Raw genomic sequence first — 174110 nt, forward strand, 5'->3', positions numbered from 1 at the left:
CCTCAAGGCCTGTGGCGACCAGCACCTCCCGCGCGTACAGAAGGGCCTCCGCGCGCTCCAGCTCCGCCTGCCGCGCCGCCGCCCTGGCCGCCGCGTCGTCCTCGCCCAGCAGCTCGGCCGCCTCGTCCAGCAGCGGCACGTCGCCGACGGTCCACGGGGCGCCGGCCGGCCGCAGCAGCAGCTCCCGGTCCAGGCCGGGGGCGGCCGAGGCGAGACGCTGCGGCGAGGACAGCAGCTCGCCGATCAGGCGCTGCGGCGTCAGGTTCGGCCACAGCTCCTCCAGTGCCGCCCGCACCTCGGGAAACGACCACAGCCGCTCGGCCTCGTAGGCGAGATCCTGCTCGGTGTAGGGCTCCTGCGCGGCCGGCAGCTCCCGCTCCAGCGCGGCGGCGTCCTCGGCCGGCAGGAAGTTCTCCAGCGCCAGCGACTCCTCCAGCCCGTCGAGCAGGTCGCGGGCCAGCTCCCTCAGCAGCTCGGTGACCATCAGCTTGCGGGCCATGTTGTGCGGCAGCCGTACCGCGCGCGCCCTGTCCCTGATGCTCGCGCACCTGTCGTGCGCCACCCGCAGCGGCGTGCCGTCCACCTCGATCACCAGGTCGCCGTCGGGCACCCGCTGCCGATCCCGTACGGCCGCCGCCACCACCCCCGCCATCCGCACATCTCCCTTGACCACGGCCGCCGCCGGCGGATCGACGGCCTCGGCCCGCACGCCAGGGAACAGCTCGCCCACCGTGGCCATCACCACCTGCGTCTCGCCCAGCGCGGGCAGCACCTGCTCGATGTAGCGCAGGAACATGCTGTTGGGACCGACGACCAGCACACCGCGCCGTTCCAGCGTGTCGCGGTGGGCGTACAGCAGGTAGGCGGCCCTGTGCAGCGCCGCCACCGTCTTGCCCGTGCCCGGGCCGCCCTGCACCACCAGCGCCCCCTGCAGACCCGAGCGGATCACCCTGTCCTGCTCGGTCTGGATGGTGGCCACCACATCGCCCATCCGGCCGGTACGGCCCCGCCGCAGCGCCGCCATCAGCGCCGCCTCGCCCACCAGCGTGCGCCTGTCCCCGTCGCTCATCCGCTCCAGATCGAACACCTCGTCGTCCAGGCCCACGACGGTGCGCTCCTTCAGATGCAGGTGACGACGGCGCACCAGCGCCCCCGGTTCGCCGGGCGTGGCGACGTAGAAGGGCCTGGCGGCCGCGGCCCGCCAGTCGATCAGCACCGACTCGTGCTCCTCGTCGCGCAGCCCGATGCGGCCGATGTAGGTGGTGACACCCTCCTGGTCGTCGATCCTGCCGAAGCACAGGCCCCGCTCCACCCCCGAAAGCCGGGACAGGCGGCGGGCCTGCTCGGCGGCGGCGACCTCGCGCTCGACCCTGCCCTGGACGTTCGCCACCGCGCCGCCGCTCCCGAACACCTCCCGCAGCGCCTGCTCGGCCCGCCGCCTGGCGGCGTCGAGCCTGCCGTAGAGCATCGTGACGCGCTCCTGCTCGGTCCTGATGGCCTCAGTCACTCCATCTTGACGAATCGACATGCGACTGTTATCCTCCAGATGTAGAGGTTTAGCAGCCTCTATTTGGCGTGCCTAATCTTGAGAGCTTACACGACATGTGGCTCACGTCACGCCGATTCCCCATGACGCGGTTTCTGTTTCCGCCGCGGCACGAACGCTCCCCAAGAAGCCGGCCGCCGCCGACATCGGCCCTCCCCCGGCCGTGCCCGCACCCTGCTGTCCGCGAACGCCTGGCCCGACCTCCACCAGTCGTGTCCACCCGCCACCAGGGCCGTCCCGCCTTCGAGCATCAGGGGTGGAGCACGCCCGGGCCCAGCCGGGCGGGACCGATCGCGATGCCGCCGGCGGGACCGCCGCGCAGGCTCATGCCGGTCACGCCCGGGCGGTCCGAGGCGTGTACCCGGACCGATCCGCCGGGCCACGACAGCTCCAGCGCTGAGTCGATCTCAGTCGCCCGAGCCCCCAGCAGGTCCCCGAAGACGAGCCGGGAGAACGCGAGGTCCGTCGACGCCAGGTGCGTGGCCCCCAGCCGCGCGACCGCTCCCGGTGCCGTCTGCCACAGCCGGGTCCACCAGTGCGGCTCCGTGGCGCCCCGGGAGCCGGGGAAGTCCTCGACGTCACGGGTACGGCTCGACAACAGCTGCTCGACCGGCGGGTAGCTCCGGTCGGACTGCGCGAGCTGGATGACGACACCGTGCCTGTCGTCGGGCGCGATGAACGCCTCGCGCCACGGCGGGTGGTCGTGGTCCTCGCCCACGACGGTCAGGCCGAGCGCGCGGGCGTGCACCACCGTCGCGCGCAGGTCCGCTACGACGAAGGTCAGGTGATGGGGACCCTCGCCGCGGGCGCCCAGGAAGCGGGTGAGGAACCCCTCGCCCCTTGGCTCCAGCAGCTCCAGCCTCGCCCCGTCGTCGGCGGTGCCGATGTGCAGCAGGAGGTACCTGAACTGCGCGAGCTGCTCACCGAAGATCGGGGTCGCGCCCAGCTCGCGCCGCAGCCGCCGCGCCCAGGCCATCGCGTCGTGGACGGCGAACGAGGTGTGGTCGAGGGCTACGCCGTGGTCGAAGGCTACGCCGGCGATGGCGGGGCTCCTTTCACGCGCCCCGCAGCCACGATCGCCGCCACGATCATGGCGTCGCGCTGCGCCGCCAAGGCGTCGAGGTCGCCGGACCCGGCGGCCGCCAGCCCGTCGACCAGCCGGGCCGCGGTGGCCTCGTCCAGACGGGGGTGCCCCAGGTCGTCCCACCAGCGGTTGAAGCTGTCGGCGTACCGCTCGCAGAAGGCGGCAAGGCCTCCCTCGCCGGCGCCGAGGTGGAACAGTGTCGTCGGCCCCCAGGCGGCCCAGCGCAGACCCGGCCCGGACGAGATGGCGGTGTCGATGTCGTCCACGGATGCCACGCCCTCGTTGACGAGGTGGATGACCTCTCGCCACAGGGCGGCTTGCAGCCGGTTGGCGACGTGGCCGGGGACTTCCCGTTTGACCTCGATCGTGACCTTGCCGACGGACTCGTAGAAGCCGCGGGTCCGCTCGACCACGCCGGCGCCTGTCCGCTCGTTGCCCATGACCTCGACGAGGGGGATCAGATGCGGCGGGTTGAACGGGTGACCGAGGACGAACCGGTCCGGGCGCTCCCAACCGGCCTGCAGTTCGGTGAGGGTCAGGCCGGATGCCGACGACGCCACGATGGCACCTTCGGCAAGGGCGGGTTCGATCTCGGCGTACAGCCGGTGCTTGAGGTCGATCCGCTCGGGCACGCTCTCCTGGACGAACTGGGCGTCGGCTACCGCCGTCCGCGCGTCCGCGCACACGAGCAGCTCACCTTCCGGCTCGGCCCTGGTCGCCAGGCCGAGCTCGATCAGGGCCGGCCATGCCGCTTGCACCGCGCGGCGGACCCGCTTCTCCGCGGCCGGATCGGGATCGAACAGCGTGACCGACTTGCCCGCGGCCAGGAACAGGGCGGTCCAGCTCTGGCCGATCACCCCGCCGCCGAGCAGGGCGACACGGGCGACCTCGATGGGCGACGGGGCGCGCCCGGAAGGGGACAGGTCAGAAGGCGACAGGTCAGAAGGCGACATGGTCGGCTCCCTTGAGACCGAGCCGCTGCCGGGCCTGTGCCGGGGTGGCGACCTCGTGCCCGAGCGCCTCGACGATGCCGCGGATCTTGCGTACCTGGCCGGCGTTCGACGTCGTGAGCTCGCCAGGTCCGATGAACAGGCTGTCCTCCATGCCCACCCGCAGGTTGCCGCCGAGCATGGCGGCCTGCGTCGCGAACGGCATCTGGTGGCGTCCGGCGGCGAGCACCGACCACTCGTAGCTGTCCCCGAACAGCCTGTCGGCCACCGTGTGCATGTGCTGGAGGTTGTCGAGGTCCGCACCGACACCGCCGAGCACGCCGAAGACCATCTGCACGAAGAAGGGCGGCTCGAGCCAGTCCTGGTCGATGAGCCAGGCCAGGTTGTAGAGGTGGCCGAGGTCGTAGCACTCGAACTCGAACCTGGTCCCGTGGCCGTGGCCGAGTTCCTTCACGACGTACTCCAGGTCGGCGAAGGTGTTCTTGAAGATGAAGTCGCGCGTCATCTCCAGGAAGGCCGGCTCCCAGTCGTGCTTCCACTGCGTGTACTTCTGCAGCATCGGGAAGATGCCGAAGTTCATCGAGCCGACGTTCAGCGATGCCATTTCCGGGGAGGTCGCGACGGCGGCCCGGAGCCGCTCCTCGCGGGTCATACCGAGGCCTCCGCCGGTCGAGACGTTCAGGACGGCGTCGCAGGCGTCCTTGATCTTCGGCATGAAGTCCAGGAACAGCTCGGGTCGCGGGTCGGGGCGGCCGGTCTCGGGGTCGCGGGCGTGCAGGTGAATGATCGCCGCTCCCGCTTCGGCGGCCTCGATGGCCGCGGCGGCGATCTCGTCCGGCGTCACCGGCAGGTGCGGTGACATCGTCGGCGTGTGAATGCCGCCGGTGGGTGCGCAGGTGATGATGACGGGCCTGGACATGGCCGTTCCTCTAGGCGGTGAGCGTGGGGACGGCGTCCCCGTGATCGTGCTCGGCGGTGACCCCTTCCACCCACGACCGGTAGGCGTCGAGGACGAGGCCGTGGAAGTGATGCACGCCGTGCTCGGACAGCCCTGAGCCGGACGGGTCGTACACGATGCGGCCCTGGTCGAAGGCCGGGGTGCCCATGCCCCGCTGGACGCTCTCCACCAGCGCGATGTCCTGCTGCTGAAGCACCTCGTCGATGTACCGCACCGACTGCACCTCGGCGTCCTCGAGCTCGGCCGTCTCGAAGTAGAAGTCCCAGGTCTCCAGGGTCCGGTCGGGACCGGCGGGAACGACCTGGAAGACCATGAAGTTGCCGCGCCCGGGGTAGCGCAGCAGGCAGGTGTTGGGCCACAGCCACCACACCGCGTGCTGCGTGACCGACGCGCCCGAGACGTCGTACGCCGCGTTCTCGTGCTTGCCGGCCTCGGCGAAGTGGCTCGACCAGATGCCGTGGGTCTTCACCTCGTAGGTGTCCATGTCGACGAGGTCGACGAACTCCTTGTGGGCGATGTGGCAGTGGTAGCACTCCAGGAAGTTGTCGATGACGTTCTTCCAGTTGGACGCGACGTCGTAGGTCAACCGCTTGGCGTGGGTCAGTCCGCTCACGTCGGGGGCCCATCTGGCGATGTCGGCCGCCAGATCCCCGGCCTGCTCGCCCAAGGGAGCGGCGCCCGGGTCCAGGTTCACGTAGACGAAGCCACCGAACTCCTCCACCGACACCTGGTCGAGACAGATCTCGTTCTTGTCGAAGGTCTCCATCCTGTCGGCGCGACGAGCCGCCTTCAGCTGCCCGTCGAGGCCGTAGGTCCACGCGTGGTAGGGGCAGACGATGTTGCGCGTGGTGCCGGAGCCCGTGAGCAGCTCGTGGGCGCGGTGCTTGCAGACGTTGTAGAACGCGCGCAGCGCTCCTTCACGATCGCGGACGATCGCGATCGGCATGCCGGCCACGGTGGCCGACACGTAGCTGCCCGGCGACTCGAGCTCCTCCCCGTGGCAGATCCACTGCCAGGTGCGGGCGAAGATCGCCCGGACGTCGACCTCGAGCCATCGCGGGTCCGTGTACGCCTCCGACCGCAGCGACATCGATCGTTCGGGGTCCTTGTGGAACCCGGTGCCGACGCGGCGTACGTCGTCCGTCGTGACTGGTGCCATGGTGGGAGCATACGAGCCTTTGAACGATCGTTCAATGCATTTCTGGACGTTCGTTCAAATTCGCCCGTCGTGTGACCGGTCAGTCGGCGAGTGCGATCTCCTCGCAGCGAGTGACGCTCCTGCTGATCGAGGCGCGGTCGAGCCCCAGCAGGGCCGTGAGCCACAAGCCGTTCTGGATGACGTCGATGTCGGCGGCCCGCTTGCCGCACTCGCCGCGCGACAACTCGGGGCGGGCCGCACGGATGAGGGCGGCCAGCCCCTCGCGGTACCGTTTCTGGGCCACCGTGTTGATGCGCTCGAAGTCCTCGTGGGCCTGGGCGAGCGCCCAGAGCTGAAGTCGCAGGGACAGGTACTCCGTCGTCAGGAACTCCGGGTCGGCCACCCGCTTCAGCGCGGCACGCAGCCGCTCTTCCGGTTCCAGGGTGAGGTCCGGCTCCACCATCGCGATGTCCTGCTCCTCGATGCGGTGCAGGGCCGCACGGATCAGGCTCGTCTTGTCCTCGTAGTAGTAGTTCACCAACCCCAGCGAGACCCCGGCCTCACGCGCGACGGCACGCATGCTGACCCCGGATATGCCCTGCAGGGACAGGAGCCGAAGCACCGCCTCGAGGATCCGCGCCTGCCGGTCGACTTTCTCATCGGCGTCCATCGCGCGCACGGATCTCGAACTCACATCCACAACCTTAGTAGCGGCAGGATGCTCGCGTGAGCGGCATGCCGCGGCTCGCACACCGGTGACATGTGACCTCCGGGGCTTCGAGCCGGGCCCGCCTCGCCGGCTGAGCGCGCAGTCCGGCCGGCTCAGCGGGCTCGATCGTAGACCATGGCGATCTCGCCGAGCGCGCCGGTCTCCTGGTGGGTCAGCGTCCACGTCGTAGCCGGAAGACCGTCGTCGAACAGTCGCTGCCCGCCCCCGGCGATCTCGGGGAAGATCATGAGGTACAGCCGGTCGACGAGGTCCGCCGACAGGAGCGGCTTGATGAGGCTCGGGCTGCTGTTGACGAGGATGTCGCCCTCGCCGGTGGCCTTGAGTGCGGCGACGACGTCCGCGGCGGGGGCGTTCACCACGCGGGTGCGTTCCCACGGCGCTTCGGCCAAGGTGGTCGACAAGACCACCTTTTCCGTGTCGACCAGCCACTTGGCGTATCCGCGATCCCGCGGATCGGCGTTCTCGTCTTCGGCGACCGAGGGCCAGTAGCCCATGAATCCCTCTGCGTTGAGCCGGCCGAGCACCGCCGTCGTCGCGCTCTCCCAGATGCGGGTCATGTGGTCGCGCGCGACGTCGGTGGTCACGTACGGGGCGAACGCCGCGAAATCGCCGGGCCCGCCGGGACCGTTGTAACGCCCGTCGAGGGTGAGGGCCAGGTTCGCGGTCACCCTGCGGCCGGTCGAGTCAGTCATTGCGTGCTCCCTCATCGGTGTCGTGCTCGGTGTCGTCGATGCTGTCGGCGCTGGAGGAATCCGCGGCGAGGGTCGCCGCGAGCTTGTCGAGGCTCTGGCCGAAGCCGATCTCGATGCCCGCGACGAAGTCGGCGGACTCGATGGTGCTGTCGGTGATCCGGAAGTGGACGTCGAGGTCCGTGCCGGTGCCGGTGGGCCGGAGGCCGAGGTCGAGGTGGGCGGTGAAGGCGGGGCCTCCGTCGGCAAGCAGCGGGGAGAGCCGGTAGGCGAGGCGCTCGCCGGGGCGTACGTCGTCGACGACCCCCTGCGCGCGCCCGGCGACCAGGTCGGAGCCGTCGGCGTCCTCGGCATCGCGGTACTCGTGGACGATCCGCCCGCCAGGTCGCGCCTCGAAGACGAGCTCGGAGACGCGCAGGTCGTCCGGCGTCCACCATCGGGCCAGCAGTGAGGTCTCGGTCAGGTGGCGCCAGACCAGCTCGGGGCGCACCGTCAGCGACCGGTGGAAGGTGAACGAGCGGCCGTCGGCCCACCCCTGCTCGTTGGCGGCGAGCCGCTCCGCGTGGAGGCTGAGCCCGTAACGGTCGTAGGTCTCGCGCGGGCCGCCGGCCCGGTCGGCGGTGTCGGCGAGCCGGCTGAGCGCGGCCGCCAGCTCCCGCAGCGGTCCGGGACGGAGCGCGTAGATGCGGCGCTGGCCGGTGCGCTGGGAGGTGACGACTCCGGCGCGCTCAAGGCCCTGCAGGTGCTTGGTCGTCTGCGGCTGGCGCGCCTCGGCGAGCTGGGCCAGGACGCCGACCGGCCGGGGCCGCTCGGCCAACAGGCTCACGAGCCGCCAGCGGGCCGGGTCGGCCAGTGCGGTGAGGAGTGCGTCCATGGGGAAAAGTATTCGCCATGACGAATATTCGTGTCAAGGAATATTTAGGGTTCGGATCGGGCGGGCGCGTGGCGGCCGGGCTCGGCGGCCCAGCCGCCACAGAACCGCTCGCCCAGGCCGCGACGACCGCATCACAGGGGAGCCGCGCTGTTCGTGGAGATCGCCGCCGGTCATGCGGGACATGCTCCCGCCCGGCCGGCCGGGCGGGAGCATGGTGAAGATCTTGGCGCTGGTCGAGACGCCGCGTTCAGGGGGCCGGGTTTCAGGCCGACGCCCTCCCTGCCGCGGCTGCATCCCCCTCGACTGCCCCGAACCCGTCTACCGCCCGCTGAGCGGCTTCCTCACTCCTGGACGGGGTTGCGCAGCACCTCGACGAGGCTGGCGAAGCTGTCCGAGCCGTGCCCAGCCGCCCTGGCCCGCAGCATGGCCGCCTTCAGCAGTTCGGGCAGCGCGTTGTCGACGCCACGCTCGTGCGCGGCGTGGATGAGGTGGTCGATCGCGGCGATCTGCACGTCCACCGTCGCGTCGTCGCCCGGGTAGCGGCCCTCGTCCACCTGCCCCGCGTACCTGGTCAGGAACCCCGCCACCGCACCCATCCAGCGGATCGCGACCGGCGTGAACGCCGTGGCCTCGATCTTGTCCGCGCCGACCACCGCCGTGCCGTGCAGCCAGCCGGTCATCGTCGCCCACATCAGGCCCAGCAGCGCCGCGTCGTACAGCGAGGCCGTACCGGGGTCCTCGCCCAGGTGAACGGGGTCGCCCAGCGCCGCCAGGATGCTGCGGCGCGACTCGAAGACCTCGGGGGAGCCGCTGTAGAGGAACATCATCTCCTGGCTGCCGACACCCGGCGGCGTCGTCATGATGGCGCCGTCGAGGTAGCCGACGCCGTGCGAACGCGCCCAGCCGTCCATCCGGCGTGCCTGCTCCGGCGATCCGGAGGTGAGGTTGACCAGTTGCCTGCCCGCCAGCGAGCCGGCGACGGGGTCCAGCACGCCGTACAGCGCGTCATAGTCCAGGACGCAGGCGATCACGACGTCGGCGGCCTCGACCGCCTCCCGCGCCGTCGCCGCCTCCTTCGCGCCCCGCGCCACCAGCGCCCCCGCCCTGCCCGCCGAACGGTTCCACACCGTCGTCTCCACGCCCTTGTCCAGCAGGGCGGCGGCCAGCGCCGACCCCATCGAGCCCAGTCCGATCACGGTCACCCGCATGTCACAACACTCCTCAAATCGTCTGTCCGATCCACGGTCTCAGCGGGTGCCGGGCGGAGACAGTGACAGCGGTGACGCTCTCCGCCAAATTCCTGCCATACGCTGGAGCCCATGGGTGCCGGATCCGTCGCGGTGGTCGTGACCGAGGACATCGGGGTCCCCTCGTGGGACCTGTACGAGCTGAGCATCCCGTGCACGGTCTTCGGCAAACCGCAGCCCGACCTGGCCGACCCCTGGTACGACCTGCGGCTGTGCGGCACGGGGGGCGGCGACCACCCGGGGCCCGCCGTGGCGGGGCTGGCGCTGCGCACGCCCTACGGGCTCGACGACCTCGCGGGCGCCGACACCGTCATCGTCCCGTCGGTGCCCGACGCCTGCGTCGAGGACGGCGCGCCGCTGCCTCCCGCGCTGATCGCCGCCCTGCGCCGCGCCTACGACGCCGGCGCCCGCATGGTGTCGCTGTGCACCGGCGCCTTCGCCCTGGCCGAGGCGGGCCTGCTGGACGGGCGTCGCGCCACCGCCCACTGGATGCACACCGCGCAGCTGGCCGAGCGCTACCCGAAGGTACGGGTCGACGACTCGGTGCTGTACGTCGACGACGGCGACGTGCTGACCAGCGCCGGGCTCACCGCGGGCCTCGACCTGTGCCTGCACCTCGTACGGCGCGACCTCGGCGCGCACGTCGCCAACCAGCTGGCCCGCCGCATGGTCGTGCCGGCCCACCGCCCCGGCGGCCAGGCCCAGTTCATCGACCTGTCGGTGCCCACCACCGACGACGAGGGCATGGCTCCGGTGCTGGAATGGGCCAGCGCCCGCCTCGACCAGCCACTCACCGTCGAGGAACTGGCCCGGCAGGCCGCGATGAGCCCGCGCACCTTCTACCGCCGCCTGCAGGCCGCCACCGGGATGACACCGTTGCAGTGGCTGCTCAACCAGCGCCTGGGCAGGGCCCAGAGCCTGCTGGAGCAGACCGACCTGCCGATCGAGAAGGTGGGCGAACTGAGCGGCCTGGGGACGGCCAACAATCTTCGCCACCACTTCCTCAAACAGGTCGGGGTCTCACCGAGCGACTACCGGCGGGCCTTTCCCCGCACGAATGAGCAGATTCTCCGGAGCGGGGTGTCGATCCGGAGGCAGGCCGTTCGTGTAGAGGGTGACAAGACACCCGGGAGGCCATCATGAAGCAGTACCTGCTCAGCATCTACCAGCCCGACGGCGACCCGCCCGCGCCCGACGACCTGGCGGCGATCATGCGTGACGTCGACGCCTGGGACAGCGAGCTCAAGGCCGCGGGCGCGTGGGTGTTCACCGGACGCCTGCACCCCGCGGACACGGCCACCGTGGTGCGGCCCAAGGACGGCGAGCTCCTGCTGACCGACGGGCCGTACACCGAGGGCAAGGAGCACATCGGCGGCTTCGTCGTCATCCAGGCGCCCGACCTCGACGCGGCACTCGAATGGGCACGCAAGGCCGGCCTGGCCACCACCCTGCCGATCGAGGTCCGCCCGCTCCAGGACTGACGTGTCCGGCATCGAAGACGTCTTCCGCCAGGAGTACGGCCGCGCCGTCTCCGTCCTGGTCCGCTCCTTCGGCGACATCGACCTCGCCGAGGAGGCGGTCCAGGACGCCTTCGCCGAGGCGACCCGGCGCTGGCCGGTGAAGGGGACGCCGCCCAGCCCGGCCGGCTGGATCATCACCACCGCCCGCAACCGCGCCATCGACCGCCTGCGCCGCGAGTCCTCGCGACAGGACCGTCACGCCCAGGCCGCGCTTGTGCGGGCCCCCGACGAGCCCGTGCGGGAGGGGCCGGTGCACGACGACAGGCTCAGGCTCATCTTCACCTGCTGCCACCCTTCGCTCGCGCCGTCCGCGCGGGTGGCGCTCACGCTCCGGCTGCTGGGCGGCCTGAGCACCGGCGAGATCGCCCGGGCCTTCCTGGTGCCCGAGGCGACCATGGCCCAGCGGCTGGTCCGCGCCAAAGGCAAGATCCGCGACGCCGGGATCCCCTACCGCGTGCCCCGCGAGGCGGACCTGCCCGACCGGTTGCCTCCCGTCCTGGCGGTCATCTACCTGATCTTCAACGAGGGGTACGCGGCCAGCGCGGGCGGACGTCTGGTGCGCGAGGAGCTGTGCGCCGAGGCGATCCGCCTGGGCAGGCTGCTGGCCGAGCTCATGCCCGACGAGGGCGAGGTGTGGGGGCTGCTGGCGCTGATGCTGCTGCTGCACTCTCGGCGCGCCGCCCGCGCCGACGCCAACGGCCGGTTGGTACGGCTGGCCGAGCAGGACCGCGCGCTGTGGGATCGCGACCTCGTCGAGGAGGGCCAGGCGATCGTCCGCGCATGCCTGCGCCGCGACCGGCCGGGCCCGTACCAGATCCAGGCGGCGATCAACGCCGTGCACAGCGACGGCTCCGCCACCGACTGGAGGCAGGTCCTGGCACTGTACGACCAGCTGACGGCCATCGCTCCGAGCCCGGTCGTGGCGCTCAACAGGGCGGTGGCGGTGGCCGAGGTGGCGGGGCCCGCGGCAGCGCTGGAGCTGGTCGACGAGCTCGACCTGGGCACTGTCCACCTGTTCCACGCCATCCGCGCCGACCTGCTGCGGCGCCTCGGGCACACCGCGCGGGCCAGGGCGGCCTACGCCGCGGCGATCAGGCTGGCCGGCAACGACGCCGAGCGCGCCTTCCTGCGAGCCCAAGCCGACAGCCTTCCTCATTATTGACAATAAATATTGTCGGTGAGAGGGTGGAGGCATGTTCGACGTGACGGTGATCGAGGACCCCGCGGCCGCCGAGGCCTCGCTGGACCCGATCCGCGCCAGGCTCCTGGCCGAGCTCGCCGACCCCAACTCGGCCACCATGCTGGCCGCGAAGGTCGGCCTCCCACGGCAGAAGATCAACTATCACCTGAAGACACTCGAGAAGCACGGCCTGGTCGAGCTCGTCGAAGAGCGCAGGAAGGGCAACGTCACCGAGCGCGTCATGCGCGCCACCGCCTCCTCCTACGTCATCTCGCCGCGCGCCCTGGCCGGCGTCCAGCCCGATCCCAGCCGCTCGCCCGACCGGCTGTCGGCCCGCTGGCTGCTGGCCGTCGCCGCCCGGCTGGTCAGCGATGTCGGGCTGCTCATCACCGGCGCGGCGAAGGCCCGCAAGCGGGTGGCCACCTTCGCCATCGACGGCCGGATCCGGTTCGCCTCGGCCGCCGACCGCGCCGCCTTCGCCGAGGAACTGGCCAACGCCGTCACCACCCTTGCCAGCAAATATCACGACGAAGCCACCGAAGGCGGGCGCGACCACCGCGTCATCGTCGCCGTCCATCCCAGCGTCGACCAGCACACCCAGGAGTCCTGACATGTCACACGAGTTCGAGCTCCAGCACGAGCTCTCCCTGGACGCGACCCCCGAACAGGTATGGGACGCCATCGCCACAGGGCCCGGCATCGACTCCTGGTTCATGGGCCGCAACCAGATCGAACAGGGCGTCCACCGCACCGCGTTCGGCGGCTACGAGCCCGCCAACACCATCACCGCATGGGAGCCCGGCAAGCGACTGGCCACCAGGGCGCCCGCCGCCGACGACGGACGCTTCATCGCCTACGAGTTCCTCATCGAGGGCCGCTCGGAGGCCAGCACCGTCGTCCGCGTGGTCACCAGCGGCTTCCTGCCGGGCGACGACTGGGAGAACGAGTTCGAGGCCATGACCACCGGCCTGGCGATGTTCTACGCCACCCTCGGCGAGTACCTCACGCACTTCACCGGGCGCACCGCCGTACCGGTGACCGCTTTCGGCTCGGGCGACTACCGCGCCCTGTTCGCCCGCCTCGGCGAGCCGGCCGCCGGCGACCCGATCACCATCACCCCGCCAGGACAGCCGCCCGTCCAGGGCGTCGTCTACTACACCAACGCCCAGACCCTCGGCATCCGCACCGGCGACGCCATGTACCGCTTCGTCAACGGCTTCGGCGGCGGCATCGTCGCCCAGCACCACCTGTTCACCCCCGGCACCGAACCCGACGAGGCCGACCGCGCATGGACCGCGTGGCTGGCCGAGCACGCCTCCTGACACGCCTCCCAGCACCTCCGGCGCCGGGCAACCGACCACGTGTCCGCCGCCGGAGCGTCCGCCACCCTGGCCCCGGCGCGGGGGGCACGCGCCTCACACGTCGGGCCAAGGCCCCACCCTGCTCGCCACGGGCGGTGTGAGCCGCCGCGGACACGGCGCGCGCCTAGCATGGCGGTGAAGATCGTGGCTCCGGGGAGGTCATCATGGTGAACGATGCCGAGATGCGGCATCTGCGCCGCTGCGTGGAACTGGCCGGCGAGGCCCTGGAGGCGGGCGACGAGCCGTTCGGCTCGGTACTCGTCGCCGCTGACGGGACCGTCCTCGGCGAGGGCCACAATCAGGTGGCCTCAGGTGACAGGACCCGCCACCCGGAGTTCGAACTGGCGCGCTGGGCCGCGGCCAACATGAGCCCGGCGGAGCGCGCCGCGGCCACCGTCTTCACCTCCGGCGAGCACTGCCCGATGTGCGCCGCCGCGCACGGCTGGGTCGGTCTCGGCCGGATCGTGTACGTGGCCTCCTCCGAGCAGCTGGCATGCTGGCTCGCCGAGCTCGGGGTGCCCGCCCCTCCCGTACGCACCCTGCCGATCCGGGAGGTGGTCCCCGACGCCGTGGTGGAGGGTCCTGTTCCGGGCCTCGCCGAGCAGGTGCGCGAGCTGCACCGCCGCTTCCACGGCGCGTCCTGAGCACGGGTCACGCCCGCGGCGCTTCGACGATCATTCCCGCGCGGTCAGGGGACAGCATGCTCAGCGGCGCCCCTCGGGGTGGGTCTCGTACATGCGTGCCGCGACCAGCAGGCCGGAGGCGGCGGTCAGCGCGGCCACCGCCCACACCGCCGCGTCCGGCCCCCACATACCGGCGATCGCTCCGGCGAGCAGCGCGCCGACGGCGAACCCGCCGTCACGCCAGAGCCGGTAGACGCCGACAGCGCGGGCCCGCCAGGCAGGGTGGGCGACGTCGCCGATGACGGCCAGCAGCGTGGGGTAGACCAGGGCGGTGCCCGCGCCGAGCAGCACCTGGGCGCCCGCCCACAACGCGAAGCGGTCGCCGGCCGCCACCAGCGCGATCGCCAGAGCCTGCACCAGCATGCCGGTAGTGATCAGGTGCTTGCGGCCGACATGGTCGGACCACCAGCCGGTCACCAGCTGCCCGAGCCCCCACACCGCCGGATACAGCGCCGCGAGCACGCCGATGTCGACCACGCCGAGGCCGCGTGAGGCGAAGATGAGCGGGAAGACGCCCCAGGCGAGGGCATCGTTGAGGTTGTTGACCATCCCCGCCTGGCTGGCCGCCGACAGAGCCTTGTCGCCGACGCTGGTGCGCCAGGCGATCTGGCGTGTGGACGGCTCGCCGGGGTGCGTCGTGACCGGATGGCCCGCGCCCTCCAGCCTGGCGTGCTCGCGGGTCTCGCGCACGATCAGCGTGGACAGTCCCAGCCCGAGGGCGGCGTAGGCGGCCCCCAGCAGGAACGGCGCCGGGCGCAGCCCGTGGGCCGCGGCCAGGTAGCCGGTGGCCAGTGCGGTGACGGCGACCGCGCCGTATCCGGCGGCCTCGTTGAGGCCCATGGCCAGGCCGCGCCGCTCAGGCCCGGCCAGGTCGATCTTCATGATGACGGTGGTCGACCAGGTCAGACCCTGGCTGACGCCCAGCAGCACGTTCGCGGCGACGATCCAGCCCCACACCGGGCCGAGGGCCAGCAGCGCGGGCACCGGCAGCGCGATCAGCCACCCGGCGACCAGCACCGGCTTGCGTCCATAGCGGTCCGACCACGCGCCGGCGAAGAAGTTCGTCACCGCCTTGGTCGCGCCGAAGGCAACGATGTAGGTCAGCCCGGACACCGACGCGGCAAGGCCGAACACCTGATCGGCCAGCAGCGGCAGCATGATCCGTTCTTGGCCGAGCATGCCGCCGACCAGCGCGTTGACCACCACCAGCAGGGTGAACTGGGCCAGGTTGGCGCGCAGTCCGAGCCGTACCGGCGCGCGGGAGGCGGCGCCGCCGGCGCTCACGCCTCTTCCCCCAGCTGCCGCCCGGTGGCATCGGCCCAGTCACCGGGGCCGCCGTCCAGTACGCGCACCCGCCGGTGACCCGCGCGGGCGAGCAGGCTGGCCGCGGTCATCGCGCGCTCGCCGTGCGCGCACATCACCACCACCGGTTCAGCGGGGATCTCCGCCACCCGGGCCGGTAGGTCGCCGAGCTCGACGTGAACCGCGCCTGGCACGTGTCCGGCGGCGTACTCGCTGTCCTGGCGCACATCCAGCACGCTCACGGCACCGACACGGTCTGGGCCGAGCATGGGGATGCTGGACGTCGGCCCGTCCCAGGGCTCGGTGAGCTCACCCGCGCCGGCCTCGTAGCCGATCTTCAGCGCCTGCCCGAGGATCTCGGCGGCATCCTGGTCGGGGTTGCGGACGATGATGTACGGCGTGCCCGGCTCCAGGAGCCAGCCCAGCCAGGAGGCGAACTGCGGACGCAGCGGGATGGAGATGGCGCCCGGGATGTGAGCCGCTGCGAACGCGCGCGCCGGCCGGACGTCGACCAGCACTGCCCCCTCGGCCAGCAGCGCCCGCACCCGGGCCGCGCTCAGCCGCCGCAGGCGCGGCCGCCCGATCAGGGCGGGGCCGAGCCGGTTGGCCTCGGCCAGGCGCAGGAAGTACGGCGGGAAGCTGCCCAGGCCGCTGGTCAACCGCCGCACGAACGTGTCCTCATCGCCTGCCAGCAGCAGCGGGTTGGTGGCCTTCTCCCGTCCGATGGTGGAGGTGCGCTCGGCGCCGGGCGGAGCGGAGCAGAACGAGCCCGCGCCGTGGGTGGGCCACACCTCGACCTCGTCGCTCAGCGCGGCCAGACGACGCAGGGAGCGATACTGGGCGCGGGCCAGCGACTCGGTCCGCTCCGGCCCGGCCAGGTCCGTCCGCGCGGCCGCGCCGACGACGAGCGACCCTCCTGTGAACACCCCCAGCGCGCGCGGACCTGCCAGCAGCAGGAACGACAGGTGCTCGCCGGTGTGGCCGGGAGTGGCCAGCGCCCGCAACGTGAGACCGCCCAGATCGACCTCGTCCCCGTCGTGCAGGGCGACATGCTCGAAGGCCCGCTCCCCTGCGGCCGAGGCCAGCACCCGCGCTCCGTCGCTCGCGGCCAGCTGCGGCGCGCCGGACAGGAAGTCGGCGTGCAGGTGGGTGTCGGCGGCGAACGCCACCCGCAACCCCCGCCGCTCCGCCTCGGAACGCAACGCGCGCAGGTCACGCGAGGCGTCCACCGCCAGCGCCCGCCCATCTCCCAGGTCCACCAGGTAGGCCGAGTTCCCCAGGCCCTCGTCCACGACCGCGATCACCACGATGGCCTCCTCCCGCCCTTGCTATACTCCTACAGTATTCCAAGGATTTATGGAGGAGTGTCCCATGGGCGATTACGCCGCCAAGACCGCGCTGTTCGACGCGTTCGCCTCCGTGGGCAAGGCACTGGCGAGCGGCAAACGGCTCGAGCTGGTGGATCTGCTGGCACAGGGAGAGCGATCGGTGGAGGCGCTCGCCCAGGCCGCCGGGCTCGGGCTGACCACCGCCTCCAACCATCTGCAGGTCCTCAAGCAGGCCGGCCTGGTGGTCACCCGCAAGCACGGCACCAAGGTCTTCTACCGGCTGGCCGGCGACGACGTGGCCGCACTGTGGGCGCTGCTGCGCCAGGTCGGCGCCGTACACCTGGCCGAGGTCGAGCGGGCCCGCGCCGCCTACCTCGGCACCGGCGACGCCGGGACAGTCACTGAAGAAGTCACGCGGGAGCAGCTGCAGGACCGCATCGCCGCCGGCGAGGTGATCCTGGTCGACGTCCGGCCCGGCGAGGAGTACGCCGCAGGACACATCCCCGGAGCCATCTCCGTCCCGCTGGACCAGCTGGTCGACCGGCTGGCCGAACTGCCCGCCGACGGCACCATCGTCGCCTACTGCCGCGGCGCCTACTGCGTGCTGGCCCACGAAGCCGTCCGCGCGCTGACCGCCCGCGGCCGCGATGCCGCCCGGCTGGCCGACGGCATGCTCGAATGGCGGTTGGCCGACCTCCCCGTTGCCGCAGGAGCGACAGCGGCATGAGCCACAGGCAGGTGAACGCCGCCCCCGCGACCCCCGGCCCCGCGGACGGCGACCCCACGAACGGCAACCCCGCGACCCTCGACCCCGCGGATGGCGACCCGCCGGATGGCGACCCGCCGGATGGCGACCCGCCGGATGGCGACCCGCCGGATGGCGACCCGCCGGATGGCGACGACGGCAGTCCGGCCGTGCCGGTGGTGCTGGACGGGGGGCGACGCACGGTGCGTGCTGCTGCTCATCCAGCTGGCCCGTCTCGTGACCGGCCTGGAGGCCGGCACCGTCGTCCACGTGATCGCCACCGACCCGGCCGCGCCGCTTGATCTGCCCGCCTGGTGCCACCTGACCGGCCACCCCTACCTCGGCCCGGTGCCCGGCCGTAACCGGCCGACCTACGCGCTGCAGGTCAGCGGCCAGGCCCGCCCCATGGACCCCGGCGCACCCTGGCGGCGCCCCGGCAGCTGACCGCCAACCCCGCCCGGCAGGCGCTGCCGGTGGCCCATGCACATGCCGCAGAGCGATCGGCCTTCGAGGAGGCTGACCGCAGAAATCAGCGGTGGCGACCTGTGATCTTTCGCCTGTCAGCGGTCTGTGATGAGGGCTTCCAGGGCGGCGGCACCACCACGACGGCGGCGATCGCCAGGCCGGCTGGGGAGCATGGACAACAGCGCGCGCTCGGTGACTCGCTATCGGTAGACCACCGGTTTCGTCTGCTCACCGGGGAACACCATGATCAGCAGCTCCACAGCGCCGTCAGGCGGGTCCGGCACCTGGTAGACGAGCTTGCGCCCGCGCAGGTGCACCCGCACCCGGTATGCCCCGGGCCCCGCGGTCGTCAGGCCGGTCAGGCTCTTTCCGTTGCCGTCGGACAGGGTCAGGGTGCCGCTGGGGCTGTCGTAGTCGACCTCCACCACCTCGTCCCACCCCTTGATCTCCAGCGGCGGTCGCCGGCGGTACGACTCGACGGTGACGCACGCGTGGCCGATCTCGTCGGCCGCCCAGATCGCCAGCCCACCGCGCTCGCTGCCGACCAGCTCTTCGACCAGATCTGGGTCAGCGCCCTCGAATCCCTCCTCCCATCCGAGGATGGTCCAGAACTCGGTCCACATGGTGGCGCGACCCTGCCGTACCGGCTTGATCTTCGGGCGGTGCGGGCGATGCCGGCCGCAGGCCTTGTCCTTCGCCGCGTGGTACGCCGCCTCCTCAGCCTGCTTCCGTGCGCCCTCCTGCTCCTGCCATCGGGCAACTGCCGGGCACAGCGGACCGAGCGCGTGCGCCAGCGGCCCGTGCGGCGCGTCCCGCACGGCCGGCACGCCGGTATCGCCGCCGTGCTGGGTGGCCACACGGCAGAGGTGGTGGCCTTGTGTCACAACCACCCGGTCGGGAGCGTCCTGCCAGCCTTCGATGCCGCCGTCGCCGTAGAAGCTGTTGTAGCCGCGGACCTCGCACAGGAACTTCTTCTCCGCCTCGCTCAGCCTCTTGACCGTGCCGCCGCCGAAGCCGGCGCAGTCGAGCTCGCCCTCTGTGCTCACCTCGCCGGCCGGGGCCGCCTGCGCCGTGACGAGCAGGGTCGCCGTCACGGTCAGGATCGTGGCGGCCGTACGCGCGAGTCGGCCGCGCCTGACGAACGCCCGCCGCGGGACCCGTACCGCGAGCAGGACCAGAACAGGGGGCGCCAGGTGGTAGAGGTCCCAGCCCGCTTGCGAGCTCACCAGCTCCGGCGGCCCCCAGGCGCCCAGGCATTCCGGCCCGAGCGCCCCGTCGAGCGAGAGCAGCAGGAGATCGGGCAGGCGCCGGAGGAGCAGAACCGCGGCCGCGCAGCGGGCGACGACCCTGCCGAGCCGGTCCCGGCCGGTCCGTGCGCCCACGTACCAGCCGGCCAGCGCCAGGACGAGCAGCGGTGCACCGCCGTAGTCCAAGAGCGGGATGTGCGATGTCAGGTGTTCCGGGGTCATCGAGTGAATCTGAGCGCCCGTGCACCGCCCGGAGGACATGTACGCGTAGTACCGGGTGCCGTCGTCTTCCGACAGCAGCGACGAGACCCAGAAGTAAAGGCTGGGAGCGAGCGCGGCCAGCACGGCCGCGGTCCAGAGCATCCATGATCGTCGGGACACGAGAGGGAAGACTAGAGGGTCGGCAGGTCACCATGCGGAACAACGATGAGCGGCTCATCGCACCAGCCCTCTGGTCGACGTGCGCCGCTTCGGCTCCGGCGGGGCGAGGGAGATGAGCTTCGCCGAGCTGACCTCGCAGGTCGGTGACTTCGTCATGGAGACGGGTGGCGGAGAAGGCGGCGGTTACGTCGGGGTTGTAGCGGTGGGTGAGTGGTGTGTGGCGGTCGAGCCGTTGGGCTGGTCGGCGGCGATGGATGAGAGGCTGGCTCGGCTGTCGGCGGGCTCCGAGGTCGTGGCCGTCACCCGGCACGACTACGCGGATGACTACATCGGCTACGCGGTCGACGGCAGCGTGATCACCACTTTCGGGCCGGTCACGCCGGACGATCGCTATGGCGCCGACAAGGACCGGCTCAACCGCCTCATGCGCGAGGTCGGTCTGCCCCCTGATGGGACCGAGGACGACGACGAGTGGGAGGTCAGGCTTGACGATCTGGCGCAGCACGGCCTGGCGCGGGCGTTCGCGCTGGCGGCACGGCTCACCGGCGTGACGTTCACCGCCGGTGAGCTGGACCGGCCGCTGCTCGCAGGCCCGATCGCGGACGCCTGGCGGGGGAACATGACGTCGACCGGCGAGATCCGGCGTCCCCGCAGCTCGACGCCAGGTCATGGCGCGTGTGGTTGTATTCCGTGATCAGTACTGCCAGATGGCGTTGCGACGGTGTCGGGCGGGGTGGACTTCGAAATCATCGATGGCCTCGACGGCGAAAGGGCCATCGATGGTGGCATTGACCCTCTGGCGGATGGCTTCAAGCCTGAGACGCAGGCGTTGGCGCGCCTGACGCTCCTCGGTGCGGGCCCAGTGGGCTACGGACCGGTCCCGGAGATCGGCCCTGGCCCAGGAGTAGACGTCAACCTTGTGGCGGAGAGACATCGGGCGTGGCCGGTGACCGGCTCGCCGTGCCTGCCGCAGGCAGGCGGCACTGTAACGGAGATCAACTATCCTCACCGATCGCCATGGCGTTCCCCTCAGGCCGCTCCCGTCGAGAATCGGACGATCAATGTGATGGGCAGTGTGGGACATGAGGCTCCCTGAGCCGCCAGGTATTTCCTGGCGCACTACTTGAAGCCGGCCGGTCCCGTTGATCGCTGTTGAATCATGGCCGGACCATAACATTGCGGGCGGCGAGGTGGGCGCTCCAGTCCCGTTTGGCGATCTCAGCCCATCGGATGGCGGTGTCGATGTGCGGCCGAGGACGTCGGCCAGGACCGGCGCGGGGATGTCTTCGGCCAGGGCGACGAGGGCGGCGTTGCGGGCCGGGCGGGCGTCGATGCCGTGTTCGAGGAGCTTGCGGCTGAACCCGAACGGGCCGCGGGCCGGCCAGGGACGCGGCCCGCGAACAACCAGGTGGCTGGGATGGCCATGCGGCTGCGATTGACAGGGGCGGCGGTCCGCTGGCGTAGGAGAGCCGCGCGCCGGGGCGGGAGGGGCAGCGGATGGCGGCCGATGTCCAGGCAGGTGCCGTCGTCCTGGTGCGCAGGTGCTCGGCGCGCAGCTGCTCGGCACCGGATCGTGGTCACCTCTCCGGCGCCGAGTTCGGCGATCTCCGCCACCCGGCGCAGTTCCTCGGCCATCACCCGGCCCAAGGCCTTTGTCGGCGCTGTACACAACCGCTCCAGCTCCGAACGGCGCTTACCGTCCGGCACCGCCAGCAACCCGACCAGCGTGGCGCGCATCTGGGCCGACGACCGGCCCGACAGCTGCGCGTGCGGCCGCTCGCTCTCCGCCCGCGCACCTCCCCGACCAGCCGCACCAGCACCGTGATGCCTGGCGGCCGACGCGTGCAAACGAAATGTTCACAACGAATAGTTGACAACCGTTTATGTGCCACGCCATGCTGGTCGCATGTCATCGACCCCCGACCCCTTCACGCCCGCGCATCCAGAACAGACTCGGGCACAGCGCGTCTACGCCTCCCTGCTCCGTATCGCCGAGCGGCACGCCGCGACCGACGAGCAGCGCAGCCGGCAGACCCATCCCTCCGTCCTCGGACCGCACGAAGCCGTCAGGCTCGTGTCGTTCCTGCTCAGCGGTGCCGCACAGCTTGACGACGGCGAGCCCGAGGTGGACAGGGCCGACATCACCGCCGCCCTGAGCCTGATCCCTCTAGCTCGCGGGGAGATGGACGAGCTGGAGGCGGGGCTCCTGCAGATGGCGCGCGGGCGCGGCATGACCTGGCCGGAGATCGCCTTCGGACTCGGCCTCGGCACCCCGCAGGCCGCCAGGCAGCGCTACGAACGACTGATCGACCGCACGACCCCCGACGAGAACGCCTAGCGAGCACACGCTCCGCCCCTGGCCGCCGGGCCGCCCATCTGCTCGGCCACCGGCGGCTTCTCCCACAGCCGAGCGCTGCGCCCCGCGCCGGCCACCGGGAGGACGAGCGACGCAACGCCGCGACAGCACCCGTCTCCTCAGGACCATCGCCGCGAGTGATAGCTTTTCGGCTCGTGTCCGACTACCTGCGCGAACTCTTCTCGCTCCGCGGCCGCACAGCCCTCGTCACCGGCGGCAGCTCCGGCATCGGCTACGCCATCGCCGAAGCCCTCGGCCGCGCGGGCGCGGAGGTCACCATCGTCGCCCGCAGGGAACCCGAGCTGCGGGAGGCCGCCGCCAAGCTCCACGCCCACGGCGTCAAGGCCTCGTGGATCAGCGCCGACCTCGGCCGGCGCGCCGACGTCGACCGCGTGTGCGCGCAGGCGGGCGACATCGACATCCTCGTCAACGACGCGGCCAACAACATCCGCAGGCCCATGTCCGACCTCACCGACGACGACTACGAGCAGACCATCGCGGTCAACCTCACCGCCCCCTACCTCCTCGGCCAGCACGCCTCCCGCCACATGATCGACCAGGGCTGGGGCCGCATCATCAACATCGGCTCCCAGCAGACGGTCAGCGCCTTCGGCAACAGCGGCGTGTACGGCGCCGCCAAGGCGGCCATCGCTGGTCTGACCCGCTCCCAGGCCGAGGCATGGTCGAAGTACGGCGTGCGGGTCAACACCATCATTCCGGGCTTCGTGCTCACGCCCCTCACCGAGCCCGCGCAGTCGATCCCCGGACGCGTCGAGGAGCTCGCCGCCCGCCACATGGTCGGCCGCAACGGCGTGCCCGCCGACTTCGCGGGCGCCGCCGTCTTCCTGGCCGGTGAGGCGGCCGCCTTCATCACGGGCCAGATCCTCTACGTGGACGGCGGCTTCTCCGTCCACTGAGGCGGCTCCTGGTTGCTGATGTCTTGGCTTGGTGCGGCCGGGGTCGTCGACCCCGGCCGGCGCCTTTACAAAGTAGATTTCCTACTTGCGCTTCACCTGCCGGACGCCACGGCCCTCGTGCCACATGTCGATCACCAGCAGGTCGCCTTCGACCCTGGTCCACACCGCCTCCGTCACGTCGACCCTGAACAGGTGCGGTCCCTCGCCCGGCATCTCGAACCTCGCCAGGACCTCGGGGTCGGTGACCTCCAGCGCTCTCCCCGAGAGCTTCGCGTCGCCCGCCCACCGGGACGGGTCGGCCTCGTCAGGCGTGGTCGGACGCGCGTGGAGGGCCATCCGAGGATCGCGCCGCAGGTCCAACGCCTTCATCGCGCCCGGCATCGACCCCAGCCACAGCTCCCCGTCCTTGAAGTCGACCTCCGTACCGCTGATACGCGGCGAGCCGTCCTTCCTGATGGTGGCCAGCGTCTTGTGCTTGTGGGCGTCCAGCAGCCCCCGCACCGTCGCCGCCAGCTCGGGCGCCTGCTTCTCGAACTCCTGCCACGAACTCATACCGACCATCGTGCACCCCGCCACCGACAGTTCCACCCGATCGAATCCCGCGGATCCGCCCAGCCGAACCCTGCGGATGACCGCGTATTCGTGGGCACGACCGAAAAGGTGCGCTCTCCCGGGACGCAGGAGAGCGTGTCCACATCCTCCCCGGGTCGGCCACGGGCCCGGCGTGGCCCCGGCTGCACGACCGACCCGAGCCCTCCCCCGCCACCTCAACGGCGCTCCTCTCCGCCCCATGCCCGGGCATGTACCGCCGCGTGCGCGGAGCCGCCGGCCCTGACGTGAGGGCACGCTCCATCCGAGCCCTGACCGCGCACCGGACAGGCGCGCTATCTGGGGTGCGTGGTGGTGGAGCCCGGGACCGCCGTGGAGCCGGAGGACGAGGCCGAGTCGGAGGACGAGGACGGGGCCGAGCCAGAGGCGGAGGCGGAGGCGGAGGACGAGCCGGAGGCAGGATGGACGGAGGTGGATGCGGCGGCGGTCGGCGCGATCGAGGTCGGCGCGATCGAGGTCGGCGCGATCGAGGTCGGCGCGATCGAGGTCGGCGCGATCGAGGTCGGCGCGATCGAGGTCGGCGCGATCGAGGTGGCCGGGGTGCGAGGGCTGTGTCGGCGGTGGAGGAGGTGGCGCGCCAGGGCCAGCGTGGCGAGTGCCGCGATCAGCGCGCACACACCCTGCCAGCCGAGCCGGGTGAAGGCGCGGGCCGCCAGCCACGAGCCCAGGCCGCCGCCGAGGAACGCGCACGTCATGTACGCGGTGTTCAACCGGCTCCGCGCCTCGGGCCGGAGGGCGAAGATCCGCACCTGGTTCGCGATCATGCCCGACTGCATCGCCACGTCCAGGATGAGCGTGCCCAGCCCCAGGGCGACCAGGCCCGTCACGCCGCCGAGGCCACCCGCCCACAGGACCGCGGCCGACGCGATCACGGCCAGCATGCAGACGAGGTTCACCGTGTCGGAGCCCCGCCGGTCGACCTGGCGGCCCGCGAAGGGGGTGCCGAGCATGGTTGCGATGTTGACCAGGGCGAGCACGCCGACGGCTTGGGCGCCCATGCGGTACGCGGGACTGGTCAGCAGGAGGGCGGCGCCGGTCCAGACGGCGGTGAAGGCCCCGAAGATCGTCGCTTGGTAGAAGCAGGAGCGGCGCAGGTCCGGCTCGCGGCGCAGCAGGCGCAGCGTCTCGGCCAGCAGCGCCGGGTAGCGCTGCCTCGATGGCGGGGTCGTCGCGGGTAGCGCGAAGGCCAGGACCGTCGCCAGGAGCAGGACCGCCGCCGCGGCCGTCAGGTACGGTGCCCGCCAGCCCAGCCATTCGCCGACGCTGCCGCCGAAGGCCCGGGACAGCAACATGCCGCCGATCGAGCCGCTCAACAGTGTGCCGGTGACGGCGCCGCGACGGTCGTCGGGCACCAGCCCCGCCGCCAGAGCGACGACGATCGGCGCGATCACCGTCGTGGCGCCCACGAGCACGCCCGCGCCGACGAGTGGCGGCAGCGCCGGAGCGGCGCCCGCCGCGAGGAGGTTCAGCGCGGTCAGGCCGAGCAGGGTGACGACCAGGGGCCGGTGCGGGAGCCGGTCGCCGAGCGGCACCAGCAGGAAGATCCCGAGCGCGTAGCCGAGCTGTACGGCGGTGACGACCAGGGCGGCCGCGTCAGGCTGTACGCGCAGACCTGAGGCGATCAGGGGGCTGATCGCCTGGGGGAAGTAGAGGTTGCCCACGGCCACGCCGCACGTCACGGCCAGGAGCAGGACCAGGCGGCGGCCCGCGACGGGCTGGGCTTCCACGGGGCCACCGGATGGCTGACGCACACTCACCTCACTTGAGCGAAGACTTCGGTCACGGACCGGCGAAGCGGCAGCCGGGTTCGCACCGCGAAGCATCCCTGCTGGGAACGCCGTGACACAAACCGGCCGCATGGGACAACGAAGGATGAGGGACCCATCTCCGAGAGGGCACCGGACGCGAAATGTCCGGCCGGCGGGCTTGCACGGTGGCGGAGGAGGCCGGTCCTGACACGGCGGCGAGGAGCTTGGTCCAGGACGCGCCGGCTCCACCCACCGGCTGGCACCCGCGCCCTCCGACCGCATGAGGCATGGAGCGGGGGGCGGGGTTCAGTCCACCGGGCCGCCCGCGACGTAGATGACCTGGCCGGAGACGAACCCCGCCTCGGGGCTGACCAGGTAGGAGGCGGTGTGCGCGATGTCCTCGGGCCGGCCGACCCTGCCGACCGGGATGGACTGCGCCGCGCTGCGCTGGTACTCCTCGAAGTCGCGGCCGAGCCGCCGGGCCGAGGCCCTGGTCATGTCGCTCACGACGAAGCCGGGCGCGATGGCGTTGGCGGTGACGCCGTGCCGTCCGAGCTGGAGGGCGAGCGACTTGGTGAAGCCGATCAGGCCGGCTTTCGCGCTCCCGTAGTCGACCCGGGCCGCGTCGCCGACCGCGGAGATGCTCGACATGGTGACGATGCGTCCCCACCCGGCGTCGATCATGTGCCGGCAGACCGCCCTGGTGACGAGGAACGGACCGCGGAGGTTGACACCCAGGACCATGTCCCACTGCTCGGTGGTCATTTCGGCGATGCCGGCGCGGGGGCCGACGCCGGCGTTGTTGACCAGCACCGTCGGCGGCCCCAACTCGGCAGCGACCCGGGCGACGGCGTCGTCGACCAGGCCCTCGTCGGCGACGTCGGCGGCGACCGCGATCGCCGACCCGCCCTCTCTCGTGATCGCCTCGACGGTGTCCGCGCAGTCCGCCTCGTTCAGGTCGATCACCGCCACCGCCAGGCCGTCCCGCGCCAGCCGCCTGGCCACCGCGGCGCCGATGCCGCGTGCCCCGCCTGTGACGATCGCCGTCCGTCCGTGAACTGTAGATGTCATGCGATGAAGTCCACGACACCGAGGCCTTCGCGCCAATTGATGTAGCGTACAGCTTAATGATCAGCTTTGAGCTCGGCGTCGAGGACCTCGCGGACACGCGCTTCGCCGTCTCACCGTTGCACGAGACGGTACGCAGCCTGCGGGTGCTGCGCGACCCCGGCCTGTACGCGTTGCACCTGCCGTGGCGCAGGTCCGTTCTCGGCAGCCTCGACCCGCCGGACGCCGAGCTGCTGATGTCCCTGGTCGGCAGGAAACTCGCCCTTCCCGATTTCCTGACGCCGCGTCCCGCGACCTTCGCCCCGACCATCGAGGAGGGACTGTCCGTCGTACGGCAGGCGCCCCCGCAACTAGTCCGCCGCGATCTGCTGGCCGCTCTGGTCGCGGGGCCGGTTCCCGAGGATGACGCCTCTGCCGCCAGGTTCCGCGACACCGTCTGCGACCTGCTGCAGCGCTTCTGGGAGCTGGCCATCGAACCCGCGTGGCCGCAGATGCGGCTGGTGCTGGAGGCCGACATGACCTACCGCGCGCGGCAGCTGGCCGTGGGCGGCGCGCGCCTGCTGTTCGCCGACATGCACCCGAACCTGCGCTGGCACGACGGGGTGCTGCACATCGACAAGATGGTCGGCAGGCACCGCGTCGCCGCGTCCGGCCGGGGGCTGCTGCTGATGCCGTCCGTGTTCGCCCACAAGCCCGCCCCGCCGGTCAGCCCCGAGGAAGCGCCGCTGCTGGCCTACCCCAGCCGCGGAGTGGCCACGTTGTGGGCCCCGGCGCCGACCCCGGATCCGGCTGCTCTCGCCTCGCTGCTCGGCGCGCCCCGAGCGGGACTGCTCGTGCTGCTCGACGAGCCGCTGCCGACGGTGGAGCTCGCCCGCCGCCTGAGGGTGACCCCGAGCGCCGTCTCCCAGCACCTGCGCGTGCTGTACGCCACGGGTCTGGTCACCAGGAACCGCGACGGACGGCAGGTCCTGTACCGCCGCAGCCCCCTCGGCGAGCAACTCGCCGAGGGGGCCTCGGCGGGCCGGCGACGCGCGGGCTGACCGGCCAGGACGGGAGTGCGCCGGACGGAGTGGCTATGCCGGACGGAGTGGCTATGCCGGACGGAGTGGCTATGCCGGACGGAGTGGCTATGCCGGACGGCGCAGCAGGGCCGTGGCGATGGCGACCTGCGCCGGTTCCAGCGCGGTCCTGCCGTCCTCGATGTCCCACAGGGCGTTCTGCAGCACCCGCCCGAGCGTCCAGCCGGTCGCCCGCCGCCGGTCCAGACCGAGGACCTCGGTCAGCAGGTCGAAGCGGCGGAGCACGGCGCGTGTCACATCGCCCGTCGCCACCACCTCGTCCCACCGGTTGTCCAGCGCAGGAAGCAGCTCGAACCCGGGGTCTCCCGCCAGCGGTTCCGGGTCGATGGCCAGCCAGGGTTCCCGCTCCCCTGCCAGGACGTTGTCGTAGTGCAGGTCCCAGTGCAGCAGGCGGTCGCCGGGTTCGCCGGCCAGCTCGGCCACGGCGGACGCGCAGGTCCGCACCAGCTTCCGCTCTTCCTGGTCGCTCAGCGCCGGTACCGCCTGTGGAGTCCGGTCGAGCATGGCGGCGGCGACGTCGGACAGTCGCCGCAGGCCTTTCGGTGCCGCCACCGAGGTCAGGCGGGCCATCAGCTCGGCCAGGATCCGCATGGCCACGTCGTCGTCGGTCACCGAGGACAGCGTCCTGGAGGCGTCCAGCCGTTCCAGCAACTGGGTGCCGCTGTCCTCGTCGTGGTCGAGCAGGCGCACGATGCCGCCGCCCCGCCACGCGCGCAAGCCGGTGGCGGCTCCCGCGGTCTCCTCGCGGAGCTGCTGGAGCTTGAGGACGGCGGGCGTGCCGTCGGCCTGGAGTACGGGCAGGACGAGCGAGGCCATGCCGTACGCGGCGGGGCCGTCACGCCGTAGTCCCCAGCGGCTCAGGAGATCGTTTGCGAGGCGGGGCAGCCCGGCGAGCCAGGCGCGCGCCTCGGCGCCGTTGGAGCCGTAGGACGCGGCGAACGCGTCGGGGACGTCGATGGAAGTCGACGTGTTCAAGGCAGGAGCCTCCTTCATGTGGTGCGGGGTGGGGACGCGACGATGAAGGAGGTCACGGGGGTGCCCTGATACGGGGCGGGCGTCAAAGCATGCCCCCACCCTAGTGCCTGCCGCAGAGGCCTCGCCGGCCTGATCGAGTCCGGTGGGCCTCACTCCCGCTCGACGTCGTCGAGGTAGGAAGCGATGCGGGCCGCTCCCGACCTGGCCAGCCACGTTCGCAGGTCCATCACCTCCGGGCGCAGCCGGCGCGTCATGGCGAGATCGGCCCGGTAGCCGCGCTCGTTGAGCCATTCGTAGGCGAAGGCGAACTCCTCGTCGACCTCTCTGACCGCCTCGATCGGGATCTCCACGTACGGCAGCGACCGCCCGATCGCCTCCGAGATGGCCGCCGCGATCCGCACCGGCGTCAGCTCGTCCCCCGCCAGGTCGACGGCCCGCCCGATCCACCCGGCGGGCTCGGCGAACGCCATGGCGGCGAAGGCGCCCAGGTCGTCGACGGCCATGACCTGTTGCGGCACGTCGGCCGCGAACGGGGTGGTCACCGTGCCGTCACGCAAGTGGTAGCCGCCGGTGTAGTTCTCCATGAAGGAGACGGGCCGCAGGATCGTGGCGGGCACGCCGAGGGCCGTGATGTGCTGTTCGATCAGCGCCTTGCTCGCCACGTTGCGCGGCAGCCTCTCGCTGCCGTGGCGGCCCGCGCCTGCGACCGAGGTGAAGACCAGGTGCCGTACCCCGGCCGCGCGCGCCGCCTCGGTCACGTTGCGTCCCCAGCGGACCTCCTCCTCCGCCGAGAAGCCCGCCGCCGTTCCGGGGGAGCCGACGGTGGGCTGGACGCTGAACAGTCCGTAGGCCCCTTCGGCCGCCGCGGCCAGGGAGGCCACGTCCGCCATCTCCCCGCGCACGATCCGCGCGCCCGTCTCGGCCAGCGCCTTCGCGGGGGTGCCGTCCGGGTCCCTGGTCATGGCTCGCACGTCCCATCCGGCGGCGAGCAGGTGGGTCGTGACCGCGCGGCCCTGCAGGCCGGTGGCGCCCGCGACCACGATGGATCTCTTCACGATCGAACTCCTCAAACGGGGGGATCCTCCACTTACAGTTCGAGTACGATACGGAGGACCACCCCGTTTAGCAAGCCCACGGAGACCCGATGCCCGAACGGCCTATGCGCGCCGACGCGCGACGCAACTACGAGCGGATCCTCGCCGCGGCCGCCGCGGCCATCGCGCAGGACGGGGCCGAGGCGTCGCTGGAGGAGATCGCGCGGCGCGCGGGCGTCGGCTCGGCCACCCTGCACCGGCACTTCCCCTCCAGGCAGGCGCTGCTGGAGGCCGTCTTCCGCGACAAGGTCGAGACACTGTGCGCCGAGGCCGGGGAACTGGCCGCCGGCCCCGACCCGGGAGGTTCGCTGGCCGTCTGGCTGTGCGCCGTCGTCACGCATGCCGCGTCCAATCGCGGGCTGGCGGCGTCGTTGCTGCGCGGCTCGCTCCAGGGGGACCCGACTCTGGGCGCCACCTGTCACGCACTGATCACGAGCGCGGGGGCACGGCTGCTGGCCCGGGCCGGCGAGGCGGGCGCCGTGCGCGCCGATGTCACGATCGCGGACCTGCTCACGCTCGTCAACGCCATCGCCCTGGCCACCGAGCAGGAGCCCGACGGCGCCGCGCAGGCCGACCGGCTCCTCGACCTCGCCCTGAACGGCGTGCGCCCCAGGCCCACGCCGTAGCGGCACGGGCGTCAGGCGAAACCGGCCACCAGGTCGTCCAGCCCCGACTTCACGCGCTCGGGCGTCACCCCGCACTCCCGCATCCGGTGGGCCAGCAGGGGCGCGGCCAGCGGCGCCAGCAGCGCGTCGGCCAGCACGTAGCCGTCGGCTTCCGGCTCGACCTGCCCGATGAGCATCGACAGGTGCGCGTGGTAGGCGGCGTAGGCGCCGCCGAACCGGGCGAACGGCGAGGCGGTCTCGGCCATCAGCAGCAGGTCCAGTTGTTCCACGGTCCTGTCGGTCAACGCGTGCAGGAACGCGCGCATCCGCTCCAGGGCGCCCGCCCCAGGCCCGAGCGGCGGCGGCCCTTCGATGAAGGCCTCCTGGAACTCTCGCTCCCGCTCGTCGATCAGCGCGTAGGCCAGCCCCGAGCGATCACCGAAGCGCCGGTAGAGCGTGCCGACGCCCACCCCCGCCGCGGCGGCCACGTCCGCCATGGACAACCCCTCGACGCCGTGGGCGGCGACGATGCCGGCGGCGGCGGCGAGGATCTTCACCCGGTTGCGAGCGGCGTCGACGCGCTCGCGCCGCGGGTTCGCGACGGCGTTCACGATCACAGGCTACTGGACCCCTTGCAACCGGAACTAATTCCGGTTTAGGTTGAAGCGGAACGAGTTCCGGATAAAGGGGAGAGTCATGACACGCAAGGTCGCACTCGTGACCGGGGGAAGCCGCGGGATCGGCGCCGCCATCGCCGCCCGGCTGGCCGCCGACGGTGCCGACGTGGTCATCACCTACGCGCGCTCGGCCGATCGCGCCGCCGCCGTCGTCAAGGAGATCGAGGCCGCCGGCATCCGCGGGCTGGCCGTCGAGGCGCAGGCCGCCGACGCCGCCCAGCTGGTCGCCGCCGTCGAGCGCGCGGTCGCCGCCTTCGGCCGGATCGACATCCTGGTCAGCAACGCCGGCATCGCGCCGTACGGGCCGCTGGAGGAGGTGAGGCTCGACGAGGTCGACACGACGCTGGCCGTCCACGCCCGCGCCGCGTTCGTCCTCGCCCAGGCGGCCGCCCGGCACATGCGAAGCGGCGGGCGGATCATCGGCATCGGCAGCAGCCTCGCCGAGCGCGTGCCGTACCCGGGATGGACGCTGTACGCGATGAGCAAGTCGGCGCTCATCGGCCTGACCAAGGGCCTGGCCAGGGACCTGGGACCGCGCGGCATCACGGTCAACCTCGTCCACCCCGGATCGACGGACACCGAGATGAACCCGGCCGACAGCCCCGAGGCGGAGGCCGAGCGCGGCTACACCGCGCTCGGCCGCTACTGCGATCCCGGCGACATCGCCGCCACGGTCGCCCACCTGGCCGGCGAAGGCGGCAGGAACATCACCGGAGCCGCCATCACGGTCGACGCGGGTACCACCGCCTGACCGCCGGATCAGCGGGGCCAGTGCTCCAGCATCACGTGGAGGGCGTCGATCGCGCGCTCCCACGACGTCCCCACGTCGCGAGGGTGCCCGAAGCCGCCGCTCGCCTCAAGGCTCACGAACCCGTGGAAGGCGCTGCGCAGGACCCGCACCGCGTCGGTCATGTCGGGCTCGGTCAGGTCGTAGCCGCGCAGCAGCGCATAGCACGATTCGAAGACGCGCTGGTGCGCCTGCGACTCGGCGACCAGTTCGGGCGGGAGCTGGATCTGTCCTGCGGCGTAGCGCCCTGGATGGGCCAGGGCGAAGTCGCGGTAGGCGTGGGCGAAGGCCACGAGCGCGTCCTTGCCGGCCCTGCCGTCGACCGCGGGCCCGATGCGTTCGGCCATGTCGCGGGCGGCGATCATCGCGACCCTGTGGCGCAGGTCCTGCAGGTTCCTGACGTGGGAGTACAGGCTGGCGTCCTTGACCCCGAACCCGCGTGCCAGTGCCGAGATCGTCACCTTGTCGAAGCCGATCCTGTCGGCCAGGTCGGCCGCGGCGATCGCCACGCGTTCGGTCGTCAGTCCAGCACGCGCCATGAAAACTCCTTTGCCTAATACTCCTAGGCAACTGTAGCGTCGCGGCATGAAGCAACTCACTGAACAGGACATTCGTACGTCGTTCGTCAATTGCTCCAAGGGCGAGGCCAAACGTCTGGCCGTCCCGCGCGATCTCGTCGACTGGCCGTGGGAGGACCTCGACTTCCTGGGCTGGCGCGACCCCGGCGCGCCCGACCGCAGCTACATCGTGGCCGAGCACGCCGGCCGTCTCGTCGGCGTCGCGCTCAGGTTTCCCGCGCAGCAGCGTGCTTTCCTGCAGCGCAGCATGTGCTCCCTGTGCCTGACCACCCATCCGGGCAACGGCGTCTCGCTGATGACCGCCCGCAGGGCGGGCGAGGCAGGACGGCAGAGCAACTCCGTCGGCGTCTACGTCTGCACCGACCTGGCCTGCTCGCTCTACGTGCGCGGCATGAAGACCCCAGACCCCGGCGCCAGGATGGAGGAGTCACTCTCGGTGGAGGAGCAGATCGAGCGCACCAGGACCAAACTGTCCGCCTTCGTCGACAAGGTGCTCGTCTGACAGACTCGCAGAGTGATCGCACGCCGGGCCAGGATCGCCGTCTGCTTCTTCTTCGCCCTGCTCGGCATCGTCTCAGGGGTGTGGGCCGCCCGCATCCCCACGATCAAGCAGTCGCTGCACCTCAGTGACGGCCGGCTCAGCCTGGCCCTCCTGGCCGTCGCCGTCGGCCTGGTGACCGGGATGCAGTTCGCCGGACGCCTCACCGACCGAATCGGCAGCGCCAGGGTGCTCGTCCCGGCGGGGGCGGCCTGCGGCCTCGCGCTGATCCCCGCGGGGTTCGCCCCCGACCTGGCCTTCCTGATCGTCACGCTGTTCGCGTGGGGACTGCTCAACGCCTCGCTCGACGTGTCCATGAACACCCACGCGGTCGAGGTGGAGCGCGTCTACGGCAGGCCGCTGATGTCCTCCTTCCACGGCATGTACAGCGCGGGCGGGCTGCTCGGCGCCGCGGCGGGCGCGCTGACCGCGTGGCTGGAGGTCTCCCCCGGCATCACCTTCGCCCTGGTCACCGTCCCTCTGGCCGCGCTCGCCGTCCTGGCACGAAGCGCGCTGCTGCCCTCCGTGCCGGCCCGCCGCGAGGAGCGCCGCGCCCGGCGGGTCAGGTGGCACGGCAGGGTGGTGTTCATGGGGGCGATGGCGTTCGCGGGGCTGCTCGGCGAGGGGTCGGCGGGCGACTGGAGCGCCGTCTACCTGCACGAGGACCTCGGCGCGGCGACGGGTCTTGCGGCACTCGCGTTCGCGGCCTTCTCCGTCGCGATGACCGCGGGCAGGTTCGCCGGCGACCGGCTCGCGCTGCGCTTCGGACCCGTCGCGCTGGTGCGCTGGTCGGGACTGCTGGCCGCGGCCGGGCTCGGGCTGGCGCTGCTGGCCGCCGAGCCCGTCTGGGCGATCGCCGGGTTCGGCCTGTTCGGCCTGGGCCTGGCGACCATGGTCCCCCAGGTGTTCTCCGCGGCGGGCAACCACGATCGCGCACGGGCCGGCGAGGCGATCGCGCAGGTCGCGACGCTCGGCTACGCCGGGCTCATGCTCGGCCCAGTGATCATCGGTGGCGCGGCCGAGCTGGTCGGCCTGCCACCGGCGCTCGGCATCCCCGTCGCTCTGTGCCTGTTCATGTCGGCGTCGGCGGTGTCCCTGCGTCCGCGAGCGCCGGCGGCGTGACCCACGGACCGGTTCCAGCCGACGCCCTTTACTAAGTAGATCCGCGGCGAGCGCGATAGGCGGTGGCCTTGGCGCGGTTCTGACACGACAGGCCGCAGAAACGGCGCGAGGCGTTGCGCGTGGTGTCGACGAAGACCAGGTCGCATCCGCCGGCCTCGCAGGAGCCCAGGCGCCTCCCCTGCCCCACCCCGATGATCATCGCGAGGGCGGTGCCCGCCTGGGCGATCCAGGCATCCCCCAACGACGCCTCGAGCCGGTGGAAGGCCAGCCTCGGTGGATCGCCGTGCAGGTTGGGCACCGCGGCGTGCCGTATCAGCAGGTCGTTGAGCGCCGACAGGCGGGCGTCCCGCGCGAACAGCGAGCGCAGCACTGCGGCGGCGGCGGCCAGCGTGTCGGCGTCCGCGAGATCGAGGCGGGCCGCGGACGGCCGCACGACCGCCAGGGCGGCCCGGCGCTCCTCCCCCGTCGCGGGCGGTTCCACCCGGCGGCCGTGCGCATGAGTCACCACAAGGGTGTTGACCATGAGCACCGCCAGCTCGGCATTCTCGCCAACATAACTGTCTATTTGGGATTGACCAGTGATGCGCCATCCGTCTATCGTCACTGGCATATCGTACCTAGACAGTGAGGTTCTTGAGATGTCTCTCGCCCGGCGCATGTGGCACCAGATCGAACCCGTCCACGCGGCGGTCTACTTCGCGCCCCAGGTCTTCGACGAGGCCGCCAAGCTCGGCTACGACGTGGAGTCGCGCTGGCCGAGCTACTTCGCCTGGCGGACCGCGCCCCTTGGAAAGGCCGGACCGCACCAGGTCACCGCCACCTACTACAGCTTCAGCCCCGCGATGATCGCCGAGCACGTGCCGGACATCTGGGAGACGGCCACGCCCGAGCAGGCGCTGGAGGCCAGGCTGCGCGGCATGGACAGGACCCTGCGCGACCTGCTGGGCGAGCGGGTGAACCAGCGGGAGGCGGCCGAACTCGCCATGCGGGCCGCCGAGAGCGCGGACGTCTCCGGCCGCCCGACGGCCGCGGCCAACCTCGACCTGCCCTGGCCCGACGAGCCGCATCTTGCGCTCTGGCAGGCCTACACGGTGCTGCGCGAGCACCGGGGCGACGGGCACCTGGCGGCCTTGCAGGCGGCCGGACTGGACGGCTGCGAGGCGCTCGTCTCCTTCGCCGCCATCGGCGCGGCGCCGGTCGCCAACTTCGCCGGCAGGGGCTGGAGCGAGCAGGAGTGGGCGGCCGCGCGCGACCGGCTCGCCTCGCGGGGCCTGATCGACGCCGAAGGGGCGGCGACCGAGGCGGGAAGGGCGCTGCGGGAGCAGGTCGAGCGCATGACCGACCAACTGGCCGCCGGGCCGTGGCTGGCGCTGGGCGAGGAGCGGGCGGCCAGGCTGGCCGAGCTGAGCCTGCCGTTCCTGGGCGCGATCTTCGAAACCGGGATGCTGCCCATGCAGAGCACGCTGGGCATCGGCACGGTCCAGGCCCCCGAATAGGACGGGTCCGGGACGGGCCGGCCGCCGGCTGCCAGAGGCTGAAGCAGGACCGGCGCTCAGCCCGCCAGGGCGTAGGGGCGGGCGGCGCGGGCGGCGCGCAGGGCGTTCCCCCACCAGGTCAGCCGATCGAACAGGGTGTGTGCCGCGGTCTCGGCCGCCTTGGCGACGGCGGAGTCGGTGACGCGTCCGCTCTGTTCCACGTGGTCGTGCGGGAAGTGGAAGCTGACCGTGTCGCGCAGAGTGACGGCACGCAGTTCGGCGAGAACCTGGCGCAGCTGTTCGACCGCGCGCAGCCCGCCGGCGAGTCCACCGTAGGAGACGAACCCGACGGGCTTGGCGGCCCACTCCTTGCGCACGGTGTCGATCGCGAGTTTCAGCGAGGCGGGGTAGCCGTGGTTGTATTCGCAGGTCTGCGCCAGCGCCCAGCCCCATCACCCTTGTCCGAGGCAGTGTTCAGCCACGTTCGGCCACGTTCAGCCACGTCGTCCCGCACGGCCTCTTGCCGACCCCGAAACAATGAGGCGACGGGCGGGCGCGCAGGGACCGCGGCCCCCCCGGTGGAGGCGACCATCCCGCCGTCCCACCGGGCTACTCGTGGAACGTCGCGCCGGGCTGGTTCGCTACATTCCTCCGCTGAGCAGTCCCCGCCCGCCGTACTTCTTGTGCACCGCCTGCTTGGTCACGCCGATCGCGTCGGCGATCATCGACCAGGCCAGCCCCTTGACCCTGGCCCTGCGCACCTGGACCGCCTCCATGCGCTCGATCTCGCGCCGCAGCGCGGCGGTGGCCCGCAGCGCCATGAGCGGATCGTCGTCCTCCGTCTGTCGCACCAGGGTCGCCAGGTCGTTCGTCATGCGGCCAACGCTATCTGGCCTCGACCACCAACCGCACGCCCAGCGCGATCAGCACCACACCGGAGATCTGCTCGAGCCGCCGCCGCACGGCAGGCCGCCCCAGCACCGCCCTGGCCCTGGCCACCGCCCAGATGACCGCCCCGTACCAGACGGTGTCGACCAGCACCCACACCAGGGCCAGCGTGATCAGGGTGAGTGGGACGTTCTGCCCCTCCGGCACGAACTGCGGCAGGAACGACATGGCGAACACCGCCGCCTTCGGGTTGGCCAGGCACGTTCCGAACCCCGCCAGGTAGGACTTGCGCCACCCGTCGACGGCCTTGACCTCGACCTCGGCGTGGTCCTTGCGCCGCAGCGACTGCACGCCCATGTAGACCAGGACCACCGCGCCGGCGACGCGCATGATGTCGTAGGCCAGCTCGGAGGCCAGCACCAGCGCCGACAGGCCGAACGCGGCGGCCAGCGCCCACAGCAGGATGCCGGTCTCGTTGCCGAGCGTGGCGGCCAGCCCCGATCCCCTGCCGGCCCTGATGGTCTGGCGCAGGATGACCGCGGTGCTGACACCCGGGACCATCGCCACCAGGACGCACGCTCCGATGAATGCGATCAGATACATGTCCCGATCCTGACGGCGGCACCGTGTGACGGCAACGCGTTTACCGGGCGCCGCGGACAGGGGCGCCCGGCCCGGCGAGGCACTGGGCGGGCGCTCGCCGCAGGGTCGTTGCCACGGCCCACCGATTCTCCGCAGCGGGATCGTTGGTCATCTCGTGACCAGTGCCTCAGCAGGAAGGGATCGTCCGCTCTGCACCTCACCTGCTACTCTATGCTACTAATTGATTACATTACGTAGCATTGGGAGCTAGTGTGAAGGTCGCCTGCGTCGGCGGCGGACCCGCCAGCCTGTACTTCTCGATCATGATGAAGCTGGTGGACCCGTCCCATGACATCACCGTCCACGAGCGGAACCCGGCCGGGTCGACGTACGGCTGGGGCGTGACCTACTGGGACAGGGTGCTCGACAGCCTCCACGAGACCGACGCCGAGTCCGCGCGCGCCATCAGGGAGAACTCGGTCCGCTGGGACAGCTGGATCGTGCGGGTCCACGACCGCGCCACGGTGACGGTGCAGGAAGGCGACGTGGGCTACGGCATCGGCCGGCGCGAGCTGCTCGGCATCCTCGCGGACCGGGCCCGCTCCCTCGGCGTGCGCCTCGAGTACGAGCACGAGATCACCAGCGAGGAGGAGGTGGCGGGCGCCGACCTCGTCGTCGCCGGGGACGGCGTCAACAGCGTGCTGCGCGAGCGGCACACCGACCACTTCGGCACCGAGGTCACGGTCGGGCGGAACAGCTACATCTGGCTCGGCACCACCAAGATCTTCGACTCCTTCACCTTCGCCTTCGCGCAGACCCCGCACGGCTGGATCTGGTTCTACGGCTACGGGTACGGCAAGGAACACAGCACCTGCGTCATCGAGTGCTCCCCCACGACATGGAAGGGGCTCGGGCTGCACGAGGCCGACGAGGCCGGCAGCCTGGCCCTCCTGGAGAAGATCTTCGCCGAGACGCTGGACGGGCACCCGCTGATCGGCCGGGCGAACGCCGACGGCAGCGCGCACTGGCTGAACTTCCGCACCCTGACCAACCGGACGTGGTACCGGGGCAACCTCGTCCTGCTCGGGGACGCCGCGCACACCACGCACTACTCCATCGGCGCGGGCACCGCCCTCGCGATGGGGGATGCCGCCTTCCTGGTCACCGCGCTCCACGGGGACACGCACCTCGAGCCCGCCCTGGCCCGCTACGAGAAGGAGCGCCAGTACGCGATCCGGTCCACCCAGAGGGAGGCACGCTGCAGCGCCCAGTGGTACGAGAACCTCTCGCGCTACATCAACCTTCCCCCGCAACAGCTGTTCGCCCTGCTCGGCCAGCGGCACTCCCGGCTGCTCCCGCACATGCCGCCGCGGCTGTACTACCGGATCCGCCAGATGTCCGACTGGGCGGGCTCCAGGTTCGGACGATCCACCACGACTGCGGACCACTGATGAGGTGACGCCGCCCACAGGACGGACGGGTGCGCGAGCCGACAGGAGATCGTCCGCCCGCCGCGCCGGTACAGCGCCTGCTTCTGCGCGGGCGTGCGCCCGGAGCGCATCGTGATCGCGACGTACACGATGCCGTCGTCGCGGTGCACAGCGAGGAAGTCGTCGTAGCGCAGCGTGCCGCCGGTGCCGTCGTGACTCACCAGGACCTGGAACCGGTCGTCGGGCGGGATCCCGATCGTCTCGACCAGGGCGTCGTGCACGGCGCGGCCGAGCGCGTCGAGCCGGCCGCTGTCGGCCAGCAGTCCGGCCAGCCGCTCGGTGAGCCAGGCGAAGGTCTCCTCGACCGGCCGGCGCAGTCGCGGGTCCGGCCGGCCGCGCCAGGCGCCGCCGGACCAGCCCTCCGCCGGTTCGAGGAACCGTCAGTCGTTGCCGAGCTCCATCGCGGCGCGGTCGAGCATCTCGTCGTCGCCGGAGACCGTGCCGCGCGAGGCGATGGCCTCGGCGCCGCCCTGCGGCATCGCGCCGATCAGCCCGGTCGAGGCCGCCTGGGCGGCGCCGATGAGCGCGGGATGGGTGGTGCCGACCATGCCGAGCCTGGCGTACTGCTCGAGCTTGGCGCGCGAGTCGGCGATGTCGAGGTTGCGCATGGTGAGCTGGCCGATCCGGTCCACGGGGCCGAACGCCGAGTCCTCGGTGCGCTCCATCGACAGCTTGTCCGGGTGGTAGCTGAAGGAAGGGCCGGAGGTGTCCAGGATCGAGTAGTCCTCACCCCGCCGCAGCCGCAACGTCACCTCGCCGATGACCGCCGTGCCGACCCAGCGCTGCAGCGACTCGCGCAGCATCAGCGCCTGCGGGTCGAGCCAGCGACCCTCGTACAGCAGCCGGCCGAGCCGCCGCCCCTCGTTGTGGTAGTTCGCCAGGGTGTCCTCATTGTGGATCGCGTTGACCAGCCGCTCGTAGGCCGCGTGCAGCAACGCCATCCCCGGCGCCTCGTAGATGCCGCGGCTCTTGGCCTCGATCACGCGGTTCTCGATCTGGTCCGACATGCCCATGCCGTGCCGGCCGCCGATCGCGTTGGCCTCCATCACCAGGTCGACAGGGGAGGCGAACTCCTTGCCGTTGATCGTCACCGGGCGGCCCTGGTCGAAGCCGATGGTCACGTCCTCGGTGGGGATCTCGACCGACGGGTCCCAGAACCGCACGCCCATGATCGGGTCCACGGTCTCGATGCCGGTGTCGAGGTGCTCCAGGGTCTTGGCCTCGTGCGTGGCGCCCCAGATGTTGGCGTCGGTCGAGTAGGCCTTCTCGGTGCTGTCGCGGTAGGGCAGGTCGTGGGCGAGCAGCCACTCCGACATCTCCTTGCGCCCGCCGAGCTCGGAGACGAAGTCCGCGTCGAGCCAGGGCTTGTAGATGCGCAGGTGGGGGTTGGCGAGCAGGCCGTACCGGTAGAACCGCTCGATGTCGTTGCCCTTGAACGTCGAGCCGTCGCCCCAGATCTGCACGTCGTCCTCGATCATCGCCCGCACCAGCAGGGTCCCCGTGACGGCGCGACCGAGCGGCGTGGTGTTGAAGTAGGGACGCCCGCCCGAGCGGATGTGGAACGCACCGCAGGTGAGCGCGGCCAAGCCCTCCTCGACCAGCGCCGCGCGGCAGTCGACCAGGCGCGCGATCTCGGCACCGTACGCCAGCGCGCGGCCGGGCACCGAGGCGATGTCGGGCTCGTCGTACTGGCCGATGTCGGCGGTGTAGGTGCACGGGACGGCACCCTTGTCGCGCATCCACGCGACGGCTACCGAGGTGTCGAGGCCGCCCGAGAAGGCGATGCCGACCCGCTCGCCGGTGGGCAGGGAGGTGAGGACCTTGGACATGAAGAAGATTATGCAGTGTCACGCATGAACATGCAACGTTCTCCCGATCACAACCGGATCCGTCGACGGAGGGCTCGTCGCAAAAGGCGTCCTGGCCAGGGCGAAGGGCGCGAGCATCCGGCGGCCGACCGGGCGTGGCGAGGCAGGCGCCCGCCGTCGCGCCCGACCCAAGCCGCCCGGACGCGCGCGTGCCGGATCTCCGGCAGGCGTTCGGGGGGTACGGCTCGGCCGCCCGGTCCGGCGACAGCGAGCCTGCCCGATCCCCCGGGCCCGCCGTTCGATCCTGGGTGGGTCTTCTGCCCGCTACCCGCCGATCGCCTCGGCGATCTCCTCCAGGGCGGCCGGGTCCTCGATCGTGGACGGCGTCCGGTAGTCGTCGCCCGCGGCGATGGCCCGCATGGTGGATCGCAGGATCTTGCCCGAGCGCGTCTTGGGCAGCCGGGCGACGACCACCGCCCTGCGGAAGGCGGCCACCGGGCCGATCCGCTCCCTGACCATCGCGACCAGTTCGGCCTCCACCTCGCGCTCAGGGCGGTCGACGCCTGCCTTCAGCACCACGAGGCCGAGCGGGAGCTGGCCCTTCAGCGCGTCGGCGACGCCGATCACCGCGCACTCGGCCACGTCGGGATGTCCCGCGATGACCTCCTCCATCGCCCCCGTCGACAGGCGGTGGCCGGCGACGTTGATGACGTCGTCGGTGCGCCCCATGACGAACAGGTAGCCGTCCTCGTCGAAATAGCCGCCGTCGCCGGTCAGGTAGTAGCCGGGAAAGCGCGAGAGGTAGGCGGCGTGGAAGCGCTCGTCGTCGCGGTAGAGGCTGGGCAGGCAGCCCGGCGGCAGCGGCAGCTTGATCACCACGGCGCCTTCGACGCCCGGGGGGCACTCCTCGCCGGCGGGATCGAGGACGCGCACGTCATAGCCGGGGACGGGTTTGGTGGGCGAGCCCGGCTTGATCGGCAGGGTCTCGATGCCGACGCAGTTGGCGGCGACCGGCCAGCCGGTCTCGGTCTGCCACCAGTGGTCGATGACCGGCACGTCGAGCAGCTCGCTCGCCCAGTGGTAGGTGTCGGGATCCAGCCGCTCACCGGCGAGGAACAGGTGACGCAGGTCGTGCTTGCGCAGGTAGGAGCCGGTGGGGTCCTCCTTCTTGATGGCGCGGATCGCGGTCGGCGCGGTGAACAGCGTGCGCACGTCGTGTTCGGCCACGACCCGCCAGAACGCGCCCGGGTCGGGGGTGCCGACCGGCTTGCCCTCGTACAGCACGCTGGTGCATCCGGCCAGCAGCGGCCCGTAGACGATGTAGGAGTGGCCGACCACCCAGCCGACGTCGGAGGCGGCCCAGAAGACCTCGCCGGGGGCGGCGCCGTACACCTGGGACATGCTCCAGTGCAGCGCCACGGCGTGGCCGCCGTTGTCGCGCAGCACGCCCTTGGGCGCGCCGGTGGTGCCGGAGGTGTAGAGGATGTAGAGCGGGTCGGTCGCCGCGACGCTCACGCAGCCGGCGGGCTCGGCGTCGAAGCCGGCCCAGTCGCGCTCCCCCTCGCGCAGCTCGGCGGGGTGCTCGGGCCGCTGGACGATGACGACGGCCTCGGGCCGGTGCGCGGCGTGCGCCAGGGCCGCGTCCAGCAGCGGCTTGTACGGCACGACCCTGCTGACCTCGATCCCGCACGAGGCGCTGAGCACGACCTTGGGCCTGGCGTGGTCGATGCGCGCGGCCAGCTCCGCCGCGGCGAATCCGCCGAACACCACCGAGTGGACCGCGCCGAGCCTGGCACAGGCCAGCATCGCGATGACCGCCTCCGGCACCATCGGCATGTAGATCACGACGGTGTCGCCCTTGCCGACGCCCAGATCGCGCAGCATGCCGGCGGCCCTGGCCACCTCCTCGCGCAGCGCGGCGTAGGTGTAGGTGCGCTTGACCCCGGTGACGGGGCTGTCGTAGATGAGCGCGGCCTGCTCACCCCTGCCGCCGTCGGCGTGCCTGTCGAGGGCGTTGAAGCAGGTGTTGAGCCGCCCGTCAGGGAACCACCGCCCTCCCTCGAAGACGGTGCGTGGTTCGACGTCCCAGGTGATCCCGCGCGCGGCGGCGCCCCAGTCAAGCTCGCTCACCCTTCGATCAGATCAAGGCGGCCCCTGGGCGCGCAAGCGTCAGGGGCCCTGGAGTCCGAACTCCTCGGTCTCTCCAGGCGCGGACGGCGAGGTCGAGCGCGACCTGGTGGCCCTCGATCCTCGCCCGGAGTCCACGGCCGAAGGATCGCGGCCATATATCAGGCGACATCAACGGACGCCGCCGAGTAAGGTGAACGATCAAGGGTGGCTCCTGGACGCGCTTCCTTCTCCTTAACCTCAAGGCAACCAGCGCTTCCGCTCTCCACCCTTTTTTCGTGCCCTGCCGAGGAGGTGCCTCCCGTGATCGGACCCGCTGACGTGCTGCTGCGCAGGAGAAACCTGGTGGCGCCCGAACTCATGACCGCCGACTCGCGGTGGACGACGCCCAAGCAGAAGGCGAGCGCCGCCGACGGCGTCGCCGCCCTGGAGGGCGAGCTGCTGCAGTACGGGTTCCTTCTGTCGGCCGAGCTGCGTCACGCGCTCGCCGCGCTGCCGGTGCCCGAGCTGGCCAGGGCGGGCAGGAGCCTGCTCCACGCCGCCGCCGCCAGGCTCGGCGCGGACGTCCACCACGTGCCGCTGTTCAGGAAGTTCCCGGAGAGCGTGCCCAGGGACACCGGCGATTTCTTCGTGCGCCGCGTCTTCACCCTGCTGCTGCAGGAGCCGCGGCGGCCCTGCGTGCTGTGCGGGAAGGTGGGCACCGTGCACCCCGTCGCGCCGTGCGCGCACCTGGTGTGCCGCTCCTGCTGGGACGGCTCCGATTTCAGCGCGTGCCCGATCTGCCATCGCAGGATCGACCCCGCCGACCCGTTCCTGATCCCCACGGCCGGACGGCAGCGCGGCGCCCGCGTGACCACCTACGACACCACCCTGCTCCGACTGTGCCCCGACGCCACCGCCGCCGCCCGCGAGCTGGCCGTCTCGATGCTGTCAAGGCAGACGCCCATGCCGGTGGAGGACCGCGACGACCTGATGGCGCTGCTCGACGCGTACTGGCCGCTGTCGGCGGGCTGGCTGCCCGAGGTCGTGCCGGTCAAGGAGACCAGGGCGATCGCGCTGGCCGCCGCGCTGACGGCGCCGGGCCTCACGCCGCCCAGGAGGGTCGGGCCGGGCGCACGCGGCGTCCGTGCCCCGCTCAGAGTCGCCCGCCCCGACCTCGGCGCGGCCGAGGAACTGCTCGCCCGCCACCTGGGCACGGCCACGGACGTGCTCCGACTGATGTACGTGCTCATGGGCGCCGACCCCGGCCTCCGGATACGGCCCGAACGGCGCGTCTCGCTGCCCAGGCCGCTGCGCAGGAGGCTGCTCGGCGCGCTGGACGGCTTCGCGCTGCCGTACCTGATCGAGGACCTGCACCGCCACGGCGAGCAGTGGAAGCACATGGCAGAGGTGCTGCATCCGCACGAGCAACACGCCCGTCACCCTGACGCGGCACTGGCCTTCGCCGCGCTGCGCGGCACCAGGCTCGACCCGGCGTCGGCGTTCGGCGCGGCGCTGCTGGAGCGCGCGGCCGCCCATCCCGAGCTGCTGGTCGTGCGCGACGGGCGGCTGCGGGTGACGACGTTCGCCTCGCACGTGGAGAAGGCACTGGCCGCCAAGGACGGCGAGCGAGCGCTCACCCTGCTGGCGCGCCGCCCCGGCGAGCTGGGTCGCCGCCTGAGCCAGCTGCTGCGCCTGTCGCCCGAGCTGGTGACAGGGTCGCTGGAGCCCGCGCTGGGGTCGATCGCGCCCGGCGTGCTGATGTCGGCGCTCGGCCAGCTGCGCACGCCGCCCGGGGGCACGCGACTGTTCCTGCCCAGGGGCGGCAGCGCGCGCTTCCACACGCGGGACGACGAGCGCGCCCCGCTGCCGGAGGACGCGGCCGCCATCGCCGCCGAGCTCATCCGCGGCGAACTGCTGCGGCGCGCGGCCGCGCTGCCCGCCCTGTCGTGCGCGCTGCTGGACGAGGGCCTGGCCGACCTGGTCGCGCCCACCTCCGAGCGGGCCGCCACCACGGCACTGGTACGGCTGACGCGCGGCAGCGTGCAACCGATTCCCGGCGAGCAGGTGGTCAGGCTGTTCCTGCACTGGGCCGAGCCCGCCGGCACCCGCGTCGACCTCGACCTGTCGGCGGCGGTGTTCGACACCAGGTGGCGGTTCGTCGGCCTGTGCGACTACACCAGCCTGCGGCTGGGCGACGATGCGGCGGTGCACTCGGGCGACCTGACCTCCGCCCCCGAGCCGCTCGGCTCCTCGGAGTTCGTCGACCTCGACGTGTCCAAGCTGGCCAGGCTCGGCGGGCGCTACGTGGTGCCGGTCGTCTTCAGCTACAACGACGTGCCGTTCGAGGAGTTGGTGCGCGGCTTCGCCGGGTTCATGCGCGCGCCGGACGGGCTGTTCGACCCGCTGGCCGTCCAGCAGCGTTTCGACCTGGCCGGCGAGGCCAAGATCCTGGTCCCGCTGGTGGCCGACCTGTGGGCGGGCACGATGCGCTGGGCCGACCTGAACCTCTCGGCGAGCGGCCGGTTCCACAGCGTGGCCGGCAGCTCGGCCGAGCTGGCCAGGCTGGGCGAGGCCATGGAGAGCGCGTTCGGGGTCGGCGCGCGGGTGACGCTGTGGGAGGTCGCGTGCTGGCACGCCGCCGCGCGGGCCGGCTCGGTGCTGGTGCGCGGCGGCGGACGCGTGCTGCGCTTCCTGCGGCGCGAGGACGAGCCGGTCGCCGCGTTCGCCGGGCGGCTGGCCGTCCGCGCGGGCGGCGTCGAGGACACCGGCGCTTTCGCCGAGGTGGAGTGGGCCGCGCTGGTCACCGGTGACGTGGAGCTCGGCGCCGGGGCCCAGGCGTACGCGTTGTTCCCCGGCGGGCTCGGCGAGGCGCGCAGGATCGACGCCGCCGACCTGGTCAGCGGACTGGGGGCGGGCACGTGAGCGAGGACGACGTGATCCTTTCGGTGGTCGTCGGGTCGCGGGCCTACGGGCTCGACACCCCGGCCTCCGACACCGACAGGCGGGGCGTGTTCGTGGCGCCCACCCAGGCGTTCTGGCGACTGGACAAGCCGCCCACCCACCGCGACGGGCCGCTGCCCGAGCAGTTCTCGTGGGAGGTGGAACGCTTCTGCGTGCTGGCGCTGGAGGCCAACCCGACGGTGCTGGAGACGCTGTGGTCGCCGCTGGTGGAGGTGGCCGCCCCTGCGGGCAGGCGGCTGCTGGATCTGCGCGGCGCTTTCGTGTCGCGGCGGGCGCACCAGACGTTCGCCCGCTACGCCGACGCGCAGTTCCGCCGCCTCGATCCGGCCGCGCCCAAGTGGAAGCAGGCCATGCACATGCTCAGGCTGCTGCTGAGCGGCATCCACCTGGTGGAGCACGGCGAGCCGCTCGTGCACGTCGGCGCGCACCGCGAACGGCTGCTCGACGTCAGGCGGGGGCGGCTGTCGTGGGACGAACTGCAGGAGTGGCGCGCCTCGCTGACGGACGCCTTCGAGCGGGCGCTGCCGCGCAGCGTGCTGCCCGCCGCGCCCGACCGCGCGGCGGTGGAGGAGTTCCTGGTCGAGGTACGAAGGGCGAACCTGTGACGCTTCCCGGGTGGCTGGCCGAGGTGGCCGGCGAGCAGCCGTACCCGCTGGCGTTCGCGACGGTCAGCGGGGCGCACCTGTACGGGTTCCCCTCGGCCGACTCCGACGTCGACCTGCGCGGCGTGCATGTGCTGCCGGTGGAACAGGTCGTCGGGCTGCGGGTCGGCGAGCAGACGGTCGACAGGTCGTGGATCCGCTCGGGTGTCGAGGTCGACCTGGTCACGCACGACCTGGCGAAGTTCTGCGCGCTCCTGCTGCGGCGCAACGGGTACGTGCTGGAGCAGTTGCTGTCCCCGCTGGTGGTGGCGTCCTCGCCGGTGCACGAGGAGCTGGTCTCGCTCGCGCCGGCCTGCCTGACACGCGGCCATGCCCACCACTACCTGGGGTTCGCGCGCACGCAGTGGCGGCTGTTCGGCAGGAACGGCGAGATCAAGCCCCTGCTCTACACCTTCAGGGTGCTGGCCACCGGCATCCACCTGATGCGGACGGGAACGCTGGAGGCCGATCTGACCAGGCTGCTGGACTACGGCCCCGCCTACCTGCCCGAGCTGGTGGCCGCCAAGCGGGAGGCCGAGCACGGACCCGCGCCCGCTCTCGCCTCGGCCGCCGACGACGTGGCGCGGATGACGGCGCGGCTTGAGAAGGAACGCGAGGCCTCGCGCCTGCCCGAGACGCCCTCGGCGGGCGAGGCCCTGCACGACCTGGTGGTGCGGACGCGGCTCGGCGGCTAGTTGGTGCAGTCCTGGTCGGCGAGCGCGAGGCCCATCTCGTAGATCTTGTTCTTGGACAGCAGGAAGTAGTAGTAGGCCTTCGGGTTGCCGGGGACCGTGACGATGGGGAAGCCGCTGGCGGCGCGCTTCAGCTTGGGGTAGGCCTTGTCGAGCTGCTTGCCGGTGGAGCCGAGCCCGATGCCCTGGGGCGTCTTGACGCCCTCGGGAGCGAAGATCATGGCGACCCCGACCTTCTTGGAGATCCACATGCCCACGCGGTCCCGGCCGGAGGGGTGAGCCTTCAGGTCCCAGCCCGAGCAGGCGCCGGCCCGCCTCTTCTGCACGACCTTCCCGGTGGCCTTGGCGTCCTTGGCGCTCATGCCCAGCCGGACGCCACCGAGCCCGTACGGCCCCAGCACGTCCTGCGCGCGCCCGGCCGGCTCCGCGAGCGCCGCGGGCGCGAGGCCCGTCAGCAGCATCCCTCCCGCGAGTGCGGCCACCAGCGCCGAGCGGCCCAGCCTGTTGTGCGTCATCGTGATCCCCCTATGGTGTGAGTCGTCCACCGGGTTTGATGACGGCTCGGCCGCCCTGGTTCGCACCATCGTGCACCCTTCTGCGGCGTTCCGGTCAGGCCGGGAGCTTCTGCGCCGCCCGCCCGGCGAGATGCAGGAACGCGATACGGCCGCTCTCGTCGCGCAGGAAGCGTCCGGCGGGCCGGCCCGGATCGGTGACCATGACGACCGTGTCGCGCTCGCCGCCGTCCAGGAAGGCCAGCTCCAGCTCCGGCAGCGCCGCGACCCCCGCGGCGGCCGGTTCCTCGGCGAGCTCCATCCTGACCCGCAGCCGTTCGCCTTCCGCTGCCACCTGGAAGGTCCACTGCCCTGCGTAGTAGCCGCCGGTGTACTCCTTCGCGACCGGGTCCCTGCTGAGCGAGGGCTTCACCTCGGCCTGTGCCGCGCCGAGCAGGTGCTCCAGGCACCAGCCGAGCACCAGCTCGCCGAGCCGCTTGCCGGGTCCCGCGTTGGTGAGCACGGTTACCGCGAAGCCGTGCTCGGGCGCCAGCACGAACGACGACAGCTGGAGGTTGCCGACGTTGCCGCCGTGGGTGACCAGGCGCAGCCCGGCCCGCTCGTCGATCAGCCAGGGCAGCCCGATCGCCTTCCACGGGACGCCGACGGCGATCCGGTCGCGCTGCATCAGCGCGCGGGTCTCCCCGGTGAGCGGGGCCTGGCCGGTGGCGGCGCCTTCCAGGTGGAAGGCCGCATAGCGGAGCTGGTCGGTCACCGACGACAGCAGTCCCCCTTCGGGCATGCTCTCGCGGAAGAGGCCCCAGGTGTGCGCCACGCGCGGGCCGTCGTCACCGCCGACGTGACCGACGGCGTGCGGCCTGGTCGCGGCCTCCCACGGGAAGAAGAAGCTGGAGGTCATGCCCAGCGGTTCGAGGACCACGCGCCGGACCAGCTCCTCGTACGGCAGGCCGGAGACGACCTCGGCGATCCTGCCCAGCAGCCGGAATCCGGCGTTGCTGTAGGAGGCGACGGCGCCGGGCGGGAACAGCTGCGGCAGGCCGCCGTACACCGCGATGGCGTCGGCCAGCGCCGAGGGCCCCCAGCTCTCGCCGTCGTCGATGTCGCCGAGGAATCCGCCGGTGTGCGTGAGCAGGTGCTCGACGGTCACCGCGTCCGCCGCCGCCTCGTCGGCCAGTTCGAAGCCGGGCAGGTACGCGCGCACCCGCCCGTCCAGCCGGAGCTCGCCACGCTCGACGAGATGCATGATCACGGTGGCGGTCACCGTCTTGGTGGTGGAGCCGATCTGGAACAGGGTGTCAGCGGTGACGGGCGCGGGCGCGTCGACGCTGGCCACCCCTGTGGTGAGGACGTGCCGGCCCCCGCCGTGGATCACCCCTACGGCCGCGCCGGGAACGCCGAGCGCCTCGGCCTCGTGGTCGATGAGCTTCTGCAGGTCGGTGAGGTCAGCCATGACCCCCATGGTGGGGCTCCCCCGCCGCGGCGGCTTCGGCCGGCCGTATCAAAAGTGCGGCCGGGTTCGTCGCCCCCGACCAGCCGCGGCGCCCGCGCCGCCTCGCGGCACGCCGGCCGGTCGTCAGGTGACGGACCTGAGTAGAGGCTACTCATTCCGGTCGGGCCCGGGGTTTGCCAGAGTGTGCGGGTGACCATAATCGATCAAAACACCGCGCACGCTCTCGCGGTGAGCCTGGCCAAGGTCTACGACTCCGTGTCCAGCAGGATCGTTGAGGACAACGCCTCCTCGCCGCTCGTCGCCCGGGTGACGGGACACCTGGGCTGCCCCCTGTCCGAGGCGGTGGTGGTGGAGGAGAAGTACCGGCTGTGGGAGCACGCGGGTCTCCAGTCCGGTACCGATCACTACCTGGCCGCCCACTCGCCCGGCGCGCAGTGGTTCGGCGTGATGGGTGGCGAACGCCGGTGGGAGAGCATCATCAACATGCTGCTCTACGCCCTGCGCGACGGCAGCCGCCTGCTCGGCAGGCCCGACTACGGCAGCGCTCCCGTCGGCCCCGCCGAGAGCATGGAGGTGGTGCAGCTCGGCATGGTGGAGAGCCTCGCGCCCGACGGCACGCCTGTCGTGCTGGTGGTCAGCAGCGTCGACGAGTACCAGGGCCACTCGATGCTGACCGTCCTGTCCTCCTCCAGGACCGCTGCCTCCGCGGTGCGCGACGAGATCGAACGGCTCAAGCGCCTGCACGACCCGTTCAAGGGACAGGTGATGAGCTTCGGCTTCAGCGAGCACAAGGAGAACGAACTGCTCACCTTCCTGCCCAGACCGTCCATGACGGCCGAGGAGGTGGTGCTGCCCGAGGGCCGGCTGGAGGCGGTCGAGGAGCACGTCGTGGGCATCGCGGCGCTGAAGGAGCAGTTGATCGAGGCGGGCCAGCACCTGCGCAGAGGCCTGCTCCTGTACGGCCCGCCGGGCACCGGCAAGACCCACACCGTGCGCTACCTGGTGGGCAGGCTGCGAGAGCACACCGCGATCCTGATGTCGGGCCCGGGGATGCGCCACCTCGACTACGCCGTCGGGCTGGCCCGCAAGTTGCAGCCGTCGATCGTGGTGATCGAGGACGTCGACCTGATCGCCGAGGACCGCAGCCACTTCGAGACTTCGCCGCTGCTGTTCTCCCTGCTGGACGCGATGGACGGCATCACCGGCGAGGCCGACGTGTCGTTCGTGCTCACCACCAACAGGGTGGAGACGCTGGAGAGGGCGCTGGTGCAGCGACCGGGCCGGGTGGATCTGGCGGTGGAGGTCCCGCCTCCGTCGGCGCCCGACAGGGAGCGGCTGGTCCGCCTGTACGCCAGGAACAGGCCGGTCGAGGCGGACGTGGCCAAGGTGGTCGACGCCACCGAGGGGGTGACGGCGGCCTTCGTCAAGGAGCTGCTGCGGCGGGTGATCCTGCTGGCGATCAGGGCGGGCGAGCACGCGCTGACCGACGAGCACTTCGACACCGCCTTCCAGGCGATGTCGGGCGACGCCCAGGCGCTGACGAGGGCGTTGCTCGGCGCGGGCGACGAACGCCAGGTCAGGACGCCCTCGCGGTTCTGCTGACCGGCGGGCGCGGCTACGACAGTCCTGACCGCACCGTCAGCGGGAAGGGGTTGTCCGGCAGCAGGATGAGCCTGCGGCTGTCGCCGCGCTCGGCCGCGTCCAGGTGGAGGAGCGCCGCGCCGATGCCCGCGGCGCCCACCATGTAGCCGGTGTCGGCGGTGACCTCGGCGGGCCGCAGCCTGCGGTAGGCCTGCCACCACCGCCCCTGCCTCGCCGCCCCGACCAGGTGCTCGCCGAGGATGAGGGCGAAGGCGCGGTACTCCTCGTGGCCGGTGGCCGCCCACAGCCCGACGAACAGCTCCAGCAGCCCCGCCGCGCCGCAGCACTGGCACATGACGTTCCAGAACCCCGGGGTCTGCCGGTACGGCACGCCGCTGGTGAGGATGCCGTGCGCCAGACGCTCCACCCAGTCGGTGTCGCCCAGCTCGTGGAACATCCTGGCCACTCCGGCAGAGCCCGAGCAGAAGCCGAGGTAGTGCAGGTGGCGGCCCTGCGGCACGTGGTGGGGCACCAGCGCGCACGAACCGTTGACCTCGCTGATCGACCTGACGAAGCCGGCGCCTCTGGCGGCCGCGTCGTGGAAGCGGGGGTCGCCCGTCACCGCGTGGAGGCGGGCCAGGAGGAACGCGGTGCCCGCCGTACCGGAGAGGAAGCCGGGAGTGACGGCGTCGACGGGCAGGTCGGCGGGCGGTTCGGCGCCGAAGCGGTGCCCTGGGACGGGCAGGTCGGCGATGCGCAGGCCCGCCTCGACGGCCACGCGCTCGTAGGCGGGTTCGCCGAGCAGGGCGGAGGCGTGCAGGAGGGTGAGGATGATGCCGCCGTCGCCGCGCTGGCACGGATCGCCCGTCCAGGTGGGTCCGGCGGCGGCCAGCAGGTCGGCGGCTCGGGCGGCGGCGGCGGTGAAGGCGTCGTCGATGACCCAGCCCGCTTCCGAGAGTGCGAACACCACGCCCGCCAGGCCGTCATGGAAGGTGGGGTCGCTCTGCTCGGGCACGACGGCGGTCAGGTAGCGGGCGCCCTCGGCGGCGTCCTCCAGGTAGGAGTCGTCCCCTGTGGCCGCGGCCAGCTCGAGGAAGAACAGCACGATGCCGGCCGCGCCCGAGTAGAGCGAGGCCGGCCTGTGCGGGAGTGCCGCGCGTTCGCCTGCGTGCCAGTGGCGGCCCCGGGCGTCGTCGACGGCGCACGCGCGGATCCACTGTGCGGCCTCAACGGCGGCCTGCACAGGGGCCTCGATCGGGCTCATGGCACCAGTCTCCCACCCCGGCCAATAACCCGCAAACCTCATAGGTTTAATGTGTTTTAGTACAGTGTCGGGCGATGACGAACGATGACAAGTGCACCGCATGCCTCGGTTCCGCGACGGAGGAGGTCGTGCCCGGCCTGACCCGCGCCTGCCGCGCGTGCGCCGGCACGGGACGCCGCCGCGAGCAGCTCATCTGGGGGCTGGCTCACCTCGAGGCCGAGCAGCTGATCACACTACCGGTCGTGCGCGACCTCGTCCGGCAGGCTCGTGGCCCCTTCCATCTGTCGGAGGTCGCCGACACCGTCAGGGCCATGCTCGACCTGCCCGCAGGACGGCTGCCCGTCGGGCCAAGGGTTCGCGACCTGCTGCTCCAGATGGAGGCCGCGGGCGAGATCGTGATGGTGTCGGCCCCCGACGAACTGCTCGACGGCACCGAGGTCGTCCTGCACCGCGATCCCGCGTGGGAGAGGGTCCGCACCCTGGGCGTGTAGTCCGGTCAGACGCGGCAGAGGATCTCGCCGTGCAGGATCGACATCCATCCGTCGCCCGAGGCGGCCCACTCGCGCCAGCCGTCCGAGATCCGCTGGAGGTCGGCCGCCGTGGCCGCGCCCGAGGTCAGCGCCCGGCACGCCATGTCGGAACGCAGGATCCGCTCCGCCCACATCCCGCCCCACCACTGCCTGTCGTCGTCGGTGGCGAAGCACCAGGTGGAGGACGTGGCGGTGATGTCGGAGAACCCGGCCGCGCGCGCCCATGACAGCAGGCGCCGTCCCGCGTCGGGTTCGCCGCCGTTGGCGCGGGCGATCCGCTGATACAGCTCCATCCACTCCTCCAGCGCGGGCAACCGCGGATACCAGGCGAAGGCGGCGTAGTCGCTGTCGCGCACGGCCACGATCCCGCCAGGCTTGGTGACTCTGCGCATCTCGCGCAGGGCCTGGACGGGATCACCGACGTGCTGCAGCACCTGGTGGGCGTGGACGACGCAGAAGGTGTCGTCGGGGTAGTCGAGCGCGTGCACGTCGGCGACGGCGAAGTCGACGTTGGTCAGCCCTCGCGCCGTCACCTCAGCCCTGGACAGCTCCAGCGCCTCGCCGGTCACCTCCGAGGCGGTCAGACGGCCGACCCTGGCCGCCAGGTCCGCGCTGATGGTGCCGGGGCCCGCGCCGACGTCGAGGACCTCCATGTGCGGCTTCAGGTGAGGCAGCAGGTAGGCGGCGGAGTTCTCGGCGGTGCGCCAGCGGTGGGAGCGCAGGACGGACTCGTGGTGGCCATGGGTATATACGGCGTTCATGGATACGCACCCTAGCCCCGTTTCTCACATTTTAAGAAGATATGTCTCATATATAGAGACGCACTGGCCGAACCTCCGATGGAATAGGGAATAGCGGAGGACAATGCCTCGTTGCGTCCTGTTGTCCCCGATCCCAGGAGTCGCGCCTTGCTACCGTCCGTGGTCGCCCCGCAGGAGCTCGCCACCCGCGCCGTCTACGCCGCGGGCCCGCTGGCCGCGCCGCCGCGCACCCTGCTCGACATCCTCAAGGCGACGACGACGGCGCACCCCGACGCGTCCGCGCTCGACGACGGCCAGGTTTCGCTGACCTACCGCGAGCTCGGCGCCCGTGTGGCGAGTCTGGCCGGCGAGCTGGCCGAGGCGGGGGTACGGCGCGGCGACAGGGTCGGCGTGCGGGTGCCCTCGGGCACGGCCGAGCTGTACATCACCATCCTCGCCGTGCTGACCGCGGGCGCCGCCTACGTACCCGTGGACGCCGACGACCCGGACGACCGTGCCGAGCTGGTCTTCTCCGAGGCGGGCGTCCGCGCGGTGGTCACCGACCACGTCACCGTGCACGGCGAGCCCTCCCCCTGGCCGCTCGACGGCGGGCCGACGGTCGACGACGACGCGTGGATCATCTTCACCTCGGGCTCGACGGGCAAACCCAAGGGGGTGGCGGTCACCCACCGCAACGCCGCCGCCTTCGTCGACGCCGAGGCCGGCCTCTTCTTGGCCGAACGGCCGCTGGGCCCGGGCGACCGCGTCCTGGCGGGGCTGTCGGTCGCCTTCGACGCCTCCTGCGAGGAGATGTGGCTGGCCTGGCGCCACGGCGCGTGCCTGGTGCCCGCCCCCAGGGCGCTGGTGCGCACCGGCATGGACCTCGGCCCCTGGCTGGTGGCCCACGGCATCACGGTCGTGTCGACCGTGCCGACCCTGGCAGCGCTGTGGCCGGCCGAGACGCTCGACGACGTGCGCCTGCTGATCTTCGGTGGCGAGGCCTGCCCTCCCGAGCTGGCGGCGCGGCTGGCCGTGCCCGGCAGGGAGGTCTGGAACACCTACGGCCCCACCGAGGCCACGGTCGTGGCGAGCGCGGCGCTGCTGACCGGCGAGGGCCCGGTGCGGATCGGGCTGCCGCTGGACGGCTGGGACCTGGTGGTCGTCGACGGCGACGGCCGGCCCGTCGAGATGGGCGCCACCGGCGAGCTGATCATCGGCGGCGTCGGCCTGGCCCGCTACCTCGACCCCGTCAAGGACGCCGAGAAGTACGCGCCGCTGCCCAGCATGGGCTGGGAGCGCGCCTACCGCAGCGGCGACCTCGTGCGCGCCGAGCCCGAGGGGCTGGTCTTCGCCGGTCGCGCCGACGAGCAGATCAAGCTGGGCGGGCGGCGCATCGAGCTCGGCGAGGTGGACGCCGCCCTGCAGGCCCTTCCTGGAGTGGCGGGCGCGGCCGCGGCCGTGCGCGGCCAGCTGCTGGTCGGCTACCTGGTCGCCGCGGAGGACTTCGATCTGGCCGAGGCCAGGGAACTGCTGCGGGGGTCGCTGCCGGCCGCGCTCGTCCCCCGGCTGGCGGTCGTCGAGGAGCTGCCGACCCGCACCTCCGGCAAGATCGACCGTGATGCGCTGCCGTGGCCGCTCCCCCAGCGGCAGGCGCAGCGCGGATGGCTGGCCGAGCAGTGGGCCGCCGTCCTCGGTGTGGCGCCCGAGGGCCCCCGCACCGACTTCTTCACCGAGGGAGGCGGCAGCCTGGCGGCGGCGCGGCTGGTGTCCGCCCTGCGCGTGCGCCACCCCGCGGTGACCGTCGCCGACCTCTACGAGCACTCGACCTTCGGCGCGCTCCACGAGCTGCTGGGGGACGAGCGGACGCAGCAGGCCCACGCCAAGGCGCGCGAGATCGCACCCATGCCGGTGCGCGCGTCGCTGGCCCAGACGGCGCTCATGGTGCCGCTGATGACCGTGACGGGGCTGCGTTTCCTCCTCGTCGTGGCGGCGCTGGCCAACCTGCTGTGGGCGCCGGTGCTGTCGTGGTGGTGGGTCGCGGCGGGCGCGCTGGTGCTGCTGTCCCCGCCGGGACGGCTCGCGCTGTCGGCGGCCGTCGCCCGGCTGCTGCTGCGAGGGCTCAAGCCAGGGCGCTATCCGCGCGGCGGCGCCGTCCATCTGCGGCTGTGGTTCGCCGAGCAGTTCGCGGCCAGGCTCGGGCTGCCCGACCTGGGCAGCGCGCCGCTGATGTCCTGGTACGCGAGGCTGCTGGGCGCCCAGGTCGGCGAGGACGCCGACCTGCACTCGGCGCCGCCCATCACCGGGATGCTCAGGCTCGGCAGGGGCGCCTCGGTCGAGCCCGAGGTCGACCTGAGCGGCGTGTGGTACGACGGCGACAGGGTGCGCGTCGGCGAGATCAGGATCGGCGCGGGCGCGTCGGTCGGCTCGCGCTCGACGCTGCTGCCCGGCACGAAGATCGGCAAGCACGCCCAGATCGCGCCCGGCTCGGCGGTCCAGGGCGCGGTCCCGGCCGGCACGAGGTGGGCGGGCGCTCCCGCGACCAGGCAGGGCAAGGCGCGCCGGGCAGAGGAGCGGCCACCCAGGTCCCGATTCTGGGTGGGCGTGTACGCGGTCTCGGCGGTCGCGCTGGGCCTGCTGCCCGCCGCCGGGATCGGCGCGGGCCTCGCGGTGCTGCTGGCGACGAACACGTTGTGGGCGCTCCCCCTGGCGACGGTCGCAGGGATGGCCGCGTTCGCGCTCGTCACGCTCGCCGGCGTGCGGCTGCTGGCGATCGGGCTGGTCCCCGGCCAGTACCCCGTGCACAGCCGTGCGGCGTGGCAGGCGTGGGCGACCGGCAGGCTGATGTCCTCGGCACGGGTGTGGCTGTTCCCGCTGTACGCCAGCATCCTGACGCCGGGCTGGCTGCGCGCCCTCGGCATGAAGGTGGGCCGCGACGCGGAACTGTCCACGGTGCTGGCGCTGCCGTCCATGACCTCGGTCGGCGACGGCGCGTTCCTGGCCGACGACACGATGGTCGCCCCCTACGAGCTGGACGGCGGGTGGATGCGGATCGCGGAGGCCCGCATCGGCAAGCGCGCCTTCCTCGGCAACTCGGGCATGACCGCGCCGGGCCGCAAGGTGCCCAAGGACGGCCTGGTAGGCGTGCTGTCGGCCACACCGAAGAAGGCCAAGTCGGGCTCGTCCTACCTGGGCATGCCGCCGGTGGAGCTGCGCCGTACCAGCCAGGGAGGCGACCGCAGCCGCACCTACGACCCGCCCGCGCGGCTGAAGGCCGCCCGCGCGCTGGTCGAGCTGTGCCGCCTGCTGCCGGCCACCTGTACGGCGGCGCTGGCGGCGGTGACGGCCGGCGTGCTGCTGTGGCTCGCCTGGACGTACGGCACGCCCGTCGCCGCCCTGCTGAGCGGCCTGGTGCTGCTGTCGGCCGGAGTGGTGGCCGCCGCGGTGGCCAGCCTGGCCAAGTGGGCGCTGCTGGGCCGCATCGCCGCCGGTGACCGACCGCTGTGGAGCTCGTTCGTCTGGCGCAACGAGCTGGCCGACAACTTCGTCGAGGTGCTGGCCGCGCCGTGGTTCGCCGACCCGTGGCTGGGCACCGCGCCGCTGAACGTGTGGCTGCGCTCGCTCGGGGCACGCATCGGGCATGGGGTCTCCTGCCACACCTACTGGCTGCCCGAGGCGGACCTGGTGAGCCTCGGCGACGGCGCGTGCGTCAACCGCGGCTGCGTCCTGCAGACGCACCTGTTCCATGATCGGGTCATGAGCATCGACACCGTCGACCTCGCCGCGGGCGCTACGCTGGGCCCCCACGGGGTCGTGCTGCCCGCCGCGACGATCGGCGCGCACGCCACGGTCGGCCCCGCCTCACTGGTGATGCGGGGGGAGAACGTGCCCGAGAGGACGCGCTGGTTCGGCAACCCCATCTCGCCATGGCGGTGACGCCCTACTTCCCCGGCCACGGGGACCCGCGTTTCGGCGTCACGCACTACGATCTCGACCTGCGCTACCGCGTGTCGACGAACTGGCTGGGCGCCCTGGCCACGCTGTCGGTCGAGACCGCGCATCAGGTGAGCGACCTGGAGCTCGACCTGGGCCCGTTCGCGGTGAGCTCGGTCAAGGTCGACGGCGTCCGCGTCCGCCACGTCCACCGGGCAGGCAGGCTCACGGTGCCGCTCGGCAGGTCGCGCCCCGCGGGGGCGGCGATCGGCGTCGAGGTCGCCTACGCGGGCAAGCCGCAGCCGATCTCCAGCCCCTTCGGCGGCGTGGGCTGGGAGGAGCTGACCGACGGCGCGCTGGTGGCCAGCCAGCCGGTCGGCGCGCCCTCGTGGTTCCCCTGCAACGACAGGCCGGACGACAAGGCCACCTACACCATGACGGTGACGACCGCCTCGCCGTACCAGGTGCTGACCAACGGGTCGCTGGTGCTCAAACGGCGCGCGGGGGGCAACACCACCTGGATCTTCTCCCGCACCGACCCCATGGCCACCTATCTGGCAAGCGTCCAGATCGGCCGCTACCAGGTCGGCGACGGGCTGGCCTACCCCGCCAGGCTCGCCGCCCGTGTCAGGAACGACTTCGGCAGGCAGGGCGAGATGCTGGCGCTGTTCAGCGACAGGTTCGGCGCCTACCCCTTCGACGCCTACACCGCGGTCGTCGCCGACGACGAGCTGGAGATCCCGATCGAGGCGCAGGGGCTGTCGGTCTTCGGGCGCAACCACGTCGACGGGCGCCGAGGCTCCGAGCGGCTGGTCGCGCACGAGCTCGCCCACCAGTGGTTCGGCAACAGCCTGACCATCGGGAGCTGGAACGACATCTGGCTGCACGAGGGCTTCGCCGCCTATGCCGAGTGGCTGTGGTCGGAGTCCTCAGGAGGGGAGCCGGCCGCGGCCCACGCCAAGCGCTGGCACCAGCGGCTGGCGGTCATGCCGCAGGACTTCACGCTCGCCGACCCAGGGCCCCGGCGCCTGTTCGACGACCGCGTCTACAAGCGCGGCGCGCTGACGGTGCACCGGCTCCGGGAGGAGATGGGCGATCCCGCCTTCTTCGGGATGGTGCGCGCGTGGACGGCCGAGAACCGGCATTCCACGGTCAGCACCGACGCGTTCGTCGCCCACGCGCAGCGGCACACCTCCCGCCCGCTCGCTCCGGTGCTGTCCGCCTGGCTGTACGGCAGGACGCTGCCCCGTTTCTCCTGACCCCTCGAGGGCAGGCGGCCCCTATGATTCGCGAACTCGTCAGAGGAGCGTTCGCCGGGGCCACGGCCACCACGGCGATGAGCACCGTCATGCTCGCGGGCGACAAGGCAGGGCTGATGCGCGAGCAGCCGCCCAAGCACGTCGTCCGCGCGCTGCTGCCCGGCCGTTCCCACCGGCCCAAAGCGGGTGAGAAGCCGATGGCGGCACTGGCGCACTACGCGTTCGGCGCGGGCGCGGGGGCGGTGCTCGCGCTCCTGACCAGAGGGCGAGGGGCTCCGCTGCCGGTCGGGGTCGCCTACGGCCTGGCCATCTGGCTGGCCAGCTACGAGGGCTGGGTGCCCGCGCTGACCCCGATGCCTCCTATCCATCGCGACGAGCCCGGCAGGGCACTGGTGATGGGGCTCGCGCACGTCGTGTTCGGCTCGGTGCTGGCCACCTCCCTGCACCGCAGGGCTGCGGCAGGCACCCTCTGAGGTCCGGGCACGGCGGCGATCCAGCGTTCGGGCACGCCTCGGCGGCCTCGGTCACCCCTTCAGCAGGTCTCCGCAGAAGAAGCGGATGGCGCGGTTGACCACGACCGGCTTCTCCCAGGGCATGAAGTGGCCCGCACCCGGCACCCAGAACGGGCCGACGACCTGCGGGTAGGCGATCGCGCACCGCTCGGCGACATGCTCGCCGACGGTGACCTGGTCGGGGCCGACGAGCACCAGCGTCGGCTGCAGCACGGGCCGGTCGGTCAACTCGGGACCCGACATGGGACGGGTGCCCATCACCACCTCGTAGTCGGCGAAGGAGGCGCGCAGCCGGTCGGCGTCCGCGTACGGCTCGGTGAGCAGAGCCAGATCGTCGTCGCTGAAGGCGTTGGGCGGACACCACATCCGGTGCCCGAAGAACTCGGCGATGTAGCGCCGTCGCCGTTCGGGCGTGTCCAGCTCGGCGACGAGCTCGTCGGCGTGCAACCCCTGTCGGCGCTGGTAGTCGTAGATCGCCGGCTTCGGTGTGCCTGCGGGGATCCCGGCCGCGGCGAACGCGTCGGGAAGCTCGGGCATCGAGTCGTCGAGCACCACCAGCCTGTCGACCCGGTCAGGGTGGCGGTTGGCCATGTCGATGGCCACCATCGCGCCGAGGTCGTGGCCCGCCACGACGACCCGGTCCCAGCCGAAGGCGTCCAGCAGGCCGATCAGGTCCGCGTTGAACGCCGCGAAGTCGTAGAAGCCGTCAGGGGCGAAATCCGAGTCGCCGTAGCCGCGCAGGTCCGGCGCGGCGACGTCGAACCCGGCCTCGGCCAGCGGCTCGATGTTGTGCGACCAGATCAGGCTCGTGCAGGGAAAACCGTGCACGAGGAGCAGCGGCACACCGCCGTGGCCGCTGCGGCGGACCGCCAGCCGGTGACCGTCGCTGACCGTGACGAAGGTGGGAGAGATAGGCACGAGGCATCCTCGCACAGGCCACCGACAATGCTCGCGGCTCACGGGGAACGCCGGCGGTCGCGGCGTTCGTGAGCCCCGGCCATGGCACCGGGGCTCACGGTTCTGGGCGGGCGCCGGCTACGGCTTGGCGCCGACTCCCGTGGTGAACTCCTCCTTCAGGTGGCCGGGTGCCAGGGGCGGGGTGTCCATGCCGGCGCCGCCCGCCAGTCCGTCGAGCATCTCGCGCATCGCCTGCGCCGCGCCGTACCTGGGCTGCCAGCCCAGCTCGGTGCGGGCCCTGGTGGTGTCGAGGATGGGCAGGTTGAGCGCCATCTCCAGCAGCCCGGGAGAGGAGGGGATGAGGCGCGCGTGCCAGCCGGCCGCCACCGCGGTCCTGGCCAGCCACGGCGACAGCGGCACGAGGCGCGCGCCGAACAGCCCGGCCAGCTCGGCGGGACCGAGGACGGGTTCGGCGGCGAGGTTGAAGGCGCCCGAGACGTCGGAGACGACCGCCAGGCGGTAGGCCTGGGCGGCGTCGGAGGCGTGCAGGGCCTGCACCCGCAGTCCCGGGATGTCGGGGATGACCGGCACGCGGCGCATCATCCTGCCGGGCACGAAGGGCCCGCCGAACAGCCGCCGCTGCTCGCTGGCCGCCTCCCTCTTGAAGATGAACGCGGGCCGCATCCTGACGACCCTGGTGTCCGGATGGTCGCGTTCGAACACGTCGAGGACGCGCTCGACGTAGGCCTTCTCCCTGCCGTAGGCGGCCCGCGGCCAGCCGTGGGTGGGCCAGGACTCGTCGACGGCACGGTCCTTCGGCCCCGGCGAGTAGGCGCCCACGGAGGAGGCGTGGACCACGACGGGCACCCTCGCCTGGGCGACGGAGCGGAAGACGGCCATGCTGCCGAGGACGTTGGCGCGCCAGGTGGTGGCGGGGTCGCGGGTGGGCTGGAACAGCCATGCCAGGTGCACGACGGCGGCGGCGCCCTCGAACACGGCGGTGAGGTCGTCCTCGGCCACGTCGGCGGCGTGCCAGGTGGTCTTGGGACCCGGGTTCCATCGGGGGCGGCGGCGCGCGACGCCGACGATGGAGGTGATCTGAGGCTCGGCCTCGAGTGCCTGCACGACACTGGTGCCGACGTTGCCCGTCGCGCCGACCACGATGACTCTCATGATTCGCGACTGCCCAGGTGTGCGCCGCTGAAACCGGGGTTAGATTGGACTGGTGATCACCGTCGACGACGTGCGCGACCTGGCCTCGCGGCTGCCACGCTCCTCCGAGCACCTGATCCGCGACCGGGTGAAGTTCCGGGTGGGCTCGATCGTCTACGTCGCCTTCTCAAGGGATGAGACGACCATGGGGTTCGGCTTTCCCAAGGAGGAGCGCGCGGCGCTGGTCGCCGCCGAGCCCGCCACCTTCTTCCTGCCGCGCGAGAGCGACCTGCGCTTCCACTGGGTGGAGGCGCGGATGGCCGCCCTCGACGTCCCCGAGATGCGCGAGCTGGTGACCGAGGCGTGGCGGATGTGCGTGCCGAAGAAGGTCTACGCCGCCTACATGGAGACGCTGCGGTAGAGGTCTCGCGCCAGCGTGGTGGTGCGCTTGACGGAGTCGTTCCACCGGCCGCCCGCGGGATGGGCGGTGAGCAGCACGAAGATGAGCCTGTCACCCTTGCCGACGAGACCCGTGGTGTGCAGGACGGGCCTGCCGAGGTCGGGCACCAGCGGCAGCCGCGCCTGGGACTGAGGGGTGATCAGCGGGCCGCCGGCTCCGGTGGGTGAGCACCTGACGGGCGGGACGGCGCCGAAACCCGACCAGCCCTGCTTGACCGCCCACGGCTTGGGCAGGGCGCGCGGGATGCCGAAGTACTGGTCGAAGCCGTCGGTGCCACAGGGGGTCGCCTGGCGCAGGTGCCCGATGACCAGGTCGCGAACCTTGGCGTCGGCTCTGTCCATGAGGTAGCGGTAGGTCCTGGCGACGTCGTAGGCGCTCAGCGAGGTGTAGCCCCAGAAGCCCGGCTTGGCGGCGGGCGGCGGACTGGTGTCGGCCAGGCCGAGCTTCCTGGCCATGCGGGTGACGATCTTCCCCTTGCCGCCCCTGTCCCACAGGGCCGAGGCCGCGTCGTCGTCGCTGGAGCGCAGCATGACCTTGAGCGTGGCCAGGTCGCGGACGGTCGGCTTGGCGGTCCGCTCGAGGAAGTCGATCGCGATCAAGATCTTGATCACCGACGCGGATCTGAACGCCCTGTGCGCCAGCCGGTGGGCGACGATCTTCCCCGCCACCCTGTCGAAGACCACGTATCCGGCCGTCGTGCCCGCGGGGACCTTCGGCGGTGCCTCGGCCAGCGCGGGTGTCGCGATCAGCAGGGGGACGGCGGCCGCCACGGCTGCCCAGCGCTTGGTTCGCATTCGCACATATCTACCAGACCTTGACGTACCCACACATCCGGCTATAAACAAAGGGGAAACCAAACGGAAACGGCGGTGAATCAACATCATGTACGCCGAGGAGCGCCAGCAGGAGATCCTGCGCATGGCCCGTGACGCCGGTCGCGTGGACGTGGTGACGCTCGCCGAGGAGTTCGACGTCACCACCGAGACCATCCGCCGCGACCTGACAGCGCTGGAGCGGGCGGGCGTCCTACGGCGGGTGCACGGAGGGGCGATCCCCGTCGAGCGCCTGGGATTCGAGCCCGCGCTGGCCGCCCGCGACGAGGTGATGACCGCCGAGAAGGAGCGCATCGCCAAGGCGGCGCTCGCCGAACTGCCGGAGGACGGATCGGTCATCATCGACGCCGGGTCCACGACCGGGCGGCTGGTGCAGGTGCTGCCCGCCGACAGGGAGCTGACGGTGGTGGTCAACTCCCCGCCGCTGGCCTCCGTCCTGGCCGCCAGGCCCAACCTCAACGTCATCATGCTCGGCGGCAGGGTGCGCGGCCGGACGCTGGCCACCGTCGACGACTGGGCGCTGCGCCCTCTCGCCGACCTTCACGTGGACGTGGCGTTCATGGCGACCAACGGCTGCTCGGTGGCCAAGGGGCTGACCACGCCCGATCCCGCGGAGGCGGCGATCAAGCGGGCGATGATCGCCGCGGCGCAGCGAAGCGTCCTGCTGGCCGACCACACCAAGTTCACCAACACCTATCTGGCCAGATTCGCCTCATTGGCCGAGATCGACGTACTGATCACCGACACGGGCCTGGACGCGGCCACCGCCGCCGACGTCTCGGCCGCGGGGCCCCAGGTGGTCCGGGCATGATCCTCACCCTGACGCTCAACCCGAGCCTCGACCGCACGATCGAGGTGAGTTCGCTGGACAGGGGCACGGTGATCAGGGCGGCCGCCGCCAGGCTCGACCCGGGCGGCAAGGGCGTCAACGTCTCGAGGGCGCTGCTGGCCAACGACGTCGCCTCGTGCGCGGTCGTGCCGTACGGGGGCGACGAGGGCCGCCGGCTGATCGGCCTGCTGTCGGCCGAGGGGCTGGACATGGTGACCGTACCGGTGCGGGGCGCCACCCGCTCCAACGTGACGCTGGCCGAGCCCGACGGCACCATCACCAAGATCAACGAGCCGGGCACCGCCCTGTCGGCCGCCGAGCTCGACACGATCGCCGAGGCGGTGCTGTCGGCGGCGCACTCGGCCGACTGGGTGGTCGCCTCCGGCAGCCTGCCGCCCGAGGTGCCGCCCGACGTCTACGCGCGCCTGTGCGAGCGCTTCTCCAGCGCGGGCATCCACGTCGCCGTCGACACCAGCGGCCCCGCGCTGCTGGCCGCGCTGGCGGCGGGGCCCGCGCTGGTCAAGCCGAACCGCGAGGAGCTCGCCGAGGCGACGGGCATGCCCATCACCCGCATGGGCGAGGCCGTCGAGGCCGCGGAGAAGCTGCGCGCGGCCGGCGCGCGCGCGGTGCTTGCCAGCCTCGGCGCCGACGGCGCGATCCTGGTCACCGACGGCGCCGTCCGCTACGGCGAGTGCGGGGTCGACGAGCCGCGCAGCACCGTCGGCGCGGGCGACGCCATGCTGGCGGGCTTCCTCGCCGCAGGCGCGAGCGGCGAACGCGCCCTGGTCGAGGCCCTGGCCTGGGCGGCGGCGGCCGTCGGCCTGCCGGGCAGCCGCATGCCCCACCCCTGCGACATCCACCGCGACCGGGTGCTCCTGCGCCCCTTCGACCCCTCCATGCCTCTGGGAGCCACCACCCTGTAAGGAGCCACCCCCATGGCCGACACCTACACTCCCCCGGTCTACGGAACCGGCCTGAAAGCGACCATCCAGCGCATCGGCGGCCATCTGGCCGGCATGATCATGCCGAACATCGGCGCGTTCATCGCATGGGGTCTCATCACCGCCCTGTTCATCCCCACCGGCTGGCTGCCGAACGCGTCCCTCGCCGCCCTGGTCGGCCCGATCATCACCACCCTGCTGCCGGTCCTCATCGGCTACACGGGCGGCAGGATGGTCCACGGCCAGCGCGGCGCCGTCGTCGGCGCCGTGGCGACCATGGGCGTCGTCGTCGGCGCGACGATCCCCATGTTCCTCGGCGCGATGGTCATCGGACCGCTGGCGGCCTACCTGCTCAAGCTGGTCGACAGGTTCACCGAGCAGCGCACCAGGGCCGGCTTCGAGATGCTGGTCGACAACTTCACCGCCGGCATCGTCGGCGGCGCGATGGCGCTGCTCGGCGTGTGGGGCATCGGGCCGATCGTCAAGGTGGTCACCGAGGCGGCCGGCAGCGGGGTCGAGTGGCTCGTCGGCCACAGCCTGCTGCCACTGGCCTCGGTGCTGATCGAACCGGCCAAGGTGCTGTTCCTCAACAACGCGATCAACCACGGCGTGCTCGGCCCGCTGGGCGTCGCCGAGGCGGTGCAGCACGGCAAGTCGATCCTGTTCATGCTGGAGTCCAACCCGGGACCCGGGCTCGGCCTGCTGCTGGCCTACCTGTTCTTCGGGCCGAGGGCGCTACGGCCGAGCACGCCCGCCGCCATGATCATCCACTTCTTCGGCGGCATCCACGAGATCTACTTCCCCTACGTGCTGATGAAGCCGCGCCTGATCATCGCGGTCATCGCGGGCGGCGCGGCCGGCGTCTTCACCTTCATGATCACCGGCGCGGGTCTGGTGGCCACGCCGTCGCCCGGCAGCATCTTCGCCTACCTCGCCGTCACGCCCAAGGGCGGCTGGTTCGGCGTGGCCGCGGGCATCCTGCTGGCCACTGCCGCCAGCTTCGCCGTCGCCTCCCTCCTGCTCGGCTTCGGACGCGGAGAGAAGGACCAGGACGAGGCCGCACCAGACGAGACCGCACCGGAGGACAGGACCGAGCCCGCCGCCCAGGAGGCGTCATGACCAGCATCGACAGCAAGGACATCCACAAGATCGTGATCGCCTGCGACGCGGGCATGGGCAGCAGCGTCATGCTGGCCACCACGGTGCGCAAGCAGCTCAAGGACACCGGCGTCACGGTCGAGCACACCCCCGTCAACGCCATCCCGGCCGACGCCGACGTGGTGCTGTGCCACGCCGGTCTGGCCGCCCGCGCGCGGGCGTCCGCGGCGCCCGGCGCGGTGCTCGTGCCGTTCCAGATCTTCCTCGGCGACCCCGCCGTCACCCGGCTCATCGCCACGATCAAGAAGGGCGGGACGGTCGGTGCGTGACGTCCTGGAGCGGCGCGCCGTGCTCCTGCACGAGCACGCCGACACGCGCGAGGAGGCGATCAGGCGCTGCGGCAGGCTCCTGGTGGAGACGGGAGCGGTGGCCGAGCCGTACGTCGAGGCCATGCTGGAGCGCGAGCGCTCCATCTCCACCTACGTCGGCGAGGGGGTGGCCATCCCGCACGGCGTCGACAGGGAGGCCATCCTGCGCGACGCCATCTGCGTGGTGCGCTTCCCCGACGGCGTCGACTGGGACGGCGAGCACGTCACGCTCTGCGTCGGCATCGCCGCCAGGGGCGACGGCCACATCGCGCTGCTGGCCGAGCTCGCCGAGATCCTGCTCGACCCCGGACGCGCCCGCGCGCTGCGCGAGGCGAGCGAGGTCGAGACCGTCATGAAGGAGCTGTCGTGAAAGTCGCCCGATTCCACGCGCCAGGGGACCTGCGGGTCGAAGAGGCGCCCGAGCCGGCCGCGGGCCCCGGCGAGCTGAAGATCAGGGTGCGCAACTGCTCGACCTGCGGCACCGACGCCAAGATCTTCCACCACGGCCACCACCACATCAGACCGCCGCGCGTCATGGGCCACGAGATCGCCGGAGAGGTGGTCGGCACGGGCGAGCGGGTCCAGGTGATCGCCGCCATTCCCTGCGGGACGTGCGAGGAGTGCCGCAGGGGCAGGATGACCGTCTGCCCCCACCAGGAGTCGATGGGCTACCACTACGACGGCGGCTTCGCCGAGTACATGATCGTCCCGGCCAAGGTCCTGGCCGTCGACGGCGTCAACCGCATCCCCGACGGCGTCTCCTTCGCCGAGGCCTCGGTGGCCGAGCCGCTCGCCTGCGTGCTCAACGGCCAGGAACTGGCCAGGGTCGGCGAGGGCGACGACGTGGTCGTGATGGGCGCGGGCCCGATCGGCTGCCTGCACGTCCGGCTGGCCCGTGCCAGGGGCGCCGCCAGGGTGTTCCTCGTCGACGTCAACCCGGCACGTCTGGCGCTGGCCGCCGCCATGGTCCAGCCGGACGCCGCGATCGACGCCGACCCCGTCGAGCAGGTGCTGAAGCTGACCGGTGGGCGCGGGGCCGACGTGGTGATCACCGCGGCGGCGTCGGGCACCGCGCAGGAGCAGGCGCTGCGGATGGCGGCCAGGCAGGGGCGCGTCAGCTTCTTCGGCGGACTGCCGAAGGACGACCCGATCATCGCCTGCGACTCCAACCTCGTGCACTACAGGGAGCTGACGATCGTCGGCGCGAACGGCTCGAGCCCCGCCCACAACGCGCGGGCGCTGGCGCTGATCGCGGACGGCGCGGTGCCGGTCGCCGATCTGATCACCCACCGGCTCGAGCTGCCGCGGGTACTGGAGGCGATCGACCTGGTGCGTCAGGGCGCCGCGATCAAGGTCACGATCGAGCCGTGAAGGAGAAGTGATGGCAGAGCGCACCGTGGTGGTCGCCTCGCGGACGGGCCTGCACGCCCGTCCCGCCAGGCTCTTCGTGCAGGAGGCGGTCAGGCTGGGCGTGCCCGTGCGGATCGCGGTCGGCTCGGGCAAGTCCGTGCCCGCCACCAGCATGTTGGGGGTGCTGTCGCTCGGCGCGGTGCACGGCGTCGAGGTGACACTCTCGGCCGAAGGCGCGGAGGGGCAGGCGGCCGTCGACACCCTGGCCGAGCTGCTCGCGCGCGACCTGGACGCCGAGGAGCCGGCAGATGGCTGAGCCTCCCGAGCGGTTGAAGGGACTCGGCGTCAGCCCTGGCCGCTCGGCGGGACCCGTCGTCCGCATGGCCGAGCCGCCGGCGCTCCCGCCCCTGCCCGCCGCCGACGGGCGGGGCCTGGACGGCGCGGCCGAGGAGCAGGCCGTGCGCACAGCGCTGCGGACCGTGGCGGCCGAGCTGGCCAGGCGGGCCGAGCGGGCGCGCGAGGGGCAGGAGCGCGACATCCTCGAGGCCCAGGCGATGATGGCCGACGACCCGATGCTGCTGGAGGCGGCGCAGGCGCACGTCGGCGCGGGCCTGCCTGCCGTCCACGCGCTGGACAGGGCCTTCGCCATGCACCGCGAGGCCCTGGTCGCGGCGGGCGGGTACTTCGCCGAGCGCGCCGCCGACCTCGACGACCTGCGCAGCCGCGCCGTGGCCGCCGCGATGGGCCTGCCCATGCCCGGCGTTCCCGACCCCGGCCATCCGTTCGTGCTGGTGGCCGAGGACCTTTCGCCCGCCGACACCGCCACGCTCGGCCCCGACGTGCTGGCGCTGGTCACCGCCAAGGGTGGCCCGACCGGCCACACCGCCATCCTCGCCAGGGCCAGGGGGCTGCCTGCCGTCGTCGCCTGCGCGGGCGCGCAGGACCTGCCGGACGGGGCGATCGTCGCCGTCGACGGCGGATCGGGAGAACTCGTCACCGGGCTCGACGAGCAGGAGGCCGCCGCCATCAGGGCGGGCGAGGCCGCGAGGCGCGCCGCGCTCGGCGGGAGCAGGGGCCCCGGCAGGACCGCCGACGGGCATCCGGTCAAGCTGCTGCTCAACATCGGCTCCGCCGCCGACCTGGCCGAGGGCGCCGAGGGCGTGGGCCTGTTCCGCACCGAACTCCTCTTCCTCGACCGCAGGAGCGCCCCTTCCTTCGACGAGCAGGTAGCCGCCTACGCCGAGGTGCTCGCCGCCTGTCCCGACGCCGTCATCAGGACGCTCGACGCCGGCACCGACAAGCCGCTGCCCTTCCTCGGGCTGCCGCCCGAGCCCAACCCCGCGCTGGGCGTCCGCGGGCTGCGCGTGGACCGGGTACGGCCCGCCGTCCTCGACACCCAGCTGGAGGCCGTCGCCGAGGCGGCGCTGCGGACGGGCGCGAGCCCCCGGGTGATGGCGCCCATGGTCGCCACGCGGCAGGAGGCCGCCGCGTTCGCCGACAGGGCCAGGCGCAAGGGCATCGCGCACGTCGGCGTGATGGTCGAGATCCCGTCGGCCGCGCTGCAGGCCGCCGAACTGCTGGAGGAGGTGGACTTCCTCAGCATCGGCACCAACGACCTCAGCCAGTACGCCTTCGCCGCCGACCGCCAGCATCCCGACCTGGCCGACCTGCTCGACCCCGCGCAGCCCGCCCTGCTGCGGCTGATCGGCATGTGCGCGGACGCCGGACGCGCCGCGGGCAAGCCCGTCGGGGTGTGCGGCGAGGCGGCGGGCGATCCGCGGCTGGCGCCGGTGCTGGCCGGTCTGGGCGTCACGAGCCTGTCGATGGCGGCGGTCAGCGTGCCCGCCGTACGGCAGGCGCTGGCCGGGCACACGATGGCCGAGTGCAGGCGGCTGGCCGGTCGGCAGGAGCCTCAGAAGTAGCGGCGCATGAGTTCGGTCGCCCAGGCCGGCTGGACGACAGGATGACGGGGGCCGAACTCGGCCAGGTACGGCTTGACGTCCAGGATCGGCGTGCCTGACAGCGCGTCCAGGTCGGCGACGTGCAGCTCCAGGCCGTCCACGGCGAGCAGCCGGCAGCGGGAGACGCCGAGCCGGTTGGGGCGGTACGGCCCGCGGTGGGCGAAGACCCCCACGGGCGCCGCGTCCGGGTTTCCCCTCGGGGGGCGGGGCTCGGCACGCACCATCGCAGGGTCGATCCGGTCGAAGAGGAAGACGACTTCCACGTGGGAGAAGTACTCCAGGCCGAGCGTCGCCGAGACGGTGAAGGATTCTTCGTCCAGCCGGATCACGGCGCGCACGTCGTGCCAGCCGTCTTCGAACATCTCGCCGCGACCGCCCACGACCCTGCCGACGGGTCGCAGGGTCACGGGATCCGAGGTCACAGGATCCGAGGTCACAGGATCCGAGGTCACAGGATCCGAGGTCACAGGATCCGAGGTCACAGGATCCGAGGTCACAGGATCCGAGGTCATGGTGATCTCCAGGTTCTCGTGGTGGCCGGCGTGCCGCGATGGCCCGCCGGGGGTTCACGTCTTCGGACGGTGTCGTCCCAGGATGGCCGGGCCGACGGCGGCGGCAGGCGTGGGAATCGGGCCGACGCCGGTGACGGCTCCGCCGTTCCGGAGCCGATCCGGTCGCGGACCGGACTCCGGTCTCCAGCCGTGGTTCTCTAGTAGCGGCCGAGGGTGCCGCGGCGCATGGCGCGGTGTTCGAGCCGCCTGAACAGGACCACTCCCGTGGCCGTGATGAGCAGCGGCTGGACCAGCAGCCAGCCCAGACCCCACCCGGTCGGAAGGGCGACCAGGGAATGCCCGCCGAGCAGGATGTCGCGCATCGCCTCGATGCCGGGCGCGATGGGGACGACCAGCCGGCTGAGGAAGGCGATCGCGTCGGGCATGGCGGCCAGGGGGACCAGGGTGCCGCCCGCGATGGCGTAGACGGCCACCGACAGCTGCGTGATGATCTCGATGCGTTTGAACACCAGGGTCAGCCCGCAGAGGATCAGGGCCAGCCCGCACGTGCCCACCGCGATCGCGGCCAGCGGCACGAGCACCTGCGCGGTGAAGGGCACGTGCCCGCCCTGGACGGCGATGGCGGTGGCGCCGGTGGCCAGGACGGCCAGCGCGGTGGGCAGGGCCGAGACCACGGCGGCGACCTGGCGGCCGAGAACGAGCGCCGCCGAGGGCAACGGCGTCAGATACGTCTGTTCCAGCACACCGGACTGGATGTCGCCCAGATAGCTCCAGAACACCCGGTTGACCTGCTCGTGGATGAAGGTCAGCGCCACCATGCCGAGCAGTACGGGCAGCAGCAGTTCGGCGCGCAGTTGCCCGCGTCCCATGAACAGCACGATGAGCAGGTAGAACAGCGGGAACGTGATCATCTGGATGAGGACTTCGCGCCATCCGGCGATCAGGTTGAGCAGGCCCTTGCCGACTTCTGCGGCGAATCCGCGGGCGAAGGTCACGACGACTCCTGCAGGGCTCGGCAGTGGTTGCGGACGAACAGCAGGCCGCTGACGGCGGTGAGCGCGAGGGTGTGGGCGAGCAGCCAGGGCAGGGTGCCGCCGCTCCAGAGCACGGCCAGGGTGCGGCCCTCGAACAGCGTCTGGGTGATCGCCTCGACGCCCAGGGTGGTGGGCAGGACTCTTGCCAGGGCTGCCAGCCAGTCCGGGTAGAGGGCCAGCGGCAGGAACGAGCCGTTGAGCAGCAGCACCAGCGAGGTGAACAGCGACTGCAGCGCGCCGATCATCGGGGAGACCAGGGCGAGGGCGGCCATCAGGAAGGTGAAGGCCAGCACGTCGACTCCCAACAGCAGGGCGGGCAGGAACGCCGCCCCGGGCGCAGGGATCGTGATCCCTGCCGCCAGCATGGGGACGAGGCAGGCGACGGCGGCCACCGCCAGGCCGAACACCGAGGCGGTGATCAGCCGGCCGAGCATCGGCAGCCATGGCGGCGCCGGGGTCATCTGGGCCTGCGTGAAGGTGCCCGCGCGTTTCTCCTCGATGAGGTCGGCCACCATCACCAGGCCGGCGTACTGCAGGAACCAGTAGCCGCCGATCGCGACCAGGGTCGGCGGCAGCAGGTCCTGACGCAGTTCGCCCTGCCCCAGGACGAACTGCAGGCCGAGGTACATCATGGTGCTGATCAGCAGCGTGATGACGTGGCCGACCGGATGGGCCAGTTGAACGCGCAGGCCCTTGCCGATCTCCGCGCCCAGGACGCTAAGCATGAGAGACCTCGTTCACCAGGGCGAGGAACACGTCCTCCAGATCGGGCTGGACCTGGGTCAGCGACTCCAGGACGACCGACTGGGCGCGCAGGCGGTCGACCACCTCGTATATCTCGCGCGGCTCGCTCACCCGCACGCTGATCGTGGTGACGCCGTCGCGCGTGACGGCGTCGAACCCAGGTGGGGCCGTCCCCTCGAGGCGGATCTCGTACCTGTCGCGCTCGCGGAAGCGCGCCAGCAGCTCCCGTGTGGGCAGGTCGGCCACGAGCCGGCCTCCGCGCATGACGGCCACCCGGTCGCACAGCTCCTGGGCCACGTCGAGCTGGTGCGTGGTGAGCAGGATGGTGGTGCCCAGCTCACGGGCCCATTCGGCGATCCAGTCCTTGACGGTGCGGGTGGCCTCGACGTCGAGGCCGAGCGTCGGCTCGTCCAGCAGGACGATCGGCGGGTCGGCGATCAGGGCGGCGGCGATCGCGACCTTCTGCTGCATGCCGCGCGAGAAGCCGCCGACCTTGTCGTGGCGCCGCTCCCACAGACCCAGATCGGTCAGCAGGTCCCGGGCACGCTCGGCGACCCGGGCCTTGCGCAGGCCCTTGAGCCTGCCGAAGTACATCAGGTTCTGCCATGCCGACAGGCTCCAGTAGACGTTGCGCGAGCCTTCGAGCACGGCGCCGAACTGCGCCATCGCGGCCGAACGCTGCCGGGCCACGTCGAATCCGCCCAGCCTGACCCGGCCCGAGGTGGGGGTCAGCAGCCCGGCCAGCATCTTGATGGTGGTGGTCTTGCCCGCGCCGTTGGGTCCCAGGAAGCCGAAGACCGATCCGGCGGGGACGCGCAGGGACACCTCGTCGACCGCCCGGACCTGCGCCGGCCCGTACACCTTCGTCAACGCGTCGATCTCGATCACGTCATCTCCTCGATGGGGGAATCCGGCCACGGGTCGTATGGCCGGGACACTGCGGTCACCGCTGGTCCATGGCGTCGGCGGGTGAGGTGGCGTGGCCGGCATGGACGCGGTGACGGTGATGACAGCTCATCTCTAGAGTTGAAATCTAGTGTTCATAACTAGAGATAAACTCTAATCATGAGAGATGTCAAACGGACGAGCTAGACGAGCCCAGAAGGCGCAGCAGACGCGCCGGCGCATCCTGGAGGCGGCGCTCGAGCTGTTCGTCCGGGACGGGTACGGCGCGACGAACCTCCAGGACGTCGCCCGCAGGGCCGGGGTCGCGGTACAGACGATCTACTTCGTCTTCGGCAACAAGCGGACCCTGCTCAAGGAGCTGGTCGACGTGACGATCGCGGGCGACGACGAGCCGGTGGCCACGATGGACCGTCCTTGGTACACCGGCGCGCTGGCGCTCGGCACCGCCCAGGACATGCTGCGCGCCTACGTCACGGGCACGACCTCGGTCCTGGAGCGGGTCGCGCCGATCGGCCGGGTGCTGGAGGCGGCGTCCGCGGGCGACCCCGAGGTCGCCGCGCTGTGGCCCCACGACGTCGATCCGCGGTATGTCGTCCAGCAGGGGGCGGCCAAGGCGCTTGCCGGCAAGCCTGGCGCACGCGCGGGGCTGTCGGCGGAGGAGGCCGTCGACCTGCTGACGCGCCCACGCCTCCGCGCCTCCGCGCCTCCGCGCCTCCTCCGGCTGGATCGGGCGGCCGTGCTTGTCGGCGGCTGTGCGGGGCCGATCGGGCGGCGGTTCCTGTCGGCGGCTGTGCTCTTGTCGGCGGCTATGCGGGGCGGCGGCGCAGGCGCGGGTCGGTCAGGGCGGGAGGGCGCCAGCCCCTGTCGCCCTCGTTGAGCGTGACGCCGGGCGGGACGATCTCGTCGATCCTGTCGAGCACGTCATCGGTCAGCTTCACGTCGGCGGCGGCGAGCTGGCTCACCAGGTGCTCCATCGTCCTCGGCCCGATGATGGCCGAGGTCACCGCCGGATGCCGCAGCGTGAACGCCAGCGCCAGCTGGATCAGCGTCAGCCCCGCCTCCTCCGCCAGGATCGCCAGGGCCTCGACCGCCTCCAGCTTGCGCCGGTTGCCGGGCAGCGACAGGTCGTAGCGTTCGGGCAGCCGGTCGGCCCTGCGCGAGCGCGGCGGCTCGGCGCCTTCACGGTAGGCGCCGGTCAGCCACCCTCCCGCCAGCGGGCTCCACACGATGGCGCCCATGCCGTAGCTCTGGACGACGGGCAGCACGTCGGCCTCGACGCCGCGCACCAGCAGCGAGTACGGCGGCTGCTCGCACACGAACCGTTCCAGGCCGCGCCGATCGGCCGCCCAGTGCGACTCGACCAGCTGATGGGCGGGGAAGGTCGAGCTGCCCAGGTAGCGGATCTTGCCCTGCCGTACGAGGTCGGTCAGCGCGCCGAGGGTCTCCTCGATGTGGGTGTCGGGGTCGGGACGGTGGATCTGGTACAGGTCGATCCAGTCGGTGCCCAGCCTGCGCAGGCTGTTCTCAACGGCCTGGAAGATCCAGCGCCTGGAGTTGCCCCGCTGGTTGGGCCCCTCGCCCATCACGCCGTGCACCTTCGTGGCCAGCACGACCTCGTCGCGTCTGCCCGACTTGGCCAGCGCGTGGCCGACGAACTCCTCCGACTGGCCGCCGGAGTAGACGTCGGCGGTGTCGATGAAGTTGATCCCCGCGTCGAGCGCGCGTCCGATGATCCTGGTGGACTCCTCCACGGACGGCTCGCCCCACGCGCCGAACATCATGGCGCCGAGGCACAGCGGGCTGACCTTGAGACCGGTCCTGCCGAGTACGCGGTGTTCAGTCACTCTTCCTAGAGTGCCCGAACGGCTGTGTCGATGGGTACATCTCCCCTGACCAGCTCCAGCGTCCTGCCGGCGGTGCGCGGCTCGTCGAGCAGCGCCACCACGACCGCGGCCACGTCGTCACGCGACACGCTGCCCCTGGGCAGCGGCGGCGGGCCGAGCAGCACCCTTCCCGTCCCCGGCTCGTCGGTCAGACCGCCGGGCCGCAGGATCGTCCAGTCCAGGTCGCGCCCGCGCAGATCGACCTCCGCGGCGGTCTTGGCCGCGATGTAGGCCGCCCACACCTCGTCGGCGTCCTCGCCAGGCGGCGCGCCCGCGCCCATGGAGGAGATCTGCACGAACCCGCGCACGCCCGCCCGCTCCGCCGCTTCGGCCATCAGCGCGGATGCGGCTCTGTCGACGGTGTCCTTGCGGGCCGCCCCGCTGCCGGGACCCGCGCCGGCGGCGAACACGACCGCGTCGGCCCCCTCGAGCACCTTCACGACCTCGTCGACGCCCGCGCTCTCCAGGTCGCAGACGACGGCCTGCCCGCCCGCAGCTTCCACGTCGGCCCGATGATCGGGATTGCGGACCAGCCCGACGGCCTGGTCGCCCCGGTCGGCCAGCCTCCGCTCCAGCCGGAGCGCGATCTTACCGTGTCCACCCGCGATCACAACCCGCATGCCTCCAGCGTTTCACACGAGTGAGCCATGCGTTCCACACGGTGACCAGGTGACGCCGCGCACCTGCCGCCTCCGCGGCGCCGCCGCGAGGCTGAGGCCATGCCAAAGACCTCCACCCTCCTGTTCGCCAGACACTACGGCGAGATGCTGCTCGCGATGATCATCGGCATGCTGCTCCTGGCACCCGTCTGGGCAGCGGCGGGCGAGTGGCTCGGCCTTGCCGCCGTCTTCGGCCGGGCCGACGTGGGTGCTCTGATCATGGCCACCGACATGACCGCGGCCATGACCGTGTGGATGCGGCACCGCGGCCACTCCTGGCAGCCCGTCGCCGAGATGGGCGCCGCGATGTACGTGCCGTTCCTGCTGCTCCTGCCACCCTTCTGGCTCGGGCTGGTCTCCGGCGACACGGTGATGATCGCCGGGCACGTGCTCATGCTCCCCGCCATGCTCGCGGTCATGCTCCGGCGGCGCGAGGAGTACGGCGCCCACCATGCTCATCCGTCTGCCCACCCGTCTGCTCGCCGTCCGCAACAGCCCTCCCACCCCCTCGTCGCCGCGCTGAAGCGCCGCCGGCCGACGTGGATCGCCCTCCTGCTCACCTTCGGCGTCTGGACCGACCCCTTCGTCCCGCCGCCGCTGATCCTCCTGGCCTTGCCCGGCGCCTACCTGGCGATCGGCGTCTACCGCAGGACGCTCGGCGACCGCAGGGTCCTGGCGCTGCAACTGACCGGGCTCGCCGCCTACCTCGTGCTGGCCCTCGTGGCGCTGTCGGCCGACGAGAACCTCGCCCGGTTCCTTATCGGCGGCGGATGGCTCGCCCACGCGCTGTGGGACCTCGCCCACCACCGCGCGAACGCCGTCGTCCCCCGCGGCTACGCCGAGTGGTGCGCCGTAGTTGACGCAGTCATCGGCCTCACGGTCATCTTCCTCGTGTGAGGTGCTCACAATGGACAGATGGACTACACCGAACCACCTGGTCCCGCCTTCCTGTTCGACCTCGACGGCACCCTGATCGACAGCGTCTACCAGCACGTCATCGCCTGGCGCAGCGCTCTGTCGGGGATGGGCATCGACCTTTCGGTGTGGCGGATCCACCGCAGGATCGGCATGAGCGGCGGCCTGTTCGTCACCGCGCTGCTCAGGGAGACCGGACTCACCCTCACGCAGAACCAGATCAACGACCTCCAGCAGGCCCACGCCGCCGCCTACACCGAGCAGATCGGCACGGTCAGGCCGCTGCCCGGCGCGGTCGAGCTGCTGCGCGAGCTGACCGCCCGCCAGGTTCCCTGGGCGATCGCCACCAGCGGGTACGCCATGACCGCCCGCCTGGCCTTGTCCATGCTCAAGCTGCCCGACGACACCCCCATGGTCACCCGCGACCTGGTACGGCGCGCCAAACCGGACCCCGACCTCTTCCTGGCCGGAGCCGCGCTGCTCGGCGTCGACCCCCACCACGCCATGGTCGTCGGCGACAGCGTCTGGGACCTGCTGGCCGCCAGGAGAGCGGGCTCGCTGGGCGTCGGCCTGCTGTCCGGAGGGTACGGCAGGGACGAACTCGAACGCTCAGGCGCCTTCCGCGTCTACTCCGACCCGGCCGACATGCTCAACCGGCTGGACGAGCTGGGCGTGCGCCTGGGGGAATAAGCGCGCACCGCCAAACCGATCACGTGAAGGATGCGTATCTCCGCAAGAGGAGCTGACATGGATCTGGCAGACATCGGCGTCACCGGACTTGCCACAATGGGCCGCAACCTGGCCCGCAACTTCGCCCGCCACGGCTACGCCGTCGCGGTGCACAACCGCTCGCACAGCCGTACGGAGGCGCTGGTCAAGGAGTTCGGCGGTGAGGGCACGTTCCTGCCCTCCGAGGACATGGCGGCGTTCGTCGCCTCGCTCAAGCGGCCGCGCAGGGCGATCATCATGGTGAAGGCGGGGCCGGGAACCGACGCCGTCATCGACCAGCTGGCCGACCTGATGGAACCGGGCGACATGATCGTCGACGGTGGCAACGCCCACTTCGAGGACACCAGGCGCAGGGAGGCGGCGCTGCGCGAGCGCGGCATCCACTTCGTCGGCACCGGCATCTCGGGCGGCGAGGAGGGCGCGCTGCTCGGTCCCAGCATCATGCCGGGCGGCTCCCGCGAGTCCTACGAGGCGCTCGGCCCGATGCTCGAGGACATCTCCGCCAAGGTCGACGGCGTTCCCTGCGCCACCTACGTGGGCCCCGACGGCGCGGGCCACTTCGTGAAGATGGTGCACAACGGCATCGAATACTCCGACATGCAGCTCATCGCGGAGTCCTACGACCTGCTGCGCCAGGCGCTCGGCGCCTCCCCCTCCGAGCTGGCCCAGGTCTTCCGGGAGTGGAACGAGGGCGAGCTCGAGTCCTACCTCATCGAGATCACCGCCCAGGTGCTCGACCACGTCGACGCCGAGACCGGGCGTCCCTTCGTCGACGTCGTGGTCGACAGCGCCGAGCAGAAGGGCACCGGCCGCTGGACCGTCCAGAGCGCTCTGGAGCTGGGCGTCCCCGTCACCGGCATCGCCGAGGCGGTCTTCGCCCGCGCCCTGTCGGGCCACCCCGAGCAGCGCGCTGCCGCCCGCGGCCTGCAGGGGCCCTCGCTGTCCGGCGTCGCGGGCAAGGAGCTGATCGAGGACGTACGGCATGCGCTGTACGCCTCCAAGATCGTCGCCTACGCGCAGGGCTTCGACCAGATCACCGCGGCCTCGAAGGAGTACGGCTGGGACGTCGACCTCGGCGCGATGGCCACGATCTGGCGGGGCGGCTGCATCATCAGGGCACGCTTCCTCGACAGGATCCGCGCCGCCTACGACGCCGACCCCGCCCTGCCCACGCTGCTGGCCGACGAGGGGTTCGCGGGCGCGCTGGCCGCCGCCCAGGACGCCTGGCGACGGGTGGTGTCGACGGCGGTGAGGATCGGCGTGCCCACTCCCGGGTTCTCCTCCGCGCTGGCCTACTACGACGGGCTGCGCAGGGACCGGCTGCCCGCCGCCCTCGTCCAGGGACTGCGCGACTACTTCGGCGCCCACACCTACCACCGGGTCGACAAGGAGGGCGCGTTCCACACCGACTGGTCGGGCGACAGGGCCGAGCGCTCCGCGTGATCGCCCCCGCCCGCTGACCGGGCCGGCGGCTCGTCATCCTCGACGTGTCGGGTGAGCGGCGGCCGCCTCGCCCGGCCGGACGCCTTTACATTGTAGATTTTTTGCCCCGCAGCGCCTGCGCTGCGGGGCTTGTGTGGTTTTCCGCGTTTTTACATGACGTCCTGTAGGAGTGGAGGGGTACGAGCCCGATGTGACGGCGCGCGCCGAAGTCCCGCTGGAGTGGCGTGCATGGACGGAGGGTCACCGGTGACTACGGTGGGCTTCCTGGTGCTTGCCGTAAGGCGGCGGGCACGTGAACGTCGGGTGATCACGGTCACCCGACGGCGGGCCGGCGGCGGAAGATGGGTGGGTGACATGGCCGGAGTCGGACGTGGTGGGGCCGTGCGTGAGCGATCCCGTGACGGTCTACAGCACGGTGAGCAGGCGCGCCGACGGGGAACTGGCGCACGAGGGCAACAGAGTGCCGGACATCGCGGTGCTGGACGCCGACCGGCTGGTGGTGGGATGGCGGGCGGGAGTGAAGGACTCCCTGGATCCCACGCCCAACGACCAGGGCTCGATCGGCTACGCCCGATCGGCGGACGGCGGGCGCACCTGGGTCACGGGGACGCTGGCCGAAGCGACGGACACGCACCGCTACCACTACGTGATCTTCCTCAACGATTCTGGTGTGCTTTACGCCCTTCTGGGACGCATCACGATCGCCGAGGACCGCGACCAGGCGGGGAACGTGGACGGCTTCCCTGTGCGCATGGTCGCCAAACGCAGTGCGGACGCGGGTGCCACCTGGCACGACTTTCCCATCACGGTCGACGTGCCGCCCAACAGCCGGGGTGTGGTGGTCGCGGGGAAACCGATCAGGTACGACGGGGTGTGGCTGCTGCCGTACTGGCGGCAGACGAGTGGCGGGACCAGGGCGGGAGTGCTTCGCTCGACGGACCTGCGGACCTGGCGCCCAGGGGGATCGGCGCAGCCGCCGCCGGGCATCGGGGTGGAGGAGCCGCAGGTGGCGCCGTCACAGGAGGGCGGCCTGGTGATGGTGGCCAGGGCGCTCGACCTGCGGGGCGGCACGTCCCCGGAGGACAGGGACGCGAGATACCGCGCCCATGCGGCCTACGCGGCGGTGTCGACGAGCACGGACGGGGGGCTCACCTGGGCACCGATGACCTTGGACCCCCAGATCCCGAATTATTACGTTAAAGGCTTCTTTGCCAGAGATGGCGAGGGCCGGTACCTGACGATCTACAACACGCTCGCGGGGCCGTTCCGCGGCGACAAGCCCGAGCAGTACCGGGAGGTGCTGCATTACAAGGTCAAGCCGCAGGGCCTGCCCTGGGGTCCTGGACGGCTGTTCGCCGACGGGACCAGGCTCACCGCCGGCGCGGCCCGCGGCTGGGACGTCTACGCCGGCGCCGAGGAGTACGAGCCCGGCCGGTTCTTCGTCGTCTGGGAGCACAACCAGATCGGGATCAGGGTGGCCAGGCTCGACCTGACCCGCGCCTTCACCGGTGTACGGCTGGCAGGCCCTGGATCGGTGCCGCAGGCACCCGACGCCGGGTTCGTCGCCACCGTCGAGGGCGAGGACTTCCGGCTCACGGTCGGCGGCCGCTTGGACCTCACCGTGGGAGCCGAGGGCGTCCTCGTCGACGGGCGGCGGGTCCTCGGTCCCGGAGGCGCCCGGTGGCGCGTCGTCGCCGACCGGCGCGGCCGCGCGGCCCTGTGGCGCGAGGACGCGGACACGGGGGTGCGCTGGACACTGGGGACGCCAGAGACATCGGCGACACAGGGGACGCCGCCCTCGAGGCAGGGGCCTCGGGAGACCACCCTGTCGGGTCAGGCCACGGCGGAGGTCACCGACAATCTCGCGGGCCTGTCGTGGGCGGACTGGAAGCTGTCGACCAGCACGGTCACCGGCGACAGACTCAGGTTGCGCGGCTCGGCGAGCGTCCCGCTGGAGATCGCCGAATCATGCGACTTCACCGTGGAACTGCGGGGCAGGGTGGTCACCGCCGCCACCCTCGACCCGGTCACGGGACGCGGCGTGAGCCTCGGCACGAAGGTCGCCAACGGCGCGCGCAGGCTCATGATGACCGTGCAGCGGGACGAGGTCTGGGCGATGACCAAGGGATCGACCAGGTGGCGACGGGTGCACAGGGGCAGTGCGGGGCTCTGGCGGGTCGCGGTCGACAGCGCGGGGGTGGCCCGCCTGTTCGCCGACGGCGCCGACACCGGGGCGAGCTGGGTGGTTCAGGACAACCGCGAGCGACCGCACGCCGCCCACTGGGTCAGCGGCGGCGCCGAGGCCCTCCTCGACTGGACCCTGGTCACCGCAACGCTCGGATAGCGGGGTTGGCGACGGCACTCACCACGCAGTAACCGATCGGTCCCTGCGTGTCGTGCATGACGCACTGGCCTGTCGCGATGCCGTCGGCGCTCAGGTGCCCCGTGGCCTCCAGGCCGAGTTCGGCGCTTCTCGGCAGGCGGCTCAGCGTGAGCGTGTAGTCGGCGTTGATGAAGTGCAGACCTGCCGACCCGACGTTGCTGAGCGGGCTGGCGAAGTCGGCGGCCAGCGCGGCATGGGTGAACGGCGTGACCTCCTCGCCCTCGACCAGCGGGTACGTCTCCCTGACCCACGCCCTGTGCGGTCCTGGGTCGACGCCCCACGTGGTGAGCCGCCACAGGTCGAACGGCAGGCGCGGCCCGTCGTTCCCCGGAGGGCCGTCGGGCACGGGCGCGTCCCACGCCGCGGTGCGGAAGCTCTCCCCCGGCGGTTGCCCGCCCTCGCGCAGCAGCACCGCGCCGGCCCTGGCGACCGGGCCCTGCTCGGTGGACAGGACGGCGTCGGCGACCCTGATCCTACGGCCGTCCCTGACCCTCACCGTCTCGACCGTGATCGGCAGCAGCGGGGTGTTGCGGAACAGGTCGACGGTCAGCCGCGCGAAGCGCAGCCCCTCCTCACCGTGCTCGGCCTCGAGTGTTCTGGCGGCGAGAGCGCCGAGCAGCCGCCCGTGCAGCATGTCGGTCGCCCATGGGCTGTGCGCGTGCGCGGCTGGGACGAACGCGCCTTCGGCGAAGGCGAAGAACGCCCCGTTGTTATCCACAGAATCGGATTCTAAAACGCCGGAGGGGGCGCCGGTGCCGACAATCGAGATATGCGATTCGGCGTGCTCGGCCCCACGGAGGTGGCCGGCGTCCCCGTGCGGGGCGCCAGGCTCAGCGGCCTGCTCGTGCTCCTGGCCCTGGAGGCGGGGCGGGTCGTCTCGGTCGAGCGGCTGATCAACGACGTCTACGGCCCCTCCGGCACGGTCAACGCGCTGCAGTCGCAGGTGTCGCGGCTGCGCGGCGTGGTCGGGGTGCCGCTGGAGCTGGGCCCCGCGGGCTACCGGCTGGTGGTGGATCCGCTGGAGGTCGACGCCCACTTGTTCACCCGCCTGGTCGCCGACGCGAGGCGGGCCTCCGCCGCCGGTGAACGCTCACGGCTGCTGCGCCGGGCGCTCGGGCTGTGGCGCGGCCCCGCGCTGGCCGACGTGCTGGGGTTGCCGTTCGCCGAGGGGGAGGCCGTGAGGCTGGAAGAGCTGCGGCTCGCAGCGCTGGAGGACAGGGTCGAGGCCGACCTGCTCGACGGCTCGGCGCCGGACGGCGAGTTGGTGGCCGAGCTGGGCGAGCTGGTCAGGCGGCACCCGTTGCGGGAGCGGCTGCGCGGCCAGCACATGCGGGCCCTGGCGGGCGCGGGCCGCAGGGCCGAGGCGCTGGAGGCGTTCGAGCAGGCGCGCAGGGCGCTGGCCGAGGAGCTGGGCGCCGACCCCTCCCCCGAGCTGGCCGCGCTTCACGTGCGTCTGCTCTCACCCTCCTCGCCTTCTGCCGCCCGCGTTCCCGGAGCCGTCCCTCGGGCTGCCCTGTCCGCGGACTCCCCTGCCGGCCTCTCCCCCGCCGCGCCCGCGCCGGGCGAGACCGCCTGCGCGGGCGCGGTGTTGCGGCCCAGAGGGCCGCGGCCCCGGCCCACCAGCTTCGTCGGCCGTGAGAAGGAGGTGCGCCTGGTCCGCGAGCTGCTCGACGAGGGCCGCCTGCTGACGCTCGCGGGCCCGGGCGGCGCGGGCAAGACCAGGCTCGCGGTCGAGGCGGCCGCGAGCCTCGGCGAGGTGTGCTTCGTCGAGCTCGCCCCCCTCGGCCCCGGCTCCGACGTCGCCCTCCCCGTGCTCACCGCGCTGGGCCTGCCCCACGCGCACACCGAGGCTCCCGGCCCGCTGACCCCAGGTCCGCTGACACGCCCCGAGGCCCAGACGCCCGCCGACGTGCTGGTGGCGGCGCTCGCGGGCCATTCCGTCACGCTGGTCCTCGACAACTGCGAGCATCTCGTCGAGGCCGCCGCCCTGCTGGCCGACAGGATCCTCGCCGAGTGCCCACGGGTGCGCATGCTGGCCACCTCCCGCGAACCCCTCAACATCCCGGGCGAGCAGGTCCTGCCGGTCCCGCCCCTGCCCCGGCCGATGCGGGACCTGTCGCCTGCAGAGGCGCGCGAGCATCCGGCGGTGCGGCTGCTGGCCGACAGGGCCGGCGCCGTACGCCACGGGTTCGCCGTCACCGAGGCCAACCTCGACGCCGTGCTGCGCATCTGCCGCGCCCTCGACGGGTTGCCGCTCGCGATCGAGCTGGCGGCGGCCCGGCTGCGCGCGCTCACCCCCGAGGAGGTGGCCGCGCGGCTCGACGACAGGTTCAGCCTGCTGACCGCCGGCAGCCGCACCGCGCTGCCGCGTCATCGCACGTTGCGGGCCGTGGTCGCGTGGAGCTGGGACCTGCTCGACCCGGCGGAGCGCGAGCTCGCCGCCCGCCTGTCGGTGTTCGCCTCCGGCGCCACCGCGCACGCCGCCGAGCGCGTCTGCGGCGGCGACCTCGACCTGCTGGCCGCGCTGGTCGACAAGTCGATCCTGCAGGCCGACGGCGGGCGATTCAGGATGCTGGAGACCGTCCGCGCGTTCTGCGCCGAACGGCTGGCCGAGTCCGGCCAGCAGGAGCGGGTACGGCTGGCGCACGCCGAGTGCTTCGCCGCCATGACCGCCGCCGCCGAGCCGCAGCTGAGGGGCCCGGACCAGCTGCGCTGCCTGGCCGAGCTGGCTGCCGAGCACGACAACCTGCGCACCGCGATACGGTTCGCGATCGACACCGGCAGGAGCGGGCTGGCGTTGCGGCTGGTGGCCGACCTGTGGATGTACTGGTGGCTGCGCGGGATCAGGTCGGAAGGGGCCGCGGCGTCGGTGGAGGCGCTCGAGCTCGTAGGGCCGGAGCCGCCTGCGAACCTGGTCGAGGACTACATCGTCTGCTCGCTGCAACTGGCAGGAGGCGGCAGGCCCGCGCAGGAGGACACGCTTCGTGACCTGCTGGCCAACGCCGAACGCCTGGCCGAGGGGCTGGCCGGGCCGCCACGCAACCCGCTCGTGGCCATGGTCAGGCCGTACCCGTCGATCGCCGAGGGCGACTACGCCATGCTGCTGCCGGCGCTCCTGGCGGCGACCACCGACTCCGACCCGTGGACGAGGGCCTTCGCCAGGCTGCTCGTCGGCTTCCTGCGCCTCGGCGCGGGCGAGGTCGACGCGGGCGAGCGCGAGCTGCGCATGGCGCTCGACACCTTCCGCGTGGCCGGCGACAGATGGGGGGTGGGTCAGGCGATGCTGCAGCTGTCGGAGCTGTCGGGCTGGCGCGGCGACCACGCGACGGCGATCGCCACGGCCGAGGAGGCGCTGGAGGTGATCGCGCCCTTCGGCGCGGCCGAGGACACCGCGCTGGTGCTCTCGCGCAGGGGCGCGGAGCTGGCCAGGGCGGGCGACCTGGCAGCGGCGCGGGCGGAGCTGGAGCAGGCCGCCGCGCTGGTGGGCCGCCTGCCGGGCTCGGAGGCGGCGGCCGTGGTCATGTACGGTCTGGCGGAACTGGCGCGGCTGACCGGCGACGGCGCGCAGGCCGAGACGCTGTACGCGACGGCGCTCGAAGCCTGTTCGGTGCACTGGCTGGGTGCCGGCGAGACGCGCGGACGGATCCTCATCGGGCTCGGGCGCCTGCGCAGGTCGGGTGCCACGTTGCGGGAGGCCCACGACCTGCTGGTCAAGGTGCTCGACCTGCCGGGCGCCTCTGGAGCGGTCGAGGCGATGGCCGAGCTGACGCTGCGCGAGGGGGCGGCGGGCCGGGCGGCTTTCCTTCTGGGGGCGGCCGAGTCGCTGCGCGGCGTCTGCCTGCCCGACGGGCCCGACGTGGCGCGAACGGCCGGCGACGCGCGCAGCGAGCTGGGGGACGCGGCGTTCGACCGCTTGTACCGGCGCGGCAGGCAGACGCCCCGGGACCAGATCGCCGGACTGCTTCCGTACTAGTTCACTCCACCGCGCGCTCGTCCCGGCGAACGCGGCCCTCCGACGGACAGCTCTTCGGGACGGCGTGAGTCCGCGTGCGGGCCGGGTGCGGGCCGGGTGCGGGCCGGGTGCGGACGCGTGCGCACGGCGTGCGGGCCGCGTGCGAGCCCCGGTCCATCGTTGACGGCATGCATCCCTTGAGCAGGACGAGACGCTGGGCGGCCCTGGCCAGCCTGTGCCTCGCCGTCTCGCTGATCGTGATCGACGGCACCGTGCTGCACCTGGCGATCCCAAGCCTCTCCGAAGCGCTGCGTCCCTCCAGCACCCAGGTTCTCTGGATCGCCGACATCTACGGGTTCGTGCTCGGCGGCCTGCTGATCACGGCGGGCAACGCGGGCGACAGATTCGGCAGGAAGCGCGTGCTGCTGGCCGGCGTGACCGCCTTCGGCCTGGCCTCGCTCGCCACCGCCTACGCCCCCAGTCCCGAGCTGCTCATCGCCGCCAGGGCCGTCCTGGGCGTGGCGGGCGCGACGATCATGCCGTCCACGCTGTCCATCATCCGCAACATCTTCACCGATCCACGCGAGCGCACGACCGCGATCGGCCTGTGGAGCTCGGTCACCACGGCGGGCGCGGCGGCGGGGCCGCTGCTGGGCGGCGCGCTGCTCGACAACTTCTGGTGGGGCTCGGTCTTCCTGATCAACGTCCCTGTGATGGTGCTCGTCCTGATCGTGGCGGCCGTCACGCTGCCGGAGTCGCGCAACCCCGCCCCCGGCCCGATGGACGTGCCGAGCGTGCTGCTGTCGATCGTCGGCGTGATCGGCGTCATCTACGCCGTCAAGGAGGCCGCCCACACGGGCCTCGCCCACACAGGCGTCCTCGTCGCGGCGGTCGTGGGAGTGGCCGCGCTGGTGGCGTTCTGGCGGCGGCAGACCAGGCTCGCCCATCCCCTCATCGACGTGCGGCTGTTCAGGCGGAGGGCGTTCTCTGGCGCGGTCGGCGGCGACATGATCGCGGTGTTCGCGCTGATCGGCACGCTGTTCTTCCTCTCCCTCCACATGCAGTTCGTGCTCGGCTGGACGCCGCTGCAGGCCGGGCTCGCCCAGTTGCCCGCGATGGCCGCGTCCACGGTCGCCGCGCTGGCGGCGGGCAGGCTGGCGCGGGCCTGGAGCAGGGCCGTGGTGATCTCGCTTGGGCTCGGCCTGTCCGCGGCCGGGCTGGCGGTGCTGGTGACGCTCCCCGTCGAGTCCGGTTATCCGGTGGTCCTCGGCTCGCTGCTGTTGATCGGCGTCGGCGCGGGGCTGTCGTTCACGGTCACCGCCGACACCGTGATCGCCACGGTGCCGAAGGAGCGGGCAGGGGCGGCCTCCGCGATCGCCGAGACCGCCTACGAGCTGGGCGCGGCCCTGGGCATCGCGCTCCTCGGCAGCCTGCTCGGCGGGCTCTACCGGCAGACGCTCCGGCTGCCCGCCGGGCTGGGGAGCGAGAGCGCCGAGGCGGCGCGCGACTCCATCGCGACGGCGCTGCAGGCGGCGGCGGACCTGCCGGCGCGGCTGGCCGCGCAGGTGGTCGCGGCGGCGTCCGAGGCGTTCGTGCACGCCGTCCAGCTCACCTCGCTGATCGGCGGCGGCCTGGTCGCGGCCGTGGCGGTGCTGGCGCTGTTCACGCTGCGCGGCCTACCCACCCTCGTCGACGACGAGCGGCCTCTCGACCCGTCGACGCCACTTCACACACGACAAGGAGCTGACAGATGAGAGCGCTTCCCACCGACAGGGGCACGTGTCCGTTCGACCCGCCCGCGGGCATGGGGGACGAGCCGATCAGCAAGGTACGGCTGGCCAACGGCGATCACGTGTGGCTCGTGACCAGGCACGACCTGGTCAGGCAGGTGCTGGCCGACACGCGCTTCAGCTCGGAGATCGACGGCGGCTTCCTCGGCGTGCCGCTGCGTGCCGTGGAGCCCGAGCCGGGGATGTTCATCCAGATGGACCCGCCCAGACACACCAGGCTGCGGCGGATGATGACGGGACGGTTCACCGTCCAGCGCATGAACAGGCTGCGCCCACGCGTCGAGCAGATCGTCACCGACACGCTCGACGCGCTCGGACGACGGCCCCGACCGGCCGACCTGGTGGAGCACTTCGCCCTGCCGATCCCCTCGCTGGTGATCTGCGAGCTGCTGGGCGTGCCGTACGCGGACCGGGAGGAGTTCCAGCACGCCAGCGCCAAGATGCTGAGCCTCACCACCACGGTGGAGGAACAGGAGGCCACCGCGCTGGAGTTCGCGGGCTACCTGTCCGAGCTCATCGCCCGCAAACGCGCCGAACCCGGTGAGGGGCTGCTCGACGACCTGCTCGACACCGATCTGAGCGACGACGAGCTGATCGGCGTCGCGGTGCTGATGCTGATCGCCGGCCACGAGACCACGGCCAACATGCTCAGCCTCGGCACCCTGCTGCTCCTGCAGCACCCCGACCAGCTCGCTCTGGTACGGCAGAGCCCCGAGGCGGCCAGGACCGCGGTGGACGAACTCCTGCGCTACCTGTCGATCGTCGACGTCGGCATGTACCGCCGAGCGAACGCCGACCTGGAGCTCGACGGCCACGCGATCCCCGAAGGCGACTTCGTCACCTGCTCGCTCGCCTCCGCCAACCGCGACCCCGCCCTGCTCGAACACCCCGACGAGTTGCAGGTCACCAGGCCCAAGGCGCCCCACGTGGCGTTCGGGTTCGGACCCCACCAGTGCATCGGGCAGAACCTCGCCCGCATGGAGATGGAGATCGCCTACCCCGCGCTGTTCCGCCGCCTGCCCCACCTGCGCCTGGCCGTCCCCTTGGAGCAGGTGCCGTTCAAGAACGACATGGCGATCTACGGCGTGCACCGGCTGGAGGTGGAGTGGTGATGATCACGGTGGACCGCGAGCGATGCGCCTCCTCAGGGCAGTGCGCGCTGGCCGCGCCCGAGGTGTTCGCCCAGGATGAGGAGGACGGCCGCGTGGTTCTGCTCGACGCGACCGCCTCAGGCGATCGGGTACGGCGCGCCACCACCGGCTGCCCGACCCAGGCGATCAGGTCAGACTGACCCGACGGCGCGGGCTCGGTCAGCGCCGCCCCGCCCCGGCCGACGGCGATCTACGGCCGGACGGGTGAGCTTTCCGGCCCCCGCTGTGTCATGGCGGGGGCCGGTCGCGGATCTCATGCGGCGATGCAGAACAAGTGCCCCTCAGGGTCGGCCAGCACCACCCAGTCGCCGCCACCCGGCTGGAAGTCGGGCTTGGTGGCGCCGAGGTCGAGCAGTTCCTTCTCAGCCGCGTCCAGGTCGGCGACCTTGAGGTCGAGGTGCACCTGCTTGGTGCCGCCGGGCCAGGCGGGGGCCTGGTAGTCCTCGGTCTTGGGGAAGGCCAACTGGAAGCGGCCCGTGTCGAGGGCGGCGAAGTCGTCGTCGCTGTGGGTGATCTGACCGCCCAGCACGGTGCGGTAGAACTCGGCCATCGCGGCCGGACGCACGGAGTCGACGACGATGGTGGTGATTTCCGCGAGAGCGGCGATGTTCGTTGTCATGCGCCCAGGTTGCCCGTCTCCCCCACCCCGGGTCTTGAACATCCTTGCGCGCCATTCCGACGTCTACCGTCCTCTCCGCAGCCCCACACCTCAGGCTCGTGCCGCCGCCCTCCGCTCACCCATCGGCCGCCTCCTGCAGTCGGCTGAACGGCTCAGCCAACCGGCTCAGGCGGTCAGCTGAACGACTCAGCTCGCCGGCTCAGCTGGCCGGCTCAGCCAACCGGTCGGATGGCCGGCTCAGCCAACCGTGGCCCACTCAGCCAACCGGTCGGATGGCCGGCTCGGATGGCCGGCTCGCTGGAGGCATTCGGGACCGAGTCGGCACTGGAGCGCAACAGCCGACCCGACCTCTCGCGCTCAGATCAGCCGAGGCCCGAGCCGCACCGGCCACGACCAACCGCCGGGTGGGATCGGGCCTGCTGCCGCCCGACCGCGCGGCCGGGCGGCCCAAGGCTCGACCGGTCTCCGGGAAATGTCGGTGGCGAAGCGTACCGTTCGCATCATGCGTTCCAACCGTCGTCTCGGCACGGGGCCGGGCTTCACCGTCGATACCGTGACCTGTGCCGACGATCATCGGGGCTGGTCGCGGATCGAGGTCAACGACGACTACCGGCTGGTGCTCGTTCGCAGCGGCAGGTTCGGGCGGATGACGGACGGTGTCGACGGGCTGGTGGATCCGACGATGGCCTATCTGGGCGTGCCAGGCGAGGAGGAGCGGTTCGCGCATCCGGCGGGCGGCGATGTGTGCACCGCGCTCAGCCTCACGCCCGCGCTGTGGCGTTCGCTGACCGGCGAACGACCGGGCAGGCTCCGTCCGACCGTCTACGTGGACGCCGGGGTCGAGCTGGCCCACCGCGCTTTCCTGCGCGCGGCCAAGGGCGGTGACGCGGGTTTCGCGCTCTCCGAGAGTCTGCTGGGGCTGCTCGGGACGGTTCTGAGACGGGCCTCCCACACCGATGAGGGGTCCGCGCCACAGGTCATGAGCGTGCCCCGTTCGTCAGAGGTCAGGGGGCGGCTCGTCTCGGCGGCGAGGGAGGCGATCCTCGCGGACCATCCTGCCGCCGAGGGGCTCATCTCGCTGGCCCAGTTGCTGTGCGCTTCGCCGTACCGGCTGAGCAGGGCCTTCACCCGGGAGATGGGCGTCTCGCTCACGCACTACCGCAACAGGGTGCGGGTCGGCCGAGCGCTTGAGCGGCTGGAGGGCGGTGTGACGAGCCTGGCTGAGCTGGCCGTGGAGCTGGGCTTCGCCGACCAGGCGCACCTGACCCGCACGGTCCGGAGCCACCTCGGCCACACGCCCACGGCGCTGCGGCGCCTTCTGTCTGGAAGGTCCGCTGATGAACGTTGACGAGACCGCTGTCGTCGCCGCGCCGATCGAACGGGTGTGGCGGGCGTTCACCGACCACGCCGATCGGGCCGAGTGGTGGGACTACCTGTTCATGGAGCCCGTCGTGGGCGGCTCGCTGGAGGAGCGCTGGACCGGCGAGCACGGCGAACCGGTGGTGACGCGCGGCCTGGTGACGCGCGCCGCCGCGCCGGAGATCCTGGCCTTCAGCTGGTCCGATGACGGGCAGGCGGCGTCGACCGACGTGGAGATCGTGTTGACGGCTCGCGGTGCCGACACGGAGGTCCGCATCAGGGAGACGGGCTGGAACCGGCTGCCTGATGGGGCTGCGATGGCGGCCGACCACCGGGCCGGCTGGCGCGTCCACCTGGCCAACCTTCGCCGACATGTCGAGTCCTGACCCGAAGCCTGAACACGGCCCCACACCCCACCGGATGGATGTGTGGCGGAGGGGTGGGAGCTCGGCCGGCGAAGTGCGGTGGGGCTGCCGGGGTGGAGTGCGGGTGTGGGGTCGGCGCTCAGTTGATCGTCAGTCTGCGGGCGCGGAGAAGATGAGGCGGACCTCCGTGTTCCGATAACCGGCGCGGGCGAACGCGGCGGCCATCGGGGCGTTCGCGGTGTCGGTGGTGGCCGTGATCAGTTCGGCGCCGTTCTCGGCGTGGATGCGGGTGATCTCGGCGAGGATGTCGTTGACGTAGCCGTGTCCTCGCAGCTCCGGGACCACGCCGAGGTAGCCGACGTTCACGTTGTACGGCGTGGCGGACGGGATCGCCAGGCCCGCGACCGCTCCGTCCGTGGTGTGGGCGACCCGCCACCACTCTCGCTTGCCGGGGCGGTCGAGGTAGAACTCCATCTCTTCGCGAGCTGCCGCTTCGGCACCGAGGGCGGCCACGTTTCTGCGCGTTTCGGCGTCGAGACTGCCGACGGCGATCCTGCGGAACACGTCGAGGAACTCCTCGTCCGTCGCCTCGGCGAAGCGCAGCCGTCCCGAGGAGGAGGGGACGCCGGTCTCGGGGGTCCATTCCAGGCGTAGCCGTTCCACCTCCTCGACCAGGCCGGCCGCCGTGGAGGCCGTCTTGCGACAGGCCACGGCCGACGACACCGCGGGGTCGTCGCGCCAGCCGTTCGGAAGGGTCAGGTTGTACAGCGGCGGCTTGGCGCGGCCGAAGGCGCGGTGGCCCGCTTCGAGCAGCGCGGCCGCGACTCCCTCACGGTCCGGGACGGACGCTTGCACGTGCAGGCAGTCGAGCGCCAGTGGCTCGGGGCTGTCCTGCTGGCCCCACCACAGGGCGCGTCCCACGATCCTGCCGCCGTCGGAGACGATCCAGGTCCACTCGGGCCGGTACATGTTGTCAGCGAGTTCGGCCAGGTACCGATCGGCGGGAATCCAGCTCACCGGCTCGTCGACCGTGAAAGCTGTGACCTGCTCGCGGTCGGCTTCCGTCGTGGGACGGATCTGCATGCTGCCTCCGGATGTCGATGGGCGCCTGATGCTACCGCTGCGGCGGTGGGCGTCTTCGTGCAGGTCGGGCGAAACACGCACACAGTGGTTTAGGCTCCGCATGTGCGAGATCACGAGGATGACCCGCGTCCCGTCCGCGGCGCGGTGAGGGAGATCTACTCGGTGGACCGGGCGGCGTCCCTGGCCTACTCCCCCGATCTGGACGGCATGGCCGATCCTGGAGAGGTCGTGTGGGCGTGGGTGCCGTACGAGGAAGATCCCGACCGGGGCAAGGACAGGCCGCTGCTGGTGGTCGGCCGCCACGGGCGCAGGCTGCTGGGGATGATGTTGTCCAGCAAGGGCGGCGACGGCCCGGAGTGGCTGGAGATCGGCTCGTGGGGCAGCGACGGGCGGGTGTCCTACCTGCGTCTGGATCGCGTATTCGCCCTGGATGAGGACGACATCAGGCGGGAGGGCGCGGTGCTGCGCCCCGACAGGTTCGCCGTGGTCGCGAAGATGCTCATGCGGACGCACGGCTGGGCGGCCGACGGCTGAGCCGCGTCGCGCGGGCGGTCCAGTTTCGCCGCGGCCGCAGGACGGCCGACCACTGACAGCCAAGCCGCATCGTCCAGGCGGTCGAGTCGCATCGTGGTCGCAGGACGGCCGACCACCTGACAGCCGAGCCACATCGTCCAGGCGGTCGAGTCGTGGTCGCAGGTGCGCGCATCGACGGGTGCGAGCCGTCTCGTGCGGGCGAGTTTCCCGCCTGCCTCCCGGCCGCGGCCCGGCCTGCCTTGCGGGCGTGGCCCTGCGTTGAAACGCCGAGAAGCGAAGGTCCGCCCGGCCGGACCACACCGTGAAGAGAGCGGCGTGCGCCCGGTCATGGCACGTGGTGCCGACAGCGAGGTCCGCAGGGCTCACATCACGTCACGTGACGACGGCAGAAGTCCGCCACGGGCCATGGCACGGCAGGACGACCTGGAAGGTCTACCGGGCGAGCCGCGCCTGGCAACCCGGGGGCCGCCAGGGTGCAGGGTGGCCGGTCAGGCCTGGCGCCATTCGGCGATGACGTCCGGGGCGTGCAGGCAGTAGTCCGGCGCTCCCTCCAGGGCCTTCTCCTCCCCGCCGGGCGTGTACGTGACGATCAGCCGCAACGGCCGCCACGTCGTGTTGAACGTCGAGTGGAACGCCCCCGCCGGAATGTGCACGGTGTCGCCCTCCCTGATCGGGAACGGCTCCCCGTCGTCCACCATCTGCATCGCCTCTCCGGAGATGACGTAGATGATCTCCTCGGCGTGGGGGTGGTTGTGGCGGGCGTGTCCCCGGCCGGGGTTGACGATGACCTCGCCCAGCGTGCTGCCCGCCCCCGGGATCGCGCCCGGCGTGACGAACCATTTGATGGACCCCCAGTCGAAGGTCATCGTCGGCACCTGGGATGGGCTCACGAGCATCTAGATCTCCAGATTCTTGAACGCGGTGACCTGCTGGGTGATGGCGGTCTCGGTGGGCAGCCGCTCGATGGACGAGGCGCCGAAGAACCCGACGACCCCCTTGGTGCGGGACAGGACGTAGGCGGCGTCGGACGGCTCGGCGATCGGCCCGCCGTGGCACAGCACGAGGATGTCGGGTCGGACGGCCGCCGCCGCGTCGCGCATCTCCTGGACGGCGAGGACGGCCTGGTCGAGTGACATGGCGGTGCCCGCGCCGATCGAGCCCTTGGTGGTGAGCCCGACGTGCGGCACGAGTACGTCGGCGCCGGCTTCGGCCATGGCGCGGGCCTGGGCGGCGTCGAAGACGTAGGGGGCGGTGACGAGGTCACGCTCGTGTGCCAGCCGTACCATCTCGATCTCGAGGTCGAAGCCCATGCCGGTCTCTTCGAGGTTCTGCCGGAACATGCCGTCGTACAGGCCGACGGTGGGGAAGTTCTGCACCCCGGCGAAGCCCATGGCCTTGAGCGAGTCGAGGAAGCGGGGCATCACCCTGAACGGGTCGGTCCCGCACACCCCGGCCAGGACGGGCGTGTCCTTGACGACGGGCAGCACCTCGCTCGCCATGTCGACGACGATCTGGTTGGCGTCGCCGTACGGCAGCAGCCCGGCGAGGGAGCCGCGCCCTGCCATCCGGTAGCGCCCCGAGTTGTAGATGATGATCAGGTCGACGCCGCCCGCCTCGGCGCACTTGGCCGACAGGCCGGTGCCCGCGCCCGCGCCGATCACCGGCCTGCCCGCCGAGACGGTACGGCGGAGCCGTTCGAGGACGGTCTGGCGGTTCATCCCTCACCCCTGATCAGGTCGTGCAGCGTGTCGGCCATCGCGCGGCCGAACGCCGGGTCGTTGATGTGCAGGTCGAGCCGGATGACGCCCGGGTAGGCGGCCAGCGCCTCGAAGCAGGCGTCGTCCGCTTTCCGGTCGTGGAACGGCATGCCGGGCGCGTCAAGCGCGGAGACGCCGCGAAGCGGCACGAACAGGGCGGTGGGCCCGGTCGCGGCGGCCAGCTTGGCGGCGACGCGCCGGCCCAGTTCGGCCATCTCCTCGGCGGTGGTGCGCATGAGCGTGACGGTGGGGTTGTGCACGTAGAACGCGCGCCCCTCGAAGCGGGAGGGGACGCTGTCGGCGGGCCCGAAGTTGACCATGTCGAGGGCGCCCGGCGCGACCACCTGGGGCACGCCCTGCCGTCCTGCGGCAGTGAGCCTGTCGGGGCCCGCGGACAGGACGCCGCCGACGAGGTCGTCGGCCAGTTCGGTGGTGGTCAGGTCGAGGACGCCGGCCAGCAGGCCGTCGGCGGCCAGGCTCTCCATGGCCCTGCCGCCCGCTCCGGTGGCGTGGAAGACGAGCACCTCGTAGCCGAGTTCGGTGAGGCGCTCGCGGGCGGCGTCGACGGCGGGAGTGGTCACGCCGAACATGGACGCCGCGACCAGCGGCCTGTCGTCTTCGCGATCCTCGGCCGTCGCCCGGAAGGCGGCATAGGAGGACGCCATGCCCGCGATGCCGGCGGCCGCGTTGCCCAGGGTGAGGCGGGAGACCCGGTTGATTCCCGCGATGTCGACCACGCTGGACATGATCGTGACGTCTTTCGCGCCGACGTAGGGTGACACGTCTCCTGAGGCCATGGTGGACACGATCAGCTTGGGCAGCCCGATCGGCAGGTCCCGGACGGCGCGCGCGGCGATGGACGAGCCGCCGCTGCCACCGACGGCGAGGACCCCGTCGAGGCGGCCCTCGGCGTAGAGCTCGGCCAGCACGACGGCGGCGCCCTCGCCCATGGCGGTGACGGCCGCTCCCCTGTCGCCCGAGGCCCGCAGGGCGGCCAGGTCGACGCCCGCGGCGGCGGCGACGCGGACGTTGGCGATGTCCTCGGCCGAGGCGGCCGCCGGAGCGCCGAACTCGCTGCTCGGCCCGACGCTCTCCCGGCCGACGCCCACGTCGACGACGATCACCTCGCTGCCGAGCTCGATCAGCCGCTCCCGCAGCCAGGCGTACTCGGGTCCCTTCGTGTCGAGTGTCCCGATCAGCACCACTGCCATTCCGCCCACCTCCGGTTCTGACCCACTCCTCGCCAACCTAACCTCTTTGAGATCATCGAGGGATGAGGATCACCGTGATCGGGAGCGGAATCGTCGGCGCCGCCGCCGCGTACCACCTGAGCACGCGCGGCGTCGCCGTCACCGTGGTCGACGAGGAGCGAGCGGGGGCGGCGACGCAGGCGGGCGCGGGCATCGTGTGCCCGTGGGTGGACCACGAGGACGACGAGGGCTGGTACCTGCTGGCTCGTGAGGGCGCCCGGCACTACGGCGGGCTGCCCCTTGAGGGGGGCGCTCACGCGAGGGTGGGCGCGCTGCTGGTGGCCGGGGAGCGGGCCGAGTTGGAGCCGGTGCGCGCGCTGCTGGCCGCCAGGCGGGCAGGGGCACCCGAGATGGGCGAGGTCACCGAGGTCGACAGGCCCGCCGAGCTGTTCCCGCCGCTGGCTCCAGGGCTGAAGGCGCTGTTCGTGCCGGGTGCCGCGCGCGTCGACGGGCGCGCGGTCCGCGACGGCCTGCTGGCGGCGGCGGTACGGCGGGGCGCGGCCGTCCTCCGCGGATCGGCGAGCCTCGCGCCAGACGGCACGGTGGTGGTCGCCTCGCCCGCCACGGAACCGGCGGCACGCGGACCGGTCGCCCAGCCGGCGGCCGACGCGGTGATCGTGGCGGCGGGCGCGTGGACGGGCGAGCTGTGCCGCCCGCTGGGGGTCGAGGTGCCGGTCTTTCCCCGGCGCGGGCAGATCGTCCACGCCGCCGTGCCGGGGGCCGACACCGCGGCCTGGCCGATCGTGCTGCCCGTGCGGGGCCCCTACCTCCTGGGCTTTCCTGAAGGGCGGCTGGTGATGGGCGCGACGGTGGAGGAGGCCGGGTTCGACCCGCGGGTCACGGTCGCGGGCATGGCCGAGGTGCTGTCTGGCGCGCTTGGCGTGGCTCCAGGCCTGGCCTGCGCCACGGTGACCGGGACGCGGGTCGGCCTGCGTCCCGTCACGGCCTCCGGCAGGCCGCTGATCGCCAGGGTCGCCGACGGGGTGGTGGCCGTGACGGGGCTGAGCGCCTACGGGCTGACCGCGGGCCCCTAAGCGGGGATGCTCGCCGCCACGCTCGCGACAGGTGACAAACCTCCGCTCGACCTGGCGCAATACGGTTTATGATCAGATCTCCCCCAGTGACTCGAGGGGGATGATGTGCGCTCTGTGGCGCTCGGTGTCGTATTCTTCCTGCTCACCGAGTGCGGGGCGCCGGCCGCGGTGTCGCGGGTCGAACCGCCCCCTCCCACGCCGGAGCCCGCCGAGGTGTCGCGGGCAGGAGCACGCCCTCCCGCGCCGAAGGCCGCCTCGCCACCCCGCCTGGTCAAGGCGAAGCGGCCCGTCAAGGTGCCTGACAGGGGCAGCGGCAGGTACCGGGTGGTCGCGGGCGGCGCCGCGCCGAGGAAGGGCCGCGGCGCGGCGGTCCGCTACCAGGTGGAGGTGGAAGGCGGCCTGCCCTTCTCCCCTCAGGAGTTCGCGGCGAGCGTGCACGCGACGTTGAACGATCCGCGCAGCTGGGGCAGGTTCCGGCGGGTCGACCACGGTCCCACACGGCTGAGCGTCGCCCTGACCAGCCCGCTGACCACGGACGCGCAGTGCCTGCCGCTGCGCACCGGCGGCGAGCTGTCGTGCTGGAACGGCCGCAGGTCGGTCATCAACGCCGTGCGCTGGGCGAGGGGCGTGGAGTCGTACCGCGGCGACCTGACCGCCTACCGCCAGTACGTCATCAACCACGAGGTCGGCCACGGCCTCGGCCATCATCACGTCGGCTGTCCCGGCAGGGGCAGGCCCGCGCCCGTCATGGTGCAGCAGTCGAAGTCCCTCGAGAGCTGCCTGCCCAATCCATGGCCGTACCCGTCGGCCGGCGAAAGATGAGAGCAGGGGACCTTCGGCCCTACGCCGTCCGGGCTCCTGCTGCTCTCATGGGGACATCTGCGGAGGAGTGATCATGATCGTGGTGGGGGTCGACGGTTCACGGGCCGGTCTGGAGGCGGTCGGCTGGGCCGCGGCCGAGGCCGCGCTGCGCCGTGTGCCGCTGCGGGTGGTGCACGCCATCCATCGCTGGGCGGTCGAGACCGAGCAGGGCCGGTACGCGGGGGTCGCCCGCTGGATGCGCGAGGGCGCGCAGACCGTGCTCGCGGCCGGTGTCGACCGGGCCCTGCGCGAGCATCCGGGGTTGACGGTGGAGGCGGAGATCCTCCCCGGCGACCCGCGCGCGGCGCTGATCAGGGCCAGCGAGCGAGCCGAGCTGCTGGTGGTCGGCAACCACGGGCTGAGCGCCGTGCGCGGCCTGCTGGTCGGCTCGGTCGCCTACGGCGTGGCGGGACACACCCCGTGCGACGTGGTCGTCGTGCGGGAGACTCCCGCCGTCTCCTCCGGGGAGATCGCGGTCGGCCTGGACTCCTCGCCGTGGACCGCGCACGTGCTGACGTTCGCCTTCGCGGAGGCCGCGCTCCGCGGGGCCGCCCTGCGGGCCGTCCACGTGTGGAACAGGTACGAGACGGGCGGCGGATTCCAGGCGGTGCCCGACGACTTCTTCGAGGACGAGAGGAACGAGGTGCGCCAGCTGGAGGAGACGCTGGCGGGCTGGAGCGAGCGGTACCCGGACGTGACGGTGATCAAGGAGATCGTGCAGGGCCACCCCGTCGACGCGCTACGTGAGGCCGCGCGCGGTGCGGACCTGCTGGTGGTCGGCTCGCGCGGTCGCGGTGGCCTGAAGGGTCTGGTGCTCGGCTCGGTCAGCCACGCGATGCTGCACCACTCGCCGGTGCCGCTGGCCGTCATCCGCCGGCCGGTCTGACCGGCGGCACTCGGGGCGTCCACGAGGGGCACGACCGGTCATGGGGGATCGGCCTGCCCGGGTGGCGGCCCGGCGCGGGGACGGCGTTCGACGGCCGAAAGAACGGCGCGTTCCCGCAGCTCAGGAGCCCTTCTGCGGCGGCGGTCCGGACTTTGCGAAATATCCAACATCTGTTTTCTTCCGGCCGTCCCGCCTCGGCGTACGGTCGGTAAGCAGGGGACCTTTCAGCACGAGAACCAAGAAGCGCTCAACGTGGGGGAAGTGGTCCGCTATGGGCCAGACGGTCCTGGCCTCCGTTCCGGAGGTCTTCGCACGCCGGGTGGAACCCGCTCGCGGGCTCGCAGGAGAGGCCGAAACCGTGGCGCGCGCCTGTCATGCCATGGCGAGGCGTTTCCACGGCGGCGGAAGGCTCATCGTCTTCGGCAACGGCGAGGCGGCCACGGACGCCCAGCACATCGCGGTCGAGTTCGTCCATCCGGTGATCGTGGGCAAGCGCGCGCTTCCCTCGTTCTCGCTCACCGGCGACGTGGCCGCGATCACGGGCATCGCCGCGACGGAGGGGTTCGACGAGGTCTTCGCGCATCAGTTGCGGCATCTGGCGGTTCCCGACGACATGGCGCTGGGGGTCTCGCCGTACGGGAACTGCGTGAACGTGCTCAGGGCGCTGGAGACGGCGAAGGAGCTCGGCCTGCTGACGCTGGCGCTGGTCGGCGGTGACGGCGGGGAGATCGCGCGGAGCGCGTCGGTCGACCACGTCATGGTCGCCAGGTCGAACGACCCCCGTGTCGTCAAGGAAGTGCACGTCACGACGTACCACATCCTGTGGGAGCTGGTGCACGTCTTCTTCGAGCAGCCGGGCGTGCTGGATCCCAGGGTGGTCGCATGAGCGCCTACGAGAGCGCCTGCCACGAGGAGGTGTGCGTCACCTGCTCCGACGAGGCCGTGCCCGTGACGGTGGTCCGGCTGCTGGAGGACGGCATGGCCGAGGTGGACACCGGACAGGGCCGCGAGGAGGTGAGCGTCGCCCTGGTGGAGGCACAGGTGGGCGACACGGTCCTGGTCCACGCCAAGGAGGCCATCGCCGTCGTCGGGCAGGTCGTGCTCGGACAGGCGGTGACCGGGGAGGTGACGACGTGAGCGCGCCCGAGGAACCGATGGAGTCGCTGTACCCGTTCCTCTACTCCGGCGGCACCGACCTGGAGGCCGTGATGACCGCGGTGCGGCAGTCCACGGTCGACAAGGCCAACGAGATCGTCGCCCTGCGGCAGAGCGTGCTGGAGCGGGACGGCGAGCGGATGGCCGCCTGCGCGCAGGCCATGGCGGCCGCCTTCGACGGGGGTGCGCGGTTGTTCGCCTTCGGCAACGGGGGCAGTTCCACCGACGCCCAGGACGTGGCCGCCCTGTTCCTCAACCCGGGCGGCACGGCCAGGCCGTTGCCCGCGTTCGCCCTGACCGCGGACGTCGCGGTGGTGACGGCGCTCTCGAACGACATCGGATTCGAGGTGGTGTTCTCCCGGCAGCTCGCCGCGTCGGGCCGCGCGGGGGACATCGCGTTCGGGCTGTCGACCAGCGGCAACTCCCGCAACCTCATCGCCGGCTTCCAGGAGGCCGACAGGCGAGGCATGATCACCGTCGGGCTGGCCGGCTACGACGGCGGCCAGATGGCCGAGCTGGGCACGATCGACCACCTGTTCGTGGTGCCGTCGACCTCGGTGCACCGCATCCAGGAGGCCCAGACCACGGTCTACCACGCGCTCTGGGAGCTCACCCAGGATGCGCTCGGGCGGCGGGGCACGGTACCGCCGCCGCGTTCCAGCTGAACAGACCCAGACCCGCGAGGGTGGTGAGGCGCATGAGCGCGCCGACGGAGTCGCAGAAGACCACATCACAGACGCAGGACGAGCCGCTCGTCCATATTCTGTGGATCAACGCGGGGCTGAGCTGCGACGGCGACTCCGTCGCGCTCACCGCCGCCACCCAACCGAGCATCGAGGAGATCGCGCTCGGGGCGCTGCCGGGCCTGCCCAAGATCGCCGTGCACTGGCCGCTGATCGACTTCGAGTGCGGTCCGATGCAGGGCGCGGACGTCTTCATCGAGTGGTTCTACCGGGCAGACCGCGGCGAGCTGGACCCGTTCGTGCTGGTCGTCGAGGGGTCGATCCCCAACGAGTCGATCAAGCAGGAGGGCTACTGGTGCGGGTTCGGCAACAACCCCGAGACCGGGCAGCCCATGACCACCAGCGAGTGGCTGGACCGGCTCGCGCCCAAGGCGACCGCGATCCTCGCCGTGGGCACCTGCGCCACGTACGGTGGCATCCACGCGATGGCCGGCAACCCGACCGGCGCCATGGGCGTCGCCGACTACCTGGGCTGGGACTGGAAGTCGAAGGCGGGACTGCCGATCGTCAACGTGCCCGGGTGCCCGATCCAGCCCGACAACCTGTCGGAGACCATCCTGTACCTGCTCTACCAGGTCGCGGGTCAGGCGCCGATGATCCCGCTCGACGAGGCGCTGCGCCCCACGTGGCTGTTCGGCAGGACCGTGCACGAGGGCTGCGACAGGGCCGGCTACTACGAGCAGGGCCAGTTCGCCACCGAGTACGGCTCGCCGAAGTGCCTGGTCAAGATGGGCTGCTGGGGACCGGTCGTGAAGTGCAACGTCCCCAAGCGCGGCTGGATCAACGGCATCGGCGGCTGCCCCAACGTGGGCGGCATCTGCATCGCCTGCACGATGCCGGGGTTCCCGGACAAGTTCATGCCCTTCATGGACGAGCCGCCGGGCGCGAAGCTCTCCTCGACGGCCAGCAGCGCGTACGGCGCGGTCATCCGCACCCTGCGCCACATCACCGAGCGCACCGTCGACAAGGAACCCAAGTGGCGCAGGAAGGGCCGCGAGCTGCTCACGGGCTACAAGGCCCCTTGGTAACCAGCGAGGCTGACATGACGACCACACCACAGCAGCCCGGCGAAGAACTCGTCGAGATGGCATGGGATCCGATCACCAGGATCGTGGGAAGCCTGGGCATCTACGCCAAGGTGGACTTCAAGAACAGGTCGGTCGCCGAGTGCTACAGCACCTCGTCGATCTTCCGCGGCTACAGCATCTTCATGAAGGGCAAGGACCCGAGGGACGCGCACTTCATCACCAGCAGGATCTGCGGCATCTGCGGCGACAACCACGCGACGTGCTCGGTCTACAACCAGAACATGGCCTACGGTGTCCGGCCGCCGTTCCTCGGTGAGTGGATCATCAACCTGGGCGAGTCCGCGGAGTACATGTTCGACCACAACATCTTCCAGGAGAACCTGGTCGGGGTGGACTACTGCGAGAAGATGGTCCGCGAGACCAACCCCGGAGTCCTCCAGAAGGCCGAGCGCACCCAGGCGCCGCACGCGGGCGAGCACGGTTACAAGACCATCGCCGACATCATGCGCTCGCTGAACCCGCTGGAGGGCGAGTTCTACCGCGAGGCGCTGCAGGTGAGCCGTTCCACGCGGGAGATGTTCTGCCTGATGGAGGGCAGGCACGTGCACCCGTCCACGCTCTACCCCGGCGGGGTCGGCACCGTGGCCACGGTGCAGCTGTTCACCGACTACCTGACCAGGCTCATGCGCTACGTGGAGTTCATGAAGCGCGTGGTCCCCATGCACGACGACCTCTTCGACTTCTTCTACGACGCCATCCCCGGCTACGAGCAGGTCGGCAGGCGGCGGGTGCTGCTCGGCTGCTGGGGCAGCCTCAACGACCCGGAGTACTGCGACTTCACCTACCAGAACATGAGCGACTGGGGCCGGCGGATGTTCGTGACGCCGGGCGTGATCGTGGACGGCAAGGTCGTCACCAACGACCTCGTCGACATCAACCTCGGGATCAGGATCCTGCTGGGCAGCTCCTACTACGACGACTGGGAGGACCAGGAGCCGTTCGTCACGCACGACCCGCTGGGCAACCCGGTCGACATGCGGCACCCGTGGAACCAGCACACGATCCCGCATCCGCGCAAGCGCGACTTCACCGACCAGTACAGCTGGGTCATGTCGCCCCGCTGGTTCGACGGCAAGGACTTGCTCGCGCTCGACACCGGTGGCGGGCCCCTCGCCCGGCTGTGGTCGACGGCGCTGTCCGGTCTCGTCGACATCGGTTACGTCAAGGCGACGGGGCACAGCGTGCTCATCAACCTGCCCCGCACGGCCACCATGCCGGAGCGGACGTTCGAGTGGAAGATCCCGGAGCGTGGCGGCCAGCTGTACTCCAACACTCTCGAACGCAACAGGGCCAGGACGTACTTCCAGGCGTACGCCGCCGCGTGCGCGCTGTACTTCGTCGAGCGGGCACTGGCCGAGGTACGCGCGGGCCACACCCAGACGTGGTCGCCGTTCACGGTGCCCGAGGAGGCGATCAGCTGCGGCTTCACCGAGGCGGTGCGCGGCGTCCTGTCCCACCACATGGTGATCAGGGACGGGAAGATCGCCAACTACCACCCGTATCCGCCGACGCCCTGGAACGCGAGCGTGCGCGACTCGTACGGCACGCCGGGACCCTACGAGGACGCCGTGCAGAACACGCCGATCTTCGAGGAGAACACGCGAGAGAACTTCAAGGGCATCGACATCATGCGGACGGTCCGCAGCTTCGACCCGTGCCTGCCGTGCGGGGTCCACATGTACCTCGGAGGCGGCAAGCAACTGCAGAAGCTGCACACCCCGCACGCCTTCGGCGGGTCCTGACGGGGTCGAGGCGATGCCTGAGACCATCGACGCCAGGGCGGCAGGCGAGCGCGTGGAGAGCCTGCTCGCCGAGCTGAGCGCGCTCAGCGACCAGGTGACGCGCGACAAGGCCGAGGAGCTCGTGCGCGTGCTGGTCGAGCTGTACGGCGCGGCGCTCGAGCGCATCATGGAGATCGTCACGGACGCCGGGCAGGCCGAGACGCTGCGCAGGCTCGCCGACGACGAGCTCGTCGCCGGCCTGCTGGTCGTGCACGACCTGCACCCGCTGAGCACCGAGGAGCGCGTGCTCGCGGCGCTGGAGAGCGTCAGGCCCTATCTCGGCAGCCACGCGGGAGACGTGGAGCTCGTGGGCGTCGAGGAGACGGGCGTCGTGCGGCTGCGCCTGGCGGGCACCTGTCACGGTTGCCCCTCCTCGCGCGTCACGGTGACGACGGCGATCGAGCAGGCGATCGCCAGGGCCGCGCCGGAGGTGGCAGGGGTCGAGGTGGACGGCGTGGCCGAGCCCGACACGCCGCTGTACCAGATCGGGACCCGCCGGCCTCCGGGTCCGTGCCCTGTTCCGGAGACGGCGGCGGCGCCATGAGCACGGGACTGCGCCGCTTCCGCGAGCCCCGCCCCTCCCCCGCTCCCGTCGCGGGCGAGCGGTGCGAGATGTGCGCCGAACCGATCGACGCCCGTCACGGGCACGTGGTGAACGTCGAGAGCCGCGCCCTGCTGTGCGCGTGCAGGAGCTGCTACCTGCTGTTCACGGTGCCGGGCGCCGCCCAGGGCAGGTTCCTCGCGGTGCCCGACCGCTACCTGTACGCGCCGGACTTCATGCTGTCGGCGGCCGAGTGGGACGAGCTGCAGATCCCGGTGCGCATGGCGTTCTTCTTCCACAACTCCGCGCTGGGCCGTACGGTCGCCTTCTACCCGAGCCCCGCGGGAGCCACCGAGTCGGAGCTGCCGTTGCCGACCTGGGACAGGGTCATGGCGGCCAATCCGGGGCTCGCCGACGCGGCGCCCGACGTCGAGGCGCTGCTCGTCGACCGGCGGCCGGGCGGCTTCGTGTGCCACCTGGTGCCGATCGACGCGTGCTACGAGCTGGTCGGGCTGGTCAGGAGCAGATGGAAGGGCTTCGACGGCGGCCAGGAGGTCTGGCAGGCCATCGACGCCTTCTTCGAGGAGCTGCGGGCGCGCAGCCGCGAGGTGCGAGCCGGTCATGGTTGACCTCGGCTTCACCTGCCTCGACGCCACCGCCGACCGGTACGCGGCGGCGCCGACGCTGCGCTTCCCTCTGCGGATCACCGAGACGGGTGGAGGGTCCGTGCACGCCATCGCGCTGCGCTGCCAGATCCGCATCGAGCCGCACCGCCGCCGCTACTCCGGCGCCGAGTCCGAGCTGCTCGCCGACCTGTTCGGCGCGCCCTCCCGCTGGGGGGAGACGCTCAAGCCCCTGCAGTTCGCGATCGTCTCCACCATGGTTCCAGGATTCACGGGGGCGACGCAGATCGACCTGCCGGTGCCGGTCACCTACGACCTGGAGGTGGCGGCGGGCAAGTACTTCGCCGCCCTCGACGACGGCGAGATCCCGCTCCTGCTGCTCTTCAGCGGCACGGTGTTCGTCAGGACGCCCGCCGGTTTCTCCGTCGAGCAGGTGCCGTGGGACCGCGAGAGCGCCCATCGGCTGCCCGTGTCGGTCTGGCGGGAGCTGATGGACCGCTACTTCCCCGGGGAGGGGTGGCTGCGGCTGCGCACGGACACGCTGCGCGGCCTGCACCGGTTCAAGTCCGCCCAGGCGCTCGCCACGTGGGACGACACCATCGAGGCGCTCCTGGCCAGGGCGAGGGAGGCGGCGCCATGAGCACGTCGATGGAGATCGCCCGCAAGGTCGCCGACGCGGTGCTCTACGAGGGCTACCTGCTCTATCCGTACCGGGCCTCGGCCACCAAGAACCAGGCGCGCTGGCAGTTCGGGGTCCTGGTGCCGCCCGCCTACACCGCGACGGCCGAGCACCCCGCCTGCCAGACCGAGTGCCTGCTCGAGGCCCGCGAGGACGCTGTCCTGCGGATCGGCCTGCGGTTCCTGCAGGTCCGGGCGAGGACCGTCGAACGTGCCGAGGGTTCGGGTTACCGTCCCGTCCCCGCGCTCGAGGTCGCCGGCGAGACGTATCTGACCTTCGACGAGGCGGTCGAGCGGGAGCGCGACACGGTGGTGTCGCTGGCGGAGCTGCTGGCCGCCGAGCGGATCTACGAGGTGGGGCACGACACCACGCGCACGGTGGAGCCGCTGCCCGCCGCACCCGGCGGCGGGCCGAGCGGCCGCATCGTGCGCGAGGACCGGCGCGTCGACGCGAGGCTGGCGGTGCGGGCCGAGCGGATCGACGGGCCGTACGGGCTGGTGAAGCTGCGTGTGCGGGTGGAGAACACGACGGAGTGGGCCGATGCGGAGGCCTCGCGCGACGAGGCGCTGCGCAGCTCCCTCATCGCCGCGCACACGCTGCTCGCGGTCGAGGGAGGAGCGTTCGTGTCGCTGCTCGACCCGCCCGCGTGGGCGGCGGAGGCGGCGCGCTCGTGCAGGAACCTGCGCACCTGGCCGGTGCTGGCCGGGCAGGAGGGACGGCGCGACGTCATGCTGTCCGCGCCGATCATCCTGTACGACTACCCGTCGATCGCGCAGGAGAGTCCGGGCGAGCTGTTCGACTCGACCGAGATCGACGAGCTGCTCAGCCTGCGCACGCTCACCCTCACCGAGGCGGAGAAGCGCGAGGCCAGGGCGACCGACCCGCGGGCCGCCGAGATCATCGACAGGGTGGGCGACCTGCCGCCCGAGGTGCTCGAACGGCTCCACGGCGCCGTCCACTGCCTGCGCCCGGCCGAGCGCGAGAACCTCCCGTGGTGGGATCCGGGAGCCGACAGGGCGGTGTCCCCCGAGACCGACAGCGTCGTCGTCGGCGGGGTGACGCTGGCCAGAGGCAGCGGGGTGCGCCTGCTGCCCGGCCGCGGCACTTCGCACGCGCGGCGGGCCGACGCCCACGACATGTTCCTCGCCGGGCGGAGGGCGACGGTCGAGGCGGTGTTCCTCGACGTGGACGGCGTCCGCCACCTGGCCGTGACGCTGGACGACGATCCGGGGGCCGACCTGCAGCGCGAGCAGGGCCGCTTCCTCTACTTCTCCCCCGACGAGGTCGAGCCGCTCTCGGGCGGGAAGGAGGACGGATGAGCCGCACGGTCCTGGTCGCGGGTGTCGGCAACGTCTTCCTCGGCGACGACGGCTTCGGCGTCGAGGTCGCCAGGCGGCTGCTGTCGGAAGCGGGCCTGCCTGAGGGGGTGGTCGTGGCCGACTTCGGGATCCGCGGCATCCACCTGGCCTACGAGCTGTTGACCGGCTACGACGAGGTGATCCTGATCGACGCGGTGCCCATGGACGAGCCTCCGGGGACGTTGACGGTCCTCGAGCCTGCGCTCGACGAGGCAGGGCCCGTGGACGACGTGCTCGCGAGGGGGGCGCTCACCGACGCCCACGGCATGACCCCGGACGCGATCTTCGGCCTGCTCCGCGCGTTCGGCGTCACCACCGGCCGGATCCTGCTCGTCGGCTGCCGGCCCGCCGACACCTCGCCGGGCATGGAACTCAGCGAGGCGGTGGCACGGGCCGTCCCCCATGCCGCCGAGCTGGTTCGCGACCTGGTGCGCGACCCGGCCGTACCGGAACGACAAGGAGGGGTCCACGATGTTCAAACGCGTGCTGATCGCAATGACGGTGGCCGGGATAGGCGTCCTGGTGTGGCAGTCCCTGCCGGACATCAAGCGCTACCTCGAGATCCGGGAGATGTGAGCGGTGCATGAGTTCGGCATCGCCGCCTCGGTGCTCGACGCGGTCGAACGCCGTGCCGTGGGACGGCGGGTGGCACACGTCAAAGTCCGCGCCGGAGCGTTGCTCCGCATCACCGGGCCCGCGCTCGACCAGGCATTCTCCGTGGTCGCGCAGGGAACGGTCGCCGACGGGGCCTCGATCGACCTGGTCGTGGTGCCCATCCGGCTCACCTGCAGGACCTGCGGGCGCCAGGAGGACACGGCCGACGCGCTCGCGGTGTGCGGCGGCTGCGGCGGCGCAGACGTCGACCTGCAGGGGGGCGACACGCTGGTCCTCGAATCCATCCAGATGGCGGAGGGACATCATGTGCCTGGGAATCCCCGGCGAGATCGTGGAGATCCTGCCCGACCACGCTGACCTCGCGAAGGTCGACGTCAGCGGCGTACGGCGGGCGATCAACATCGGCCTGCTGGAGAACGAACGGCTCCAGCCCGGCGACTGGATCCTCATCCATGTCGGCTTCGCCCTGTCGAAGATCGACGAGGAGGAGGCCAGAGCCGCGCTGGACTTCCTGGAGGGCATCGGCCAGGCCTACGACGACGAGCTGGCGGCACTCCGCGAATCATCGATCGACCGGGGGTGAGGCGCGATGCGCTTCGTCGACGAGTACCGAGACGCAGAGAAGGCCCGCGCGCTCTCCGCGAAGATCGCGAGCCTGTGCGAGCCGGGCAGGGAGTACAAGTTCATGGAGGTGTGCGGCGGTCACACCCACACCATCTACAAGCACGGCCTCGAGGACTACCTGCCCGAGACCATCACGCTGGTGCACGGCCCCGGCTGCCCGGTCTGCGTGATCCCGATGGGGCGGGTCGACGACGCCATCCACATCGCCGAGCAACCCGACGTCATCATGACCTCCTTCGGCGACATGATGCGGGTCCCAGGCGGGCGCGGCTCGTTCTTCGACTCCATGGCCCAGGGCGCGGCGATCCGCATGGTCTACTCGCCGCTGGACGCCCTCAAGGTGGCCAGGCAGAACCCGGACCGGCACGTGGTCTTCATGGCCATCGGGTTCGAGACCACGGCGCCGTCCACCGCGATGACCGTGCTGCGCGCGGCGGCCGAGGGCATCGGCAACTTCTCGATCTTCTGCAACCACGTCACCGTCATCCCCGCCATCAAGGCGATCCTTGACTCTCCCGACCTGCGGCTGGACGGGTTCATCGGGCCCGGCCACGTGTCGACGATCATCGGCTGCCGGCCGTACGAGTTCATCGCGCGTGACTACGGCAAACCGCTCGTCGTGGCGGGATTCGAGCCGCTCGACATCCTCCAGTCGATCTACATGCTCCTGGTGCAGCTCGCCGAAGGGCGTTCGGAGGTGGAGAACCAGTACGCGCGCGTCGTGCCGTGGGCGGGCAACGTCAAGGCGCTCAGGGTCATCAGCGAGGTGATGGAGCTGCGGCCCTACTTCGAGTGGCGCGGCCTGGGCTTCATCTCGCACTCCGCGCTGCGGATGCGGGAGAAGTACGCCGCCTTCGACGCCGAGCAGATCTTCGAGATCCCTGGCGGCCGGGTGGCAGACCCGAAGGCCTGCCAGTGCGGCGAGGTGCTGAAGGGTGTGCTCAAGCCGTGGGAGTGCAAGGTGTTCGGCACGGCCTGCACGCCCGAGACGCCGATCGGCACCTGCATGGTCTCCTCCGAGGGTGCCTGCGCGGCCTACTACAACTTCGGCCGGTTCTCCCGTGAGCGGGTGAGGGAGGCGACCAGGTGACCGGCATCGAGGGGACGGGCACCGACAGGACGGGACTCGGCGGGACGGATCTCGGGGGCACCAGCATCGGCGGGACCGCCGACTGGGCCGAGGCGGCCGTGCGCGAGCACGCGGCCGAGGCCGAGGGGCCCAGCCGCGAGGAGCAGGTGCTCGAACGGATCGACAGGGCGCGCCACCGCAAGGCCAGGGTGAAGGAGGAGCACATCACCATGGCCCACGGCTCGGGAGGCAAGGCGACGCAGACCCTGGTGGAGGCCGTCTTCCTGGAGTCCTTCCGCAACCCGCTGCTCGAACCGCTCGAGGACGGGGCGGTTCTGGAGATCGGCACGACCCGGCTCGCCTTCACCACCGACTCCTACGTCGTGTCCCCGCTGTTCTTCCCCGGGGGCGACATCGGCGACCTCGCCGTCAACGGCACCGTCAACGACCTGTCGGTGTGCGGGGCCCGCCCGCTGTACCTGTCGGCGGGGTTCGTCCTCGAGGAGGGCTTCCCCGTCGAGGATCTCAGGCGCATCACCGCCTCTATGGCGGCCGCGGCGGCCGCGGCGGGCGTGCAGATCGTCACGGGCGACACCAAGGTCGTGCAGAGGGGCAAGGCCGACGGCTGCTACGTCAACACGGCGGGCGTCGGACTGCTCGACCGGCCGATCAGCCTCGGAGTCGCGGCCGCGCGTCCAGGTGACGCGGTCCTGGTGTCGGGACCGATCGGCGAGCACGGCGTCACCATCATGCTCGCCAGAGGCGAGCTGGACATCGAGGCCGACCTGACGTCCGACACCGCCCCGCTGAACGGGCTGATCTCCGCGCTGCTCGGCGCCTGCCCGCCGGGCGCGGACGGGGTGCGCTGCATGCGGGACGCCACCCGGGGCGGGGTCGCGACGATCCTCAACGAGATCGCGCGCGCCTCCGGCGTGGCCGTGGTCGTCGACGAGGACGCCATCCCGGTACGGCCTGCCGTACGGGGCGCCTGCGAGCTCCTCGGCATCGACCCGCTCTACGTCGCCTGCGAGGGCCGGATGGTCGTGGTCGTGGCCGGCGCGGCGGCCGACGGCGCCCTCGCCGCCCTGCGCGCGCATCCGCTGGGTGAGGGTGCCGCGCTGATCGGCCACGTCAAGGACGACCCTCCAGGACTCGTGCTGCTGAAGACCGCCTTCGGCGGCACCCGCATCGTCGACCTGCTGGTCGGCGACCCGCTTCCCCGCATCTGCTGAATCTGATGACGAAGGTGATGACCATGACCAAACCCAGCGGCCCGGAGGGCTGGCACGGCTTCTCTCCCGCCGTCGGACATGGGAGCGAGGAGGCCGTCCAAGCGGGCAACCGGGCCTTCCACCCGGAGGCGGCCGGCGCGCCGGGGCCCGGACGGGAGCCGTCCGAGGAGGAGCGCTCGGGCGTATCCTCCACCGACACCGAGGCTCGCTCTCCGCTCGGCGTGGGCGAGAGCGGCGCGTCCAGGAGGGCCGAGGAGATCGCCAAGGAGGAGCAGGAAGCCGGGAGGGAGACCGTGGGCGTCAAGGGCGAGTCGGGGCGGCCTTACGGCACGTCGACCGCCGAGGACTCCACCGGTGTCGGGCCGCAGGATGCCCAGGGCGAGAGCCCGACCATGCCTTCGGGCGATCAGGGCGGCTGACCTGCCGATCTCGGCCTCGGCGTGACACGGGCGCCGGACAGTCTCAGCGCGATCCCGGCAGAGCCGGTTCAGCGGAGCAGGGTTTCAGCCGAGCCGGGTTTCAGCCGAGCCGGGTTTCAGCGGAGCCTGTCACGGGCCGCGGCGACGGCCGCCTGGCCCAGGCTGATCCCGCCGTCGTTCGGCGGCACCCGGTGGTGCGTCAGGACGCGGAATCCGCGCTGCTCCAGCAGGTCCGTGGCCCTGCCGAGCAGCAGGAGGTTCTGGAACACCCCGCCCGACAGCGCCACCGTGCCGAGCCCGTGCGCCTGCCTGAGGCGGGCGCACCCGTCGGCGACGGCGTGCGCGATCGCGTTGTGGAACCGGGCGGCGATCACCGCCCGGTCCACGCCCGATCGCAGGTCCTCGACGACCGCGCGGACCAGTTCGGCGCCGGGCACGACGAACGGTTCCTCCCCCGCCAGCCGGCACCCGTAGGCGCCGCGTTCCTCCGGGTCGGCCAGCTGCTCCAGCTCGATCGCGGCCTGCCCCTCGTAGGTGATCGCGTCGCGAGCGCCGACGATCGTGGCGACCGCGTCGAACAGCCTTCCCATGCTGGAGGTGAGGGGGGCGCTGACACCCCGGCGGGCGAGCGCGACGACGGCCTGCCAGCGCTCGGCGTTGCGCCGTACGACATCGAGGCCGGCGGGCGGGTCACCCTCGTAGGCCGCGTCGAGGTGGGCCGCGGCCATCCGCCATGGCTGCTTGATCGCCGTCACGCCGCCGGGCATCGGCACCGTCGCGAGAAGGCCCGCCCTGCGGAAGCCTGCCAGGTCCGCCACCAGGAACTCCCCGCCCCACAGCGTGTCGTCCTCGCCGTAGCCGAGACCGTCGAACGCCACGCCGATCACCGGCCCCGCGACGCCGTTGTCGGCCAGGCAGGAGGCGATGTGCGCGTGATGGTGCTGCACCCCGACCAGGTCGACGCCCTCCTGGGCGAGCGCGTGCTTGGTGGACAGGTACTCAGGGTGCAGGTCGTGCGCGACCACCTCCGGGGCGAGGTCGAACAGCCGCCTGAAGTGGTCGACCCCCTCGGTGAAGGAGCGCAGCGTCTCGTAGTTCTCCAGGTCGCCGATGTGGTGGGAGACGAAGGCGTGGGCGTCCCGTGCGAGACAGAAGGTGTGCTTCAGCTCGGCGCCGCAGCCGAGGACGGTCCGGGGGAAGGGCCAGGCCAGGGTCAGCGGGTGGGGGACGTAGCCTCTGGAGCGCCGGATCGGCAGGTCCTCGCCGCGGAAGACGCGCAGGACGGAGTCGTCGGTCCGCATGTGGATGGGCCGGTCGTGGGTGAGGAAGGCTTCGGCGATGCCCCCCAGGCGGGGGCGGGCGTCCTGGTCGGCGTACACGATCGGCTCATCGGAGACGTTGCCGCTGGTCAGCACGATCGGTGTACCGACCCCGCGGAGCAGGAGGTGGTGCAGCGGGGTGTAGGGCAGCATCAGCCCGAGCCACCGGCTGCCCGGCGCCACCAGCGGCGCGACGTCGGCGTCGGGGCGCCTGCGCAGCAGCACGATCGGCCGGGCCCGTGAGGTGAGCAGGCGCTCCTCGGCCGCGTCCACGCCGCACAGCCTGCGGGCCGCGTCCAGGTCGGCCACCATGACGGCGAACGGCTTGTCCTCCCTGTGCTTGCGTTCGCGCAGCGCGGCGACGGCGGGCGCGCAGGAGGCGACGGCGGCCAGGTGGTAGCCGCCGAGCCCCTTGATCGCCAGGACGCCGCCGTGGCGCAGCAGCCGCGCCGTTTCCTCCAGGGGATCGCCGGGCAGCTCCTGTCCTGCCCGGTCGAGCAGCCGCAGCCGGGGCCCGCAGGCGGGACAGCACACCGGCTGGGCGTGGAAGCGCCGGTCGGCCGGATCGTGGTATTCGCGGGCGCAGTCCGCGCACATGGCGAAGGCGGCCATCGTGGTGTTCGGCCTGTCGTACGGCACGCCGCCGACGATCGTGAACCGGGGACCGCAGTTGGTGCAGTTGGTGAAGGCGTAGCCGTGGCGCCGATCGGCCGGGTCGTCCATCTCCCGCAGGCAGTCGGCGCAGGTGGCCACGTCAGGGGAGACGAGCGCGCGCCGCCGCCCTCCCGTGGCGCTGTCCGCGATGACGAATCCGGCCTCGCCCGTGGCGGGTATCAGCCCCGAGCTGATCCGCTCGACCAGCGCCAGCGGGGGCGGGCGCCGCCTGAGAGTCGCCAGGAACTCCTCGACGCTGGCGTGGGCGCCTTCGACCTCGATGAACACGCCGCGCTCGTCGTTGCCGACCAGCCCGTCGAGGCCGAGCCCGGTGGCGAGGCCGTACACGAAGGGCCGGAATCCGACTCCCTGCACGATGCCCTCGACCAGCACCGTGGCGCGGACACGCCTGCTCACCTCCTCATTGTCCGCCGGGACCGGTTCCGGCGAGAAGGGGACTTGCCACGTCTTGGCAAGTTATGGTCGGGTGCCCATACGGTGTTGTTCCAGACCGAAACTCGGTTCGACCGGCGATCACCGGGATGATCAGCCTGACTCCAGGACATCCATGGACATACGCAGATACCTCCAGACCATCATGCAGCGGGGCGGCACGGGCCTCGCGGAGGAGCTCGGCCGCCATCTGGACGAGTGGTCGCGGCGTACGGGCATCAGCGTCGAGACGTGGGCGCTTCCAGCCGGGCGGGTGCCCCAGCGGGTCACGGACGCGGTCCTGGCCTGCCTGGCCGAAGCGCTGTCGAACGTCGAGAAGCACAGCGGCGCGTCGGTCGTCTCCGTGGCCGTGACCGTGGGCGCGAGCGGGCTGCGCCTGACCATCAGCGACCATGGCAGGGGCTTCCTCGGCCGGGCGAGCGGCCGGGGCGTCGTCGCGATGAGCGCGCACCTGGCCGCGGTGGGAGGGCGTTGCGCCGTCAACGGCACGCCGGGAGGCGGTACCACGGTGAGCGGGATCGTCCCGGCCGCCGCCCTCCGCGGCCCGTAGCCACGCCCGTCGGCGGGCCGCGGGGCCACCGGGGCCACCGGGGCCGCGGGTAGGTCAGGTGTGTTCGGAGACGAGGACCGCCCTGGTCGACGGTTCAAGCGCCTCGAAGACGTGCGGCAGGTCCCCCGGGTAGGAGATGTAGTCGCCGGGACGCAGTTCCACCGGCTCGTCGGCGATGCCCACCAGCGCCCGCCCCGTCGCCAGCAGGACGTGCTCGGTCACCCCCGGCATGTGTGGGTCGGAGGCGCGCGCCTTGCCCGGCTCGGCGTCGATGCGGTAGATGTCGCGCCGTGCGCCCGGCGGGGCGGCGGCCAGCAGCACGGCCTGGTAGTCGGCCTGCGCCGAGGCGACCGCCACGCCCTCGTCGGACCTGATCACCTGCACGCGCGGCCTGGGCGGGTCGATGAGCTGGGAGAACGGCACGTTCAACGCCGTCGACAGCGCCCACAGGGTCTCGATGCTGGGGTTGCCCTGGCCGGACTCCAGCTGGGAGAGCGTCGACTTGGCGATTCCGGCGCGCCGGGCCACCTCGGTGAGGGACAGGCCTGCCGCGCCGCGCTCCCGCCGCAGAGCCGCGGCGATGGACTTCATGGGGACTTCCCGCTCCATGTGTTCACCGTAACACCCATCCGTTCGATTTGACGAACACGGACATGAGCGATCATTCTGCACTTCATGCGTTCGATTCTGCGAACACTCGACGGCGGTCGGCTGCGGGACATCGCGCTGGTCAGCCTGGCCGTCGGTGTCGTCGGCCTGTCATACGGCGCGACCGCGGTCGCGTCGGGGTTCCCGCTATGGCTGCCGGTGCTCCTCAGCGTGCTCGTCCTGGCGGCGTCCTCGGAGTTCATGTTCATCGGGATCATCGTCGCGGGCGGCAGCCCCATCGCGGCGGTGCTGGCGGGGCTGGCGGTCAACGCGCGCCACCTGCCGTTCGGGCTGGCCCTGCCCGACGTGCTCGGGCAGGGGTGGCGGCGGCTGCTCGGCACTCACCTGATGAACGACGAGACCGTCGTCTTCGCCATCGCTCAGGAAGGACGCGCCAGGCAACGCGCCGCCTACTGGGCCTGCGGTGTCGGCATCCTGATCTGCTGGCCGCTCGGCGCCCTGGCCGGCGGCCTGGCGGGAACCGTCATCGATGACACCGGCGTGCTGGGACTCGACGCGATGTTCCCCGCCGTCCTGCTCGCGCTGGTCCTGCCCGCCTTCCGCGACAGGGACAAGCGTCACGCGGCCCTGGTCGGGGCCGCGATCGCCCTGGCCACCACGCCCTTTCTGCCCGCCGGCCTGCCTGTGCTGCTCTCGCTGGCCGGGCTGGCGGCCGGCGCCGTCCGACGGGAGGCCCACCGATGAACAACCCAGTCGTGCTGGTCGCCGCGGCCCTGGTGCTGGCCGGCGGCACGTTCGCGCTCCGGCTGGCGGGTCCGCTGCTGCGCGACCGCGTCAGCTTCCCGCCCAGGGTCGAGAGGCTGATGGAGTCGGCCGCCGTCGTCCTGCTGGCGGCCCTGGTGGCCACCACCACGCTGACCGAGGGCCACGGCCTCGCGGGCGTCGCCAGAGTGGCCGGGGTGGCGGTCGCGGGGGTGCTCGCCTGGCGCAGGGTCCCGTTCCTGGTGATCGTCCTGGCCGCCGCGGGGGTCACCGCAGGGCTGCGGCTGCTCGGTGTTCCTTGACCCGGCCGGCCATGCGGCGCCTGCGCTCCGCCCTCACCAGTCGTCGTCCATGGGAAGGTCGGTGAACGCGGTCTCGCCGTAGAAGAGCACCTCACCGTTGAGGCGGATCGGCTGGCCGGCGGGCAGCGGCGGCCCGGTCAGCGCCGGGATGGGCGTGAGCGACCAGTCGATGGTCCGCGCGCCGCGGATCGCCTCACGGAGATCGACGTGCTGGGCAGGGTGGGCCGGGCGGTAGACCGACAGCCAGAACTGCTCCTCCAGGCTGGCGCCGCGCTCCCGTTCCCACGCCTGCAGGTGCTCCTCGGCGAACTCCTTCACCTCGGTCAGGTCCGTCAGCAGCCACGCCCACCCGTTGGTGCTCCCGCTGTGGCCGACGAGGTGCGTCATCTCGAGCGTGTAGAAGCCGCTGGAGTGGTGGAGCGGGAGCCCGGCCTCAGGGTGGGCGCGCTCGCCGCCTTCCAGCGCCGACAGCCTGGCCAGGGCGGCGCTGTCGTAGGGGTCGATCCGGAGCGCGTCCCGGTACGCGGTGAGCGCGGCGCCGGTGTCGCCCGCCCATTCCAGCGCGTATCCCAGCGCGAAGGCCGCCAGCGCGTTCGCCGGGTCGAGGTCCAGCGCTCGCCTGGCATCGCGCACCACCGCGCCGGCCAGCGCGTGGCCCGCCTCGTCGCTCCTCAGCCCGGCGAAGGGGCTGCCGTAGTCCTCCTGGTGCTCCTCGTCGAGCTCGTCGCCGATGTGGGCGCGCAGCTTCCCCAGCGCCAGGAGGGTCAGTCCCGTGGCGCCGGCCACATCGCCTGGCGCGACCCGCAGGATGCGCTCGTACTGCCCGCGGATCTCCGCCTCCTCCTCGATGAGCTCGTCCATCGGCACGCCGTACTCGTTGACGTTCTCCCAGAAGAGCTGAAGGGCGTGAGCGGCCGCCTGCCTGGCCGAGTCGTCGCCGTCGGTGCGAGTCATGGCGAGCACCCTAGCCGCGCGGGTGACGCCGCGTACGCCGCAGGGCGACATCGTGGCCAACGTCCGATCTCAGCCCTTCCCCCTCGCGCCGTGGAGGATGCGCAGCAGGCCGATCTCGGAGACGTTCTTGGTCAGTTCGACGTTGAGCCAGCCCGCCACGTGTGCCAGCGTCTGGTCCTGCCCCCACAGGCCCGCGGTCCTGTCCGCGGAGTCGAGGTCGGCGTCGGTGAGCCGCAGGAGGTGCGCCTGCCAGTCGTCCTTCAACCCGCGCAACCACCCGGCCGCGGCCTCGGCACCGCCAGGCCAGGTGATCTCCTCGCGCGGGGGCGCTCCGTCACCGAAGCAGTGCCCGAGCGTGGTGGTCCACCAGAAACCGATGTGCCACATCACCCAGCCGATCGACACGGCCGGCACGGGGTCCGGTTCCGGCACCTCCCAGTCGGCCACCCATCGGCCCGGACCGTCAGGGCGGACCGTCCAGCAGTTCGGCGCCGGTTGCCACAGGCAGAGCGCATCATCGATGTCCTTGAGGTGGTATTCGAACAGCGTCCATGCGATATCGAGCTGCCGGACGAGAAGATCAACGCGGGCCACGGTCATGCGCGGAGTCTGTCACCGGCCGCGACGACCATGCCAACGATTTTCGCCCCCCCGAAAAGAGCGCGTCCTGATCGAGCGCGTCTCGAACGAGCGCGTCCCGAACGAGCGCGTCCCGAACGAGCGCGTCCCGAACGAGCGCGTCACGCTCGGACGGCTGCCGCCTGGGCGATCAGCCGGGCGGCCTGCCGTACCTCGTGCTCGCTGCTCCAACGGCCCAGTGACAGGCGCAGCGCCGCGAGCGCCCGCTCCGCGGGCAGCCCCATGGCCAGCAGCACAGGCGAGGGGGCGTCGACCCCTTCGTGGCAGGCCGAGCCGGTGGCGGCGGCGATCTCGGGGACGGCGGCCAGCAGCACCCGGCCGCCGGTGCCGTCGATGCTCACGTTGAGGGTGCCGGGCAGGCGCTCGCTCGGATGACCGTTGAGCCGGACCCGTCCGGGCAGCGCGGCCTCCAGTTCGGCCCGCAGCAGGTCGCGCAGAGCGGCCAGCCGTTCGGCGCTGCCGGGCAGCTCACGACCCGCGATCTCGGCTGCCTGTCCCAGGGCGGCGATGAAGGCCACGTTCTCCGTGCCGGGCCGCACTCCGCCCTCCTGCCCGCCGCCGTGGATGACCGGGCGGAGCGCGGTACCGGAACGGACGTAGAGGGCGCCGACCCCCTTGGGCGCGTACATCTTGTGGCCGACCACGGTCAGCAGGTCCACTCCCAGCGCGGCCACGTCGATGGCGACCTTCCCGACGGCCTGCGCGGCGTCGGTGTGGAACAGCGCCCCGCCGGCGTGGGCGACGGCGGCCAGCTCGGCGATCGGCTGCAGGGTGCCGGTCTCGCTGTTGCCGTAGGCGATCGACACCAGCGCGGTCGGCTGTTCGCGGACGGCGGCCCGCAGGTCGTCAGGGTCGAGCCTGCCGTGCCCGTCCACCGGCAGCAGCGTGACGGCGAAGCCGTCCGCCCGCAGGCTGTCGAAGGAGCGCAGCACGGCCGGGTGTTCGGTGGCCAGCGTGATGACGTGCCGCGCTCGGGAGCCGAGGGCCGCGCCCCGGATGGCCAGGGTGTCCGCCTCGGACCCGCCGCCGGTGAAGACGATCTCCTCGGCGGCGGCGCCGAGCAGTCGCGCCAGCTGCCCGCGGGCGCGGTCGAGGGCCTCGCGGGGCGCGGCGGCGTAGCGGTGGCCGCTGGAGGGGTTGCCGAAATGCGTCGTCAGGTACGGCAGCGCCGCCTCCAGCGCCTCGGGGTCGACCGGGGTGGTGGCGTTGTAGTCCAGGTAGATGGGCCCGCCGGCGAGCGCGGGATGCGTCATGGCATGCTCCTCGGGAGAGTCTCGCGATGCGGGCCACGGCCTGCGGGCAGGAACCGCCCTGAAGATCGTTCCGGTAGCCGAACGTACCAGGCCGCCCCGCCCGTCGCGCGGGGCCGGTACCAGGCCATCGCCGGCCCCGCGTGCAGGAGCGCTCCCGCCGGAGGCGGCTCAGCTCGGTGCCATGCGCCGCAGGATCCGTGTGATCCACGGAGGGCAGGCGGGATCGGCCTCGGCCTCGGCGGCCGTCGTCCAGACCAGTCCCGCGACCTCGTCGGGGGAGGCGGCCGAGGGCCTGGCTTCGTCCGGCATGGGGCCGGTGAACGCCACGTTGATCACCGGGTCGCCGTCGTCCGTCACGAAGAACGCGCTCTCGACGTAGGTCAGCCCGGCACCGTCCACATCGACGCCGATCTCCTCGGCCACCTCCCTGCGCGCGGTCTCCTCCAGCACGTCGAGCCCGGCGCCGCGGGTCTGGACGTCGATCTCGACCTTGCCGCCGACCCCGGCGAGCACACCGGGCGCGTGGGACTCCTTCTCGCCCCGCCTGATGAGCAGCCAGCGGCCCTCCCGCTCCAGGAAGACCTCGACGTTGACGACGAAGGCGGGCCGACCGGCCCTGGTGGTGTGAGGCGCGGGTGTGATCGTCATGCCCGGACACTCTACGCACTCCGCTGACCTGGTCGCCGACCGAGATGGGCGCCTGCCACGCGCTGGTCGTGCCCCTGACGTTCGGGTCCCTCGACGGCATGCCGGCCGGGTGGCTCATCAGGGGTGCGCCCGAGGCCGAGGCGCTGTCCCTGCAGTTCAGGACGGCGTGGACACGTTTCGCCAGGACGGGCGAGCCCGGCTGGCCCGCCTACGAGCCGGTGGCGGCGACGACACACCTGTTCGACGTGGAACCGTCCGACGTCGGCGACCCCGAGGCGGCCTCGCGGGCGCTGTGGTCGGAGCGCGGCTTCCCCGTGTTCGAGCCCTAGAGGCCACGGTCGGTACCGATCCCGCGCAACAGGGTGTCGACCAGGCGGGTGGCCATCGCGTCGGGATCGCCTCCGGGCTCGGCGGCCGACTCGTGGATCAGCGCGTAGTAGACGCGCCTGGCCCACTCGAGGTCGACCTCCGGCCTGATCAGCCCCGTCGCCGCGGCCCTGGACAGCAGCCTCGCACAGGTCGCGGCGACCTCGGCGTGGATGCGGGCGACCTCGGGGTCGCCGTCCTGGGCGCGGCTCATCGCGAAGCCCCAGTCGATCTTCACGCGCAGCACGTTGGCGGTCACCTGATAGAGGGCGACCAGCGGTGGCGTGCCGTCGGGGTTGGCCGCGGCGACGGCCTCGGCGAACCGCCGCGCCGCCCACGCGGCCATGGCCTCGACCAGCGCGTCCCTGGACGAGAAGCGCCGGTGGACGGTCGTCCGCGCCACACCCGCCGCCTCCGCGATCTGCTCCATGCTCGCCGCCGGGTTCCTCGACAGGACCCGCTCAGCCGCTTCGAGGATCGTCATGACGGTGCGCTCCGCGTCGGACCGCAGTGGCTTGCCCATGCGCGAGACACTACACGATCGTTCGTATTACGACTGAACTTGCATCATTAATGTTGCAAGTTCTATGTTGATGGCATCGCTTCTGACGCAGATCTGAAGGGCTCGTCATGGACATGGAACTCAAGGGCAAGACCGCCGTCGTCACCGGCGCGAGCAGGGGCATCGGGCTCGCGACCGTCTCCGCGCTCACCCGGGAGGGCGTGCGCGTCGTCGCGGCGGCGCGGACCGTGCCGCCCGCGCTGCGGGAGACGGGCGCCACGCCGATCGCCGTCGACCTGTCGACCGCCGAAGGACCCACCGAGCTCATCGCCCGCGCGACGGACGAGCTGGGCGAGATCGACGTGCTCGTCAACAACGTCGGCGGCGGCGACACCGGAGGGCGGGTCGCCGGATTCCTCGGCTTCGACGACGCCGACTGGCTGGCCGCCCACTCACTGAACTTCCTGGCCGCGGTCCGCACCACCCGTGCCGCCATGCCCAGCCTGCTCCGGCGGGGTGGGACGATCGTGAACATCTCCTCCAACGGCGCCCGCATGCCCCACGCGGGGCCCGTCACCTACACCACCGCGAAGGCGGCGCTCACCGCGTTCGGCAAGGCCATCGCCGAGGAGTTCGGGCCGCAGGGCGTGCGGGTCAACACCGTCTCCCCCGGCCCGGTGCGCACCGCTCTCTGGGAGGACCCCGAGGGGTACGGCGCGGCGCTGGCGGCCTCGATGGACGTGACGCTGGAGCAGCTGCTGGCCGGGCTGCCGGGGGCGGCGGGGATGACCACGGGCCGCCTGATCGAGCCCGCCGAGGTGGCCGCGCTGGTGACCTACCTCGCCTCGCCGCTCGCGTCCAGCGTCAACGGCGCCGACTTCGTCATCGACGGCGGTGCCATCAAGACCGTCTGACACCTGCCCACGGGAACACCGCCCCGACCACCATGCCTCTCCGTGTCGAGGGGCGGGGTCGATCGGGCCGGGTCGAGGCGATGGAGCAGGCTCCCGGTGGGGGGTGGGGCGAGCCTCCGGCCGCCGGGTCGGGCGGATGGCGACCGGAGCCGGGGATGGGGCGGGTCGGGGGCTGCCGAGGCCGGTGGCTGAGGGTTGTCTCAGGTTGCGGCGCGCGGGTGAACATATCGCGATATATCGTGCTAGGCGGGAACATGTGAGCCTCCGGGCGCGGTTGTCCGGAGGGATCGACTTGGGGAGTGTGAGCGATGGCGGCGATGCGCACGGTACGGCGACTGATCGCTGGTGGGGTGGCGCTGGCGGCGGCGGGGTGGGCGTTGCGTGACGTGCCCGCGGAGCTGGGTGTGCGCCCGTTGACCTCGGGCGAGGACAGGGCGAGCAGGATCCGCCGTTCGCCGCAGTTCAGGGACGGCGCCTTCGTCAACCCCATGCCCGAGCAGACCCGGGTGGGCGCGCCCTCCCCCGCGCTGCTGCGCGAGCTGATGAAGGACCGCGAGTCGCGCAGGCCCGCCGGCCCGATCCCGTTGCGCACGCCCGCGGCCGGTGACCTGTCGCCCACCGGGTTGAACGTCGTCTGGTACGGCCACGCCTCCACCCTCGTGGAGATCGAGGGCAGGCGGGTGCTGTTCGACCCGGTGTGGAGCGGCCGGGTCTCCCCCACGCCGTTCGTGGGCCCGCTGCGGCACCACCCGGTTCCCGTGGCCATCGAGGAGGTGCCGAAGCTCGACGCCATCGTCATCTCGCACGACCACTACGACCACCTCGACCTGTCGACGGTGCGCAGGCTCACCCGCATCTCCAAGGCGCCCTTCCTGGTGCCGCTGGGCATCGGCGCGCACCTGGAGCGCTGGGGCGTGCCGCTGTACCGGATCATCGAACTGGACTGGGAGGAGGAGGCGAACGTCGCGGGCCTGCGGTTCGTCTCCACGGCCGCCCGCCACTTCTCGGGCCGCTCGCTGACGCGCAACGACACGCTGTGGGGCTCGTGGGTCGTCGCGGGGAGCCGCAGGAAGGTCTTCTACGCGGGCGACTCCGGCTACTTCGAGGGGTACGCGAAGATCGGCGCCGACCACGGCCCGTTCGACCTGACGCTGATGCCGATCGGCGCCTACAGCCCTTCGTGGCCCGACATCCACATGAACCCGGAGGAGGCGGTGAACGCCCACGTCAATCTGGGCGGCTCGCTGCTGCTGCCGGTGCACTGGGCGACGTTCACCCTGGCCCTGCACCCGTGGTCGGAGCCGGTCGACAGGCTGTGGCGGGAGGCCAAGGCCCGCGATGTGAAGATCGTGGTGCCGCGCCCGGGCGAGCTCGTCGACACCGCCTCCGCCCCGGCGGTCGACGCCTGGTGGCAGGCCGTACAGTCGTAGACGTGAGCAACGTGGAGCCGAACCCGCAGGAGACGGTGTGCGCGGCGGGTGAGCCCGTTCGCGAGCTGGTGAAGGGGCACGAGGTCGCGCTGGGCGGGCCCCGCGCCATGACGGTGACGCGCACGCTGCCGGCGGTCGGGCGGCGGATGGTGGGCGCGTGGTGCTTCGTCGACCACTACGGTCCGGAGACGGCGCGGATGAGCGTCCCGCCGCACCCGCACACGGGTCTGCAGACCGTCACCTGGCTCGTGGCGGGCGAGGTGCTCCACCGCGACAGCGTCGGCAGCATCCAGCAGGTGCGCCCCGGCGAGCTCAACCTCATGACGGCGGGACGCGGCATCTCCCACGCGGAGGAGTCGCCGGAGACGGAGCTGCACGGCGTGCAGCTGTGGGTGGCGCTGCCGGAGGGGTCGCGCCAGGTGGCGCCGCACTTCGAGCACCACGGCGACCTTCCTGTGGTGCGCGGTCCCGGCCACGAGTCCACGGTCGTCATCGGCTCGTTCGGCGGCGCGACCTCGCCGGCGACGGCCTACACGCCGCTGGTGGGGGTTGAGGTGTCGCTCGACGGCGAGGCGGAGCTGCCGATCCGGCCGGAGTTCGAGCACGCCGCGCTGACGTTGAACGGCTCGCCGAGCGTCGACGGCGAGGAGCTGCCTGCCGGCCCGCTGCTCTACCTCGGTCTCGGCCGGTCGTCCCTGCGGGTGTCGGGCCGTGGCCGGCTCCTGCTGATCGGCGGCGTGCCGTTCGAGGAGGAGATCGTGATGTGGTGGAACTTCGTCGGCCGTACGCACGAGGAGATCGAGGCCTTCCGCAAGGAGTGGACGGAGGGCGCGCTCTTCGGCGAGGTCGCCGACTTCGACGGCGACCCGCTGCGCGCCCCCGCCCTCCCCACCGCGCGGCTCAAGCCCCGGGGCAGGGTCCGTTAGGCGTCACAGGGCCTCGAGCAGGCGGGCGACCTCGTCCTCCGTGTTGTAGTAGTGCACCGAGGCGCGCACGGCCGACTCGGGTGAGACGGTGTCGAAGCGCTGGTCGGGCTCGGTGGCGCTGACGTTGATGCCCTGCTCCCGCAGGCGCAGCATCAGCTCGCGGCTGTTCTGGCCGGCCATGGTGAACGTGACGATGCCCGAGCGCTTGGCGCCGCGGTCGTGGACGGTCACGCCCGGCTTCGCCTCCAGAGCCGAGCGCAGGCCGGCGGCCAGCTCGGACACCCTGGCCTCGATGGCGTCGACGCCGATCGACAGCGCGTAGTCGACGGCGGCACCGAGGCCGAGCTGGCCCGCGAAGTAGCGCTCCCACGTCTCGAACCTGACGGCGCTGTCGCGGATCTCGTAGGTGGAGGGCGTCGTCCAGCTGGCCGAGTGCAGGTCGAGGAAGGGCGGTTCGATCTCGTCCAGCACGCCGCGCCGTACGTAGAGGAAGCCGGTGCCGCGCGGGCCGCGCAGGAACTTGCGGCCGGTGGCGGAGAGCATGTCGCAGCCGAGCTCGTCGACGTCGAGGGCGATCTGGCCGGCGGACTGGCAGGCGTCGAGGAGGTAGAGCACGCCCGCGGCCCTGCACAGCCTGCCGACCTCGGCGGCGGGGCTGACCAGGCCGTTGTGGGTGGGCACGTGGTTGATGGCGACCAGCCGGACCCCGCCCTTGGCCAGCTCCGCCTCCAGGACGCCGAGGTCGATGGTGCCGTCGGCGTCGTCGGGGATCACCTCGACGTGCACGCCGCGCGAGCGGGCGACCTGCAGGAAGGCGATGCCGTTGCTGACGTACTCGCTCGTGGTGGTCAGGATCCTGTCGCCGGGCTGGAAGGGGACGCCGTAGAAGGCCATGTCCCAGGCGCGCGTGGCGTTCTCGATGTAGGCGATCTCGTCGCGGCGCGCGCCGAGCAGGGCGGCGACGGAGTCGTAGAAGCCTTCGAGCCGCTCGGCCGCGCGGTCCTTCGCCTCGTAGCCGCCGATGGTGGATTCGAGGTCGAAGTGGTCCCTGACGGTGTCGATGACGACACGAGGGGGCAGTGCCGCGCCGGCGTTGTTGAGATGGACCACTTTCGCGCAGCCGGGTGTATCGGCGCGCGCCTTTTCGATGTCGATCACACCACAAACGGTATCAATACACCGAAATATGCGGATGGTCATAGTGATTGGCCGTGGTGCCGCCCCGGTTGGACATCATCCGCCACGAACCGGTCCTGGCGTGCCAGATCCGCTGCCGGTAGATCACATACATGATGCCCAGCCGCTGGGAGTTCTTGATCGCCCAGGCGGCGATCTCGTTGCCCCTCTGCACCTCCGCGGCCGAGGGCATCGCGCCGCCCCGGCTCAGCATGAAGTCGCAGGCCCGGCCGAGCGGATGCTCGCCGCCGTCCTGGATCGCCCGGTAACACCCGATCCCGTACGGCACGGCGAACCGCTCCGCGATGAGCTTCTTGACCAGGCGCATCCTGGGCGTGATGTTGTCGGGGCCGGAGGGGAGTTGCGGCACCCACGACCCGTCGGGCCTGCGCACGCCCGGCGTCGGGTAGAGCAGGTCGATCCTGTCCTTGATCTTCTCGATGACCTTCTCGGCGTCCTTCTTCTGGGCCTCGAGCTCCTTGATGCGCTCGCCCAGCTCGTCGGCCCGCGCCTGCGCGTCGGTCTTGGCCTTGCGATGCTGGTCGCGCACCCGGGTGAACCCTTCGAGGCGTGCGCCCTGCTCCTCGCCGATCGCCCGCAGCGTGGCCATGCCGGCCAGGTCGACCTCGCCCAGCAGCGCGGGGACGACGCCGAGCCCGCCCGACATGTACTGCTCGGTGGCCATGAGGCGGAGCTGGGCCGACTCCCTGTCGTAGTCGGCCTGGGCGACCTTCAGACGCTCGCGGTCCGACTTCTCCGCCTTCTCGACCTTCTGCAGCTCACGGCGACTGCTGTAGTACTCGGCGATGAGCTTGTCGGAGTTCTTCTGCAGCTCGGAAAGCTCCTTCTTGAGCTGCTTGGCGCTCGGCTTGGGCTTGGCCAGGACCTCCGCGGCGGGCACGGTCATGGGCATGGTCACCGCCAGGCCCGCCGCGAGCAGGATGCGGAGCGGGGCGCGCCGCCGGTCGCCGGGGGCCGCAACCGCCACGCTTCTCCTTCGTCCGAGGGGCCGGCGCCAGGAGAGCGCCGTTCTGTCCGATGGACGATAGTAGAGGATTGATTGAAAAGTGCGACATTCGGGGACGGAGCTAGGGTCCCTGCCTCCTGCCCGAAGGGGCGCCGCCGCGCGTCCGGAGGCGGCGGGCCACGACCAGCCGGCGGCCGAGAAGCAGCACGCCCGGGAGCAGCGCGCCGGGGAAGGCGGCGCCGCCCAGCAGGCTGGAGCCGACCTTGACGCCGAGGTCCGCGCCGACCAGGCCGTCGCCCTCACCGCTCAGGAGCGGGACGTTGACGGAGACCGAGACCTCCGCGGACAGGATCGGCCCCCGGCCCGCGGACGGCGCACCTGGGCCGGGATCGCCAGGCCCCGGCTCTTCCTGGCCCGGGTCGCCGGGATCCGGATCACCGGGGTCCGGATCGCCCGGATCCGGCGCGGGGGTTCCCGGGGCGGGGGGTTCGGGGGCAGGGGTGTCGGCGGGGGGCGGCGTCGCCCGGGCGCGGGTCGGTCCGGGTTCCGGGGTGCGGGTGGGAGGCAGGGCGGGGGTGGTCCTCGTGGCGCTGGGCTCAGGGCTCGGCTGGTCGGCCACGGGCGGCGGCCGGGTGAAGGCGTTCGCCGGGTTCTGACGCGGCTCGGTCAGCCGTTCCGCTTCGCCCGGCCTGGTCGGCGCCAGAGAGGTCGGCGCCAGAGAGGTCGGCGCCGGCGAGGTCGGCTCCGCCGTCTCGGAGGGGAGGGCGGGCAGGGCGGCCGTCCTGGCCGGGCCCGGCTGCCGGGAGAGCGGCTCGGTCGGCGGGTCGCGCCAGATCGCGAAGGTGGCCAGCACCGCGGCGATCGTGGCCACGGTCACAGCCGCGGTCACGGCCAGCTTGCCCACGGGCGCGAGCGCGGTCTGCGCCAGCGTGCTCGAGGTCTCGGCGGCGGGCCCGGCGAGCGGGAAGAGCGCGGTGAACGGCAGGGTCAGCACCGCCAGGCCGGTCCTGCCCCGCTGCTGCCAGTCCTCGCCGTACGCCGCGGCCGCGGCCGTCTCCAACTCGGCGATGAACGCCTCAGCCGAGGCGGGCCGGGCGGCGGGATCCTTGGCCATGCCGTGCTCGACGAGGGCCCTGACCGGGTCGTCGACGTCCTCCAGCGGCGGGGACAGGTGCTGGTGCTGGTAGGCGAGGGCGGCCATGGTGGCGCCGTCGAAGGGGCGGCGTCCCGTGAGGCACTCGTAGAACACCACGGTCGCGGCGTAGACGTCGGTGGAGGGGCTGGCGGGGGCGTCGTCCCACTGCTCGGGCGCCATGTACGACGGGGTGCCCGCCGGCGGGCCCGGTTCGCCCGCGTGGGCGGCGACGCCGAAGTCGACGAGGCGGCTGTCGCCCTCCCCCGTGACGATCACGTTCTCCGGTTTGAAGTCGCGGTGCACGACGCCCGCGCGGTGCGCCTCGGCCAGGCCGAGCAGGGCGCCCTTCAGCACGGTCAGGGCAGCCTCGGGGCCGGTGGCGCCCTCGTGCGAGAGGAGGTGCCGCAGGGTCACGCCGTCGACCAGTTCCATGACGATGGCGGCGCCGTCCTCGCCTTCGACGTACTCCATGAGGCGGGCGATGTGCGGGCTGTCCAGGTCGGCGATCAGCGCGGCCTCGGTTCTGAAGCGCTGGATCAGGCCGGGATCCGACAGGTGTTTGATCGCGACGGGTAATCGGTCGGCGTCACGCAGGGCCAGCACGACGCGTCCTGCGCCCCCGTGGCCGAGCTCCCTGATCTCGGTGTAGCCAGGCACCCGCATATCGGGACGTTAACCTCACACCCCACTCGATGTCGAGATCCACTGTCGAACTATTCCCTGTAGTACTCTGTGGGACATAGCTTGCCATATACCTATAGGGGGTATAGGTTCCGGTGCGAGCAACTTGAAGAAGGAGTTTGGACATGTCGGAAACGCATGGGCACCACGAGCATCACGGTGATCATGGTCAGCACAGTGATCACGGTCATCACGGTGGTCACGGCGGCGGCGTTTCGTGGAGCATGGCCGCCACGGCGACGCTGCACTGCCTCACCGGATGCGCCATCGGCGAGGTCCTGGGCATGGTGATCGGCACCGCGCTCGGCTGGTCGAACGCGCCCACCATCGCCCTGGCGATCGCCCTCGCCTTCGTGTTCGGCTACCTGCTCACCATGATTCCCGTCCGGCGGGCCGGGCTGAGCTGGGGTCAGGCGCTGAAGGTGGCGCTGGCGGCCGACACGGTCTCGATCGTGGTGATGGAGATCGTGGACAACGGCGTCATGCTGATCATCCCCGGCGCGATGGACGCGGGGCTGACGTCAGGACTGTTCTGGGGCGCGCTGGCCGTGGCGTTCCTGGTGGCCTTCCTGGTGACCACGCCGATCAACAAGTGGCTCATCGGCAAGGGCAAGGGCCACGCGGTGGTGCACGCCTACCACTGAGCCTCCGCCCGTCAGGCTGCCGCCCTGGTGGCGGCCAGCAGCCTGCGGACGTTCACGGCGGCGGTACGGCCCGCGCGGTTGGCGCCGACCGTGCTGGCCGACGGCCCGTAGCCGACCAGTTGCAGGCGTGGCTCGGCCATCGCCTGGGTGCCGTCGACCTGGATACCTCCGCCGGGTGTGCGCAGGCGGAGCGGGGCCAGATGGTCGAGCGCCGAGCGGAAGCCTGTCGCCCACACGATCGTGTCGGCCGCCTCGAACCGGCCGTCGCCCCACGCGACGCCGCCCGGCTCGATCCGGGCGAACATCGGCAGCCGGTGCAGCGTCCCCTTCTCCAGCGCCTCGAGCACGACGGGGGTGTAACCGAGACCTGTGACGCTGACGACGCTCTGCGGCGGCAGGCCCTGCCGTACCCGCTCCTCGACCATGGCCACCGCGTCCCTGCGCGCCTCCTCACCGAAGTCGTCGTCGCGCCAGACCGGCGGGCGGCGGGTGACCCACAGGGTGCCCGCCGCGACCCCGCCCAGCTCGGACAGCACGTGCATCGCCGAGGCGCCGCCGCCCACCACGACCACCCTGCGCCCGGCGATCTCGGCAGGCCCCCTGTAGGCCGCGTAGTGGAGCTGCCTTCCCAGGAAGCCCGACGACCCCGGATAGTAGGGCCAGTAGGGACGCGTCCACGTGCCGGTGGCGTTGACGACCGCTCTGGCCGCCCACTCCCCCGCGTCGGAGGCGACCACGAGCCTGCCGTCGCCGCGCGTCACCGCTCTCACCTGGACGGGGCGGACGATGCGCAGCCCGACCTCCCGCTCGTAGGTCCCGTAGTACTCGGGGACGGCCAGCGCGGCGGGCGCCAGGCCGTCGGCGGAGGGCTCCCTGTGGACGCCGGGCAGGTCGAAGATGCCGTGGACCTTGTCCATGGTCAGCGAGGGCGACCTGTGCCGCCACGCCCCTCCCGGACCCTCCGCGGCGTCGAGCACCACGGGATCCAGGCCGAAGCGGTTCAGGAAGTAGGCGCTGGACAGACCCGCCTGCCCCGCCCCGATCACCACGACGTCAGTTTCGTTCACGTTCATGACCAACCACGCGCGCGCCTCGGCCCTTCCCGCGTCCCCTTCTCTCCAGCAGGACGCGCATCTACGATCACGGCAGATCGTCCATGCCCCCGCCTCGGAGTAGTCATCTGGCCTGACGGAGCCGCCGCATGCCCTCCCGCTTAGCCGCCCTCACCGCCGCCGCCCTCCTGCTCCTCGGAACGGGCACCGCCGCGAGCGCGGGCCCGCAGACCGGCTGGGTCGCCAGTTGGGGCGCCTCGCCCGCCTCCGGCGTCCCGAACACCGACAACGGCTATCCGAACCACTCCATCCGCAACGTCGTCCACCTCAGCCTCGGCGGGACGGCGGTGCGCGTGCACCTGTCGAACGCCTTCGGCAGATCACCGCTCGTCATCGGCGCCGCGACGGTGGCGCTGGGACGCGGCTCGACCAGCGCCGACGCCGTCTCCGGCACGGTCAGCGAGCTGACCTTCGGCCGTGAACCCTCGATCACGATTCCCGCGGGCGCGGAGGCGGTCAGCGATCCGGTGCAGATGCGGGTGCCCGACGAGGCCGACCTGCTCGTCACGACGTTCGTCCCCACGCCTTCAGGGCCCGTGACCTACCATCCCGCGGCCCAGCAGACCTCCTTCTACGCCACCGACGGCGACCACACCGCGGAGGAGTCGGGTGCGGCCTTCCCGCTGGCGACGTCCGCGTGGCACTACGTCACGGGCGTGGACGTGCGGGCTCCGGCGGCCAGGGGTGCCGTGGTCGCGCTCGGCGACTCCATCACCGACGGCATCCACTCCACGCCCAACGCCAACCGGCGCTGGCCCGACTTCCTCGCCGACCGCATCATGGCCCAGCCCGCCGGCAGGCGGATGGGGGTGCTCAACGCGGGCATCAGCGCCAACCGGCTGCTGCTCGACGGCGGCGGCCCGCTCGGCGGCAGCGCGGTGAGCGCCGGCGTCAACGCGCTGGCCAGACTCGACCGCGACGTGCTCTCCCGGCCTGGGGCGACGACCGTGATCGTGCTCCTGGGCATCAACGACATCCAGCAGACACCCCACCGGACCGACCCCGCGCCGATCGTCGCGGCGCTCCGGCAGATCATCGAGCAGGCGCACGCGCGTGACTTCACGGTCGTCGGCGGGACGCTCACGCCCTTCAAGGGGTGGCGGGTCCACAACGAGACCCTCGAGTCGGTACGGCAGAGCGTCAACGCCTTCATCAGGAGCGGCGCCTTCGACGCGGTGGCCGACTTCGACGCCGCGCTGGCCGATCCGGCCGACCCGTTGCGGATGTGGCCGTCCTACGACAGCGGCGACCACCTGCACCCGAGCGACGCCGGCTACGAGGCGATGGCCAACGCCGTCCCCCTCGCCGCCCTCGGCCACTAGCCCGACCGGCCGCGAGCAGGGAGTCTCCGCCTCCTCGAGGCGTGCGGCCGGAGGAGGCGAGAGGGCGTGGCAGGCCGGGACGTCAGACGAGCGTGACGCGGTCCAGGTCGGGAGCGTAGGCAGCGTTGTTGAAGAACCGCAGCGTGTTCGTCCCTGCGTCGAGCGGTTGCCCAGGCGCCCAAGCCGTGGAAGTCGTTCACCGGCCGGGCTCCTCATCATGAACGAGCAGCCGGCCAGGGTCACCCGTCCTTCCTGAGCGCGGCGCGGCCCTCGGCGGCGCCGACGAACCGCATCTTGCCGAGAGGCACATCCGCGGGCTCGGGCGCGGCCCTCCTGCTGGTCCTGCCCGCGTCGCGGTCGGTGGGCAGCACGTAGGGCCGCCTGAGCACCTCGTCCAGGATGAACACCGTCTCGGTGGCCTTCACCGCCGGGATGTTCGCCATCCGCTCGGTCACCAACCGGTGCACCTCCGCCACGTCGGACACCCGCACCTGGATCATCGCGTCGTGCTGCCCGGTGGTGATCGCGCAGTACTCCACTTCGGGCATCCGCGCCAGCTCGGCCCTGAACTGCTTCCACATCTGCTGCCGCACGGTCACGAAGACCAGCGCGGTGATGCCGAGGCCCGCGCGCAGGTGGTCGATCTCGGCGGTGAAGCGCTTGATGGCGCCGTCGGCGCGCAGCGCCTCGAAGCGGGTGTAGGCGTTCGCCCGCGAGATGCCCACCCGTTCGGCCAACGCGGCGACCGAGATCCTGCCGTTCTCCCTCAGGACCTCGAGGATCTTCATGTGGGTGGCGTCGAGATCAAGCCCGATACCGATCCGTCCAGTCGAATCCCCAAGCCTCCCGCTATTTCCAGACATTTCACTCATCGTGCGACCAATCCCTTCAGATCTATCTCACTCACCTGACATGAGCTGGACATTCTGCCGCACAATCCTCGACCAACCCCAACCACCCGTCCAGCTTCGGAGGACACCCCATGGCGACCCGCTCTCAGACGGCAGCATTGCTGGTCGTCGGTGCTCTCGCGCTCGCCGCCTGCTCCGCCGGCGGCGTCAAGTCGTCGGCCGCCCCGCAGTCCGGCGCCAAGACCCTCGTCATCGACACGTCCTTCGACCTGAAGACCGCCGACCCCGGGCGCACCTACGAGCCGACCGGCCTGTTCGTCGGTAAGGCCGTCTACGAGACGCTCCTGACCTTCGACGGCTCCGACGTGACCAAGCCGGTGCCCGCGCTGGCCGAGTCCTACACGCTCTCCGACGACGGCAAGGTGCTGACGCTCAAGCTCAAGCAGGGCGCCACGTTCGCCGACGGCTCGCCCGTGACGGCCGACGACGTGGTCTTCTCGCTGACCAGGGTGCGCGACATGAAGGGCACCCCCTCGTTCCTGCTCGACGGGGTCGAGGTGGCCAAGACCGACGACTCGACGATCACGCTGACCTCGAAGTCGCCCAACCCCGCCCTGCCGTACATCCTGCCCAACCCCGCCCTCGGCGTGCTCAACAGCAAGGTCGCCAAGGAGCACGGGGCGACCACGGACAGCGGCGACAAGGCCGAGCAGTACCTCAACTCGGCCTCGGCGGGGTCGGGTCCGTACACGATCGAGTCGTTCAACCTGACCAGCCAGGTCGTGCTCAAGGCGAACCCGAAGTACTACGGGACCAAGCCCTCCTACGACCGGGTGGTCATCCGCAACGTCGAGGCGGCCACGCAGAAGCTGAACATCCAGCGCGGTGACAGCCAGGTGGCGCTCAACCTGTCGGGCGACCAGGTGACCGGCATGCCCTCGACGCTGCAGGTGAAGAAGACGGCCTCGGCGAACGTCATCTTCCTGCTGGCCAACCAGGACTCCGCGGTCAGTAAGGCCACGCCGAACGCCAAGTTCGTCGAGGCGCTGCGCAAGGGCGTCGACTACGCGGGGCTGCTGGAGCTGGCCGGTGAGGGCTCGACGCAGGCGCCGGGCATCATCCCCTCGCAGCTGCTCGGTGCGCTGCCCGCCGACCAGGCGGCCAAGCGCGACGTCGAGGGCGCCAAGGCGGCGCTGGCGGCCAGCGGGGTGTCGAACCCGACGGTGAAGCTCGAGTACCCGAGCGAGCTGACCGTCAACGGCCTGTCGTTCCAGCCGCTGGCCGAGCGCATCCAGGCGAACCTGAAGGAGGTCGGGATCACCGTCGACCTCGCGCCCGCGCCCGTCACGACCGCGCTGGACAACTACCGCAACGGCAAGGAGGAGCTGGGCCTGTGGTACTGGGGCCCGGACTACCCGGACCCGAGCGACTACCTGGCCTTCCTGCCCGGCAAGCTCGTCGGCCTGCGGGCCGGATGGAAGGACGGCGCGGCCAAGGACATCTCCGCCGCCGGTGACAAGGCGGCGACGGCGATCGGCGACGAGGCGCGCAAGGCCGCCTACGCCGAGGTTCAGCAGAAGCTGAACGAGGGCGGGCCTTTCATCCCGCTCATCCAGCCGAGCCAGAACATCGTGACCGCGGCGTCGGTGAGCGGCCTGGAGTACCACCCGGTCTGGACGGTCGACGTGGCCGACCTCACCGCCAAGTAGGCCCCCGAGATGACCGTCTCCGGCGCGGACGCCCCCGGAGCCGCTCCCGCCGCCGCCCCGCGCGGCGGCCGGGGGCGGGTCCGCCGGCATCCGCTGGCGCGCTTCCTCCTGCGCAGGGTGCTCATCGCGATCCTCCTGGCCTGGGGGATCACGCTGGTCACCTTCGTCCTGACCAACCTGGTACCGGGTGACCCCGCCGCCGCCAACCTGGGCCAGCGCGCCCTCGGCGATCCTGCGATCGTGGCCCAGTGGCGTCAGGAGCACGGGCTGGACAAGCCGCTGCCCCAGCAGTACCTCATCCACCTGCAGGGACTGCTGCAGGGGGATCTCGGCACCAGCCAGCAGAGCCACCGCCCGGTCAGCCAGGACCTCGCCGAGACCGTGCCCGCCACCCTGGAGCTCGCGGGCGCGGCGATCCTGGTGTCGCTGGTCCTGGGTGTGGCGTTCGGCGTGGTGGCGGCGCTGCGCAGGGACCGGCTGACGGACCACGCGCTGCGGGTGCTGAGCCTGATCGGCATCTCGGTGCCGACGTTCTGGCTGGCGCTGGTGGCCTTCTACGTGTTCTTCTACCGCCTCCAGCTCACTCCGGGCAGCGGGCGCATCGACCCGGGGCTGACCGCGCCGCCGCCCGTCACGGGCCTGTCGACGGTCGACTCCGCCCTGGCGGGACAGTGGGACGTCTTCGCCAGCGCCGTCGGCCACCTCCTCACTCCCGCGCTGGTGCTCGCCCTCTACACGATCGGCCTGCTCACCCGCTTCACCAGGAGCGCGGTTCTGGAGGTGCTGGGCCAGGACTACGTCCGCGCGGCCAGGGCCAAGGGCCTGCCCGGCAGGGTCATCCTGTTCAGGTACGTGCTGCGCTCGGCGCTGGTACCGATCATCACGGTGGCCGGCCTGGCGTTCGGCAGCCTGCTGTCGGGGACCGTGCTGGTCGAGGCGATCTTCGCCTGGCCCGGCGTCGGGCAGTACGCCTACAAGAGCGCCACCACTCTCGACCTGCCCGCCGTCATGGGCGTGGGCCTCGTCGTCGGCGGCGTCTACCTGGTGATCAATCTGATCGTGGACGTGCTGTACGGCGTCATCGACCCCCGAGTGAGACTGCAGTGACACGACGACTCCCCGAAGCCTGGCGGCAGCCCCTCGCCATCGTCGGCGGGGCGGTCGCGATCGCCTGGCTGGTGATCGCGCTGGCCGCCCCGTGGCTGGCCCCGCACGACCCCCTGGCGCAGGACCTGCCCAGGCTCGCCGCTCCCGGCCCTGGCCACTGGTTCGGCACCGACCAGCTCGGCCGCGACATCCTCAGCAGGGTCCTGTACGGCGCGCGGGTCTCGATCCCGCTGACGCTGATGCTGGTGGCCCTCTCGGTCCTGGTCGGCGGCCTGCTCGGCGCCTGCGCCGGATATTTCGGCCGGTGGGTGGACGAGACGATCATGCGGGTGGCTGACCTCGTGTTCGCCTTCCCCACGGTCATCCTGGCCATGGTCGTGGCCGCGGCCCTGGGCGCGAGCCTGGCGAACGCGGTACTGGCCGTCCTGGTGGTGGCCTGGCCCGCCTACGCCCGCGTCACCCGGGGCCTGGTGCTGGGGGTGCGCGAGCGGGAGTTCGTGCTGAGCGGCAGGCTGCTCGGCTTCTCGGTGTGGCGCTCGCTGCGCGTCGACGTGCTGCCCAACGTCACGGGACCCGTGCTCGTCCTGGCCACCCTCGACATCGGCACCGCGCTGCTCCTGCTGTCCGGGCTGTCGTTCCTCGGCCTGGGCGCCAAGCCGCCCTCCCCCGAGTGGGGCGCGATGGTCGCGGGCGGCGTGGAGGTCTTCGACAGCTGGTGGGTGGCCACCTTCCCCGGCCTGGCGATCCTGACCGTCGTGCTGGCCTTCAACTTCCTCGGCGACACGCTGCGCGACGCTCTCGACCCGCGTACGGCCCGCGCCATCAAGGAGCGTGCCCTCTGATGCTGGACATCACCGATCTCAGGGTCGTCATCGGCGGCAGGGACGTCCTCGGCGGCGTCGACCTGTCGCTCCAGCAGGGCCAGGTGCACGGCCTCGCGGGCGAGAGCGGCTCCGGCAAGACCATGACGGGCCTGGCCGTACTCGGGCTGCTGCCGCACGGCGCCCGCGCCACGGGCACGATCGCGCTGGAGGGCAGGGACCTGCTCGGCCTGCCGCAGAAGGAGCTGAACAAGGTGCGCGGCGGCGAGGTCGCCATGGTCTTCCAGGACCCTGCCACGAGCCTGCACCCGATGCTGACGGTCGGCAGGCAGCTGACCGAGCACATGCGCCACCACCTGAAGCTCGGCCGCGCGCAGGCGCGAGAGAAGGCCGTCGAACTGCTCGGCAAGGTGCGCATCCCCGGCCCCTCCGAGGCGTTCGGCCGCTACCCGCACCAGTTCTCCGGCGGCATGCGGCAGCGCATCGCGATCGCCATCGCGCTGGCCTGCGAGCCCAAGGTGCTGATCGCCGACGAGCCGACGACCGCGCTCGACGTGACCGTGCAGGCGGGCATCCTGCGACTGCTGCGCGGGCTCTGCGACGATCTGGGGCTCGCCGTCCTGCTGGTCACGCACGACCTCGGGGTGATGTCGTCGGTGGCCGACCAGGTGAGCGTGATGAAGGACGGGCTGGTGGTGGAGACGGGCCCGCGCGCGGAGGTTCTCCGCTCGCCCGCCCACCCCTACACCCGTTCGCTCCTCGACTCGCTGCCCGACGCGCCCGCCCCCTTCGCGGCCGAGCCCGCCGACGGCGCCGCGGAGCGCAGCCAGGAAGATCGCCGAGCCGACGGGAAGAGCGCATGACGACGCTGGACATCCGCGACCTGGTGGTGGAGCACCGCTCGCCGGGACGGCCCGTGGTGCGGGCGGTGGCGGGCGCGAGCCTGACCGTCTCCCCCGGCGAGGTCGTCGGCCTGGTGGGCGAGTCGGGCTGCGGCAAGTCGACGCTGGCCCGCGCCGTCTGCGGGCTGCATCCCGCCGCCGAGGGTGAGATCACCTTCGGCGGCCGCCAGGTGACCCCACTCGGCCTGCGCAGACGGGCGCTGACCGAGATCCAGATGGTCTTCCAGGACCCCTACGCCTCGCTGAACCCGCGCCGCCGCGTGGGCGACCAGATCGCCGACGGGCTGCGCACGGGGGGAGACACCACTTCGGCCCCGGCCGACCTGCTGGAGCGCGTCGGCCTCCCGCGCGAGTTCGCCGGCAGGCACCCGCACGAGTTCTCCGGCGGGCAGCGGCAGCGCATCGCGATCGCCAGGGCCCTCGCGGCCAGGCCGCGGCTGCTGATCGGCGACGAGCCCATCTCCGCTCTGGACGCCTCCGCCCAGGCGCAGGTGGCCAGGCTGATGCGGGACCTGGCGGTCGACTCGGGCGCGGGGCTGCTGTTCATCAGCCACGACCTGTCGGTGGTACGGCTGATCGCCGACAGGATCGCGGTGATGTACCTGGGCAAGATCGTCGAGGTGGGTCCCACCGAGGAGGTGTGGGCCGACCCGCGCCACCCGTACACCCGGGCGCTGCTGGGCGCCATCCCCCAGCCCGACGGCCTCGGCGTCCTGCCTGCCGAGCTGCCCGGCGACGTCCCCGATCCCGCGGACCCGCCGCCCGGCTGCAGGTTCCACCCGCGCTGCCCGCACGTGATGGACGTGTGCAGGGTGAAGGAGCCCGACTTCGGCCCCGCCGCCTGCTGGCTGCACGCTCCCGAGTGATGAGGGAGCAGCTCGTCAGACAGGCGATGGCCGAGGCGGGGGTGGACGCGCTCGTGCTGCGCCCCTCCCCCGACTTCCGCTTCCTGGGCGGCATCGGTGAGGGCTTCCTCGTCGTCACGCGCGGCGGTCCTCCGGTCGAGACAGGCGACCCCGTCCCGCACATCCCGCGAGGGGCGCGCAGGGTGGGCGTGGACGACGAGATGCGGGTCTCCGAGCTGTTCGGCATGAGGATCGACGCCGAGCTCATCCCTGCCTCGGCGGTGCTGCGCGACCTGCGGCTCAGGAAGTCGGCGCAGGAGGTCGAGGCCGTGGGGCGGGCCGCCGCGGCGGCCGACTCGGTCATGGCGGCCGCGCGCGAGCTGGCCTGGTTCGGGGCCAGCGAACAGGAGATGGCGCGCAGGCTGCGGGTGCTGCTGATCGAGTCGGGCTGCGAGGAGGTCGTGTCGGTGCGGGTGTCCGCCGGCGAGCACACCGCGGCGAAGGAGCACCGGCCCACCGGCCGGATCATCAACCCGGGCGACGCGCTGCAGGTCGCGGTGTGCGGCAGATGGGACGGCCTGTGCGCGGAGGTGGCCAGGGCGTTCGCCGTGGCCGAGCCGCCCGAGGACTTCGAGGCGATGCTGTCGGTGGTGCTCGCCGCGCGAACCGCCGCACTCGACTCGGTACGGCCGGGCGCCCCCGCCGAACAGATAGCCGCCCGTGCCCGCCAGGTGATCGAGGACAGCGGCTACGGCGGGTTCGCCGACGTCCACGGAAGGGGCGTCGGCTGGGGGCACGAGGAGGCACCCTCCCTGTCCGACGGCGATGCCCTGTCGGACGGGATGACGTTGTGCGTGGCACCGGCCATCTACCTGACGGGGCTGTTCGGCGCGCGGGTGGCCGACACCGTCGCCTGCGCCCCCGGCGGCGCCGTCCTGCTCAGCCCCAGCTCCCCCGCCCTCCACGTCCTGGACGCCTGAACGCCGGACCGCCCGCCGCCCGGCCGTCACCTGCCGGCGCGGCCGCCCCAGCCTGCCGGTCGCTCGCCTGCCGGTCGCTCACGTTCCGGTCCCTCACCTGGCGGTCGCTCACGTGCCGGTTCGTCAGAGGAGGGCGACAGCCGCGTCGACGGCGGAGACCACGTCGTCGTCCGGCGGGTACAGCAGCGACCTGCCCACCGCGAGACCGCGGGCGGTCGGGCACGCCAGTGCCTTGCGCCACCTGGCGAACACCGCGGCCTGGTCGGAGTGGACCTCGCCGCCGAGGATGACGACCGGCAGCGTGGTGGCCGCCATCACCCGCTCCATGTCCTCGACCACGGGCAGCTTCAGCCACGTGTAGGCCGAGGTGGAACCCAGTCCCGCGGCGATCGCGGCGGCCTTGACCACCGCGTCGGTGGTGAGCACGTTGCGCACCTTGCCGTCGACCCTGCGCGAGATGAAGGGCTCGACCATCGCCAGCAGGTCGCGCGAGGCGAGGTCGGTGACGGCCTTGGCGGTGGCCTCCAGCGTGTCGACGCTCGCCGGGTCGGCGTAGTCGATCCTGGTCAGCGTCTTGCCGCCGTCGAACCTCATCGCCTCGATCGTGGCCGCGTCGTAGCCGGTGAACCGGTCGTCCATCTCGAACACCGCGCCCGCGAGGCCGCCCCGGTTCATGGAGCCGATGACGACCTTGCCGTCGAGGGCGCCGAGCAGGAGGAGGTCCTCGAGGATGTCGGAGGTGCCGAGCACACCGTTGACGCCCGGCCTTGCCAGTGCGGTGCAGAGCCGGTCGAGCAGGTCCAGCCGGTCGGCCATGGCCAGCGGGCGGTCGCCCGCGCCGAGCGCTCCGCGGGCGGGGTGGTCGGCGGCGATGACCATGAGCTTGCCGTGCTCTCCGAGCGGGCCGGCGGGGCGGACGCGGCGGGCAGCGGCCTCGGCGATGGCGGCCGGGCGGTGCACCCTGGTCTCGACGAGCGCCGCGAGCCTGTCCTGGTTCATGAACGCTCCTCGTGGTCTGGCGACGGTTCCTGGGAGGACGGGCACGGGCCGCCCGCCCTCCGAGGGGGCGGGGTCACCGGCGCTCGGCCAGCCAGGTGAAGTTGTGCCGCTGGTCGGCGAGGGTCGCCGCCCACGTCTCGGGAGTGACGGGGGCGCTGTCCTGCTCGATGACGTACCAGCCCTGGTAGCCGTTGGCCCTGAGCTGGGCGAGGAACGGTTCGAGGGCGACGTCGCCGCGGCCGAGCGGGCAGGCGACATCGCCCCACCACTCGTCCAGCCGCACGTCGCCCCTGGCCCTGGCGGCCTCGACGACGGCGTGGCGGACGTCCTTGACGTGGACGTGGTGCACCCGGTCGGCGTACTTCTCCGCGTAGGCGGCGGGCGAGGCGCCGCCCAGCTCGAAGTGGCCGCTGTCGAGGCAGAGCGCGACGTCGGTCAGCTCCATGAGCGTGTCGATCTCGGCGGCTCGCTCGACGTAGGTGACGTAGTGGGGGTGGAAGACGGGGCGCACGCCGTACGACCTGACGACCTCGCACGCCGCGGCGACGCGGTCGGCCGCGCGATGCCAGGCGTCGGTGTCCCACCCGTCGGTCCGCCACGGGTCGGCGCGCAGCGCCTCGTCGCCTCCGTCGGCCAGGACCGCCACCACGTCGGGGTTGCCGGAGGCGGCCAGCTCCTCCAGCGTGTGCCGCATCGCGGCCAGGTCGTCGGCGGGCACCTCCTCCGGCTGCGACAGGTTGAGCGGCACGTAGGCCCCGACGACCGTCAGGCCGTTGTCGGCGAACGCCCGGGCGGTCTCGTCGGGAGAGCCGAAGAACCCCGGAGGGCCGAGCTCGCTGCCCGTGTACCCGGCGGCGGCCATGGCCTCGAGGAGCTCGACCGGCTTCATGCCGATGGCGTGCCCGCTGTGGACGCCGTAGCTGCAGGGCGCGGACGCGATGCGGTTCATACGAGGCTCCTGGCGATCTGCTGGAGTGCCGCGGTGTCGTAGGCGGCGCCGGCGGCGGTGGACAGGACGGGGGCGCCCTCGGTGACGGAGGCGTGGAAGGCGAGCAGCTCGTGCAGGAAACCGGTGCGATGGTCGGACCGCAGGTGCGTGCCGGCGCGCTCGCCGCCCTGGATGGTCTCCACCACCAGCGAGGCGCGGGCGTCGCGCAGGTAGGGGCCCGGCATGTTGAGGTAGAGGCGGCCCGCGGAGCCGAAGACGGCGATCTCCTCGCCGTAGTCCGGGTAGTCGGGCAGCCAGTTCCACGACAGCGACAACTGGGCCTCGCCGAACGTTCCGAGCGCCTGCAGCTGCGGCGGCTCCTCCAGCTTCACGCCCGGCTTGAGCCCCGCGGCCTGGGCGTGCGCGATGGAGATCGGCTGCTCGCCGAACAGGGCGCGCAGCACCGACAGCTCGTGCACGACAGAGCCCTGCAACACGTTGGCGTAGATCGACACGTACGGCTCGCCCAGGTCGCCGACCGCCTCGAAGGCCTTCTGCCGCCCGTAGTCGTCGTCGGGCACCACGGCGTCGGTGTAGCGCAGGTAGCGCTGGTGGGAGAACTGCGGGCGGTCGGCCGGGTGCAGCACGGTCACCCGCACCAGGCGGACCGCCCCGAGATTCGCCAGCTCCGCCCTGGCCCTGTCCATGATCGGGTCGTACATCTTCATGTACGCCACCTGCAGCACCAGGCCCTTGGCCGCGGCAAGCGCGTCGAGCTCGGTGCATTCGCCGACGGTGTGCGCGAACGGCTTCTCGGCGAGCACGTGCTTGCCCGCCTCCAGTGCCCTGCGGGTCAGGTCGGCGTGGGTGCCGGGGGTGAGGAGGAGGACCGCGTCGACCTCGGGGTCGGCCAGCACGTCGGCCGCGTCGGTGGAGTGCCGCACGGGCCCGCCGTGCTCGGCCGCGATCTGCGCCGCCAGCGTGGCCGACAGGTCGCAGACATGCGTCACCTGGTACTTCTCGCGCAGCGCCTGCAGGTTCTGCAAGTGAACGGCCTGGGCGATGAGGCCGAGACCGATGACGCCGAGGCGCATGAACGTGCTCCTTGGATCGGTGGGAGTCAGTTGTTTCTATCGAGTCCCGCGCCGACGTGTCAAACCTTTGTTAAGACATTAGGTGGATCTAATGTGTGGTCCCCGTGCGGCGCGGCAGGACGAGGACGGCCGCCACGCCCAGCGCCACGATGACGGCCGTCGCGACGAAGGTGTCGTGCACGGCGGCCGCGAGCGCCTGCCGTACGGGCTCGGCGCCGGGTCCGCCGAGGGCGCGGGCGGCCTCGTCCACGGAGGTGGCGCCGCCCATCCGGCCGGCGAGCGTGGTGTTGGCGACGGCGGCCAGGATCGCGGCGCCGAGCGCGCCGCCGCCGATCCTGAAGAAGACCACGCCGCCCGTGACCACCCCTCTGCGCTCCCATCCGACCACGGACTGGGCGCCCACCAGCATCGACACCGACAGCAGGCCGAGGCCGCAGCCGTTGACGAAGGCGCAAAGGCCGGCGTACACGAGCGAGGAGTCCGGGGTGAGCCCGACGAACAGGGCCGCCGACACCGCGATGAGCGCCAGCCCTGTCAGCGCGGTGTCGCGGAAGCCGTACCTGAGGTAGAGCCTGGCGGAGAAGAACACGGTCAGCGGCCAGCCGAGCGACTGCACCGCCAGTGCGAAGCCCGCGGCGACGGCGCCCGCTCCGAGCACGCCCTGGGCGTAGGTGGGCAGGTAGACCGTGGGGCCGACCAGGATCATGCCGACGACCGCGCTGCCGAGGAACGAGCCGAGCAGCACCCGGTCGCGCCACATCCACGGCGGCAGCAACGGCTCGGCGGCGCGGGTCTCCCACCAGGCGAAGACCACGAGCACGGCCACGCCCGCCGCGACCGGCCACGGCGAGCCGTTCTGCAGGCCGAGCATGACCGCGACGACGCCGGAGGTGAGCAGCGCCGTGCCGAACAGGTCGAGCCGGCGCCTGCCGCGCTCGACGTGCTCGTCGAGGAACAGGGCGATGACGGTCACCGCCACCGCGCCGACGGGCAGGTTGAGCAGGAAGATCCAGCGCCAGGTGGCGTACTCCGACAGCAGGCCGCCCAGCGCGGGCCCGACCAGGGCGGACACGCCCCACACGGAGGAGAGCAGCCCGCTGATCTTGCCGCGCTCCTCCAGCGGGTACAGGTCGCCGGCCACGACCTGGACGATCGACTGGATCGCGCCGGCGCCGACCCCCTGGACCGCCCTCGCCACGATCAGCGCCGGCATCGACCAGGCCAGACCGGCCAGCAGGGAGCCGACGAGGAAGACGCCCATCCCGGTCAGCAGCATGGGCTTCCTGCCGAACAGGTCGGCCAGCCTGCCGTAGACGGGCGTGGAGACGGCCTGGGTCAGCATGTAGCCGGCGATCACCCAGGGGAACAGCGAGAACGAGCCGAGGTCACGGACGATCGAGGGGACGGCGGTGGCGACGATGGTGCCGTCGATGGCGGCCAGCGCCATGGCCGCCATCAGCCCGGCGGAGATCGCCGCCCTCCGGCCGGTCACAGCGTCTCGGCCAGGCGCCTGGCCTCGTCGGCCCATCCGGCCAGGAACATCATCGTCTGGCCGCGCTCCCGGTAGCGGCGGGCGGCCTCGACGGGCCTGGCGCCACCGTAGTCGAGCTGCTCGCGGTCGACGGCGCGGAGCATGGCGGGAACAAGCCAGTCATACTTGATCGCCGAAGCGCAGACGGCCAGCCTGACGAGCCGCTCGTCGCCCCGCCATCCCGCCTCGCGCAGGCCGCTGCCCTTCCACAGGCAGGGCAGCCCTTCGGCGTAGACCTCGGCCTCCCTGCGCCAGTAGTTCCAGTGGCGGGGGTCGTGGGAGGACTCCCAGCCCGGCCTGCCCTCGTCCGAGCCGGTGAGCACCTTGAGTATCACCGGCCGGTCGGCGGTCAGCCGCCAGATCCCCCTGGTCACCGCGTTCAACGCGTTGTGGATCAGCGGCTCCGACGTCCATTCCGTCCAGCCGAGCACTCTCCGGATCTCGTCAGCGCTCACCCGGAGATCATAGACATCGGGCGATCGGGCGCCGCGCCCGCGGACCGGCCCGCGTCAGCCCCAGGACATCTCCCCCGTGGCCACCTTGGCGCCGAGTTCCAGGTTGACCAGGCCGCCGAGCGACGGATAGCGCCTGGTCATCGCCCTGCGCAGCGCCCTGGCCTGGTCGTCGCGGCGTCGGGCGTCGCGCAGTTCGGTCTCGAAGGCCACCAGGTAGTCGCGGGTGAAGCGGATCACCGAGGCGTCCAGCGGGCCGCCGGCGGCGGTGCGGTGGCCCGGCACGACGTACTCGGGGTCGAGCGCGCTCATCTCGTCAAGCGTCCGCCGCCAGCCCTCACGTTCCTCCGCGGCGGCGGTGTCGGCGGTCCACAGGTGGACGCCGCTGAACAGCGCGGCCCCGCCGAGGACGGCCCTGCGGTCGGCGTTCCACAGGTACTCGGTGCGCCACGCGGCGGCGGGGTCGCCCTGCCTGATCTCGAACACGTGGTCCTCGAGCTCGAGACAGCCGCCGAGCAGCGGTTCGGGGATCACGATGTCGGTGGCGAGGTTGCCGCCGAGCTGCTTCCAGATCTCCAGCTTGGACCGCCACGTCGCCTCGATGCGCTCGACGGTTCCCGGCGTCGCGAGGATCCGCACAGTCGGGAACGCCTGCCTGATCACCTGCAGGCCGAAGTAGTAGTCGGGGTCGGCGGCGCTGACGAAGACGGCCGACAGGTGCTTGCCGCTGTCGAGCACGTCCGCGAGGACGCGATGTTGCTCGGCCAGCGTGAACTGGCCGTCGATCAGCAGCGCCTGCTGCTCGCCTGCCACCAGGACGGACGTCTTTCCCAGGCCCGTCTCCCCTGCTGTGTGAACGCTGAAGCGCACGTTGGGCATGCCGGGATCTTTCCCGAGTCAGGTCAAGTGGTAAGGCGGGGTTTCGTCCAGACTTGGTGATTTCGCGGCGCCGGCTCACCCCGCCTGCGTGACGCCTTGGGGTAGGAGACGAAGCAACGCCTGTTTTTCCGGCTTCCTGCACGAATCCGCAGAGGGTCGCCGTGGCCTAGCGTCGGACGACACCCCTGCGACGAAGTGGAGACACAATGAAGATCACCGGAGTGGAGCTACGGCGGATCGCCATGCCGTTGGTCGCGCCGTTCCGCACGTCCTTCGGCACCGAGACCTCCAGGGACGTGCTCCTGGTCAGAGTGGTCACGCCGGACGCCGAGGGGTGGGGCGAGTGCGTGGCGATGTCCGAGCCCCTCTACTCCTCCGAATACGTCGACGGCGCCGCGGAGGTGATCCGGCGCTTCCTGCTGCCGGCCCTGCCCGACAACGTCGACGCCTACGGCGTGGGCAGGGCCATGGAGCCGATCAAGGGGCACCGCATGGCGAAGGCCGCGCTGGAGACGGCCGTGCTCGACGCCCAGTTGAGGGCGGCGGGCGAGTCGTTCGGCCACTTCCTCGGCGCCGCCAGGGACCGGGTGCCCTGCGGGGTGTCTGTCGGCATCATGGACTCCATCCCTGAGCTGCTCGACGCGGTGGAGGGCTACCTGGACGAGGGCTACGTCAGGATCAAGCTGAAGATCGAGCCGGGCTGGGACGTCGAGCCCGTCCGGGCGGTCAGGGAGCGGTTCGGCGACGACATGCTCCTGCAGGTGGACGCCAACGCCGCGTACACGCTCGTCGACGCTCCGCAGCTGGCCAAGCTGGACGACTTCGGGCTGCTGCTGATCGAGCAGCCGCTGGCCAACGACGACCTGGTGCAGCACGCCGAGCTCGCCACGCGGCTGCGGACGCCGATCTGCCTCGACGAGTCGATCGAGTCGGCCGAGCACGCCGCCGCCGCCATCTCGCTCAAGGCCTGCTCGATCATCAACATCAAGCCGGGCAGGATCGGCGGCTACCTCGAGGCGCGGCGCATTCACGACCTGTGCAGGGCGCACGGGATCGCGGTGTGGTGCGGCGGCATGCTGGAGACGGGTCTGGGCAGAGCCGCGAACGTCGCGCTCGCCGCCCTTCCCGGGTTCACGCTGCCCGGTGACACCTCCGCCTCGCGCCGCTACTACGCCACCGACATCACCGAGCCCTTCGAGCTGGACGGCGGCTACCTCGACGTGCCCACGGGCCCCGGCCTCGGCGTCGAACCGGTCAAGGACGTCCTCGACGAGGTGACCACCTCGACCGAGTGGATCGCTCTCGGCTGAGTTGGTTGGGCTGCCGGACGAAGAACGGCCCGGGCTTGATAGTCCAGGACGAATTCCTCCGGCAGCCCTTGGCATACCGTCACGGACATGCCGCTAGATCTCCACCGCCGCGCCCTGGTCGCGGACACGCACAACGACCTCCTGATCGCCGTCGCCGCCCGCCCCCCGCACCGCTGGGCGAGCTTCTTCCGCGATCAGTGGCTGCCGCAACTGCGCGAGGGCGGTGTCAAGCTGCAGGTGCTGCCGGTCTTCATCGACGACGCCTTCCGCCCGGAGGGCGCGCTGCGCGAGACGCTCAGGATGATCGAGTGCGCGCACGTGATCGCCGAGGGCAACGCCGACGCCGTCGCGCTCTGCACCGACGCGGCCCAGATCGACGCCGCCCTCGCCGAGGGCAGGATCGCCCTGGTCCTGGCCATGGAGAGCATGCCGGGGCTGGACGCCAGCGTCGAGCTGATCCCCACTCTCCACCGCCTCGGGGTCCGGGTCGCCTCCATCGCGCACTGGGGCCGCACCCCGCTGGCCGACGGCAGCGGTGAGGACGCCACCGGCAGCGGTCTCACCTCCCACGGCGTCGCCGCGCTGAAGGAGATGGAACGGCTCGGCATCGTCTTCGACATCTCCCATCTGGGCGCCTCGGGCGTCGCGCACGTGCTGGAGCTGGCGACCAGGCCGCTCATCGCCACCCACTCCTCGGCCCGGGCCCTGCGCGACCACCACCGCAACCTGACCGACGAGCAGCTGAGGGCGGTCGCCGCGACCGGCGGCGTCGTCTGCGTCAACTTCGTCCCCGACTTCCTGGCGGACGACCCCGCCGGCTTCACCCTCGACAGGCTCGTCGACCACATCGAGCACATCGCCGCCGTCGCGGGCGTCGACCACGTCGGCCTCGGTCCCGACTTCGTCCGCGAGGTGCTCACGGACACCACCCCGCCCTGCTGCGAGGAACTCGGCTACGGCGAGATCGACCCCCTGGCCACCCTGCCGGGGCTGGAGGGCCCGCGCGGCCTGCCGCTCGTCACCGAGGCGCTGGTCGCCAGAGGCGTGGAGGAGAAGGACATCCTCAAGATCCTCGGCGGCAACGTCCACAGGCTTCTCGGCGAGGCGCTGCGGTGACCGCGATCAGGGAGCTGCACACCCACGAGGAGTTCGACGAGGCCTTCGCGGTGTTCACCGGCATCTGGGGCTTCGACCAGGGCAACCAGCCGATCAACCCGGAGCTGATGCGTGCCCTGTCGCACGCGGGCAACTACGTCGCCGGCGCCTACGAGGGTGAGCGGATGGTCGGCGCCTCCGTGGGCTTCTTCGCCGAGGGAGGGGCGCTCCACTCCCACATCACCGGGGCGCTGATCGGCAGGGGCATCGGGTTCGAGCTCAAGCGGCACCAGCGCGAATGGGCGCTGGCCCGCGGGATCGACCGCGTCACCTGGACCTACGACCCGCTGGTCCGCCGCAACGCGCACTTCAACCTGGCCAAACTGGGCGCCAGGCCGGAGGAGTACCTGCCGAGCTTCTACGGCGTCATGGGGGACGCCGTCAACAGGGGCGACGAGTCGGACCGGCTCCTGGCGGTGTGGCGGCTGTCCGAGCCGGACGCGCCGTACACGCTGGAGGGGGCGGAGGTGGGGCTGAAGGAGGAGGACGGCAGGCCTGTCGCGGTCGACACGGACGCGAAGGTGCTGCTGGTCGCGGTGCCCGCCGATGTGGAGACGCTGCGCAGGCGGGACCCCGGGACCGCCAAGGCCTGGCGGTACGCGGTTCGCGACGTCCTGGGAGGGCTGCTGGAGGACGGCGCCCAGGTAACAGGTTTCCATGCGAAGTCCCATTACGTGGTGGAGCGGCCCTAAGGGGCGCAGTATGGACGCGTACCTCTCTTGAGGAGGACGCGATGCTACCCGAAGAACCGCGCGTGGTCGTCGGCGTCGACGACACACCCGCCTCCCGCTGGGCGCTGATCTGGGCGGTCGGGGCCGCCAGGCTGCGTTCGATGGCCCTGGTCGCCGTCCATGTCAGCAGGGCGCCCGTGCACCCGTTTCCTGAGGCGCTGCCGTACACGCACGCTGTCAGGCAGCTGGAGGAGGCCAGGAGCGTCGAGCTCATCCAGACCCTGTTCGACGACATGGCCGGCGGCGCCCCGCCGGATATCAGCACGCTCGCCATCGCCAGGCTCGGCGAGCCAGGACCTCTCCTCGTGGAGCTTGCCAGGCCGACCGACCTGCTGGTCGTCGGCAGGGGGCGCAGGGGCGCGCTGGACCGGCTGCTGTTCCCGTCCACGCGCCGCTACTGCACCAGCCACGCCCGCTGCCCGCTGGTCATCGTGCCGACCCCGCCGGGATCCGACACGATGACGGGATTCGGTTTCGCCTCCCGTCCCGCGTGGATCCGCTGGCTGTCGCCGCGCCACCCCGCCGAGTGAGGCCACCCGGCGGGGCACCCGGGTCCGGGGGAAGCGCGAGGACTCGCCGGGGCCTGGGGCGGGAACGGCTCAGGCTCGCCCTGCCCGGCCCGCTCAGGAGGCGGGCATGCGCGGCACGGCCGCCAGCAGGGCCCTGGTGTAGTCGTGTGCGGGCGCCTCCACCACCTGGTCGGTGGGGCCGTACTCGACGAGCCTGCCGTGACGCATGACCGCGATGTCGTCGGCGACGTAGCGGACCACCGCCAGGTTGTGCGAGATGAACAGCATCGACAGGCCGAGCTCGGCGCGCAGGTCGCGCACCAGGTTCAGCACGGCGCCCTGGACCGACACGTCCAGCGCCGAGGTGATCTCGTCGGCGATCAGCAGGCGCGGGGAGGCGCCGAGCGCGCGGGCGATGGCGACCCGCTGGCGCTGCCCTCCCGACAGCTCGCGAGGGTAGCGGGCGGCCGTCTGCGGGGGCAGCGAGACCAGGCCGAGCAGGCGTTCGACCTCGTGGGCGGTGGGCCTGCGCAGCCCCTCGGCCACGGACGCGCCGACCGTCATCCGCGGGTTCAGCGAGGCGTAGGGGTCCTGGAAGACCATCTGGACGCCGCCGCCGTCCTCGATCACTCCCGTGTACGGCACCAGCCCGCTGACCGCCCTGGCCACCGTCGACTTGCCGGAGCCCGACTCGCCTACGAGGCCGACGACGCGGCCCTGCGGGATGTCCAGCGTGACGTCGTCGACGGCGGTGAACGCGCCGAACCTGACCGTCAGTCCTTTGATGATCACGAAACCTCCCAGCAGGCGACGCGGTGCGCCTTGCCGTGCTCTTCCAGTGGGGGGCGCTCCTGCGTGCAGCGGCTCGTGGACAGCGGGCACCGGCCGGCGAACGCGCAGCCTTCGCCGACCTCGGCGGGGGTGGGCTGGCGGCCGGGGATGCTGGCCAGCGGCAGCGACCTGTCGGTGGCCATGTCGGGCACCGAGGAGACCAGCGCGCGGGTGTAGGGGTGGGCGGCGGCGGCCAGCTGGTCGGCGGGCAGTTCCTCGACCACGCGGCCCGCGTACATGACGACGATCCTGTCGCACAGCGAGCCGACGACGGCGATGTCGTGCGAGATGAACAGGGTCGCGGCCGCGCTCTCCTCGGTCACCTCGCGCAGCAGGCGAAGGATCTCCCCCTGCACGGTGACGTCGAGGCCGGTGGTGGGCTCGTCGGCGATGATGAGCCTGGGCGTGCCCATGAGGCCCATGGCGATGACCGCGCGCTGGCGCATGCCGCCGGAGAACTCGTGAGGGTGCTGGCCCGCGCGGCGGGCGGGGTCGCTGATCCGCACGTGGCCGAGCCGGTCCACGGCCCTGCGCCACGCGTCGGCGCGGGTGGCGCGCTGGTGCACGGTGGCGACCTCGGCCAGCTGTCCGCCGACCTTCAGCGCCGGGTTGAGCGAGGCCATCGGGTCCTGGAAGACCATGGCGAGCGAGGTGCCGAGCACCTTTCTCCGCTCGCCTTCGGGCAGGGCGTGCACGTCCTGCCCGCACAGCAGCACGGGTCCGCCGCCGACCACCCCCGGGTACGGCACGAGCCCGCCGACGGCGTAGGCCGTCAGGCTCTTGCCGCTGCCCGACTCCCCCACGACTCCGACGATCTCGCCGGGTCCGACGGTCAGCGAGACCTCGCGCACGGGGGTGACGCCGCCGGGAAAGGTGACGGTGAGGTCTCTGACCTCCAGCACCGCCTCGGTGTCGTGCGGCTCGTCGTCGCCCGTGAGGCGCGGGCGCGGGACGGACGGCTCCGCCCCGTGGACGGCAGAGCGTGACGCGGTCCTGGCCAGCGCCTCGCCCACCAGGTTGAACCCGACGCCCGCCAGCACCACCATCAGCGCGGGCCCGAGCGCCACGAGCGGGCTGACGTAGATCCGGCTGAACCCGTCGAACAGCAGCCGCCCCCAGTCGTAGCTCGGCGGTTGTACACCGAGCCCGAGGAAGGACATCCCGGCGAGCCCCAGAAGGCTGCCGCCGATCATGGTGGTCAGGTTGAGGATGAGCGGCTCGGCGATGTTCGGCAGCACGTGCCGGGTCACGATCCTCGTGCGGGATACGCCGAGGAGCCTGGCGGCGGCCACGTAGTCGGATCCGGCCACGGAGGCGGCCAGCGTCTGGGTGAGCCTGGCGAATCCCGGCGCGACGGCGACGCCGATGCCGAGAACCGCCCCGCGCGCGCCGAGTCCCGCCACGACGGCGGTGAACATGGCCAGCAGCAGCCCGGGGAAGGCCACCAGGGCGTTGACGGTGCCGCTGACGAGCCGCCCGAGCCTGCGGGGCAGGACGGAGGGCATGGCGCCGAGCACCACGCCGATCGCCGCGCCGATGGCGGCCGCCAGCACGGCGAGCAGGAGCGAGAACCTGGTGGCCACCAGCATCCTGGCCAGGATGTCGCGGCCGAGGCTGTCGGTGCCGAGAGGGTGCGCGGCCGAGGCCCCCTGCAGCGCCGCGACCGGGTCGATGAGCTCGGCCCTGTCGCCCCAGATGGGGGGTCCGATGACGGCCAGCACCAGCATGAGCGCGACGATGGCCGCTCCGGCCACCCCCGAGAGGGTCCGCATCAGCTCTCCTTGATGGTCGACTTGGGGTCGAGCACGCCGAGCACCAGGTCCACTGCCAGGTTGACGATGAGCACGATCGCGCCGTAGACGAGGATCACACCCTGCGCGACGGGGAAGTCCTTCTGCGTGATCGCCTCCGTCATCCGCATGCCGAGTCCTGGCCATGCGAAGACGTACTCGACCAGCACACTGCCGGCGATGAGCCCGCCGAGCAGCAGGCCGCCCGTCGTCAGCGTCGCGGTCAGCGCGTTGGGCAGCACGTGCTTGAGGTGGACCATGGCATGGGGCAGCCGCTTGGCCCTGGCCAGCCTGACGTAGTCCTTGCCGAGCTCACGCGCCGTCTCCACCCTGACCAGTCGGGCGACGAGCGCCGCCGGCCCGATCGCCAGCGCGGCGACCGGCAGCACGTACGACAGCGGCCCCTCCTTGCCCGCGGGCGGGAACCAGCCCAGCGTGATGGCGAAGACGACGACCAGCGCGATCGAGTAGAGGAACTCGGGGACGGCCACGGCCGCGCCGGTGCCGGCGGTGAAGCCGATCTCGGTGCCCCTGCGGCGGCCGTTCTCCGTGCGGATCGCGACCCAGAGACCGACGGGGACCGCCACCAGCAGCGCGACGAGGGTGGCGAGGACGGCGAGCGTGAGCGTGTTCGGCAACCGGTCGGCGATGATCTGGCCGACCGGTTCCCCGGTGAGGAAGGAGGTGCCGAAGTCGCCGCTGACGACCTGCGAGACGTAGGTGACGAACTGCTCGGGAAGCGGCTTGTCCAGGCCGAGCGCGGACGTGCGCGTGGCGACCAGCTCGGCGGGGGCGGCGGGGCCGAGGGCCGCCCTGACGGGGTCGCCGGGGATCAGGTGGATCATCGCGAACGTGGCGAGCATCAGGGCGGCCAGGCCCACCGCGAACCTGGCCGCGCGGCGCAGCACGAGCAATGGTCAGCCCGCCTTCGTCATGCGGATGGAGGTGGGCGCGATCTGGGTGGCGACGACCTCGACGGTGGCGCCCTTCGTCGCGATGAGCGCGGTGTTCTCCACCACCGGCACCAGGTCGCCGGCCTCGAACAGGGCCGACTCCGCGGCCAGCCAGTCGCCGCAGCTCTCCGCGCCCGGCCTGGCCGCGGCCTTGGCGACCAGCTCGTTGTAGCGGCTGTTGTTCAGGTGGGCGAAGTTGGCGCCCTTGGGGGCGTTCGGCCCGCTGAGGAACCCGATCAGCTGGGAGGGCAGCGACACGCCGATCGGCAGCCACGCCGCGTCCCAGTCCTGCGTGACGTTCAGCGACTCGGCCAGCTTGGTGTCGATGACACCCTGGAGGCGCACCTCGGCGCCGAGCTTCTTCCAGGTGGTCGCCAGGTACTCGGCGGCGGCCAGCACGCCCTGCCCTCGCGTGGTGGCGTGCAGGTAGCGGATGGTCAGCCGCTTGCCGTCCTTGACCCTGATGCCGTCGGGGCCCTGCTTCCATCCCGCGGCGTCCAGCGCGGCGGCCGCGGCCGCGGGGTCGTGGGCGGGCAGGTGCCCGCTGACGCTGTCGCCCTTGCACGGCCGCGGCTCGAGGACGAGGTTGGTGGGTTTCCTGCCGTTCCCCCCGGAGGCGATCGCGGCCAGCTCCGTCAGGTTGACGCCCTGGGTCAGCGCCTTGCGCACCACGGGGTCGGCGGTCGGATGGCCCTCGCCCTGATGGTAGAAGTACTGGCCGTTGCCGCCGCCGACGACGGTCTTCTTGACGGAGGGGTCGGCCTCCACCCGCTGCCTGTCGGGTCCCTCGACGACGGCGGCGTTCAGCCCTCCAGACGTCAGCAGGTTGACCGCGGTCTGCTCGTTGGGCACGACCTTCAGCACGAGCTTGGCCGGCAGTCCCGGCGTCCTGCCCGTCACGCCGTCCGGGCCCCAGCCGTAGTCCTTGCGGAGGGCGAAGGTGTAGTGGTCGCCCGAGACGACCTCGGTCAGCTGGAAGATGCCCGAACCCGAGGTCTGCCTCGCCAGCAGCGAGCGGTCCTTCAACCCCTTGCCGCAGACGATGTAGACGCTCGCGGCGCTCTCCAGGATGAAGGAGAACGGCTGGGGCATCGTCAGCGTCACGGTTCCGGCGGCGTCGTCGGCCTTGGCGGTCATCCCGGCGGGGATGAGCACGCCGTAGACGGGAGACTTCGTGGCGGGGTCGGCGATGTGGGTGAAGTTCTCCGCCACGACCGAAGGGGTCACAGGGGAGCCGTCGGCGCACGTGACGTTCTTGCGCAGGGTGAAGGTCACCGACTCGGGCTTGACATCCCATTTCTCGGCCAGGGTGGGGACGAGCGTCCCGTCGGCCTTCGTGGTGACCAGGGTGTCGTAGGCGTAGTTCAATGTGTTGTTGGTGACGGCCAGGATGGCCGTGGCAGGATCGAGGACGCCGGGGTCGGCGGGGATCGCGGCGGTGAAGGTGGCGTTCTCGACGACGCCACCACCGCCCGGGGTGGATGGCGACGCGCCGCAGGCGGCGGCGAGCAGTCCTGTGACGGCGACCACGGTCACCGCGGTGGTTCTGTTCATGCGAAGCTCCCGGCTGGGTGGGTTGCCTCACCCTCCTCTTTGCCCTGGCGGGAATCTTCGTGCGCCGCGACGAAAGGAGCCGGTCGTCTAGTGCCGTCGTCCGAAGATGCGCATCATGAGCATGGCGGCCAGCCGCGCCTCGGGGTCGGCGAGGTCGAGGCCGCTGATCTCGGTCAGGCGGCGCAGCCGGTACCTGAAGGTGTTGGAGTGCACGTGCACGGCGGCCGCGGCGGCGTTGACGTCTCCGAAGCTGTCGAGGTAGGCCCCCAGCGTGGCGGCCAGCTCGGTGCCGTGCTCGGCGTCGTAGTGCAGCAGCCGATGGTAGGGCCCGGTCGGCATCTGTGCCTCCGCCGCGGCCAGGTCGCCCAGTTGCAGCAGCAGCGACTCGAAGTGCACGTCGCTGTAGCCCGCGACCTGACCTGAGCCGCCCCTTGAGCGCAGCACCCGGAGCGACCTGTCGGCGTCGGCCCGCGACCTGGCCACCTCGCCCAGGTCGGCGGCCAGCCTGCCCACCCCGATGTTGGCGCTGTGGCGCGGGCCCACTCTGGACAGGAAACTCTGCGCCACCCGCACGGCCCGCGCCTCCTCCTCGCCGCTGGCGTGCAGCGGCAGGAGGGCGTAGGCCACCGATCCGACCAGGGCGGCGGCGGCCTTGGGGTGGATGGCGCCGACGTGGAGGGCGAGCGCGTCGCAGAAGCGCTGCCTGTCCGACTCCGACTGGGCGGCGTCGGCGTGCGTCCCGGTGAGCTGCGCGGCCAGCACGCACAATCGCTCGCTGGCCACCCCGAGGCGGCCCGCCGCCTCGGCGGCGTCCCTGCCGCCCTCCAGGATGGTGGACAGCAGGTCGGCCTGCAGCCGCCTGCGCGTGTCGCTGCCCACGCGCTGGCGCAGCAGATGCAGCGCGACGATCTTGGCGGCGTCGATGAGCGCCCACTCGCGCTGCTCGCTGAGCGGCTCCCGTACGGCGGCCCAGATGGAGCCGAGGATCTCGTCGCCCGACCGGACTGCGATCGCCACGCGCGGCAGCGTGTCGAACAGGGCCAGGTAGACAGGGCCGGGGCTCTGGTAGATCTTGCGGAACCAGCCCTGCTCGTCGAGCATGCGCCGGTACACCTCGGGTACCTGGCGGCCGAGCACGGTGGCGATCCTGCCGGGGTCGGCCTCGTCCTGGCGGCCGGAGTAGGCAAGTACCCGCGAGGAGCGATCCTCGATCGTGACCGGCGCGTCCAGCAGCGCGCACAGCGCGTTGGCCAGGGAGAACAGGTCGTCGGGCGGCTCCTGGCCGGGCTCCGTCAGGTCGTCTTCCGCCAGCACGGAGCGCAGCAGCGCCGCCACCTGGGCCCAGGAGGCGGCGCGGGTGAGGCCGAGGACGGCCACGCCCGTCTCCAGGACCTTGGTCCGCACCCGCTCGTCGGCCGCGACAGGCTGCTTGACCACGATGCCGGAGCCCGCTCTGGCGGCCTCCAGCAGGTCGCAGATGCTCTCCGCGCCCTCGACCCCCACGGCGAGCAGCAGCCCGCCCGCGGGCAGCAGCAACTCGTCGAGGGGGTCGTAGATGTGGACGCCTGTGACCTCGGCGTCGAGATCGCCTGGCGAGGCGGCAACGTCGAGCACCGTGCTGCCCAGGTCGTCGAGGATCCGGCGCAGACTGGCCCGCGGACGGGTCGTCATCTCCTCACGATAGTGGACGAAGACCGACATCAGCCGCGTAGCTCGTCGACCGCCTCGCGGGCCGCCGCTCCGATGACGGCGTCCGCCCTGGGCAGGCGGTAGCCGAGGGAACGCGGCCTGAGGTAGACCGCGACGGCGTAGCGTTTCCCGTCGGGATACTCCACGACGCCCGCCTCGTTGCGGATGCCGAAGATCGTGCCGGTCTTGCCGGAGACGCGCACGTCGTCGCCGAAGCCGGACGACAGCCGGTGCGGCCAGACCTGCCGTCCCATGATCTCCCTGACCTCCGCGCACGCCTGCGCGGGCCCCGCCTCGTCGCGCCAGATCTTGGCCAACAGGGTGGTGGTCTCGCGCGGGGTGGAGGCGGAGGTCCTGGCGGGGTCGAGCACCGACAGCGTGCGCAGCCGCTCAGGAGCCGTGCCCTCCAGGTCCTCCCACGAGCTCGCGCCGAGCTCGGTCAGGACGGTGGCCAGCAGGACCCTGCAGTCGCCGATCAGGTGCGTGGAGGTGAGCCCGAGCTCGGCGAGGGTGGCGTTGACGCGGTCCACCCCCACCTTCTCCAGCAGCACGTCGGTGGCGGCGTTGTCGCTCATCGACATCATGAAGTACGCCAGGTCGCGCAGCGACAGCTCGACCTCGTCGGCGCAGCCCGAGGTGCCGATGCCGCCGTCGCGGTGCTCCTTGGTCACGGGCAGCCGCTCGGTCCTGGAGATCAGGCCCGCCTCCGCCTGCCTGGCGTACTCCAGGACGATCGGAATCTTGAAGACGGAGGCGAGCACCACGGGGTCGTCGGCCCCGTGGCACACCTCGAGGTCGCCGTCGATCTCCCGCGCGTGCAGGTATCCCTCGACGTCCGCGGCCTCGAACAGCTCACGCACGTGCCACCGCCCTGCCGCCCCCGTGAAGGTAGAGGCGCCCGTTCCGCTCCAGGAAGGTGATCGTCCCCTTGCCCTCCAGGTCGATGAAGGACCGGTCCGAGTGGTGGACGTACTTCTCGGTCGTGCGCTCCACGCCGGCGTTGCGCATGAACTCGCCGGGAATGGTCGTCAGCTCCAGTCCGCCGTCGACCGCCGCCACCTCCTGCACCGCGGCGGGCCCGGTGTAGGTTCCCGCGAACTCGGAGGCGTCGACGCTCTCCGGCCGCTCAGGGACGGTCGGCAGCGGGGTGGGCGTCACCCCTGACAGCTCGCTGATCACGGGGAAGGCGAGATCCTTGATGAGCCCGGCCACGTCGCCGCCGTTGCAGCTCATCGCGATCGAGAAGTCGGCCCCGGGCACGATCCGCCAGAACGTGCTCTGCCCGACGGTGCCGCCGTCGTGCCCGTAGACGGGGGCTCCCCAGTCGAACAGCTCGAAGCCGAGCCCCCACCGGTCGGCGAGCAGCCCTCGCACGCCCGGCACGTCCACCTGGGCGGTGGTCATCGCCGTGACGGTCTCCTCCTCCAGCACCCTCGTGCCGTCCTCGGCCATGCCGCCGTTGAGGAACATCCGCCCGAAGCGGACCAGCTCGCGCGGAGCCAGGCACAGGGTGGAGCCGGCCGGCGCGTTCGAGCGCGGCATCTGCCAGTTCGGATTGACCACGTTCTCCGGTCCGAGGTGCCCCACCGAGGCGCGGAACACGATGGCCTCCTCGGCGAACAGGCCCGCGTGGGTGACGCCGAGCGGACCCATCAGCCGCTCCCGGACGGCCTGCTCCCAGGTCCCTCCGGTGAGCCTGGCGGCCAGCGCGCCGAGCACGACGAAGCCCGAGTTGCAGTAGGAGAACATCGCGCCGGGCTCGAAGACCTGGGCCGCGCCGTGCAGGTAGCCCACGAACCGGTCGAGGCAGTCGTCACCACGCCCGGTGTCCTCGAACAGGTCGCCTTCGAAGCCGCCGGTGTGGGTCAGCAGGTGCCTGATGGTGACCGTCTCCGAGGCGGCCGCGTCGGCCAGGCCGAACTCCGGCAGGTACTTGCGCACGGGCGCGTCGAGGTCGACGACGCCCTGCTCGACCAGACGCATGACCAGGGCGGACGTCCAGATCTTGGTGGTGGAGCCGACCTGGAACAGGCTGTCGGGTGTGGTCTCCACGCCCGTGTCCCTGTTGACGACGCCGGTGGCGGCCTCGATCAGCTCGCCCCCCGCCCAGACGGCGATGGCGGCGCCGGGCACCTTGTGGTCGCGGGCGACCTCGTCGAGGCGGTTCTGCAGGTCCATGCGTTCTCCTCAGGCGATCTTGGGGGTGGCGCGGACGCCCAGGTGGACGTAGGGGGAGCCGTCGGCCAGCTCGTAGAACACCGCCGACAGCCACTGCGGGTCGCCGGGGCGGCGGCCGACGTAGGTGACCTCGTCCACGGGGGTAAGGTCGAACGCGACCGGCTCATCGAGCTCGGACAGGGCTCCGGTCGACTCCATCAGCAGCTTCAGGCCGCCGTCGCCTTCGGAGATCGTGAACCGCGCGCCGACCCGCTCGTACACACCCGCGAACCGGCTCCCGTCCACCTGCACGGGCTGCGCGGGCGGCCCCAGCACCGGCGGTACGGCCACGCCGTCCGTCTCGCGGAACAGCTCGGTGGCCAGATGGTGGAAGAAGGCGGCGGTGTGCCCGCCGTTGGCCACGGCGCAGGCGATGGTTCCGGTGTCGGGCAGCATCCACAGCATCGACGACTGGCCGATGGTGTTGCCGCCGTGCGAGACCACGCGGTGCCCGTCCCACTCGTCGAGGATCCAGCCGATTCCCCAGTGCGAGCCCAGCGTGTGCGGGTTGGGGATGGCCACCTGCGGCTCCCACATCGCCCGCGGGTCCTTGAGCAGGCCGCCCTCCAGGTGGGCGCGGGCGAAGGCGACGACGTCCGCGGGCCTGGCGGTGATCAGGCCCGCGGGGCCGCACGAGCGCATGAGGCCCCAGGCCGGGGCGACCTCGCCGTCGACGTGGCCGACGGCGGCGCCGAAGCGCAGCACGTCCTCGGGAAGGGTCCAGGTGTGGGTGAGGCCGAGCGGTTCGATGATCTGTTCGCGCAGCGCCTGGTCCCACACCTTGCCCGTCAGGTGCTCGACGAGCCTGCCCGCGATGATGAAACCCGAGTTGCAGTAGGACTGGGAGGCGCCGAGGGGGTGGTTCTGCGCCAGGTCGGCGCAGGCGGCGACGTAGCGCTCGACGCAGTCGTCGCCCCGGCCCGTGTCGAGGAAGAGGTCGCCGTCGATGCCTGAGGTGTGGGTGAGCAGGTGTCGGACCGTGACCTTGGCGGTCACCTCGGGGTCGGCGACCTTGAAGTCCGGCAGCAGCTCGGCGACGGGCGTGTCGAGGGTGAGCACACCCTGCTCGGCCAGGAGCATGAGCTGGGTGGCCGTCCACACCTTGGTGACCGAGCCGATCTGGAAGAGCGAGTCCGGTGTCACCTCCGTGCCCGTGCTCCGGTTCAGGACGCCTGCCGCGCTCTCGTGCACCTCACCTTGGTGGAGGTAGGCGAGAGCGGCTCCTGGCACGTCGTATTCGGCGATCAGCTCTCGGAGCCGATCACCCATTGCTCCAGCCACGCGACGATCCTTTCGTTGTAGTCGATCCTGTGGGACGGGCGTCCGTTGAGGATGAACAGGTGTGAGCCGCCCGGGTAGCGCACGAGGCGCGCGGGCACGCCGCGCTCGCGCAGCGCGGCGAACCACTGCTCGGCCTGGCCGACGGGGCAGCGGTCGTCGCGCTCGCCGTGCAGCACGAGGGTGGGGGCCGTCACGCCGGCGACGTGCGTGAGCGGGGACTGCGCGGTCAGATCGCCGCAGCACTCGAACATCTTCAGGAAGTACCCGGCGTCCGAGGTGCCCGACATGCTGGTCAGGTCGCTGACGCAGCCGCCGGGGATCGCGGCCTTGAACCTGTCGGTGGTGGCCGACAGCCAGCAGGTCATGTAGCCGCCGTAGCTGTAGCCGGTGATGGCCAGGCGATCGGGGTCGGCGACGCCCTCCCTGACGAGGTCGTCGAGCGGGCTCAGGAAGTCGTCGGCGTCCTTCAGGCCCCACGCGCCGATCGCGGCGGTGTAGAAGGCCTCGCCGTACCCGTCGCTGCCGCGCGGGTTGAGCGTGAGCACGCTCCAGCCGCGAGCGGCCAGGACCTGGTGGTAGAGGTGGACGCCGTCGAAGACGGGCGCCCACGCGTTGTGCGGCCCGCCGTGCACGTCGAGCAGGAGCGGTCCCGGCTCCTTCAGGGCGGGGTCGCGCAGGAGGAAGCCCTCGACGGGGGTGCCGTCCGGCGCGGTGAACACCCGGCGTTCGAGCGGGAACAGCTCCACGTCGGGCAGCGCGTGGTCGGTGAGCCGCCGGTCGTCGAGGTAGACGTCGCCCGGGCTGCCCGGAGTCGCGGCCACGTAGGCGAGATGGCCGCCCGCGGCGCTCACGCCCATGACGCTGTTCTCGCCCCCCACCCTGGTACTGCCTGGCGCGGCGAACAGGTGGGTCAGGCCGCCGTCGCGGGCGCAGAACAGCAGCTCGCCGCCCAGGACGACGGGCGAAGCACCCGGGTAGCCCGGGGCGCCCACCATGATGTTGCGGTCCAGGCCCGTCTCGATCTCGGTGAGCCCCGTGGCGTCGAGCTCGAACAGGCGGGTGTGCCCGATCGGGTCGCCCTTGAAGCCCGCCACGACCACGCGCTCGCCCAGCCACCACACGCCCATGCAGATCACGCCGGGGTCGGTCAGCCGCTTCGGCTCCCCTTCGTCGAGACCGACGACGTAGACGGCGCCGTCGGGGGTCAGATCCCTGTCGGGCTCCATGCTGGAGACGAAGGCGAGCTGCTGCCCGTCGGGCGACCAGGCGGGTTCCCCCGCGTGGAAGTCGCCGCCGGTGAGCCTGCGCCACTCGCCCGAGTCCACGTCCACCACGACCAGGTGGGCACGCAGGTCGCGCAGCAGGCCGGCACCGTCCACCTTGTACTCCAGGGTGTCGGCGACGACAGGCGCGTGCGGCTCCGCCTCCCCGTGCGGGGCGGTGAAGGCCAGGCGGCGGCCGTCGGGCGACCACACCGGTGTGCCCGCCCCCTCGGTGGTGACCACGCGCGGCTCGCCGCCGTCCATCGGCAGCAGGTGGATCTGCGGCTTGCCGTCCACGGGGCGCAGGAAGGCGAGCGTGCGCCCGTCCGGTGACCAGCGGGGCGCCTGGTCGCCGGGGCCGCTGGTCAGGCGGCGAGGTTCGCGGCCCGGCTCGGCCAGCCACAGCTCGCAACGATTCTCGTCGGCGTCTCTGTCCGCGGTGGTCACCGTGTAGGCGACCGCGCCGCCGTCGGGGCGCACCTGCGGATCACCTGGTACGGCGATGCGGAAGAGGTCGTTCGGGGAGAGGCGGGACATGATCGAACGGTAGGCCAGGTCCTTTCCCGCTTCTTCGGTCGCGCGGACGAAGCGGGGACCGTTCATTGTGCTGGAGGACGAGGATCTCCCGCTGGAGGGTGACGAGCGAGCGGGGGACGGTGCCTGCCCCGCCACGGCGAGGCGGCCGGATCCCGGGTGGGATCCGGCCGCCGTCGTGTGCCCTGCCGGGCCTCGCTAGTCGAGGACGGTCAGCACGGTGCCCGCGCCGACCGTGACCCCGCCCTCGCGGATCGCGAAGCCCAGGCCGGGCTCGAGGGCCACCGCGCCGCCCAGCTCGACGACGGCCTCCACCGTGTCGCCTGGCCCGGCCGGCGCGTCCAGGACGATCTGGCCTGGCACGTCGGTCGTCCGGAGGTAGAACTGCGGACGGTAACCGCTGGCGATGGGCTTGCGCCGCCCGCCCTCGTCCTCCGTGAGCAGGTAGATCCTGGCGGTCAGGCGCCGGTGGGCGCTCTGCGTGCCGGGCGCGGCCAGCACCTGCCCGCGGCGTACCTGCTCACGTCGCACGCCCCGCAGGAGCACCGCGGCGTTGTCGCCGGACTCGCCCCGCTCCATGGTCTTGCCGAAGGTCTCGACCCCGGTCACGACCGCGGTGAAGCCGTCCCCGAACCCGACCACCTCGACGGTGTCGCCGATCTTGACGACGCCCCGCTCGATCGCGCCGGTGACGACCGTGCCGCGACCGGTGACGGTGAGCACGTTCTCCACCGGCATGAGGAACGGCGCGTCGACATAGCGGACGGGCACCGGGATGTGGTCGTCGACCGCCTGCAGCAGCGCCTCGACGGACGCCGTCCACTCGGGGTCGCCCTCCAGGGCCCGCAGCCCGGAGACCCGGACCATGGGCACGTCGCCGTACCCGTGCTCGGCCAGCAGTTCCGACAGCTCCAGCTCGACCAGGTCGGCCAGCTCGGGGTCGGCGCCGTCGGCCTTGTTCAGGGCGACGACCAGGTGCTCGACCCCGACCCGCCTGGCGAGCAGCACGTGCTCGCGGGTCTGCGGCATGATGCCGTCCTGCGCGGACACGACCAGGATCGCCCCGTCGAGCTGCGCCGCCCCCGTGATCATGTTCTTCACGTAGTCGGCGTGCCCCGGCATGTCCACGTGCGCGTAGTGCCTGGTGGCCGTCTCGTACTCGACGTGCGAGATGTTGATCGTGATGCCCCGCTGCGCCTCCTCGGGCGTGCGGTCGATCCTCTCGAACGGCGTGTACGTCGCGCCGCCCCGCTCGGCGAGCACCTTGGTGATCGCGGCGGTCAGCGTGGTCTTGCCGTGGTCGACGTGACCCATCGTGCCGATGTTGAGGTGCGGCTTGTTGCGCACGTAGGCCTGCTTGGCCATGGTTCCTTCCCTTGACGCCTGAGATTTCTCGTGACCCGTGCGGGCCGGCCAACCTCCCCCCGCCGGGTCACTTCAGGACTTACGGGAAGAGGTCAGCGCTCCAGGCCGTCGAAGGCACGCTCGAACGCGCCCGCGGCTGCGGGCGTCGTCAGGAGAGCGTGGCGGAACATGAACGTCATGGTGTCGCCTGACAGCAGCGAACCGCAACGGATTATTCCGTCGCCCGGTGTCGCGACGGATCGGCCGCGAGGCGAGTGGGCGCGCGGCTGCGTGCCGGCGTGTTCGGCGTCGCCGGCGCCCGCGGCCGATGCCCTTGGCCATCCGGGTGCTGTGGACTCTGGCGAGCCCACAGCGCTGGAGGCTACGACCGCGTCGGCGACGCCGGCGGGCTCGTCGGCGGAGCCGGCGCCGGGCTCTCAGGCGGCTTCGTCGTCGGTGGCTTGGACGGGGACGGCCGCTGGCAACTGTGGAAGCCGGAGTTGTAGCCGTCGCGGAAGCCGCGGTAGAAGGCACCGCTTCCTGAGATGTTGAGGTCGTAGGGCCTTCCGCTCTTGCAGTCGGCCCGTCCGTCGGCGAATCCGGCGTTGCGGCCCTTGCGGTACTGCTTGGGCTTCGGCTCCAGACCGGTGTTCGCCATCGCCGGACCCGCCGGAGCGCTCACGACCATGGTGGCGCCGACGCCGCCCGGAGACTCCGCGGACGCGTGAGCGGCCATGGCCGGGCCGCATACCAAGGCAGTGAGGAGCGCTGGGCCGACTAGCACACGTCGAGTGCGAGGCATTCCTGTCTCCGTCCTCTCTTGCCGGGGTCACCGTGGCGATCATCTGTGCGCCCGGCCCGGCCCCGGCGTTCACTGTCATCGTGTGCAACCGCGTGTCACGCCGCCGCGATGACCGCGTGACGTGCGCGTGACGGGCGCGTCACCCGCCGGCCGGCTGCAGTCCCGCGAGGAGCGCGCTCAGGCGCGACGTCGGTTTGAGGCCGAGTTCGGCCTGGAGCCGCTGCTGGTAACGCCTGAAGTGGTGCAGCGCCTCGGCCTGGTTGCCTTCGGCGAGGTGGGCCTTGACCAGTGCGGCGCAGGCGCTTTCGCGCAGCGGCTCCGCGTGGACGGCCACGCCGGCGGCGGCCACGGCCTCCGCGTGGCGCCCGGCCGTGACGAGGTCGGCCGCCAGCGCCTCCAGGGCGTGCAGGCGTTGCTGGTGCCATTCCTCCGCGATGAGCAGGACCCAGTCGTCGTACCAGCCGGGCAGCAGGCCGGCTGACAGCACGGACACGGCCTCCGAGGTGAGATCCTCGTCCCGGGTCGGTTCGGCGCGGTCGAGGATGCGCAGCGCCAGGGACCGGGCGTGACGGAAGTCGACCTCGGCGTCGGGCGACAGCCGGATCTCGCTGGCACCGACCTCCATGATCCGCCGCCCGGCGTCGTTCAGGCGGGCGAGCGCCGACCGCAGGTTCGCGTAGGCGCGCCGCTCCGACACGTCGGGCCAGAGGCTTCCCGCGATGAGATTCCTGGGAACGCTTCCCTTGCTCAGGGCGACGAACGCCACGAGGCGTTCGGAGCCGCCGGACAGCGGGACATGCTCGTCGCCGGCCTGTAGCCGGAACCCGCCGAGAAGAGCCACCCGTGGCGGAGGCCGGTCGCTGCTCTCCATAATCCTCCCGCCCCCGAACCATCCGGGAACAGCGTCACCTGGTGGGCAGCCCTTCCGTCATCCCTGTTCATTGTCCGATACGGGCCTGCCGGATGTCGAGCAGAAGGTTGCACACACAACCACTGCTCAGGGCGAAGCCGTCGACCTTCCAGCGCCGCCCGGTCGTCCGGCGTCAGAGCTTGCCTCTCAACCAGTCGGGCAGGTAGGTGCGCAGTCCGGCGGCGTCATGCGGTACCACGGATGTCACCTGGAAATGTCGAGCGTCACGCCGGCGGCCGGGCGAGTTTGGCCGCCACGGCGTCGAGGACCCAGTCCAGCCCGGTCGCGAAGGACGCCTCGGCGTCCACCTCCGTGCCGTCGTACACGGCCTTGGCCAGCGCCGGGAAGCGGCCCGTGGCCAGCATCCTCCTCACATGCGGGCCGTAGGCGCGCTGCCAGTCGCGCTTGGACAGGCCCGTGGCGCGCTCGGCCCGCAGATTCGCGATCTCGTGCCTGATCGCGCCGGTGAGGTAGGCACTGACAGTCTCCACGGCGCGCATGACGGTGTCGAGGTCGGCGAGGCCGTCGAGGGCGGCCAGCGTGGCCTCAGTCACGGCGAGGGCGTTCGGGCCCAGGGTCGGACGGCCGCCGAGCAGGTCGGCCAGCCATTCGTGACGGAGGGTGGCCTGCCTGGTGCGGTGGGCGCGGATGCGCAGCACCTCCCGCCAGTCGCCGGGCTGCTCCTCGGGGAGGATCTCGGCGTGGACCTCGTCCACCATGAGGTCGAACAGCTCCTCCTTGGTGGAGATGTATCCGTACAGCCGCATCGGGCCGGCGTCCAGCCGGGCGGCGACCTTGCGCAACGACACCGCCTCCAGCCCGCCCTCGTCGGCCAGCGCGATGGCGGCGGCGACGATTCGCTCCCGGTCGAGCGGCACGGGGCGAGTCGGCGGCTCCGGCCGGTCCCACACAGTCATGGTTACATCGTACTGTTGCGATACATCGTATTTGTTAAATACAGTGTATCGACATGAGACATCGTATCGCCGTGATCGGTGGCGGCCCCGCCGGCCTCACCTTCGCCCGCGTCCTGCACCGCCACGGTCACCCCGTCACCATCCTCGAACGCGATCCCGCCCCCGACGCCCGTCCCCCGGGCGGCGTGCTCGACCTGCACGAAAGGATGGGCCAGCTCGCGCTGGGCAAGGCGGGGCTGCTGGCGGAGTTCCAGGCGCTGTCCCGTCCCGAGGGGCAGGCCATGCGCATCCTGGACGTGGACGGGACCGTCCTCCGCGACTGGCGACCCCGTCCGGGTGACCGGGCCAATCCCGAGATCGACCGGGGGCAACTCCGCGACCTGCTGCTCGGCCCCCTCGACGTTCAGTGGGGGCGGGGCGTGACGGAGGTGGTACCGAGGACCGGGGACGGCGTGCTGGTCCGTTTCGCGGACGGGCGACAGGAGACGTTCGACCTCGTGGTCGGCGCGGACGGCGCCTGGTCCCGGGTTCGCCCGGCAGTCTCGTCCGCGACGCCGCACTACACCGGCATCACCTTGGTCGAGACCTCCCTGGACGACGTCGACACCCGCCACCCCGACCTCGCCCGGCTGATCGGCGACGGTTCCATGGCTGTGTACGGCGTGAACCGCGGCCTCGTCGCCCAGCGCAACAGCGGCGGCCACGTCAAGGTGTACGCCCAGTTCCGCGCGCCGCTGGACTGGCACACGAGCCTGGACCGGCATATGGGCCTGAACCGGCGCGCGGGCATGAACGCGGGCATGAACGCGGGCATGGACACGGGCCTGGACACGGGCCTGGACCTGGCCGACGCCGAGGCCATGCGATCAAGCCTGCTGGCTCTGTTCGACGGCTGGGCCGCTCCCGTCCTCGACCTCCTCCGCCACGGCACCGCTTTCGTCCACCGCCCCCTCTACGTCCTGCCCGTGTCCCACACCTGGGCCCACGTTGCCGGGGTGACGCTACTGGGCGACGCCGCCCACCTGATGCCGCCGTTGGGGGTCGGCGCGAACCTCGCGATGCTGGAAGGCGCCGAACTCGCCGAGTCCGTCGCCGCCGCGCCTGGCCCTGCCGATCTGGACGAGGCCGTCCGCGCCTTCGAGGAACAGATGTGGGCACGGGCCGGCGGGTGGGCGAAGATCACGATGGCCGGTCTGGAACGCCTTGTGAGCCCGGACCCCACCGAGGCCCTCGCCCTCTTCGACGAAGTTCAGCCATCCTGACTGCCGAGCGCGAGAGGCCCGTTCCCGCCTGGCGCCAGGTGGGGACGGGGCGCGCCGTCGATCGTCTACACCGCGGAGAAGCGGAAGCCGAACCGCGCCTCCGCCGCTCGCAGCTCGTACGGCGCAAGCACGCCGGGCCCGCAGGCCGCGGTGCCGACGCCGTGCTGGGCGTGGTCGAGGTGGACGTGCACGCGACTGCCCGGCCTCAGGTCCGTCAGGTGGGCGGCGCGCTCCAGCTCCGCGGTGCTCCACCTGCGCATGGTCAGGCCGAAGGCGGGATCGCCCGTCACCCGCACCCCCCTGCCCTCGTCGTCGACCAGCATGGCCCAGCGCACGTCGGCGCGCTGTCCGTTCTCCTGCGGATACACGTACGGCGTCTGCAGCTCCTCGATCGTGGCTTCGAAGCCGCCGGTCACGGCCGCCATGCCCGTGTCGGGGTAGGCCTCGCCCGGTCCCCTGCCGAACCAGATGACCTTCGCGATGCCCTGCGGCAGCGTCATGGCGACCCCGAGCCTGGGCAGCGGCAGCGTCCACTCCCCTTCGGGCACCGCGTGCACGTCGAGGGAGAGTCCTGTCGCGTCGGCCGTCCAGCGGTAGGTGACGCGGACCCCGAGGTCGGCGGCCGCGGGGGCCACCCGCGAGCGGACGGTCAGGGCTCCGTCGTCGTGGGAGACGGACTCGACCCGATGGGTGAGACGGTGCAGGCCGAGGTGGCGCCAGTTCCAGTCGAGGCCGCCGAAGCGCTCGTTGTCGACGGGCGCCCGCCACAGGTCGAGCCGCGGGCCCTCGACGTCGAGCCCGAACAGGGTGGTGAGCCGCCCCGTCCTGGCGTCGAACACCGCTGCGCCCAGCTCGACCGTCTCCCCGCGCACCACGGGAGCCGGCCCTCGCTCGGGCGAGGGATGGGCGCGCCCCTCGTCCACCTTCAGCTCGCCCCACGCGATCTCGTGTCCCGCCGGCGCCCACGGCAGGTCGTGCGCGAGGACCGCCCGCACGGCGAGCCACACCTCGCCGGGCTCGCCCACCTCGGGCAGGTCGGGCAGCTTCACCTCAGCCCGTTCCCCGTCGGGCACCTCGAGGACGCCCTCGGCGACCAGCGCGCCACCCGCCGTCAGCGCCCACGGGAACTCCAACGGGTACGGCACCGCCCTGGTCACCGTCACCGCCCCGTCCGAGAAGGTGATCTTCACGGGTTCGAACACCTTCTTCAGGTCCAGCAGCCCCGGCGAGGGCGTGCGGTCGGGGAAGACCAAGCCGTCCACGACGAAGTTGGAGTCGTGCAGCGGCTCGCCGTAGTCGCCGCCGTAGGCGTAGCCGTACTTCTCGTGGGTCAGCCCGTGGTCGATCCACTCCCAGACGAACCCGCCCGCGAGCCTGGGATAGGTGTCGAACAGCTCCTGGTACTCCGCGAGCCCGCCGGGGCCGTTGCCCATCGCGTGCGCGTACTCGCACTGCATGAACGGCATCGCCCTGCGCCGCGCGTCCAGGGCGGGATCGTCGAGCGGGTCCTCCGTACCGCGGCCGATCGCCTCGACCTCGGCGTGGGAGGCGTACATCCTGCTGTAGACGTCGACGTCGGCGCACGACAGGTCGCCCTCGTAGTGGATGGGCCTGGACGGGTCGCGCTCGCGGGTCCAGCCGGCCATGACCGCCAGATTGGCGCCGACGCCCGCCTCGTTGCCCAGCGACCACATCACCACGCTCGGGTGGTTCTTGTCGCGTTCGACGGTGCGCTTCATCCGGTCGAGCAGCGCCTCGCTCCAGCGCGGGTCGTCGGTCGGGTTGCGGCGCCAGCCGACCTGCCCGAACCCGTGTGTCTCCAGGTCGCACTCGTCGACCACCCACAGGCCGTACTCGTCGCACAGGTCGAGGAAGGCGGGATGCGGGGGGTAGTGGCTGGTCCGGACCGCGTTGACGTTGTGCCGCTTCATGAGCAGCACGTCCTCGACCATCGTCTCGTACGGCACCGCCCGCCCGTGGTCGGGGTGGAACTCGTGCCTGTTGACGCCCTTGAAGACCAGAGGGACGCCGTTGGCCTTCAGCACGCCGTCCTCGATGGTGATCGTGCGGAAGCCGATGCGCAGCCGTACCGTCTCCTCGCCGGTGGTGAACGTGGCCTCGTACAGGCGAGGCGTCTCGGCCGACCAAGGCTCCGCGGCGACGCGCACCTGCGTGCCCGGCGCCAGGTCGCTCACGCCCAGCTCGGGGACGGACAGCAGCCCGTCACCCTCGAAGCTGAGGGTGCCGTCGGCGGCGGCGTGCACGAACACGTCGGCGGTGGAGCGGGGGAGCGTCACCTCCCTGAAGATGCCGGGCAGCCACCACATGTCCTGGTCCTCCAGGTAGCTGGCGGCCGACCACTGGTGCACACGTACCGCGAGCACGTTGCGTCCAGGCGTGAGGTACGGCCCCGCGTCGAACTCCGCGGCGAGCCTGCTGCCCGTCGTGAACCCCAGTTCGTGACCGTTCAGCCAGACCCTGGCGCAGGAGTCGACGCCCTCGAACCGGACCCGGCCGCCTTCCCAGCCCTCGGGCAGGTCGAACGCCCGCCGGTAGTCGCCGGTGGGGTTCTGGTCGGGCACGTGCGGCGGGTCGACGGGGAAGGGGTAGGAGACGTTGGTGTAGGCGGGCTCGCCGTAGCCGTGCAGCGGCCAGTGGGAGGGGACGGGCAACGTGTCCCATGCGGCGTCGTCGAAGTCGGGGGCGGCGAAGTCGTCAGGCGCGTCGGCGGTGGCCGACAGGCGGAAGCGCCAGTCGCCGCCGAGGTCGATCGAAGGGGCGTCGGAGTGGAGCGCGGCGCGGGGGTCGAGTCGGCCCGCTCCCGGAGCGAAATCGGCGAAGTACACAAAAACCGATGTTTTCCCAATTAATCACACATGTCTAGACGGTTTCCCTCCCCACGGACGGATGGCCGCCTGGCGATCGGCCTCCGGAGTCGCGGGCCTGCGGCCGGTCGCCACCAGGGACCGGCCGACGCCGCCGGCCCGCGGCAGGCGCCCGTCGGGCGTGCCGTACGGAAGGGGAGTCTCAGCGCGGACGCAGCTCGCCCGAGCCCCGGGGGATCAGCCGGGTCGCCACCAGCGTCTTGGCCACGCGCGAGCGGTCGCCGTCCAGGCGGGACAGCACCAGCGACGCCGCCGCGGCCCCGATCCCCGCCGGGTCCTGGGCCACCACGGTCAGGGGCGGGTCGAGGACCTCAGCCAGCGGCAGGTCGTCGTACCCGACCAGGGCCACGTCCTTGCGCCCCGCCTTGGCCAGGCCGACCACCACGCCCGTCGCGGCGAAGTTGTTGGCCGCGAACAGCGCGGTCGGCGGGTCGGGCAGCGCCAGCAGCCGCCCGGCCGCCGCGGCGGCCGCCTCGGCGGAGTGGCCGGTCTCCACCAGCGTCTTGTCGAACGGCAGGCCTGCCTGCGCCAGCGCGTCCCTGTAGCCCTGGAAGCGCTCGCGCCTGGTGTAGAGCGTCGCGGGCAGGTCGCCGATGAAGCCGATCCTGCGATGGCCGTGCGCGATGAGGTGCGCGGTGCCCTCGCGCGCCCCCGCCCGGTTGGAGCTGACCACGCAGTCGGCCGCCAGCCCGATCGCGGGCCGGTCGAGGAAGACGATGGGCAGCCCCGCATCGCGTTCGGCGCGCAGGTAGCGATGATCGCCGCTCGCCGACGGCACCACGAGCAGCGCGCTCACCCTGCGCGCGAGGAACGTGGCCACCAGAGAGCGTTCGAGCTCCTTCGTCTCGCTGGAGGAGCCCACGATCACCGTCAGGCCGCGCTCGCGCACCGCGCTCTCGATGCCGCCGGCGACGGTGCCGAAGAACGGGTTGCCCATGTCGGGGATGACCAGGCCGATCGCCGCGTCCCTGGCACCGACCCGCATGTTGCGGGCCATCAGGTTGGGCCGGTAGCCGAGCCTGTGCACGACCTCCATGACCCGCGCCCTGGTCTCGGGGGCGACGGGGCCCTCCTCGTTGAGGACCCTGGAGACGGTCTTCGCGGTGACACCGACCTCACGGGCGACGTCGGTCATCGTCGGGCGCCGCGCGCTCGCCATCGAACCTCCCCGTGTCGTGAACAGGGTAGCGGGATCAGGACAGGCCGATCGCCTCCGCGGCGTCCTGGTCGGCGATGACCGCCTTGCCGTCGGTCACGTCCATGGCGCCCGTCATGATCGCCACCACCTCGGCCATGTTGTGGTCGCCCGGCTTGAGCTGCGCGACCCTGCGGCCCAGCCGCTGGACGTGGATCCGGTCGGCGATCTCGAAGACGTGCGGCATGTTGTGGCTGATGAGCACCACGGGCAGGCCGCTGTCGCGGACCCTGCGGATCAGGTCGAGCACCTGCCCCGACTCCTTCACCCCGAGCGCCGCCGTGGGCTCGTCCATCACGACGACGTGGGAGGCCCACGCCACCGCCCTGGCGACGGCCACACCCTGCCGCTGACCGCCCGACAGCGCCTCCACGGGTACGGCGAGCGAGCGCAGCCCGATCTTGAGCGCGGCCATGTGCTCGGCCGACTGCGCCCGCATGCGCGGCTTGTCCAGCATCCTGAACACCTTGCCGAGCAGTCCGGGCTTGCGCAGCTCCCTGCCGAGGAACATGTTGGTGGCGATGTCGAGCGAGGCGGCGATCGCCAGGTCCTGGTAGACGGTCTCGATCCCGGCCCTGCGCGCCTCCAGCGGGTCGCCGAAGCGCACGCGCTTCCCGTCGAGCAGGATCTCGCCCGAGTCGGGCTGGATGGCGCCGGTCAGCGCCTTGATCAGGGTGGTCTTGCCCGCCCCGTTGTCGCCGATGACCGCGAGCACCTCGCCGGGCAGCAGGTCGAAGTCGGCGCCGTCCAGGGCGGTGACGTGTCCGTAGCGCTTGACCAGGCCGCGCGCCTGGAGAACGGGTGTGGTCATCGGGTCCTCCTGCGGGAGAGCTGGTCGACGCTGACCGCGAGGATCACCAGGATGCCGGTGATGAGCGTCTGGTAGATCGACGGGACTCCCATGAGCTGCAGCCCGTTGCGGAACACGCCCACGATGAGCGCGCCGATGAGGGTGCCCATGACCAGGCCGCGCCCGCCGAACAGGCTCGTGCCGCCGAGCACGACGGCGGTGATGCTGTCGAGGTTGTCGGTCTGCCCCGCCTGCGGGTCGCCCACGCCGGTGCGGGAGACCAGCAGGAGGGCGGCGATGCCGTACACCAGGCCGGCCAGGGCGTAGACGCCGACGAGCAGCCGCGAGGTGCGGATGCCGGTGAGCCTCGCGACCTCGGGGCTGTTGCCGAGGGCGTAGACGTGCCTGCCCCACGCGGTCTGGCCGAGCAGGTAGGCGAACAGCAGGAAGAGCGCGATCGTGAGCACGGAGCCGTAGGTGACGCGGGTGTCGCCGATCTGGAAGGTCTGGCCGAGGAACGTCAGCTCATCCGGCAGTCCGGTGATCGTCTGGTCCTGGGAGTAGATGTGGGTGAGCGCGAAGACCACGTTCAGCATCCCGAGAGTGACGATGAACGGCGGCAGCGAGATCCGCGTCACCAGCAGCCCGTTGACCAGGCCGAACCCCGCGCAGACCGCCAGCCCTGCGGCGATCGCCAGGAGCGGCGGCATGGACAGGGCCAGCTTGGCCATCACGATGCCGCCGAAGGCCATGATCGCGCCGTTCGACAGGTCGATGCCGCCCGTGAGGATGATCAGCGTCTGGCCGATGGCGAGAGTGCCGACGACCATGACCTGCTGGATGATGAGCGAGAAGTTGCCGCCGGTGAGGAACTGCTCGCTGTTCAGCGAGAAGAACGCGCAGGCGAGCACCAACGCCGCCAGCGGGCCGGCCGTCGGCGTGGTGAGGATCCTGCGCGGCAGGGTCGCTTCGATGACCGCCATGTCAGCCCCAGCAGTTGGCCAGGCCGAAGGCGGTGTCCTTGGCGTCCACGCCCGCGACGGGCTTGTCGGTGATGAGCGTGACCCCGGTGTCGGTGTAGCCGGTGGCCTTCTTGCCGGTCTTGGCGAAGTCGGTGACGGCCTTGACGCCGCTCTCGGCCATCTTCAGCGGGTACTGCTGGGAGGTCGCGGCGATCTGGCCGCTCTGCACGGCCCTGGTCCCGGTGCAGCCGCCGTCGACGGAGACCACGAGCACGTCCTTGTCGATGCCCTTGGCCTTCAGCGCGGTGTGCGCGCCGAGGGCGGCGGGCTCGTTGATGGTGTAGACGAGGTTGATGTCGGGTGCCTTCTGCAGGCAGTTCTCCATGGCCGTCTGGCCCTTGCTCTGGTCGCCCTGCGTGTCCTGCGAGCACACGATCGACGGGTCGCCCTCGGCGACGCCGAAGCCCTTGAGGAAGCCGTCATGGCGCAGCTTGCCGACCGTGATGCCGGGCGCCAGGTCCAGCGTGGCGATCTTGGCGGGCTTGCCGGCCATCGCCGCCTTGGCGTACTGGCCGATCAGCTCGCCGGCCTTGAAGTTGTCGGTGGCGAACAGGGCGTCGGTGGCCTCCTGCGGTTCGGTCGGGGTGTCCAGGGCGATCACCAGCACACCCGCGTCCCTGGCCTTCTTGACGGCGGGCACGATGGCCTTGGTGTCACTGGGTGTGATCAGGATGCCCTTCACCCCCGCGGCGACCATGTTCTCGATGGCGGTGATCTGGCTGGCGTTGTCGCCGTCGAACTTGCCCGCGGCGCTCATGAGCTCGGCGCCCTGCGCCTTGGCGGCGGCCGACGCTCCCTCCTTCATCTTCACGAAGAACGGGTTGGTCTCGGTCTTGGTGATGAGCCCGACCTTGACGGTGTCCGAACCTGAGCCGGACGAGGGGCCGCCGCCGCATCCGGCGGCCATGAGAGCTGCGGCCATGAGGCCTGCGATGAGTCGTTTCATGGCGGGTGTTCCTCACATGAGCTGGACAGACTCGGTGTCATCGTTGACATATGTCAACGTTGACATCCGCTGTGCTGCGATGATGAACTCCGTTTCGGGAAACGTCAATGCCCTCGGCCTGTAACGAAACCGCAACAGCGGAAAAAGGGAGGCAGATGATCGCCGTCCTTGGCGAGTGCGTCGCCGACGCCTTCGCCGACAGACTCCCGGGCGAGCTGGCGCTGCGGGTGCTGCCCGGTGGCGGGCCCAGCAACACCGCGGTCGCGCTGGCCCGCCTCGGAACCCCCTGCAGATTCCTCGGCCGGCTGTCCGACGACGTCTTCGGCGCGCTGTTCCGCGAGCGCATGGCCGCCTCCGGGGTCGACCTGTCGGCCTGCGTGACGGCCCGCGAGCCGAGCACGCTGGCCGTCGCCACGCTGGACGCCGAGGGCCAGGCGCGCTACTCCTTCCACGCCGAAGGCACCGCCGACTGGGGGTGGAGCGCGGCCGAGCTGTCGGATGACCGGCTCGGCGGCGCGTCCTGCCTGCACACGGGGTCGCTGGCGCTGGTCAGGGAGCCTGGAGCGAGCACCGTGGCCGCGTTCGCAGGGCGGGCCGCGGCGACGGTCTCCATCGATCCCAACGTGCGGCCGAGCCTGGCCTCGCGCGAGGACTACCTGTCGCGGTTGCCGCAGTGGTGCGCGCTGACCGACATCCTCAAGCTCAGCGCCGACGACCTGGCGTTCCTGATGCCGGACGTCCCGACGGCCCTGGCGTGCGAGCACCTGCACGCGGCGGGGGCCCGGCTGGTCGTGGTGACATCGGGGGCCGCCGGGGCGCTGGTCTCGCTGGACGGGGCCATGGCGACGGTTCCTGCGGTGCCGGTGAAGGTGGTGGACACGGTCGGCGCGGGAGACTCCTTCACGGCGGGGTTGCTGCACCGGCTCGAGTCCAGGGGGCTGCTGGGCGGGCGGCTGGACGGGCTGGACCTCGCCTCGGCCGCCGACGCCGCCGCCTTCGGGGCCGAGGTCGCGGCGCTGACCTGCGCCGTGGCGGGAGCCGACCCGCCCTGGGCGGACCAGCTCACCCCCGCTCCCCACGATGACACGGAGGCGCCCGCCTCCCGGTAGGGAGACGGGCGCCCCGAGGTGCAGGTCAGGCGGCGGCCCTGGTCGCGGTGGCGACCGTGGCCTCCTTCTTGACCCCGTTCACCGTCACCGCGACCAGCACCTGCCCGCGCCGCAACGCGGTCAGCGTCCCCGTCGCGGGGTCGAGGGCGGCCACGTGCCACGGCTTGGCCTTCGACAGCGGCCCGATGTGCAGATTCGGCGATCCGGACCACTCGGCCGACACCGGGTAGGCCACGGGAACCGTCCTGTCACCCTGGGTCAGCGACGCCTTCACCGTCGCGGGCGAGCCCACGGACACCGCCGCGGGAGCCGTCAGCGTCAACGTGTCCACGTGCGGACGCACCTGAGTGCCGATCCAGGCGGGCGCGTCGACGAACCAGTTGCGCCTGACATGCTCGGCCTCCTGCGGCGTCACCGGGTCGACGCCCCATAGCGACCAGCCGGTGAACCCGCCGTCGTCCGCGGCCGTGGCCGGGTTCTTGCCCGAGTTGCCGTTGATGAAGTACGGCACCGCGTCCACGTGGGAGGCGTTGAAGGTGCCGACGTGCGCCCCCACGTAGGCGGCGCCCTTGCCCGTCGTCCGCTGGAAGTCGGCCAGCCACCCTTCGACGAGCGCGGCCTCCTTCCTGTCTCCGAGCTGGCTGCCCTTGCCTGGCGTCGGGTCGCGCGGCGGCACGTGGAAGAGCACGACGACCGAGCCCACGGAGTCGTCGCCGGCCGCGGCGGTGAGCTGGTCGCGCAGGAGCGCGATCTGGTCGAAGCCGCCGCCGCGCAGGTTCAGCCTGGAGGTGTCGAGCGTGATGAACCTGGTCCCCTTGTGGTCGAAGACCTGGTAGGTGTCGCCGAACACCGCCTTGAAGTTGTCGATCTTGCCGCCCATGACCTCGTGGTTGCCCGGCACGTAGTGGTAGGGCAGGGCGCCGCCGAGTTCCTCGTCCAGGATCCGCTTGGCCAGCGCGAAGTCCTCGGGCGAGGCCTCGTCCACCAGGTCACCGTTGATCAGCAGGAAGTCGGGCTTGGCGGCCTTCAGCTCGCGCAGCGTCCTGCGCGCGTTCTTGACGATGTCGCTGTCGGGCTGCCTGGCGACGAACTGGGCGTCGGACATCACCGCGAACCGCCACGGCATGCCGTCCACGGACGCCTTCACCACCGGGTCGCTCACCTTGGCGGCCGGCGGCGCCTGCACGGACGGAGGCACCCTGGCCACCAGGCCGTCGATGGCGATCTCGTTGGTGTACTTGGCGTCGGCCCTGGTCTCGGCCACGTAGAAGCGGCGCAGCCTGAGCGGGTAGCTGACGCCCGGCGGCACCGCGAACTCGACGTACTTCCAGCCGCTCCAGGTGAGGTACGGCCCGCGCAGGATCTGCGACTGCCCCTGGGCGTCGTAGAACTCCAGGCTGGGCCACTCCCCCTTGCCGGTGGAGTTGATCCACAGCCCGAACGCCTGCGGCTGGCCGGGGATCACGAGCTGTTGCGGCGGCGAGGCGTAGGCGGCGCGGGTGGCGGTCGACTGGGTGAAGTCGTAGGTGAGCTTGAGCCCGCCGCCGCTCTGCCCCTGGCCGGCGCCGAGCGAGCCGGTGGCCCTGGCCGCGGCGAACGTCCACGAGGCGGCGTTCTCGAAGTCGGCGACCGCGACGTCCTCGAACCCGACGGTCACGGGCACGGCGGTCGTCGATGCGCCGACGCGCGCGGTGATCAGGCCGGACCCGGTCGCCTTGAGCGCCTTGACGGTGAAGAGGCCGTGCTGGCTGGGCCGTACCTCCAGCAGCGACGTGTCGTAGTCGAGCTTCAGGTCGTCAGGCTCGATGGGCGCGGAGTTGCCGTTGCGGTCGTAGCCGACGACGCCGAAGGAGCCCGTGGCGTCGGCCGCCGCCAGGCCGACCCTGTCAGTGGTCGCGCCGATGCGGACGAGCGGCTGCAGCACGGTCAGGTCGATGCTGCCCTTGGCCGCGCCGCGCGAGGCCCTGACCGTGGTCTGACCGGGGACCCAGGCGTGGAAGACGCCTTCCTTGTTGACGCGACCGTGCACCGAGGTCGAGGTGTTCCACGACGGCACGCCCTCGGCAGGGCCGTACGTCTCGTCGTACCCGGCGGCGGTCAGCCGCCTGGTCAGCCCGGGGAAGACGCGGTCGGGGCGGCCACCGGCGACCGGTCCCACACCCGGAGCCTTGGCGGGGTCGCCGGCGGTCTCGAGCCAGAAGCCCTTCAGCTTGCCGCTGCCCTGCGGGGCGTAGAGGGCCAGGCCGTTGGGGACGTGACGCTCCCCGCCGTCGGAGGGGCTGTTCTCGACCTGGACGTCGGCGCTGCCGGGCTCCCGGGCGAGCAGGGTGGAGGAGCCGCCGCCGTCGAGCTCGAGCGCGTTGTGGGCGCCGAGTTCGACCATGAGCGCGGCCATCTCGCCGAGCGTGAGGCCGCGGCTGTCGGCCTGGCGTCCGTCGACGGTGAGCAGGTACATCTTCCTGCCGTCGGCGGAGAAGCCGACGGAGGTGCGCGGGTGGCTGTCGGTGTCGGTGAAGGGCAGCGCCTTGCCGTCCTTGACCAGGACGTTCCTGCCGCCGACCGCGGTCCGCACGGCGCCGCCGTCCGAAGGCTTGGGCTGGTACTTCACCTCGACACGGTCGCCGGCCTTGAGCGAGGCCAGGGCGTCGGCGCCCGCCTCCCTGCCGACGAGGATCGTGGTCCCTGCCGGGATGGGGCCCTGGCCCGCGGAGGTCCTGACCTCGGTGACGGCCCCGTTCACGAGCACCACTTCGGTGACCTTCGCGGCGTCGGAGCGCCGGTAGGAGCCCCACAGCGGGGTGAACAGGCCGACTCCGCCTGACTGGACGTTCTGGTTGAACTGGGTGAGGGTGATCGGCGTGCCGCCCTCGGGGGTGGCGGTGCCCTCGAAGTGCATCTGGAGGACGCGGCCGACGCCTTCGTTGAGCGCGACCGCGTTGTTCCAGCCCTGGACGGGCGACTGGATGAGGTCGCCGTCCTTCACACCGATGCCGAGGGCGGCGCCCGAGCGGTTGATGTCGAAGTAGTCGCCGTTGACGGCGGCCACGGCGCGCGCCCGCTTGGCGGGCCCGGACAGCGCCTCGGTCTTCGACACCTCACCGGAGTTGAGGTAGCCGGCCGTGACACCGCCCGACAGGTCGGCCGAGAGCGCGTCGGCGCGCAGCCAGCCCGCCGCGTCGAAGCGGTCGAAGGAGGTGAGCGTGATGCCCGGCGCCACGGGCCGGGTCTTCTTGGCCGTCTCCAGCGACCGTCCCGCCGGAGCGTTGAGCAGGAGGGTGGAGTCGGAGCTGTAGGACGACGCGGGGGGCGCGTCCTCTGCGGGAGCGGGTGGATCCGCGTGCGCCGGGGCGGCGACGAAGGTTAAGGCGAGCGCGGCGGATGCCATGTAGCGGAGGGTCTGCACGACCGAACTCAATCGCGCAATGGTGACAAGTTTCAAGACTTCGCAATGAACTAAAAGAAAATTTCAGATCTTGTCCGCCCTCCACCGGGCTTGGACGATGGCACGCGTGGACCCCTACGCGTTCTACCGTGACCCGTACCTCGTCTACACCATCGCCAGGCGGACGCCTGGCCTGGCCTTCGTCCGCGATCTCGACGCCTGGCTCGTCGCCCGGCACGCCGACGTGCGCGAGGTGCTCGGCAGGCCGGACGTCTTCTCCTCCGCGGGCGCGCTGCGCCCCGACCAGGTGCCTGGGCAGGAGGCGATCGCCGAGCTGGCCAAGGGTTTCCAGCAGACGCGGACGGTGCTCACCACCGACGGCGAGGCCCACCAGCGCTACCGCAGGCCGATCACGCGCGGGCTGTCGCCCGGCAGGGTCGGCGCGGCCGTGCCGTACATCGCCGAGAGGGTCGACGCGCTGATGGACGCCCTGCCCGGCGAAGGTCCGGTGGACTGGATGGCGGCCTACGCCAGGCCGCTGCCCGCCGAGGTCTTCGGCCACCTGCTCGGCCTCGACCCCGCCGACGTGCACCCCGCCGTCGAGGCGGGCAGGCGCGCCGAGGAGCTGCTGTTCCGGCCGCTCTCCCCCGCCGAGCAGGCCGACGCGGCCCGCGCGGCCGTCGGCCTCCAGCACCTGCTCCACGGGTACGCCCTCCGCGAGCCCGGCGAGGACCTCATCGGCGAGATGGTCAGAGGACTGACCCCGAACGATCCCCACGAGCTGGTCTCCAACCTGCAGAACCTGCTGCTGGCAGGACACCTCACCACCAGCGCCCTGCTCGGCACGCTGCTGCTCAACCTGCTGCGCCACCGCGAGCAGTGGGAGCTGTTGTGCGAGCGGCCCTCCCTCATCCCCGCCGCGATCGAGGAGGGCGCCAGGTTCGACGCCCCCGTCCAGGGCTTCCGCCGTACGGTCACCGCGCCCTACACGCTGGCCGGCCACGAGCTGCGGGAAGGCGATCAGGTGTTCGTCTCGTACGGCTCGGCGGGCCGCGACGAGGCCGTCTTCGAACGCGCCGACGCCTTCGACATCACCCGGGACCCGGTCAGGCACCTGTCGTTCGGCCACGGCGCGCACGGCTGCCCCGGCTCGCAACTGGCCCGCGAGCAGGTCCGCCTCACGCTGGAGCGGCTCACCGCCCGCCGGCCCGGCCTCCGGCTCGTCTCCGGCCGCATCACCATGGAACCGAGCCTCATCCACCGCTCGCCCGAGACCCTTCACCTCACCTGGTGACGCCGGCCGAGCACACCCCGGCAGACGTCCGATCTGTGAGGGCCGGGCCTTAACCACTGGCTTTCGGGTAGACGTGAACGCAGACTGAAAGGGCAGATCAGCGCAGAACGCGTGGAGCAGCCGTGGACACTCTGTACGATCACATGCCGATCCTGTCGCGAGGCAGGCACCGCAACCCGCGCAAGGGCGCCTGCTTCATGGAGCTGGCCTCCTATCTGGCGGGCGAACGGTGGAGCGACCATCCCGCGTGCACACACCCGCTGCTCGCGGGCCTGGCCCGCCTGGTCAACGACCACACCACCGACGAGGGCAGGAGCAGGCTCGTCCCGCTCGTCCCCTCCATCATCGGG

The 174110-nt window shown here is 71.8% G+C and carries 168 protein-coding genes and 5 pseudogenes (1 of these 173 only partly in view); 88 read left to right on the top strand and 85 right to left on the bottom strand.

The genetic code is table 11. The features are described 5' to 3' along the window. From AC3EO4_RS18965 to AC3EO4_RS19010, 10 genes and pseudogenes are all read right to left on the bottom strand, one after another. Positions 1-1528 carry the 5' portion of a HelD family protein gene (locus AC3EO4_RS18965; RefSeq protein ID WP_431896867.1) on the bottom strand. Its footprint begins 752 nt before the window's first position, so 1528 of the gene's 2280 nt are visible here — the first part of the coding sequence; the start codon lies at positions 1526-1528; its stop codon lies off the left edge, out of view. 268 nt (positions 1529-1796) lie between these two features. Beyond that, entirely contained in the window at positions 1797-2588 is a 792-nt protein-coding gene (locus tag AC3EO4_RS18970; protein WP_431896982.1) for a VOC family protein, read from the bottom strand. Beyond that, on the bottom strand, positions 2576-3583 hold the full coding sequence (locus AC3EO4_RS18975) for a 3-hydroxyacyl-CoA dehydrogenase NAD-binding domain-containing protein (protein WP_379572478.1): 1008 nt from the start codon (positions 3581-3583) through the stop codon (positions 2576-2578). Before AC3EO4_RS18975 ends, AC3EO4_RS18970 begins: the two co-directional genes overlap by 13 nt. Beyond that, positions 3570-4499, bottom strand: coding sequence for a 3,5-dioxohexanoate:acetyl-CoA acetone transferase (kce, locus tag AC3EO4_RS18980; RefSeq protein ID WP_379572479.1), 930 nt, complete (start codon positions 4497-4499; stop codon positions 3570-3572). The genes AC3EO4_RS18975 and kce overlap by 14 nt, the downstream gene beginning before the upstream one ends. A 10-nt stretch (positions 4500-4509) precedes the next feature. Further along, a complete protein-coding gene (locus AC3EO4_RS18985) occupies positions 4510-5697 on the bottom strand; it encodes an aromatic ring-hydroxylating oxygenase subunit alpha (protein WP_431896869.1) in 1188 nt (395 codons plus the stop codon). Between the two features lie 79 nt (positions 5698-5776). Beyond that, complete coding sequence (locus AC3EO4_RS18990) at positions 5777-6370, bottom strand: TetR/AcrR family transcriptional regulator (protein WP_431896870.1); 594 nt, start codon at positions 6368-6370, stop codon at positions 5777-5779. Positions 6371-6498: 128 nt separating this feature from the next. Further along, positions 6499-7098 carry a dihydrofolate reductase family protein gene (locus AC3EO4_RS18995; protein ID WP_431896872.1) on the bottom strand — a complete coding sequence of 200 codons (600 nt, stop codon included), beginning with the start codon at positions 7096-7098 and terminating at the stop codon, positions 6499-6501. After that, positions 7091-7969 (bottom strand): metalloregulator ArsR/SmtB family transcription factor, encoded by an 879-nt coding sequence (locus AC3EO4_RS19000; RefSeq protein ID WP_431896874.1) that lies wholly within the window; start codon positions 7967-7969, stop codon positions 7091-7093. The genes AC3EO4_RS18995 and AC3EO4_RS19000 overlap by 8 nt, the downstream gene beginning before the upstream one ends. A gap of 341 nt (positions 7970-8310) precedes the next feature. Continuing rightward, positions 8311-8745 (bottom strand): imine reductase family protein, encoded by a 435-nt coding sequence (locus AC3EO4_RS19005; RefSeq protein WP_379572559.1) that lies wholly within the window; start codon positions 8743-8745, stop codon positions 8311-8313. Then, positions 8731-9189: pseudogene (locus AC3EO4_RS19010) on the bottom strand (NAD(P)-dependent oxidoreductase); the annotation flags it as partial. The pseudogene AC3EO4_RS19010 and the gene AC3EO4_RS19005, both read right to left, overlap by 15 nt. A 99-nt stretch (positions 9190-9288) precedes the next feature. On the opposite strand from AC3EO4_RS19010, the gene AC3EO4_RS19015 reads away from it, so the two are divergent. The 6 genes from AC3EO4_RS19015 to AC3EO4_RS19040 all read left to right on the top strand — a co-directional run bounded on the left by AC3EO4_RS19015 (position 9289) and on the right by AC3EO4_RS19040 (position 13921). Continuing rightward, a complete protein-coding gene (locus AC3EO4_RS19015) occupies positions 9289-10359 on the top strand; it encodes a GlxA family transcriptional regulator (protein WP_431896876.1) in 1071 nt (356 codons plus the stop codon). After that, positions 10356-10697, top strand: coding sequence for a YciI family protein (locus AC3EO4_RS19020; protein ID WP_379572485.1), 342 nt, complete (start codon positions 10356-10358; stop codon positions 10695-10697). Before AC3EO4_RS19015 ends, AC3EO4_RS19020 begins: the two co-directional genes overlap by 4 nt. Before the next feature lies 1 nt (position 10698). Continuing rightward, complete coding sequence (locus tag AC3EO4_RS19025) at positions 10699-11898, top strand: RNA polymerase sigma factor (RefSeq protein WP_431896878.1); 1200 nt, start codon at positions 10699-10701, stop codon at positions 11896-11898. Positions 11899-11929: 31 nt separating this feature from the next. Continuing rightward, positions 11930-12526, top strand: coding sequence for an ArsR/SmtB family transcription factor (locus AC3EO4_RS19030; RefSeq protein WP_431896880.1), 597 nt, complete (start codon positions 11930-11932; stop codon positions 12524-12526). 1 nt (position 12527) lies between these two features. Further along, positions 12528-13238, top strand: coding sequence for an SRPBCC family protein (locus AC3EO4_RS19035; RefSeq protein WP_431896881.1), 711 nt, complete (start codon positions 12528-12530; stop codon positions 13236-13238). A 203-nt stretch (positions 13239-13441) separates the two neighbouring features. After that, positions 13442-13921, top strand: a complete 480-nt coding sequence (locus tag AC3EO4_RS19040) for a nucleoside deaminase (protein WP_431896883.1) — start codon at positions 13442-13444, stop codon at positions 13919-13921. 60 nt (positions 13922-13981) lie between these two features. Here the strand turns inward: AC3EO4_RS19040 and AC3EO4_RS19045 are convergent, their stop codons facing one another. Beyond that, a complete protein-coding gene (locus AC3EO4_RS19045; RefSeq protein WP_431896885.1) occupies positions 13982-15244 on the bottom strand; it encodes an MFS transporter in 1263 nt (420 codons plus the stop codon). Then, complete coding sequence (locus AC3EO4_RS19050) at positions 15241-16569, bottom strand: MBL fold metallo-hydrolase (RefSeq protein ID WP_431896886.1); 1329 nt, start codon at positions 16567-16569, stop codon at positions 15241-15243. The genes AC3EO4_RS19045 and AC3EO4_RS19050 overlap by 4 nt, the downstream gene beginning before the upstream one ends. A gap of 64 nt (positions 16570-16633) precedes the next feature. On the opposite strand from AC3EO4_RS19050, the gene AC3EO4_RS19055 reads away from it, so the two are divergent. Beyond that, positions 16634-17317: an ArsR/SmtB family transcription factor gene (locus AC3EO4_RS19055; RefSeq protein ID WP_431896888.1), complete on the top strand. Its 684-nt coding sequence runs from the start codon at positions 16634-16636 to the stop codon at positions 17315-17317. A 225-nt stretch (positions 17318-17542) separates the two neighbouring features. Further along, the gene (locus AC3EO4_RS19060; RefSeq protein WP_431896890.1) at positions 17543-17779 is read left to right on the top strand and encodes a sulfurtransferase TusA family protein; all 237 of its coding nucleotides are present in this window, start codon (positions 17543-17545) and stop codon (positions 17777-17779) included. 221 nt (positions 17780-18000) lie between these two features. Here AC3EO4_RS19060 and AC3EO4_RS19065 read toward each other — a convergent pair whose 3' ends face one another. Beyond that, positions 18001-19428, bottom strand: coding sequence for a hypothetical protein (locus AC3EO4_RS19065; RefSeq protein ID WP_488186345.1), 1428 nt, complete (start codon positions 19426-19428; stop codon positions 18001-18003). 79 nt (positions 19429-19507) lie between these two features. Between AC3EO4_RS19065 and AC3EO4_RS19070 the strand changes: the two genes are divergently transcribed. The 3 genes from AC3EO4_RS19070 to AC3EO4_RS19080 all read left to right on the top strand — a co-directional run bounded on the left by AC3EO4_RS19070 (position 19508) and on the right by AC3EO4_RS19080 (position 22701). Continuing rightward, the gene (locus AC3EO4_RS19070; protein ID WP_431896894.1) at positions 19508-20122 is read left to right on the top strand and encodes a DUF6461 domain-containing protein; all 615 of its coding nucleotides are present in this window, start codon (positions 19508-19510) and stop codon (positions 20120-20122) included. A gap of 1212 nt (positions 20123-21334) precedes the next feature. Beyond that, positions 21335-21766 carry a DNA-binding protein gene (locus tag AC3EO4_RS19075; RefSeq protein WP_379572496.1) on the top strand — a complete coding sequence of 144 codons (432 nt, stop codon included), beginning with the start codon at positions 21335-21337 and terminating at the stop codon, positions 21764-21766. Between the two features lie 173 nt (positions 21767-21939). Further along, a complete protein-coding gene (locus AC3EO4_RS19080; protein WP_379572497.1) occupies positions 21940-22701 on the top strand; it encodes an SDR family NAD(P)-dependent oxidoreductase in 762 nt (253 codons plus the stop codon). 81 nt (positions 22702-22782) lie between these two features. Here the strand turns inward: AC3EO4_RS19080 and AC3EO4_RS19085 are convergent, their stop codons facing one another. From AC3EO4_RS19085 to AC3EO4_RS19100, 4 genes and pseudogenes are all read right to left on the bottom strand, one after another. Beyond that, positions 22783-23253: a pyridoxamine 5'-phosphate oxidase family protein gene (locus AC3EO4_RS19085; protein WP_379572498.1), complete on the bottom strand. Its 471-nt coding sequence runs from the start codon at positions 23251-23253 to the stop codon at positions 22783-22785. Positions 23254-23784: 531 nt separating this feature from the next. Further along, positions 23785-24159 (bottom strand): annotated as a pseudogene (locus AC3EO4_RS19090) (hypothetical protein); the annotation flags it as partial. Next, positions 24096-25340, bottom strand: a pseudogene (locus AC3EO4_RS19095) (MFS transporter); the annotation flags it as partial. The pseudogenes AC3EO4_RS19090 and AC3EO4_RS19095, both read right to left, overlap by 64 nt. 24 nt (positions 25341-25364) lie before the next feature. Beyond that, positions 25365-26129 carry an SDR family NAD(P)-dependent oxidoreductase gene (locus AC3EO4_RS19100; RefSeq protein WP_379572500.1) on the bottom strand — a complete coding sequence of 255 codons (765 nt, stop codon included), beginning with the start codon at positions 26127-26129 and terminating at the stop codon, positions 25365-25367. Positions 26130-26185: 56 nt separating this feature from the next. On the opposite strand from AC3EO4_RS19100, the gene AC3EO4_RS19105 reads away from it, so the two are divergent. Beyond that, positions 26186-27166 carry an ArsR/SmtB family transcription factor gene (locus AC3EO4_RS19105; protein ID WP_379572501.1) on the top strand — a complete coding sequence of 327 codons (981 nt, stop codon included), beginning with the start codon at positions 26186-26188 and terminating at the stop codon, positions 27164-27166. A gap of 87 nt (positions 27167-27253) precedes the next feature. Here AC3EO4_RS19105 and AC3EO4_RS19110 read toward each other — a convergent pair whose 3' ends face one another. Beyond that, positions 27254-28198: an aminoglycoside phosphotransferase family protein gene (locus AC3EO4_RS19110; protein ID WP_379572502.1), complete on the bottom strand. Its 945-nt coding sequence runs from the start codon at positions 28196-28198 to the stop codon at positions 27254-27256. Positions 28199-28329: 131 nt separating this feature from the next. Further along, positions 28330-29235 (bottom strand): NmrA/HSCARG family protein, encoded by a 906-nt coding sequence (locus tag AC3EO4_RS19115; protein ID WP_379572503.1) that lies wholly within the window; start codon positions 29233-29235, stop codon positions 28330-28332. A gap of 89 nt (positions 29236-29324) precedes the next feature. On the opposite strand from AC3EO4_RS19115, the gene AC3EO4_RS19120 reads away from it, so the two are divergent. Next, the gene (locus tag AC3EO4_RS19120; RefSeq protein WP_431896898.1) at positions 29325-29900 is read left to right on the top strand and encodes a TetR/AcrR family transcriptional regulator; all 576 of its coding nucleotides are present in this window, start codon (positions 29325-29327) and stop codon (positions 29898-29900) included. Between the two features lie 11 nt (positions 29901-29911). On the opposite strand, the gene AC3EO4_RS19125 is transcribed toward AC3EO4_RS19120, so the two are convergent. Next, positions 29912-30490, bottom strand: a complete 579-nt coding sequence (locus AC3EO4_RS19125) for a TetR family transcriptional regulator (RefSeq protein WP_431896899.1) — start codon at positions 30488-30490, stop codon at positions 29912-29914. A gap of 85 nt (positions 30491-30575) precedes the next feature. Here AC3EO4_RS19125 and AC3EO4_RS19130 point away from each other — a divergent pair, with 85 nt between their 5' ends. After that, positions 30576-31307, top strand: a complete 732-nt coding sequence (locus tag AC3EO4_RS19130; protein WP_431896901.1) for an SDR family NAD(P)-dependent oxidoreductase — start codon at positions 30576-30578, stop codon at positions 31305-31307. 8 nt (positions 31308-31315) lie between these two features. Here the strand turns inward: AC3EO4_RS19130 and AC3EO4_RS19135 are convergent, their stop codons facing one another. Continuing rightward, positions 31316-31882: a TetR/AcrR family transcriptional regulator gene (locus AC3EO4_RS19135; RefSeq protein WP_379572507.1), complete on the bottom strand. Its 567-nt coding sequence runs from the start codon at positions 31880-31882 to the stop codon at positions 31316-31318. Between the two features lie 46 nt (positions 31883-31928). On the opposite strand from AC3EO4_RS19135, the gene AC3EO4_RS19140 reads away from it, so the two are divergent. Next, complete coding sequence (locus AC3EO4_RS19140) at positions 31929-32423, top strand: FBP domain-containing protein (RefSeq protein WP_379572508.1); 495 nt, start codon at positions 31929-31931, stop codon at positions 32421-32423. A gap of 12 nt (positions 32424-32435) precedes the next feature. Next, positions 32436-33581 carry an MFS transporter gene (locus tag AC3EO4_RS19145; protein WP_431896904.1) on the top strand — a complete coding sequence of 382 codons (1146 nt, stop codon included), beginning with the start codon at positions 32436-32438 and terminating at the stop codon, positions 33579-33581. 31 nt (positions 33582-33612) lie between these two features. Here AC3EO4_RS19145 and AC3EO4_RS19150 read toward each other — a convergent pair whose 3' ends face one another. Beyond that, complete coding sequence (locus AC3EO4_RS19150; RefSeq protein ID WP_379572510.1) at positions 33613-34185, bottom strand: CGNR zinc finger domain-containing protein; 573 nt, start codon at positions 34183-34185, stop codon at positions 33613-33615. 34 nt (positions 34186-34219) lie between these two features. On the opposite strand from AC3EO4_RS19150, the gene AC3EO4_RS19155 reads away from it, so the two are divergent. Continuing rightward, positions 34220-35077 carry an SCO6745 family protein gene (locus AC3EO4_RS19155; RefSeq protein WP_379572511.1) on the top strand — a complete coding sequence of 286 codons (858 nt, stop codon included), beginning with the start codon at positions 34220-34222 and terminating at the stop codon, positions 35075-35077. Positions 35078-35133: 56 nt separating this feature from the next. Here AC3EO4_RS19155 and AC3EO4_RS19160 read toward each other — a convergent pair whose 3' ends face one another. The 3 genes from AC3EO4_RS19160 to AC3EO4_RS19170 all read right to left on the bottom strand — a co-directional run bounded on the left by AC3EO4_RS19160 (position 35134) and on the right by AC3EO4_RS19170 (position 36547). Continuing rightward, on the bottom strand, positions 35134-35433 hold the full coding sequence (locus AC3EO4_RS19160; protein WP_379572512.1) for an NADPH-dependent FMN reductase: 300 nt from the start codon (positions 35431-35433) through the stop codon (positions 35134-35136). A gap of 264 nt (positions 35434-35697) precedes the next feature. Then, positions 35698-35931, bottom strand: coding sequence for a hypothetical protein (locus tag AC3EO4_RS19165; protein WP_379572513.1), 234 nt, complete (start codon positions 35929-35931; stop codon positions 35698-35700). 10 nt (positions 35932-35941) lie between these two features. After that, on the bottom strand, positions 35942-36547 hold the full coding sequence (locus tag AC3EO4_RS19170; RefSeq protein ID WP_379572514.1) for a LysE family translocator: 606 nt from the start codon (positions 36545-36547) through the stop codon (positions 35942-35944). A gap of 251 nt (positions 36548-36798) precedes the next feature. On the opposite strand from AC3EO4_RS19170, the gene AC3EO4_RS19175 reads away from it, so the two are divergent. Continuing rightward, a complete protein-coding gene (locus AC3EO4_RS19175; protein ID WP_379572515.1) occupies positions 36799-37977 on the top strand; it encodes an FAD-dependent monooxygenase in 1179 nt (392 codons plus the stop codon). Here AC3EO4_RS19175 and AC3EO4_RS19180 read toward each other — a convergent pair. The 3 genes from AC3EO4_RS19180 to AC3EO4_RS19190 form a co-directional block, all read right to left on the bottom strand. Further along, positions 37905-38333, bottom strand: coding sequence for a tautomerase family protein (locus tag AC3EO4_RS19180; protein WP_379572560.1), 429 nt, complete (start codon positions 38331-38333; stop codon positions 37905-37907). The two genes, AC3EO4_RS19175 and AC3EO4_RS19180, sit on opposite strands and share 73 nt — an antisense overlap. Positions 38334-38396: 63 nt before the next feature. Further along, on the bottom strand, positions 38397-39845 hold the full coding sequence (gene argG / locus AC3EO4_RS19185) for an argininosuccinate synthase (protein WP_431896907.1): 1449 nt from the start codon (positions 39843-39845) through the stop codon (positions 38397-38399). A 303-nt stretch (positions 39846-40148) separates the two neighbouring features. Further along, positions 40149-41954: a propionyl-CoA synthetase gene (locus AC3EO4_RS19190; RefSeq protein ID WP_431896908.1), complete on the bottom strand. Its 1806-nt coding sequence runs from the start codon at positions 41952-41954 to the stop codon at positions 40149-40151. Between the two features lie 300 nt (positions 41955-42254). Here AC3EO4_RS19190 and AC3EO4_RS19195 point away from each other — a divergent pair, with 300 nt between their 5' ends. From AC3EO4_RS19195 to AC3EO4_RS19205, 3 genes are read left to right on the top strand one after another with little or no spacing between them, the layout of a single operon-like run. Then, on the top strand, positions 42255-44855 hold the full coding sequence (locus AC3EO4_RS19195; RefSeq protein ID WP_431896910.1) for an MXAN_6230/SCO0854 family RING domain-containing protein: 2601 nt from the start codon (positions 42255-42257) through the stop codon (positions 44853-44855). After that, a complete protein-coding gene (locus tag AC3EO4_RS19200; protein ID WP_379572519.1) occupies positions 44852-45499 on the top strand; it encodes a nucleotidyltransferase domain-containing protein in 648 nt (215 codons plus the stop codon). The genes AC3EO4_RS19195 and AC3EO4_RS19200 overlap by 4 nt, the downstream gene beginning before the upstream one ends. Beyond that, positions 45496-46230 (top strand): nucleotidyltransferase domain-containing protein, encoded by a 735-nt coding sequence (locus tag AC3EO4_RS19205; RefSeq protein ID WP_431896912.1) that lies wholly within the window; start codon positions 45496-45498, stop codon positions 46228-46230. The genes AC3EO4_RS19200 and AC3EO4_RS19205 overlap by 4 nt, the downstream gene beginning before the upstream one ends. Here the strand turns inward: AC3EO4_RS19205 and AC3EO4_RS19210 are convergent. Further along, the gene (locus AC3EO4_RS19210) at positions 46227-46742 is read right to left on the bottom strand and encodes a hypothetical protein (protein ID WP_431896913.1); all 516 of its coding nucleotides are present in this window, start codon (positions 46740-46742) and stop codon (positions 46227-46229) included. The two genes, AC3EO4_RS19205 and AC3EO4_RS19210, sit on opposite strands and share 4 nt — an antisense overlap. Positions 46743-46836: 94 nt before the next feature. Next, positions 46837-48189 carry a serine hydrolase domain-containing protein gene (locus AC3EO4_RS19215; RefSeq protein ID WP_431896915.1) on the bottom strand — a complete coding sequence of 451 codons (1353 nt, stop codon included), beginning with the start codon at positions 48187-48189 and terminating at the stop codon, positions 46837-46839. A gap of 189 nt (positions 48190-48378) precedes the next feature. Here AC3EO4_RS19215 and AC3EO4_RS19220 point away from each other — a divergent pair, with 189 nt between their 5' ends. Further along, positions 48379-49791 carry an AAA family ATPase gene (locus AC3EO4_RS19220; protein WP_379572523.1) on the top strand — a complete coding sequence of 471 codons (1413 nt, stop codon included), beginning with the start codon at positions 48379-48381 and terminating at the stop codon, positions 49789-49791. Between the two features lie 13 nt (positions 49792-49804). On the opposite strand, the gene AC3EO4_RS19225 is transcribed toward AC3EO4_RS19220, so the two are convergent. Beyond that, complete coding sequence (locus AC3EO4_RS19225; protein WP_379572524.1) at positions 49805-51034, bottom strand: lanthionine synthetase LanC family protein; 1230 nt, start codon at positions 51032-51034, stop codon at positions 49805-49807. A 74-nt stretch (positions 51035-51108) separates the two neighbouring features. Between AC3EO4_RS19225 and AC3EO4_RS19230 the strand changes: the two genes are divergently transcribed. Then, positions 51109-51525: a hypothetical protein gene (locus AC3EO4_RS19230; protein WP_379572525.1), complete on the top strand. Its 417-nt coding sequence runs from the start codon at positions 51109-51111 to the stop codon at positions 51523-51525. A 5-nt stretch (positions 51526-51530) separates the two neighbouring features. On the opposite strand, the gene AC3EO4_RS19235 is transcribed toward AC3EO4_RS19230, so the two are convergent. Then, positions 51531-52325, bottom strand: a complete 795-nt coding sequence (locus tag AC3EO4_RS19235) for a class I SAM-dependent methyltransferase (RefSeq protein WP_379572526.1) — start codon at positions 52323-52325, stop codon at positions 51531-51533. Positions 52326-52472: 147 nt separating this feature from the next. Between AC3EO4_RS19235 and AC3EO4_RS19240 the strand changes: the two genes are divergently transcribed. Genes AC3EO4_RS19240 through AC3EO4_RS19250 form a run of 3 tightly spaced genes read left to right on the top strand, consistent with a single transcriptional unit; the run spans position 52473 to position 57966 of the window. After that, positions 52473-56237 (top strand): Pls/PosA family non-ribosomal peptide synthetase, encoded by a 3765-nt coding sequence (locus AC3EO4_RS19240; protein WP_379572527.1) that lies wholly within the window; start codon positions 52473-52475, stop codon positions 56235-56237. Further along, positions 56228-57493, top strand: a complete 1266-nt coding sequence (locus tag AC3EO4_RS19245) for a M1 family metallopeptidase (RefSeq protein ID WP_379572528.1) — start codon at positions 56228-56230, stop codon at positions 57491-57493. Before AC3EO4_RS19240 ends, AC3EO4_RS19245 begins: the two co-directional genes overlap by 10 nt. A gap of 23 nt (positions 57494-57516) precedes the next feature. Further along, positions 57517-57966 (top strand): hypothetical protein, encoded by a 450-nt coding sequence (locus tag AC3EO4_RS19250; RefSeq protein WP_379572529.1) that lies wholly within the window; start codon positions 57517-57519, stop codon positions 57964-57966. A gap of 51 nt (positions 57967-58017) precedes the next feature. On the opposite strand, the gene AC3EO4_RS19255 is transcribed toward AC3EO4_RS19250, so the two are convergent. Next, positions 58018-58923, bottom strand: coding sequence for an alpha/beta fold hydrolase (locus tag AC3EO4_RS19255; protein ID WP_379572530.1), 906 nt, complete (start codon positions 58921-58923; stop codon positions 58018-58020). 117 nt (positions 58924-59040) lie between these two features. Beyond that, positions 59041-60075: an NAD-dependent epimerase/dehydratase family protein gene (locus AC3EO4_RS19260; protein WP_379572531.1), complete on the bottom strand. Its 1035-nt coding sequence runs from the start codon at positions 60073-60075 to the stop codon at positions 59041-59043. A gap of 52 nt (positions 60076-60127) precedes the next feature. Here AC3EO4_RS19260 and AC3EO4_RS19265 point away from each other — a divergent pair, with 52 nt between their 5' ends. Continuing rightward, positions 60128-60475, top strand: a complete 348-nt coding sequence (locus AC3EO4_RS19265; RefSeq protein WP_379572532.1) for an MmcQ/YjbR family DNA-binding protein — start codon at positions 60128-60130, stop codon at positions 60473-60475. Here the strand turns inward: AC3EO4_RS19265 and AC3EO4_RS19270 are convergent. Then, entirely contained in the window at positions 60454-61308 is an 855-nt protein-coding gene (locus AC3EO4_RS19270; RefSeq protein WP_379572533.1) for a serine hydrolase, read from the bottom strand. The two genes, AC3EO4_RS19265 and AC3EO4_RS19270, sit on opposite strands and share 22 nt — an antisense overlap. Positions 61309-61396: 88 nt before the next feature. Between AC3EO4_RS19270 and AC3EO4_RS19275 the strand changes: the two genes are divergently transcribed. From AC3EO4_RS19275 to AC3EO4_RS19310, 8 genes are read left to right on the top strand one after another with little or no spacing between them, the layout of a single operon-like run. Next, entirely contained in the window at positions 61397-62158 is a 762-nt protein-coding gene (locus AC3EO4_RS19275; protein ID WP_379572534.1) for a DeoR/GlpR family DNA-binding transcription regulator, read from the top strand. Then, positions 62155-63099: a 1-phosphofructokinase gene (gene pfkB, locus AC3EO4_RS19280; protein ID WP_379572535.1), complete on the top strand. Its 945-nt coding sequence runs from the start codon at positions 62155-62157 to the stop codon at positions 63097-63099. Before AC3EO4_RS19275 ends, pfkB begins: the two co-directional genes overlap by 4 nt. Positions 63100-63111: 12 nt before the next feature. Continuing rightward, positions 63112-64236 carry a mannitol-specific PTS transporter subunit IIC gene (mtlA, locus tag AC3EO4_RS19285; RefSeq protein ID WP_379572536.1) on the top strand — a complete coding sequence of 375 codons (1125 nt, stop codon included), beginning with the start codon at positions 63112-63114 and terminating at the stop codon, positions 64234-64236. Then, positions 64233-64544 (top strand): PTS sugar transporter subunit IIBC family protein, encoded by a 312-nt coding sequence (locus AC3EO4_RS19290; protein ID WP_379572537.1) that lies wholly within the window; start codon positions 64233-64235, stop codon positions 64542-64544. Before mtlA ends, AC3EO4_RS19290 begins: the two co-directional genes overlap by 4 nt. Further along, positions 64537-64953: a PTS mannitol transporter subunit IIA gene (locus AC3EO4_RS19295; RefSeq protein ID WP_379572538.1), complete on the top strand. Its 417-nt coding sequence runs from the start codon at positions 64537-64539 to the stop codon at positions 64951-64953. The genes AC3EO4_RS19290 and AC3EO4_RS19295 overlap by 8 nt, the downstream gene beginning before the upstream one ends. Further along, positions 64950-65954, top strand: a complete 1005-nt coding sequence (locus AC3EO4_RS19300; RefSeq protein ID WP_379572539.1) for a zinc-dependent dehydrogenase — start codon at positions 64950-64952, stop codon at positions 65952-65954. Before AC3EO4_RS19295 ends, AC3EO4_RS19300 begins: the two co-directional genes overlap by 4 nt. Positions 65955-65964: 10 nt before the next feature. Beyond that, positions 65965-66249, top strand: a complete 285-nt coding sequence (locus AC3EO4_RS19305; protein WP_379572540.1) for an HPr family phosphocarrier protein — start codon at positions 65965-65967, stop codon at positions 66247-66249. Further along, positions 66242-67855 (top strand): phosphoenolpyruvate--protein phosphotransferase, encoded by a 1614-nt coding sequence (locus AC3EO4_RS19310; protein ID WP_379572541.1) that lies wholly within the window; start codon positions 66242-66244, stop codon positions 67853-67855. The genes AC3EO4_RS19305 and AC3EO4_RS19310 overlap by 8 nt, the downstream gene beginning before the upstream one ends. On the opposite strand, the gene AC3EO4_RS19315 is transcribed toward AC3EO4_RS19310, so the two are convergent. The 4 genes from AC3EO4_RS19315 to AC3EO4_RS19330 form a co-directional block, all read right to left on the bottom strand. Further along, positions 67846-68301, bottom strand: coding sequence for an SAM-dependent methyltransferase (locus AC3EO4_RS19315; protein ID WP_379572542.1), 456 nt, complete (start codon positions 68299-68301; stop codon positions 67846-67848). The two genes, AC3EO4_RS19310 and AC3EO4_RS19315, sit on opposite strands and share 10 nt — an antisense overlap. A 302-nt stretch (positions 68302-68603) precedes the next feature. Beyond that, on the bottom strand, positions 68604-69401 hold the full coding sequence (locus tag AC3EO4_RS19320) for an ABC transporter permease (protein WP_379572543.1): 798 nt from the start codon (positions 69399-69401) through the stop codon (positions 68604-68606). Beyond that, the gene (locus AC3EO4_RS19325) at positions 69398-70165 is read right to left on the bottom strand and encodes an ABC transporter permease (RefSeq protein ID WP_431896916.1); all 768 of its coding nucleotides are present in this window, start codon (positions 70163-70165) and stop codon (positions 69398-69400) included. The genes AC3EO4_RS19320 and AC3EO4_RS19325 overlap by 4 nt, the downstream gene beginning before the upstream one ends. Next, the gene (locus tag AC3EO4_RS19330) at positions 70158-71072 is read right to left on the bottom strand and encodes an ABC transporter ATP-binding protein (RefSeq protein ID WP_379572545.1); all 915 of its coding nucleotides are present in this window, start codon (positions 71070-71072) and stop codon (positions 70158-70160) included. Before AC3EO4_RS19330 ends, AC3EO4_RS19325 begins: the two co-directional genes overlap by 8 nt. Positions 71073-71256: 184 nt before the next feature. Between AC3EO4_RS19330 and AC3EO4_RS19335 the strand changes: the two genes are divergently transcribed. Beyond that, entirely contained in the window at positions 71257-71967 is a 711-nt protein-coding gene (locus AC3EO4_RS19335) for a TetR/AcrR family transcriptional regulator (protein WP_379572546.1), read from the top strand. Here AC3EO4_RS19335 and AC3EO4_RS19340 read toward each other — a convergent pair. Both AC3EO4_RS19340 and AC3EO4_RS19345 read right to left on the bottom strand, forming a co-directional pair. Then, positions 71897-72934 (bottom strand): aldo/keto reductase, encoded by a 1038-nt coding sequence (locus AC3EO4_RS19340; protein ID WP_379572547.1) that lies wholly within the window; start codon positions 72932-72934, stop codon positions 71897-71899. The two genes, AC3EO4_RS19335 and AC3EO4_RS19340, sit on opposite strands and share 71 nt — an antisense overlap. Positions 72935-72939: 5 nt before the next feature. Further along, positions 72940-73593 carry an NAD(P)H-binding protein gene (locus AC3EO4_RS19345; protein WP_379572548.1) on the bottom strand — a complete coding sequence of 218 codons (654 nt, stop codon included), beginning with the start codon at positions 73591-73593 and terminating at the stop codon, positions 72940-72942. A gap of 99 nt (positions 73594-73692) precedes the next feature. Here AC3EO4_RS19345 and AC3EO4_RS19350 point away from each other — a divergent pair, with 99 nt between their 5' ends. From AC3EO4_RS19350 to AC3EO4_RS19365, 4 genes are all read left to right on the top strand, one after another. Then, entirely contained in the window at positions 73693-74529 is an 837-nt protein-coding gene (locus AC3EO4_RS19350) for a hypothetical protein (protein ID WP_379572549.1), read from the top strand. Positions 74530-74547: 18 nt separating this feature from the next. After that, a complete protein-coding gene (locus AC3EO4_RS19355) occupies positions 74548-75237 on the top strand; it encodes an HAD family hydrolase (protein ID WP_379572550.1) in 690 nt (229 codons plus the stop codon). A 57-nt stretch (positions 75238-75294) separates the two neighbouring features. Further along, positions 75295-76719, top strand: a complete 1425-nt coding sequence (gndA, locus tag AC3EO4_RS19360; RefSeq protein WP_379572551.1) for an NADP-dependent phosphogluconate dehydrogenase — start codon at positions 75295-75297, stop codon at positions 76717-76719. Between the two features lie 385 nt (positions 76720-77104). Next, positions 77105-79063, top strand: coding sequence for a sialidase family protein (locus tag AC3EO4_RS19365; protein ID WP_431896917.1), 1959 nt, complete (start codon positions 77105-77107; stop codon positions 79061-79063). On the opposite strand, the gene AC3EO4_RS19370 is transcribed toward AC3EO4_RS19365, so the two are convergent. Beyond that, positions 79044-79820: an acyl-CoA thioesterase domain-containing protein gene (locus AC3EO4_RS19370; RefSeq protein WP_379572553.1), complete on the bottom strand. Its 777-nt coding sequence runs from the start codon at positions 79818-79820 to the stop codon at positions 79044-79046. The genes AC3EO4_RS19365 and AC3EO4_RS19370 overlap by 20 nt on opposite strands. A 51-nt stretch (positions 79821-79871) precedes the next feature. On the opposite strand from AC3EO4_RS19370, the gene AC3EO4_RS19375 reads away from it, so the two are divergent. The 4 genes from AC3EO4_RS19375 (at position 79872) to AC3EO4_RS19390 (ending at position 86135) form a co-directional block, all read left to right on the top strand. Beyond that, complete coding sequence (locus AC3EO4_RS19375) at positions 79872-83075, top strand: ATP-binding protein (protein ID WP_431896918.1); 3204 nt, start codon at positions 79872-79874, stop codon at positions 83073-83075. 167 nt (positions 83076-83242) lie between these two features. Further along, the gene (locus AC3EO4_RS19380; RefSeq protein WP_431896919.1) at positions 83243-84808 is read left to right on the top strand and encodes an MFS transporter; all 1566 of its coding nucleotides are present in this window, start codon (positions 83243-83245) and stop codon (positions 84806-84808) included. After that, the gene (locus AC3EO4_RS19385) at positions 84805-85956 is read left to right on the top strand and encodes a cytochrome P450 (RefSeq protein WP_379582809.1); all 1152 of its coding nucleotides are present in this window, start codon (positions 84805-84807) and stop codon (positions 85954-85956) included. Before AC3EO4_RS19380 ends, AC3EO4_RS19385 begins: the two co-directional genes overlap by 4 nt. Then, complete coding sequence (locus tag AC3EO4_RS19390) at positions 85956-86135, top strand: ferredoxin (protein WP_379582807.1); 180 nt, start codon at positions 85956-85958, stop codon at positions 86133-86135. Before AC3EO4_RS19385 ends, AC3EO4_RS19390 begins: the two co-directional genes overlap by 1 nt. A gap of 113 nt (positions 86136-86248) precedes the next feature. On the opposite strand, the gene AC3EO4_RS19395 is transcribed toward AC3EO4_RS19390, so the two are convergent. Then, positions 86249-86614 carry a VOC family protein gene (locus tag AC3EO4_RS19395; RefSeq protein ID WP_431896920.1) on the bottom strand — a complete coding sequence of 122 codons (366 nt, stop codon included), beginning with the start codon at positions 86612-86614 and terminating at the stop codon, positions 86249-86251. A gap of 502 nt (positions 86615-87116) precedes the next feature. Here AC3EO4_RS19395 and AC3EO4_RS19400 point away from each other — a divergent pair. Both AC3EO4_RS19400 and AC3EO4_RS19405 read left to right on the top strand, forming a co-directional pair. Beyond that, positions 87117-87962 carry a helix-turn-helix domain-containing protein gene (locus tag AC3EO4_RS19400; RefSeq protein ID WP_431896922.1) on the top strand — a complete coding sequence of 282 codons (846 nt, stop codon included), beginning with the start codon at positions 87117-87119 and terminating at the stop codon, positions 87960-87962. Continuing rightward, positions 87952-88359, top strand: coding sequence for an SRPBCC family protein (locus AC3EO4_RS19405; protein WP_431896924.1), 408 nt, complete (start codon positions 87952-87954; stop codon positions 88357-88359). The genes AC3EO4_RS19400 and AC3EO4_RS19405 overlap by 11 nt, the downstream gene beginning before the upstream one ends. Positions 88360-88488: 129 nt before the next feature. Here AC3EO4_RS19405 and AC3EO4_RS19410 read toward each other — a convergent pair whose 3' ends face one another. Then, entirely contained in the window at positions 88489-89421 is a 933-nt protein-coding gene (locus tag AC3EO4_RS19410) for a GNAT family N-acetyltransferase (protein ID WP_431896926.1), read from the bottom strand. A gap of 102 nt (positions 89422-89523) precedes the next feature. Between AC3EO4_RS19410 and AC3EO4_RS19415 the strand changes: the two genes are divergently transcribed. Then, the gene (locus AC3EO4_RS19415; protein ID WP_431896928.1) at positions 89524-89955 is read left to right on the top strand and encodes a type II toxin-antitoxin system PemK/MazF family toxin; all 432 of its coding nucleotides are present in this window, start codon (positions 89524-89526) and stop codon (positions 89953-89955) included. A gap of 488 nt (positions 89956-90443) precedes the next feature. Here AC3EO4_RS19415 and AC3EO4_RS19420 read toward each other — a convergent pair whose 3' ends face one another. The 3 genes from AC3EO4_RS19420 to AC3EO4_RS19430 are packed head-to-tail and all read right to left on the bottom strand — an operon-like array spanning position 90444 to position 92923. Further along, positions 90444-90851 (bottom strand): cupin domain-containing protein, encoded by a 408-nt coding sequence (locus tag AC3EO4_RS19420; RefSeq protein WP_379582795.1) that lies wholly within the window; start codon positions 90849-90851, stop codon positions 90444-90446. Further along, positions 90852-91673 carry a phosphoenolpyruvate hydrolase family protein gene (locus AC3EO4_RS19425; RefSeq protein ID WP_431896930.1) on the bottom strand — a complete coding sequence of 274 codons (822 nt, stop codon included), beginning with the start codon at positions 91671-91673 and terminating at the stop codon, positions 90852-90854. It lies immediately after the preceding gene. Next, a complete protein-coding gene (locus tag AC3EO4_RS19430) occupies positions 91670-92923 on the bottom strand; it encodes a Tm-1-like ATP-binding domain-containing protein (protein ID WP_431896932.1) in 1254 nt (417 codons plus the stop codon). Before AC3EO4_RS19430 ends, AC3EO4_RS19425 begins: the two co-directional genes overlap by 4 nt. A 62-nt stretch (positions 92924-92985) precedes the next feature. Here AC3EO4_RS19430 and AC3EO4_RS19435 point away from each other — a divergent pair, with 62 nt between their 5' ends. From AC3EO4_RS19435 to AC3EO4_RS19520, 18 genes are all read left to right on the top strand, one after another. After that, a complete protein-coding gene (locus AC3EO4_RS19435; protein WP_431896934.1) occupies positions 92986-93996 on the top strand; it encodes an NAD(P)/FAD-dependent oxidoreductase in 1011 nt (336 codons plus the stop codon). Positions 93997-94110: 114 nt separating this feature from the next. Next, positions 94111-94818 (top strand): DUF3152 domain-containing protein, encoded by a 708-nt coding sequence (locus tag AC3EO4_RS19440; RefSeq protein ID WP_379582787.1) that lies wholly within the window; start codon positions 94111-94113, stop codon positions 94816-94818. Between the two features lie 73 nt (positions 94819-94891). Further along, positions 94892-95743 carry a universal stress protein gene (locus tag AC3EO4_RS19445; protein ID WP_379582785.1) on the top strand — a complete coding sequence of 284 codons (852 nt, stop codon included), beginning with the start codon at positions 94892-94894 and terminating at the stop codon, positions 95741-95743. Positions 95744-96014: 271 nt separating this feature from the next. Further along, positions 96015-96629: a D-sedoheptulose-7-phosphate isomerase gene (locus AC3EO4_RS19450; RefSeq protein ID WP_379582784.1), complete on the top strand. Its 615-nt coding sequence runs from the start codon at positions 96015-96017 to the stop codon at positions 96627-96629. Continuing rightward, positions 96626-96880 (top strand): HypC/HybG/HupF family hydrogenase formation chaperone, encoded by a 255-nt coding sequence (locus tag AC3EO4_RS19455; protein ID WP_431896937.1) that lies wholly within the window; start codon positions 96626-96628, stop codon positions 96878-96880. Before AC3EO4_RS19450 ends, AC3EO4_RS19455 begins: the two co-directional genes overlap by 4 nt. Next, on the top strand, positions 96877-97563 hold the full coding sequence (locus tag AC3EO4_RS19460; RefSeq protein ID WP_431896939.1) for a D-sedoheptulose-7-phosphate isomerase: 687 nt from the start codon (positions 96877-96879) through the stop codon (positions 97561-97563). Before AC3EO4_RS19455 ends, AC3EO4_RS19460 begins: the two co-directional genes overlap by 4 nt. Positions 97564-97595: 32 nt before the next feature. Continuing rightward, a complete protein-coding gene (locus AC3EO4_RS19465) occupies positions 97596-98669 on the top strand; it encodes an NADH-quinone oxidoreductase subunit B family protein (RefSeq protein ID WP_379582780.1) in 1074 nt (357 codons plus the stop codon). A gap of 14 nt (positions 98670-98683) precedes the next feature. Continuing rightward, complete coding sequence (locus tag AC3EO4_RS19470) at positions 98684-100471, top strand: nickel-dependent hydrogenase large subunit (protein WP_379582778.1); 1788 nt, start codon at positions 98684-98686, stop codon at positions 100469-100471. A gap of 13 nt (positions 100472-100484) precedes the next feature. Further along, complete coding sequence (locus AC3EO4_RS19475; protein ID WP_379582776.1) at positions 100485-101054, top strand: NifU family protein; 570 nt, start codon at positions 100485-100487, stop codon at positions 101052-101054. Continuing rightward, entirely contained in the window at positions 101051-101680 is a 630-nt protein-coding gene (locus AC3EO4_RS19480) for a DUF5947 family protein (protein WP_379582774.1), read from the top strand. Before AC3EO4_RS19475 ends, AC3EO4_RS19480 begins: the two co-directional genes overlap by 4 nt. Next, positions 101673-102314 (top strand): DUF6084 family protein, encoded by a 642-nt coding sequence (locus tag AC3EO4_RS19485; protein WP_379582772.1) that lies wholly within the window; start codon positions 101673-101675, stop codon positions 102312-102314. The genes AC3EO4_RS19480 and AC3EO4_RS19485 overlap by 8 nt, the downstream gene beginning before the upstream one ends. Beyond that, positions 102311-103672 (top strand): hypothetical protein, encoded by a 1362-nt coding sequence (locus tag AC3EO4_RS19490; protein WP_431896941.1) that lies wholly within the window; start codon positions 102311-102313, stop codon positions 103670-103672. Before AC3EO4_RS19485 ends, AC3EO4_RS19490 begins: the two co-directional genes overlap by 4 nt. Further along, positions 103669-104298: a hydrogenase maturation protease gene (locus AC3EO4_RS19495; RefSeq protein ID WP_431896943.1), complete on the top strand. Its 630-nt coding sequence runs from the start codon at positions 103669-103671 to the stop codon at positions 104296-104298. The genes AC3EO4_RS19490 and AC3EO4_RS19495 overlap by 4 nt, the downstream gene beginning before the upstream one ends. Then, positions 104291-104683, top strand: coding sequence for a hydrogenase maturation nickel metallochaperone HypA/HybF (locus AC3EO4_RS19500; RefSeq protein WP_379582768.1), 393 nt, complete (start codon positions 104291-104293; stop codon positions 104681-104683). Before AC3EO4_RS19495 ends, AC3EO4_RS19500 begins: the two co-directional genes overlap by 8 nt. After that, on the top strand, positions 104631-104909 hold the full coding sequence (locus tag AC3EO4_RS19505) for a HypC/HybG/HupF family hydrogenase formation chaperone (protein ID WP_379582766.1): 279 nt from the start codon (positions 104631-104633) through the stop codon (positions 104907-104909). Before AC3EO4_RS19500 ends, AC3EO4_RS19505 begins: the two co-directional genes overlap by 53 nt. A gap of 6 nt (positions 104910-104915) precedes the next feature. Then, positions 104916-106040 carry a hydrogenase formation protein HypD gene (hypD, locus tag AC3EO4_RS19510; protein ID WP_431896944.1) on the top strand — a complete coding sequence of 375 codons (1125 nt, stop codon included), beginning with the start codon at positions 104916-104918 and terminating at the stop codon, positions 106038-106040. Next, complete coding sequence (hypE, locus tag AC3EO4_RS19515) at positions 106037-107251, top strand: hydrogenase expression/formation protein HypE (RefSeq protein WP_379582762.1); 1215 nt, start codon at positions 106037-106039, stop codon at positions 107249-107251. Before hypD ends, hypE begins: the two co-directional genes overlap by 4 nt. A gap of 23 nt (positions 107252-107274) precedes the next feature. After that, positions 107275-107670, top strand: coding sequence for a hypothetical protein (locus tag AC3EO4_RS19520; RefSeq protein ID WP_379582760.1), 396 nt, complete (start codon positions 107275-107277; stop codon positions 107668-107670). A 116-nt stretch (positions 107671-107786) separates the two neighbouring features. Here AC3EO4_RS19520 and hypF read toward each other — a convergent pair whose 3' ends face one another. Next, positions 107787-110060, bottom strand: coding sequence for a carbamoyltransferase HypF (gene hypF, locus AC3EO4_RS19525; RefSeq protein ID WP_379582758.1), 2274 nt, complete (start codon positions 110058-110060; stop codon positions 107787-107789). Positions 110061-110211: 151 nt separating this feature from the next. Between hypF and AC3EO4_RS19530 the strand changes: the two genes are divergently transcribed. Further along, a complete protein-coding gene (locus AC3EO4_RS19530) occupies positions 110212-110646 on the top strand; it encodes a sensor histidine kinase (protein ID WP_379582756.1) in 435 nt (144 codons plus the stop codon). 54 nt (positions 110647-110700) lie between these two features. On the opposite strand, the gene AC3EO4_RS19535 is transcribed toward AC3EO4_RS19530, so the two are convergent. Further along, positions 110701-111255, bottom strand: coding sequence for a helix-turn-helix domain-containing protein (locus AC3EO4_RS19535; protein ID WP_379582754.1), 555 nt, complete (start codon positions 111253-111255; stop codon positions 110701-110703). A gap of 66 nt (positions 111256-111321) precedes the next feature. Between AC3EO4_RS19535 and AC3EO4_RS19540 the strand changes: the two genes are divergently transcribed. Then, a complete protein-coding gene (locus tag AC3EO4_RS19540) occupies positions 111322-111999 on the top strand; it encodes an AzlC family ABC transporter permease (RefSeq protein ID WP_379582752.1) in 678 nt (225 codons plus the stop codon). Beyond that, positions 111996-112319, top strand: coding sequence for an AzlD domain-containing protein (locus AC3EO4_RS19545; RefSeq protein WP_379582750.1), 324 nt, complete (start codon positions 111996-111998; stop codon positions 112317-112319). Before AC3EO4_RS19540 ends, AC3EO4_RS19545 begins: the two co-directional genes overlap by 4 nt. A 33-nt stretch (positions 112320-112352) precedes the next feature. Here the strand turns inward: AC3EO4_RS19545 and AC3EO4_RS19550 are convergent, their stop codons facing one another. The 4 genes from AC3EO4_RS19550 to AC3EO4_RS19565 form a co-directional block, all read right to left on the bottom strand. Beyond that, positions 112353-113273, bottom strand: coding sequence for a tetratricopeptide repeat protein (locus tag AC3EO4_RS19550; RefSeq protein WP_431896946.1), 921 nt, complete (start codon positions 113271-113273; stop codon positions 112353-112355). A gap of 69 nt (positions 113274-113342) precedes the next feature. After that, on the bottom strand, positions 113343-113873 hold the full coding sequence (locus AC3EO4_RS19555; RefSeq protein WP_379582746.1) for a DinB family protein: 531 nt from the start codon (positions 113871-113873) through the stop codon (positions 113343-113345). A gap of 140 nt (positions 113874-114013) precedes the next feature. Further along, positions 114014-115165 carry a cysteine desulfurase family protein gene (locus tag AC3EO4_RS19560; RefSeq protein ID WP_379582744.1) on the bottom strand — a complete coding sequence of 384 codons (1152 nt, stop codon included), beginning with the start codon at positions 115163-115165 and terminating at the stop codon, positions 114014-114016. 168 nt (positions 115166-115333) lie between these two features. Beyond that, positions 115334-115813, bottom strand: coding sequence for an NUDIX hydrolase (locus tag AC3EO4_RS19565; protein WP_431896947.1), 480 nt, complete (start codon positions 115811-115813; stop codon positions 115334-115336). 44 nt (positions 115814-115857) lie between these two features. Here AC3EO4_RS19565 and AC3EO4_RS19570 point away from each other — a divergent pair, with 44 nt between their 5' ends. Further along, positions 115858-116142: a hypothetical protein gene (locus AC3EO4_RS19570; protein ID WP_431896949.1), complete on the top strand. Its 285-nt coding sequence runs from the start codon at positions 115858-115860 to the stop codon at positions 116140-116142. On the opposite strand, the gene AC3EO4_RS19575 is transcribed toward AC3EO4_RS19570, so the two are convergent. Beyond that, on the bottom strand, positions 116139-116702 hold the full coding sequence (locus AC3EO4_RS19575; RefSeq protein WP_379582739.1) for a TetR/AcrR family transcriptional regulator: 564 nt from the start codon (positions 116700-116702) through the stop codon (positions 116139-116141). The genes AC3EO4_RS19570 and AC3EO4_RS19575 overlap by 4 nt on opposite strands. Positions 116703-116809: 107 nt before the next feature. Here AC3EO4_RS19575 and AC3EO4_RS19580 point away from each other — a divergent pair, with 107 nt between their 5' ends. From AC3EO4_RS19580 to AC3EO4_RS19590, 3 genes are all read left to right on the top strand, one after another. Beyond that, entirely contained in the window at positions 116810-117595 is a 786-nt protein-coding gene (locus AC3EO4_RS19580; RefSeq protein ID WP_431896950.1) for an SDR family oxidoreductase, read from the top strand. A gap of 308 nt (positions 117596-117903) precedes the next feature. Then, on the top strand, positions 117904-119025 hold the full coding sequence (locus AC3EO4_RS19585; protein ID WP_431896952.1) for an MBL fold metallo-hydrolase: 1122 nt from the start codon (positions 117904-117906) through the stop codon (positions 119023-119025). Positions 119026-119027: 2 nt separating this feature from the next. Continuing rightward, a complete protein-coding gene (locus AC3EO4_RS19590; RefSeq protein ID WP_431896953.1) occupies positions 119028-119951 on the top strand; it encodes a pirin family protein in 924 nt (307 codons plus the stop codon). A 3-nt stretch (positions 119952-119954) separates the two neighbouring features. On the opposite strand, the gene AC3EO4_RS19595 is transcribed toward AC3EO4_RS19590, so the two are convergent. From AC3EO4_RS19595 to AC3EO4_RS19610, 4 genes and pseudogenes are all read right to left on the bottom strand, one after another. Continuing rightward, entirely contained in the window at positions 119955-121109 is a 1155-nt protein-coding gene (locus tag AC3EO4_RS19595; RefSeq protein ID WP_431896955.1) for an aminotransferase class V-fold PLP-dependent enzyme, read from the bottom strand. A gap of 13 nt (positions 121110-121122) precedes the next feature. Continuing rightward, complete coding sequence (locus AC3EO4_RS19600) at positions 121123-122115, bottom strand: coiled-coil domain-containing protein (RefSeq protein ID WP_431896956.1); 993 nt, start codon at positions 122113-122115, stop codon at positions 121123-121125. Between the two features lie 575 nt (positions 122116-122690). After that, positions 122691-123119: a pentapeptide repeat-containing protein gene (locus AC3EO4_RS19605; protein ID WP_431896984.1), complete on the bottom strand. Its 429-nt coding sequence runs from the start codon at positions 123117-123119 to the stop codon at positions 122691-122693. 59 nt (positions 123120-123178) lie between these two features. After that, a pseudogene (locus tag AC3EO4_RS19610) lies at positions 123179-123892 on the bottom strand (serine/threonine-protein kinase); the annotation flags it as partial. Between the two features lie 143 nt (positions 123893-124035). Here AC3EO4_RS19610 and AC3EO4_RS19615 point away from each other — a divergent pair. Beyond that, the gene (locus AC3EO4_RS19615; RefSeq protein WP_379582725.1) at positions 124036-124554 is read left to right on the top strand and encodes a DUF4396 domain-containing protein; all 519 of its coding nucleotides are present in this window, start codon (positions 124036-124038) and stop codon (positions 124552-124554) included. Positions 124555-124565: 11 nt separating this feature from the next. On the opposite strand, the gene AC3EO4_RS19620 is transcribed toward AC3EO4_RS19615, so the two are convergent. Next, the gene (locus AC3EO4_RS19620; RefSeq protein WP_431896958.1) at positions 124566-125627 is read right to left on the bottom strand and encodes an FAD-dependent oxidoreductase; all 1062 of its coding nucleotides are present in this window, start codon (positions 125625-125627) and stop codon (positions 124566-124568) included. A gap of 128 nt (positions 125628-125755) precedes the next feature. On the opposite strand from AC3EO4_RS19620, the gene AC3EO4_RS19625 reads away from it, so the two are divergent. Next, positions 125756-126988: an SGNH/GDSL hydrolase family protein gene (locus tag AC3EO4_RS19625; RefSeq protein WP_431896959.1), complete on the top strand. Its 1233-nt coding sequence runs from the start codon at positions 125756-125758 to the stop codon at positions 126986-126988. A 239-nt stretch (positions 126989-127227) separates the two neighbouring features. Here the strand turns inward: AC3EO4_RS19625 and AC3EO4_RS19630 are convergent, their stop codons facing one another. After that, positions 127228-127860, bottom strand: coding sequence for an Lrp/AsnC family transcriptional regulator (locus AC3EO4_RS19630; RefSeq protein ID WP_431896960.1), 633 nt, complete (start codon positions 127858-127860; stop codon positions 127228-127230). 110 nt (positions 127861-127970) lie between these two features. On the opposite strand from AC3EO4_RS19630, the gene AC3EO4_RS19635 reads away from it, so the two are divergent. From AC3EO4_RS19635 to AC3EO4_RS19660, 6 genes are read left to right on the top strand one after another with little or no spacing between them, the layout of a single operon-like run. Further along, entirely contained in the window at positions 127971-129548 is a 1578-nt protein-coding gene (locus tag AC3EO4_RS19635; protein WP_379582717.1) for an ABC transporter substrate-binding protein, read from the top strand. Positions 129549-129557: 9 nt separating this feature from the next. Continuing rightward, positions 129558-130655, top strand: a complete 1098-nt coding sequence (locus AC3EO4_RS19640) for an ABC transporter permease (protein ID WP_431896962.1) — start codon at positions 129558-129560, stop codon at positions 130653-130655. Next, complete coding sequence (locus tag AC3EO4_RS19645) at positions 130652-131497, top strand: ABC transporter permease (protein ID WP_379582713.1); 846 nt, start codon at positions 130652-130654, stop codon at positions 131495-131497. The genes AC3EO4_RS19640 and AC3EO4_RS19645 overlap by 4 nt, the downstream gene beginning before the upstream one ends. After that, the gene (locus AC3EO4_RS19650) at positions 131497-132339 is read left to right on the top strand and encodes an ABC transporter ATP-binding protein (RefSeq protein ID WP_431896964.1); all 843 of its coding nucleotides are present in this window, start codon (positions 131497-131499) and stop codon (positions 132337-132339) included. The genes AC3EO4_RS19645 and AC3EO4_RS19650 overlap by 1 nt, the downstream gene beginning before the upstream one ends. Beyond that, complete coding sequence (locus tag AC3EO4_RS19655) at positions 132336-133244, top strand: ABC transporter ATP-binding protein (RefSeq protein ID WP_379582708.1); 909 nt, start codon at positions 132336-132338, stop codon at positions 133242-133244. Before AC3EO4_RS19650 ends, AC3EO4_RS19655 begins: the two co-directional genes overlap by 4 nt. Next, complete coding sequence (locus AC3EO4_RS19660) at positions 133244-134203, top strand: M24 family metallopeptidase (protein ID WP_431896967.1); 960 nt, start codon at positions 133244-133246, stop codon at positions 134201-134203. Before AC3EO4_RS19655 ends, AC3EO4_RS19660 begins: the two co-directional genes overlap by 1 nt. Before the next feature lie 123 nt (positions 134204-134326). On the opposite strand, the gene AC3EO4_RS19665 is transcribed toward AC3EO4_RS19660, so the two are convergent. The 6 genes from AC3EO4_RS19665 to AC3EO4_RS19690 all read right to left on the bottom strand — a co-directional run bounded on the left by AC3EO4_RS19665 (position 134327) and on the right by AC3EO4_RS19690 (position 140086). Beyond that, entirely contained in the window at positions 134327-135202 is an 876-nt protein-coding gene (locus AC3EO4_RS19665; RefSeq protein ID WP_379582704.1) for a Cgl0159 family (beta/alpha)8-fold protein, read from the bottom strand. A gap of 73 nt (positions 135203-135275) precedes the next feature. Next, on the bottom strand, positions 135276-136151 hold the full coding sequence (locus AC3EO4_RS19670; RefSeq protein ID WP_379582702.1) for a sugar phosphate isomerase/epimerase family protein: 876 nt from the start codon (positions 136149-136151) through the stop codon (positions 135276-135278). Beyond that, positions 136148-137224: a Gfo/Idh/MocA family protein gene (locus AC3EO4_RS19675; RefSeq protein ID WP_379582700.1), complete on the bottom strand. Its 1077-nt coding sequence runs from the start codon at positions 137222-137224 to the stop codon at positions 136148-136150. Before AC3EO4_RS19675 ends, AC3EO4_RS19670 begins: the two co-directional genes overlap by 4 nt. 88 nt (positions 137225-137312) lie before the next feature. Further along, positions 137313-138716 (bottom strand): MFS transporter, encoded by a 1404-nt coding sequence (locus AC3EO4_RS19680; protein ID WP_379582698.1) that lies wholly within the window; start codon positions 138714-138716, stop codon positions 137313-137315. Further along, positions 138713-139210, bottom strand: a complete 498-nt coding sequence (locus tag AC3EO4_RS19685; protein WP_379582696.1) for a hypothetical protein — start codon at positions 139208-139210, stop codon at positions 138713-138715. Before AC3EO4_RS19685 ends, AC3EO4_RS19680 begins: the two co-directional genes overlap by 4 nt. A 54-nt stretch (positions 139211-139264) precedes the next feature. Then, on the bottom strand, positions 139265-140086 hold the full coding sequence (locus AC3EO4_RS19690) for an MBL fold metallo-hydrolase (protein WP_379582694.1): 822 nt from the start codon (positions 140084-140086) through the stop codon (positions 139265-139267). Positions 140087-140292: 206 nt separating this feature from the next. Here AC3EO4_RS19690 and menC point away from each other — a divergent pair, with 206 nt between their 5' ends. From menC to AC3EO4_RS19710, 4 genes are all read left to right on the top strand, one after another. Beyond that, positions 140293-141396 (top strand): o-succinylbenzoate synthase, encoded by a 1104-nt coding sequence (menC, locus tag AC3EO4_RS19695; protein ID WP_379582692.1) that lies wholly within the window; start codon positions 140293-140295, stop codon positions 141394-141396. A gap of 87 nt (positions 141397-141483) precedes the next feature. Next, a complete protein-coding gene (locus AC3EO4_RS19700) occupies positions 141484-142512 on the top strand; it encodes a dipeptidase (protein WP_379582690.1) in 1029 nt (342 codons plus the stop codon). Next, on the top strand, positions 142509-143243 hold the full coding sequence (locus AC3EO4_RS19705) for a GNAT family N-acetyltransferase (RefSeq protein WP_379582689.1): 735 nt from the start codon (positions 142509-142511) through the stop codon (positions 143241-143243). The genes AC3EO4_RS19700 and AC3EO4_RS19705 overlap by 4 nt, the downstream gene beginning before the upstream one ends. Before the next feature lie 41 nt (positions 143244-143284). Then, positions 143285-143812 (top strand): universal stress protein, encoded by a 528-nt coding sequence (locus tag AC3EO4_RS19710; protein ID WP_379582687.1) that lies wholly within the window; start codon positions 143285-143287, stop codon positions 143810-143812. 93 nt (positions 143813-143905) lie between these two features. On the opposite strand, the gene AC3EO4_RS19715 is transcribed toward AC3EO4_RS19710, so the two are convergent. The 13 genes from AC3EO4_RS19715 to AC3EO4_RS19775 form a co-directional block, all read right to left on the bottom strand. Further along, positions 143906-144583 carry an ABC transporter ATP-binding protein gene (locus tag AC3EO4_RS19715; RefSeq protein ID WP_379582686.1) on the bottom strand — a complete coding sequence of 226 codons (678 nt, stop codon included), beginning with the start codon at positions 144581-144583 and terminating at the stop codon, positions 143906-143908. Then, entirely contained in the window at positions 144580-146394 is a 1815-nt protein-coding gene (locus AC3EO4_RS19720) for a dipeptide/oligopeptide/nickel ABC transporter permease/ATP-binding protein (protein WP_379582684.1), read from the bottom strand. The genes AC3EO4_RS19715 and AC3EO4_RS19720 overlap by 4 nt, the downstream gene beginning before the upstream one ends. Then, entirely contained in the window at positions 146394-147320 is a 927-nt protein-coding gene (locus tag AC3EO4_RS19725; protein ID WP_431896986.1) for an ABC transporter permease, read from the bottom strand. Before AC3EO4_RS19725 ends, AC3EO4_RS19720 begins: the two co-directional genes overlap by 1 nt. Before the next feature lie 9 nt (positions 147321-147329). Next, a complete protein-coding gene (locus AC3EO4_RS19730; protein ID WP_379582682.1) occupies positions 147330-148919 on the bottom strand; it encodes an ABC transporter substrate-binding protein in 1590 nt (529 codons plus the stop codon). An 87-nt stretch (positions 148920-149006) separates the two neighbouring features. Beyond that, on the bottom strand, positions 149007-150590 hold the full coding sequence (locus AC3EO4_RS19735) for a PucR family transcriptional regulator (protein WP_431896969.1): 1584 nt from the start codon (positions 150588-150590) through the stop codon (positions 149007-149009). 29 nt (positions 150591-150619) lie between these two features. Further along, positions 150620-151468: a serine hydrolase gene (locus AC3EO4_RS19740; RefSeq protein ID WP_431896970.1), complete on the bottom strand. Its 849-nt coding sequence runs from the start codon at positions 151466-151468 to the stop codon at positions 150620-150622. Further along, complete coding sequence (locus tag AC3EO4_RS19745) at positions 151461-152786, bottom strand: serine hydrolase domain-containing protein (RefSeq protein ID WP_431896972.1); 1326 nt, start codon at positions 152784-152786, stop codon at positions 151461-151463. Before AC3EO4_RS19745 ends, AC3EO4_RS19740 begins: the two co-directional genes overlap by 8 nt. Positions 152787-152795: 9 nt before the next feature. Next, the gene (locus AC3EO4_RS19750; protein ID WP_379582672.1) at positions 152796-154106 is read right to left on the bottom strand and encodes a serine hydrolase domain-containing protein; all 1311 of its coding nucleotides are present in this window, start codon (positions 154104-154106) and stop codon (positions 152796-152798) included. After that, complete coding sequence (locus AC3EO4_RS19755) at positions 154070-155905, bottom strand: S9 family peptidase (RefSeq protein WP_431896973.1); 1836 nt, start codon at positions 155903-155905, stop codon at positions 154070-154072. The genes AC3EO4_RS19750 and AC3EO4_RS19755 overlap by 37 nt, the downstream gene beginning before the upstream one ends. Positions 155906-156100: 195 nt before the next feature. Beyond that, on the bottom strand, positions 156101-157267 hold the full coding sequence (gene tuf, locus AC3EO4_RS19760; RefSeq protein WP_379582668.1) for an elongation factor Tu: 1167 nt from the start codon (positions 157265-157267) through the stop codon (positions 156101-156103). Positions 157268-157628: 361 nt separating this feature from the next. Further along, on the bottom strand, positions 157629-157982 hold the full coding sequence (locus AC3EO4_RS19765; RefSeq protein WP_379582666.1) for a hypothetical protein: 354 nt from the start codon (positions 157980-157982) through the stop codon (positions 157629-157631). Between the two features lie 205 nt (positions 157983-158187). Continuing rightward, positions 158188-158919 (bottom strand): AfsR/SARP family transcriptional regulator, encoded by a 732-nt coding sequence (locus AC3EO4_RS19770; RefSeq protein WP_379582664.1) that lies wholly within the window; start codon positions 158917-158919, stop codon positions 158188-158190. A 263-nt stretch (positions 158920-159182) separates the two neighbouring features. After that, the gene (locus tag AC3EO4_RS19775) at positions 159183-159875 is read right to left on the bottom strand and encodes a TetR/AcrR family transcriptional regulator (RefSeq protein ID WP_379582662.1); all 693 of its coding nucleotides are present in this window, start codon (positions 159873-159875) and stop codon (positions 159183-159185) included. A gap of 53 nt (positions 159876-159928) precedes the next feature. Between AC3EO4_RS19775 and AC3EO4_RS19780 the strand changes: the two genes are divergently transcribed. Further along, positions 159929-161137 carry an FAD-dependent oxidoreductase gene (locus tag AC3EO4_RS19780; protein ID WP_431896974.1) on the top strand — a complete coding sequence of 403 codons (1209 nt, stop codon included), beginning with the start codon at positions 159929-159931 and terminating at the stop codon, positions 161135-161137. A gap of 65 nt (positions 161138-161202) precedes the next feature. On the opposite strand, the gene AC3EO4_RS19785 is transcribed toward AC3EO4_RS19780, so the two are convergent. The 5 genes from AC3EO4_RS19785 to AC3EO4_RS19805 form a co-directional block, all read right to left on the bottom strand. After that, complete coding sequence (locus AC3EO4_RS19785) at positions 161203-163983, bottom strand: glycoside hydrolase family 2 TIM barrel-domain containing protein (RefSeq protein WP_431896975.1); 2781 nt, start codon at positions 163981-163983, stop codon at positions 161203-161205. A 181-nt stretch (positions 163984-164164) separates the two neighbouring features. Beyond that, positions 164165-165181, bottom strand: a complete 1017-nt coding sequence (locus tag AC3EO4_RS19790) for a LacI family DNA-binding transcriptional regulator (protein ID WP_379582657.1) — start codon at positions 165179-165181, stop codon at positions 164165-164167. A gap of 34 nt (positions 165182-165215) precedes the next feature. Next, on the bottom strand, positions 165216-166028 hold the full coding sequence (locus tag AC3EO4_RS19795; RefSeq protein WP_379582655.1) for an ATP-binding cassette domain-containing protein: 813 nt from the start codon (positions 166026-166028) through the stop codon (positions 165216-165218). Further along, positions 166025-166990, bottom strand: coding sequence for an ABC transporter permease (locus AC3EO4_RS19800; RefSeq protein ID WP_379582653.1), 966 nt, complete (start codon positions 166988-166990; stop codon positions 166025-166027). The genes AC3EO4_RS19795 and AC3EO4_RS19800 overlap by 4 nt, the downstream gene beginning before the upstream one ends. 1 nt (position 166991) lies before the next feature. Then, positions 166992-167975 carry a sugar ABC transporter substrate-binding protein gene (locus AC3EO4_RS19805; RefSeq protein WP_431896976.1) on the bottom strand — a complete coding sequence of 328 codons (984 nt, stop codon included), beginning with the start codon at positions 167973-167975 and terminating at the stop codon, positions 166992-166994. Positions 167976-168130: 155 nt separating this feature from the next. Here AC3EO4_RS19805 and AC3EO4_RS19810 point away from each other — a divergent pair, with 155 nt between their 5' ends. Next, the gene (locus AC3EO4_RS19810) at positions 168131-169084 is read left to right on the top strand and encodes a carbohydrate kinase family protein (protein WP_379582649.1); all 954 of its coding nucleotides are present in this window, start codon (positions 168131-168133) and stop codon (positions 169082-169084) included. Between the two features lie 25 nt (positions 169085-169109). Here the strand turns inward: AC3EO4_RS19810 and AC3EO4_RS19815 are convergent, their stop codons facing one another. Continuing rightward, positions 169110-172499, bottom strand: a complete 3390-nt coding sequence (locus tag AC3EO4_RS19815; protein ID WP_431896977.1) for a phosphodiester glycosidase family protein — start codon at positions 172497-172499, stop codon at positions 169110-169112. Positions 172500-172593: 94 nt separating this feature from the next. Between AC3EO4_RS19815 and AC3EO4_RS19820 the strand changes: the two genes are divergently transcribed. Further along, positions 172594-173760 carry a cytochrome P450 gene (locus AC3EO4_RS19820; RefSeq protein WP_431896979.1) on the top strand — a complete coding sequence of 389 codons (1167 nt, stop codon included), beginning with the start codon at positions 172594-172596 and terminating at the stop codon, positions 173758-173760. Between the two features lie 122 nt (positions 173761-173882). After that, positions 173883-174110, top strand: a pseudogene (locus tag AC3EO4_RS19825) (hypothetical protein); the annotation flags it as partial.

The sequence above is a fragment of the Nonomuraea sp. bgisy101 genome (genome assembly GCF_057708945.1).

Bases quoted from the DNA above. Each gene is read 5' to 3' on its own strand.
- AC3EO4_RS19580 (WP_431896950.1), top strand. From the start codon at position 116,810: ATGGACATGGAACTCAAGGGCAAGACCGCCGTCGTCACCGGCGCGAGC.
- AC3EO4_RS19650 (WP_431896964.1), top strand. From the start codon at position 131,497: ATGCTGGACATCACCGATCTCAGGGTCGTCATCGGCGGCAGGGACGTC.
- AC3EO4_RS19490 (WP_431896941.1), top strand. From the start codon at position 102,311: ATGAGCACGTCGATGGAGATCGCCCGCAAGGTCGCCGACGCGGTGCTC.
- AC3EO4_RS19355 (WP_379572550.1), top strand. From the start codon at position 74,548: ATGGACTACACCGAACCACCTGGTCCCGCCTTCCTGTTCGACCTCGAC.
- AC3EO4_RS19540 (WP_379582752.1), top strand. From the start codon at position 111,322: ATGCGTTCGATTCTGCGAACACTCGACGGCGGTCGGCTGCGGGACATC.
- AC3EO4_RS19775 (WP_379582662.1), bottom strand. From the start codon at position 159,875: ATGACTGTGTGGGACCGGCCGGAGCCGCCGACTCGCCCCGTGCCGCTC.
- AC3EO4_RS19075 (WP_379572496.1), top strand. From the start codon at position 21,335: ATGTCATCGACCCCCGACCCCTTCACGCCCGCGCATCCAGAACAGACT.
- AC3EO4_RS19225 (WP_379572524.1), bottom strand. From the start codon at position 51,034: ATGAGCCCGATCGAGGCCCCTGTGCAGGCCGCCGTTGAGGCCGCACAG.
- AC3EO4_RS19105 (WP_379572501.1), top strand. From the start codon at position 26,186: ATGATCAGCTTTGAGCTCGGCGTCGAGGACCTCGCGGACACGCGCTTC.
- AC3EO4_RS19100 (WP_379572500.1), bottom strand. From the start codon at position 26,129: ATGACATCTACAGTTCACGGACGGACGGCGATCGTCACAGGCGGGGCA.
- AC3EO4_RS19790 (WP_379582657.1), bottom strand. From the start codon at position 165,181: ATGGCGAGCGCGCGGCGCCCGACGATGACCGACGTCGCCCGTGAGGTC.
- AC3EO4_RS19690 (WP_379582694.1), bottom strand. From the start codon at position 140,086: ATGCCCAACGTGCGCTTCAGCGTTCACACAGCAGGGGAGACGGGCCTG.
- AC3EO4_RS19350 (WP_379572549.1), top strand. From the start codon at position 73,693: ATGCCAAAGACCTCCACCCTCCTGTTCGCCAGACACTACGGCGAGATG.
- AC3EO4_RS19275 (WP_379572534.1), top strand. From the start codon at position 61,397: ATGTACGCCGAGGAGCGCCAGCAGGAGATCCTGCGCATGGCCCGTGAC.
- AC3EO4_RS19110 (WP_379572502.1), bottom strand. From the start codon at position 28,198: ATGAAGGAGGCTCCTGCCTTGAACACGTCGACTTCCATCGACGTCCCC.
- AC3EO4_RS18985 (WP_431896869.1), bottom strand. From the start codon at position 5,697: ATGGCACCAGTCACGACGGACGACGTACGCCGCGTCGGCACCGGGTTC.
- AC3EO4_RS19810 (WP_379582649.1), top strand. From the start codon at position 168,131: ATGATCGCCGTCCTTGGCGAGTGCGTCGCCGACGCCTTCGCCGACAGA.
- tuf (WP_379582668.1), bottom strand. From the start codon at position 157,267: ATGGCCAAGCAGGCCTACGTGCGCAACAAGCCGCACCTCAACATCGGC.
- AC3EO4_RS19805 (WP_431896976.1), bottom strand. From the start codon at position 167,975: ATGAAACGACTCATCGCAGGCCTCATGGCCGCAGCTCTCATGGCCGCC.
- AC3EO4_RS19235 (WP_379572526.1), bottom strand. From the start codon at position 52,325: ATGAACGCCGTATATACCCATGGCCACCACGAGTCCGTCCTGCGCTCC.
- AC3EO4_RS19780 (WP_431896974.1), top strand. From the start codon at position 159,929: ATGAGACATCGTATCGCCGTGATCGGTGGCGGCCCCGCCGGCCTCACC.
- AC3EO4_RS19400 (WP_431896922.1), top strand. From the start codon at position 87,117: ATGCGTTCCAACCGTCGTCTCGGCACGGGGCCGGGCTTCACCGTCGAT.
- hypD (WP_431896944.1), top strand. From the start codon at position 104,916: ATGCGCTTCGTCGACGAGTACCGAGACGCAGAGAAGGCCCGCGCGCTC.
- AC3EO4_RS19445 (WP_379582785.1), top strand. From the start codon at position 94,892: ATGATCGTGGTGGGGGTCGACGGTTCACGGGCCGGTCTGGAGGCGGTC.
- AC3EO4_RS18975 (WP_379572478.1), bottom strand. From the start codon at position 3,583: ATGTCGCCTTCTGACCTGTCGCCTTCTGACCTGTCCCCTTCCGGGCGC.
- AC3EO4_RS19015 (WP_431896876.1), top strand. From the start codon at position 9,289: ATGGGTGCCGGATCCGTCGCGGTGGTCGTGACCGAGGACATCGGGGTC.
- AC3EO4_RS19250 (WP_379572529.1), top strand. From the start codon at position 57,517: ATGATTCGCGAACTCGTCAGAGGAGCGTTCGCCGGGGCCACGGCCACC.
- AC3EO4_RS19020 (WP_379572485.1), top strand. From the start codon at position 10,356: ATGAAGCAGTACCTGCTCAGCATCTACCAGCCCGACGGCGACCCGCCC.
- AC3EO4_RS19465 (WP_379582780.1), top strand. From the start codon at position 97,596: ATGAGCGCGCCGACGGAGTCGCAGAAGACCACATCACAGACGCAGGAC.
- AC3EO4_RS19535 (WP_379582754.1), bottom strand. From the start codon at position 111,255: ATGGAGCGGGAAGTCCCCATGAAGTCCATCGCCGCGGCTCTGCGGCGG.
- AC3EO4_RS19260 (WP_379572531.1), bottom strand. From the start codon at position 60,075: ATGAGAGTCATCGTGGTCGGCGCGACGGGCAACGTCGGCACCAGTGTC.
- AC3EO4_RS19520 (WP_379582760.1), top strand. From the start codon at position 107,275: ATGACCAAACCCAGCGGCCCGGAGGGCTGGCACGGCTTCTCTCCCGCC.
- AC3EO4_RS19140 (WP_379572508.1), top strand. From the start codon at position 31,929: ATGAAGCAACTCACTGAACAGGACATTCGTACGTCGTTCGTCAATTGC.
- AC3EO4_RS19230 (WP_379572525.1), top strand. From the start codon at position 51,109: ATGACGAACGATGACAAGTGCACCGCATGCCTCGGTTCCGCGACGGAG.
- menC (WP_379582692.1), top strand. From the start codon at position 140,293: ATGAAGATCACCGGAGTGGAGCTACGGCGGATCGCCATGCCGTTGGTC.
- AC3EO4_RS19485 (WP_379582772.1), top strand. From the start codon at position 101,673: ATGGTTGACCTCGGCTTCACCTGCCTCGACGCCACCGCCGACCGGTAC.
- AC3EO4_RS19800 (WP_379582653.1), bottom strand. From the start codon at position 166,990: ATGGCGGTCATCGAAGCGACCCTGCCGCGCAGGATCCTCACCACGCCG.
- pfkB (WP_379572535.1), top strand. From the start codon at position 62,155: ATGATCCTCACCCTGACGCTCAACCCGAGCCTCGACCGCACGATCGAG.
- AC3EO4_RS19665 (WP_379582704.1), bottom strand. From the start codon at position 135,202: ATGAACCAGGACAGGCTCGCGGCGCTCGTCGAGACCAGGGTGCACCGC.
- AC3EO4_RS19555 (WP_379582746.1), bottom strand. From the start codon at position 113,873: ATGACCGTGGCCCGCGTTGATCTTCTCGTCCGGCAGCTCGATATCGCA.
- AC3EO4_RS19425 (WP_431896930.1), bottom strand. From the start codon at position 91,673: ATGAACCGCCAGACCGTCCTCGAACGGCTCCGCCGTACCGTCTCGGCG.
- AC3EO4_RS19530 (WP_379582756.1), top strand. From the start codon at position 110,212: ATGGACATACGCAGATACCTCCAGACCATCATGCAGCGGGGCGGCACG.
- AC3EO4_RS19380 (WP_431896919.1), top strand. From the start codon at position 83,243: ATGCATCCCTTGAGCAGGACGAGACGCTGGGCGGCCCTGGCCAGCCTG.
- AC3EO4_RS19730 (WP_379582682.1), bottom strand. From the start codon at position 148,919: ATGAACAGAACCACCGCGGTGACCGTGGTCGCCGTCACAGGACTGCTC.
- AC3EO4_RS19620 (WP_431896958.1), bottom strand. From the start codon at position 125,627: ATGAACGTGAACGAAACTGACGTCGTGGTGATCGGGGCGGGGCAGGCG.
- AC3EO4_RS18995 (WP_431896872.1), bottom strand. From the start codon at position 7,098: ATGACTGACTCGACCGGCCGCAGGGTGACCGCGAACCTGGCCCTCACC.
- AC3EO4_RS19635 (WP_379582717.1), top strand. From the start codon at position 127,971: ATGGCGACCCGCTCTCAGACGGCAGCATTGCTGGTCGTCGGTGCTCTC.
- argG (WP_431896907.1), bottom strand. From the start codon at position 39,845: ATGTCCAAGGTCCTCACCTCCCTGCCCACCGGCGAGCGGGTCGGCATC.
- AC3EO4_RS19770 (WP_379582664.1), bottom strand. From the start codon at position 158,919: ATGGAGAGCAGCGACCGGCCTCCGCCACGGGTGGCTCTTCTCGGCGGG.
- AC3EO4_RS19575 (WP_379582739.1), bottom strand. From the start codon at position 116,702: ATGGGCAAGCCACTGCGGTCCGACGCGGAGCGCACCGTCATGACGATC.
- AC3EO4_RS19625 (WP_431896959.1), top strand. From the start codon at position 125,756: ATGCCCTCCCGCTTAGCCGCCCTCACCGCCGCCGCCCTCCTGCTCCTC.
- AC3EO4_RS19480 (WP_379582774.1), top strand. From the start codon at position 101,051: ATGAGCACGGGACTGCGCCGCTTCCGCGAGCCCCGCCCCTCCCCCGCT.
- AC3EO4_RS19450 (WP_379582784.1), top strand. From the start codon at position 96,015: ATGGGCCAGACGGTCCTGGCCTCCGTTCCGGAGGTCTTCGCACGCCGG.
- AC3EO4_RS19670 (WP_379582702.1), bottom strand. From the start codon at position 136,151: ATGAACCGCATCGCGTCCGCGCCCTGCAGCTACGGCGTCCACAGCGGG.
- AC3EO4_RS19405 (WP_431896924.1), top strand. From the start codon at position 87,952: ATGAACGTTGACGAGACCGCTGTCGTCGCCGCGCCGATCGAACGGGTG.
- AC3EO4_RS19215 (WP_431896915.1), bottom strand. From the start codon at position 48,189: ATGGCTGACCTCACCGACCTGCAGAAGCTCATCGACCACGAGGCCGAG.
- AC3EO4_RS19560 (WP_379582744.1), bottom strand. From the start codon at position 115,165: ATGACGCATCCCGCGCTCGCCGGCGGGCCCATCTACCTGGACTACAAC.
- AC3EO4_RS19735 (WP_431896969.1), bottom strand. From the start codon at position 150,590: ATGACGACCCGTCCGCGGGCCAGTCTGCGCCGGATCCTCGACGACCTG.
- AC3EO4_RS19720 (WP_379582684.1), bottom strand. From the start codon at position 146,394: ATGCGGACCCTCTCGGGGGTGGCCGGAGCGGCCATCGTCGCGCTCATG.
- AC3EO4_RS19570 (WP_431896949.1), top strand. From the start codon at position 115,858: ATGGGCGCCTGCCACGCGCTGGTCGTGCCCCTGACGTTCGGGTCCCTC.
- AC3EO4_RS19495 (WP_431896943.1), top strand. From the start codon at position 103,669: ATGAGCCGCACGGTCCTGGTCGCGGGTGTCGGCAACGTCTTCCTCGGC.
- mtlA (WP_379572536.1), top strand. From the start codon at position 63,112: ATGGCCGACACCTACACTCCCCCGGTCTACGGAACCGGCCTGAAAGCG.
- AC3EO4_RS19795 (WP_379582655.1), bottom strand. From the start codon at position 166,028: ATGACCACACCCGTTCTCCAGGCGCGCGGCCTGGTCAAGCGCTACGGA.
- AC3EO4_RS19035 (WP_431896881.1), top strand. From the start codon at position 12,528: ATGTCACACGAGTTCGAGCTCCAGCACGAGCTCTCCCTGGACGCGACC.
- AC3EO4_RS19325 (WP_431896916.1), bottom strand. From the start codon at position 70,165: ATGCTTAGCGTCCTGGGCGCGGAGATCGGCAAGGGCCTGCGCGTTCAA.
- AC3EO4_RS19120 (WP_431896898.1), top strand. From the start codon at position 29,325: ATGCCCGAACGGCCTATGCGCGCCGACGCGCGACGCAACTACGAGCGG.
- AC3EO4_RS19630 (WP_431896960.1), bottom strand. From the start codon at position 127,860: ATGAGTGAAATGTCTGGAAATAGCGGGAGGCTTGGGGATTCGACTGGA.
- AC3EO4_RS19755 (WP_431896973.1), bottom strand. From the start codon at position 155,905: ATGTCCCGCCTCTCCCCGAACGACCTCTTCCGCATCGCCGTACCAGGT.
- AC3EO4_RS19165 (WP_379572513.1), bottom strand. From the start codon at position 35,931: ATGACGAACGACCTGGCGACCCTGGTGCGACAGACGGAGGACGACGAT.
- AC3EO4_RS19430 (WP_431896932.1), bottom strand. From the start codon at position 92,923: ATGGCAGTGGTGCTGATCGGGACACTCGACACGAAGGGACCCGAGTAC.
- AC3EO4_RS19305 (WP_379572540.1), top strand. From the start codon at position 65,965: ATGGCAGAGCGCACCGTGGTGGTCGCCTCGCGGACGGGCCTGCACGCC.
- AC3EO4_RS19505 (WP_379582766.1), top strand. From the start codon at position 104,631: ATGTGCCTGGGAATCCCCGGCGAGATCGTGGAGATCCTGCCCGACCAC.
- AC3EO4_RS19055 (WP_431896888.1), top strand. From the start codon at position 16,634: ATGGGCGATTACGCCGCCAAGACCGCGCTGTTCGACGCGTTCGCCTCC.
- AC3EO4_RS19550 (WP_431896946.1), bottom strand. From the start codon at position 113,273: ATGACTCGCACCGACGGCGACGACTCGGCCAGGCAGGCGGCCGCTCAC.
- AC3EO4_RS19040 (WP_431896883.1), top strand. From the start codon at position 13,442: ATGGTGAACGATGCCGAGATGCGGCATCTGCGCCGCTGCGTGGAACTG.
- AC3EO4_RS19375 (WP_431896918.1), top strand. From the start codon at position 79,872: ATGCGATTCGGCGTGCTCGGCCCCACGGAGGTGGCCGGCGTCCCCGTG.
- AC3EO4_RS19475 (WP_379582776.1), top strand. From the start codon at position 100,485: ATGCCTGAGACCATCGACGCCAGGGCGGCAGGCGAGCGCGTGGAGAGC.
- AC3EO4_RS19335 (WP_379572546.1), top strand. From the start codon at position 71,257: ATGTCAAACGGACGAGCTAGACGAGCCCAGAAGGCGCAGCAGACGCGC.
- AC3EO4_RS19290 (WP_379572537.1), top strand. From the start codon at position 64,233: ATGACCAGCATCGACAGCAAGGACATCCACAAGATCGTGATCGCCTGC.
- AC3EO4_RS19390 (WP_379582807.1), top strand. From the start codon at position 85,956: ATGATCACGGTGGACCGCGAGCGATGCGCCTCCTCAGGGCAGTGCGCG.
- AC3EO4_RS19675 (WP_379582700.1), bottom strand. From the start codon at position 137,224: ATGCGCCTCGGCGTCATCGGTCTCGGCCTCATCGCCCAGGCCGTTCAC.
- AC3EO4_RS19030 (WP_431896880.1), top strand. From the start codon at position 11,930: ATGTTCGACGTGACGGTGATCGAGGACCCCGCGGCCGCCGAGGCCTCG.
- AC3EO4_RS19395 (WP_431896920.1), bottom strand. From the start codon at position 86,614: ATGACAACGAACATCGCCGCTCTCGCGGAAATCACCACCATCGTCGTC.
- AC3EO4_RS19170 (WP_379572514.1), bottom strand. From the start codon at position 36,547: ATGTATCTGATCGCATTCATCGGAGCGTGCGTCCTGGTGGCGATGGTC.
- AC3EO4_RS19565 (WP_431896947.1), bottom strand. From the start codon at position 115,813: ATGACGATCACACCCGCGCCTCACACCACCAGGGCCGGTCGGCCCGCC.
- AC3EO4_RS19245 (WP_379572528.1), top strand. From the start codon at position 56,228: ATGGCGGTGACGCCCTACTTCCCCGGCCACGGGGACCCGCGTTTCGGC.
- AC3EO4_RS19210 (WP_431896913.1), bottom strand. From the start codon at position 46,742: ATGACGCACAACAGGCTGGGCCGCTCGGCGCTGGTGGCCGCACTCGCG.
- AC3EO4_RS19470 (WP_379582778.1), top strand. From the start codon at position 98,684: ATGACGACCACACCACAGCAGCCCGGCGAAGAACTCGTCGAGATGGCA.
- AC3EO4_RS19615 (WP_379582725.1), top strand. From the start codon at position 124,036: ATGTCGGAAACGCATGGGCACCACGAGCATCACGGTGATCATGGTCAG.
- AC3EO4_RS19765 (WP_379582666.1), bottom strand. From the start codon at position 157,982: ATGGCCGCTCACGCGTCCGCGGAGTCTCCGGGCGGCGTCGGCGCCACC.
- AC3EO4_RS19130 (WP_431896901.1), top strand. From the start codon at position 30,576: ATGACACGCAAGGTCGCACTCGTGACCGGGGGAAGCCGCGGGATCGGC.
- AC3EO4_RS19655 (WP_379582708.1), top strand. From the start codon at position 132,336: ATGACGACGCTGGACATCCGCGACCTGGTGGTGGAGCACCGCTCGCCG.
- AC3EO4_RS19435 (WP_431896934.1), top strand. From the start codon at position 92,986: ATGAGGATCACCGTGATCGGGAGCGGAATCGTCGGCGCCGCCGCCGCG.
- AC3EO4_RS19310 (WP_379572541.1), top strand. From the start codon at position 66,242: ATGGCTGAGCCTCCCGAGCGGTTGAAGGGACTCGGCGTCAGCCCTGGC.
- AC3EO4_RS19000 (WP_431896874.1), bottom strand. From the start codon at position 7,969: ATGGACGCACTCCTCACCGCACTGGCCGACCCGGCCCGCTGGCGGCTC.
- AC3EO4_RS19270 (WP_379572533.1), bottom strand. From the start codon at position 61,308: ATGCGAACCAAGCGCTGGGCAGCCGTGGCGGCCGCCGTCCCCCTGCTG.
- AC3EO4_RS19085 (WP_379572498.1), bottom strand. From the start codon at position 23,253: ATGAGTTCGTGGCAGGAGTTCGAGAAGCAGGCGCCCGAGCTGGCGGCG.
- AC3EO4_RS19710 (WP_379582687.1), top strand. From the start codon at position 143,285: ATGCTACCCGAAGAACCGCGCGTGGTCGTCGGCGTCGACGACACACCC.
- AC3EO4_RS19420 (WP_379582795.1), bottom strand. From the start codon at position 90,851: ATGCTCGTGAGCCCATCCCAGGTGCCGACGATGACCTTCGACTGGGGG.
- AC3EO4_RS19545 (WP_379582750.1), top strand. From the start codon at position 111,996: ATGAACAACCCAGTCGTGCTGGTCGCCGCGGCCCTGGTGCTGGCCGGC.
- AC3EO4_RS19745 (WP_431896972.1), bottom strand. From the start codon at position 152,786: ATGGACCTGCAGAACCGCCTCGACGAGGTCGCCCGCGACCACAAGGTG.
- AC3EO4_RS19385 (WP_379582809.1), top strand. From the start codon at position 84,805: ATGAGAGCGCTTCCCACCGACAGGGGCACGTGTCCGTTCGACCCGCCC.
- AC3EO4_RS19455 (WP_431896937.1), top strand. From the start codon at position 96,626: ATGAGCGCCTACGAGAGCGCCTGCCACGAGGAGGTGTGCGTCACCTGC.
- AC3EO4_RS19660 (WP_431896967.1), top strand. From the start codon at position 133,244: ATGAGGGAGCAGCTCGTCAGACAGGCGATGGCCGAGGCGGGGGTGGAC.
- AC3EO4_RS19345 (WP_379572548.1), bottom strand. From the start codon at position 73,593: ATGCGGGTTGTGATCGCGGGTGGACACGGTAAGATCGCGCTCCGGCTG.
- kce (WP_379572479.1), bottom strand. From the start codon at position 4,499: ATGTCCAGGCCCGTCATCATCACCTGCGCACCCACCGGCGGCATTCAC.
- gndA (WP_379572551.1), top strand. From the start codon at position 75,295: ATGGATCTGGCAGACATCGGCGTCACCGGACTTGCCACAATGGGCCGC.
- AC3EO4_RS19640 (WP_431896962.1), top strand. From the start codon at position 129,558: ATGACCGTCTCCGGCGCGGACGCCCCCGGAGCCGCTCCCGCCGCCGCC.
- AC3EO4_RS19155 (WP_379572511.1), top strand. From the start codon at position 34,220: ATGTCTCTCGCCCGGCGCATGTGGCACCAGATCGAACCCGTCCACGCG.
- AC3EO4_RS19700 (WP_379582690.1), top strand. From the start codon at position 141,484: ATGCCGCTAGATCTCCACCGCCGCGCCCTGGTCGCGGACACGCACAAC.
- AC3EO4_RS19410 (WP_431896926.1), bottom strand. From the start codon at position 89,421: ATGCAGATCCGTCCCACGACGGAAGCCGACCGCGAGCAGGTCACAGCT.
- AC3EO4_RS19585 (WP_431896952.1), top strand. From the start codon at position 117,904: ATGGCGGCGATGCGCACGGTACGGCGACTGATCGCTGGTGGGGTGGCG.
- AC3EO4_RS19135 (WP_379572507.1), bottom strand. From the start codon at position 31,882: ATGGCGCGTGCTGGACTGACGACCGAACGCGTGGCGATCGCCGCGGCC.